Below are 230,686 nucleotides of genomic sequence, written 5' to 3'. Positions count from 1 at the left end.
CACGCCAGCGCCAAGGATCTGATTGCGCAGCTCCAGGACGCCACCGAGATCGACGAGAAATTCGATGCCAAGGTGAAAGTGCTCGGCGAATACATCGACCATCACGTGAAGGAAGAGCGCAACGAGATCTTCGTGAAGGCACGCGCGGCACGCGGGCTCGACCTCGTCGCCATGCGCCAGCAGCTCGCGCAGCGCAAGGAAGAGCTGATGGCGGAGATGGAAGTGATGGCCTGAGGCCAAGACAGGCGCCGACGGCGCAGCGGCGCTCCCCGATCGGGTCGGGACCAGGCCGTCACGAGCGTCGCGACGGCCGCCATCAGCATCACGGCGGTGGCCGCCCAGCCCACGACCTTCAGCCGGCGCGCGATCACCAGTTCGCCCATCACCTTGCGGCTGGACGCCGCCAGCATCACACCGACCATGATCGGCACCGACGCCAGCGCGTTGATGATGGCGGCATAGACCAGCGCCGTCATCGGGCTGATGCCCGACAGGCCGATGACCAACCCGATCAGCATCGCGGCGGCGAGGATGGCGTAGAAGGCCGGCGCCTTGCCCGGCGCTCGGTCCAGCCCCTTGCGCACGCCGAGCAGGCTGGCGAGCGCGTAGGCGGCCGACCCGGCCAGCACCGGCAGCGCGAGCAGGCCCGTACCCACGATGCCCATGCCGAACAGCACGAAAGCGGCCTCCCCCGCGACCGGCTTGAGCGCCTGGGCCGCCTGCGCGGTCGTCTCGATGGAAGTCTGTCCATGCGCGTGCAAGGTGGCAGCCGTGGCGAGGATCATGAAGAAGGCGATGGCGTTGGAAAAGCCCATCCCCACCCACGTGTCGATCTTCAGGCGGCGCAGCTGTCCCGGGACTTGGGCGGGGGCGCGCCTGAGTGCCTGGTCCTGCGGCACGCGCCCGATCTCCTCCACCTCCTGCGAGGCCTGCCAGAAGAAGAGGTACGGGCTGATGGTGGTGCCCAGGATCGCGACCCCGGTGGTGATGAACTCCTTGTTCCACTGCAGGTGCGGCAGCAGCGCCCCTTTGGCCGCAGCGGCCCAGTCGACGTGCGCCGTGAAAGCGACCGCCACGTAGGAAAGCAAGGACAGTGTGAGCCATTTGAGCACGCGCACGTAGCGCTCGTAGGGCAGCCATATCTGCAGTACCAGCGACACCGCTCCGAAACCGATGGCATAGCCCACCTTGGAGCCTCCCGCCACCAGCGCGGCGACGTCGGCCATCGCGTTGAGGTCAGCACCCAGGTTGATGACGTTGGCGACAACCAGCGAGCCCACGAGCAGCCACACCACCCAGCGGGGCCACAGCCGCAGGAAGGCTTCCGTCAGGCCGCGACCGCTGACACGGCCGATGCGGGCGCTGGCGAGCTGTATACCGACCATGAGCGGATAGGTCAGCAGCAGCGTCCACCCCATGTCGTAGCCGAACTTCGAGCCCGCCTGCGAATAGGTGGCGATGCCGCTCGGGTCGTCGTCGGCCGCGCCGGTGATGAGGCCGGGGCCGAGCTTGTTCCAGAACGTCAGCTTGTGTTGCGTGGACAGTTCCTCCTCTTGCGTTGCATCGGGCGGCGCCAAGTCACCCGCCTTATCCACGAGCACGGAGGAAGCTTGGGCGCTCGTACCGGGTTGTTTGGCCATGGTCTCTCATCCGGGTTGGTTCGAGGAGAGGCAGAACGTAAAGCTCGACACCGCCCCCTCTTGTAGGACGCCGCAGCAGATTCGATACCGTGGGGGCCACGCCTCTTTGCTGCCGCCTTGCCAACCTTGATCGACGGAAACTCAGGTCGTGGTGCCAAGCTCTTCAAGCAATTCCTCCCTGCGCGCAGCCGGTTGTCCGACGAGGCGGCGTTCGCGCACACGCACACCGGCCGCTTCCTGCCTGGCAGCCGAAGCCAATGCGCGAGCCGCCCACAAATACTTCTTGTCGAACACGACGACACGATGTCGGCCTACAGCGGCGACCGTGCCGGCAGGAGACCGTCTGCAGATCTCAACATCCGCAGGACCGAGCAACCATGACGTTTGGCGTTTTCCTGGTGGAGGACGAGCCTCAGGTACAGGACAGTCTCAAGGTCGTGATCGAAGGCTTTCTGCGCGCCGAGGTGATCGGGGCGGTCCAGACAGAGGCCGAGGCCGTTACCTGGCTTCAGGCGCACGAAGGAGGCTGGCACCTGCTCGTGGTGGACCTGCTGCTTGCGCAAGGGTCCGGGCTTGGCGTGCTCGCATCGCTGGCCCACTGCCCGCAAAAGGGCACGGTGGTGGCGCTGACCAACGCGGCCTCGCAAGACAACCGGGAAGAGTGCCTGCGCCTCGGCGCCGATGCGGTCTTCGACAAGGCGGCCGAAGTCAACGAATTCCTGACCTATTGCGCCGCCCGAGCGGAGGATCATTCCGGCTAGGGATCGCGCCCGTGCGAAACCATCAATGGAATAGCACGGCAATCAGGATGATGATGGGAATTGGCACGCCGAGGAAAAACAGAAGCAGTGAGCGCATGGTTCATCTCCGTTTGGGGTGAGAAGAGGTTCAGAGGTCACGGCGACGACCGCCGTAGGTGGCACTCAAGCTGGCCACGAAGGCACCGATCAGCAGCGAGATGAAGATCCACAGCGTGCTGTACGCGGACGCCTTGCGGGCGGTGTCGGCGGCCGCCCTTGCCTTGTCTTCCGCATCCTTGAGCCCGGCCTGGGCCCGGGTGAAGGTGTCGTTCACGCGCTTCTCCGCATCCTGCTGGCTCAAGCCGGTGCGCTGCGCCACCAGCTGGCCGGCATAGCGCGTGTCTTCGGGCGGAAGGCTGCCGGCGCGGATGCCGTTCGCGAAGATGCGCCCCACCTCCACCGACGCGGCGGTACCGGATCGCTCCGTCGTGGCCTGCTGCGCTGCGGCCGCGCCGTCGGCCGGCGCCGCTGCGGCGTTCGGATCCTTGCGGAACAGCGCGTCGACGAAGTAGGCACTCCTACCAGCCGACTCTTCCCTCCCTGCGGCAGCGCCAGGGGTTCCTGTCATGGCGGAGGTGGCTGCGGACGCAGCCCCTCCCGCGACCGTGGCCCCCGCTTGCGCTCCGGTGCCCAGGATCGCTCCGATCGTCGAAGTGAGCAGCGCTGCCGTGATCAGCGTGGCCACGGCCCACGCGAGAAAGCCGTGCGCCGTGTCCCTGAAGTACACCTCGTCGGTGTGCACGCCGGCCCACTTGGTTCGCAACCGGCCCGCCAGATAGCCGCCCATGCCGGAGGAGGCAATTTGCGTGAAAGTGATCCAGGCAATGGCCGAGATACCAATGGCCGTGGCGCTCGCGCCTTGCCCGGACCAGGGAGACACCGAAGACATACCCAGTCCGGTGCCAAGCAGCAACAGGATCAGCGACAGCGCACATGCGCCGACTGCGCCCGCGAAGATCGCACCCCACGAGACGCCGCTTGCGGCTCGCACTGCAAACGCCTCGTCGTCGAGGGATACGGACCCCAATGGACTGCGGCGCAGAGGATCGGTCAGTTCGGCCATTGCTTTCTCCTGTTCCTGAAATAAGGCAACACACTGCGCAGCGGCAGACGCCCCGTGGGTCGGCGGTGAAGCTTTTGCCGGGTAGGCGGGGAAGCCGCCGCTACCGGGATTGCGCCAAGGTCGGAAACTGGCCGGCCTAAGGCGGTGGTTCCGTCTTGAAAAGGCCCCGAACGTTGAGCGCGGCCAAGCAGACCTGGAGGGCAACGAGGGCCGTGGCGGAAGTGTGCAAGGCCCAGACGGTCCACAGCACATTGCTGAGCAGGAAAGTCCAGAAGCCCACGTTCCTGCGCGGCTTCGCGCTTGATGCGATCAACCAAGCCGCGGAGAGGGAGGCAACGAACGCCGGCCATTGAACGAGATCAAGGACTTCGCCCATGGCGTCACGCGCCGGCAGCAATCGCCGGTTGCATCGCCGCCGCGCCCGCCGACTCGGCCAGGCGTTGCGCCACGGCATTCAGCAGGGCGCCCGCAAAGCCGCCGCGCGCCCTGGCATCGGTGCGAGCGCTGGTCACAACCCGTGGCAACGAACTCCATGAAACGCTGCAGCCCGCGTCGACCAGCGCTTTCACCAGCGCAACGTCTTCGCTGCACGCGAGATGCCGGAACCCGCCGACGCGGCGGTACGCCGCAGCCGAGACGCCAAGGTTCGCGCCATGCACGTGGGTGTGGGATTCGCAGTCCGAATAGGTCTCCTGGAAATGCGCCTGGAGCAATGCCGCGTGGCGGCCGTGAGGCGACCAGTCCCGCACGGACACCGTTCCGCACACGACCTCTGTCTGAAGAGAGAGTTGAGCCGCCAGCCAGTCTTCGGAAACCAGCGTATCGGCATCCGTGAAAGCCAGCCACCTCGCCCCTCTTGCCAGCAGCGCCTTCGCACCCACGGCGCGTGCCATGCCGACGTTTCGTGCGCGGATGGTCACGGTCATGACGCCGCAACTGGCCGCCAGGATGCCGGTGGCGTCCGTGCAATCGTCCAGCACCACGATCGTCTCGACGGGCTCGCCCATCAGTGCGGCGTGCTGCGATGCGAGGCGCACCGAGGACAGGCATCCGCGGATCAGTTGTTCTTCGTTGTGCGCCGGGATGACGATACCTAGCATGGTGGAGCCTTCTTGCCGTAGTGCGTTTCGGGGTCGGATTGCCAAGTACCCAAGATAGAGATCGGCCCCGCTATGCCGCGTCAGGCGACGCGCGGGGGCCCTGTAGGCGATTGGCATCCAGGGAAAGGAAAACAGCCGGGCGACGCGGCCGCATGGACTACGCGCGGGTCACGGCACGGGTGCTAGAAGAGTTGAACTTCCAAACTCAGGAGCACGCCCATGGCAGCATCGAAAGACGGCAAGTCAAAGTCGGCCTCTACCTCACCGTCGTCGTCGATAAAGGAGGTGAAGCCGAACCTGCATCAGCAGAGCCACGAGACGCAACGGTACGGCGAGATCATCAAGCTTCCGAATGGACTCTCGGAGAAGGTCTGCAAGCAAAGCGTGGCGCTGCTGAACCAGTGCCTGGCCGACACGATCACGCTGCGCGACATGTACAAGAAGCACCACTGGCAGGTGGTGGGGCCGACCTTTAACCAGTTGCACCTCATGTACGACCAGCACTACGAAGGCCAAGTGCTGCTGGTGGACATCGTCGCCGAACGAATTCAGCTGCTTGGCGGTGTCGCGCTCGCCATGGCGCCCGACATCGCCGAGACCACGCAGATCGCACGACCGCCCCGTGGACGCGAACCGGCTGCCGTGCAGTTGCGCCGACTGGCCGAGGCGCATGAGCAGATCATCATCTCGGCGCGTGATGCGGCTGAGCAGGTCGACAAGTCCGGAGACGCCGGCAGCAACGACGTGTTCGTCAGCAACGTGCTTCGCACCAACGAACTGCAGGTGTGGTTCCTGACCGAGCACCTGGTCGCCGCTTCGCCGGTGACTGCCTGACGCCGGCTGGTGGTGCCAAGGGCCCCGCGCGACAGCCGCTGCTTCACATGTCCGAACCCGCGCTCGCCGATGCCTTGCGGCAACTGCAGCTTCGCTACGGTTGCGACCTCGCGCTGAAGCACCTCGTCGACGCGGGCATCGACGCGCTTCCAAAGCCGGGCGCCGGCCGGACCCTGGCGCGCTGGCGTGTGCTGGCCGATGTGGCGGCCCATGACCTTTCATTGGTGAAGCTGTTCGAAGGGCACACCGATGCGCTCGCCATCCTTGCCGAACTCGGCGCTGCGCCGGCCGCACCTGCGCTTGCGCGCTGGGGCACCTGGTGCGCGGAGCCGCCCGACGCGCGCGTGATGCTCGACGCGACAGAGGGCCACCGCGTTCGTCTCACCGGCACCAAGGCCTGGTGCTCGGGCGCCGCGAGCGTGACTCACGCCGTCGTGAGCTGCTGGAACGCGGCCGGCGAACCGTGCCTTGCGGCTGTCGCCATGGATCAGCCCGGTGTACGAGTGACCGGCAACGGCTGGCATGCCGTCGGCATGGCAGCGAGCGCCAGTGTCGATGTGCGCTTCGACCGCGCGGTGGCCACGCAGATCGGGCGGCCCGGCGACTACGTGAACCGCGCAGGCTTCTGGCAAGGTGGTGCCGGCATTGCGGCATGCTGGTTCGGCGGTGCATTCGGCATTGCGCGCGGGGTTCATCAGCGCGCGGGACCAGCGCCGGACGCCCATCGCCTCGCGCACATTGGTGCCATCGAAGTGGCTTTGACCGCGGCCGCCGCGCAACTGCGAGAGGCCGCAGCCTGGATCGACCGGCACCCCCAAGACAACGCACAGCGCATCGCCTTGCGTGCGCGCCTCGCCGTCGAGCAGGCGGCCAACGACGTCATGCACCACGCCGGCCGCGCGGTCGGCGCCGGCCCGCTGTGCCGCGACCCGCACTTCGCCCACGCGATGGCGGATCTGCCCGTGTTCCTTCGCCAGAGCCACGCCGAGCGCGATCTTGCGGCGCTGGGCCAGCTCGCCGCGAACGAGAAAGAAGAGCCTTCGTCATGGACGCTGTAGCGCGCCGCGCCATCCGGGGTGAAGGCACGACCGAGATCGAGTGGAGCCGCTGGCCCGGCATCGCGCGACTGCCTGTGATCGAGCCGCAAGAGCTGGTTCCGGCGGGTGCCCGCGCCGTGGTTGTCGCGCCGCATCCCGACGACGAGGTGCTCTCGGTTGGTGGCCTTCTCGCGCTGCTGGCCGACTGCGGCAGGCCCGTTGAAGTGATCGCCGTCACCGACGGCACTGCCAGTCATCGGGGCTCGACCGAATGGCCCGTCGAACGGCTCGCGCGCACCCGGCCACGGGAAAGCCGAAAGGCCCTGCACTGCCTGGGCCTGGCCATCGAGCCCGCAAGACTGGGCCTGCCCGACGGCGGCCTGAAGGAACTGCGCGCCATGCTCACGGCCGAGCTCGTCTCCTTGCTCCGGCCCGGTGACGTGGTGTTCACCACATGGCGCCAGGACGGCCACCCCGACCACGAGGCGACCGGCGAGGCCTGCGCGCTGGCGGCTGCGAGCACGGGCGCCCGCTTGGTGGAAGTGCCCGTCTGGGGTTGGCACTGGTCCCGTCCCGGCGATGCGTGCATGCCCTGGCAGCGCGCCTTTCGGCTCCCGCTGAGCGAAGAGGCCGTGCGGCGCAAGCGCATGGCAGTCAAGGCATTCACCAGCCAGTTGCGGCGCGATGCGTCCACCGGCTCGGGCCCGGTGCTTCGCGCCACCACCGTCCAGCGCGCGGCGCGCCCCTTCGAAGTGGTCTTCCTTTGAGCAGCGGCAATGAATGACCAGCGGCCTTATTTCGAATCGCTCTATGCGGCGAGCGAAGACCCCTACGCACTGCGCCACCGCTGGTACGAGGCGCGCAAACGGGCACTGCTGCTGGCCGCGTTGCCGCGAGAGCGCTTCCGGAGTGCCTACGAGCCCGGCTGCGGAGCCGGCGAACTCACGCTTGCCCTTTCGCAGCGCTGCGACCATCTGCTGGCAAGCGACTTCTCGGCGCATGCCGTGGACATTGCGCGCAAGCGCACCGGCGAGCTCGCCAACGCGCACGTTGCGCACCACGTGCTGCCCGCCGACTGGCCGCGCGAGGCGGGCCAATTCGACCTCATCGTGCTGAGCGAGCTGGGCTACTTCCTCGACCGCAACGACATGCACCTGCTGGCCGCCTGCTGCCAGGACACGCTGGCGGCCGACGGCACTCTGGTGGCCTGCGACTGGCGGCCAGACTTCGCACAGCGCAGGCTCCCCACACAGGAGGTACACGACGCGCTGGCTTCGCTCGGCCTGGCGCGCCTGGCGTTCCATGAGGAAGCAGATTTCGTGCTCCAGGTCTGGACACGCGATGGCCGCTCGGTGGCTGAGCGCGAGGGCATCCGCTGACCCGCGTCATCGTTACCCTGACACAGGCGCTTCGGTGTGCATGACACAGCGCCAAGCGCCACCGTCACGGACCCACGGTGGACGTGTCCGCCATGTGCTGCTCCACCCTGTCCGATTTTCCTCTCGGCGACAGAATCTGATGGACCTTGTAGCTCAGCACGGCGGTGCTATCGCTGGGGAAGGTGGCCTCCATATCGCTCAGCTCGAACGACTCGATTGTCATGGCCCCTTGCTCTGCCATCTTTCGATAGCCAGCGTGGTCGAACTTCATCGAGCCATGGGAGCTCACCATGAAGGCTGGTTCACACAGCAACTCGATGGCCGTGTCCGTCTCGGTGTCCACCATCGACTGCCAGAATTTCTTTTCAAGAGCGAAGAGCTCGCGACTGTTGTCTTGCACGTACGTCTCCTGGTATTTTGGGGAGGGCAACGATCGCGTCGCAACAGACTCCGTGATGCAAGGTCACCCGCAGAGTTAGGGTCAGTTGCTTCCTACGACCCGGCTACGACGGCTGTACCGATGCCCGCTCGACCTGTTCGCACCGTCCTGTTGTTTTCAACGCCCGGTCGAACGACGCCTGAAGCTCCAGCGCAGGATATGGCTTGTACAGAAGCTCGAATTCCCGGCTGCGGTCGTTCGCAAGCACGTGGCTATGACCGCTGGTCAGCGCCACCGGCAAGCCTGGCCCGCGCCAGCCCGCCGTGTGGCGGGCCTACATGGGCCACCACAAGCAGAGAACATCGTGCATCGATATCACAAACGCGGCATCTGGCCCTTCGTCGACGGCTTCTGGGTGATGGCGCTCGCCAGGCTGCTCGATGGCTCCATCTGCGAGATCGAGGGTGTGGGCATCGCCGGCGTCAAGGGCTTCGGCGGCGGCTTCGGACGCGGGTCGCTGGGCGCCTGGGGCGAGCCGGCGATCAAGCTGTTCGTGCAGGAGGCGCTCAACGAGGCGATGAAGCTGGAGTCGGCGCTGGCCAAGCTGCGCACCCGGCGCCGGATCGCGCTGCTGCACTACTCGCCGGTCGTCGGCACGGTGCAAGGCGAGCCGGCGGAAATCTTCCCGTTCCTGGGCAGCAGCCGGCTGGAAGAGCCTCTGCTGCGCTATCCGATGGACGCGGTCTTCCACGGCCATGCGCACCGCGGCACCTTCGAGGCGCGCACCATCAACGACGTGCCGGTCTACAACGTCGCCAGGCCGCTGCTGCAGCGCACGCGGCCCGACGCGCCACCCTTTTTCCTTTACGAGTTGCCTCGCGAGGCGCTCGGGGAACCAGTGCGGACGGCGGCATAGACCGGGCTCATTCGCTCTCGTCCGAGTGCGCCCAACATGACACACCGGGCGGCACCTGTTCACGCGCCCTCTACGCAAGCCCGGGACGATATTCGAGGTCAGTCTGCTCCCGCATGCAGAGGGCTTCCAACGGGCAAGAAGCTGCTTTCGTTTTCTTTTTCGGAGCACCGATGTCCGGCCGACACCTCATCGAAGAAGCACAACAAGGCTGGCCACCCGGCGAGTGGCTGGATGAACATTGAGTTCGGGTGAATACGCCGCTCACCGCTCGCCCATGGCCCGTCGCGTTGGACTTCCGCTTGTGGCCGAGTTGGCGACTGTGGCCTTTGCCGCCGACAGGCCGATGCTGCTCTCGAGATGGTGACCGATGCTGCGGTGCTACCCGATGTCTCGCTGGCGCAAGCCAGGGCCTGTTCCTCGGCGCTGTGGCAGGGCGATCCGGAAGGCATGCGCACGTTGAAGGCGGTGATCCGGGAGCACTGGGCCGGCTTCACGGCTGGTCGGTTGGAGAGGACTTCCTGATCTGCTCAGGAGACGCCGGAGGCGTCGGCTTGCCTGCCTGCTCGGTCTGCTCTATCCAGGAGATACATTGCTGCTTCAGGATGGCGATGCCTGCTTTGGTGGAAATTTCGGGACGGCAAAGCACGAGCTTGCATCGATGCCGACCGCGCAAGGCAATGTCCCCCACTGCGGAGAAGTCGCCCTCGTTGCTTTTCAATAGATAGATGGTGCAGGTCCATGGCCCCGAGCGGGTTTCGTGAATAAAAGTCTGTTCATTCATGACACACCTCGTGACTCTGCGCGGGCGCGCGATCCCGCATCAATGGCTCGGCGTGGGCACAGGCAGGGATGAACATACCCGCAAGTTCCGAACGCACCAATTCAGACGCTGAGGAAATGGTTTTTTGACGGTCGTCCTGAAGAATGCTGGACGCCTCCAGGCGCAATCACAGGCCGAGCGAGTTGCCTCACGAATCCCTGAAAGGAAAGAGCAGAGATTGAAGGAAATCCGCTCGACCTCCAGGGGCCGAGCAGAAAAGCCTTGCGCCGTCACGCACAGGCGTGCGTGCAGGGAGGAGACACGGAAGTCCATCATCGGCGTTGCGCGGACCGGTCCTTCGCAAGACGAAGCCGGGAACTCCCGCCCTGAAGATCGATTTTGAATGAATGGGTTCAACGGGCGCTGTCGATGATCTGGCCACCGTCAGGCGTCAGGCTGTACCCTGTCAGGTACTGTGCATCCTTGCTGGCAAGGAACAGGACAACCGGCGCGACGTCTTCCTCCGGCGATCCGTAGCGGGCCAGCGCATTGGCCGGCGGAGGAACGTTCGCCGCGCCCCAGGTGTCCGCGATCGGCAGCACGTTGTTCACGGTGATCTTGTCGGCACCCCACTCGCGTGCGGCAGAACGGGTCAAAGCGCGCACGGCTTCCTTCGCCATGTTGTAAGGGCCATAGCCCACCGAGCCAAGGACGCCAGCCAACGAGGCGAAGTTGATGACGCGGCCCTCACCACTGGCCTTGAGGTGGGGATAGCAGGCCTGCATCGTGCGCAGATAGGCAATCGGGCCCATCTCGAAATTGCGCTGCAGCTGCTCGATTGACAACTCGAGGATCGATGACGAGACGGACGACGGATCGAAGGCGTTGTTCACGAGGATGTCGATCCCGCCGTACGTGGCCGCCACCTTGTCGATCGAGTCCTTGACCTGATCGGGGTCGGCAATGTCGCAGACCACGCCAAGCGCAACGCCGCCTGCCGCCCGGATCTCGGAGACGACACGATCGACGTTTTCGGCAGTGCGTGAAACAACGGCCACCTTCGCGCCTTCGGCCGCAAACAGCTTCGCGGTGGCGCGGCCGATGCCGCGACCGGCGCCGGTGACGAGAGCAACTTTTCCATTCAGTCGAGTCATGATGAATTCCATCAGTTGAGGGTTGCTTGCTGCGCCGCCATGGCCAGGGCATCAGGCGACGGGATATCGCGGGCAAGGTTCTGCGTTGCGAACGAAGCGACGAGCAACACGAGGCCCACCGCTGCAGGCAGGGCGCCGCCGGGCTTGCGCACACCAATGTGCGCAAGCCCGGAGAGCAGCAGGTGATAGAACATGCCCGCGTAGGCGAGATCGCTCAGCGGCACGCTGATGCGCGACAGGATCGCGGCCACAGCCAGGATCTTCACGACAGTGAGGACCGGCACGAGATAGCCAGGGTAGCCAAGATCGGCCAGCGCTCGGCGAACCCAGTCCCTCTTGGCTACGTAGGCGGCGGCAGAAGCCAGATAGAGAAGCGACAGCAACGCGGTGCTGATCCAGTATGTGTAGTTTCCAGTCATGAGGTTTTCCTGATCGAGCGTCATTGCATCGATCCGCAGCAAGGATGTCGCCTAACATCGAAAACCACAAGTAGGATGAAAAAGTGATGCCTAGTATGGAAAAGCAGACCAAGGGAAATGCCGAGATCAACATGCACGAGGAAATGCGCCGCGCGTTCGCGCTGCTCTCGGGCAAATGGAAGCTGGAAATCATGTGGCTGCTCAATCAGCGCATCTACCGCTTCGGGGAACTGCGAAAGGCGATTCCCGGCATCACTCAACACATGCTGACGGCGCAGCTTCGCGAGCTCGAGGCGGATGGCCTGGTGTCGCGCACCGTCTTCGCGGAAGTGCCGCCCCGCGTCGAATACGAGATCACATCGAAGGCCCGGGGACTCGGTCCGACGATGCAGGCGCTCACGGCCTGGTGGAACGAGCATGGAAAAAGCGTCCCGGTGAAGTCGACCGCGCGCGGTCGCAAGGCCAAGGGAAGCTAGATGCGGTAGACCAGGCGAGCGCCTGATGACGTCCGCGGCCATCGACGCTCCGCGGGGCGGCGCCTCCGCGATGACGCTGTGCGTCTTTGCGCTGATCGCCTCGGCGCTCCAACAGATGCTTTCGTCGAGGCCAATCGCATCAGCGGCGGCACCGCGCCGCTCTTCGCGTACTCGGGAGCGGGCATCGAGCAACTGTCGCAACGGCTGGCATACGAACACCTGAAGGGCGTTGTCATTTCCCAGGTCACCCCAAATCCCCAAAAGGGCACCAGCCGCCCAGTGCGCGAGCTCAACAACGCCGTGGCCCAGCAAGGCCCAACGTCTGATGACACTCAGTGTCGCCACGTCAATCACTCCTGTGCTCCCGCCGCTGAAAGCGGCAGGCCGGGGTTACGACGTGGGTCAGTTTTAGATGGAAATCACACCACCGGCAGCAGAGGGATCGCCCCGCCGATGCCTGGGAAGGCGCGCTCCCCAGGAATCACTTGGCTGAGCCTATCGACCAAAAAGAGAAGTCGAATTGCAAAGTTCGCCGGCGCAATTGGCGGCCGCAAAAAAGAGGTTCTTGGCGTGACCACTTGGCATCATGTAGTCCCCGATCAGTCCATGGCCCTGCGCCCCCTGCGCATTGACCTGCTCCATCCACTTGGCACTGCCGTCAGCCGGATCCAGCGCAGAGAAGCTGAAAGTGGACGACTGGCTGCCGTCTTGCACATACAGCAGGCCGCTGCGGTCTGAGAAGCTGTACGGAGAACGAAACCGGAAGCCACGTGCGCCCTGCCCATTGAGCTGGGCCAACAGATCCGCATCGCTGCCTGGCGAGGAGGGAAATTCGTAGACGTAGCGCGCACCGCCGGCGCTGCCCTTCTCGTAGATGGCCACGGTTTCCGTGCCGACCATGAAGCCCGGCGCCAAGTTCAGGTAGCCGTTTGCACCCTGTGCATTGGCCTCCTGAAGAAAGCCCGCACTGCTCGAGGAAGCGGTGGTGAGAACATACGAATAGGTGCCGGCGTCTTCCTTTCTGTAGAGCGTGACGCTCGCACCGCCCACCGCATAGGAGCCGGCCCAGCGGAATCCCCGTGCGCCTTGTGCATCGAGTTGCGCCTGGAACGCGCTGCGATTGGTGGTGGTATCCAGCAATTCGTAGACGTAGCTTGCACTCCCATCCTTCACATAGGTCTCGACGGCACTGACGTTCTGCCCGGACACAAAAGCCAGGGATGTGAGAAAGCGAAAGCTCCGTGCGCCCTCGGCATTGAGATGACCGAGGAACGCATCCTTGTCGGCAGCGGGCGACAGCGCCTCGTACATGTACGTGCGTGCTGCCGCAGCAGGTGCGGGGGCGGGAGACGGCGCCGGAGAAGGCGCTGGCGTACTGCCAGAATCCGGCGGCGCAACGGATCCCATGGGCAGTGAGGAAAATCCGCCGCCGCCTCCTCCCCCGCCACCGCAAGCGACGAGGACCGCGGCCGCGACAGCGGTAAGAACCAGTTTCAACTTCATATCTTCGAACCTCCTTGAATGGGACTTCTCTTTGGATGGGCCTCGTCAGAGGCAAAGGTTGCGTGCCGCCATTTCGGTGCTGCACGCCGCCAGGATGGATGCGTGTCTGCCGCTGAAACGACGAAAGAGTCCAGCCTGCCCCGCTCCTTCAGCCTGCAGCCAGTCCGCCTCGAACGCCGCCACGACGGCCGGTGAGGCCCGGCGCCAACTCTTTCGATGTCGCGTTCGATATCCCGACTGCAGAGCGCCCGTCGATGTCGTTGTTCGTTGGTGAGCCCATGGCTCGCCAGAGCCAAGGCCAACGAGAACCTGTGGGTACCGACCAGTCAGACACACGCTATGAACGCGAATCGCAAGATTCCTGCTTTGGAGAATTGCCGGCTTGGCGCGGTGGCAAGCGCCCTCTCAACGAGTCGCACTCCTGTGTGCGCATGTTGAGAGAGGGCCCTACACCCCTCACGCCGAATGGGCGCGCTGGAGTCGCAACGATCTGGCGACGACGCATCGGTGGTGCCCGTACGGTCACCACCTCGGCACATGCTAGTTCGGGTGTCCCACATCCCGAGTGCAACTTCATCCACATCCGGTGGAGAGCCGGCACCGCCCTCTCAGCCGTGGAGACGCAGCCACGTCCGCGACCAGGCACACCAGGCCACGGAACATGCTGGCCCGTTCTGTGCCACCCGCAAACCGCTTGACGCTTCGCCGGCCAGCCCAGATACTTAAGCATCTTCTTAAGTTTTAGGCCAGCGATGTCCTTTGCCCTCTACTACCACCCGCTGTCTTCTTTCTGCTGGAAAGCGCTGATCGCGCTGTATGAAGCCGACATCGCGTTCGAGGCGCGGCTGGTGAATCTCGGCGATCCAGCCGACCGTGCCGCCTTCCAGGCGGTCTGGCCGCTGGCCAAGTTCCCCGTGCTGCGCGACAACACGCGAGGCAAGACGATCCCGGAGTCGAGCGTCGTCATCGACTACCTGGCGCGCACCGAGCCCCGCGCCGCGTCCCTGGTGCCGGGGATCCCGAGTTGGCGATGCAGACCCGCCTGCTCGATCGACTCATCGACAACTACATCCACGCGCCATTCCAACAGGTCGTTGCCGAACGGTTGCGCCCCGATGGTCAGCACGATCCTTTCGGCGTCGAACAGGCGCGTCGCCAGATCCGAGCGGGCTATGACCTCGTCGCCCCCATGATCAGCGGCAGCGGGCCCTGGGCCATGGGCGAGTCCTTCACCATGGCCGACTGCGCGGCGCTGCCGGCGCTGTTCTACGCCGACCACGCCGTCGGCCTGACCGAATGGCCCGAACTCGCGGCCTACCTCGGTCGCCTGAAGGCGCGACCCAGCGTGGCCCGCGTGCTGGCCGAGGCCGAACCCTACTTCCAGTACTTCCCCCTGAGGAACGGCTGATGCCACACGCGAGCGCCAATCTCGACCTGACGTTCCAGGCGCTCGCGGACCCGACGCGGCGCGACATCGTGGAGCGCTTGTCGCGCGGCCAGGCCACTGTCAGCGAGATCGCCGAACCCTACGCGATGTCGCTGCCGGCCGTCGTCCAGCACCTGGCGCTGCTGGAGGCCAGCGGCCTGGTGCGCTCCGAGAAGATCGGACGGGTACGCACCTGCCGCATAGATACCGCCACGCTCAGCCTTGCCGAGATGTGGTTCAACCGGCGTCGGGCGGAGTGGGACCAGCGTCTCGACCGCCTCGGCGAACACCTCAAGCACTTCCCAGACGGAGAATCAAATTGACAAATCAGACCGAACAAAACCGCAGCGTGTCCCACGGAGTCTTCACCATCGAACGCACCTATGCGGACGTGAGGCCGCAGCGGGTGTTCGACGCATTCGCGAGCATCGAGGGCAAGAACGGCTGGTTCACTGCGCCCAATGACAACTGGGACATCGTCGAGCGGACCATGGATTTCAAGGTCGGCGGCCGCGAGCGACTGAAGGGCAAATGGAAAACCGGCATGGTGACCGAGTTCGACGCGACCTACTTCGACATCATTCCTGGAGAGCGGATCGTCTACACCTACGAGATGCACCTGGACGGACGCAAGATCTCGATCTCACTGGCCACCCTCGAGTTCAAGGCGTCGGGCACGGGGACTCAGCTGATCATGACAGAACAGGGCGCGTTCCTCGATGGCTTCGATGACAACGGCAGCCGGGAGCGAGGCAGCCGCGAGATCATCGACAAGCTCAGTGCCTATCTGCAGCGCTGACGAAAGGCGAGGCGCCTGGCGCTCAGCCGTCGCGCACCGAATCACACGCCGATGCCCGGATGACCCGAAGCTCAAATACCGGGCCGCGGATCCTTGTCCGCGATAGAGAGATCAACCGGGACCCGAATCTCGCGTGAGACGTTTCCGGGCATCTCGAACACCAGCGTGATGTGTCCCCTGACGCGTTCGAAGGTCTTGTCCAGCTTCACGTAGAAGCCTCTTTGGCTGCATAGGACCTGGTCGTAGGTCCAGAGCGAAAAATCCTGCAGTGGCGACGCGGCGATGTCGTTCTTCATCTGGAGCTTCTCGTGCTTCTCGTTCGTCAGCTCGTAGTCCTTGACTCGGTAGGTGGCGAAGTCGGCGATGTCGTCGTTCCTGTTGACGATGTGGCCGTTCCGCCTGTACTCGTCGACCTTGGCCTTGGGCAGCGGGTAGTAGGTCAGCAGGTCGAGCTCGCGCGCCGGCTTCTTCCTGATCAGGGTCAGGTCGGAGTTGATGACCATCACATGAGAACCAAGCTGCATGAGCAGCGCCTGCGCCTCGCCTGCCGAGTACGGATCGCGTGGTGCGGCTCGGGTCTGGCAGGCGAACAGCACGAACAAGGCAGACAGGAGCAGCGGCAGCAGTCTCTTCATCGATGAATCCATGTGGGGGGAGCAAATGCAAGGGCCATCGGCCCCGGCTCGGACCGAAATACGTCAAGCGCAACCGTGGGTGGCGCACCGCAGTATGGACTGCGGAACGTCTGTGCGTTGCCTCGCTGGTCGTCACCCGCGCCCTGTCCGTCGCCCCGTCGCTCGTGCTCCCGAAGATGCGCGGGGGCAAGGCGGCCACGGCCTGAGCCCGCCCGGCGCGGGAGACCAGTTCGCGCTGGGCCGAATCAAGCATCTAGCAAAACATCCGCCAGCGCCGCTCTCGAGCTAGAAGTTTCGCCCGGTTTCCCAATGAAAAAGGCGTCCGGTGGATGAAACCGGACGCCCTCGGACGTTTTGTTGGTCGTGTGTCGAGCCTGTGCCGAGGATCGCCCTGTTGATTTCCGACGCTGCTCGAACTGATGATGGCGGCGCAGAAGATGATCGTTCGGCTGCAGGCCGATCCTGCGCATGCGCATCTGCTGCAGGGCTTCGACCTCGACAAGTTCCACCGCGCGCTCGAGTTCCGCGCACGCTATCTGCTCAACGGCCATTTCTGGCCGGAGCTCGCGATGTTCTTCGAGCATCCGGCGCGCATCGCGGGCAGCTTCTTCATCCGTCACCATAGCTACCGCGTGCGCATCGACGACGTGGAGCACTACTTGTCGGGCTACGTGGCCTACCTTCACTACCTCCAAGGCGCACCGCGGCCGGAGCGCAGGGGACCTGTGGTGCTCTGGGGCGGTGACGTGAACCTGGGTCGTCGCCAGCACTACATGGCCACGCGGTTGGGCATGCAACGCGTGCTCGCGCCGGTGCGCGCGATCGCACAGGCCGACCTCAGCATCGTGAACCTCGAATGCGTGGTGGCCACAGGAGGCAAGCGTTGCATTGCCAAGGGCGAAGGCGGACCGTACTACTTCAGGGCCCGCCCGGAGATGCTGGAGGTTCTCACGGCTGCCGGCGTCGACCTGGTCACGACGGCGAACAACCATTCCGGGGACTACGGCCCCGATGCCCTGCGGGAGCATCTGCGCTGGCTGCGCGCCACCGGCATCGCGCAGGCCGGCAGCGGCATCAACCTCGAAGCCGCCCTGACGCCGGCCGTGTTGCCCGCAGGGCCGTACAACGTGGCCGTCTTCTCGCTCGACGCGACGCAGCCTCGCTTCGCCGCGAGCGCCGACGCCCCCGGCAGTGCCCATCTGCCACTGGGCGATCCGGCACAATGGACCGCCTGCCTCGCCCCCCGGATCGCGAAAGTACGCGCGCAGGCGCACGTGGTGCTGGTCGCGGTGCACTGGGGCGAGAACCACGCGGCGCGGCCGGATGCCCGGCAGTCCGCCGTAGGGCGCGCCATCATCGACGCCGGTGCGGACGCCGTGCTGGGCGCTTCTGCGCATGTGCTGCACGGCATCGAACTGCACCGGGGCCGCCCCATCGTCCACGATGCGGGCGACCTCCTGTTCGATGCACGGCGCAGCGACAGCGACAGTGGCGTGTTCGAACTGGAGATCGGTGCCCGCGGCGTCGAGCGCCTGGTGTTCGTGCCGGTGAACGTGGGCTTCGGGCAAAGCACCCAGCGGGAAGGCGCTACTGCGACGGCTGCCGCGCAGCGCTACATCGCGCGTTGCGCCGAACTCGGCGTCGAGCTGCAGTGCCGCCCCGACGGGACGGCGGCGATCGACTTGACCCCAACACCGCGAGAGCAGACCGGTCTCCAACCTCTGGCGTCGACAAAGCAAGCAGCGCCGGTACGCTATGACCTTCGTGCCGTGCGGCGCCCGCGCCCGGTGCCTGCAAGCTGCACGCGAGAGGAAGTGCCCACGGCTGCCGCACTGCCAGCCCCCCTGCGCATCGGTCCGCTCACGCTCCTCGGGGTGCTTGCGCACCCGGACGACCCCATCACCAACCGTCGAAACATCTGGGTGGAAACCTTCTGGCGCTGCGACGAGCCCCTAACCCGCGACCACCGCATCGATCTGCGCGCCAAGCCGCTCGGCGAGTCGACGATGCCGCCCTGGGGATTCGGCATGGACCACGACCCGTGCGACTGGCTGATGCCCACGTCGCAGTGGCAGCCCGGCACGATCTACCGCGACTACTGCCCGCTGCGGCCTCCCGAACAGAAGGACCTGGTCAACGGCCGACTGCAGCTGGAGGTAGCCCTCGTCCTGCAGCGAGAGCGGCAGCACGTGCAGGCGCTCGACGTGTTCTTCGAGCTGGCAGTGCCCGGGAAGGAGGCCACCCCGGAAGCCAATGCGCCACCGGAATACCGCACCGAGTTCGACGCCGGGTTGCTGAGCAGCACGAATGGCCAGACGTGGGACGCGGCGCAACTGGCGGCCATCACAGGCGGGACATGGACCGTCGAACCGCCACCCGGGTGGTCTGTGCGCTCGGTGGTCTCCGGCGCCAAGCACATCCCGATGCGCGATGCGCCCGTGCTGTATGTCGCGCACGACACGCTCGACCGTGCTCCAGCTGGACACAATGAAGGCTTCATGAAGCCTTCTTCTGTTGTCCCCCGACGAGCGCTGGTGATCGGTGCACTTTGTGCGCTTACCCTCACCGCGCATGGCCTTCAGCTCTCCAATGCCCCCCTGCCTTGGGGGCAGCCGGCAAACCGGCAGACCTGCCCGGACGAAGACGGCTACCTGTGGCTGCCATTGAGTTCCGGCGACGCCTGCCTGCGCTATTTCGCTCCCGAAGGCCTGAATCGGGCACCTACGCTGGTCGTTTACATGACAGGCGATCGCGACGCAATGCTCTCCAAGCCCTGGGATCAGATCGAGGACAACACCTCTCAAGCGCTGACCGCACGTTACACGCAGCTGTCGCGCCGTGCGGGCATCCCGGTCGTGATGCTGGCTCGCCCTGGCACCTACGGCTCGTCGGGCGATCACCACCAGCGCCGGCGCATGGCCGAGGAGTTCGCCCCACTGAACGCGGGACTCGACGCACTCAAGCGCCGCTACGGTGTCGAACGCTTTGTGCTCTGGGGGCACAGCGGCGGTGCGACGGCTGCAGCCGCGTTGCTGACCATGGGGCGCACCGACGTGCGCTGCACAGTCATGACCTCGTCGACCTTCGCCTACCTGGAGCGGTGGCGTATGCAGCGCGGCAACGATCCCCTTGGGCCGTCCCCGCCGCGTGAAGTGCAACTGGCCGCCAGGATGTACGACCCCCTGGACCACATCGATGGCATCGTGCGCGACGACAACCGCACGGTGTACGTGATCGGAGATCCGCAGGACTCCGTTACGCCATTTGCCTTGCAGGCACGCTTCGCCGAAGCGCTCAAGCGTGCGGGGCACCGCGTGGTGTTGCGCGAGGCGGAAGGTGTACCGCCGAGCTACCACAATCTGCGGGCGGACGCGGGCCTGGCCCAGGCGAGAGAATGCGCTGCCGGCAAGTAGTGGGGAGCAGGCCGCTCACCAGGCCCCCAGGAGGTGCGACCTCAGTTGCCCTCGACCACCGAAACACTCGCGCCATACCGCTTCAGGCACGCGGTCGCGGCGTCGAGTTCCAGTTTCAACGTCGTGACCATTTTTCTTTCTTTCATGCGTGCCACGGAGAACGCGCCGTCGTCGCGCAGTTCGGCGATCAGGAGCTTGTTGGTCAGCGATATGGCGTCCACCCTGTAGCCCCACGCTCGCTTGACAAGCCTGGCCTGCGATGGAATTGCGTAGTTCATCACGGTGTCCCATCCGTCGAAGATGCAATCGGCCAGAAGCGCTTGCTTGGAGGGATCGTATCGCCCCTGCATGGCAGTCTCGAAAGTTTCTGATGTGACCTCGGTTGGATACGCGGTGCAGCCCGAGAGTGCCAGCACCGCGACAGCGCAACCCCAAGTACTTAGGCGAAGACTCATGTTTCTACCTCTGATCCCAACGATGAAAGCATAACTGCTTGGCGTCCAGGGCACGAAAGGGCAAGACAAGACTCGACGCGTCTGTGCAGCGCCCTCGGATCGATACACCTCGAAATGCCGCTATCGCAAATCAGCGATATTCAGCATGCCGAGCATCGCCGCGGCCACGGCTGGCAAGAACGCGAAGCATGAGCGCGAGCGACATCGCGCAGGTTCTGGCTTCGATCGGCACGAGATAAAGTCCCGCAGGCAGGCTTACTCCCTCAGCGTGAACACCACGGACAGGTATGACACCGGCTGGACCTCGATCGCCTCGATGCCGTGCAGCGCAGTCGCATCGAACAGCAGCGCGTCCCCTGCCCTCACCTCCACCACCTTGGCGCCGTAGCGGTAGCGCACCTCCCCGGAAAGGAAGTACAGGAACTTCAACCCAGGATGCTGGAAAGTCACGTAGGGATCGGCGCCCGGCAGCAGCGTGACCAGATAGGGCTCGACGAACAGGTTGCCCGACAGCAGGTGGCCCAGCAGTTCGTAACGGTAGTCCGCCACCGCCCCGATGCGGTCGACCAGCACCCCATGGCCTGCCCGCACATGGCAGAAGTCCGTACGCCGCGCCTGGTCGCAGAAGAATCGCGAGATCGGAACATGCAGACCCTGCGCGAGCCTCTCCAGGGTCTCCACCGAAGGCGAGACCAGCCCCCGCTCGATGCGCGAGAGCATCGAGGAGGAAATCCCCGACGCCAAAGCCAGCGCACCGCCAGATACGCCCGTCGCCATGCGCAGCGCCCTCACCTGCGCACCGATCCGTGCCGCCGACAGGCTCCGCACGACGGGCTCGGGCTGCCGAGGCCGCACACGCGTCACCGAAGCCGGCAGGCGCAGTGCCCGGGGCATCGGGAACGGAGAAGTAACTTGTCGACGCGTCATTGGGGTTTCATCGGCGCCGCCGATGCGCAGTTCATCAAAGCCTTCAAAGCAATGCAAATGAGTTAAAGATAACGTGGTTTTAATTGTCTCTCTACCCGAGCCTCTTGTCCATGCAGAAGCAAGTGACTCGGAGAGGAAGGCCGCCAGGGGCGACGACATTTGAGGTTGGCCCTGCCTTAGCTTTTGGCGCGGTTGTGAGAGCACTTCGAACAGCAGATGGGGTCGGGCAAGAGACCCTGGCGCATCAGGCAGGCATCGAACGGTCACATCTGGGGAAAATCGAGCGCGGCGAGCACATGCCAACGCTCGCCATGATTCTGCGAATCGCAGAGGCCCTTGGTCGCACTGCTGGCGAGCTACTCCTCGAAACCGAGGCAGCCCTCGCCGAACGACAAGACGCCGACGGTGTGCGCAAAGCAGCGGACTCATAATCCGTTGGTCGCTGGTTCAAGCCCAGCACGGCCTACCATAAAAAAATCCGCAGTCATTGAGGAGTTTGCTATCTATTCGATAGCAAACTCTTTTTCTTTGATCTGATTTTTTTGCGATGTAAGGGTGGATGTAAGGGGATTTCAGGGGCTGAGCAGCGTAACCGCGGTGGCGCCTGACGTCGGTGGCGCCAACGGGCGGAAGAAGAGATTCAAAATCTGCGCGGAGCCATCATGGCCGGAGTTGGCCGCGAGGTTTGGAAGCGCGACAAGTGGGAGAGCAATCGCCGTGACGTGCTTACGGCGGTGGCCATTCCCCGTCACTCTCGTATGGAGCGCTTGCCTCGCCTAGCCCGTCTGCGAAAGACCGCCGATGGTTCAATAGCGACCGCTTGTGCGGCGGCAAGCTTCCGGTCTCGGGGACAACTATGCGTTAGGGGGCGTGAATACAGCCACTGGCGAGGAATGACAGAGATCACTGCGCAGCTACCCGTTTGCTGGCTGTTCACAGTGCTGCGGGCTCTATTCCGTCAGAACGTCCAGCGCGCGCTCACCCGCGCGCTGCGAGGCTCCATCGGATGGATGTGCTTGCCATCGATGCCGCTGCCGCAGTCACCGCGCGCCACGTTTCCTGCGCTGCACGAGGCGTAGAAGTACTCGATGTCGTTGCCCTTCCTGCCCGCCAGGTTGAACACGTCCAGGCCGAGCGTGAGGTGTTTGTTCACCGCATAGCGCGCGCCGAAGTTCAGCAGCGTCGTCGCACGAGAGCGCACGCTGTTGAGCGTGTCGAGCGCGCGTGGCCCCATGTACCGCAGGCGAAGTGACGCTGTCAGCGGGCCGTCCGTGTAGGTCACGCCAGCCGCGACAACCCGCTCCACCGCGTTGTCGATGTAGTTGCCTTCGCCCTCCGGGGCTACACCTCGGAAACGCGCACGCGACAGCGCCGCGTCGGCCTCAAGCCGCCAGCGCGAATCGACCTTCCAGCGCATCGTTGCCTCGATCCCGCGGCGACTGCTGGCGCGGCCGGGTTCCGTCGTGCCCGCGTCGCCCACATAGACAAGTTCGGAGTCGAGCCTGAGCTGCCACAGGGCCGTGGTGAACGTGAAGTTCTCGTTCGGCTGGAAGCGCCAACCGATCTCGGCGCCGCGCCCCTTCACGAGCGCGGGAACCCGCTCGGCCGGCAAGCCGCTTTGCGGGTCGACGCTGATCGTAGCGCCGCGCACGTCGTTGCTGTGGAACCCCACGCCAGCGTTTAGGTAAAGCTCGTGCTCTGGCGTGACGGTGAAGGCCAGTCCGGCCTTCGGGCTGGCGAGCGAGTCGCGGCCACGGCCACTGTTGAAGGGGCCGTAGACCGGCTCCCGCCCATCGACCTGGTAGCGCAGCGCATCCCCTCGCAGACCGATGTAGCCACGCCACCGGTCGCTGAAGTTCACCAGTTGCTGCCCGTAGATCGAAAACAGATCCTGCGACACCTTGTCATTGCGCACCGTGGAGATACGCTCGCGCGCCACGGTGTTGTAGAGCCCGGCCTCGCCGATCCGGTCACCGCGCCACTGTGCGCCGAAGCTCAGGATGCCGTCGAGACCTGCGATCTTGTTGGGCCGGCTGTGCGAGGCCTGTGCACCGAAGACGCGGCGGCGGTCGGTCTGCTCGAACTGGTCGCCCAGCTCCGGGTTGTTCAGAAAGTAGGTGAAGTCGGAGAACAGGTCGAAACGGTAGTCGATGGCATAAGCGCTGATCTGGGTCTGGCCCTCGGGGCTGTTGTCGAACCACTTGCCCGACAGGCTGATGCGCCGCGTCTTGCCGCCATCGGTGGTGTTCATGGACCCGAAGCGCGAGAGCTCGCCGCTGTCGACCAGTCGCTCGGGAATCTGGTCGGTCGAGGTCCAGCGGCTCCGGTAGGCCATGCCGGTGATCGTGAAGCCGCGAACCTGCGAGCCCTGGGAATAGCGCAGTACCGCGTTGGCCTTGCGCAGGCGCTCGGGCGTGTCCCAGGGGCCGTCGTTGCCCTCCAGCTCGACCGCGCCCAGCCAGGTCTGGTCCTGCACCGTGCGCGAACCGGCCGCGAGCAGGCGGCGGAAGTTGTTTGCCCCGAGCGTGACTTCTGCGAAAGGCACGCCGAGCGCGCTCACGTAGTCGAGCGACGCGCTGCCGGCCAGTGAGAAGTCACCGCTGTCTGCGAAGTACGGTCCTTTGCGGTAGCGCACGCCTGATACAAGGTCGGGAATCAAGAAATTCAGGTCGGCGAAGCCCTGGCCGTGCCCGTGCGTGGGCATGTTGACCGGCATGCCGTCGACCGTGACCGCGAAATCGGTGCCGTGGTCGAGGTTGAAGCCACGCAGGAAGTACTGGTTGGCCTTGCCGTCGCCCGAATGCTGCGTGGCCACCACACCGGGCACCGCTTCGACGATGTCACCCGGGCGCAGCTTGGGGCGCGCCTGGAACGATTCCTTCTCGGCTGCCCCCTCGCTGGCGCTGTCGGCCGAGCCGATGGTGGCATCACGCGGCCCACGGACCTCAACCTCGGGAAGATGCCTGTCCTGCGCCCATGCCGGGGCGCCGGTGAGCAAGGCTGTTATGAACAGGCCCGGAGAGCGTCGGAGGATGGCGCGCACGTGGATTCCCTCTTGTTGTAAGAACAATTGGAAATTATTCATACATACAGGCGTGCGCCGAATACGCCATTCGGCGCACAAGCTCAGTTCATGGGCTTGAGGTGGCGATGCGGCTTGCTCTTGCCATGTGCGTGCGGCTCGCTGACGTCGAGTGGCACGAGGTGCACGTTGCCGTGGCGCACGCCGCGCAATGCGACCAGCTGCTCGGCGCAGGCCTGCACGGCCTCGGCCGGCCCCCGCAGGACCACCGTCTCGAGGCAATGGTCGTGGTCCAGGTGGGTGTGCAGGCTAGTGATCACCAGGTCATGGTGATCGTGCTGCAGGTCCATCACCCGGGTGGTGACGGTGTGCTCGTGATGGTCGTAGACATAGCTCACGTTCGCCACACACCAGGCTGCTGGGCGCTTGGAAGGCCTGTCGAGCGTGGCGCTGCCCAGGCGGGAGCGGATCAGGTCGCGCACGGCCTCGGAGCGGTTGCCATACCCCTTGCCGGCGATGAACTCATCGAACTGACGGGCGAGTTCGTCGTCGAGGGAGATGGTGAAGCGTTCCATGGCAGCGGTTCCTTTGCGCGCACGCATCATAGAGGCCCAGATCCACTCACCTTCTCCTTAGAAATGAAGGCGTGTACTGCAGACGCTTACCTTGTTCGATCCGGAACTCTAAGTTGAGGTCACGCGACGAGGGGTGACGCGCCGCATTCGGGTAAGCAGGCGCCTGCCGTCGCGACCGTACTGTGCCCGCCGTCGCGCAACAGTTCATCAAACTTTCGTCGCGCGTACGCAAGGCAGTCGGCCGCTCACCAGCACCCGACACCGCGCCGCTCAAGAGTTTTGGCAGGTATAGCTGTCCGCCGAATTGACGTCTCCGCTGCCCTTGTATTTCGGAAAGCTCGGGTATTTGCACAAGGGGCGGGTCAGCACGGGGGCCTTGGTCGTCAGATCCATCTTTGTCGCGACGATATTTTGCGTGGAGGGCTTTGTGCCACCCTCTCGCCACTTCGCGACAGCATCCACAAGGTCGACGGTGTCCGGGCCGACTCCGCCTGCGCAATGCTGAACGCCCGGCTGAAGGAAGAACTCCATCGAGGCATCCCGCGTGGATGCGCCACCCACGGTGGTCGCGACATCGTTGAAGTACTTGATCGAGCCCTTGTAGCTGATTGCCCAGTCATTCGTGCCGTGCGCAAGGATCATCTTGCCGCCTTGCCCGAAGAAGGACCGAAGGTCCGGCGTTGCATCGAGCGTTGTGGCTGCGAGCCTCAGTCCCGGAGCGTAGAGCTCCGGATCGAAACCAAGCACGTTGAAGGCCGGATCTCCCGTGACCCAGTACTTCACCAGGCCACTGCCGAACATGAACTGCAGGCCGGTGCCGCCAATGGCGGAACCGGTCACCCACAGAGGCCAGCCCTGGTCTTCGCCGCCAGGTCCCCAGCCAGGGTAGACGGTTGTTCCGTCCTTGCGCTTGAGCTCGGAGTAGATCGTGTTGGCAGTCGCGATCTGCGGGTCGGTCAGGCATGTGTCGGCATCGCCTGCCGTGCAGCGCAGCACCGCTGGGTTGAACGTGCAGGCTTCCTGGTTGCTCACCATACCGTCCGCCACGCCATCCAGGGCGTCGCACTGCGCAGTGACGGACTTGCCGATCAGCGAGACCTTCGCATCGTTGAGTTGACCGCCCGGCGCTGCGAGCGCCTTTCCGTTCGCAACGAAGGCCTGGAACAGTTCGGTGAAGGAGTAGGCCGGTGCACGCACGACGATGCCATCGAAGTCGTTCGGGAAACGCGTGGCCTGAATCAATGCTTCCCTGCCGCCATTGGAGCAGCCCTCGAAGTAGCTGAACTCGGCGTCCGAGCCATAGCGCTTGCGAACGATCTCCTTGGTGACTTCATTGACCGAGTGGATCGAGAGATAGCCGAAATCCGCCTGCGCCGTGGGATTGTTCAGGAAGACCGAGGCGTCGAGGCCGTCGCCCTGGCGCCCGCCATCGGAGGCCACGAGGACGTAGCCTGCGGTCGACCCGCTAGGCGAGAGGGGCGTGATGCTGATGCTGCCATCCCAGCCGCCCCCGCCTGCATACAGGAGCTTGTTGTTCCACACGGTGGGAAGATGCACTTCAAAGTTGAGCGTGCCGTGAAGGCTGCCCGTGACCTTGCAGTATTCCGCAGACCCTGTTGCCGCCGGGACGAGCGTCGCTTCCTTGAGCGTCGCGCCGGCAAGCGAAGCGCCGGCGAAGACGTTGCACTTCTCCTGCGCCGACGCAACGGGTGCTGGGGCTGGCGGTGTTTGCGTTGGCGTTGGTGTCGGGAACAGCATCGGCCAGTTGCTTCCGCCGCCTCCGCCACCGCCGCAGGCCGTCAGCAGGATGGGGATGCAAGCGAGCGTGAAGCGCGCCGCCGAGAGAGGGTTTCTCATGATTTGTCTCCTGTTTGTACTGCCACATAAACTCAGGCGACTCGGGCCAGCGCCTGCGCAACGCATGCTAGGCACTAAGGCTGGGGAAGAAAGTCTTTCCAATGACAAACCACGTGCAGACCATCGCAATGTTGCGATCTGCTGCTTGGGCCCGCGGGTTGACGCAAGAGCAGCTTCAGCGCGTCGAGCTGGAAACGCAGGATCGTTTCTATTCGGCTGGTGAAATCGTCTGTCAGAAATCGAGCCCTGCCACGCATTGGATCGGTGTCGTCGAAGGCATGGTCAAGGTAGACGTTCTTTCGGCGGATGGCCGAAGCACCACATTGACCGGGGTATCCGATGGTGGTTGGCTCGGAGAAGGGTCTGTGCTGAAAGGAGAGCCGCGTCCTTACGGCGTCGTCGCGCTGCGAGACAGCCGCATCGCATTGATGCCGAGCCCGACCTTTCGCTACCTGGTCGCGAACAGCCTGGCCTTCTGCCATTTCATGATTGACCAGCTCAACGCAAGGCTGGGGCAGTTCATCGCTCAAGCGGAAGGCTATCGGATGCACGACATCAATTCGCGAGTCGCGCACTGCCTGGCCGAACTCTTCAACCCTCAGCTCAATCCCCAGACCAATCCGGTGCTGCAGATATCGCAGGAGGAGATCGGTCGCCTCGCGGGTATCTCCCGTCAGGTCGCTCATCGCGCCCTCCACGAACTTGAGGAAGCAGGCCTGCTGCACATCCGCTACGGCAGCATCGACGTGCTGAACGTGGATGGTCTTCGGCTGTACGCGCGCGAACACGCGATGTGAGGCGTCTGCGCTGTTTGATGGCCGGAACGGAAGGACGCGATTCAGGCAACGCCAGGTTCGCAGACGCCGTGACGCTTTCTTTCCAGTTCACTGAGTCGTGCTACTTCGACTTCAAGCAGGCGAATGCGAGATTCCAAGCCCGCTACATAGGACTCGTCCATGCCCTCAAGTGCCAGCTTCAGTTTTTGCCAGAAGCCTTGCACAGGTTTTTGGGTGGCACCGCGCTCATCGTTCATTTTCGTTCCCCAATTCGGTACACCAAAGGTCTTATCGGATAGCTACGGCGTCGACCCCGCTGGGTTGCCAGCCACCCCCCAGTGCTTTGAAGGCAACGACCGCGGCCCGGGCCGACTCGGTTTGTGCCTGCACTCGAGCATCTGAGGCGCGCAGCAGGTTCTCATCCGCCTGCAAGACTTCGATCAGGCTGACGACGCCTTTCTGGTAGGCCGCAAATGAAGCGCCTCGCGCGCGGCCGAGCGAGTCCACGCCCTGGGCAAGCACGCGAGCCTGCTCCTCGCGTTTGACCAGCGCCGAGAAGGCGTTCTCCACGTCTTCCGTCGCGCGCAGCACGGCCAGTCGATACGCCGCAAGCATCTCTGCGTCTTGCCCCTTGGCAAGGTCGATCTGCGCGTTGATGCGGCCGAAATCGAAAAGGCGCCAGCGCAGCCCCAGCACCCCGGCGGCCTGGCTGGCACCGCTGGTGAACAGGTTGCCGCTGGCGACCGACGTCGCGCTGCCGATCAGCCCACTCAGCGATACCTTGGGGTAGTACTCGGCAATGGCGACACCGATCCGGGCGTTCGACGCGGCAAGGCGACGCTCGGTTGCGATCAGGTCGGGCCGACGCCTGAGCAATTCGCCGGGCGACGCCGCAGCCGCGATCCTTGGGGCCACGGGGATTGCGCCGGCATCAGCCAGTTCCGCCCGGTGCGTACCCGGAGGCGAGCCCAGCATCACATCCAGCGCGTTCATGGCCGAATCCAGACCCGTCTCGAGGACGGGAACGGACGCCCGGACCTGCGCCAGCGCACCTTCGGCCTGCCGCACCTGAAGTTCGGCCGCCAGCCCTTTGCCGTAGAGCAGATTGACGATGGAGAGCAGCTCCTGCTGCGTGCGCACTTGATGGCGCGCCACGTCGAGGCGAGCCTGCAGCCCACGGATGGTGATGTAGGTGTCGGCGGTCTGCGCCGCAACACTCAGGCGGGTGGCTGCTGCACCGGCTTCCGACGCCTGGTACTCGGCTTGCGCTGCTTCCCGCCCGCGACGCAGGCCGCCAAACACGTCGAGTTCCCAGCTCGCGCTGAGCGTCGCTTCGTAGGAGCTGCCGTAGCGATCGAAATTCGGCCGCGAGTTCAGCACTTGTCCCAGCGGCGTTTCAACCGACTGGTAGGCCCGGGCTGCCTGCCCGCCGACGTTTCCGGAAGGCAGCAAGGCGGCGTTTGCCGCCCCCAGTCCCGCACGTGCCTGCGTGACACGGGCGGATGCCTGCGCAAGATCGAGGTTCTGCGCCAGTGCCAGGGTGACAAATCGGGCCAACTGCGGGTCGCCAAAGCCCGTCCACCATGCGAGCAGATCGGCGTTGGCGGCGGCGGGCCGTGCGTTGACGGCCGCTTGGCCCATGTACCGATCAGGCAGTGGCATGTCGGGTCGGACATAGTCCGGGCCGACGGCGCAGCCTGCGGTGAGGCTGGCAGCAATGAGTGTGACTAACAGGGTGCGTCTGAGCATGGACTTCTTCCGGAAGGAGAAAGAAAACGCCGTCGATGGCGCCGTCGATGGCGTGACTATAAGTCAAAATGGTCACTTGTTGTCGATTCTGGGGTGAAGCGCTAAGCTGTCGGCCATGAGCACTGCCACCATTTCTTCCGTTTCGGCGCGCGGCCCGGCCGATCACGAGGTGCGAGGCCAGATCGTTGCCGCAGCCACCGAGCACTTCAGCCGATACGGCTACGAAAAGACGACCGTCTCCGATCTCGCCAAGGCCATCGGGTTTTCCAAGGCCTACATCTACAAGTTCTTCGAGTCCAAGCAGGCCATCGGCGAAATGATCTGTGCAAACTGCCTGCGTGAGATTCACGCCGAAGTGCGGGCGGCGATCGACGGGGCAGATCGCCCTCCAGAGAAGCTGCGCCGGATGTTCAAGGCTGTGGTTGAGGCGAGCCTTCGCCTGTTTTCCGAAGATCGCAAGCTTTACGAAATCGCGATCTCCGCCGCCACCGAGCGCTGGCAGGCGGCGCTCACGCATGAGGCGCAGATTCGGCAATTGCTCCAGGACATCCTGCGCGAAGGCCGAGAAATGGGGGAGTTCGAGCGCAAGACGCCGTTGGACGAGACGGCCGCGGCCATCTACCTCGTCATGCACCCCTACATCAATCCGCTGCTCCTGCAGCACAGCTTCGACTACACGGCGGAAGCGCCGGCACAACTGTCCGGCCTGGTACTGCGCAGTTTGTCGCCATGAGATTTATTTGTTGTGACTATTGACTAGATTGGTCACTAGAATCAGAATGGAGATCCTGATCACTTCGTCACTGGGACCTCCATGCTTAGGCGCCGCCTTGCTATCTCTACAGTCATCTGCGCATTGCCCCTTGCGCTGGTCGCTTGCGGCGAAAAGGCGCCGCCTGACCCACGCACCCTGGCGCCTCAGGTGCGCGTCGCTACCGTCGAAGCGGCCAGCTCCGCATCGCGGAGCTTCACCGGCACCGTAGCCGCCCGAGTCCAAAGCGACTTGGGCTTTCGCGTCTCCGGTAAGGTGCTGGAGCGGCTGGTGGATGCGGGGCAGGCCGTCAAGCGCGGCCAGCCGCTCCTGCGCATCGACCCTGTCGACTTGAAGCTCGCGGCCCATGCCCAGCAGGAGGCGGTCGCTGCTGCGCGGGCGCGCTCGCAGCAGACGGCGGAAGACGAGGCCCGCTACCGCGACCTGCGCGGCACAGGCGCGATATCTGCGTCGGCCTACGACCAGATCAAGGCGGCGGCGGATGCCGCCAAAGCCCAGCTCCATGCCGCCGAGGCCCAAGCCGACGTGGCCCGCAATGCCAGCCGCTATGCGGAACTGGTGGCCGATGCCGACGGCGTTGTCATGGAAACGCTCGCCGAGCCGGGGCAGGTCGTCAATGCCGGCCAGGTCGTGGTGCGTGTGGCCCGCGCCGGAGCCCGCGAAGCGGTGGTCCAGCTGCCGGAAACCCTGCGTCCGGCGGTCGGCTCCGCCGGACAGGCCACGCTCTTCGGTAAGGAGGGCGTGACAGTATCGACCACGTTGCGCCAGCTCTCGGAGACCGCGGATCGGTTGACCCGCACCTTCGAGGCGCGATATGTGCTCAAGGGCGACCTCGCCAATGCACCACTGGGCGCGACGGTCACCATCCGGATTCCGGATGGACTTCCCTCCGCGCAAGGCGGGGTGCTGGTGCCGATCAGCTCGCTGTTCGACGCGGGCAAGGGGCCGGGCGTGTGGGTCATCAACGGAGAGCCGGCGAAGGTGAGCTGGCGCCCGGTCGCGGTCCAGCGACTGGATGACGACGTCGCGCGCATCGCTGGCCAGCTCAAGCAAGGCGACCGGATCGTCGCGCTGGGTGCGCACCTGTTGCGCGAAGGCGAATTGGTGCGCGTGGTCGGCCAGACCGCCGAGGTCACCGGAGGAGTCCGCCCGTGAGCGAAGGCCGTTTCAACCTGTCGGCGCTCGCCGTGCGCGAGCGCTCCGTCACCCTGTTCCTGATTGTGCTGATCTCGCTGGCCGGGTTGATCGCGTTCTTCAAGCTGGGCCGCGCGGAAGATCCGGCCTTCACGGTCAAGGTGATGAACATCATCACCGTCTGGCCCGGCGCTACCGCGCAGGAAATGCAGGACCAGGTCGCCGAGAAACTCGAAAAGCGAATGCAGGAGTTGCGCTACTACGATCGCACGGAGACCTACACCCGCCCCGGTCTGGCCTTCACCACCTTGACCTTGCTCGACAGCACGCCGCCGTCGGAAGTGCAGGAAGAGTTCTACCAGGCGCGCAAGAAGGCGGGCGACGAGGCCAGCAATCTGCCGTCGGGCGTGATCGGGCCGCTGATCAATGACGAGTACTCGGACACCACCTTCGGGCTGTACGCGCTGAAGGCCAAGGGCGAGCCGCAACGGGAGCTGGTGCGCGACGCGGAAACCATGCGCCAGCGGTTGCTGCACGTGCCGGGCGTGAAGAAGGTCAACATCATCGGCGAGCAGGCCGAACGCATCTTTGTCGAGTTCTCGCATGACCGCTTGGCAACGCTGGGGATCAGCCCACAGGAGGTGTTCGCCGCGCTCAACAACCAGAATGCGCTGACGCCGGCTGGCTCGATCGAAACCAAAGGCCCAGACGTGTTCATCCGCCTGGATGGCGCCTTCGACGAGTTGCAAAAAATCCGTGACACGCCCGTGGTGGCACAAGGCCGCACGCTCAAGCTGTCGGACATCGCCACGGTCAAACGCGGCTATGAAGACCCGGCCACCTTTCTGGTGCGCAACGGCGGCGAGCCGGCCTTGCTGCTGGGCGTGGTCATGCGCGATGGCTGGAACGGGCTGGATCTGGGCAAGGCGCTCGATACCGAGGTCACTGCGATCAACGCCGAGCAACCGCTGGGCCTGAGCCTGAGCAAGGTGACCGACCAGTCCGTCAACATCGCCTCGGCCGTTGACGAATTCATGATCAAGTTCTTTGTCGCACTGCTGGTGGTCATGGTGGTGTGCTTTGTCAGCATGGGCTGGCGCGTGGGCATGGTGGTGGCCGCGGCGGTGCCACTGACGCTGGCCGTGGTGTTCGTGGTGATGCTGGCAACCGGCAAGAACTTCGACCGCATCACGCTGGGCTCGCTGATTCTGGCGCTGGGCTTGCTGGTGGACGACGCCATCATCGCCATCGAAATGATGGTGGTGAAGATGGAGGAAGGCTACAGCCGCGTGGCCGCCTCCGCCTATGCCTGGAGCCACACGGCCGCGCCCATGCTGTCGGGCACGCTGGTCACCGCCGTCGGTTTCATGCCCAACGGTTTCGCCCGCTCCACCGCGGGCGAATACACCGGCAATATGTTCTGGATCGTCGGCATCGCACTGATCGCCTCATGGGTGGTCGCGGTGTTCTTCACGCCCTACCTGGGCGTGAAGATGCTGCCCGATCTCAAGAAGGTCGAAGGCGGCCACGACGCGATCTACAACACGCCGCGTTACAACCGTTTCCGCCAGGTGCTGGCGCGTGTCATCGACCGCAAGTGGCTGGTGGCCGCCTCGGTGGTCGCGCTCTTCGTGCTGTCCGTCCTGGGCATGGGCATCGTCAAGAAGCAGTTCTTCCCGATCTCCGACCGCCCCGAGGTGCTGGTCGAAGTGCAGATGCCCTATGGCACGTCGATCAATCAGACCAGCGCCGCCACCGCCAAGGTCGAAGCCTGGCTGGCCAAGCAGCCGGAAGCCAAGATCGTCACCGCGTACATCGGCCAGGGCGCACCGCGCTTCTACTTCTCGATGGGGCCTGAGCTGCCGGATCCGTCATTCGCCAAGATCGTGGTGCGCACCGACGACCAGGACGAGCGCGAGGCGTTGAAGCACCGCTTGCGGCAAACCATCGCCGAAGGCCTGGCGCCGGAGGCACGCCTGCGTGTCACCCAGCTCGTGTTTGGCCCGTACTCACCATTCCCCGTCGCCTACCGTGTCACCGGCCCAGACCCGGACAAGCTGCGCGGCATTGCCGCCGAGGTGGAGAAAGTCATGGCCGCCAGTCCGATGATGCGCACGGTCAACACCGACTGGGGCACGCGCACGCCCACGTTGCACTTCACCTTGCAGCAGGACCGCTTGCAGGCCGTGGGGCTGACCTCCAGCGCCGTCGCGCAGCAGTTGCAGTTCCTGTTCAGCGGCGTGCCCGTCACCGCCGTGCGCGAGGACATCCGCACCGTGCAGGTCGTGGCGCGTGCAGCCGGCGACGTGCGGCTCGACCCGGCGAAGATCGGCGACTTCACACTGGCCGGCGCCAACGGCCAACGCATTCCGCTGTCGCAAGTGGGCCAGATCGACGTGCGCATGGAAGACCCGATCATGCGCCGCCGTGATCGTGTACCGACCATCACCGTGCGCGGCGACATCGACGAGAACCTGCAACCGCCGGACGTCTCGACCGCCATCAGCCAGCATCTCCAGCCCCTGATCGCGAAGCTGCCCAGCGGCTACCGCATCGACCAGGCCGGCTCGATCGAAGAGTCCGGCAAGGCAACCGAGGCGATGCTGCCGATCTTCCCGATCATGCTGGCCGTCACCCTGCTCATCATCATCCTGCAGGTGCGTTCGATCGCCGCGATGATCATGGTCTTCCTGACCAGCCCGCTGGGCCTGATCGGCGTGGTGCCGACCCTGCTGCTGTTCCAGAAGCCCTTCGGCATCAATGCACTCGTCGGCCTGATCGCGCTGTCGGGCATCGTGATGCGCAACACGCTGATCCTGATCGGGCAGATTCATGAAAACGAAAAGCATGGACTGAATCCATTCCATGCCGTGATCGAAGCCACCGTGCAACGTGCACGCCCGGTGATCCTGACCGCGCTGGCCGCGATCCTCGCGTTCATTCCCCTCACCCACTCGGTGTTCTGGGGAACGCTGGCCTACACCCTGATCGGCGGCACGATCGCCGGTACGGTGCTGACGCTGGTGTTCCTGCCCGCCATGTACGCGATCTGGTTCCGCATCAGGCCAGCCTCGCCGTCGTCATCCCATCCCATCGCTCGTTAAGGAACTGCCATGTCCACCTCCAAGCAAGTCGTTCTCGTGACCGGCGTGTCGTCCGGCATCGGCCGCGCAACCGCCATCAAGTTCGTCGCGCAGGGCTGCCGCGTCTTCGGCAGCGTGCGCAACATCGCCAAGGCCCAGCCGATCCCGGGCGTTGAGCTTGTCGAAATGGATATCCGCGACGAAGCTTCGATTCAACAGGCCGTCGACGTCATCATCGCCCGAGCCCAGCGCATCGACGTGCTGGTCAACAGCGCCGGTGTAACCCTGCTCGGCGCGACCGAAGCAACCTCGATTGCCGAAGCGCAGACGCTGTTCGACACCAACCTCTTCGGCATCCTGCGCACCCTCAAGGCCGTGCTGCCGCACATGCGTGAGCAGCGCGCCGGCCGCATCGTCAACATCAGCTCGGTGCTGGGTTTTCTGCCGGCGCCGTACATGGCGCTGTATGCGGCGTCCAAGCACGCCGTCGAAGGCTTGTCCGAAACGCTGGATAACGAAGTGCGCCAGTTCGGCATCCGCGTGGCGCTGGTCGAACCGTCCTTCACCAAGACCAACCTGGACGCCAACGCACCGCAGACAACGGCCAGCATCGCCGATTACAGCAAAGAGCTGGGCATCGTCACCCAAGCCATCCAGAACGCTGTCCAGAAGGCGCCTGGCCCCGACGGTGTTGCCGACACCGTTGTCAATGCGGCATTGGGCAAATGGAAGATGCGCCACACGCCCAAGGGCGAGGCCTCGCTGCTGGCCAAGCTGCGCCGCTTCTTGCCTGCCGGCCCCGTCGAGAAAGGCCTGAGAAAGACGTTCGGCCTGGCCTGAGCCAACCCGTGCCATCACTTAGCGGCGATCACTCCATGCGCTCGGCTCCGGGAGATCAATTGCACCCAATAAGCGGAGTCGAGCCATGATCCACCCAGACGGCCACACCACCAGCGCCTTGCCGGCCCCCGGCGAACAGGCATCGCCAGGCTGCATGCCGCCTGCGGCCGCCTCTCCGTGGCCGGTCTTCTGGGTGGTCAGCGTCGCGGTGTTCCTCGTGTCGATGGATGGCACCATGCTGTTCGCGGCATTCAGCGCCTTGCGGGCAGGGTTTGCGCAAGCCACACCAGCAGACTTGTCCTGGGTGCTCAATGCGTACACCGTGGTCTATGCGGCGATACTGATTCCGGCCGGCGGATTGGCGGACAGGCACGGGCGCAAGAGGGTGTTCCTCGGAGGTGTCGCGCTGTTCGTGGCGGCCTCCGTTGCCTGCGGTCTGGCGGGCAGCGTGGAATGGCTGGTGGCGGCAAGAGTGCTGCAAGCCGTCGGGGCTGCCTTGCTCACTCCCGCATCGCTCTCGCTTGTGCTGGCCGCGTTCCCAACCACCAAGCGCGCAGTGGCCGTGAGTCTCTGGGGCGCGGTCGGGGGTCTGGCTGCGGCTGTAGGCCCCAGCCTGGGCTCATTCGTGATCGCATCGCTCGGTTGGCAGTGGGCGTTCTATCTGAACGTGCCCGTGGGCATTCTGGCGATCTGGCGCGGCGCGAGGCTGCTGACGGAGACGAAGCAGCAGACGAACGGGCGCCCATTGGATCTGGTGGGCATGTGCTTGCTGATCGCAGGCATCGGCGCCTTGGCACTGTCGATCGTGCAATCGGAGTCCCCGGCCTGGTCACGCCATGAGCTGCTGGGCGCGGCGTGCATCGGGGTGGCCTGCATCATCGGATTCATCGTTTGGGCGCGGTCGACCTTGACCCCGCTCGTGGATTTGCGCTTGTTCCGCCACCGCACATACCGGTACGTCAATCTCGCAACGTTGAGCTTCGGCATCGCGTTCTCGATGATGTTCTTCGCGTTCTTCTTCTACATGAGCGCGATCTGGAAGTACCCGCTGTCACTGGCCGGCTTGGCCATGATGCCCGGGCCGCTGACGGTGGTGCCGGTTGCCGCGCTGTCGGGCCGGGTGGCGAGCAGGCACGGGCATCGTCCGCTGCTGCTGGTTGGCTGCCTCATCTACGCAATCAGCGCCTTGTGGTTCCTGTTCGTGCCGGGCGTAGGGCCTGCCTACCTCACGCAATGGCTGCCTGGCATGTTGCTCAGTGGAATCGGCATCGGCATGGTGATGCCATCGCTGTCGGGTGCGGCTGTCAGTCGCCTGCCGGCAGACCACTACGCCGTGGGCGGTGCCGTCAACCAGGCCATACGACAGATCGGATCGGTCATGGGGGTTGCACTGACCGTCCTGTTCCTCGGCAGTCCCAGCTTGCAGCGCGCCGACTTCGATGCCGTCTATCTGTGCCATATCGGCTTGGCATTGCTCACCGCAGCCTTGTGTTTGCCGGTGAACACGTCGCCCGAAGCCATTGCCAAATCCCATGCCCTGGATGCGAGTCCAGAAGGCGCATAGGAATGGATCGTTCGTAGACCGTAAAGGAGAAAGTCATGGCAAACAATCAGGCATCACCTATTTGGGAACGCCAACAGGCAGGCGCCATGCAGCGTATGCGCGATAACGGCGGGTTGCCCGGCCTCGCTCGCATGGAGCAACTCGCGGGCAAGAGCGGGCGCGAGATTCTTGAGGCCATGATGTCCGGCGAACTGCCGTACCCGCCCATGAATGAAACCATGAACATGACGCTGCTGGAGGTTGGCGAGGGGTACGCGGTGTTTCAGGGCATTCCGCTGCTACAGCATTACAACCCGCTGGGAAGCGTGCATGGGGGGTGGTTTGCCGCGCTGCTGGACTCCGCGCTTGGTTGCGCAATACAGACCACGTTGCCGGCCGGGCGCTCCTACACGACAGCCGGACTAAACATCAACATCGTGCGGCCGGCTTCGCACAAGACCGGCCCGTTGCGAGCGACTGGCCGCTTGATCCATGGAGGTGGGCGTCTCGCTACGGCCGAAGCTCGCATCGAAGATGAGCAAGGCAAGCTGTACGCCCATGCAACGACAACCTGCTTTGTCTTCGACGTGTCAACCGCTGGTTGAAGGCCGGCCGGAACCACGGCGCCTACTCAGATTCGCAAGCCGGGAAGTTGCCCACAGCAGTGCTCGTCGTGAAGCGACGCACAGATGAAAAGAGCGGTGATGCGATGAGCACTCAAAATTCAAATCGAATCGTGGTGACAGAAACGGGCACCGTTGAGTCGCTGTTCGGCGGCGTCAATGCCAGTGTCCTATTCCGCCGGTGGAATCAATAACTGCATCGGGCACGACGTTGAAAGCCACGAAATGCCATGCTTCTGACCAAAGAAATCCAATCGGAAGTCTCGATTCGAAGACTGCGTAACTGCCATCTTTTTGATGGCATGGATGATCTGCGGCTTGGCGAGGTTGCGAGTCTATGCACCTGGCAACACTTGGAGCCAGGACAAACTGCCGCCGGCGGATCGAAAGAGACATTCTTCATTGTTTGCCAAGGACAGATGCGGATCTCCGCGCTGTCTCCGAATGGACGCGAGCTACTCATATCGGACTTTTCACAGGGCGGCCATTTCGGCGTTGTTCGCGTGATGGGTGCCAGTGCTGCTTCCCTGCAAGCCCAGGCGTTAGTTCCATCAGTGCTTGCGTGCTTGACGCGTGCCAACTTCGTGAAGCTGGTCAAGGAGGATTCTGTATTGGGAGGTTTTCTGCTGGAGGCGCAACAGGTAGCGACCGAGCAGTTGATAAGCCGCTTGGTTGAGCTTGGCACATTCAGAATTTCCGGGCGACTGTATAGCTACTTGCTGGAGTTGGCTGAGCAGGCCGGAATCGAGGATAACCGTTCGGTTCTTTCTCCTGCGCCGCGTCATCTTCAGTTGGCTGCACGGATCGCGGCCTCAAGGGAAGAGGTCAGTCGGGAAATGGCACGCCTGCGAAAGCAGGGCCTCATCACGTCCACACGTCGCGCATTGGTGCTCCATGATGTAGCCGAATTGGAGCAGCGACTGCATTCGCTTTAGCTGACGTGCATCGCGCTTACATGAGAAATGGACAGCCCTGCATCTTCAGACTGACTCTGTTCGTGGAGCCAAGTCGCACTTGAGTTGAGCGGTCTGGCGGGTATAGGAGCGCCACGGTACGAGGGCGCCAAGATATTTTCGGAGAAACGCACTCGCATCCGTGGCTGCATTCCGCGCGGATGCTCCGGCGTTGCAAGCGTAGGCGGCTTAATTGAGGCCAAGCCCCATTGGTGCGGGCTGCGTCGAGCCCGCGTAAGAAGGTGCTTATCGCGATCCGGCTGCGATGCCAGGGTTCTTAGCGAAGCTCCCCGTCGTGTACTCGGGCGGAATAATGCTGTTCACAAACGCACCGCGACCCAAGTTTTGCACCGGGTTGTTCGCGGCGGCTACGGCTTCCATATTCACCGATGCACGGTCACGACCGTTTTCCAGAGGCGCCATCGGGATAGCGGCTGCCGGCACGTTCTGGTTGGGGGCATATGCCGCTCTCACGGCCTGCTGGTACACATCAGTGCGGCTAAGGGCCGATACGGGAGCTTGCACGCCATGGTATTCCTCGGCCTGGACGCCAGTCACGGCGAGCAGAGACAGGACAGCGGCAGCGGCACACTTAGAGGTCTTCATTTTCAAATTCCTTCAATATACGTTGGGTTCGTGCATAGACGCGGGGCGGCATGCCGTTACCAGGCTCGTGCAGCATGCATTTCTCCACGCAAGAAAATTCTCTTTCTGGAACTCGAATGGTTCAGTGTGATTTCTCACCGGTGAACACGTTTAAGCATGTCGCTGACATGCCCGTCACCACGTAGCCCACGGGAGAGCCAACAGGCAGACGGATCGCGCGTGTGAAGGGCGAAGGCGGGAGTGCCGTACGCGCAGGCCATCACGATCTGCGTGATGTTCTGTATGCGGCAGTCGCAGGCACAAGGATCTGGCTATGTCTGCATTATTCTTGCTGTGTCGTAAGCGCGCGGTGAACCCGTCTTGACGACGGCGTGGATCAGGAAGCCGTGGTTGGCAACCAGCGATGCGGCAGCAGCTCTGCAATGCGGCTGGCCGGGTGCGTAGGAAGCCGCTCGAGAACATCCTTCAGGTACGCGTGCGGCTCGTGGCCGTTCAGACGCGCCGAGTGCACCAAGCTCATGACGGCCGCAGCTCGCTGGCCGGCGCGCAAGCTGCCGGCGAACAGCCAGTTCTGTCTTCCAAGCGCCAGTTCCGGTTCATTCTGCCCATGTCGGGCAAGAAGTTGAAGTCTTCTACCGGTGGCACGCGCTGTATGGCCGCCGACTGCGCCGCGTGTATAGCGAGCGCCGTGCCACGGGTGAACTCGTCCACGTAGAGGTTGCCCATGGCGTCGTCATTGCAGTCGCCGGCTGGATGTTGGACGCGGCCGTCTGTGCTGCCTTGACCCTGGGCCCGCCACGTGCATCGGCGCAGGCTCTCGCGGATCTGCACCACCTGCTGGTCGAGCACGGTTATCGGCGAAGCTTGCCCGGTGTTCATCACACCGTCTGTGAGGCCTCGCATGAAGACAAGGTTGAGTCTGGTTCCCTGGCCGCTTACGGATGCCCGACCCAGAACGCCTACGTCGAGAGCTTCAACGGCAAGTTCAGGGACGAGTGCTTGAACGAGCAATGGTTCGAGACGCTGGCGCAGGCCCGTCAGGAGATAACCCGCTGGCGACGCGACTACAACGAGGTGCGGCCCCACAGCCCACTGGGGCGCATCTCGCCGGCCAGCTTCGCTGCCTTGCATCGCCAACGCGCTGGTGATGCAAGGCAATCACCGGAGATCAAGTAGTCTCCACACCTTGGACTCGCTAACTAAACATTGGCACGTCTAAAGGGGGCAGGTCAGGTCGGCAATGACAATGGCAGCGGTTTATTGTGATTATTCCCAAAGCCCTCTGGGCAGCGGAAGCCCGTCGAGAACATCACTCGTCAGGCGCCTGCCCAGAGCAATGCCGTCCGACTCCGCCCACGAAATAATCTGACGGGTGTGTTGCGCCGAATGCCAAACTGACCGCTCGAGGAATACGTGCATCGGATGAACGCCGTAAAACATCTTCAGTTCTCGGGTGCAACTGCGATCGTCGAGATCGCGCCACCAGCCAGCCAGTTCCTTCTTCTGCCTTTCGGCGTACGCAAGAATTGCCGGGAGGTCGGTACCAGGTGGCGCGCTTTCCGTCGTCACCACCGACCAGTCCTCGATGCCGTTAACCACAGTCTGCAGGAAAGCATCCGGTACCTGAAAGATGTGGTTCGCGATGTCCCGGATGGAGCGCGGCCGGGCGGCCGGCCTCTCGTCCAAACGTGACTCGGGCACACGAGCGATGGTGTCCGTTGCAATGTCCAGGATCGTCATCCACCGGTCGACGAGTTCCGCGGGCGGCAAGCGTTCCGCCCTGTGTCCCACGCCGACAAACTTTGCGACGTCGTCAAGCGACTGGGCAAACACATAATCTTTGCCGCGCACAACGACGGGGATTGTTCGAACACCCAATGTCGCGAGAAACTTCATAGCTGCGGGATCTGCGGCCACATTCACCGAGGTGTAGCTGACTTCCTTGTCCGCAAGGAACTCCTTGACCCTGACGCAGCTAGAGCATCCAGGGGCCCAGAAAACCTTGACTTCTTCCATGATCAACTCCGTTCGTTTGTGAATGACAAACTTTAGAACGGCAGTGACGCAGTCGCTATTCAACTTCGATAAGGCCGCTTCAGTTAAGACGATCCCATCGCAGTGCGATAAGCAGCGAACGCGAACTAGCCGGTGCCGTAAGCAGTGGACCACCGATCCGAAAGCGTGAGCTCACCAGCGGCGGAAGATCAGTAGCGCCTCATGGTTGAAGGCCCGTGGCACAACCGACAGTTCCACCCGGTGATCGGGGGACAGACGGCATCATCAGCATGCCAATCTACAAAGCAGGCATGGTGAAGAGTGCTTCGATCTCCTGGGTCGCCGCGGCGACGGCCGCCTGCAGGCTCTTCAAGTGGCTGGGCGATGAGTACCGTGTGCAGGTGCCTGATAGCGAGAGTGCTCCCAACAACCTGTTGCGCGTGTCGAAGACGGGCGACGCAACCGCTGCGAGTTCCGGATCTCGCTCGCCCAGGCTTGTCTGCAACAGATCCGGGGAACCAGTGGGCCTGCCAGTTTCGAACTGGCGCATGACCCGACCACTGGCGCCTCGTTCCGTCGACAGGGTGTCGCCGACCTTCAGAACGTGGCTGACGGCCTGATTTCCGGAGGCGACTGCAACGCACAAACGCAGGTCGCCGTGAGGCACGAAAAAACTCGCGGTCTCTCCGGTGTCTTCTGCCAGGCGATTCAAGGTCGGCTGGACCACGGCCGCGATGCCTTGTGTCGCGTTGCCAGTGCGCTCGAGCACCGCGATGGCCGGTCCCAGCCGATAGCGCTCGTCCCCATCCTTCAGCACGAAAGAGTACTGCGCCAGCGAGCGCAGCAGGCGGGATGCGGTGGCTTTGTCCAGACCTGTAGCGCGGGCCACCTCGCTGAGCTTCTGGCCCTTGTCATAGCGCAATGCCATCAGCAGGCGAAGCCCTCGCTCCAGCGCATTGACGCGGAGCGCGGATGTCCCTGCCGGGGAGTCTTCTTTTGACATACAGCCTTTCCAACGCTAAAGTTGTTTCACTCAGCGATCATAAAGGATCATCAGATGAAACACAATGACGAAAACGACGACGCCCGACTGCCGCTGGCCGGGCTGAAAGTCCTGGACTTCGGCCATACGGTCATGGCTCCCACATGCGGCCTGATCCTGGCGGATCTTGGCGCGGAGGTCGTGCGCATCGAGCGCGTGGAAGGCGATCCGACGCGCAGTCTCAAGGGCTTCGGGTCGGGGTTCTTCGGCTATCTCAACCGCAACAAGGAAAGCGTTGCGATCGATCTCAAGAATCCGCTCTCGCGGCCCGCGCTCGAGCGCGCCTTGCAGTGGGCGGACGTCGTCATCGAGAACTTCGGACCCGAGGTGATGGAACGCCTGGGCTACGGGTATGCGCAAGCGAGCACCATCAATCCGCGGCTTGTCTACTGTTCTCTCAAGGGCTTTCTTCCGGGGCCGTATCAGGCAAGACCTGCGCTGGACGAAGTTGTGCAGATGATGGGCGGGCTGGCCTACATGACCGGCCCGGCCGGCCAGCCGATCCGCGCGGGAGCCTCCATCGTGGACATGACCGGAGGCATGTTCGGGGTCATCGGTATCACTGCGGCCCTGCGTGCCCGCGAAACAACCGGCCGGGGCGCGTTCATCACGAGCGCCCTGTATGAGACCACCGCGTTCCTGGTGGGGCAGCACATGGCCATGGCGCAGTTCGGCGACACGCCGGTCGTACCGATGCCGGCCAGGACCCAGGCCTGGTGCCTCTACGACCTCTGCCAATGCGCCGATGGCCAGATGTTCATCGGCATCACCAGTGATGCGCAGTGGAAGCGGTTCTGCATCGCATTCGGGCTCGAGGAGCTTCTGGACGATCCACGCCTGGCGGACAACACGAGCAGGACCCGCGAGCGGCCCTGGCTCCTTCCTCGCCTTAACGAAATGTTCGCAAAGCTCTCGATGGCAACCCTTGAGGCCCTTTGCAAGAAAGCCGAGATTCCTTTCGGGCCGGTCCGAACTCCCTTGGACCTGCTTGACGATGAGCATCTGCGCGCCAATGGTTCGCTTCTGGAGGTGACGGTCGGCGACCGGAGCGCCAGCGTACCGGCGATGCCCTTCCGCATCGATGGCCACTCCCCGGCGGTTCGGCTGCAGCCGCAAGACGTGGGTGCGCAGACGGCCAAATACCTTCGCGCCTGGGGTCTCACCGATGCGGAGGCGAATGACTTGTTCAGCCGGAACGCCGTCGCTGGACCTCATTAGCAGACAAGGTCGATCCAGTTCCCCACACAGCAAAAAAAGGAGACAACACTATGAGCCCACTGAACCGCCGCAGCTTTCTTGCAACTTCCGCACTCCTGTGCATTCCACAGCTTGGTTTCGCGAACGAGACCTACCCGAGCAAACCCATCCGCTTGACCACGCCGAACTCTGCCGGCTCCGGAGCGGATGGAATGGCGCGGCGACTTGGGGATCACTTGGGCAGGGCGCTGAAACAACCCGTGTTCGTCGAGAACCTTCCTGGAGCCGGTGGTTTGATGGGCAGCGAAAACTTGCTGCGCTCGGCGCCCGATGGCAGCACCATCGGCCTGATCAGCTCCAACTACGTCGTGTTTCCTCATCTGTACAGGAAGTTCGCTTTCGATGCTGTGAAGGACATGACGCCCGTCGCGGGTGTTGCCTCCACGCCCATGGTGCTGGTCGCGCGAGCGGACCTCCCGGCGAGCAACGTGAGCGAACTCAAGGCTTTGGCCCTGAAGAGTCCGGGCAAGCTGACGTTGGGATCTTCGGGCAACGGCACGATCCTGCATCTGATGGGCATGTACATGCAGGAAAAGGGGCAGTTCACACTCACCCACGTGCCGTACAAGGGCGTGGCCCCCGTCATCCCCGACCTAGTCAGCGGCACCATCGACGTCGCGTTCTTCTCTTATGCCAGTGTCGAGGGACTCGTGAAGCAGGGCCGGCTCAAGCTTCTCGGCGTCTCGAGCGCGAAGCGCTCACCCGCCATGCCCGAGGTGAAGACCCTTGATGAGGTCTTTCCGGGCTGCATTCTCGAAGCCTGGTATGCCGTCATCGGCCCCAAGGGCATGCCGCCGGAGATCACTCAGAAGCTCAACGAGAGCATTACCGCCATCGTGCAGTCCGAATCCTTCAAGGGGCAGATCGCATCGGAAGGCGCGGTGCCGATGCCAATGACGCCCGACGTGCTGATGGCGTTCATGAAGAGCGAATACACCAAGCATGGCGCGCTGGTGTCGCGCTCCGGTGCGGTCATCCAGTGAGAGTCTCGCCATGACTGCCGGCACTCTTTTCGAGAAGCTGTGGGATCAGCATCGCATCGCCGATCTGCCCGGCGGCGAAACCTTGATCCACATCGATCGCCATCTGCTTTACGAGATCACGAGCCCCCAAGCGTTTGACGGCCTGCAGCAGGCGGGCCGGCGCGTGAGGAACCCGGAACTGACTTTCGGGACCACAGATCACCTTGTTTCGACGCGGCGTAATCGCGGCGACGAGACTGTGGAAGGAGGGGCCTTGCTGATTCGCGCGTTTCGCTCCAGTACACGCGCCCACGGGATCCGGCACTTCGATGTGCAAGATGCCCAACAAGGGATCGCCCATGTCATCGCGCCGGAACTCGGCATCGTCTTGCCGGGCATGACGGTGGTTTGCGGTGACAGCCACACGGGCACCGTCGGCGCGTTGGGTGCGTGGGCCTGGGGCATCGGTACATCCGCCGTGGAGCAGGTACTCGCGACCCAGACTCTTGCTGTGCGCAAGCCGAAGACGATGCGTATCGTGGTCGATGGCGAGTTGGGTACCGGCGTGACCGCAAAAGACCTCATCCTTTACCTGATCGGGGAAATCGGCACGGCAGGCGCGACCGGCTATGCCCTCGAACTTGCGGGGCGAGCGATCTCCGCCATGCAAATGGAGGGGCGCTTCACCCTGTGCAATATGGGCGTGGAAGCTGGCGCTCGCACGACATTCATCGCGCCCGACGACATTGCGTTCGACTACATCCGGGGACGTGAGTACGCCCCCCAGGGCGAAGCTTTCGATCGTGCGGTATCGGCCTGGCGAATGTTGAGGACCGATGACGACGCGGTGTTCGACAGGGAAATTCGACTCGATGCGGGCGCTGCCGCTCCTCAGATCACCTGGGGCACCAGTCCGGAGCAGGTCATGGCCATCGATGCGATCGTGCCCGATCCTTCGCAGTTCGCGCAGGTCGAACAACGCAGCGCCGCCGAGCGCGCACTCTCCTACATGGGGCTGCAGGCAGGCGCATCCCTGCTCGGACTGAAAGTCGACGCCGTTTTCATCGGCTCTTGCACGAACAGCCGGCTGTCGGACCTGTTGGCTGCGGCTGAAATCGTACGTGGGCACAAGGTGGCTGATCATGTGAGGGCTTTGGTGGTGCCGGGCTCCATGACGGTCAAGAGCGAAGCAGAGGCGCAAGGCCTGCACCGCGTCTTTCTGGACGCCGGTTTCGAGTGGCGAGAGCCGGGATGCTCGATGTGTGCAGCAGTCAACGATGACTTCGTTCCACCTGGTGCACGTTGCGTCTCCACCTCGAACCGCAACTTCGAAGGGCGCCAGGGGCCGCGCGCGCGCACCCACCTGGGAAGCCCTGCCACGGCGGCTGCTGCAGCGATCACCGGCGTGATCACCGACGCTCGACGCAAGGGAGGCCGGTCATGAATCCATTTACTCAATGGCAAGGCATCGCCGCGCCGATGCCCAAGGCCAACGTGGACACCGACGCGATCATCGCGGTTCAGCATGTCTACACGCTGAAGAAATCGGGCTTGGGCGACTACCTGTTTCATCGGTGGCGGTTTGCGCCGGACGGATTGGAGATACAAGACTTCGTGCTGAATCGTGCACCGTTCCGAAGGGCGTCGATTCTTGTCGCCCGATCGAATTTCGGGTGCGGAAGCTCGCGCGAACATGCGGTCTGGGCACTGGCCGACTTCGGTATCCGCTGCATCGTCGCGCCGAGCTTCGCTTCGATCTTTCATGAGAACTGCATTCGAAATGGCGTCCTTCCCGTGAGATTGGACGAGGAGGTCGTCGACCGTCTTCTGAACATGCTCGAGCGCGATGAAAGCAAGGAAGTGGCAGTGGATCTCCAGGCATCCCGGATCATCCTGCCCGACGGGTCCGTGAATGCTTTCGTGCTTGACGAGGCTCAACGCGAGATCCTGCTCAAGGGGCTGGATTCCATCACCGTCGCGGAGCGGCACAAGGACGACATCGCAGCCTTCCAGCAGAGGGACCGTCAGGTGCGTCCGTGGATCTGGCGTTCGAACAGCTGACTCGTCGAAAGAACCCATGCATATCACCATCTCTGAAGTCGGACCGCGTGACGGCCTGCAAAGCGAGAAGACCTTCATTCCTACCGCCAGGAAAGTGCAGATCATCGATGCGATCTTCGCATCGGGCATACGCTCTGTTGAGGCGACCTCGTTCGTCTCCCCTTCGGCGGTTCCGCAGATGTCGGATGCCGCGGAAGTGTTGAGGCAGATCCAGAGGCCGGAGCGTTCCGTGGTGAGCGTGCTCGCGCCCAACGTCAGGGGCGCGCACGGCGCCATCCGCGCTGGCGCCGACGAACTGGTCGCGTTCGTATCAGCCAGCGAGACGCACAATAGAAAGAACCTCAACCGTAGCGTTGCCGAGTCCCTTGCAAATATCGAAGAGGTCGCCGAACTGGCAACTCAGGAAGGCGTCAAGTTGCGCGCCGCCATAGCCACTGCTTTCGGCTGCCCATTTGAAGGGAACATCACCGTCGATTCTGTCGTTCGCGTCGCCCGGGCGTTCGTTCGTACGGGGGTAAGGCATCTGACCTTGGCAGACACGACGGGAATGGCCACGCCCAGCATCGTGCGGGCCGTATGCGAAAGCGTGCGTAACGCGGTTCCTGACGTGAGAATCTCCCTCCACTTCCACAACACGCGGGGCCTCGGCCTGCTGAATGTGGCCGCCGGCATTGAATTGCAGATTCAAGAATACGAGTCGTCGATCGCAGGCGTAGGAGGGTGCCCGTTTGCACCGGGCGCCACGGGGAATGTTTGCACGGAAGACCTTGTGCATTACCTGCACGAGGAAGGCCACAGCACAGGCATCGACCTCGATTCGCTCGTGCAGGCGGCATGGTTGATGGAGGAAGTGCTGGGCCGTGCCTTGCCAGGCCAAGTGATGCGCGCGGGCAAGAGGCTGCGGCGTTACGACGCTCGTCAATCACCCGATGCCAAAGCTCGGTGATCCGCTACACGGTTTTCCCCTTTCATCATGGTCGCCAAAAGCAGGGCAGCGAAATGAATATCAACGGCCAGGTTTTCATCGTGACCGGCGGCGCTTCGGGCCTCGGCGAAGGCACAGCGCGCATGCTTGCCGCCAACGGCGGCAAGGTGGTCATTGCCGACATGCAGGCTGAAAAGGGCGAAGCCGTTGCCAAGGAAATCGGCGGCGTGTTCGTCAAGTGCGACGTGAGCCAGGAAGCCGACGGCCAGGCCGTCGTGGCAGCAGCGCTCAAGCTGGGCAAGCTGGTCGGCCTCGTCAACTGCGCCGGCATCGCGCCCGCCGAGAAAACCGTGGGCAAGAACGGCCCGCACGCGCTGGCCACGTTCAGCAAGACCGTCACGGTCAACCTGATCGGCAGCTTCAACATGATCCGCCTGGCGTCCGACGCCATGGGCAAGAACGAGCCCGAATCCACCGGCGAGCGCGGCGTGCTGATTTCCACCGCATCCGTAGCCGCCTACGACGGCCAGATCGGGCAGGCTGCCTACAGCGCCTCGAAGGGCGGCGTGGTCGGCATGACCCTGCCCATCGCCCGCGACCTCGCGCGCAGCGGCATCCGCAACATGACCATCGCCCCCGGCATCTTCGGCACGCCCATGCTCTTCGGCATGCCGCAGGAAGTGCAGGACGCCCTGGCCGTCAGCGTGCCCTTCCCTTCGCGCCTGGGTACGCCCGAGGACTACGCCAAGCTCGCGAAGCACATCATCGAGAACGACATGCTCAACGGCGAGGTGATTCGTCTGGACGGAGCGATTCGTCTGCCACCACGTTAGACCAGCGCAATCTCGATCCCAGTCCCTGCCTAAGCCTTTCGCGCTCCTTCACGTCTACAAGGAATTCCCATGTCCGAATCCATCGTTATCGTCGGCGCCGTACGCACCCCCATGGGCGGCTTCCAGGGCGACTTCGCCTCCCTCTCCGCGCACGACCTCGGCGGCGCAGCCATCAAGGCCGCCGTCGAGCGCGCCGGCATCGCGCCCGACGGCGTGGGCGAAGTGCTGTTCGGCAACTGCCTGATGGCCGGCCAGGGCCAGGCCCCGGCGCGCCAGGCGGCCTACAAGGGTGGCCTGCCCGACAGCGCGGGCGCGGTCACGCTCAGCAAGATGTGCGGCTCGGCCATGAAGGCCGCGATGCTGTCGCACGACCTGCTGCTGGCCGGCACGCACGACGTGATGGTGGCCGGCGGCATGGAAAGCATGACCAACGCGCCCTACCTCATGCTCAAGGGCCGCGGCGGCTACCGCATGGGCCACGACCGCATCTTCGATCACATGATGCTCGACGGCCTGGAAGACGCCTACCAGCCCGGCCGCTCGATGGGCACCTTCGGCGAGGACTGCGCCGCCAAGTACAAGTTCACCCGCGAGCAGCAGGACGCCTTCGCCATCGCCAGCGTCGAGCGCGCCAAGAAGGCCACCGACATCGGCCTCTTCAAGGACGAGATCGTGCCCGTCACGGTCAAGGGCCGCGGCGGCGAGACCGTGATCTCGGTCGACGAAGGCCCGGGCAAGGTCAAGCTCGACAAGATCCCCACGCTCAAGCCCGCCTTCAAGAAGGAGAACGGCACCATCACCGCCGCGTCGAGCTCGTCGATCAACGACGGCGCAGCCGCGCTGGTGATGATGACCGAGTCGCACGCAAAGAAGATCGGCGCGAAGCCCATCGCACGCATCGTCGGCCACGCCACGCATGCGCAGCAGCCCGAGTGGTTCTCCACCGCACCCGTCGGGGCCGTGCAGAAGCTGTTCGCCAAGACCGGCTGGAAGGCGCGTGACGTCGACCTGTGGGAAGTGAACGAAGCCTTCGCCGTCGTGCCGATGGCGCTGATGCACGAGCTCGACGTGTCGCACGACATCGTCAATGTGCATGGCGGCGCCTGCGCACTGGGCCACCCGATCGGCGCCAGCGGCGCGCGCATCATGGTCACGCTGATCCACGCGCTGAAGGCGCGCGGCAAGACGCGTGGCGTGGCCACGCTGTGCATTGGGGGAGGCGAGGGTACCGCCGTGGCGATTGAACTCATCTGAAAACATGCTGCTCACCTCCGACCAAGAAGCCATTCGCGACGCGGTGCGCGATTTCTCGCAGGCCGAGTTGTGGCCCCACGCCCCGAAGTGGGACCGCGAGCACAGCTTTCCCAAGGAGGCCCACCAGGGCCTCGCCGCGTTGGGCGCCTACGGCATCTGCGTGCCCGAGGAGCATGGCGGTGCCGGGCTCGACTACCTCACACTCGCACTGGTGCTGGAAGAAATCGCGGCCGGCGACGGCGGCACTAGCACCGCCATCAGCGTGACCAACTGCCCGGTCAACGCCATCCTCATGCGTTATGGCAACGCGCAGCAGAAGAAGCAATGGCTGGAGCCGCTGGCGCAGGGGCAGATGCTCGGCGCCTTCTGCCTCACCGAGCCGCAGGCCGGCAGCGATGCATCCAGCCTGCACACCACGGCGCGCAAGGACGGCGACGGCTACGTGATCGACGGCGTGAAGCAGTTCATCACGAGCGGCAAGAACGGCCAGGTGGCCATCGTCATCGCGGTGACCGACAAGGGCGCCGGCAAGCGCGGCATGAGCGCGTTCATCGTGCCGACCGACGCGCCCGGCTACAACGTGGCACGGCTGGAAGACAAGCTCGGCCAGCACAGCAGCGACACCGCGCAGATCAACTTCGACGGCTGCCGCATTCCGCGCGAGAACCTCATCGGCGCGGAGGGCGAGGGCTACAAGATCGCGCTCGGCGCGCTGGAAGGTGGGCGCATCGGCATCGCCGCGCAGAGCGTGGGCATGGCGCGCAGCGCCTTCGACGCCGCGCTGGCCTATGCCAAGGAGCGCCAGGCCTTCGGTGGTTCCATCTTCGACCAGCAGGCCGTGGGCTTCCGCCTCGCCGAATGCGCCACGCAGATCGAGGCCGCGCGCCAGCTGATCTGGCACGCGGCCAGCTTGCGCGACGCCGGCCTGCCCTGCCTGAAGGAAGCCGCCATGGCCAAGCTCTTCGCGAGCGAGATGGCCGAGCGCGTATGCAGCGCCGCCATCCAGACGCTCGGCGGCTACGGCTACGTGAACGACTTCCCGCTGGAGCGCATCTACCGCGACGTGCGCGTGTGCCAGATCTACGAAGGCACTTCGGACATCCAGAAGCTGCTGATCCAGCGCGCGCTTGCGTAGGGCCGGTTGAAATGCCGAGGGCGCGTTGAAATCAGACGTGACTGCTCGGTGGCGCTCGGTCGTACCTGCGATTGCTTCAGCGAATCTTCCTTACGCGAGTTTGGAGAAAGCAAGGTGTTAGAAATCTCAAGGACCATGAAACCCAGTGACGATGCTACGAACTTGGCCAAACTCCTGAGAGCCTCACTGGTTGAAGCTCTCTCCGCAGCAAATGTTGGTGAGGGGTACCCGATAAAGGTATCACCAAGGTTGCCTCATCAGCTTGAATCAGTCATACGTCTTTGCTGCTCTAACAGGGTTGCATGGACGCTTGAGAGCGCGTTGGAGATCATCGGCGATGGAAGGGCGCGCGACGTTGATGTCGTTGTCTCTCTAGGCTTCCTGATCCAGAGCCATAAATCTGGCGGGGGAGCTTGCGACGCTCGTTCATGAGGAAATGGGACGAGGCACTTCGAACTCCGTCGGCAGGTTGGTAGCCATGAGCAATTCAAAAGGAGTTACTTTCAGTCGCAGATGAGACGGAGAGAATACAGAAATGATCACCTTGCATCATTGCGTCAGTGCGCGGTCATTCCGGCCGCTTTGGGCACTCGAGGAAATCGGCGTTCCTTACGAATTGAAGATGCTTCCATTTCCGCCGCGAGCGTTAGCCCGCTCGTACCTGGACATCAATCCACTAGGCACTGTCCCTGCCTTTTCCCAGGACGGCATCCGTATGACGGAGTCGGTGGCCATTTGCCAGTACCTCGCGGCACAGTACTCGGCCGGCAATCTGGACGTCAGTGTGAACGAGCCAGGCTACGGCGCTTATCTCAACTTCCTTCATTTCGGAGAAGCGACGTTGACCTTCCCGCAAACGCTTGTCTTGCGATACACCCATTTCGAGGTGGGGGAGCGCCGACAACCTCAGGTCGCCGAAGACTATGGCAAATGGTTTCTAGCGCGTCTGCGAACACTGGACCCTCTGCTCGCGAAGCAGGAGTACCTTTGCGCTGGCCGGTTCACCGCAGCCGATATTTCGGTCGGCTACGCGCTTTTGCTCGCCCAGCACTTGGGGTTGGACAAACGATTCACGTCAGCCGTGTCGACCTACTGGGAACGCTTGCAGGCGCGCCCCGCATACCAAGCCGCCATGTCGGCACAAGCGGCTGTAGCCAGTGCCCAGGGCGTCGCGACAATTCCGTCGCCCGACATCCGGCCGTGAGAACGAACCTCTCGCAGCTTCCAGGTCCGTGTCAGTCAAGGCACAGGCCCGGACGGCGCCATCGAGCATGCCTAGGTTCGCAACGACTTCCATGATTGAACTACCCCACGCACCAATGAGAGCAAAGCGTGTTCGAGATCCTGTTTGAAGTTGTATCGCAGACGTTCCAATTCGGGTAACTCGACCACTTGCGCGTCAACCGGCGGCGTCTCCGACGCCGTGATGCTTTCGGAAGATCCGCCGCACGCTCGATGAGCTAGCGTCGCCACCCCGTGATCTGATGGGGATGCACATCGTGTTTGGCCAGATCGGCGATTGTCGTATCGGGCTCCATGCTCGCCCCAGGGGCCGCTTATCCATTTGCCGCGCGTTCAGATTTGCGGAGCCGGTTCTGTGCGTACCGCATCGCCGGACGCGCCTGCGTGATTGGATACCATAGGGCACACCTCGCGCAGCAAGAAAACGCAACTGCGTTTGCCGACACCACCTTCGCCGCAGATCCGTCATGACTGTTTTTCGCGCCACCAAGTCCGCCACGCTGCATGACGTGGCACGGGAAGCTGGGGTGTCGCTTATTACGGCGTCCCGCGCTCTAAGCAACCCCGCTGTCGTGTCTGAAGGCACAATCGCCAAGGTTCACGAGGCCGTGCAACGTACGGGCTACATTCCCAACCTGCTGGCCGGCAGCCTGAAGTCCAAGCGCAGCTTGATGGTGGCCTGCCTGGTGCCGGCGATTTCGGTGGCACAGTTTCTGCCAACCGTGCAAAGCCTCACATCCTCTCTCGACGCCGCTGGCTACCAGTTGATTCTGGGCCAGACCGGCTACGACCACGCACGCGAAGAGGCGTTGATCAACACCATGATCAGCCGCCGCCCCGACGGCATCGTGGTCACGGGCCTGGTGCATTCCACCGCCTCGCGCGAACAGCTGCGCAACGCCGGTATTCCAGTGGTGGAAATGTGGGACTTGAGCGATCGGCCGGTGGACATGTTGGTGGGCTTTTCGCACATCAAGGTTGGCAGCGCGATCGCGGGATACTTCTTGAGCAAGGGCTGGCAGCGCATAGGTATCGCTACCGGCGACGACCATCGCGGTGCCCTTCGCCGCGAGGGCTTGCTCGCGACCCTCGGGCGCGACGTGCCTACCGCCGTGGTGCCCGCGCCCAGCAGCATGGAACTGGGCCGCAGGGCCTTGACCGAACTGCTGCGGCAGGACCCGACCCTGCAGGCTGTGTATTGCAGTTCCGATCAACTGGCCCAAGGGGTGCTGGCCGAGGCTCAGGCGCGGGGGCTGCGAGTGCCGGGGCAGTTGGTTGTGTGCGGATTCGGGGATGCCGACTTTGCTGCGCACATGCAGCCTTCATTGACCACCGTGCAAGTGGACGGTGCCGTCATCGGCAGTACCGCCGCGCGGCTAATCGTGGACAGGTGCCGCGGTGTGGCCATTGCGCAGCCCATCGTGGACGTCGGCTTCCGAATCGTCGAGCGAGAGTCGACTTCCCAGAGCTGAGCACGATTGAATACGTGATATGTAGCTGCACCAATGTCTCATTGAGTTGATGACAAGCGGGGCTCGACCCAGGGGACTCCGCAGGGTTGTGCAACCTAATCTCGGCGGAGATCCGCGACGGTAGTTTCTAGCGAGGTCGCAAGGCGGCGTACGCGGCTGTTTGCCAGATGAAGTCGCATGGCCGCGCGAGCACCCTCGGAGTCGCGTCTTTCTATCGCAAGAAGAATTTCGCCGTGTTCGCTCATCTCCTGGAGTTCCCAGGTGACGCGTGCATTCATGGCGTGCATACGCTGGAAAACGGATAGCGAAACCATCGCAGCGCTCACGGCTTCCAGCGCTGACAAGTACTGTGGGCTATGCGCACCCTGCGCAATCTTCAAGTGAAAATCCAGATACGCTAACGCTCTGACGTCCTCGTCCGGCAGGTCGGTTTGAAGGGCTTCATGTGCGTTCCGGATGTGATTGAGATCGCTCGCTGAACGGCGCTGGGCAGCCAATGCGGCCGCTTCTGATTCCAAGCCGACGCGGAGTTCGAGAATGTCGAGCGCAAACTGAAGACCGACAAGATGGGGAGGACCTTGCGTGCCGGGCGCGTTGCCATGGCCTGTGCTGCTGACAAAAGTGCCCGACCCTTGTCGAGATTTGACCCAGCCGCCAGCTTTCATCCTTGAGAGCGCATCGCGAACGACGGTGCGGCTCACGCCGAATTGTCCCATCAAGGCTGCTTCTGTCGGCAGCTTTTCACCCTCTCGAATCAACCCCGCGAGAATGCGACTTTCGAGCGCTTCGACCAGGGTGACCGCAAGATCGCGGCGCTTGCGTCCACCACCGCCGCAATCAAGCTGTTCAAACACTTGAATTTCAGGTCACGGGCGCCGGATTGAACAGCACCAGGGCGTTATGCAGCTTCCAGTGCTCGGCCCAGGTCTTCTTGCGGCCGCTGGCCACGTCCAGCATGAGCTGGAACATTTCCCAGCCGACGTCGGCAATCGTTTTCTCGCCGGTGGCGATGGTGCCAGCGTTGATGTCCATGAGGTCGTGCCAGCGGCGGGCCAGGTCATCGCGCGTGGCGACCTTGATGACCGGTACCGCGGCGAGGCCGTAGGGTGTGCCCCGACCCGTGGTGAACACGTGCAGGTTCATCCCAGCCGCTAGTTGCAGCGTGCCGCAGATGAAGTCGCTGGCGGGCGTGGCCGCGTAGATCAGGCCTTTCTGCCTGAGCTTCTCGCCGGGCGAGATCACGCCCGTGATCGACGCGCTGCCGCTCTTGACGATCGAGCCCATCGCCTTCTCGACGATGTTGGACAGCCCGCCTTTTTTGTTGCCCGGCGTGGTGTTGGCGCTGCGGTCGACGCGGCCCTTGTCCAGGTAGGCGTCGTACCAGGCCATCTCGCGAATCATGGCTTCGGCCACTTCGGGAGTGCTTGCGCGCGAGGTCAACTGGTCGATGCCGTCGCGCACTTCCGTCACCTCGCTGAACATAACGCTCGCGCCAGCGCGCACCAGCAGGTCGGTGCAGTAGCCCACGGCCGGATTGGCGGTGACACCGCTGAAGGCATCGCTGCCGCCGCATTGCACGCCCACCACGAGTTCGCTTGCCGGCACGGTTTCGCGGCGGCGCGCGTTCAGGCGTTCCAGATGTTCCTCGGCCTGCCGCAGGATGGACTGCATCATGGACATGAAGCCGACATGAGCCTCATCTTGCAGGCAGACCACATCCAGCTTGGCTTCTTCCGTCGTGCCCACATCGGCCACATTGCGCTCGTCGATGAGCGGAATGGAGCCCGGCGGCAGCAGCCGTTCGGGCTGCAGCTTCTCGCACCCCAGGCTGACCACCATCACTTCGCCGCCGAAGTTGGGGTTCAGGCTGATGTTGCGCAGCGTGCGGATCGGGATGACCGCGTCCGGCGCATCGATGGCCACGCCGCAGCCGTAAGTGTGCTCCAGCGCGACCACGTCGTCCACGTTGGGAAACCTGGGCAGCAACTCGGCCTTGATCCGCTGTACGGCGAAGTCGGTGATGCCGGCCACGCACTGCACAGTCTGCGTGATGGCCAGGATATTGCGCGTGCCAACGGAGCCGTCCGGATTGCGATAGCCCTCGAACGTGTAGCCCTCGAGCGGCTGCTGTGGCTCGGGCTTGACGGTGGCGATGGGCAGGCCTTCCAATTCTCGCGCGGCGGGCATGATCAGCAGCCGCTCGTGCACCCAACTGCCGCGCGGCAGTGCCTTGCTGGCGTAGCCGATGATCACGTTGTATCGACGCACGGCACTGCCTTCGGGAATGTCCTGCAGCGCCACCTTGTGTGCTTGCGGCACTTTTTCGACCAGGGTCAACCCGTCGGGGAACACGGTGCCTGCGGACAATCCGCCATCGTTGGCCACGATGGCCACGTTGTCGGCTGGGTGCATGGTGATGTAGAGCGGGGCGCTGATCATCGTGGTGGCTGTTTCTATCGCGGCGCCTAATCTGATTCAGGCGCGCTGGCCGATCTCCGCCGACTCGCGCGTCCAGGCGCGCGCCTGTTCGCTCAGGCTCAAGCCCAGGCCGGGGCGCGTGGGCACCAGTATCCGGCCATCCCGGATTTCCAGGCGCTCGTTGAACAACGGCTCCAACCAGTCGAAATGCTCGACCCAAGGCTCGGTGGCATACACCGCGCCCAGGTGAACGTGCAACTCCATCGCGAAATGCGGCCCCAGGCTCAGCCCGGCATGCTCGGCCAGCGCGGCAATCTTGAGGAAGGGCGTGATGCCCCCCACGCGCGGGCCGTCGGGCATCAGGTAGTCGGCCGCACGGTGCCGGATCAGGTCATAGTGCTCGGTGAGACTGGTCAGCATCTCGCCGGTGGCGATGGGCGTGTCGAAGGTCGCAGCCAGCGCGGCATGGCCTTCATGGTCGTAGGCATCCAACGGCTCCTCAATCCAGACAAGGTTGTACTGCTCGAAGATGCGGCACATGCGCTGCGCCGTGGGGCGGTCCCATTGCTGGTTGGCGTCTACCATCAGCGGCACGTGGTCGCCCAAGTGCTGGCGCACGGCTTCCACACGCTCAATGTCAATCTTGCCATCGGGCTGGCCGACCTTGAGCTTGATACCGCCGATGCCGCGTTCAATGGACGCGGCCGCGTTCACTTTCAGCTGATCGATAGGCGTGTGCAGGAAGCCGCCCGAGGTGTTGTAGCAGCGCACGGAGTCGCGTTGTGAGCCCAGCAGCTTGGCCAGCGACAGCCCGGCGCGGCGCGCCTTGAGGTCGTAGAGCGCAACGTCGAAGGCGCCGTAGGCCTGTACGCCCAGGCCGCTGCGGCCCACCGACGCACCGGCCCAGCACAACTTGGTCCAAAGCCTGGCGATGTCGCTGGGGTCCTCGCCGATCAGGGCGGGCGCCACCTCCCTGGCATGTGCGAACTGGCCGGGGCCTCCCGCGCGCTTGGCGTACGAAAAGCCCAGGCCCTTGTGGCCGTCCCGGGTCTCGATCTCCGCAAACAGCATCGCGATCTCGGTCATGGGCTTCTGTCGCCCGGTCAGCACCTTGGCGTCGCTGATCGGATTGGCCAGCGGCAGGTAGCAGGAGGAAAGCCGGATGTGGGCGATGCTGTCGTGCGACATTGTGGAGAGACTCAAAGGGTATGGACTGTATGACGCGCGCTGCGCGCAGGACGGGGCGAACGGGTGCGGCCCTGGCGTCGGGCTTGGCACGCCTTACTCGATGGAAATTTTTCCGATCTCAACGACCTGTTTCCATTTCGCATACTCCTTCTGCTGGAACGCTGCGAACTCGGCCGGCGTATTGGCGACCATCTCAAAGCCGATGGACGTGAATTGCTCTTTCACGACCGGATCATTGAGCGCTTCCACGAATGCCGCGTTTGCCTTGTCCCGCAGGGCGCGGGATAAGCCCTTGGGAGCGACGACTGCTTGCCAGGAGGCAACTTCGACGTTGCTGACACCAGCCTCCGCAAGCGTCGGGACATCGGGCAGGATCGGCGAACGCTTGGGACTTGTGATGGCCAAAGCGCGCATCTTGCCCCCCTTGATGTATTGAGCCACCGCGTTGATGTTCTGGAACGAGGCATCCACTTGCCCCCCCATCAGGTCGGTGTGCGCCGGAGCGCCTCCCTTGTAGGGAACATGAATACCCTTGGTACCTGTTTGTTGCCAGAACAGTTCCGCCGTGAGGTGGTCACTGGAGCCGTTGCCTGCGGACGCGAAACTCATCTTTCCCGGATTGGCTTTCTGAAAGGCGATGACATCCGCAACATTCTTGTGGGGTGAATTCGCAGGCACCACCAGTACGTTGGGTGAGGCGACGGCGACCGTGATGAGGTCGAAGTCCTTCAGCGCATCGTATTGGAGGCCTTTGATCAGGTGCGGAACGATCACCAAGGGGCCCAGCGAGGTGACCAAGAAGGTATAGCCATCTGCTGGCGCGCGCTTCACGAAAGTGGCACCGATGGTTCCAGTTGCGCCCGCCTTGTTGTCCACGAGGAAAGACTGCTTGAACTTCTCTGTGAGCCTGGGCGCCACGGCCCGCGCCACCTGGTCAGTCGAGCCACCCGGAGGAAAGGGCACAACGAGCGTGACGGACTTGCCGGGCCAATTTTGAGCGTAAGCGCTCAAAGCCGCGGCGCTAATCGTGATGGACGCCAGGAATCGCTTCATAAAAAGTCTCCAATCGCGCATCGAGCACCAAATTGATATCGTTATCAATTTTGTATACCCAATCTCTATGGTTTGTGCGTATACGAATTCCCGGAAATCTGCGTGTGCAGTCTTCTGAATGATATCGTTGTCATTTATTTTGTCAATCCAGATTGCTCGCGCTCGTAGACGGTGAATCGGCGGTTCAGCATGGCGTCGGCGATCGTGCAGGAAGTCCTGCCAGCCATGTCCAGTGAATTGACTTCCCTGATCCGAGTGCACCGTGACTGCGCCTTGGGGTTGTCTGCGCCACAAAGCCATCAGCAGCGCGTTGAGCACCAACTCCGTGTCAATGCGGTGCCCCATGGACCAGCCGATCACCTACCTGGAGAACAAGTCGATGACGACGGCCAGATACAGCCAACCTTCATGCGTGCGGATGTAGGTAATGTCAGTGACCCAGGACTGATTAGGGTCACGGACGTTGAACCGCCGTTGCAGACGGTTGGGCGCCACCATCGCTGGCTTGCCACCACGCGAATCAGGTCGGCGACGATAGCCAGTTTGTGAGCGCAGGCCCTCGAGCCCAAGCAAACGGGCCACGCGGTGCTTGCCGCAGGTCTCGCCAAGATCGCGCATGTCCATGGTCAGTTTGCGATACCCGTAGACACCACCGCTTTCCAGCCATGCCTGTCTGAGCAGGCTACGCAGGCGCTGATCGTCCTTGCTACGGGCGCTCACCGGCTCGCACTTCCAAGCGTAGTAGCACTGGGGTGGACCGCCATGAACTTGCACATGCGACGCACGCTGACCTTCAGTGATGGCGTTTTCAAGGATTCTTGATTCCAAAAATTTTCAGCCCCATATGACTACACCGGACAGACCCTAGAAAGTCTGTCCTTTCCATCCGCAAAGCCCAGCCCGGCTTCACCGCCGCGCTGGGCTTTGTGCCGTCTGGCTTCCGCAGCCGTGTATCTCCCCTCGCAGGGATTCCCCCTCTCTCACCCTTCATGGACCACGAACTCACATCCAACAGTTTCGACGACGACCCCTTCCCTCAACACGAGATGCACGCAGCACCCGAGAGATTCGTCAACGCCACATGCCCCATCTGTCAGTCTCGAAGCGTGCCCCGCGACATCGGCAAGAAGACCGGCGCCGTCGTCGGCACCGTGGCCGGCGCGGCCGGTGGCATCTCGGGCGCACTGTCCGGTGCCATCACGGGCGCCGAGATCGGAGCAGCCATTGGGGTTGCCGCGGCTGCTGCTGTGACACCCCTGGGCATCGTGGCCGCAGCCATCCTTGCAGGCTTCAGCGGCGGCATCGCAGGCTGCGCTGTTGGCGCGGCGTTGGGCGAGGCTATCGACGACGCCATCCTGCGCAACCGCCGCTGCTTGGGTTGTGGCCACACCTTCCGCCTCCCGCGCGGCTGATGGCTCTGCCGTGGCGCGACCTCGTGCCGAAATCCCCTCTCTCATCACGCTCGAAGCCCGCTGCTGCGGGCTTTTTCCTTTCTCCGTCTCCTCTTCCTCATATCCCACTGCAAAGGACCCCTCCCATGGCACATCTCATCGAAACAATGGCCTATGCCGGCGACACACCGTGGCACCGCCTGGGTCACCGCCTTCCGCCCAAGCAACCCCTGGAGGTCTGGGCCCAGCAAGCCGGCATGGACTGGAGCATCCACGAAACCCCAGTGCGCTTCATGACCCAATCTGAAGGCGATTCCTTCCAGGCTCTCGAATCCTTTGCCGAGCAGAAGGTGCTCTACCGCAGCGACACTCGGGCCGCGTTGTCGGTCGTCAGCAGCCGCTACCAGGTCGTGCAACCTCGCGCCGTTCTCGAGTTCTACCGCGACCTCACCGAGATCGGCGGCTACGAGATGGAGACGGCTGGTGTCCTCAAGGGCGGGCGCAAGGTCTGGGCGCTCGCGCGTACCGGCAAACAGGCCGTGCTCAAGGGCAGCGACACCGTTAACGGCTACCTGTTGCTGGCGACCTCCTGCGACGGCACGCTGGCCACCAGCGTCACACCGACGACCGTGCGAGTCGTGTGCAACAACACCCTGGCCATCGCGCTGGACAGCACCAGCAACGTCATCCGCGTGCCCCACAGCACCAGCTTCGATGCGGATGCCCGCCGCGACAACCTGCGCATCCTGGTTGACGGCATGACGGCCGCGAACGATCTGGGCCTGACCGATGCCGTCCCTGCTCACGTCACCATCTATACCGACACCCGGCGCCGCTCCATCCAGCTTGACAAGCTGCTGATCGAGTTCAAGCTGTGCGCGCCAAGCCGGTTGTATTGGGCGGGCCGTCCGGCCATGCGCCTAGTGCAAGCCTTGCACTGGCTGAAGGACACGCTGCCTTCGGACAGCGACCATATCCGGCAAAAAATCGGCAGGCTTCTGACGGACAAGAAGCAAGGCGATGCCATTCGCGATGACCTGACGCAAGGATTCAGCGTGCTTCCGATCTGGATGCAGGACTATCTGCGCCCCCTCCTTGATCTCATGCCGGACGCGGCAAGCGCCAGCAAGCCAACGCCTGTCCAGAAGAAATCGCACAGCGACATACCGGCAGGCGTGAAATGAACGAGGCCTATCAGACCGTCATCACTGCCAGCGACGAAGAACGCCGCGATCTGTTTCTTGGCACGGCGGCTCGCCTTGGCACTGCCGTCCAAAACGTCGAGAAAGACTTCTGGGTCTGCTGGACGCTCGATGCGCTTTTCAATGGACTGGAGCCCGGGGGTCCGCGCCTTCTCTTTAAAGGCGGGACATCGCTCTCGAAAGCCTTCAGCCTGATTTCACGGTTCTCGGAGGACATCGACATCACGGTGTTCCGTGAAGACCTTCATCAGGCCGTAGACGTGGCGGAGCTTGAGGCCATGAGCGGCAAGAAGCGCCGCGCGCGGCTCGATGAGATCCGTGATGCTTGCCGAACCTACATCGACGGCCCCTTCTTCTCGCAGTTGCAGGCTTCGACGGCCACGTGCCATGGGGTCCCGTCGGCCGGGTCGACGGTGCAGGTGCTGGGGTGGATGTGCACGGCCTTGCGCGCTGCGGTGGAGATGGGGAGGTTCCTGTGCTCGCGGGACGCCTGCTCGCCGCCATGGAGGTCGTGGCGACCGGCCTCGTGCGCGGTGACGCGCATGCCGCTCAGGCCTTCCTCAGGGCCACCAGGACGTACGCATCGACCTCCTCGCGCAACGCCTGCGCAACGCCCGTGGCGGGATAGCGCCTCGTCAGGTGCTCGCAGAACGGCTCGAGCGTCGCGGCCGTGAGGTCGTCCATCGCTTCGACGACGAAGCCGGCGGCATGGCAGTCGCGCAGGTAGCCCGCCGCGTCCTGCCGGGCGTTTTCCGGGGGGACCCACCACGGCGGTTCCACCACGGGATTGAAGAGCATGTCGCTCATCAGCAGCATGCCGCCCGGCTGCAGCACACGGGCGGCCTCCACCAGGAAATCGAAGCGCGACCGGAAATGGAACGCCGCTTCGACCGAGACGACGCATCGCACGCTCGCATCCGCAAAGCCCAGCCGCGTGGCGTCCATCGCGCAGAAGGTCGGACCGTCATGCCGCTGCCGCGCATGCGCGAGCTGCGCGGGCGACAGGTTCACCCCGATCACGCGCGACGGCGCCAACAGGGCCGCGAGCTGCGCGGTGGAAGCGCCCAGGCCGCAGCCGACGTCCAGCACGAGGTCGCCCGGGCGGCACAGGGCGCGCGCGCCCACCGGGACGGCCGGCGCGGCCACGCGCCGCACCAGCGCGGCGCAGGCCTGCGCGAGGCTGCCGGTCGCGGCGTCCCAGTGGCCGACGTTGTAGTAGTCGCCGCCACCGTAGAACGCGCGCATCTGCGCGTCGAGGATCATGCGGTCGTAGCGCTCGACGAATGCGGCGTCACCCATGGCGCCCCTCCTCCTGGCTCAGCAGCATGAGCGGCAGGGCGGCCAGTCCCCGCTGCACAAGGGGCCCCCGGACCCGGCGCAGGGCCGGCATGTTCGCGGGGAGCGCGAAGCCGCGCGCCACGATCTTCGAGAACGCCGTGGCCCCGATGCGCAGCGCCAGGCGCGCACCGATGCAGCGCCACGCACCGCTGCCGAAGGACAGGGAGTCCATGGGGTTGGCCCGCGCGAAGTCCAGGCCGTCGGGATCCTCGAAGACGGTCTCGTCGCGGTTGGCCGACCCCGTGCACACGAGGACCTCGTCGCCGCGCGCGATCTCGCGCCCGTGCAGCGCGAGCGGCTCGCTCGCCACGAGCACGATGTACTGCAGCGGACTGTCGTGGCGCAGCAGCTCCAGCATCGCCCGGTCGGCCAGCGCCGGCTCCTGGCGCAGCCGGGCCTGCGCCTGCGGATGCATCGCCAGCGCCAGCAATCCGTTGCCGATGAAGTTGAGCATGTTGTGGTGCCCGGCGTAGACCAGCACGAGCAAGGCGTTGAGCAGCCGGTCGCGTCGATCCGCCGCAGGGCCCTGCGCGTCGACGGCCGCGCGCAGGCCCGAGATCAGCGCGTCGGGCCTGTCCTGCGCCTGATCGATGAGCGCATCCATGCAGGCCTGCAACCGGGCGACCGGCCCCGAAGCGGGCGCCGCGATGCCCGCGCCGCGCAGGCCCTCGAACAGCGAGCCGTCCAGGCCGCCCATCGCCTGCGCAAGTGCCAGCGTCTGCGCATCCGAAAGACCCAGCATGTCGCCCACCGCCTGCATGGTGAGCGGGTGCGCATAGGCGGCCAGCACGTCGCGGCTGCGGCCTTCTCCGAGTCCATCGAGTCCATCGAGTCCATCGAGTCCGCCGCCTCCGCCGTGTCCACCAAGCCCATCGAGCAGCCGGTCGGCCAGCGGCGCGAGGCGCTGCGGCATGCGCTCCAGCACCTGGGTGTTGAACACGGCACTCATCTGGCGGCGCAGCGCACCGGGCGGGTCGGACGGCGCGAACAGGCGCAGGGCCTGCGCCAGCGCCCGCTCGTGCGGCGAGCGCAAGGCATCGAGCTCGGGCGCGTGGCCCCAGTGCGCGCAGCGCGGATCGCGCAACAGGGCCAGCACATCGGCATGGCGCGAGACGATCCAGCGCCCGGGCGCCACCGGGTGCACGGGCGACTGTTCGCGCAGGCGCCGGTAGACCGGGTAGGGATCGGCCAGCGCCTGCGGCGAGAACGGATCGAGCAAGGTCGCGTCCATCGCCATCAATAGCCGAAGAGGTAGTTCCAGCCGGTGCGCAACTGGCTCGGGTAGTAGGTCCGGAAGGTGATGCCCTGCAGCGACTGCGAGACCCGAAGAAAGTTCTCGCCTGCAGGTACGATCCGAAACCCTCGCCTGGGAAAGTCGTTACCGGCGGTCCAGGTCGATCCGGTCGCGGCACGCACCGGCTGCCCCAGGTCACGCGCCGCCGTCCGGGCCACGCCGGATGTGCCCGCGTAGCAAACCCCCGACAGGTCCAGGCCACCGCCGGCGAAGTTCGCCCCACCCAGGTCGGCGATCACATGCGAAATGTCCTGGTTGGGCAATCCCTGCCCGACCGGGCCCACAGGTCCGTTGGTGAAATCCAGCCTGGTGTTGCGCGCGCCCCCATGCGCGTTCAGCCCCACCACGTCGCGCCGGCCAATGCCCGCCACGCCAGGGCCGATGTTGCCTTCGCTCACGACAGTGGCGCCATGCAGGGTTGCATTCAGGCGCCCGGTAGGCCGATTGGTGATGACCCTGCTCGGCCGGGCGAGCCGGGAGGCGGTTCGGTAGTTGACCGCGCCCGTGATGCCTCCCAGCACCGCGCCGGACGCAGCGCCGATCGCCGCGCCCATCCACGCGGCCTGGCCCACGCCCTCGTTCAGCGGTCGGCCTTCGATGAGGTTCACGCCCACCTGGTTCATGGTCCCGGCCACCACCCCGTCCGCCGCGCCGGCCACGGCCCCCACCACGATGCCGCTGCCGATGGAGGTGGAGGTCGACACCCCGATGGCGCCGAGCGCGGCGGTGGCCATCAGGCCCCCGCCGAACGCCGCGGCGCCCCCCGCCGCCCCCGCGACCAGGCCGGCGGCCGCGTAGAGGAAGAACTTGCCGACATCGAAGTTGCCCTCGTGCGTGACGGCGTAGGTCACCGCGCCGACCACGGCACCGATGATCGCACTGACGATCACGGCGATGAGGAAGGCCGTCAGCGCCTCCTCGCCGTCCGGGTCCACGAGGCCGATGGGGTTGTTCAGCACGTAGACGTAGGGCGACGATCCCTGGCGCCGCGGGTCGACGGCGACGAAGCGGCCCAGCTCCGGGTCGTAGAAGCGCGCCTGGTAGTTGTACAGGCCCGTCTCGGCGTCGAACTCCTGGCCCGTGTAGCGGTAGAACAGGATGTCCGGCCGGCTGGAGCCGGCGCGCGTGACCGTCACGCCGAAGGCGGTGTAGTCGTACTGCGCCACCACCGCGCCGGTGGCGTCGACCACGCAGCGCACGGAGCCGAGGTGGTCGCGCACCACCGCGTAGCGCTGCCCGCCGAGCTGCATCCCGATCAGCCCCGAAGGGCCGTAGAGGTACTGCGCCCTGGTGTCCTCGGCACCCGCCGTGCGGCTGAGCTCCAGCAGCGGGTTGCCGCTGCTGTCGCGCAGGTACTGCTTGGCGCTGATCTCGGCGCCCGCGGCATCGGTGAGCCGCTTCACGCTGCGCGCCTGGCTGGCGTCGTAGCCGAAGATCACCTTGTGCCCGTTGTCCAGCGTGATGGTGTCGGTCATGCCGGTCGACGGGCTGTACGCGATGTCGCTCAGGCCCAGACGCTGCGCCGCGATGGCCGCGCCCTGCGCGTTGTAACGGAAGGCGTCGAGCGTGGTGCCTACAGCGTCCACGGTGTCGACGCGGTCGGTGTACGGCTGGTAGGCGTAGGTCCGGGACACGCCGAGTGTTTCCAGCGTGGCGAAGTTCCCGTTGGCGTCGTAGCTCAGGGCCGCGTCGGTGCTGTCCTGGCCGTTCTCGCTGCGCTGCGCCATGAGAAGGCGCGACTGCGTGTCGTAGGCGTACGCGAAGCGCTGTGCGTCGCCGGCATCCGAGACGGTTTCCACGCTCGCGATCTTGCCGTCGAAGTAGCCCGCGTCCTGGTAGCCGCCCTCGGTGTAGCTCAGCCCTTCTTCCCAGATGGTGGTGCCCGCACTCGTGGTCGTGGTGGTGCCCTGCAGCCATCCCGGCGGGCCGTAGCGACACTGGCTCAGCAGGTCCAGGGCCGCGGCCAGCCGGACCACCGAGCGCTCGACCTGGCCCGCCGCGTTGTACGAGAAGGTGGCGAAGGCGTCCGGCTGCTGCGGCGTGCCGACCTCGAAGACCTGGCCCAGGCGCGTGTAGGCATAGCTGATCTGCGCGATCTCGCTGTCCTGCGGGTAGGTCAGGCCCACCACGCGGCCCAGCGCATCGTAGGCATAGCGCGTCGTGCGCGCGGTGGCGTCGAAGGCCGTGGCGGTCTGCGTCTCCTCGCGCACCAGGCCCCCCGTGTCGTAGGCATAGCGCTGATCGACCTGCGTGAGCCCGTCCGGCGCCTGCTCGGTGCTGCGCACGATGCGGCCGAACTGCGTCGGGTCGCTGCCGTCGCCGTCGTAGGCGTAGCTGCGGTTCACGACCGCGCCCTGCGCGGCGCCCGGCCAGGCCGGGTCGTCCAGCGCGATGCGCTGCAGCGCCTCGCGGTTCCACTCGGTGCGCACGACGCCGGCCTCGATGTCGCGGCCGATGGCGTCGTACTTCACGTAGCGGATGGTCGCCAGGCCATCCTTGTCGTCGGGACCGGCCGCGAAGCGCAGCTGGCTGCCGGGGCCGAACACCGAGCGCGTGAGGCCCGCATCGGGTTCGCTCGACTCGATGCCCTCGCCCAGGAAGTTGTAGGTGGTGGTGCTCGCCCAGCGCCCGGCATCCGGGTCGCCCGCGCGCTGCGCATCGACGCCTGCGGGCGGCAGCGTCTTCACGAGGCGGCCGCTGCCGTCGTAGAAGTACTGGGTGACGGCGAGGCCGCCGTCGTCCGTCAGGCTCAGGCTGGCCAGCGCCTGGTCGGTCTGGCTCGTGAGCGTGAAGCCCGGGTTGCCGTTGGGGTCCGTGATCTTCTTGACGAAGTACTGGTTCGACGGCCAGGTGTCGCCGCCGAACTGCCCTTGCACGTTGGTGCCGTAGCTGAACTGCTGGATGTGCGGGTTGAGGTCGACGCCTGCGCCGGTGCCGCCTGTGCCGTAGGCGATCGCCAGCGCCTTGCCCGGCGCGCCCTGGCGCGAGGCGAGCGACTGCGCGGTGCGGAAGTACTCGGTGCGCACGTACGGGAAGCCCTCGTCGTCGGGGTAGGCCGACGCGGCGCGCCCCGTCATGACGCCGCTGGTCGGATCGAAGCTCAGCACGTAGTCCGCGTCGTAGGCGAGGCCCCGGCCCGGCGCGTTCGCGGGTTTCACGCCGATCGCGGCGCGCCCGATCGGGTCGTACAGCGAGCCCGAGACGATACTGCCCTCTCCCGTGAACGACTGCTGCTGGCGTTCCTTGCCCGAGCCGTCGAGGAACACCGCCGAGAGCGCCGGCGCGCGCAGCATCGCCAGCGCCGAGACGCCGACACCCGTGCCCGTGAGCACGAGGCTGGCCGCGCCGCGCACGAGCGCGCCGCCGGTCTGCGCGAACAGCAGGCGCCCCCCGGCGTAGAAGTGCACCGAGTTCGTGCCGCTGGCCGGATCCACCGGCACGAACAGCGCCCAGTCGTTGGCGAAGCGGGCCGCGCCGAGATCGTGGGTCGTGCCCGCCAGCGTCAGGCGCCAGCCGGTGGCCGGCTCCCAGCGCACGCTCAGGTCGGCGCCGATGTCCACCCCCGTCGCGCCCGCCGGCGGGATCGGCGCGCCATCCGTGTCCTGCGGCAGGCGGACGGTGACGATCACGCCGTAGTCCGCGAGGTCGTTCGAGGGGCGGAACACGATGCTGTCGGTGCCGCTGCCGGCATGGGTCAGCACGCCGTCGATCACCTGCCAGGCCGCGGTGTTCGCGATGTCCCACTGCGATGTCCAGTCGCTGCCCTGCATGAAGTCGGCAAGAACGCCGCCGCCGGCCGACGCCACCTGCGTCACGGCGTTGGGATCGGTGGGCGCGAACACGAAGTCGGCGCGCGGATCGTTCTCGCGCACCAGGTAGGCCATGCCGCCGCCGTGCACCTGGCCGCTCGCGCCCGCCTGCGCCGCCACGCGCTGGCGGCTGTCGAAGACGCTGCGCGCGGTGTTGCCGTTGAGCGCCAGCGTGGCCGTCTCGGCGCCGTAGAGCTCGTCGTACACGCTCACGCCGACGCTGCCCATCAGCGGCGCGAACATCACGTCGTCCAGCAGCAGCACGCCCTGTGCGCCCGACTTGGCGTTGCACAGCTGCAGCGACACCGCGTTCGCCGACGCACCACCGCCTCCACTGCTTCCACCGCCGGCCGGCCACACCACCGGCCAGTGGCGGTAGGCCCAGGCGCCGTCCGAGCCCGCGATCTCCAGGCTCAGCGTCGCCTGGCCGCCGGCCACGACCTGCCATTGCGCCTTGCCGGCCACGCCGTCGAATCCGGCCGGCGTCTTGACCCAGCAGGCGAGGATGTAGGTCTTGCCGCCCTCGAGCGACAGCCCGGTCGACAGCACCTGCGAGGCGTCGCCCGCCAGGCGCAGCGCGCGGCTGCCGGTGTGCGCGTCGCCGGGCACCACGAGGTCGCCGGGCAGCGGCTGGCCGCCGAGGCGCCAGCGCGCGAGGTCCTCGTAGCTTTCGAAGCCGCTGTAGAGCGTTTCCGCCGTCGTCGCGTTGGCGAACTCGGCGACGCGCGCGGTGCCGCAGCGGTTGAGCAGCGTGGCCGTGGGCCGGCCGAAGGCATCGCGCGCCTCGATCGTGGTGCCGCCGCTGTCGCGCACGGTGACCTCGCCGCTCAGGCGCCACAGGTCGTCCGAAGGCAGCGCGGCGTTGTCCCATGCGTCGAAGCGCACGGGAATCGGCAGCGTGGGGTCATAGACCGATGCGCTTGCGGCCACGAAACTGCGCCTGGGCGCCCAGCGCTCGCCCGCGCCCTCGGGGTCGTCGAACCACGGCGCCAGCGTGTTGAGCGAGACGGTCTGCGGCAGGCCGGGTTCGGCCATGCCGTCCTCGCGCCAGAAGCGGATCGAGACAGCCACCGGCGCCCAGATGTGCGCGGCCTTGAGCTGCGCGTACGCGCTCACCTGCCACGCGTAGTAGACCGCGCGCGACAGGATCTCGTGCTTGCCCTGGCTGTTGTAGTTGTCGACGAAGTCGCTGCCCAGCAGGCCGGTCTGCCACGAGTAGTCGGAGCCCACCTGCCGCGTGACCGCCACCGAGGCGACCAGGTTGCCGTCGCGCACCGCCACGGGCAGGTAGCGCGGGGAGGCCGGATCGGGATGCAGGCGCCAGTGGCCCCCGTCGCGCGCCGGCACCAGCAGGGCCTCGGCAGGCAGCGCCACGTCGCGTTCGCCGAGCGCCCGGACCAGCGCGGGCGGAACGGCCACGGGCTGCGGCGCGCGGCCGCGGGTGGAGGCAGACGAGGAAGCGGACGAGGACGCGGAGACGGATGCGAGCGCGAGGCCGGCCTGCGGCACCTCGATCGCCTGCTCGTACTGGCTGATCTCGGTGCGCGGGCGCTTCACGTAACCGCCGATGATCGGCAGGCGCGTCGACGCGTCGTCGATCGAGGCGATCTCGGTGCGCACGTCGTAGACGTTGTAGGTGCGCTCCACCGGCATGCCCTCGGCGTCGTAGTCCGTCTGGTCGAACAGCATGCCGTTGAGGAAGCTGTAGTACGTGGTCGCCGACGGATCGAGCATCGCGTCGTCCGGCACCAGGCCGCTCGTGCGCGGCGAACGGTTGTTGTGGAAGCGGTACTCGGAGCGCCCGAACAGGGTGTCGACCGGGGGCGGGTAGGCCACGCCCGCGGTGCCTGCGTCCGCGCCATAGACGACGGTGGCGGCCGCGAATTCGGTGACGGTGCCCTCGGGCGAGACGGTGACGTTGTCGCAGTCGTAGTAGAAGCGCGAGCATTTGCTTGCCGCCGCCCACACGCCGCCCCAGTCGTCGGGGTAGCCGTCGTCGATGCGCAGGGCCTCCACCGGGTAGCCGCCGACCTGGCCCTCGATGCCGTGCTGCACGAACTGGTAGAGCTTGAGCGCGCTGGGGTTGTCGAAGCTGCCCTGGTAGGTCATCAGGGCGCTCGGCCCCGCGAGCGAGGTGCCCTGGCCGCCGTCGGGCACATGGATGCGCTCGTTCGCCAGCACCACCTCCGCGGCCGCGTCGACCGTGCCGTTGCTCAGCGGCAGCACGTGCGTGTTGCCGCTCTGGTCCTCGTAGGCGATGAAGTACGGCGCGCGGTTGACCAGGCTCTGCGCGACCATGTTCGAGTCCAGCACGTACACGGGCTGCAGGACGTTCGCCGGGTCGCGGTAGTAGACCTGCCGGTCGACCGACACGTAGTCGCCGTTCGCGGTGGGCGTGATGCCCAGCTGCGAGATCGGGATCTGGACGGCCGCCTCCCAGCTCGGCTGGTAGGGGTTGAACAGCGCGATGGCCGCCTCCTCCTTGCCCGAGACCACCGCGACGTCGCTGCCGTAGACGAAGCGCGGCGGGTCGCCTGTACCGCCGGGCACCGGCAGCGCACCCGGCTGCCAGGTCTGCCCGTCGTAGCGAAACAGGTTCGCCACGTTGCCCAGCACGCTGCCGCTGACCACCGACTGCGCGTAGGGCAGCTCGGTGTCCGCGTCGATCGTGAGGCGCTCGTCGAGCACGGTGCGCGCGTAGAAGCTGTCGTCCCACTGCAGCACCTTGACCGTGTAGCGGATCGTGCGGTCGTCCCCGCCGTTGACGTAGGTCATCGAGGCGAAGCACGAGCCCAGGCTCCAGAAGTTCGAGGGCGTGCTGTCGGACTGCCAGTCGACATCGCTGAGGGTGCTCTGGTCGATCTGCGCGGCGGCGAAGCCCGAGCCCTGGCGCACGCGATACCACAGCTGCAGCGAGACGCGGCGCGACGCGGCATCGGCCGACGCCAGGGCCACGTAGTCCGCGCTCGCGGAAAGCGCGTAGCTCGCGTTCGAGGGCACGGCGAAGGCCCCCGATTCGTCGACCCAGCGGCCGGTGCGCTCGTCCCACACCTTGGCCATGAGGTTCGGGCCCGAGCTCAGCGCCACGGCGAAGTCCGTGCCGGTGGCGAGCTGGGCCTGCTCACCGTTTTGCAGCGGCAGGCTCGTGAAGCCCTGCTCGGCGATCCACTGGCCGTAGCGCCCCTTCTGCTTGTGGAACAGCAGCACGAGGAAGTCGGCGCTGGTGCCCGCGGTGCGGCACGCCAGCGCGAAGAACTCGGGCTGCACCGACACCTGCAGCGTCGCCAGGTCGATGTCCTGCGACAGGTTGTAGGTGCTGGGGGCCTCCACCCACTGCCCGTTCCACGAGAAGATGCGCACGTCCAGGCCGCTGTTCGCGCCCTCGTAGTTCACGAGCACCGCGTAGTCCGCGCCGAACCACACGCGCGGCGTGCCGCGCGAGGCCACGGGCAGCGCGCGGTCGGTGCCGGCCAGCAGCGTGTGGCGGTAGGTGTAGCTGATGCGTCCGCCCTGCGGGTAGAGGATGCTGCGCAGGGCGCCGCGGTTGAAGTCGGCGCTCAGCTGCTGCGACGGGTCGTTGTAGTAGTCGAAGCGCACGTCGGGCATCGCCAGCCCCTGCGGCGTGGTGTAGGTCACGGCCGTGAGGTAGCGCTTGACGTAGTCGGGGTCGTCCTGGTGGTCCAGCGACATGTTGACCAGCGCGTACTCGAAGCCCACGCGCTGGATCAGCGCCCCAGGCGCGGACGGCGCGTCGTCGGCGTTGCGCACCTCCACCGAGGCGAGGAAGTGCGTCTCGTAGCGGTCCTGGTAGGCGTGCAGCGAGGGCGTGTTCGGGTCGAGGTGCGGCACCTGGTACTCGCGCGCCGTGTCGTCGTTGCGCTTGGGCGCGTAGTTGAAGACGAGGGTGCGCACCATCGGCACCACCACGCGCTTCAGGCGCGAGGACACGGTGTAGGCGAGCCCCGCGTTGTCGCCGATGACGGCGAGGGTGTTCTCGTACTCCATGCGCACGCCGTCGCCCCAGGGCGGCACGATCGCGGCCAGGTTCCAGCCCACCGCGTAGCGGCTCTGGCCCGAGCTCACCACCGTGGCATCGCTCCAGTTGCCTTCGGCGCCGACCCACTTGACGCCGTACTGCACGGGGCCGTTCTCACCGCCTGCACTCGCGCCGCCTGCACTCGCGCCGGCCGTGCCGCCGTACAGGCGGCGCGTGCCGTCTTCCTGCACCAGCTCCCACTGTTCCTTATCCGGGTAGTAGCGGATGCGCCAGAACAGGTAGTTCTCGGCCTCGTACTCCCAGTAGGTGGATGTGACCGCAGTGCGGAAGAGCCGGTTGGAGCTGCCGCCGGCCACCAGGTAGCACACCCCGTCGATGGGCTTGGCCGCGAGCGCCGGGTCGCGCGCGATGAACTCGTAGCCCAGCGACCATCCCATCCCCACGGGACCGGTGGGCGCCGTCAGGTTCCAGGTGTCGACCTGCTCGCCGGTGTTGCTGTTGTAGATCAGCGCCAGGCTCGCGTCGATGCCGCTGCGGCTGGCAAGCGACACCACGCTCAGCGGCACGCTCACGTCGCCGCGAAACAGGTTCACGCTCTGGGCGATGCCGCCCAGGCCACTGGGGTCGATCTGGAAGACGCGCTCCGCGGGCGTCTGGGCCTGGGCGCCGAGGCCCTGGGTGTCGGTGGTGTTGGAGCCGGACATGGAAGGTTCCTCGATCAAGGGACTGCGCAGGCGGGCCCGGGCCGGGGGGCCAGGGTCCGCGGGTGGATGAAGTCGACGCGCTCGGGCGCCACGCCCAGGCGCGTGCCGCGCGCGGGGCGGCTGCCCAGCGGGTGGCCGAGATGGAAGTCGTCCTCCACGGCGAAGCCCTCGAGCAGGGCCACGCCGTCGACGACGCTGCGGTGGTAGTAGCGCAGGCCCTCCTCGGCAGGAACGGCCACGGCCGTCGCGACGGCGCGCACCGCCTGCGAGCGGTTGCCCGGCGAGGCATGCAGCAGCCGCTGGTCCATCACCACGGCCTCGCCGCGGCGCATGGGCAGCTCGCGCAGCAGGCCCGCCTGCGCGTAGGCCTGCAGGCTGTCGGCCGCCGGCGTCGAGCCGGGCGCGCGCGCGCCGATGTTCACGCGGTGGCTGCCCGGCACGAGCACCAGACAGCCGTTGAGGCCCGAGACGTCGACCAGCGGCGCCCACACGCTCACGGCGGGCCGCCCCTCGGGACGCGAGAAGCTGATGTCCTGGTGCAGCGGCATTTCGCCGCCGTCGGTGCACGGCGCCTTGACGGCAAAGCCGCAGAACACCGACCGGTAGCCGGCCAGCACGCGCGCCAGCGCGGGCGCGAGCACCGCCTGCACGGCGTGGTGGACCGCGCCGCGCGCAGCGGCATCGGGGATCAGCAGGCTGGCCGCGAAGGGGCCTTCGTGCAGGACGGCATGCGGGGCGAAGGCCGCCTGCAGGCGGTCCAGCTCGGCAGGCGACAGCAGCCCGACCACCGCGCAGCCGTCGCGCGCGAAGTCCGCCTCGGCACGGGCATCGCACAGGGTCACGGTCGCCGCCGCGCGCGGCGGCGACCCGGCGGGCGTGCCCCTCATGGCCCGGTCGGCCCGCGGCCGTCGCGCGCCCCGCCCAGCGCGCGCAGGCGCTGCCACGCACGCGAGGCCACCACGCGCGGCAGGGCCAGGAAGACCGCCGGCCCCGCGGCCACGCGCCCGCCGTGGACCAGCACGGGCATGCCCTCGAGCGCCGGGTGCTGCGCGTAGAAGTCCCGCGCCTGCGCGGCGTCCAGCGGCACGCGGCGCACGGCCCCGAGCGACAGGACCACCGCCAGCCGGGACAGGACCACACAGGGCGGGCACTGGCGCTTGAAGAACAGCAAGGCGGCGCGCCGGCCGTGCAGCAGCGGGCTATCCACGCAGGACCTCCGTGAGCACGAACAGCGCGCTGGCGGTGGTGATGGTGCCGGCCTGGTCCCGGTACAGCTCGCCCGCGGGCTGCTGCCAGGGCGCCGTGCAGGCGGGGTCGGTCACGCGCAGGTTGAAGCCGCCGGTCCATCCGCCGTCCACGCGCTGGGCACCCAGCAGGTCGCGCAGCAGCCGGTCGGCCTCGGCCGAGCCGGGGTCGCGGAAATGCGCGATGCCCGCGGCATAGGCGAGCTCGAAGGCCCCCGGGGACGGATGGGCGGCACCCGAACCCTTGCCCGAACCCACGCCGGTGCCCGCACCCATGCCCACATGCGTCGGCGCCGCGCCGCGCGCGCCCTGCCCCAGGCGGCGCAGCAGCAGCAGGTGGTGCCAGGTGCTGTAGTGGTGCGTGCGCCACCAGTAGGCCGGCCAGTTGCCGTCGGCCAGGGCGGTGCGCGCGACGCAGGCCTGCAGCGCGCTCGACAGCGCCCGGCGGGCCTCGTCGTCGAGCGCCAGGCCGGCGGCGGCCGTCACGCAGGGATGCGCCTGCCCCCAGGCCTGCGGGCCATCGTCGTAGGTGGCGAAACCGCCCTCCTCCCGCCAGTGCCGCAGGAGGCTGCGCCTGTCCGCCGGGGCCACCTCGCGGCCGAGGGCGCGCAGCAGGCGGATCGCGAAGCCGGTGGAGTCCGCGTCGATGCCCGTCGTCTCGTTGTAGCCCCAGCCCGCGGCATAGGGCCGGTCCCGCGTGAGCCGGTCGGCGGTCCGCCCGGCGGCCGCGAGGGCCCAGGGCAGGTCCGCGACCCACGCGGCCTCGGCCAGCGCGAGGCCGGCGAAGGCGCTCACCCACTGGGTCGAGGCGCCCACGGGCAGCCGGTAGTCGGCGAAGCCGCCGTCGGCAGCCTGCAGCTCGCACAGGTAGGCGCAGGCCGAGGCGATGCACGCGCGCAGCGCGCGGCGGTCGAGTGCGGCCGGCAGGTCCGGGCCCGACGGCTTGAGGTAGATGTTCAGGCGATGCTGGCCGCGCCGGTCGACGCCGGCGCCCAGGAAAGCCACCTCGCAGTGCTGCGCGTCCAGGGCGGCCTGCACGGGTGGCACCGGCAGGCCCAGCCCGTGCGACACGCGCGCCACCAAGTCCAGCCAGGACGCGGCGGGTTGCGGCATGCAGTGCCCGCACAGGTCGATCTTGGTGTCCTCGAGGGCCCCCGAGGCGAAGTCGAAGCCCGCGCTCATCACCAGCCCCGACAGCGGGAACTCGCGCAGCCCGACGGCCGTGGCCAGGAAGGCCGCCAGCCCGGGATCGTCCAGCAGCGGCAGCCCGAGGGCCGCGAGGCCCACGGGTGTGCGCAGGCGCCAGTACAGCTTGGCCCGCGCACGCTGGCGGGAGAGGCCCTCGATGCCGATGCTCGAGAGCTGCACATGCGGGCGCAGGCGCTCCAGCGTGCCGAGGGCTTCCGCGGCATCGGGCAGGACCAAGTGCAGCCAGTCGCGCGTGCGCGCCCAGACCGCGTCGCCCAGCGGCCGCACGTCCACGTACACCGCGCAGCCGGGCTGGCCCAGGCCCGTGCCGATCCACAGCAGGCTGCTTGGGTAGGCGTGCAGCGCCGGCTCTTCCAGCAACAGCGCATCCAGCAGCGCCTCGCACGCGGGCGCGAGATCGCCGGCGCCGCCGCGCTCGAGCGCCAGGGCCAGCGCCTCGCGGCTCGCGACCAGCCGCGCCGGTGCGTCGGCCAGGTGCCATGCCGGGTCGACCAGCATGCGCAGCCCCGTGCCCTCGCGCGATTGCGACAGGCACAGCTGGGCCGGGCTGCCGTCGTTGTTGAGCTCGGAAAACCCGCCCCGGCGGCCATCGCCGCCTGAGGGCGGCGACAGCAGCGCCCAGCCGGTGGCGGCCACCTCGCGGGCGTCGAGGCCGGCCAGGCGTGCGCCCTCCTGCCACAGGCGCTCGACGCCTGTGCGCAGCGCGGACTGCTGCACGTTCGTCATGCGGATCGGCGCCCGGGCGCTCAGACCTTGGTGATCGAGAAGGTCGAGGTCGCCCCCGACTTGCTGCCGCGGTTGCCCGCGCGCCCCGGGCTGCCGCTCTTGCCGGCGCTGCCCCCCGGGCTGCCCGCCGCCCCCGGACCGCCGGCGCCGCCGGCGCCGCCGCCCTCGCCCGGCTGCGACTGCGCGGTGCGCCCGACCATGGCGGCGGAGGCGCCGCTGTCGAGCGAGTACCGGACGGTGACCGTGGTGCCGTCGCCGCCGTTGCCGCCATAGCCGCCGTTCGCGCCGTTGCCGCCCGTGCCGCCGTTGCCGCCGCCGCTGCCGGTGCACTTGTAGGCGCCGTCCTTGTCCGACTTGCCGCCCTGGCCGCCCGAGCCGCCATCGCCGCCGCCGCCGCCGTCGCCGCCCGAGCCGCCATTGCCGCCCGCGCTGAAGACGACGATGTTGTGGCTGGCGTCGCCCAGCAGCTTGGTGACGGTGATCGTTGCCGGGAAGGCCTGCTTGCCGTCGGCGCCATCGGTGCCGTTGCTGCCGTTGCCGCCGGTATCGCCGTTGCCGCCGGCCGTGCTGTCACGGCAGCCGCTGGCCCAGTTGCAGTCGCAGTTGCGGCCGTTGGAGCCGTCGCTGCCTTTGGGGCCGGCCGTGCCGGCCGTGCCCTTGGTGCCCGAGTAGCCGAGCACCACGATATCGCCCAGGGGGACGTCGTCGATCAACATGTGTGTACTCCTTGCGTGCTTGCGTGGGATGTGGGGCTCAGCTCTTCTTCTCGAGCGAAGCGAAGGTCACGGTCGACTTCACCTGCACGATGACCTCGCCGCCCGCGATCTGCACGGCGCCGAAGTTCGCCGGGTCCTCGTTCACGACCAGCGGATTGCCGGGCGTCACGACGCGAACGTCGCCTTCGGCAAAGTCGGTCATGCCGGCGGGTTGGGATTGGGGGGTCTTGGTTGCCATGGCGGGTCCTTCCGTTCAGTTGAGCGAGGGGGCGCCGCAGAACTTGCGCACGCTGCCGAAATGGGCGTGGCAGGGCGTGTGCAGCACGAGCTGGCCGGGTGCGTGCAGGTCGAACTTGCTGCACAGCAGGACCGCGGGGGCGCCGACCACGCTCAGGCGCGCGCCGGGCATGACGCTGAGTTCGTCCATCGCGTAGATGGCGGCCTCGAAGGTGCCGTGGTACAGCCCGATGACGTCGCGGTAGTCGCGCACCAGGGCCGAATCGCCGAACAGGTAGACGCGGCCCGCGCGCTCGATGTCGGCGGCCTCCTCGGCGGTGAAGTCGCGGCGCGAGGACACGGAGCGCCCGGACCACGCCCGCGTGGGCAGCGGCCAGTACTGGTAGGTCGCGGCATGTGCGCGGCAGCTCTCGTCGGGCGCGCCGATCCAGCGCTTGAAGAGATCGACATCGGTGGTCGTGAGCATGAGCGGGGCCACCGCCGACGCGTCGGCGGGGTCGCTGCTGAGCACGCGCTGCTGGCCGCGCTCGACGCTCAGCGACACCGGCGCGATGTCGCGCGCCGCGTCGCAGCGCGCGAGCGCTTCCTGGATGGCGGCCGCGCTCTCCTCGCTTTGCAGCGCCAGGGCGAAGTGGCCGGGCAGGGACGCGGCCGCGGAGGGCCGGGCGGCGCCCGACGGGCGCCTGGCATGCCCGCGCGGCGGGTGTCCTGTAAGTCCTGTGAACATGGTTCTCTCCTTGGGGAAGCTGGAAACCATCTCGAGCGGGCTGTGATTCATCGCCCGCAAAAGCTGGCCATGGAATGCGCCGGTTATTTGCTGTAACTGCATGCAACTGGCCCGCGCAGCCTATCAATTTATTTCGCCAGCGCCAATGGATTTGGCGAATTAATTTTTCAATTAGGCACAAGGAATTAATTTCCTTTTTAGGCCAAAAAATGAAGAAACCGCGAATCCATCAATTCAGGAAAAATCAATTTCACGGCATTACAACCAATACCGGCCACCGAAGCAGAATCTTTGGATTAACCCCTTCGCCTCACAAGGCACCGAGACCGCGCCACAGCGGGCGGCGGAGGGCAGTTTTCACCAGCATGGTGCAGCTGCACGTCGATCGTGATTTTTGGGGATTTCAATTTGAAAACGGAAGAACCAGTTCGCCGAAGTCAATCCCGAAGACGGGTTAATTCGAATTGCCGAGGCCAGCTCCAAAATTACAGCGATCGACGATCTAAAATCGACCCGAAGCGGCAAGACATCGCCTCAGAATTTCCGTGTCCTCGGTAATTCGTATTGCATTTCCAATGCCGAACCCGCATGAAAACCGCAGGGTCAAAAAGGTATATCCGAGCGACAAGAACTGCATGAACACGACGACACGGAGCCGAGGCGGTCTGCAAGGGCCTGTCTGCCCTGCCAGTCCGGCGGGCGCGAAACTCTCAACGCCGTTGAGAGAAAGAACCGGAAACCCACGGACACGCGCCGGGCTGCCGCGCGGCTCGATTCGGACGGCCGGGCCCGGATGCCGCGCAGCGGCGACCGTGGGACGGGCAAGCACCATCGAGGCACTACATTTGCCCGGTGCCTGCCTCCATCACCCCCACCCTGCTCCATGACCTGCGCTTCACCAAGGACCTGAAACCCCGAGTCGACGGCAAGCAGCGGCCGGTCGCGCACGCCATCAACCGCGAACCGATGGTTCGGTCCCGGAACATCGGACAGCCCATCCGCGCGCTACAGGCACGCCGCGGCCGCGGCACTGCGGTGGTCGACCAGCTGAAGTGCCATCCCCAGGCGCCCTGCCCCCGATCTCGCGAAGCTGGCGCCGCGAGCCCCTGGCGCATGCGCCAGGTTCGCGAGAGCTGCACCGCGCAGGACCTTCTCGCACGGCCTGCGCGGAAAACGACCAGCGCACGCCCCGCCCTCCAGATGAACAGGGACCAGGCATGAGCAAGACCGTCGGACCGGCACGCCGCGCAGCAGCGGCAACAACGACCTCGGAAGCCGCCTTCGGCGAAGTGCTCGCGCTGATCCAGGGCGCACGCCAGCGCGTGGCCCGGGTGGCCAACGCCGAAGTGATCGAACTCTACTGGCGCATCGGCGAGTACCTGCACCGGCGCATCGAGGCCGATGGCTGGGCCATGGGCACCGTGGAGCAGCTCGCCGCCTACATCGCCCGTCGAGAGCCGGGCCGGCGCGGCTTCTCGGCCCAGAACCTGTGGCGTATGCGGCAGTTCTTCCTGGCCTATCCGCCGGACTCGAAACTCTCAACACTGTTGAGAGAAGTCCCGTGGTCCTCGCACCTGCACATCCTCAGCCGCGCCAAGCGCGAGGAGGAGCGCGAGTTCTACCTGCGCATGACGGCGCAGCAGGGCTGGCAGGTGCGCGAGGTGGCCCGGCAGATCGACAGCGGCCTGTTCGAGCGCGCCCTGCTCCAGCCGCCCAAGGTCTCGACGGCGTTGAGAGAGATGCAGCCCCAGGCCGCGCAGCACTTCAAGGACGCCTACCTGCTGGACTTCCTGGCCCTGCCCGAGCCGCACTCCGAAGCCGAGCTGCACCGCAGCCTGCTGATGAACCTGGGGCGTTTCCTCACCGAACTGGGCCGGGACTTCTGCTACATCGGCAGCGAGTACCCGGTGCAAGTGGGCGGCCAGGACTTCGCGCTCGACCTGCTGTTCTTCCACCGCGGCCTGAACTGCCTCGTGGCCATCGAGCTCAAGGTCACCGCCTTCGAGCCCGAGCACCTGGGCAAGCTGAATTTCTACCTGGAGGCGCTCGACCGCCAGGTAAAGAAGCCGCACGAGAACCCGGCCATCGGCCTGCTGCTGTGCGCGAGCAAGGACGCCGAGGTGGTCGAGTACGCGCTGAGCCGCTCGCTCTCGCCCGCGCTGGTGGCCCAGTACCAGATGCAGCTGCCGGACAAGCGCATGCTCGCCGAGAAGCTGCACGAGTTCTATGCCTTGAGCGCACCGGAAGCGGCATCCGCTCCCACGGCAGCAACGACAACAACCGCGACAACGAAGACGAAGAAGAGAACAGCGAGGCCGCAGGCGCCGAAGCGCAGGAAGCGCGACGGCCCCTGACCGGAAACGCTCGGCCATGGGGATCGCGGAACGGACACGACAAGCCTCGACCTCAAGGCCGCTCAGAGGATGAAGCATCCAAGCGTCCTCCTGCGGGACAGGACAGCCCAGCGCCCGCCCCTACTCCCTCAGCGTGAAAACCACTGAGAGGTACGAAACCGGCCTCGAATGGATCACCTCTATACCGTGCAACGGCGTTGCATCGAACAGCAGCGTGTCCCCTGCCCCCACCTCGACCGCCCTCGCACCGTAGCGGTAGGTGACCGCCCCTGACAGAAAGTGCAGGAACTTGAGCCCCGGATGCTGGAAGGTCACGTACGGCCCGGCTTCTGGCAGCAGCGTCACCAGATAGGGCTCCACGAACAGGTTGCCCGACAGCGAATGCCCCAGCAACTCGTACCGGTAGCCCTCTACGACGCCGATGCGGTCGACCACGAGCCCCTGCCCTGCCCGCACATGGCAGAAGTCCGTCCGCCGCGCCTGATCCCCAAAGAAGCGTGACACGGGTACGCGCAAGCTATGCGCGAGCCGCTCCAAGGTCTCCACCGAGGGCGACACCAACCCACGCTCGATGCGCGAGAGCATCGACGCCGAGATCTCCGACGCCGACGCGAGTTGCCCGGCCGATAGCCCGGCGGCCATGCGCAGCGCCCTCACTTGCATGCCGATGCGCGACATGAATGGATTGCGCGGCGCAGGCGCCGGCCGCTTCGGCCGGACACGCGTGACCGAGGTCGGCAGACGCAGCGGTCGTGCGGTAGGCAGGGGCGAGGCGATTTGGCGACGCGTCATCTGGATTTCGTGCCCGCAAGGAAGGCCTGAATCGAAGAGTTCTGGCCGAGTTCTCCGGCGCCACCCTCGATCCAAATTCGATACGAGAGCATCGCAGCTGGCGCTTTGTACCATACAAGCGGGTGCATAAAGAAGACCATGCGATGAGAGTCATCGCATGCGATCGACGCAGGATCCCGCACTGCTGAAAGCCTTTGCAGCCGAGCTCAAAGCTCGGCGAGCGGTGCGCGGCTTCAATCAGGAGGAGCTTGGATTTGCGTCGGGACTCAATCGCACATTCATCGCCAAGCTCGAGACGGGCACCTCGAGTCCCTCGCTGACCAGCCTCGTCCTCCTGTGCAACGGGCTCGAAACAGATCCCGCAGAGCTCATGCAATCCCTCATGAAGCGCTACAGGAAGGAGCTCCGAGCCAATTCGGCATCCGGATAGATCTTCAGAAAGCTGCGACTTTCGACAGGCGGACGCGGATTACCGCGCGCAGTTGCCCATTGTTCGGCACGCCGAACATCAGAAAGGACGGGAGAGGATGCACCGCACGGCGGATCCAAGGGGAAGCCATCGACAGGCCGCGCGCAATGGCACAGGCGGAAGAAGTCCGCGTTCTTCCAGGCCTGCGCAGGTTGCCGAATCACCTTCCGCCCAGATGCACGGCCAGCATGAAAAAGTACGGGTCGGCTCCTGCGCCAACCGCCTTCACGTCCTTTGGCTGAGCGCCTTTTCGATCTTCCTGTCGGTCTTGTACTGCCCCAGCCCGTACACCGCCCAGATGGTCGCCGGCAACCAGCCAATGATCGTGACCTGAAGAACGAGGCAGATGACTCCGGCAATCGGCCTGCCGATGGTGAAGAACGTCAGCCAGGGCAGGATCAAAGCAATCAGCAAGCGCACTTTTTCTCTCCAGATCGTTGAGCGGTCATTTAATCCGCTGGAACTCCAAGCCCCGCATCGGCCAGTTCGACGCCAAGCCATCCTGCCCGGGAAATTTCGAGCAACGATAGACCTGTTCATCCAAACTGAGGCCAGCGACCAGAAGCACGATCTCACCACATTGATGAGAATCAATGTAGAGGTTGCGCCAGCTTTGGGGTCACTCGCGCAGTGTGAACACCACCGACAGGTAGGAAACCGGCCCCGAATGGATCACCTCGATGCCATGCAGCGCCGTCGCATCGAACAGCAGCGTGTCCCCTGCCCCGACCTCCACCGATTTCGCGCCGTACCTGTAGGTTACCGCCCCCGACCGGAAGTGCAGGAACTTGAGCCCCGGATGCTGGAAGGTCACGTACGGTCCGGCCTCCGGCAAAAGCGTCACCAGATAGGGCTCCACGAACAGGTTGCCCGACAACGAATGCCCCAACAGCTCATAGCGGTAGCCCTCCATAGCGCCAATGCGGTCGACCACCAGCCCCTGCCCTGCCCTCACATGGCAGAAATCCGTGCGCCGGGCCTGGTCCCCGAAGAAGCGAGACACCGGTACATGCAAGCCCTGCGCGAGCCGCTCCAAGGTCTCTACCGACGGAGAGACCAGCCCGCGCTCGATGCGCGAAAGCATCGAGGCAGAGATCCCTGAATCCAACGCCAGCCGACCTGCAGACGCACCCGTCGCCATGCGCAGCGCCTTGACCTGCGCACCGATGCGGGCCGCGGACAGGCTCCGCACAACAGGTACAAGTGGCCGAGACCGCCCACGCGTCACCGAGACCGGCAAGCGCAGCGGTCGGGCCGTCGGCAAAGGGGATGTAAGCGTTCGATTGGTCACGAGTAGCAGCCTGGCGCGATCCGATACGCACCAATTCTACGATAAACGTAGAGACGTTGGCGGCCGGCATTACGAGTATCGTAGGGTGAAAGCCAGCCCCTCTCCATCTCGTTCGGTCTTCGGCGCTCGGTTGCGACTTGCCAGACTGGCGGCCGGGCTGCCGCAAGACAAACTCGGCGTCAAGGCAGGACTGGACGAAGGAACCGCAAGCGCTCGCATCTCTCGGTACGAGAGCGGAATACACGAGCCCAACGTTTCATTTGCGAATCGCCTTGCAGAGGAGCTTCGTGTCCCACTTGCGTATTTCTATTCAGCCGATGACGACTTGGCCAAGCTGATCCTTTGGTTCGGTCAGTTGGATATGAAGCAGCGAAAGTTACTCCTCGAATATGCCAGCCGGCTCAAGGCTACCGATTGAGTGTTGATCGAGCGTAAGACCTTTGGTCTGGACCACCGGGTCTAACTGATACTGATCCGGTGCCCGGGTCTCTCACCAGGAAAAGGTCAGGTCATCTAGAGGTCTGCATCGGCGCAGCACTCCGGAGTTCAAGTTTCGGGACGTAGAGGCCGGAGGTTCGAATCCTCTCACCCGACCAGACAAAAATATGCGGTCAATTAATCACGTCCTTGTTCAGTGAACGATGAGCTGTGAGGCTACGTGCCCATGTAGAGCAACATGGACATGTAGACATGACAGAGCAGTACGCAGAGTTGAAAGGTCGGCTGGTTGTGGGGCGCAAGAGTGACGGGCGCAGCGTCTACGACGAAGCCCCAAGAGGGAATTGATCGTTGCATGCTGTTAGCGCCAGCGCAATCGAGATCAGGAGGGGGTGCGGACAAAAACTTGGACTACCAGGAGGTAGTTCATGTATTCATACAACGACAGAATTCGAGCGGTCGAGCTGTACATCAAGCTCGACAAGCGCGTCAGGGCGACCATCCGTCAATTGGGATACCCGACCAAGAATGCGCTGAAGAGCTGGCACCGCGAGTACGAGCAGCGGCTCGACCTGCCGAAGGGCTATGCGCGATCGAAGCCGCTTCATCCTCAGTTGCGCGGTGCTGCACGCCGACGAGACCCCGGTGGCCATGCTGGACCCGGGCGCGGGCAAGACGCGCCGAGCCTACGTCTGGGCCTACGCCAGAAGCTGGCACGACAAGGTGCCTGGTGTGATCTACGAGTTCTGCCCGGGACGCGGGGCGCAGTATCCGCTGGCATTCCTGGGAGGCCAGGATAGACACGGCAGGCGATGGTCGGGCACGTTGCTGACCGACCGCTACAGCGCCTACGAGACCGTGGTCGATCCGCGGCTGTATCCGGACCGCTTGGGCGCAGCCTGCGCCGCGCACGCGCGCCGCAACTTCGAAGAGCTGACGCACGACGGCACCAGCGTGGTGGGCCTGGAGGCGGTGCGTCGCTTCGCGCGCATCTACGGGGTCGAGGCGCAGCTCAAAGAGCTCAGCGATGACGGTAAGCGCGCTCTCACCACCCATCTTTCCTGAACGGACGGCGACCGGCATGCTCGCGTGAGCATGTGCGCCGGGATGGTGTGCATCAAGACCGATCATGCACATCATGTCCGCAGAGATAGAGTCCGTAGCCGAGCGCACTGCCAAACCGCGACGACGCGTCCATAGCGAGGCGCTCAAGCGCGAGTTGGTCGAGCGCAGCCTGCTGCCAGGCGCCTCGGTGGCGGCGCTGGCAATGGAGCACGGCATCAACGCCAACCTGCTGTTCGCGTGGCGCCGAGCGCATCCGAGGGCTACGGCTTCACCTGTGCCAGCCGAGCGCGCGAGCTCCGTAGGAGGAAGTGCTGCCTTGGTGCCCGTGGAAGTCATGCCCGAAGCAACGCCTAGCCTCGCTATGGCAGCGACAGCACCCGCAATTCGCCCCGGCACCCCGGCGGGTACCATCGAGATCGAGGTGGCCGGCGCTCGCGTGCGGTTGCGCGGCGCAGTCGACGAGACGAGTCTGCGCAGCGTGCTGGCCGCACTGCGCGCGAGCGGCGCATGATCGGCCCGCCCGCCAACACCCGTGTGTGGCTGGTGGCCGGCCACACCGACATGCGCAAGGGCTTCGACGGCCTGGCCGCCGTGGCACAAGCGGCGCTGGACGCCAACCCCTTCTGCGGGCATGTGTTCGTCTTCCGCGGCCGACGAGGCGACCTGATCAAACTGCTGTGGTTCGATGGCCAGGGCCTGCTGTTGTTGGCCAAGCGGCTGGAGCGAGGCCGCTTCATCTGGCCTCAGGCCAGCGATGGCCGAGCCGTTCTGACTGCCGCGCAGTTGTCGATGCTGCTCGAAGGCATTGACTGGCGCATGCCAATGCGCACGCAAAACCCTGAGCTTGCTGCGTAGGCGCGGCGCTTCGCAACTGGGCTGATGACATCCGTCGGCGGATCGGGCACAGTGCTGCTCCGTGCCCAGTGCCTTCGACCCGATCAGCGACCTGCCCGACGACGCGAACCTGCTCAAGCAGCACCTGCGCGAACGTGTTGCCGAGGTGTCGGCGCTCAAGCTGATGGTCGACAAGCTCACCTTGCAACTCACGCGCCGGGTGCATGCGCAGTACGGTGCCTCCAGCGAGCGATTCAATGACGCCCAAGTCAGCCTCCTGGAGCCGGCCGCGCTCCATGAGCTGCCCCTGCCGCGCGCGCCGAGGGCTGCCGCCAATGCCGGCACGCTGGATCGCCGCCTGCCGGATCACCTTCCGCGCGAGCAGCAGGAGCTGCGCCCCGACACCACACCCGCACATCAGGATGCCGCAGGCCAGGATTGCGGCTGCACAAGTTGCGGTGGCCGGCTGCGGCGCATCGGTGCGGACGTCTCGCAGCATCTGGAGTACGTGCCCGCGCGCTTCAAGGTCATCCGCACCGTTCGCCCGAAGCTCGCGTGCACGAAGTGCCAGAGCATCTTCCAGGCTGCAGCGCCCAGCCGCCCGATCCCGCGTGGCGTGGCCGGCCCCGGCCTGCTGGCGCACGTCATGGTCTCCAAGTTCTGCGACCACCTTCCCTTGCATCGCCAGAGCCGTATCTATGCCCGCGAAGGCGTGGACATCGATTGCGGCACGATGGCCGGCTGGGTCGGCCAGGTCCACGCGCTGCTCGATCCACTGGTGGCAACGCTGGGCCGCTACACGCTGGCTGGCGGCAAGGTGCACGCCGACGACACACCGGTGAAGGTGCTGGCCCCTGGCGAAGGCAAGACCCGCACAGCCCGGCTGTGGGTGTACGTGCGCGATGACCGCCCCAGCGGCAACACGGCGCCGCCGGCGGCGTGGTATCGCTACACACCGGACCGCAAGGGCGAGCACCCAAGACGCCATCTGAAGGGCTTCGCCGGCATCCTGCAGGCTGATGCCTACGGTGGCTGGAGCGGGCTGTACGACAGTGGCAGGGTAAGCGAAGCAGCTTGCTGGGCTCATGCGCGACGGCCCTGGTGGGACCTGTACCGGGAGCGCCGAGACGACAGCGGCTTGGCGGCCCAGGCCTTGCGCCGCATCCAGGCGCTGTATGCAATCGAGACCGATGTGCGGGGCCGGCCACCCGAGATCAGGAAGCAGCAGCGTCAGGCGCGCGCCAGCCCGTTGCTGGCCGAGTTCCACGACTGGCTGCACGGCGTGCTCACCCGGGTGTCGGCCAAGTCGGAGCTGGCCAAGGCCGCGCGCTACAGCTTGGCGCGCTGGCAGGCACTGACGCGCTATGTGGATGACGGGCGCATCGAGATCGACAACTCGGCTGCCGAACGAGCGTTGCGCGGCGTGGCCGTCGGGAGGGGCAACTATCTGTTCATGGGCTCCAACGACGGCGGCGAGCGGGCGGCTTCGCTGTACAGCCTCGTGGAGACGGCCAAGTTGAACGGACTCGATCCGCAGGCGTATCTGCGCGAGGTGCTCACACGCATCGCCGAGCATCCGATCAACCGCATCGAGGAGTTACTGCCCTGGAACCTTGCACAGCGCCGCGACGCGCAGAGGCTGGCGGCGTGAGCACGCCCGGCGTCGATCCGCGACTGCTGGAAGTGCTGGGCCGCGCCAGCAGCCTGGAGTTGTTCCAACTCAGTGCCGTCATCGAGCGGCTACTGGCCGATCCCAAACGCATCCTGGCGGTGCGCAAGGACCTGCACCTGGGCCAGGTGGTGAGCTTCCTGGATTGGCGTGATGGCCAGATGCGCACTGGGACTGTGGTGGCAATGAAGGACACTCAGGTCACGATCCAGGAAGAACACACGCGGCGTGCCTGGACGCTGCCTTACACGGCCGTAGAGCCACCGCAGCCGAATACCCAAAGAGCAACGGCACCAGAGCCACAACCGCTTGCGCCACGAGCCAGCCGTAATGACTTCCGTTGCGGCGAGAAGGTGTCCTTCGAGGACAAGTACTTCAACACCGTCGTGGGCGTGATCGTGCGCATCAACCAGCGCACCGCAACCATCGACCCCGGCGATGGGACCACATGGCGCGTGGCCTTCGGTCTGCTGCGTCACGTCGTAGACATCTGAGCCGCTCCGCCGTCAAGCTGGGTGATGAGGGCACGCTTACCGATGACGAGCGCCGGGCGCAGCGCCAGCGGCTTGCCAAGCCGCTGTGGGAAGAGCTCAAACACTGGCTACAACTGGAGCGCCGGCTGGTAGCCGACGGCGGCCCGACGGCCAAGGCCATCGACTACGCGCTGGGGCATTGGGCCGCGCTGACGCGGCACTTGGACGACGGCGCGGTCGCCATCGACAACAACCACCTGGAGCGCCAAATCAAGCCGTGGGCGATGGGACGCAAGGCATGGATGTTCGTGGGCAGCGAACTGGCTGGCCAGCGCGCGGCCATCGTGATGAGCCTGGTGCAGTCGGCGCGCATGAACGGGCACGATCCCTGGGCCTACCTGCGCGACGTGCTGCAGCGCCTGCCGACGCAGCGCAGCAGTCGGATCGAGGAACTGCTGCCACACCGATGGCAGCCAGAATCCAGCGCGGCACCATGACCTTGCTCACACAGGCCGTGATGGTTCGGGCGAACATCGACGTCGACCGCATGAGCGCGCAGCAGAGGGTTGAGCTGGCTGACGAAATCTACGTCCAGCAACCGAACCTACTGGCCTCCATCCTCGTGTTGCCTCGCTACGGAGTCGACATGCTGCAGCTTGAGGTCCCGATCTATGTTCTGCTGGTCGCCTTCCAGGCCATGAAGCACTGCGGGCACGCCTTGCCGACAATCTCTGAAGACGTCCAGGAAACCTGTTTGCAGCGGCTGACTGCGACGATGAGGTTCACCGAGGGCGTGCCGCCAGACCTCGTCGAGCAGATGATCACGAAGTCCTGCGTCGAACACCCCGAGCGCTACCTGCTGGCGTTCGTGTACGGCTACCTCAGCGAGCACGACCTGCTGGCCGTGAGAACCGACGCCGAGAAATACCTGCTGCTGGCCGCCCTCAACCTCGTGGAGTGCGTGGCCTACATCGGAGCACAGCTGCAGTCCAAGTGAGCCGCGTTCGGCCGGTCAAGATGGTCGGACTGGACGCTCACGGCACTAACACCCCACGCGTACTTGAAGGACATCCTCGAGCGGTTGCCGACGCAGCCGGCCAGTCGTATCGAGGAGTTGTTGCCACATTGCTGGCAGCCAGCAGTGACCTCATGAGCTGCGCCCGTCGTCAAGACGGGATCACCGCGCGCTTACCGACCGAGGCCTCGACGACGCACACAACATCGCCAAGCTGTTGCCGTGGACATAAAAGGAGCCGCCCAAACGACGTGGGACGGCGAAGACTGCGGGCATCAGGGAGGAAAAACGCCACTACAGGGCAGTCGTCCTGATTATCCGTTGGCCGTCGCCCCTCCCATGCGCTGCACTTCATATCGCAAGAAGTCGCTGAGCCGCTTTGACTCAGCAATTTCATCGTGCGGCACCAGCAGGTAACGCCACTGCTTGCCACCGACCGTTGCCGCGTGGCTAGAAGCGTGCGAGCACCATCGAACGGCAGCGGCAGCCTTTGACTTCACCTCGTCCGAACTCAAGTCGTCCCGCTTCTTGGTTTCCACCATGAGGATCATTGAATCCGTCTCGGCCACGAAGTCAGGGATGTACTCCGGCTGCTCGCTACCCAGCTTGTAGTAAATCTGGAACTGCCCCTTGGCGGGCTTGAGCCACTTCAAGGCACCGCGTTCAAGGATGACCGCGAAGCGCCTCTCGGTGTCCGAGTCAAACTTTTGTAGCGGGTACAGGCATCGTGAGAACCCGCCAAACAACATCTGCTTGATCTTGCCCAGATCGGTAACCGTTTCGCGGTAGTTGTGTGCCGTCTGCCCGGCGACCGCCGTGTAGTTGCAGGGCTTGAGTTCTGTGAAACCTCGGCTGACCTGCACCTCGTAGTCAGTGGCCTCTTCCCAGAAGTGGGCCATCATCTCGGCCCTGATCAGGCGGGCCAGCTCTCCACCATAAATGTCGAACACTTCATGCAGCTCGTTTTCCGAGTAGTTCTGTGCCTTGTAGTGGGCTACAGCCTGACCGGCCAGGTCATAGAGCAACTCGGCCTGCGTGAAGTAGTCGATGTCGTCATAGTCGATTAGCTTCTTGACGATGTAGTCCTCGAAGCGCTGCTCCCTGATGCCCGCCTCGCGGCTCATGGTGAATTGATGGTTCGTGCGCAGCTCTTGGCCGACGATCTCCCGTTGACCCGGCTGGAAGTTGGGTAGTGAACCCAGCTTGAACGGGTGAAAGCCGGTGGTGACCTCTCCAGTGGGCACGACTGCTATTCGCGGAATGTCGATGGTTTGCTGCACCACTATTTCAGTGGTCTTGGACACAACGGCCGACAGATCAAGACCTGGTGCGGCATCGTCCACTTCAGCCAGCAACTCCCCCTGGGCAGGCTTCAGCCGCTCGGTCACTTCAGCCAGAATGACCGATTGCACCTCCGGGGTGAGCAGCGCATTGCTCGTCGGCACGAGGTCACGCCTCACCTCGTACTTGCCGATCACATCCATCACCATGCGCGCTGCTTGGCGCTCGCGCTCCGTGGTGAACACGGGCGCAGACGCTGTGGTCGGAGCCGACCCCACGCTGACAGGACTGGTGGCAACGGGCGGGGGCTCTGCAAGACCCAGCCGCGCCATTGCGCCTGAGCTGACCTGCACGCTCACCTTCTTGTCGTCAGCGCTTGGTGCCTCCAGGATCACCTGCTTCAGGCGGATCGGCGAGTCGCCTCGGTTCGCCTCGTCGATGATCTCTTGGAACTTGTCGTGGGCCACGATGTTCAAGCGGTCCACCGTAGCGACACCCGTGCGCTTGCCGTAGGGCAGGCGCAAGCCGCGACCAATGGATTGCTCGATCAGCGTGCGCGCGTTGGCCGCACGCAGGGGCACGATGGTATAGAGGTTCGTCACGTCCCAGCCCTCTTTGAGCATGTTGACGTGGATGACGATCTCGGTGGGTTCGTCCACGCTCTCAACCGCCAGGAGCTTGGAGATCATCTCCTCCTCTTCGGCCCCCGTGCGGCTGGAGTCCACCTGAATCACCTTGTCCGCATAGCGCCCTTCATAGAAGGCCGATGACTCAATCAGCGTCTTTAGCTGCGAGGCATGCGTGGTGTCCCGTGCGATCACCAGCATGAAGGGCTTGACCACCTTCACGCCGTTCTCTCGGGCATAGGTCAGCAGCTCGACCTTGGTGGTCTCGTGCAGGCGAACGCCATCTTCCAGCTTGATCTTTTCGATCTCTTCCGCGGAGTGCGCCTTGGCGTCGAAATTGCGCTGGGTCACGGCTGCAGGCTCTTTGACAAAGCCGTCTTCCATCGCCCGCGCCAGTGGGTAGTCCATCACCACGTTCTTGAACTGCACAGGGCCACGCGTGGATTCCACGAACGGGGTGGCCGTCACCTCAAGGCCAAACAAGGGCTTCAGTTCGTTGATGGAGCGCACGCCGGCACTGGCTCGGTAGCGGTGCGACTCGTCCATCAACAGCACTAGGTCGTCCAGGCTGGCCAGGTGGTTGAAGTAGCTATCTCCCAACACCTCCCGGATGCGCTTGATGCGGGGCTCCTTGCCGCCACGCACTTCGGAGTTGATCTTGGAGATGTTGAAGATGTTGATGCGCACGTCGTGCGCAAAGCCCATCGTCTGGTCCTGAACCACCGCACCGGTCTGGTCGTAGTTGTCGCCCGTGATGATCAAGGGCGGCTGCTGCGCAAACTCCGCGATCCCCTTGAAGACGTACTTGGGCGTGTTGCGCGTGAAGTCGGTGATCAGCTTATTGTAGATCGTCAGGTTGGGCGCCAGCACGAAGAAGTTGTTGATGCCGTGCGCCAGGTGCAGGTAGGCAATGAACGCGCCCATCAGCCGCGTCTTGCCCACGCCTGTGGCCAGTGAGAAGCACAGCGAGGGGAATTCGCGTTCAAAGTCTTCCAGCGTAGGGAATTCCGCCTTCAACGTGGCAAGGATGGTTGCCACATTTTGGTCATGGCCGAGCAACTCCGGCGCGGCCTCGATGGCGCGCACGAGCTTCGCAAGTGACTCCGCTTGTGGCGGGCGCAGAGACAGCCGGCCGGAGACGGCGTTCTGGACGCGTGAATTCATTCTTCGTTCTCCCCAAACAGGCCGCCTTGCCCCGCGTTCGTGGCGGCGGATTTCTTGGTTTTGCGTGCGGCAGCGCCGATTGCAGGCTCGGGCTCTTCGGCTGGCTCTGTCTTCTCCGCAATCGGCAGATTGGCGACGTTGAGGCTGTAATCATCGTGGCCCCACTCACAGCGAGCGAGAACCATCTTCGGAATCTTCTTCAGCGTCAGGTTTGGCCAACGCTCGGATGCCTTGGCTGCAGTGACACCGTGGAAAGCCGCACAGCAGACGAGCAGGCTCTGGTCGCTGCCGACTTCATCCGACAGCGCTTGCAGTTGTTCCGCCGACAGGTTTTGGGTCGTGACGTAGATGAAGTCCCGCTCACTGGAGTACCCGTGCTGCCACCACTGAACCTCCGATGGGGCGTAGGTGAAGCCTTCCAGCTTGGCGAGCGCTTCGGCCAACTGTGCGGCGTTGTATTCAGGGTTGATGACCGGATTGCCCCAGCGGTCATTGACGATCAGACTCGGTGCGAGCTTGTAATAGCGAAATCCTCCCCCACCCAACCAGTTTTCGCTGTCAGTAATACCACCGCTGTCTTCTCCGTCAATGAGCTTCTTCAGGCGCGGAATAACGTGAGTATGGCAATGCTCTCCAAGCTCTACCATAATCCAACGGCGGCCCATTTTGTGAGCGACTGCGCCAGTTGTGCCTGAACCAGCGAATGAATCAAGGACGAGGTCGCCGGAATTGGTGGCGATTTGAATCACACGGAAAAGCAGCCGCTCTGGCTTCGGAGTTGCGAATGCGCAATCAGCCCCAAAGAGAGTCTGGCTCTCCCTTTTGGCTTCATCAGTGTGTCCAGCCTCTTCATGCGGCCACCATGTCCACGGAACCACGCCCTCAATATCGGCAAGGTACTGCTTCCGAGAGGGAACTGCATTCCCGTCCTTGCCAAAGTAAATTAGATCGTTTTTGAGTAGTTCGAGATACTTTGACTCAATGACCTTCCAGCACGACCCGGTGGGTGGTTTGTGTTGCTTCCCATTCGGCGCAGTAATTGTGTACATCTGATTTGGCCGGTAGCCTTGTGCGGCGAGGGAAACTCCGCGCCACGGGCCTTTGGGGTCCGAATTAGGATTCTTATAGACCTTGCGCTGCTTATCCTCTAGCGGCAGTTTATTAAATTTAAATCGCGGGCTTGATTTGTCTTTCGCGTAGATCAACATGTGATCATGAGCATCGCCAATTGCGACACGATTCTCGCGCGAGTACCGCTTCTGCCAAACGACATTAGCCACGAAATTTTTGCGTCCAAAAATCTCGTCGCAAAGCACCTTTAGGTAATGAACCTCGTTATCATCAACTGTGATCCAAAGGGAGCCATCCTCTGCTAGTAATCGCTGGATGATCTCAAGTCGGTCGCGCATCAGTCCTAGCCATATGGAGTGCTCAAGCCCATCGTCGTAATGCTCGAAAGCACTACCCGTGTTATAGGGCGGGTCGATGAAGACGCACTTAACCTCCCCGGAAAACTCATGCTCTAGCGCCTTTAGTGCCAGCAGGTTGTCTCCGAAGATCAGCCGGTTATCGAAGATATCGCTCTCGGTCACGCGGTGCCGGGCGTGGTAGGACTTTTCCGGGTCTTCGAGCAGGATGCGCGGCTCCAGTTTGGGTCGCTTTTCTTTGCCAATCCAGGTTAGCTCTAATTTTTGTTTGCTCATGGTCTTGCTACCTTAATTCTTGTGGAGGCCAAGCTTCTCGAACAGCACGCGATTTCGGCGTGCTGCGTCCTTCAGAAGCTTGTCATAGGAAATGATTTCGACGTAGCCGTTGCCACCCGTGAGTGTCTTGAAATACCCTTCGCCATCAATAGACTCGTGATAGTTCATTCGCATCTCTCGCTTGAGGGATGGCGTCAAATCCGCTATCAAATAGCCAAAAAATCGAATGCCACGGGCGTTGATGGGTCTGCCATCCACATCATCGAGCTTGCTCTCCTGAATCTCGACAAACCGTTTGATGATTTGCTGTGCGGGGTCTGCTTGATAGTCGTCGCGACCGGGGCGCTTGAACTCGATCACTACAATCGCACCTGTGGAGTCCTCTTCTTCCCTAACACCGATAGGGGTGTCGTAGAAGAAGGCGCAAATATCGGGCTCCTTGCCGGACGTGTCTTCAAGCCCCTCGATCGATTTGAGCTTTTTGTCTGAGGTGAGTAGCGTGTGATAACAAAGCCGCTCGTCGATCACCCACAGGTTCTGCTGCTCAAAGAAAATATCCTTCGATGTGGCCCCCATGGGGAAGAGCATCTTGTGCAAGACTTTTTCAAGCGGGTATTTATTATCCGAGCGTCGTTTCTTCAGGCTCATCGATACTAAGTCAAGAATCGTCCGACGATGGGTGATGTACTTCGCAAGCTCAGCCTTGCCCAGCTCATTGGCCTGTTCGGCAAGTGTTTGGAAGCGTTCTGCGTATTGCTCAAACGATTCGCTCTCAAAATAGGTAGCCGCGTGGCGCAAATCCTTGCGAACACCGTCTTCAACGTCCCGTTTGACATGCAGGAGCGCCTCGTCCAGCTTCTCGTCCGACAAGCCAGGTTGAATCCGCTGCTCGATGATTTCTCGGTAGCGAGGGTGCGTCAGTGCCCTGTATTCCGGTGCCTGCTCGACGAACTTTTCGATCTGGACGCGCTTTTCTTCATTGGTTGATTTCAGGTCGCCAGTGAGCAAGGAGCGCAATGCGCCTGTGATGCCTTGGTTCAAGGCGCGGCGGGAAACCAGTGTCTGCTCCAGCTCGGGTTCTTCATCGCTCTGGAACGCGATCCGAGTGCGCTCCTGGTTAGCATGGTCGTCTAGGTACTCCCCGGTCACCAGCACGATGAGTGTGTACGGCGACTGGTCGTCATCCAGAAATTTCTCGGGCAGCTCCGGCAGCAGGTCTCGCAACTTCGTGGTGGTGACCTCTCGCCCGTTGGCGCACAGGTTCAGCTCATGGCGCGAGCGGCCATCACGGTGTCGATAGGCCTGCAAGGCGAACGTGTGGCCGGAAACATCGAAGAACTGCGCCTCAATGTGGGCCATCACCGTGGACTGGAACAGCGCGTGCAGGTCAATCGGCGCGTGGCCGGGTGATTCCAGCGTCATCGACGGGCAAGAGCGTGCCGCAAAGCGGATCAAGAAATGCGCGATCAAGCGCTCGGCAATCGTCTCGGGCTGTGTGGGCCACCCAGCGCGGAACTTCTCATCCATGCCGCGCAGAGAGGTCTGCGTGCCGCACTTCTCGGTGACCTCGGACGTGACATCCGCGCCCTTCAACTCATCTTCAATGCTGAAGTCGAACTCGCGAAGCAGCCCCTGGCCCTCACGCTTGAAGACACTGCGAATGCGGACGGACGAGAACACCTTCAGAAAGGTAAAGCGGCCGACACCTCGACCACCCAGCTTCACCTTCGACAGGGTGTGGGCCTCCTTGAAGGAGGCCAGGTTCTTGTCGTTGAAGCCAACGCCATCGTCGATGACATCGAAGCCATCAACGACAAGAGTCCCGTCTCCACCCTGGTGGGCGAGATCATTGGACGCTACCAGCCGGATACGAATCGAGTGGTTGCTGAAGCCGTCTTGATGCTCTTCGATGGCATCGACGGCGTTGGAAATGGCCTCGTAGAGAGGCATCATGGCCTTGGCCTGGGAAAGCTCCAGCCGGTCTACCAGACCTTTGATATTCGCTTGCACTATTGATGTCCTCCCTGGTCTTGCTGCGCCAAGGCAGTCATCAAACGGCCTTTCACGGATCGACAGTCCGCCTTGTTCTCAAAGACGCTGCGAGCCTGCTTGTTCCATTGAACTGCTTGAACCACGCTAACCAAGCGATCTGCCACCAAATCGATTTCGCGAGAGAGTGCCGTCAGTTCGTCTGCGTTGAGATTCAGCTCGACGCCGTTGTGCAAGAACAGCCGGATGAAGATCACGTGGAGGATCATCCAGGCACCGTGGCCGAGAACTTCTTTGGCCGGCAACGCGCCCTGGGGTAACCCTTGGGGATCGGCCTCGGCACTTGCGCGATCACGAACCTTGCCGATTACCGTGCGGCCGATCTGGGCAATGCGCCACATCTGCTTGGCGGTCAGAGAATCTGCGAACAGTCGCTCGTAGGACTGACGTAACGGATCGGTCGCAGGGACGAGACCCTCTCGTCCGAAGAGCCTCTTCTTGTCCGACTTCGCTGCGACCAGGTAGTCCTGCCAATCGTTCGTCGTAACGGTGCAGGCCAAATACGGTGCCAGCTCACGTGCACTGAAGCTGGTTGGCGAGGGCGGAAGATCGTCCTGCCCATGCTTGACGATGTACTCGATACCAGCCATCCGCAGCGTCTGCTGCCACATGGCTTGCCGCTCATCCAGAGCGGCGAAGTCTTCCAAGTCCACCGCGTTTTGACGGTTTCGAGATTGTGTCACCCGGTCGCCAAAGCCGTCCGGCGCGTTGTCCAGACACACGAATGTCGCCATCACCATGGCGGGATTCGCGTCGTAGTGCGCTATAGGCTCTTTAGCTATAGCACCAACGGTTTGAGCGCCGTTGATGATGGAAAGCCCTCTGACACGAAATCTCCCAGACTCCCGATGGGGGTCGCGGGGATGCTGCTCATTGATGGCCTCACAGAGGAACGTGACGCCGTTGTTGAAGTAGAAGAAATGCTGCGCTTCCTGTTGCAGGGTCTCCGTCAATCCAGCGTTGACGGTCGTCGTTCCCTTGAAGCGTCTGATGTTGCGGTCAACCAAGCGGTCTTCGTGCTGCACCCAAAGTTCTGCTAGCCGCTTGGCGTCCATGCGACCGTAGAACGCCCTGTAGGGCTCCTGGGTGTGACCGAAGTCCTTCAGCTCGATGTCGGCCTCAATCGCTTGGGCCGAGATGCCGTCCAAGTGGAGATCGTGAAGGGTGGTGAGCCCATAGGCGTGGCATCGCAGAAATCCGGGATTCGGCCCGTTGAACGCTCGCTCAAGATCGGAAAAGATGTCCCTCCGGTCATCGGAAACCGCCGTGCCGGAGTAGGCGAGTACCACCTTGACCTTGCAGATGCCGCTGTTCAAAGCAGCGGTGATTGCCGCGCTGCGGTTCTGAAGTGCGTTGTTGAAGCGGCCCCAGCGCCCCTGTATGAGATCAATCACGCCATCGCGGAACTTGGACACGTCCCCTAGTTCCGGTTCGCCGGAGCCTGACTCCTTGTACTTCGACTGGACCAGCCAAATAGTCTGATCATTGGCCACGAACACCGAATCGATGCCGTGATCCAGGCCGCCGTCGATGCTCGCGGCGACGGACTCTTCCAAGGTCGCGCCAGCGGCCTCATGCAACACAAATGCAGCGATGGCCTTGGACAGGAAATTGCTGCGGCGGGACTCCGGGCTTGTGCCCGTTCCCGTGATAAGTGTTGCGTAGTCGGCGTCCAACTTCTGGCACAGCAGGTCCAGTTCGAGCGGACGTATCGGTGCCGTCGCCATCAGATCAACTCCCATTCAACAGTGAACAGGGTCTGCTCCTGCACATCCTGCTGCAACTTGGCTTCCAACTGATTGATCAGCTCGTTGCGCTCAGATTCAATGGCATCTTGGCGATTGAAAAGCTCGCGGCGGAGCTTGGTGCGCTTGGCTTCCAGCTCCCGCTGCTGCTTCTGCCAGGAGAGCTTTTCTTCCAGTGTGGAGGCGCTGGCTGCCGTGCGGCGCACTTCCTTGATTTGCCGGTCGATCTCTTTGATCTCCTGTTCGATGCCCAGCTTCAGGTCATCAGCCCACGCATCGAGCTTCTGGACCTCCTGCTCAAAGTAACCCAGGTTGCGCTGATTGATTTCGCGCAAGACGGCGGATTTCCGCATCGCCAAGTCATCACTGAGAGGGGATACATCGAATCCAGCCAGTTCAGCGGGCTGTCCGTGCGCCGGCAAGCGCAGCAGCTTTTCAGGATCGTCTTCTGCGAGGGTCTGGCCGTCTGACGTGATAGCCGCCACCACTAGGCGCTGCTCTTGGTTGTCCAGGGCTTCAACAGTCACAAGCTTCAAGGTCAGCCAGCCAGTCTTGCCGCGATAGGGCTTGAGAGTACTGACTTGGGTGCCGTGTGCGTCGTAGTCAAAGACGAGCCGTGAGCCCGAAAGCTCATGGTTCTTCGCTTGCTTTGTTACCCACTCGGCGAGCGGATGACCGATTCGATAAAGGTGCGAGTCGCCAGAACGGCGAGGCAGCTCATAGCGGCCGAGTTCAACCGCATTCAAGGTAGTGGCTGGCAGGCGCTGAAGGACAAAACCGTCGTCGTCGAAGACGGCGCAGTCGGCCAGTTCGGCCTGAGTAAGGTCGAGCAGCATGCGTTCGTACTTGCTGCGGGCAGCTCGGCTATCCGCAGCTCTGACGCGCAGCTTGTCCTGGACTTCTTCGTCAAAGTTCTCCAGCAGAATTTGCCGGGTCTTGACCATGGCCTCATTGATCTCGCCAGACAAGTCGCGCTGCAACTGCTCGAAGCTGGACCTGATCGCATCCGGGTCACGGCAGTTTTGATAGATGTCCGCGATCCGCCGCTCAAAATCGACGCCAGAGCCGATGGCCCCAAGCACCTCGTCGCTGGCACCAAACACACCTTCAAAGAGCTGGAACTTCTGATCGAGCAGCTCATAGACCCTAGCGTCGGCTTCATTGCTGCGGTCCACGAAGTTGACTACCACCACGTCGAACTTCTGCCCATAACGGTGACAGCGACCGATGCGCTGTTCGATGCGTTGTGGGTTCCACGGCAGGTCATAGTTGATGACCAGCGAGCAGAACTGAAGGTTGATGCCCTCGGCACCTGCCTCGGTGGCGATCATCACCGTACCGTGCTCTTTGAAATGCTCCACCAGCGCGGCTCGTGTGTCGGCGGTCCTCGAACCCGTGATGCGATCCGTTCCCTCGTGGCGCTTGATCCAATCGGCATACACCGCTTGTGCGCGGGCATCACTATTCGTGCCGTTGAACAAGACGATGCCCTCGCCGTAGGGCGTGTCAGCCAAGAGCGAGAGAAGGTATTCCTGGGTGCGCTTAGATTCCGTGAAGATGATGGCCTTTTTTGCTGCGCCGAGCCGATCAAGTTCGGTGAATGCCTTGTCTAGGGCAGTCAGCAGTGCCGTCCCCTTCGCGTTCTCTCGGATGTTGGTCGCCAGTGTTTTGAAGTGCCGCAGTTCGGCAATTTCCTGGGCGACCGCATCACGCTGATTGGAGGGAAGCGACGCAGCGGAGCCCTCCGGCCCGTCCCATTCGTCAGCGGTTTCGTCGAGAGACTCGTAGTCGTCGTCAAGCACCTCGGCAAGATCGGGGATGTTCGACGACTCGTCGAGTTCACTCTGAAGCCGCTTGGCCATGGTCTCCAGCGCCCCCGCAATGGCGTGGGTCGATGAGGCCAGCAGCTTCCACAGTACCAAGGAAATCAGTTGCCGTTGGCCTTCCGGCAACGCCTTGAGGTTAGGCCGCCGGAGGTAGTCAGCGACAAGGTTGGACAGCTCTCGTTCCTCGTTCGAGGGAGAAAACTCTTCAACGATGGCCCGCCGTGCTGTGTAGGGCACGTACTGCTGAACCTGGCGGCGCAAAGTGCGTTTGCAGACGGTGGCAAGGCGGGCTCGCAGGGCTGCGAAAGCCTGTTCCCTCGGCTGTGCCGTGAACTGCGAGCGGAAGCTGTCGATGTCACCAAAAACGCGGTCATCGATCATGCTGACTAGGCCATAAAGCTCTAGCAGCGAGTTCTGCAAAGGCGTGGCCGTCAGCAACACTTTGGAATGCACATGGGCCAGAGCTTCTTTCAGCGTCTTGGCGATCACGTTGCTGGTCTTGTAGACATTGCGCAGGCGGTGCGCTTCATCGAGCACAACCAGGTCCCAATCAACCGCCTTGATGTCGGCCGCCTTCGCCTTTGCGAACTGGTAAGAGCAGATGACGGGGCCGGACGCCCCTTGAAACGGATTCTGGCGGCCCTGTTTGCGTAGGACGTTGAAGCTCTTGGCCTCTAGGAGGACGCCCTGCAGGTTGAACTTATCTTGCAGCTCCTGGTGCCATTGCTTGCGCAGGTTGGCGGGCACGACGATCAGGATGCGGCGGCGGCGCTCGGCCCAGCGCTGAGAGATCACCAGCCCGGCCTCAATGGTTTTGCCGAGCCCCACTTCGTCGGCCAGGATGACGCCGCGAGAAAGCGGGTTCGCGCAGGCGAACAAGGCAGCTTCAACCTGATGCGGGTTGAGGTCCACTTGCGAGTCCACCAGCGTGGATTTAAGCGATTCCACGGAGTCGCCGGCCGCGCGTCGGGTCAGCAGCCAGGCGTAATACAGGCTCTGATGCGGCGTCAGTTGCTGCTGAGTCATCGATAGCGTGCCTCCGTGTGACCTTTCGGCGAGGTGACGAGCCGTCTGCGTTGACGCGCGGTCACTCTGCCCCCGGGTTCTTGTTGATGCTTTCCGCAATCCAGCGGTCCAGCTCGGCCCGACGGAAGCGCCATGTCCCGCCTAACTTGAAGGCCGGAATCTCTCCCTTCTGAGCGAGCCGATACACAGTTCGCTTCCCAGCCTTGAGGTACGCAGCAACTTCGTCCAGCGTAAGGATTTCGCCTTCGGTTTCAGTCATAAGTCCGCCTTTGACAGTTGCCGCTGCTGTCATTTGTTTGCCAAGAGTGGCCAATTTTACCGCACCAAGCCGGGAACAGCCAGGAATGGACCCTGGGGCGGGAAGGTGCGAGAACGCCCCGGAAGGACTTGCACGACTCAAGGTGCTCAGCGTTAACAATGCGACACCATCGCCCCCGGCATAGCCTCCAGGAACTGTCCGTCAGCGACACCCCTCCACGTCGATGAGCGTGACTCCGGTTGCCGCCATCACCAAGGCTCGCACCTCGATGGCGTACACGATCAGCTCCGCGCCGTCGTCGAATTCCAGTCGCAGCATGTTCGTGTCGCTGGCGATGAACTCTGCGCGCAGCGCGCGGCAGATGTCGTGCAAAGCCGCCTGGTCAATCTCCCCGGTAAGCCTGGCCAAGTGGCCCATACTCGACTGAGCGGCCGGGATGTGCAGCACCTCAAGCCCGGAACCGGGCAGCAGGTCGCGAATACAGACCGGCGCACGGCGAGCGCGAAGCGTATCCGAGAGACGCAGGTGCTCAACGCAGGAATCAGGACAGCCATTGCAGATGCGATTACCGGGCAATCGGTCAACAAAGAGGTGAAGCGCAAGCTACCGTAACAGACGGATACGGTCAATCACGTCGACTGCTGACCAGCGCGAGGCCCTGAGAGACAGACCGCGGCGCTGGATGCTGGATGCTGGATGCTGGATGCTGGACACATGCATGGTACTGTATAAAATACCAGTATCCAGACACCAACCTCCAGGCGTCCGGTGATTCCATATGCGTGGAGGGAAAGGATCAAGCATGTTCAGGAACACCAAGCAAACATCCCCGACCGTGGCCTCCGTCGCCGGCAGAACGCTCGGAAACGCATCGGCCAGCGGCATCCAGCGCTCCCTCTCAGGATCTGCATTGCCACAAAGCGGCCGCGCCGCGCAGACCGGGGCAAAGACGGAAGACCGAGCCTCGCGCGCGCTGGACAACCCTCACGCGTCCAAGGTGACCAAGACGCTTGCCGGCAGCGTGGTGTCTCAGTCGAACAAGACACGTTAGGCCTTCACCCGCGGTCCCGCACGCCCTCCGCCGCGCACGGACGCGATGGCAATGCATGCGCCTGCATGGTGTGATCTGCCACCGGATGGGATTTGATCGGACGAACCATGGTCGGGCCGCATGACCGCATTCGCCGCCGATCCACCTCCAAGCCCCCAAGCCGCGACCTGACAGACCTGCCGCCCGTCGGGTGCGCGCGCTTTGCAAAATAGAATGCCCCCGGTGACTCTCGCGCACTCCATCCACCCCGACGACACACCTGCGCTGCGCAAGGAGCGAGGGGCCTTTTTCACGCCCGACGAGATCACCCGGTTCATCGCCCACTGGGCCATCCGCAAGCCTGACGACCTCGTGATGGAGCCCTCGGCAGGCGACGCCGCCTTCCTCGTCGCTGCCGTGGATCGCCTTCGCGAACTCGCACCGGGCTCCGATGCACAGCCCATCGTGGACGGTGTCGAGATCCATGCCCACAGTGCAAAGGTCGCCCGCCAGCGCGTGCTTGATGCGGGCGGCCAGGCCAATGTGAGGCACAGCGACTTCTTCGCGATCGAGCCCGAGCCGGTCTACGACGCGGTCATCGGCAACCCGCCGTACATCCGCTACCAGGATTTCTCGGGCGAATCCCGTGCGCGCTCGCGCGAAGCCGCCCTCCGGGGCGGCGTGTCGCTCACCGGCCTCGCTTCCAGCTGGGCCGCCTTCACCATCCACTCCGCGTTGTTCCTGGGGCAAGGCGGGCGCCTCGGGCTTGTGCTCCCGGCCGAGCTGCTCTCGGTGAACTACGCGGCGCCCGTGCGCCGCTTCCTCTTCGAGCGCTTTCGCGACGTGCAACTCGTGCTCTTTGCCGAGCAGGTGTTTCCCGAAGCCGAAGCGGATGTCGTGCTGCTGCTGGCCGACGGGTACCTTGAGGGCCCGGCCAACCACGCCACCATCCGACAAGCCAGGAACGCGGCAGAGCTCGCCTCTCTGGGCGTGGGACAAACCTGGACGCCCACGGACCCGGCTGCAAAGTGGACCTCTAGCCTCGTCGACCCCGATGCCGTCGAGCCGCTGCACAAGCTGCTGAAAGAAAGACACTTCACCCGTCTGGAGACATGGGGAGACACCACGCTCGGCATCGTCACGGGCAACAACAAATACTTCACGCTCTCGCCCCAGCGAGCCAAGGAGCTCGGCCTGCGCGACAAGGAACTGTTGCACCTCTCGCCGCCGGGGAGCTCGCACCTGCGTGGTCTCTCGCTTTCGAGCGACCTGCTCGCGAAACTGGGTCGAGAGGGGCAGGCCACCCTCCTCTTCTACCCGAGCACACCACCTTCGGCCAAGGCCGCTGCGTACATCGCAGATGGTCACCGGACTGGTGTCGATACGGCCTACAAGTGCCGCGTGCGCAAGACCTGGTACCAGGTGCCGCTGGTCCCCGCTGCCGACTTGCTGCTGACATGCATGAACGCAGACACGCCCAGGCTCACCGCCAATGAAGCGAAGGCGCGGCACCTCAATTCGGTGCACGGCGTCTTCCTCACAGCCAAGCACCGCGAGCTTGGCTGTGAGCTCCTGCCGCTGGCGAGTCTGAACTCGGTCACGTTGCTGCACGCGGAGATGGTCGGGCGCGCCTACGGGGGCGGCATCCTGAAGATCGAGCCCAAAGAAGCTGATGTCTGGGCCATGCCCTCGCCCGCGTTGGTTCTGGCCCGTGCAGAAGCGCTTCGCACCATCAGACAACAAGTCGCCAACCTGCTTGCCGATGGCAGGCTGCTCGATGCCGTAGCGCTCGTGGATCAGGCGCTCCTGGCGGACGTCGGTGACCTTTCTGCAGAACAAATCGCACATATCCGACAAGCGCGGGCAGAATTCGCGCGTCGTCGAACCTTGAGGGGGGCCAGTGGCCACTGAACTGAGCGCCAAGGCCAAAGCCTGGGTCATCTTTGATCGAATCGTTGCACGCGCCGCCCCCGACAACGTCCACAGCAATCCCTGGATTCGAGGCGCGAACGGGCAATTGCGCTTCGAGCCGGATTTCGAAACCCTGGCCCTGCTGCTGGGCGTTCCTCTTCACCTGAAGGCCGGCACCCAATCCGGCGTGCCGGCCCTGGCGCTCGACGTGTGGGTGAGCTACGAACTGCGACGCGCCGGCTTCGACACTGACCAGGTCTGGCCGCGGCCGGTTCACCCGCGCATCCTTCCGGCGCCCATCGCCAACCTGCTGAAGGCATTGCCTGCCGGGACCCGCAAAACCGTCGTGGACCGCATCGAGAGGGACGGTGTGATCGCGGGTGCGACATCGTCCAGCGGAATCATCCTCGGCAAGAACTACCTCAAGCAGGTGGACGTCGTGATCTCGGACTGGAGGACGGGTCCGGAACTGCTGATCTCGACCAAGCGCATGGACTCTTCCTATGGCAAGAATGCGCCCAATCGCATCGAGGAATCCTATGGCGACGCGAAGAACCTGCGGCTGCGACACCCCTTGGCCGCGCTGGGCTTCATGTTCGGCCTTCGCTCCGACATCCTCCAGAAGGAAGCTGCGACCGCGGAGTGGCTCTTTGACCTGCTCGCCAAGCTCGGGCGCGAGGACGACGCCTACCATGCGACCTGCCTGGTCCTGATGGAATACGGCAGCGACGAAGCGATCCCCGAGACGGGCGAAGAGCCTGCCGTGACGGCCCTGCCGGAACCCGGGCGCGAGGTCGAGGAGGAGAGCGTGCCAGCCCCCGCCCTCGATGCCATCGTCGACCAAGACATCGCGCAGTTGCCCAAAGTGAAGATCCTCAACAAGCAGATTCCGGAGGAACTTGCACCTGGCCGTTTTCTCGCAGCGATGGTCACACGGGTCCTCGGCGCTACCCCAGTCAACATGCACAAAGAGGCACGAAATCGGCGCCTTTCACCCGTGTTACGGTAGGTCTGCCACCTCCTCTCGGAGATTTTGGCCCCGCTTTACGCCAGATCAGCCGGCGCGTCGTCGGTCTCTTGTGCCACTGGCTCCGCTGTGATGGATGCTCGAAGTGCTATGACATCCCACAAGCAAGGTAGCGATGCAGTGCCGGGTCGCGCAGTACGATTTCGGCCGGTCCGAAGAGTGCGAGTGCACGGGCACTGGTGCCTCTCATCCGCTCTTGAAGGCGCCTGGGCTTGAGTTCGCTGACCTGCTCGACAGCCAATCCAGGCGCCGGGCGTTGCGCTGAGGAGGGGCATCGACATGTCAAATTCTTCCGGATTGATCGTGCGCCGATTCGGTGCGGCTTGCCTCTGCTTACTCTTTTCGGCCATGGGCTTTGCGCAGTCGCCGGCCATCGGGTGGTCGGACACGGCCGCGGGAACCACCTTGACGAGGACATGGGATGCACTGCGCAAGGCTGCCGCAGTTCAGCCGGAGATTGGGGCGGAGCTCGATGCGGCGCGCACTCGGCTGGCCCTTGTCTTCGTGCCCGGGATCCTCGGCTCCGAACTCACGGCGCCCGACGGGCAAAACATCTTCGGCCGCCTAGAGAACCCGGGCTCGCTCATTTCCCGTCTCGAGCTCCCGGAGCGGCTGGTGGACGAACAGGCTGAGTCCGGCGTGAAGGCAGCACTCTTGCGATCGATCGGTCCGATGGACTTCTATGGCGATGCCTTCTCGGCGATCGAGAAATGGGGCACCGCCAACGGCGTCCAAGTGCTGGCGTGCGGCTACGACTGGCGGCGAGACATCCGTTCCGGCGCCCGCGACCTCGACAGATGCATTTCCGGCTTGGAGGCAAAGTATTCCGATCTGGTGATCATCGCTCACAGCATGGGTGGCCTGGTAAGCTGGACATGGGCCGACAAGCACGCCCGCGGCGAATACGGACTCGGCCGTCGCGTGCTCCAGTTGACTGTGCTCGGGTCTCCCTTGCGCGGTAGCTGCGAGATCGTTCGGATGGTGCAAAGCGGCTACATCCAGCCCACCCGCGACGACCAGTTGCAGGTGCGAAGCACCTTGAAGGCGTTGACCTCCTGGACCGAGAAACTGGCCGACGCGTTTCAAAACGGTGTTGCCGCGCAATTCACGCAGGGCATCCGCCCGCTGTTGCTGAGCTGGCCGGGTGCCATCGAGCTCAGCCCGCCGCCGTCAGACAACGGGGACAACGTCTCCTGCGTGGGCGTTCCCGCAGGGAATGACCAGCCGGAGGGAACGCCAGGCACCAGCTACTACGACGTCGCGTTCTGGACTCTCCCCGCCGGCAAGCAAATGCTTCGCAAGGGCAACGACTCCGACAGCTATGCCCTTCCTGCCTCGTTGCCCAAGGTGCTCGCGAAAGCCCGTGAGTTTCGCTCGCAGTTCCAGCCTGCACCGCTCGGGTACCCTACTTGGCTGTACTTCTCACGCATCTGGAAAGTCCCTGATCAGGCTGGCTACCGGGCCCCCTACATCTCCGAGTACGACCAATGGGGGTCGACGTGGGGCGACGGACGCGTCCCCTACGCGAGTGCCATGAACCAACCGAGCCTCGGGACTTTCTCGCGGCGGATGGGTGTGGAGAGCGTGCACGGCAACCTCCCGGGCGACCCCAACTTCTTCGATGACTACTTCGGCAACCACCTGCCGCAGGCGCTCGCCGCCGTCTGGGTTTCCGATATCACTCGGGCAGCAACCTCCCGTCCCGACTGGATCGCCGCCATTGCAAGGGGCATGTCCAGCGGCCCGGACGCCGCGCAGGTACGCGCAGCCCTGGAGCCGCAAGGGATGGCCCAGAGGGAGTCTCGGCTGCTTCTTGGTGCTCTGGATTCCGTCGCCAACTTCAATGCACTTCTGTGCCAGAAGCGCGGTGACTGCGCTGCCACCTATTCGGCCGCCAAGGCCAAGGTTGCAGCGGCTCCGGCGGCGAACCGAAGTTCGGTCGCCTTGAAGCAATTCGGGGCCTCGGCACGCATCCTGGATCAAGGCAATCCTGATTTCGCCTTCGCAGAAGGCAATCGCGGCCTAGTCCTGGCTAAGCAACTTGACTGGAAGGCTGCCTCGACGAGCCTGACACGAGCCGAATCGGGCGTCAAGGAGCTGGAAGCCGTCAAGGAGCAGTTGTCAAAGTCCGAGGCCGAGTTCGCGAGCACGTTGCGCAGAAATCTTGGCAAGTCGCTCCTCGAATCAGGGCAATGCAGGGAGGCAGAGCCGTACCTTCGGGCGGCCGCCACCGGCTGGCCCTATGCCAAGGAGGCGTTAGCCAAGCCCTGCAACGATATCGAGTCGGGGCTGCAGTATTGCTTCGACCAAGGGGATTTCTGCCGGAGATCACGCTGACAAGGAGCCATCAGCACGAGTCCCGAGCGGCGATGACACCGTCGGCTCCGCCGGAGGCGGAAACGCGCTCGGCATGGATTTTCAATGACGCCCGGCCGGTTTGGAAGAAGCTAGAACCGGAAGCCAATGTGCCGCACAACGCCGCCCCGAGATAACCACACCATCCCAAAGCAAAATGTTCAGTCCCACCCCTCGTTTCGAGCAGCTGCTCAGCCTGCTTCGCCAGAGCCCCTTTCCTATCGACAGAGTGGTATCGACCAACGCTCTGTACCGGGATTTTCTGCGAACCTATCCTGTGGAAAAGCTCGCACACCTGACCGTTGATGAATACTGCATCGGTAAGGGCGATAACTCAAGTTTTAGTTGGTGGATCGAACGAGGACTCCAGCCCCTGCTGGGGAGGTATATGCCGGGAACCTCCAGGGGGCATCAGGTGCATTGGAGAAAGGACGGCACGCTGTACAAGAACCGCAAGCTGCGCGACCTTACCGATCAGGATGCCGTGGCGTACACAATGAAAATCCAACATGCCATTGCGAGCGCGGCACTGAGCGACCTCGCGTGGGTGGACGACGACGCGCAGGTCTATGCCCGCGCCAATTTAGAGAGCAAGCGAGTCATGATCGGCGAAGGGCGAAAACTTCGTCTGCTGAGTGTCTATCATCCGGACGACATCATTCCGATCTCATCCTCCGAACATATCCGCCACTTTTTGATCGAATTGGGCTATCCAGCGGCTCTGATTCCCTCGGTCAAGAAGCCTGTGGCACGTCTGATGTTGCTCAGAGAGGTGTACGAAGAGGCTCGAAGGCAGATTTCGAAATTAACCGTCCATGGCTTCATGCAAGCACTGTACAGCGCCGAGCTCGGTTTGGCGCCTACAAAGGAGACAGTAGCCGAAGACGCGAACACACTCGAAATGGACTTGGATGCCAGCGAGGACATCGAAGATCTCAACTACAGCGAAGCTCCAACATCGATTAACACGATTCTTCAGGGCCCTCCTGGGACCGGAAAGACCCATGCCACGATCGACGAAGCATTGCGCATCCTGGATCCGGAGTTCCTCGACAAAAACGCAGAAGATCGCGGTGTACTCAAGGAGCGATACGACGAACTCGCGGAAGCCAAGCGGATTCGCTTCATAACCTTTCACCAAAGCTTCAGCTACGAGGACTTCGTGGAGGGTATCCGGCCCGATACGGACAATTCCGACGCTGGGCAAATCCGATATGTGGTGGAGCCGGGGATCTTTCGGCAAATTTGCGAGGCCGCGTCGAGCGCTCCCAAGCAGGATGTGCAACTCGGCGTTAGCGCCAGCCCGCGGGTGTGGAAGATTTCAATCGATGGGACTGGGCAAAGCCCTACACGCCAGTATTGCTTTGCCCACGGTGAAGCTCGCATTGGTTGGGGGCATGTTGGAGACCTGCGCAAGGCCGACTTGACGGATCCTGACTTCAAACTCGGATCGAATGATCGCAGCACACTGGGTGACTTCTCGCAGAACATCCAGCCCGGCGACATTGTGCTTTGCATCGGAAGCGCGACGGACGTCGCTGCAGTCGGTGTGATTCAGGGGGTGCGTATTCCAGCCGGACTTGGTCACCCGTTCCAGTTTGAACTGGTCACCTGTTCCGGTTTGAACTGGTCACCTGTTCCATTCGACCTAGTCACCCGTTCCAGCGGACTTGGTCACCTGTTCCAGCGGACTTGGTCACCTGTTCCAGCGGACCTAGTCATCCGTTCCGGTGGACCTAGTCACCCGTTCCAGCCGATGTGGTCACCCCTTCCGATCTGAACTGGTCATCCGTTCCAGTCCGACCTCGCCACCTGTTCCGGCTTGACCTGAGCATCGGTTCCAAGCTGACCTGAGCAACCGTACCGGCTGAGTTGAGCGCACATACCGGTTCGTCTCAAGCAGCCAGCGCCCCTTTGGGAAGGAGCGCGAGCAGTCACGATCATCGGCTACTAGGTTTCCTCGCGCTTCTTTCGCCCTTGATACTTCCGGAGCGACTCGCCCTTCAACTGCATGCGATGTGCCTGATGTCCATTGCGATCACGTAGTACATGTACACGTGCAGCGGGTCAACTTGGGCTTGAAGGACTCGATTCACATGGTCCTCGACGGCCGCCGGCATCTGGTTGAAAGCCAAGGCTTTCGCGCGCTTTTTCGGATCAGCGCCTCGATAGGAGTCGCGCTTGGTGTGAACGGGGTATTTGACCATCGAGGAAATCTACCCGACAAGGAAGGGGCCCTCAATGTATCGAACCACCGCCATGGCCCTGAGGCGGGCACCCCGCTCCCTGCGCCGATTGAAAGCCAGGCGGCATATCAGCGCCGACTTCCCTGGAGCAACCACCGCGGCACTCCACGGGGGCGCCGGCAGTCAACACGAAACTCAGCGCCTGCATTCGCAGGCGTTTGCCGTCACTTGTGCAGGTGACAGCTGCGTGCCGCGGCAGCGCAGTTCGTCCGCATGCGCTTCAATGCTGAACGGTCAACCGCGCGATGAAGGGCAAGCTTCCTGCGCCGACTGCCTTCGGGGCGATCTTCACTGCGCCACCAGTCACCCGCACGCCCGGAATTGCACGCTGCAAATCACCGCAGATCGCTTCGCTCACGCTGTTGGGCATGGCCGCCGAAACGATGATCGATCGAATGTCGACGAACTGGGCAAGGGAGCGGGTCGACTGCTTCAGAATTCCGACGCACTCGCTCCTCCAGCGGTCGAGCGAATCGCCCAGATCGCGCCAGTCGTCGCCGCGCTCGGGGTCAAAGGACGAGCCGTCCACGCGAGCGACTTTCCTTTGAAGGCTCAGCAGCCCGGCGTCGAAACTGGCAGGGGAAATCGAGTAGTTGCCCGTGTACACGTGGTTGTTCAACACCAGCCGGCTGTGCAGCATTTCGCCAATGAAGAAGAACAGGTGGTCGCTGATCGTTTTCGTGGCGCCGAACATCATTTCCGCGCCTGCGGCACATGTGATGTCGTTCTGGACGAACACTGGTAACTTGAAGGCTTGCTCCAACTCGCCTTGCAGGCTCAGTTCCTCTACGGTCGGCACATGCGGTGCGGAGAGCGCACGTCCGTCTTCCGGCAGAGCCAGGCCGATGCCTGCGACCCGTGTGCGGGCCGCGGGCGTCAGCACTTCCAACGCCGAGCCAACCGCGTCGTGTATCGCCTCGCGCAGCGCATCCTTGCTCAGATCGGCGTGCGACACCTTGGCCTGGAAGCGGACGACTCCCAGGAAATCGATCAGAACGACTTGCGTATCCAGATCGCCCAGGTCAATGCCGACGGAAAAGGCTCCGTCCGGGTTGAGCAACACCGGAATGGTCGGAGGGCCGACCCGGCCTCTCAATGCCTCGCCATGCGAGAGCAGGCCCTCGTGCTCAAGGGAGCGCACGATCACCGACACCGTCTGGGCCGAGAGCTTGGTGCGCGCTCCGATCTCCAGGCGTGAAATGCCCTCGTTTTGCAGCAGCAAGGACAGCACGACGCGCTCGTTGTAGCTGCGGACCCGTTCCGGATTAAGTCCGTCGGTCCGGTCAGCGATGCGCAGTTGTTTGGGCGGGGCAAACCGCATGTCTGGCACGTTGAAACTCCTTCAGGCGTCGGGCCAGCCGATGGCTTCGACCTCTTGAGCCAGCGCAAGGCCCAGCGCGTGCTGGGCTTCGGCCCCCAAATGAAAGCCGTCGTCCTCGTGGCATTGCGCCACCGATCCTGCATCAAAGAAGTGGCACTCCAGGGAGTCCGCGATCATCTCGAACTCCAGCGCTAGGTGAAGCGATTTTTCGGGCGCGCCGGCAAAGACCGAATTCCATTCCCGCAGATCGGCGAGCATGGGCGGTGGCGCGACGATCATGATCTCGGGCTGAGATCCGCCGGGCCCCGCGGCGAGCTCGCGTATGTCGTGGACAAGCACGCCAATGCCCATGGCGACCTCGGACGGTGGCTGACTGAACCGCGCCTTCAGATCGTTCGTGCCCAGCATCACGATGATCAGATCGAGGGGCGCGTGGCTTTGCACGCAGGGCGTCAGGTACAGGCGGCCTGACTTGTGTGCTCCCTCGATCGGGTCCTCACGCACGGTCGTGCGGCCGCTGAGCCCCTCCTCAATCACCAACCACGATGGCCCGAGGGCGTTGCGCATGACGCCTGGCCATCTTTGATCGGGTCCGAAGCGGTCAACAGGACCTTTTCCCGGGATTTGTCCGTGGGTATTGGAGTCGCCGAAGCAAAGAACGGTGCGCATGGTGTGGGCCGCTCGGCCCCAAGAGGCCGGCATGCGGGCTTTCTGAAAGCGGGGTTCGATCTTAGCCGGACCTCGCCCCCCGCTGCGGCTCGCCCCAGAGCGGTAATTTGGCCAGAATGGTGATTGGTTATTCAAGGGTTCTGACTAATTAGAGAGGTTGTAGGCAGGACTCTCCTAGGGGATGGCCGATCTTTTCTACCCCTCACCGACATGAGTGTCAATAGATAATCTACGAAGTTGATTAATTGTCCGGCCGACATACGATTCGGGCCAGCAGTCGACAAGGTGAAGGCTGCCAACCCTGGAGACACGAACAAAATGTCCAAATTCAAGCTTGCAGTGAGCGCCCGTGGCGCGTTGTTGGCCGTCGGCTTGATGGCCGCGGCCCTGGGCGTCCACGCACAGGACGTCAAACTGATGGACGGCGTCACCCCTCGTCCGGGTGACACCCGTACGACCAAGCCCAACGAGTTCAAGAAGAACGGGCCGTGGAAGATCGGCATGAGCCATTTCGGTGTCAATGCGAACACCTGGACCGTGCAGATGGCCCATGAGGCAGAGAACGCGGCCAAGAAGGACCCGCGTGTCAGCAAGTTCATCCTGCTGGATGCCAATATCAACCAGTCCAAGCAGGTTGCCGATATCGAGGACCTGATCGCGCAGAAGGTCGACGCGATCATCGTGACCCCGCTGACACCCACTTCCGCAGACGCTGGTATCAAGAAGGCCATCGCGGCAGGCATCCCGGTGATCGTGCACACGGGGCTGACCGAAACGGATTCCTACACGGTCGATATCCAGGGCGGCGGCGAGCACTTCGGCAAGGTCATGGGGGACTTCCTCGTGAAGAAGCTGGGCGGCAAGGGCAGCATCTGGGTGCTGCGCGGGCTGCCGGCGCACCCCGAGGACATCAATCGCTACAAGGGCTTGCAGAAGGCGCTTGAGGGCACGCAGATCAAGATCGTCGCCGAGGACCACGGCAAGTGGCAGTACGACAACGGCAAGAAGGTCTGCGAGACGTTCTACCTGAACAACCCCAAGGTCGATGGGATCTGGTCCTCCGGCGCGGACATGACGCGCGCTTGCATTGACGTGTTCAAGCAGTTTGGCGCCAAGGTGCCTCCGATCACCGGCGAAGGCAACAACGGCTTCTTCGGCCAATGGATCAGCACCGGCATCGACTCGGTGTCGGCCGAGTACAGCCCCGCCCAAGGCGCGGCAGGCGTTCGTGCCGCGACGGCCTTGCTCGACGGCAAGGTCCTGAACAAGCGCTACGTCTATGACCCGGAAGGCTGGGACCTGGCCAAGGTCAAGAAGTACTACCGGTCCGACCTGTCGGCGAACGTGTGGTGGCCCACCGAGCTGCCGGAATCCGACCTCCAGAAGTACTACGGCACCAAGAAGTGATCGCAACGGGAGGGCTCGCACTCTCCCGGCGTCTTTCCTATGACTCCCTTGATCTCGATGACAGGCGTGTCGAAGGCCTACGGCAACACCGTCGCCCTCGACAACGTCTCGCTGGAACTCTTGCCCGGTCAGGTGCATGGCCTGATGGGCGAAAACGGAGCGGGTAAATCCACTCTGATGAAGATCCTCGCCGGGGTGGTTCACCCCGACGCAGGAGCTGTGCTGAAAAACGGGACCCCCGTCCAACTGCGCAATCCGCGCGAGGCGCTGGAGTGCGGCATTTCCACCGTGTTCCAGGAGCTTTCGCTGCTCCCGAATCTCTCCATTGCCGAGAACATGTTCTTGGGCAAGGAGCCGGTTTCCGCAGTGCGCGGGCTGGACCGCCGCGCCATGGAACAGCGCACCGCGGCGGCGCTTGGCGAGTTGGGCCTGCGTCTTTCCCCCTCGACGCTGGTCTCGCGCCTCACGGTCGCCGAACAGCAGTTCGTCGAGATCGCACGCGGCATCAGCGCCAACGCGGATGTCGTGATCCTTGACGAGCCCACCGCCGCTTTGAATGCGGCGGACGTCGGCGTTCTCAAGCGGCATATCGCACGCCTGAAGGCCGATGGCAAGGCGATCGTCTACATCTCCCATCGGATGGAGGAGATCTTCGAGATCTGTGATGCCGTCACGGTGCTGAAGGACGGACGCAAGGTCGGCTCGCGCAGCATCGACGAGCTCACGCCTCAATCGCTGATCGCGATGATGGTGGGGCGGGAGATCGGCGACCTTTTCCCGCCACGCGCTGCTTCTATGGGATCGAAGCCCGTCCTGCGGCTTCAGGGGCTGCAGCTCTCGGAATCGTCGCAGCCTATCGACTTGACGCTCCATGCGGGCGAGATCGTCGCGCTGGCCGGCCTGGAGGGCCAAGGGCAACGTGAGATCGTGCGTTCCATCATCGGGCGCCATCAGCCGCAAACCGGCGAGATGACGATCCGTGGCAGGCGCATTGCGCTGCCGGTCGGCGAGGTCGGCGGCGTGCGAAAGCTTCAGGCTCTGGGTGTCGCCTTCGTTCCCGAGGATCGGAAGGACGAGGGCCTGTTCCTGGGCCTGTCGGTCGACCACAACCTGGCGATCGGGCTGCAGGCGGCTCGTGCGGCGTTCAAGCCGCAGGGCAACTTCCGCGACAAGGTCGAGGAGATCGTGCGTCGCATGGCCATCAAGGCGCGAACCATCGCCATGCCCGTGGGCGCGCTTTCCGGCGGCAACCAGCAAAAGGCCCTGTTGGGGCGGTACCTGCTGCTCGGTGCCGAGATCCTTCTGATCGAGGAGCCCACGCGCGGCGTGGACGTCGGCGCGAAGCTCGAAATCTATCGGCTGCTGCGCGAATTCGTGGAGCGCGGCGGTGCCGTGCTGGTGCTCTCGCGCGAGACCGTCGAGCTGATCGGTATCTCCGACCGCATGTACGTGATCCACGGGCAGCGGGTCGTGCGAGAGATGAGAGGTGCGGACGCCACCGAGCACGACATCGTGGATGCCGCCATGACAACTCAGCGATCTACCACCAAGTCCCCGAAGGAGCCCGCATATGCATAACGCCCAATACCTGCGGTCGCTGCTCACGGGTCAGAACTCGCGCCAGGGCCTCTGGATCCTGCCGCTGCTGATGGCGCTTGCGCTGTCCGTCTGGATCGCGACGCGTCAGCCGACCTTCATCGACAGCCAGAACCTGCTCAACCTCGTGGCGCAGGCCGTCCCGCTCCTGGTCGCGGCCCTTGGCCAACTGGTCGTCGTGCTGATCGGTGGCCTTGACCTGTCGGTCGGCGCGGTGATCAGCCTGACCACTGCCATCCTGGCCAGCGGCGCGCCGGCGTATGTGGTCATTCCTGGCCTCTTCCTGGCGGCAGCGGTGATCGGACTGGTCAACGGCCTGACGATCGCCCGGCTCAACGTCCATCCGATCATCGCCACCCTTTCCACGGCCAGTGTCGTGCAGGGCGTGACCTTGCTCATCCGCCCGGTGGCGGGCGGGGAGATTCCGGCTGTCGTGACGCAAATGGTGGGCGGCAGCGTGCTGGGCGTGCCCATGCCGGTGGTGTGGACCGTTGGCGCGGTCGCCCTGGGCTGGAAGCTGGTGCATGCCTCGCGTTTCGGGTTGCATCTGTTCGCCGTCGGCGGCGGAGCGGCCGTGGCGAGTTCGTATGGCATCCGGGTCGAGCGGATCACGATTTCCGCGTACGTCCTGTCGGCCCTGTTCGCCGCCGCCGCCGGCATGGTGGTGGCGGGACGGGTCGCCTCGGGCGATCCCAACATCGGGGCGCTGTTCGCGATCGAGTCGATCACCGCAGTCGCGCTCGGTGGAGTGCAGCTGGCCGGCGGCATTGGCAGCGTGATCGGGGCCTTCACTGGCGCGGCGTTCCTTGCCCTTTTGAACAACGGCATGAACCTGGAAAACATCTCGGCGTTCATCCAGACCGTCATCAAGGGCCTCATCCTGCTAGCGGTCGTCGCCATGCAGCCGCGCAAGACCATCGGACTCTGACCATGACATCCATTTCTCCTTCCGCCGTGCTTGGTCGTGTCACGAAGTGGCCGCCGGCGTACTTCGTGTTCGTGGCACTGCTCATCGCTTTGTGGGCCACGCGGCCCCAGCTGATGAACATCAACATCATGGGCACATTCATCCGGCAGGTTGCGCCGCTGGGCATCGTGGTGCTCGGCCAGCTTCTGGTCATGAACGCGCGCTCCATCGACCTTTCCGCTGGCGGCGTCATCCTCGTGGTGAACTACATCCTGTCGTCCGGTAGCCTGGGCGACGCAGGCATTCCAACCATGGTCGCCGCGGCCTTGGCCACGGGCATTGCAGTTGGGCTGTTCAACGGCCTGATGATCGGAAAACGGCGCCTGTCCGCAGTGGTCGTGACACTGGCCGTCAATGTCGCGCTGATGGGCATCGTCGAGTACCTGGCCAACGGCAAGCCGCCGGGCAACGTGCCCGACGTGATTCGCGAACTGTATGAGACGCGCCCGGTGGGCATTCCAGCGCCCATCCTGTTCTGGGCCGCGCTGGCGGTGCTGATGTCCGCGGTGCTCTCGCGGCTGGTGTTCGGTCGCTGGATCGCCTCCATCGGAGAGAACCCTACCGCTGCTCACTACTCTGGCGTGCCGGTACAGCGCTCGGTGGTTATGGCGCACGTCATCGCCGGCATCCTGGCTTCCGTGGCTGGCCTCGTGCAGACCGCCTCCATCGCCGTCGGCAGCATCCGCTTCGGCCCAGAGCTGGTCATGAATTCCATCGCCGCGACGATTCTGGGCGGTGTGATCTTCGGCAAGGGCACCGGAGGGGTTCTCGGCCCCTTCGTTGGCGTCCTGTGCTTTTCCCTGTTGTTCGTGCTGATGACGGTGCTGGGTGTCCGCGAGGACGGCAAGTTGGTCGCTCAAGGGCTGATCATCATGCTCGCGGCCATCGTCTACGGCATCCGAACGAGCAAATCCTGATTCCATCGCAAGGAGAGATCTATGACGACGACGAACGACATCGTCGAGGGCGGCAAGCCGTTCCTGTTCGAAGGCAACGAAGTCGGTGTGCTGCTGTCGCACGGCTTCACCGGGACCACCTCGGGCATGTGGCCACTGGGTGAGTACCTGCACCGCGAGGAGGGCTGGACCATCCTGGCGCCACGGCTCAAGGGGCATGGCGAAACACCGGAAGCCATGTCCCGCACAAGCGCGGAAGACTGGATCCGCTCCCTCGAGGAAGGACTGCAGACGCTGCAATCTCATTGCAAGCACGTGTTCATGGCGGGCCTGTCCATGGGCGGATGCCTGACCATGTACCTGGCAGCCAAGTACCCGGATACCTTCAGGGCAGTTGCCCCCATCAACGCCTGCCTGGACTTCGGCGCCCCGGACTTTGCTGCCTGGGCTTTCGAAGCCGACGCTCCCCTGACGATCAAGGGTGTCGGCAACGACGTGAAGGATCCCGACGTCAAGGAGCTCGCCTATCCCGAGGTCCCTGTGCGATGCATTCGGGAGATCTACGGCCTGATGGCGGTCACGCGCGACATGCTGCCGCGTGTGACCGCGCCGACCCTGGTGCTCGTATCGCCCGAGGATCATGTCGTCCCGCCCGCGAACTCCTACGAGATCCTGCAGAAGGTCAAGTCCACCAACCGCGAAATGGTGCTGCTGAAGAACTCGTATCACGTGGCGACGATCGACTTCGACAAGCACATCATCAACGAGTCGGTGCGCCGATTCTTCAAACAGGCGCTGCAAGGTTGATGCGACACATCCTTGCTCTCGATCAGGGGACGACGAGTTCCCGGGCGATCGTCTTCGATGAGACCGGCAACCCCGTGGCGGTTGCCCAAAAGGAGTTCACCCAGATCTTCCCGCAGCCCGGCTGGGTCGAGCACGACCCGCGGGAGATCTGGGCGACGCAGCACGCCGTCGCGCTGGAAGCCCTGCACCGCTTGAAGGAGTTGCGCGGTGCGACGTCTACCCATGGCCTCGTTTCCGCCTTGGCGATCACCAACCAGAGGGAAACCATCGTCGTTTGGGATCGCAAGACCGGCCAGCCGATCGCGAACGCGATCGTGTGGCAGGACCACCGAACCACGGTGCAGTGCGATGACCTGGTCGCGCGCGGATTCGAGGAGCACATCAGGACCAAGACGGGGCTCCTGCTCGACGCCTATTTCTCCGCGACCAAGATCCGCTGGATCCTCGACTCCGTGCCCGGGGCACAGGCGCGTGCCGAAGCCGGGGAGCTCGCCTGCGGGACGATCGACAGCTGGCTGGTGTGGAACCTGAGCGACGGTGCCGCGCACATCACCGACGTCAGCAATGCGTCGCGCACCATGCTGTTCAACATCCAAAGCCTCGACTGGGACCAGGAGCTGCTGACGCTCTTTCGCATCCCGCGCTCGATGCTGCCGCGGGTTGTCAAGTCGAGCGGCATCGTGGCGGAGACCGCCTCGTTCGTGCTCGGCGTGCCGATTCCCATTGCCGGGATTGCGGGAGACCAGCAGGCCGCCACGTTCGGCCAGGCGTGCTTTGAGCCGGGGATGGCGAAGAACACCTATGGAACAGGCTGCTTCATGTTGATGAACACCGGGGCGACGCCGGTGACGAGCCAGAACCGACTGCTCACGACGATCGGCTGGCTTGGAAATGCGAAGGACGCGGCCCCCACGTACTGCCTGGAAGGCGCCGTCTTCATGGCTGGGGCCACCGTGCAATGGCTGCGAGACGGCCTGCAGATCATCCAGGCGTCTGCAGAGGTCGAATCCCTGGCCGCGCAGGTGAACGACTCCGGTGACGTCTACCTCGTACCCGCATTTTCGGGGCTGGGCGCACCTTACTGGGATGGACATGCGCGCGGTACGCTCGTCGGCATGAGCCGCGGCACGACCCGTGCTCACCTTGCCCGCGCGGCCCTCGAGGCGATCGCATTGCAGACCGCCGACGTGTTCGAGGCGATGTCCAACGACGCGCGCATCGCGTTGCGTGAGCTTCGCGTGGATGGCGGTGCCTCCCGCAACAACATGCTCATGCAACTGCAGGCGGACTTCCTGGGCGCGCCGGTCGTGCGCCCTCAGGTGACGGAGACCACGGCACTGGGGGCTGCTTACCTCGCTGGCCTGGCGACGGGCGTGTGGCGCAGCGTCGAGGAATTGACTTCCTTGTGGAAGGTGGACCGGCGATTCGAGCCGGAATATACCGGTGATCGCCGGGAAGAAAAGCTGCAGCGCTGGCGCAAGGCCGTCGAGCGGGCTCGCGCATGGACGGAATAGCAATGACTTTGAAGGAAACAACCCGGCGTGAAGAGCTGCTGGGGCGGCTGGCGTCTTCGACTGTCTGGGACGTGGCCATCATCGGAGGCGGAGCGACCGGCCTCGGTGTCGCGCTCGACGCCGCTTCGCGCGGCCACTCCGTCGTTCTGGTCGAGGCTCGTGACTTCGCCAAGGGCACCTCGTCGCGCGCGACCAAACTGCTGCACGGTGGCGTGCGCTACCTTGCTCAAGGCAACGTCCGGCTGGTGTATGAGGCGCTGGCAGAGCGCGCGGTGATTTTGCGCAATGCGCCGCACCTGGCGAAACGCCTGCCATTTGTCATTCCTGCCTACCGGCGTTGGGATCGCTTCTTCTACGGCCTGGGCCTGACCGCGTACGGGTTTCTCGCCGGCAGGCGCAGCCTGGGCCGAACGCAGTGGCTGAGTGCCGAAGAGACCCTGCGCGCGCTGCCCACGGTGCGCCAGGAAGGACTCGTCGGCGGCATCCGCTACTGGGATGCCCAGTTCGATGATGCGCGCCTCGCTCTGGCGCTGGCGCGGACCGCCGCACAGCAAGGCGCCGTGGTCCTGAACTACTGCGCGGTGGGTGATCTGTTGCACGAGGGCGGGCGCATCGCGGGTTTCGCATGCACGGATCAGGAAACCGGCAAGCGCTACGACGTGCGAGCGCGCTGCGTCGTCAACGCCACCGGCGTGTGGGCAGACACGATGCGCAAGGCCGATGCACCGTCTGGCGCAGATGCCTTCAAGGACCGCGTGCAGCCCAGTCGCGGCACGCACCTGGTGCTGGACTCGAAGTTCCTGCCTTCGCAGGAGGCACTGATGGTGCCGAAGACCTCCGATGGCCGGGTCCTGTTCGCCATTCCCTGGCAAGGCAAGCTTCTCGCAGGCACCACGGACGTGCCCACGCCCACGGCCGATGCCGATCCACAGGCGACCAAGGATGAGATCGGATTCATCCTCAAGGAACTCGGGCAGTTCCTGGATCCCAAGCCCACACGTGATGACGTCCTGAGCATCTGGGCAGGCCTGCGTCCGCTGGTGCGCCCCGACTCCAACGAAACGGCGACCAAGAAGATAAGCCGCGAACACGACATCCTCGTGAGCGCGACGGGGCTGGTGACAGTGACCGGCGGAAAGTGGACCACTTATCGGGTGATTGCGAGCGATACCCTCGATGCTTGCTACGAACATGGATTGCTCGACAAATCCAAAGACTGCCGCACCGAGGAACTGAGGCTCGTCGGCGCCACCGACCAGCTCCCGTCGGGAGCGTTGTTGCGGTACGGCGCAGAAGCGGGCCTTGTGCAGCAGATGCCTGGTGCTCACACAGAGCTTTGCCCGGGACTGACCGAAGCCATGGTGCGGTTCGCGGCGCGGCACGAGTTCGCACGCACGGTCGACGACGTCCTGGCGCGCCGGGTCCGACTGCTGTTCCTGGACGCACGGTTGGCCTCGCGCTGCGCGAACCGCGTGGCGGAGATCCTGCGCGAAGAAGTTTCAAGCGATCCGGCCTTGAGTGAATTCCAGAAGCTTGCGACCCAATACGCCCGCGCGGCCTAGCAGCGCACTCATCAACGGAGAAGAAATGACAAAACGGATCATGTGTTTTGGCGACTCGCTGACTTGGGGTTGGAAGCCCACCCTTGCGGGCGTTCCGGTCGAACGATATCGCAAGGAGGAGCGCTGGACGGGCGTGCTGGCTGGCAAGCTGGGCGACGGTTTTGAGATCATCGAAGAAGGGTTGAGCGGCCGCACCACGAACGTTGACGACCCGCTGGATCCGCGCCTGAACGGTGCGATGTATCTTCCTTCCGCGCTGGCATCGCACTTGCCGCTGGACTTGGTGGTTTTGATGCTGGGCACCAACGACACGAAGGCCTATTTCAATCGAACCCCATTTGAGATCGCTGCCGGCATCTCGAAGCTGGTGGGGCAAATCGCCTTCTCCATGGGGGGCGTCGGCACCGCATATCCGGCGCCGAAAGTCCTGCTGGTGGCTCCACCGCCATTGGCCGCGGAGATGCCGAGCCCATGGTTCGATGAACTGTTCAATGGCGGCCGTACCAAGACGCTCCAGATGGCGCAGCTCTATCGGAAGTTCGCGGACTTCGCCCAAATCCCGTTTTTCGACGCCGGCGCCGTGATCAATACCGAGGGGGTGGACGGGATCCATTTCTCCGTGGAGAACAACGCAGTTCTCGGTACGGCACTCGCGACGGCGATCACCTCGCAGGTCTTCTCAAGCTGAGCTACCAACCCGGCCCTTGTGCAGAAGTCCATCCGCCACGTTCGACCACTGCGGAAAAGTGACCGAACTCCAACCAAGGTCGCCACCACGACGAACTCGCCAGAGCGAAGAACCGCTGGTGGATGACGACCGCATTGCATCTTTCTTCGCTGCCCACAGAAGAGGGCACTACCAAATGTCTGAGATCCAGCGCAACGAATCCACCCGCCGCATGTCCCGCACCGTCGTGCACAACGGTGTCGTCTACCTTGCGGGTATCACTTCTGCCATTCGTGGGGGCGATATCGTCGTGCAGACGAAAAGCGTGCTCGCCACCATCGACGCATGTCTGGCCAGCGTCGGCAGCAGCAAGGAGAGAATCCTGAGCGCTCAGATCTGGCTCAAGGACCTGCGTGCAGACCTCATCAGAATGAACGATGTCTGGGACACTTGGATTCCCGCTGGTTTCGGTCCGGCACGGGCGACGTGCGAGGCCAGGTTGGCTGCGCCCGAGTTGTTGATTGAAGTCATCGTTACGGCGGCAGTGTGATGGCAAGAGCCGACGAACTGCTGCGGTCGTCGAAGAGAAGCATCAAGTTGGCGGTGAGTCGCGATGCGCCGCAGAGTCGACACACGTCCGTGCGTACAGATTCGCGGGCGCGGTGGCATGGCGCTGCGTTCGAGCATTCACTTTCACGAAATCAAGGACTTGGCGTGGCGGCCACGTCCGATGACATCGGCTACCTTGCCTACAGTGCCCCCTCCCAGTTTGATCGATGGCACTACCACGATGAGTATGAGCTCCACCTCATTGTGGAGACACATGGCAAGGCGTACATCGGGGACTCGGTCGAGAGTTTCGAGCCGGGGTTCCTGGTGCTTCTCGGACCTGGTGTGCCACACAACTTCATCTCGATCGATGTTCCTGAAGGCGGAGTGCAAGTTCGCAGCTTGGGGATTCACTTCCAGGATCACCTGTTGCACAGGGCAATCGATCTATTTCCCGAGTTGCGTGACATTTCAACGCTGCTGGCGCACGCGAAGCATGGCGTCGAGTTCCCGGGCGTCGGTCAAGCTGCGCGCGTATGGTTCGAAACAATCCAAAGCAGCACGGGTTTGACCCGCTTTGCAGCATTGGCGGAGTTGCTGATGTACCTCGCCCGGCGGCCGGAATATCGCCGGCTCTCGCCGGTTTCATGGAATGACATGTCGGTCCTGCGTACAAGTCCAATCCATCCAATTGACCGAGCGCTCCAACACATTCAAGTGAACTACTCGGACAGGTTGTACCTGTCGGATATGAGCAGGCTGGTGAACATGAGCGAGTACGCGTTTTCTCGCTCGTTCCGACGCGCGACCGGATGGAATCTATCTGATTTCATCGCTCGAATCAGAGTGGCCGAAGCCAGTCGGTTGTTGCGCCAGACATCCAAGCTGGTTTCGGATATTTGCTACGAGGTCGGCTTCAACAACATCTCGCACTTCAACCGCCAGTTTCGGCAACTGAAGGGCATGACGCCAACAGAGTACAGAAGAGATGAGGCGTTTACAGCGGGGGCCAGCATCAGTCCTCGCCCGGCCAAGGATTGAAACCACCACCTCATGAAGGGCAACGGACATGAGCCTGCTGTGGACGTTTGGTCGATGGCAGCGACGACGTATTCGACTTGATCCTGAAGGCCTGAGATGAAGAAGACCGATGTTCTTGTGACGGTGATCGAAATGGCACGCGCGGGGGTAGGCTTTACGCCCGCGGACGCGCTTGCCTGCATTTCCGATCTGATAGGCCAGGAGGATGTAGAGAGCGTGCTCTACGACAGCAATGTGGAGAGATTGCTGCGCCTGGGGGCCTGCGTTTGGGCCTTGAGGCATGGGATCTTTGCGTCGACCTCCGCCGTACTCGTTTCTCAGGAACAACTGAAGTAGGAGGCGGCGCCCCAGCAGGACAACAAGGACCTCAAGCAGTTTTGCGCGGCTTGGGTGTCTCCATCCTCCTCTGTATGAGGTTCTCTCTCACCCGTACCCCACCATGTTGCAAGAAGCCCGGATGCTGCGCATTCGCAGCCTGTTGTTCATACGTCCACACCTGAGTGTGGATCGGATTGCGCAAGATCTTTCCGTCTCGCGCGAAACGGTACGGCGCGACGTCCTGGAACTCGAGGCGCAGGGCGTCCTTCGTCGAGTGCATGGCGGTGTCGTCGCCATCGCACCCCAAACTGAGCCTTCACCGGCCGTCGGTCAAACGATCCGCGCCAAGGAAAAACGCAGCATCGCGCGTGCGGCGGCGGGGCTTCTCGAGCCTGGACAAACGGTGTTCATGGATTCCGGAAGCACGACCACCGCTGTGGCCGAAGAACTGGCATCCATGGCAGGCCTCACCATCGTCACCAACGGCCTCAACATAGGGCTCAAGCTCGCGACCCCTTTCTCCGAGTTGGAGGAAAGGAATCACCTGGTGCTATTGGGAGGCAAGGTCAGCGCAACGTCGGCCTGCACCTATGGCGAGACAACGGTCGCGGAGATCCATCGGTTCCGCGCGGACGTGGCATTGCTCTCGCCCGTTGGCGTCAGTCGAGAGGCTGGAGCAACCAGTTTCGAGCACCACGAAGCCGCCATCGCGCGTGCCATGGTAGAGCGGTCCAAGCGCCGGATAGTGCTGGCCGACCACAGCAAGATCGGCCAGACCAGCCGGGTCGTGTACGCGCCAATGGCTGACATCGGCATCTTGATCACCGACTCGGCATCCTGCGACCTTCCGGCATTTGACGATCTCTGTCAGGCCAACTGCGAACTCCTGGTTGTGTGAAAGCCTGAGCATCGTCCCCCAAACGGGTTGATCCCTCGCCTGGCGTAGCCACGCTGTACTGCCCGCCTGTCGATGCTTGTCTTGTGCACACATCTGCGCTGGCTCCTGTTCTCTGCGCATCCGGGGAGTCCTGTGCGTGTCGTTGTTGAGGCCAGGTGGATTGGGTAGCCGTCGCGTTGGTTGGCATTGAACGGCATTCCCCGCAGGCAGGACCTGGTCGCGCGCCCTCACTCGGTGCGGCTGCACCAGATTCGCCGCAGTGCATGCACAAAATGTGGCATTTGTTGATATCTGGATATGGCTGACTTCTTGCTCAATGCCCGCCGAGGTTGGTCGCGATTGCTGTGAGTTCCTTTGAAGGAAAAGGCCCGGAATCACTCGTAGATCGCCCCGTTTGCTGGTCTAGGTGGAAATCCTCATGTTGACTGTTTTGTGGGTTTTGTTGACTATTGGCACATCGCTTGCATAGCAATCAACTCAAGTCCGAGGACCATCTTGCAGTACCAAACCGCCCCCTTCGAATCACTCACGGCACTCGCCAGCGCGCTGCGCTCCGGCGCGCTTTCTTCAGGTGACGCAGTCGATCACAGCTTGAAAAGGGCGCACGCAACGCAGCCTGAGATCAATGCGTTCTCCGCTCTCTACGACGACGAAGCGCGAGAGGTCGCGGCACAAAGGGATGCCCAACGCGCTCGTGGCGAGTTGCTGGGGCCGCTTCATGGAGTTCCGATTGCCGTCAAGGATCTGATTCACGTCAGCGGGCAGGTCAATACCCGGGGTTCTCGGCTGTACGCCCAGACCCGCGCCACGGAAACGGCGCCGGTGGTCGAGCGTGCGCTTGCCGCCGGCGCTGTCCTGATTGGCCGCACCACGACGACGGAATTCGGCTGGAAGGCCTCCAGCACGGGTCCGCTGCACGGCATCACAAGAAATCCACGCAATCCCGCGTTGACGACGGGCGGGTCAAGCTGCGGGTCGGCAGCTGCCGTGGCAAGCGGCGCCGTGACGTTGGCCATTGGGAGTGATGGGGGCGGCTCTGTTCGCATTCCTGCGTCGTTTTGCGGCATTTACGCCTTGAAGGGGTCGCTCGGGCGAGTGCCGGCCTGGCCATGGAGTGCGACGGAAATGCTGTCGCATGTGGGGCCAATGACCGCCAACGCTTTGGATAGCGCGTTTGCGTTCGACGTCCTCAGTGGAAAACACTGGCGCGACCCCCAGTCGCTACCGCGTGACACGGTGAGCTACAGCGCACTCGCGGATCAGCCCCTTCCGGCCGGCCTTCGTGTCGCGTATGCGCCGACGCTCTTTGGCACCGAAGTCGACCCACGTGTGAGCTCCGTTGTCCAAGCCGCAGTGGAACGCATCGGCAAGACTCTGGGCCTTCAGATTCTTGAGCAAAAGCCGAAGTGGTCGGACCCGTTTCAAACGTTCGAAGATCTCTGGGCGGTCGGTCGCGGGGTTGTATACGGCGGCGCGGTGCAGGGACGGTTGGACGAACTCGATCCCGGATTTGCGCGCCTTGTGCGAAGTGCCCAAGGGGATAGTGCAGAGCGTTATCTGAAGGCCCTCGAGTCCAGGGCCGCCTTCAATCAAGAAGTCGCGCGCAGCTTTGAGGCCGTCGACATCTGGCTGATGCCAACCACCCCGGTTCTGCCATTTGCGGCAGAGGCGGACGGCCCCTCCGACTGGAACCCGACCAGCAGCCCGGTTGCGTGGGGTCGGTGGACTCCATTTACCTATCCTTTCAACCTGACTGGGCAACCTGCAGCGTCCTTGCCATGCGGTGTCACGGCTGAAGGCACGCCAGTCGGTTTGCAGATCGTGAGCGCGAGACACCGTGACGACCTCGCGCTCCAGTTTTCGGTCGCCGCGGAACGCGCATTGCGCAGCGACTGATTTTTCGCCCCCCAACCACCTCGAAACCACACCAAGGAAGCAGCATGAAGTACACGCGCCGGCAACTCTTTCGCGATTCAACACTGATGGCACTCGCGGCGGCTTCCGCCCGGCCTGACTTCAATTTCTTGATCGGCTCAGCGTTCGCGCAGAACAACTCTGCGCTGACGATCCTGTCGGCCGAGAACCTCACGGGCAACTGGGATCCTTCGTCGCACACCACGCTCGCGCAGATGAATCTGGAAGGGTATGTGTTCGGATATCTGACCCGGGCCCCCATGCGGTTGGACAACCCGGATCAACTGCAAATGGAGCTGGCGAAGGAAATCAAGATCGTCGACAGTGGAACCATCGCGTTCAAGATCCGCGACGACGTCAAGTTCCATGACGGCACGCCGCTCACTGCTGACGACTTCAAGGCCACATTCGAGTACGCGTCGCAACCGTCCCGCCCTGCGCAGTGGTATCCCGGCCAGTGCAAGGTCAACGTGCTGTCCAAGCACGCATTCGAGGTGAAGACGGGCGACTTCGGCTATCCCGCGGCCCTTTTCTACTTCCTGTCGTCCTTCCTGCCCGTGATGTCGGCCAAGGACATCAAGAGCGGCGACATGGTCAAGCGCCCGAACGGAACTGGCCCCTTCCGCTTCGTCGCTCAAAAGGGAAATAACACCGTCCTGGAGGCAAATCCAAACTTCTTCGCCGGAAAGCCCAAGATTCAGACGCTCAACTACAGCTTCGTCGGAGACGCGACGACCCGTACCCTGGCCTTGATGAGCGGGCAAGCTCACTTGATCGAGAGACTCGAAGCGGAACAGGTCGCCAGCATCGAAAAGGACCCGCGCTTCAAGGTCAACAAGGCCGTTTCCGTTGAAAACAAGTACCTGTGGTTCCGCTGCTCCAAGGCGCCCTTCAACGACGTCCGCATTCGCCAAGCTGTCTGCCATGCCATCGACCGCAAGCAGATTCTCGAAGTTCTTGGCATCTCCGGGGCTCAATCGAACGCGCACATCTCGCCGGTCAAGTTTGGCTACACCGATGTCGCGGAGTACCCTGAATACGATCCCGCCAAGTGCCAGCAACTGCTCGCCGCGGCAGGCTTCCCAAAGGGCAAGGGCCTGCCGCCACTCGAGTACATCACCTCGGTCGGCTTCTATCCCAAGACGAAGGAGTATGGCGAGCTGATCACGTCCATGCTGCAGGAACAGGGATTCCAGGTCTCGCTGAACGTGATGGAAATTGCAGCGTGGAACGAGCGCCTGTACGACCGACCGGGTGGCGGTCCCGGACACATGATCGACTGCGGGTGGAGCACTGGTTCGCCCGAGCCTGATCTCGTGCTTCGTACGCACTTCCACTCTTCGTCCAAGCGCATCTGCGGCATTGTGGACAAGGAACTGGACGCCACGCTCGACAAGGAACGAAATGCGGCCACACCCGCAGAGCGCAAGAAGATTCTCCAGAAGGAGACCCTTCCGATGCTTGCGCGCAAGGTTCCCGCGTACTCACTCTTCACGTCGGTGTTCATTCACGCAATGGTCAAGGACCTGGAGGGGCTGTACGTCTATCCGAATGGAATGATCGACTTGTCCAAGGCCTCGCGCGCGGGCAAGTAAACGACGCCGCACCAGTTCAAAGCACCGACATGTACTACCTAGGCTTCCTTGTGCGACGCCTGCTGCAAGGCGCGTTGATCGTCCTGCTGGTCGCAATGCTGATCTTCACGCTGATGCGTGTGGTTCCTGGAGATCCCGTCCGTCTCATGGTTGGCGGGATGGCGCCGGACAGCGTCGTGCAGGAAGCCAGTGAGCGCCTTGGCCTGAATGCCCCGATACCTGTGCAATTCGGACGCTACATCGTCCGTCTGGCGCATGGTGATATGGGCGAATCGTTCGTCAGGCCCGTGAACGGCTCTGCCGTCGGAGGCTCGACTTACGACGACCCGTCTCGGGCCGAGCGTGCCGCAGTGCTTGATCTGGTCGCGCAGACTCTTCCGATGACCTTGCAGCTGGCATCGGTCGCATTCCTCTTCGCGTTGCTGATCGGTGTCCCGCTCGGCATTGCTGGAGGGCTACATCCGGGGCGCTGGCCTGACAAACTCGCCTTCTATTCGGGATCTTTGTTCGTCTCCATGCCGAACTTCTGGCTCGGAATCGTGTTGACGATCGTGCTGTCGGTCAAACTTGGATGGATTCCATCCATCGGCTATCAAGGGTTTGCCTACACGATCCTTCCTGCGATCGTCCTGGCCATCGAGATGGCGCCGTTCATTATCAGGACGCTGACCGTTTCGATGGCGCAGGTGATGAGCGAGCCTTTCATCGACGCCGGCACCGTGCGCGGCATCAACCGCACCCAGATGATCTGGCGGCACGCGCTTCGCAACGCAAGCGTGCCGCTTCTCAACGTGTTCGGGATTCAACTGTCCGGATTACTGGGTGGGGTGCTCATCGTCGAGTTCATCTTCGACTACCCGGGACTGGGCCTTCTGACCGTGAACGCTGTGTTGCAGCGGGATTTCCCGTTGATTCAGGGTATCGCGGTCATCACCTCTTCCATTTTCGTATTGATCAACATCATCGTGGACCTTGCCGCCGCTGCGATCGATCCACGCCTGGAAACCGTATGAGCAAGACCATGACAGCTGACTTCGGCAGACCACTTGGCCCGAGCGCGCCAGTCCCCGAGGTCGTGCGCTATAGCTCGGTGCCTCGCCGCATCCTCAATCGCGCGTGGGCTTCCTGGGAGTTCCGCATTGGGGTCGTTGTCTTCATCTGCGTACTGGCGCTGACCGTGCTCTACCCCTTGCTGTCGAATATCGATCCCGGCAAGGCCGCGGTCTCGATGCGCTTCAAACCACCGATACCGTTCGAAGGATCGACCTGGGCGCATCCACTCGGTACCGATCAGCTCGGTCGTGACACGTTGGTTCGAAGTCTGATCGGTCTGCGCTACTCGCTCATGATCGGCATTGGAACGGTGGTTCTCATGTTCGTGATGGGCTGCGCCCTTGGCTTGATCGCAGGGTTCAAGGGCGGGCGTCTTGGTTCCATCATCATGCGACTGGCGGATGCCCAGTTGTCTATCCCGATGATCATCCTTGCGATCACCGTGCTTGGCGTATCCCGCCCGACGATTCCGGCGATCGTGCTTGTGCTGGCGCTGTCAGGATGGCCACTCTATGCCCGCGTGGCACGCAGCGCCGCGCTGGCTGAATCGAAGCGCGAGGCAGTAAGAGGTGCGCGGATTCTGGGCGCCTCCGACTGGCGAATCATGCTGCTCATGATCGCGCCGGCGGTCCTGCCTCCCATCGCCTTCGTTTCGGTCCTGGACATCGCGCGCATGATGATTTTCGAGGCAACCCTTGGATTCCTTGGATTGGGTGTGCAGCCACCGACGCCGAGTTTCGGCAACATCATCGCGGACGGGCGCAAATACCTCATCAATGCCTGGTGGATTGCAACGATGCCCGGGGCCTTTCTTCTGGTTTCCCTGACCAGCATCAACCTGATCGGCTCGGCACTCGAGCGTGCACGCAACGCCGTACTCAAAGGAAACTAGCATGACTACCGCACCGCTGCTTGAAGTCAGGGGTTTGTGCGTGGCAGCACGATCCAATTCGACACGGCATAGCGCGTTGGCCGAGACCCCCATCCTGGAGGGGATCAACCTGCGCGTGGAAGCCAACCAGGTCCTGGGCATCATCGGAGAGAGCGGCGCCGGCAAAACCGTGCTCGCGCGTGCTCTTGTCGGGTGGCTTCCGCCATCCCTTCATGTTCGGGCGGGCAAGGTCCTCTACAAAGGTGCCGACATGGCCGTTGGCACGATCGACCCGCTTGCTGCCCTGCGAGGCAGCGAAATCGGCTATATCGGGGCCGACCCGACGCGTGCGCTCGACCCAACGCTGCCGATCGGCTCCCAGATCGCGGAAAAGCTTCGCGCGGTTCGTCCAGGGATGAGCGCGGCCGAGGCACGTGAAAAGGTACTGTCGTTGCTCGCCTCGGTGCGAATCCCGGCACCGGCCAAGCGCTACAACGAGTATCCGTTCCAGTTTTCGGGCGGAATGATGCAGCGCGTCATGATTGCCGATGCACTGATAGCCGAGCCGTCGCTGCTGATCGCGGACAACATCACGCAGCCACTGGATGTCACGGTCGGCGCCCAGATCCTGAGGCTCTTGCGAGAGCTGGTGGACAGCTATGGCACGAGCGTTGTTTTCGTCTCGGCCTCCTTGCCGGTGTGCTCGCAAGTCGCCGACAGCCTCGTCGTTTTGCAGTCGGGCCGTGTCATCGAGCAGGGAAAGCCCGAACGGATCGCGACGGACCCGGTCGAGCCGTACACGCGCGAGCTTCTGAAGAAGATCCCGGAAATCTGGACGACAGGGGCAAGCGAGATCGCGCGATCCACGCCCGCGGTCAATCTCGGTGACCCCATCCTCAAAGTGCAGAACGTGAGCAAGCTCTATCGTGTGCGCGACCGTACTGCATTCAATCGCGTACATGAAGTTCAGGCCGTTCGCAACATCACCTTCTCGGTATCGCGCGGCGAAAGCATCGGTATCGTTGGCGAGTCGGGCTGTGGAAAATCAACCCTGACGAGATTGCTGACGCTGTTGGAGCGGCCCGACACGGGAACCATCGAGTTCGATGGGCACGATCTGGGTGCTCTGAGTGCGCCTGAACTGCGCGCATTGCGGACTCAGTTTCAACTGCTTCTTCAGGATCCGTACAACGCTCTGCCATCCGGGCGCACCATCGGAGAAATCATCGCCGAGCCACTTGCGATTCACAAGATCGCTCACGGCAATGACGCTCGCGGGCGCGTCCTCTCGGTGATGAACGAGGTTGGGCTCGCCGCGTCCCTGATTGACGCTCTCCCAGTTGCGATGTCGGCCGGCCAACGCCAGCGCATCAACATCGCGCGTGCGTTGATTCTTCAGCCCAAACTCATGGTGCTCGACGAGACGCTGTCCTCACTGGACCAGGTCGAGCAGTCGAAACTGATTGCGCTTTTCGAGCGATTGCACCAGCAGCACGGACTGACCTACATCTACATCTCTCACGACTTGGCGATGGTGCGCCGAGTGTGCACGCGCGTCGCCGTGATGTACCTGGGCGAGATCGTCGAACTGTCACCCAACGAAGCGCTGTTCCGCAACCCTGGGCACCCTTACTCGAAAGCGCTGCTGTCCGCCATTCCCACGCTGGAAACGCACCCCTTCGATGCTGGGCAATGCCTGCTTGATGGTGAGCCGCCAAGTCCCATCGACCTGCCAGTCGGCTGCAGTTTCGCAAACCGGTGTCCGTCGGCCCAGGAGCGCTGCCGAGAATCTGCTCCGAAGGCGTTCTGGCGTGGCGAGCAAGCATTCTCCCAGTGCTTTCTGGCCGAAAGCGCAAATCTTGAGATGGCACAATGAAGAGGTCACTGCCACCAACGGTCGGGGCTGGACGCTCGTTCATGACCCGCACGATCGCATCTCTTGGAAAGCATTTCCTTCGATATGTCCTTGCCTCATCGTCAAGCGGAGATTGTCTCGAAACTGAAGCAAGAAGGTCGCGTGACGGTAACCGACTTGGTGGAGGAGCTTCAGGTCTCGGACGAGACGGTGCGCCGCGATCTAAAGGAATTGGAAGCGCTCGGGCTGGTGCGCCGCATCCATGGCGGTGCCATCACGCCGAAGTCCGATCAAGAGGAACCCCTTCTCGCGCGCGAGAGGTTCAACATGCGCGAGAAGGCGCGAATCGGGCAACTGGCGAGTCGAATGGTCTCCGACGGAATGTCGGTGTTCCTCGACACGGGCACGACCACACTGGCGCTAGCCAGAAGGCTGACGGCTCAGAATTTGAGGGTAACAACCAACTCGCTGGACATCGCATTGGCATTGCGCGACAAGGGCGCACAGGTCGAGGTGACGCCTGGCACGCTGCGCGCGAACGACAACGCGCTGATCGGTATCGAGACCCTCGAATACACGAGACGCCACTACTACGACGTCGCCTTCATGGGCATTGCCGCGTGCACGCTTGCACAAGGCTGGACGGATTACGCCCAAGAAGAATCGGCATTGCGTCGAATCCTGCTGGGGCAAGCAAGGCAGTCTGTGCTTGTGGTCGATCACAGCAAGTTCGGTCGCCAAGCTTATGTGCGGACGTTCTCGCTTTCCGACGTCAATTGCGTCATCTGCGACAAGCGACCGCCTCGAGCGTTGCAGGAGGCTTTTGATGCCGGCAACGTACGAGTGGTGTTCGAGTGACACGCATGCTTTCCCACCCGGTCTGCCCCCCTTCGGTCACGAGTACCTCGCGGTTGATCAACTCTTCGAATTGTTGAGGCGATTCGGGACGTTTGGATCTCTGGAGGGTGGCGGGATTTCTCGCCTGGCGGCGAGCGACGCTGATGGTGCCGCCCGGCGCGAGTTTGCACAGCAGTTGGAAAGGGCTGGCGCCGAGGTGGGCGTGGACGCCGTCGGCAATGTGCATGGACGCTTTGCGCTAGCTGGCGCAGACGCTCCTTGGATCTTGTGCGGCTCGCACCTCGATAGCCAGCCGCGCGCTGGTGAGCTTGACGGAACCTATGGGGTGTTGGCCGGCCTTTGCGCGGCCCAAGCGCTCATGCGAGCACGTGAGGCCGGCGTGACGTTCTCATCCAATCTGTGTCTGGTCAACTGGTGCAACGAGGAAGGTGCCCGATTCCAGCCCAGCATGCTGGGCAGCGCGGTGTATGCGGGGAAACTGTCGCCGGAGATCGCGCTCTCCAGAAAAGATGCACACGGCATTGAGCTCGGCGACGCGCTCGGGCGAATCGGATTTCTCGGAGGTGCCCCCATCCCCGTCAACCCCCGTGCCTACATAGAGCTTCACATCGAGCAAGGGCCGATGCTTGAGGCTGCGGGATTGCATCTCGGTGTCGTGCGAAGAAACTGGGGTGCTGTCAAACAGAAGTTGGTGTTTGTTGGCGCGCAGGCCCACACAGGCCCCACCCCCATGGCCGAGCGACGCGATGCGCTACTTGCTGCATCGCGTGTCATCGTGAAGTTACGCCAACTGGCTGAAGAGCTTGGAACCACGGATTCCCCGCTGCACACGTCCGTGGGGCGGATACACGTGGAGCCGAATTCGCCAAACACCGTGGCAGCGCGAGCAGAGATCGATATCGAGTTGCGCAGCGCAGACCCCGCAGTTCTTGAGCGTGCTCGCGCATGCCTGCACGACATCGCTACGAGCGCTGCGCAACGGGACATGGTGAGATTCGAGTGCGCTTCCACGGAGCACCGGCCGGCCAAAGCCTTGTCTGCCAAGGCTCAGCGCTGGATTGACGCAAGTGCGAGTCGACTTGGCGTTGCGTTGATGGCAATGGACACGATCTCCGGCCATGACGCATTGAATCTGATCGACCTCTGCGAGGTCGGCTTGATCTTCGTCCCCAGCGCAGGGGGCATCACTCACCATCCGGACGAAAGCACACCGCCGGCGGACCTAGCGCTTGGACTACGAGCATTGACCGACGTTCTTTGGTCGGCTTGCACTGAACCTCTCGCATCTGGAGAGCCAAATTGAAATCACCAGATTCACCAGTCCCGAGTTCGAAGGCCATTCCCATGAGTGACTTGCTCCTGCAGATGGGCACGGCCATACCGCCAGGGCTCACCGGCACCCTGGGTCTTTCGCCAGTCGCCTCGCCGATGCATCGCGCCACGGCGCGCGAGCAAGTGCGGCTGGTCAACGGCGAGGGTACCGTTGTCGGGGTAGCGAAGCGCCTGCACTCTGACATGCTTGATTGGGTTGACTGGTCGGGTTCCGTTGCGACGCAACGTCACGCCGCCCAACTGGGCGTTGCGCCCAACGTCTGGTGTGCAGTGCCAGAGAACCATGTCCATGTCGAGCAATGGATGGGTGCGCCATGGCGCACTGCAACATTGGCCGACCTCTCGCAGCCAGCGGTTCTCGACGCTGTGCTGGCCACCAAGAAGAAGTTGCATGCGAACGGCCCACTGCCGGAGGTCAATGACCTGCCGGATGTGTTCGAACGCATTGCGAGACTCTCGACACGATTGCGACTCAACGCATTGGGGGTACCGGCGGACTTGGACTGGTTGATACGGCGAGCGGAGGCCGTACGCGAAGCCATCGGCCCTACGGCGGAGCGCAGGACGCTGTGCCACGGCGATGGCTCAAGCGGCAACGTGCTTCTCGGGCCGGATGGTGCGGTCATGTTGGTCGACTATGACCTGGCCAGAAACGAAGATCCCCACCTCGACTTGGCGGCCACGCTTGTTGAGTCCTGCGAATTGGACGAGGACTGGGCGGCTGCTCTTGAGCGAACGACCGGGATTGTGGATCGCGCAACACTCGCCAGATTGCGCCTGTACGGGTTCGCCGACGACTTGATGTGGGGTCTGTGGGGCTGCCTGTGCTCGACTGCGTCGCGTCGCGGCGGCATCGAGTTCTTCAAGTACGGCCAGTGGCGCTTGTTGCGAAGCCGGCAAGTTGCCGTGTCCTGGCCGTTTGAGCAGTGGCTGCGCACTGCGGGAGTCTGACCATGTGGCAACTATTAGGCCAAGGCACTTCGGAAGATGAACGTCGTGTCGAGAAAATCATCAGCAAGTGGCCGGACTGGACCGGGCTGGACATGAGCTATTGCCCCGTGAGCGGTGGCATCAGCAACACCAACTGGCGGGTTCATGTCGCTGGGACGCCCCGCGACTTCTTCGTCAAGATCCCAGGACGGGGGACCGATCGATTCATCGAGCGCAACGCGGCTCACGAAGCCAGCGTAAAGGCGCATGCCTGCGGATACGGGGTGCCGGTCGTCGGCTTCATGAAGGACGAGGGCGTCGAAATCTTCGAGTTTGTTGATGGCTGGCGGACGTCGACCAACCTCGACTTCCTGGACAAGGAGATTCGCCACAACGCGGTAGGAGCGCTGCGCGCATTCAATGACAGCGGGCCGCTCGAGCTGACCAAGACGGTGTTCGACATGATCGACGAGCACGTTGCGCAGGTAGCAGAACTGAACTCCTGGAAGCCTCGCGATCTGACATGGATGCTTGAGCAGCGCGACGAAGCGCGCGCGGCGTTGGAGGCATCGGGCCTGGACCTCGTCCCATGCATGAACGACACCCTTGCCGGAAACTTCATGATCGGCCCGGGCAAAGAGATCGTCATCCTCGACCTGGAGTACGCCTCGAACAACGAGCGTGCCTACGAGTTGGCGCTGTGGTTTGGAGAGATGTTCTTCGAGGACAGCGTCGAGCGCGAAATGATCGAGGCCTACTACGGTCGATGGACCGGGGCCCTGGATGCCCGGGTGCGCGTTCTGCGCGCCTTGGCGGACCTGAAGTGGGCGACCTGGGCGATGGTTCAGGAGTCTTTGTCGACGCTCGACTTCGATTTCCGCAAGTACGGTCTCTGGAAATACAACCGCGCACGGCTCGTTCTGCATCACCCTGACTGGCCTAACTGGCTGAAACTGCTATGAGCAACACCACCACGAAGTATCTGAACACCACTCGCGAGTTTGCGGTCAATCTGGCTCGCTCCGTTCGCCCGCTTTTGCAACGTCATTTCAGGGCGCCTCTGGATGTCACGTTGAAGGAGGACTCAAGTCCCGTGACGATCGCCGACCGGGAGGTCGAAACCGTGCTTCGCGCCGCAATCCGAGCAACCTTCCCGGAGCACGCGCAGCTCGGCGAGGAATTGGGCGGAGATGTTGGCGAAGGGTGGAGTTGGGTTGTGGATCCGATCGATGGAACGAAGAGCTTCATTTGTGGAGTGCCGCTGTTTGGAACGCTGATTGCTCTGCTTCACGGCGGCGTGCCGAAGTTGGGCGTGATCGACATGCCCATCCTCGACGAATGCTGGGTGGGTGATTCAGCGGCGACAACCTGGAACGGCAAGCCAGTTCGCACGAGCGGCTGCGAGGAGCTTGGACGGGCCAGGCTCTTCGCCACGTCGCCAGACATCTTCGTTGGCGCGGATCGAGAGGCTTACGAACGCGTCAGCAGCTCCGTCGCCTTGCGGCGCTACGGCGGCGACTGCTATCTGTACGGACTGCTTGCATCAGGGTGCTGTGATCTCGTGATCGAGGCCGATCTGAAGCTCTATGACGTCATGGCGCTGGTGCCAGTCGTAGAAGGCGCTGGCGGTGTCATCACCGACTGGGATGGCCAGCCACTGCGCCAGGGATTCGACGGACGAGTGGTGGCGGCGGCAACACCTGCGCTTCATCGAGCCGCGCTGCACTTGCTCAACGAAAAAGCTTAGCCGCAGCCAGTGCGACGCGCCGGTCGACCTCCGTGAGCGTACGCGGCGCCCGGCTTAGGCGCTGCCGCCCTAAGCGGAGGAGCGCGTCGCGAGGCTGTTCGCGGTGCGGTGCTCCCGCAATCCAGATCCGCAATTTCACAAGTCATGCTCTACCGAACAACGATTTCTGGCCATTCGTTTGTCTTTGAAGATCTGAGACAGGTCATGGCGATGGCGAGTCCGATGCGCTCTGGCGACTACCTCGCAGGTGTTGGAGCGGCGACGATGCAACAGAGGATGGCCGCTCGTCACGTCCTGGCCGATCTTCCGTTGAAAGTCTTTCTGAATGAGGCGCTCATTCCCTACGAGGACGATGACATCACGCGGCTGATCATCGATGACCACGATGCGCAGGCGTTCTCGCACGTGTCCCATCTCACCGTCGGAGATTTTCGCAACTGGCTGCTCGGGGATGCAGCGACGTCCGAAATGCTCGCGGCGATCGCGCCGGGACTGACGCCCGAGATGGTTGCGGCCGTGAGCAAGATCATGCGCAACCAGGACCTGATTGCAGTAGCTCGCAAGTGCCGTGTCATTGCGCGCTTTCGCAACACCATCGGATTGCCTGGGCACATGGCTGTCAGGCTTCAACCAAATCATCCCACCGACGATTTGCGAGGTGTCGCCGCTTCGACGCTGGATGGCCTGCTGTATGGTGCCGGCGACGCAGTGATCGGGATCAATCCGGTCTCCGACAACATGGCGGTCCTTGGCGATCTGTCGCGAATGTTCGACGAGCTCATTCGCCGGTTCGACATTCCAACGCAGAGTTGCGTGCTGACTCACGTCACCAACACGATCCGCCTGATCGAATCGGGGGTACCCGTGGACTTGGTCTTCCAGTCCATCGGGGGTACGGAGAAGACCAATCGGTCGTTCGGCGTCACGCTGGAGATTCTGGATGAGGCCTACGAGGCCGCGTTGTCTTTACAGCGTGGGTCAGTGGGCAGCAATGTGATGTATTTTGAGACAGGGCAAGGAAGTGCCTTGTCGGCCAACGCGAACTTCGGAGTGGACCAGCAGACCTGTGAGGTACGCGCGTACGCTCTGGCGCGCCGATACAAGCCCTTCCTCATCAATTCCGTGGTCGGATTCATTGGTCCTGAATATCTCTACGATGGAAAGCAGATCATCCGGGCGGGCCTGGAGGATCACTTCTGCGGCAAGCTCCTTGGGCTGCCGATCGGCTGCGACGTTTGCTATACGAATCACGCCGAGGCGGACCAGGACGACATGGACACGCTGCTGGTCTTGCTGGGTTCTGCCGGTCTGACATTCCTCATTGGGGTTCCCGGGGCGGACGACATCATGCTCAACTATCAAAGCACTTCATTTCATGATGCTCTATTCGTGAGAGAGACTTTGGGGTTGAAGCGCGCTCCGGAGTTTGAGGCTTGGCTTCAGGCGATGCGTATCACAGGTGTCGATGGCCGCCTCCTTGCGGACGTCAGCAGCCCGCCGTTGCTCGGTGCTGCAACGCAGTTCACCGCCATCGCCTGAATCAGAGCCATCGTGAGTACCGGCAACATGGATGCTGATAACGGAAAGGACGGACGAGTTGATGCACCGACTGTCGCGGAGTCATGGACTGCACTACGAGGCTTGACACCAGCGCGTATCGCGATCGGGCGAGCGGGAGTGGCTGCACTGACAGCCGAGTCGCTTCAGTTTTCCTGGTCTCATGCGATGGCGAGAGATGCGATTCATGCGCCACTCGATACGGTGGGCCTGGAGGCGAAGTTGCGTTCGCATGGATGGGATGTACTTCACGCTCGCAGTCGTGCCCGTGATCGTCAGGTCTATCTCCAGCGCCCCGATCTCGGTCGACAGTTGGACCTGGACGCGGCCAGGCTGCTCGGTGATGCGGCGCAGGAGCGAGGCGAGCGCCCGGATGTGATGGTTGTGATCGGCGACGGACTGTCTTCTTTGGCTGTGCAGAGTCATGTCGCGCCTCTGCTTGCCGCGTTGCGCGATGAGTTGCCCGCCAATTTGCGCTTGGGACCGCTTGTCATCGTCGAGCAAGCACGAGTTGCTGTGGCTGATGAAGTTGGTGAACTGTTCGCCGCGTCTCTGATCGTCATGCTGATAGGTGAGCGTCCCGGATTGAGTTCCCCAGACAGTCTGGGGATCTACATCACCTATGGCCCCAGACGCGGTCGCAGTGACGCGGAGAGGAATTGCATCTCCAATGTTCGCCCCGCGGGGCTCTCGTACACGTTGGCTTCCAGAAAGCTGGCATGGCTTGTGCGCCAGGCCCTGCGTCTGGGCTTGACCGGTGTCGTGCTCAAGGACGAAAGCCCTGCAGATTCACTGCCGACATCGACGCGCGCGGTCGAGCAATCGTAGGGAAGAAGCGGACGCACGCTTTTGCGCGCTCCAACATGCAATCGAGTTGGATGATTGCTGCTGTGTGGTGCCTCGCGCAGGGATTTCGGCGGCGATCCCGTCCACCGAGCATGGCTTCCTGCGGGCCATCGAGCAGCGTTGCCAAATTGATTTCTGGTGGATAAACTGCCCGTGCGCGTTCGTCGACGCCAGCTGTTCACCATGGCCCATCCGGTTCGCCGGAACGACTGTCAGTTGAGATGATTTCGAGCTCCCGATGTCTTGCGGAGCTCGGCCGTGGACACCGAGTTATCCGCTTCACATTCAAGGAGCCTCGATGGCATTTATCCATACCACCGCGACGGCGGTCGAGAAACTCAAGCAGCGTGCCAAGCAGCTTCGCAAAGCGAGCGGCACCACCATTCCGCTTGCATCATTCCAGGACGAGGTTGCGAAGCAGGCCGGCTACCATCATTGGAAGCACGTCACAGTCTGCCTCGCGAAATCGACCGAGATCGGCAAGCTGGCCCCCTCGGCGCCGCCACCCAGCTGCTTCGAGCAGTTTGGTCATCTGATGTCGGATGAAGAGCGCGCGCTGTACGACCGGATGCTGCCGGCGGAGCAGGAATTTCTGCTCTTCCAGTTGGAGAAGTCGACGCCAGAAGGCAAGGCCCGCTATCAGGCCCTGGATGTTTCCACTACGGTTGTTTCGCGCGATGCAAAGCGCTTGACCACTTAATCTCGGATTGACCACACCTGCAGCCATGTCCATCGGCGATGGGCTTGGCTGAGCCGCTTCCTTTGCTGGCGGCCTGAAATAAGATTTACCAAATGCTGAAGCAGGGCCTCCCTCCGATCGTCTGCCTCGACAACAACGACTATTCGTCGCTGTCGGATCGTAAGCGCGCGGTGATCCCGTCTTGAGCTTGGCCCCAGTGTCTATGACGATGGTGTCCACCAAGGATTGAACCGACCCCCAAACCTTGGACAGTTATGGTTTCATGCGGGTGCCGCGGCAGCCTGCATCCTGTACGCCACTGGACTCAGGCCGCCGATCCCGAGCTTGATGCGATCCACGTTGTAGTAGCGAATGTAGTCGTGAAGGGCGTCTTTCAACGTCTCGGTCGTGTCGAACTTGTTGAGATGGAACAGCTCGCACTTCAGTGTTCCGAAGAAGCTCTCCATGGCCGCGTTGTCATAGCAGTTGCCCTTCCGGGACATGCTCTGGACGACCCCGCTTTGATGTAGGCGTTTGCGGTACACAGGCATGCGGTACTGCCATCCTTGGTCCGAATGCAGGATCGGTCGCTGGCCTGAGTCGAGCCGGTTGAACGCCTTGGTGAGCATGTTCTTGATCATGATCGGGAGCGGACGCTCTGCAATCTCGTACGACACGATCTCGCGGTTGTAGAGATCCATCACCGGCGACAGATACAGCTTCTGGTTGTTCACCTTGAACTCGGTCACGTCGGTCACCCACTTTTGGTTGGGCTCATCTGCTGTGAAGTCGCGCTCCAAGCGGTCCGGGGCCGTCTCGGAAGTAGCGCCGTCGTAGGCCTTGTAGCGTTTAGGGCGGACCAGCGACTTCAACTGCATCTCGACCATCAGCCTCTGGACCGTCTTGTGGTTGACAACGAGACCTCGCTGGCGCAGTTCGGCGGTGACCCGGCGATAGCCATACCGACCCTTGTGACGGTTGAAGATCTCGCGGATCTTCGCTTTCAGGTCGCAGTGCCTGTCACCTGTGCGGAGAGCCTTCAACTGGTAGTAGAAGCTGCTGCGCGCCAGCTCAGCAGCGCGCAGCAGATCGGCGAGAGGGAAGTACGGCCCCAACTCGAGCACGATCAACGTCCTTTCACGGGCGCCGAGCGCGACTTGCTTCGAGCCAAGGCCTGCACTTTTTTTAGGTAAGCATTCTCCGCGCGCAGTTGCTGGAGATCGCGTAGTAACTCCTCGCGGCTGCGTTGGTCGTTCGTCACCGCTTCGCGGTCATTGCGCTTGCTCGACGGCTTGCTCATCCTCGTCTGTTCCCACTTCCACCCAGGCTGCAAGGCTGCTGCCCCATGAGCGGCGTACAACCGGTTCCACTCTGCCACCAGGTCGAGCCGCCGGATGTTGAAGAGGGCTGCAACCTGCCTGCACGACAGACCCTCATCCTGCATCCGGCACAGGACCTCGAGCTTGAGGTCGAGATCGTAGATGACGCGCCTTTTCGCCACCAGACCAGCCCTCCCATTGGCCTCGTATGCGGCGATCCACGCCCTCAGCGAATCAACGCCGACGTCGTGCGCGCTGGCGGTGGCACGCAAGCCGCCGGCGCCCTTCCTGTAGGCCGTGACGGCGGCAAGCTTCTGTTTCTCTGTGTACCTGGTCACTTCGATTCCTCGAGTTTGTCCAGGTTTCGGGGTTCAGATCAGGATTTAGGTGGACACCCGTTCCGATCTGAACTGGTCATCCGTTCCAGTCCGACCTCGCCACCTGTTCCGGCTTGACCTGAGCATCGGTTCCAGGCGGATCTGAGCAACCGTACCGGCTGAGTTGAGCGCACATACCGGTTCGTCTCAAGCAGCCAGCACTCCTTTGGGAAGGAGCGCGAGCAGTCACGATCATCGGCTACTAGGTTTCCTCGAGCTTCTTTCGCCCTTGATACTTCCGGAGCGACTCGCCCTTCAACTGCATGCGATGTGCCTGATGAACGATCCGATCGAGCACAGCATCGGCGATGGTGGGATCGGGGAAGAAGGAATGCCACTTCTCAGTTGGGTACTGGGAAGTGATGAGCAGAGATCCCGTTCTCATACGCCGGTCGACAACATCCAGCAGAATCTGGGCAGCGGACGCTGACATCTCGCCAAGGCCGAAGTCATCAAGGATGAGAAGACTCGGTTTGGTGAGCGCAAGCTTGAGCTGTGGCAGCGAGCCGTCGTGCACAGCCTCTGCAATGGCCTCGTAGAGGCCACTGGCCGGATAAAACGCGACAGGCATTTTCAAACGACATGCCTGGTGTCCGAAAGCACAAGCCAACCAGGTTTTTCCACATCCCGTGGCCCCGATGATGATGAGGTTCTGCTGTCGCTTGATCCAGGCGCACGAGGACAGGGTCGATATCAATCCCTTGTCCAATCCCCTCGCCGGGCGATTGTCCATTTCTTCGAACGCAGCCTTTTCGGGAAGTGCCGCGACCCGTACGAGCCTGGTCAGCTTTCGGTTCTCGCGGCCAGCCACCTCCGCCTCTACCAGCAGAGCGAATCGATCATCGAAGGATTTTTCTTGAAGCTTCGGCTGTTCGGCCTGGAGCTCGTAGGCTTGTGCCATCGTTGCCAATCTGAGTTCGCGCAAACGGGCGGCAGTCTGTTCGATCGCGCTCATGACTCGCCTCCGTAGTATTCAGGTCCACGCACGTTCTCATGCGTGGAGCGAGGATTTGCTTGAGGCGTTTGTTGAGAACGCAAATCCGCCTCCTTTTTCAAGATGGAAGTGATGCTGTGCAACGAAGTGATGTTGAGGGGTAGCGCATAGGCGCAGACCGCCTCGAATCGGCTTTCCCCATAGTCGGATGCAAGGGCACGCATGCGTCGTGCGGCCTTGATCCCGTTGGCCAGGTCGCTGCGCTCTTGGACATGGTGCAAGATCATGCGTTCAGAAAAGGGACCAACGCCCTTCGCCCAGTTCCGCAGAGCCGCAGGCTCGCCATCGAGAACGCGCTGATGCGCGATGGGCCGATGTTCCGCCAGGGTGCTCGATTCGCCTGTGTTCTTGAGGATCGAGTGCAGCGCGACGCGACGCCCTTTGAAGAAGATCTCGATCATCGCGACCGTAACGCGCAGGTCAACACGTTCACCAATCAACGCAAAAGGAACTGAGTAAAAGCACTTGCGATATTCGACGTGGTGATCCTGGCTCACCCGCATCTCGTAGCACCAACTGCAGAACTCATAAGGACGATCTGGTAACGGCTGCAGTGCAGGCTTGTCTGCAGCCTCAAAGCGTTCTCGCCGGCACCCTTCCATCTTCTTGAAGGGGTGATCGTTCAGCGCGATCGTCAGTCGGCGCAACTCCGCGTTGAGCTCCTCCAGATTGAAGAACACGCGGTCGCGAAGCTTGAAAAGGATCCAGCGCTGCGTGATCTGAACGCCTACCTCGGCCTTTGCTTTGTCCTTCGGCTTTCGCGGACGCGCCGGAAGAGCGGCGGTGTTGTAGTGGCGAAGCATCTCGTTGTAGTCGGGATTGATAGAGATCTGATCCCGGACATGTCGCAAGACCCCCGCCTTGAGGTTGTCGCAAACTACCCATCTCGGAACTCCCCCTAACTCCGCGAAGCAATTGCAGTGACAGCTCACCCAATCTGGAACTGTCTGGCTGGCCATACCTTCAACATAGGTGAAGTTGGAGTGCCCCAAGACAGCAATGAAGATCTGAGCGAATGCCGACTCGCCGCCTTCCACACTCCGGATCTCGACGGGCCGTCCCGCGAAGTCGACGAACAGCTTGTCGCCAGGTACGTGCGTACGGCGCATCACCACGTGCTGGTCCTTGAGCCATTTCCTGTACAGTGCGGTGAACTGCGAATATGAAACTCCGTCCGGCGCTGTCTCACGCCACTCCTGCCAGAGTTGCTCGAGAGTGGCACTCGGGCGCTGCATCTCGGCGTTAATCCACTGCCAATCTGGCACGGGCCGATGCGGCTGGATGGTCTTGTCCTCTGTGCCAAGGGCGCGGCACCACTGCTCGTCGTCCAATTCCTTCAGCGCTCCCCAAGCGAGCGTCTGCTTCTTCAGGCGGGCCCGGAGCGCCTTGACCGTGTCTGGGGAGACGCTGGTGCTTCTGGCAATGAAACGGTTTGATTCTGATGGTGAGTGAAAGTGCAGGCGCACAATCTCGCGCTGCGTGCGAACAGGAAGCCTCATTCGCTTTCTCCAGCTGTCGACCGCCGGAGGCAAGCAGTCAGGATGAGGGTTGCCCCGTCCTCCGCGGTACTTGACGCGCGGAATCCCCCGACCGATACTCCTGCCATTCAAAATACAAACTCGCCTGGCTCGGCCGGACGCCTAGACCTGAGGTTGCACCCTCAGGTTTTCGCGTTTCTGGGCGCTGGTTTTTTCTTTACGGTTCGATAGGCGTGCCTTTCTTGGATCCGGCGACGCCTGAGAGGCGTGCTCTCGCGAGCCATGCCGCGACGTCGCTCGTGAGAGCGAAATACCCCCTTCGATGGGGTAAGTTGAACAAGGAAATAGGTACCTGCCCTCGCTTCTGGGCCTGCCGGAGGCTTGCCGACGTGTTGTGCCCCAAGGACGCTACCAAGACCCGCCCCCCCAGAAGAGGGCCGTGTTTGGCCTCAAGAGCTTCCCGTAACTCCGCGTGAAGCTGCTCGAATGAAGACGGGGCCAATTTGGATAGCGGCATGAGATTTTCTGGTCCAGCGATTTCTCGTAGTGTTCGCTGGAGTTCGCTTCGAGTCCACCTCGCAAGAAATTCGGAATTTCTGTACGCTTGCGCGATGGCCTCTGCTCTCAAACGGTCACGCGTTGGGCGTCCTTGCCGCCATCCAGTGGATCAACTGCGTACGCAGATGTGGTTTGGGGCGACCCTGTTCAGGAGCGGCTTGGCTTCTGCTGATGCCCTTGAGCGTTTTTTGCAGCCAGAACTCGTCCGTCCGTGCGCTGACGGGGTAATGCGCTCCAGTAAGTTCTTTCGGTACAAGAAAGGCTCGAGGGTCCCCAGCCGGATCGCGGGCAAGGCGTCCCCTGTCGAACTGGCCGAGAAGGCATTTCCGGGAACCGCGATCTATTTTTATTCCGTCATCTGGGACCTATGCAAAGGCCGTCGCATCACGATTGAAGAAGCCGATGTTCTGCTATGGGCCATGTCCGACGAGGTCCGTCATGTGCTCTTCGTATCGACGTCTTACGTGTATCGAAATCCGCCCCGAGTACTGAGCAGGCAGTTCCGTTACTTCGACGACAAGGTATCAAAGGCACTCGCTCAACTCGGGACCTTCGAAGCTTTGACAGCGGTGGTTGTGTTGATGGCCAAAGCGGAAGCAATCCCTCCGTCGATCGGTCTCAGGCAAGCGGCGCAACTTTGCTATCTGCGTATGCAGAAAAATTTGCTGAAGAACCCGGAGATCGCCCCAGTGATTGAGGAGGTGTTTGCACTGATCGATGAATTTTTTCTCGAGTGGGTCGGCATTCACGATCAGCATCAAGTGGCACTGCCCATGGAATCCAGACTTCGGCGCGAGTGGGATCTCCGGTAGCGCGCAACACCAAAATTCCAGTCAGTTCCGCGCAAACGCAGAGGCTGTTTGCCGCTGATGAATGAGACCACCCCCTGGACTTGGGGGAGGAGCAGGCGCAGGCTCCGCCACGAAGATGCTGAAGAAGTTCGTGGGCGCCTGTCCAGGCTCGAAGCCCACCAGCTCCGTGCCTTCAAAGCTGTTCAGCGCTCCGTACAAGAAGTCGGGATTGCACGGAACAAGGCGATGTCGAAACGCCAATCTCACCGCTTACGGCATACCGTCTGGGCCTGATGACCGGTTTGACCAACCCCAAAGGGGCGGCATTCTGGACAAGCGCATTTGACACCTTGCTACCGCACGCGCCCACATGGTTTCTCGCGACGGTCGTCGTGCTGTTCGCACTACCGTCTCTGGGTTGGCATCTCGTATCACACTCGTATTCTGGGCTGCCGGCCCTGCGAAATCGCTACCTGCGCCTTGAATGCGGAATCGCTGGAGAGGCGCTCGTCTTGCTCGGCCTTCAGCGCCTCAGCAGCCGCTGACGCGGCTTTGATGAGCAGAGCACTCGGGCTGCCTGCCACGAAATTCCAGCAGGAGAGTCGCGCACAGAGTTGGTCACTGCCTAGGGCTGACGGACAGCGATAACCTCCACGGGAACGCCACGTATGTCTTTCCCTGTTGCACGCAGAGTCGTTGGCGTCAACTCGCTGATCAGATATTCCTGCGAAGCCCCTTTCGGAAGGAAGTCTTCGAGACGATAGCGTAGTGCCGCTGGCATGCCCGGAGGGGCGAGTGCGACATAGCGTTCGATATCCATGGACGTCTTGTCGCGCAGGTGTAGCACTGTTCGGAGAGATTTCAAATCAGTCGCTGCGAGTGAGATGGTGCTGTCAGAGGGAGCACTCCAAGTGCCAGTTTCCGCCACCGTCCAGACAACAGACTCGATTTCTCCAGAGGCTCGGTGCGAACGCATGACGAACTCGCCGCTGAAACTGAAGGCACCATTCTGCTGAAACTGCATATGGCCATCGGTCGTGAGTTCAGCGTCGGGCAGGACCTGGCGGGTGGTCCCCTTCCATCTGCCCACGAGGGCAGAGCTAACCTTTTGCGACTTTCCTCCGTCGCTGTTCCCTGCGAAAAAGTTGTTGGCAACATTGACCACACCTGCATCGTTGACGGCTGTCACGCCGCTCATACGATCGCTGTTGTTGCCAACCGAAATGGTCACGGGTGTCGGTGCCGACGCTGAGGGTGTGCTTTTCCCGGCAAACACCGTATTGAATAGCGCGAGGATGGCACTGAGCAATCCAATAATACTGGTCGCGATGGCGATTTTTTTCATGGGTGATGTACTTTGCGATGAGTTGCAGTGACACAAACAGCTACGAGCTTTTTGACAGGGACGCATCCGTATCGACATGCGCGATTGCCAACTCGAGCAAGTCGATCATTTGCTGCGGTCGCTCACGCTGCGTGTAGAGATAGAAGGCCACCGGATAAAAGCAGGCCGCCAGGATCAGCGGTATCCACATCCAGAAAAGGATGTTGCTGTCGTTCTTGAGCAATGTCGACGCTGCGATGGTGGAAGCGACCATCGCGGGGAAGAGACCAAGCTTGCGTACATCCCCTACGAGAGAACTGATCCGGCCGTCCTGGACGTCGAATCGATAGCGGTACTGGAGGAGCGCGTACTTCAACGTCGGCTTGTCAAAGGCCATCAGTTTGGCCAGATAGCCGGCATCCACTTGCAAGTCAAGTCGCATGGGCGCAAGCAGCCAGGGAAAGCGTTGCTTGCGCCCGCGCCAGACGAAGTGCGCTGCATTGAAAGTTGCACTCAGCAGGTAGCCCAACGCAATCAGCACAAGAGCAATATAGAAGGATCGAACAGCCTCGGCCAGCGCTGGACCAGGCCACACATACTGTGCCAATGCGACAAGCAACAGCAGCACGGTGACGACGAGATATCCGCCCAGCAGGTACTTCTCCAGCAACTGCATCTTCGTTGGAGACTCGGGCGCAGCCCCTTTTCGCTCGACGAGCGTCATCTCATGAAGTATCGAGAAGAGCGAGTCGAGGGAATCAGGCTTGAGCATTTCAGGCATCCGAAACTTCGTTCTACTTTTGAACCAAAGCGATGAGAGTCAGCACAGTGGCATCGGGAAGCTTCACCGATTGAGTTTCGACAGTCATCTGATATGCGTTGGGACCTGAAAGCCAACGGTCGGCAGATTCTTTTCGCGGGCGCGACATGCCCGACGCGGCGCCGAAGACCATGTCGAAGGCCGCCGTGTCCTGGTGCAATTCCCGTTTCACGTAGAAGTCGAAAGGGATGCCACTGTTCTTTTGGAACCAGCGCAGTTTCTGCTGTCCGTGGCAAACGATGCAAGCCGGCGTGGTTGCGCGCTTCACCAGTTTGATGGCGGAAGCAGTCAGGCTTGCCCTGAAATCCTTTGCGAGTGCGGTGGCAACATCGAGGGTCAGCTTGCGCCCCGCACTCCAAGGATCCACGAGGTAGCTAGGAAGGATCAGCTGGCTCGCGAAACTGTTGGCGTCGGCTTCGACAGACTTGGCCTCGGCGTTTTGCGGCCCGATGTCCGCACTCGTGCACCTGAAGGATGATCGCTGTGAATCGCAAATCCAATGCGCCAACTCGTGACCCAAGGAGAAGCGCTGCCGGCCGGGAATGCTGTCGACGGCGACACTGATGACCGCAGCGTCGCCACTCCTGACCAGTCTCGCGGCACAACCGTCCAGATGTCTGAACACGACCCTTGCGCCGCGCGCGTTGGCAATCGCTTCGAGGTCAATGTGATCCGGCTCTCGAACCCCGTGCCACCACAACAGACGCTCCGGCTGCGAGAGCGATCGCGGATCAATGGCCATTGTCATCGCGCTTGATTTTTCCCATGGCGACAAGATCGTCGTACAGGGATTCAAGGTCAGCATCAGATTGCTGCGTTCCTTCACGGAACGCCATGGCAAGGCCGGCGTCGCTGCGAAAGGCCTCCTGGATCAGTTGCTTGATGCGATCGATGGTTGGGCGGGCCTGCTGAGTGGTCGCGGCTGTCGTGCCCATGAGTTTCTTCGCGGCGATTGTCCGAGCGCGCATCGCCTCGGCCATGATGGCGTCGATTCTTGCCCGAATACGCTGTGCCGCTGCGTCCGGATCCTCGCCTTGCGCGACGATCTCAGCTCGAATCTCCTCGTCGCTGGTCGCCTCCAGGTCTCGCAACGCCAAGGCTCGGATGGAATCCATGGCCGTTCGATTGGATTTGTTCATGACTTGGTCCTTCCGGGCATCAACTTGTTCAGACCGCGCCGCAACCGGCGACGTGCAGTGTCATAGGAGGTAGGGGTCATATCGAAGGCCTGGCGTGTCTCCTCGGCCTTCCATCCCTCCTTTTCTCCTTCGATGATGGCAAGTACCTCCTGGTCATCGGCAAAGTGGCGCTCGATCAGATCGGCGTCTGCTTTGGCCGCTGCTTGGCGCGCCTGGGTTTCCTCGAGCTCGATGGCGGCCTCCACCACGTCGACGTGCGCGTGGCCACCTTTGCCTAGCGCGTGCTCGCTATCGCCGTCCGCACCTGCCAGGACTTCAAGGTGATCGGTCTCTTTCTGCACGACCGATTCACGAGAGCCGTCGGCGATGCTCTCCATCGTCTTGACCATGAAGGCCATGAATGCCACCGTCTTCGGCCAGCGGCGACCTTTTCCCTTGCCTTCTGCACCAATGAGCGTGCGTTTGACAGCTTCGTCGACCAACTCCAATGGGTCGGTGTATTCCGTGCCCCATATGTAAGCCTCGGCAAACTTCCCTAGGCGACGCAACTCAGCATCGGTGAGCGCCCCGAAGGCATCTCCAACCTCCTCGGACGTTGCGTAGTCCGGGTCGTGCGATGGGTTCTTGGTCATGTGGCCCCTCTAGCTCGTTATTGGTATGTGCGGCGGTAAACCGAAACGCGGACATCCGGCGCAATTTTGTCCGCGTTTCGGTTTACCGCCGCACATCCTCGTAGCAGCACTTCCGCTGCATCAGGAGTCCGAAATGACAAATCGCAATCAGCACGTCGTTCCGCGGGACGACCAGTGGGCGGTCCGGGGAGCCGGCGCCAAACGGGATACCGAGCTCTTCGATCGCAAGCAGGACGCGGTCGACCGGGCGCGCGAGATCTCGCAGAACCAGCAGACGGAACTGGTGGTTCATGGCCAGAACGGGCGCATCCAGTACAAGGACAGCCACGGCCACGATCCCTACCCGCCGAAGGGCTGAGGCAAGGGTATTGCGCGGCCGGATTCGGCCGCGCAATACACCCAGGCCCCAAAAACAGGGCGAAGGGGAACATTCAACTCCCTCACCCTCTTGAAAGCGCGAACTTTACCCCTACATCCCAGCTAGGGAGCCTTTAACCCCGACAAGCGTCGGGCAACCCAAGAACTCAAGGGAGAGACGATGGTCGATGGCGAATCCCGCCGGTTTCAAGTTTTGGCGCTGTCGGGCGGAGGGTACCGAGGGCTCTACACCGCCAAGATCCTGGCTGATCTTGAAGATGAGATTCAGGCGCCCATTGCGAGCCGCTTCGATCTGATCGCGGGGACGTCTATCGGCGGAATCCTCGCGTTGGCTGTCGCCATGGAAATTCCTGCGCGGCAGATGGTGGATCTGTTCTCCAAGCATGGGGAGGAAATCTTCAAACGCCGCTGGTCGCTCAACGGCATCATGCGGGCGCTGTACTCACCCGAACCGCTCATGAGGTTGCTCAGCGCGCCGCAGCTGTTTGGCGAACGACTTCTGGGCGAATGCAGGCACCCTGTCATCGTCCCGTCGATCAATTACTCAAGCGGGCAGCCGCAGCTGTTCAAGACCCCGCACAACGCCGCATTCAAGCGAGATCATCTCTTTCGCCTGGTGGATGTCGCCATGGCAACAAGTGCCGCGCCGGCATACTTTCCGCGACACACGTTCAACAGCAACCAGTACGTGGATGGCGGTCTGTTCGCCAATGCGCCAGGCCTGCTGGCCGCCCACGAGGCTCAGACCTTCTTTGATCAGCCGCCTCAGGCTCTCCATCTGTTCTCGATCGGGACGATGTCCTCGCGCTTCACTGCGGATCCGAGACGAAACCGCGGTGGCGGGACTCTGGATTGGGGTGGTCTGAACCCGGCCAACATGCCTAAGCGGCTCTTCGGGCTTGCGATCTCGGTGCAAGAGTCCCTGAGCGATTTCATGCTCAAGCACAACCTGCCGGGACGCTATGTGCACATGGATGACGTACTGACCGACGAACAAGCCGGCGCCGTGGCGCTCGACAAGGCTGATGCAGCCGCGCGCGAGGTGCTGCTGGGTGCCGCTTCCGAGCGCTCCAAGAAATGCATCGGCCGGCCCGACTGCCAGCAGTTTCTCGCCCACCAACCCGCAGTTGTGAAGTTCTACTACGGCGCGCATGCCGTCCAAGGAAACGCCTGATGCTCAAGCTCAACAAGCTCTTCTACAAGTCCGACGTGAACAGCGACGTTTTCGGGGATCGGATCGAACCTGCCCCGGAGGATCGCAAATACCTCTCGGCGTGTATTACCAAGGTGAAGAATCACCTTACGCCACGCATTCGCCGCGCGACCAAAGAGAAGCTGGGCATGGAGCGCGTTGTGGAGCCGCGTTTTCGTACGCAGGGCTCCTGGCTGTACGGCACCTGCGTTGAGCCGTCGAGCACGCCCCCGCAGGAAATGGATTGGGACTACGGCATTTACCTTCCCGTGACCGTCTGGCAAGAAAATGGCCCGCCCCATGAAATGGCCAAGGCGTATTTCGAACTGGTCGAGGGCCTTCTCGTGGATCTGTGCAAGCAGGAGGGATGGACGCTTCTCGCGGGGAAGAACACATGCATCCGCATCAAGGTCGCGGCCTGGGCCCATATCGACATTCCGCTCTACGCGGCGCCCGAGGAGGAGTTCGGCAAGATCCGCGACCGCATCGCGCTCGAGGAAGCCCACTTGCGCAAGACCTTCGACTCAATCGCCGCGGATAGTTACGACTTTGCCGAAGCGCAACAGCAACAGTGGGAGGACCTGGACCATATCGTCATGGCGACGCGCGAGGGTGAGTGGAAAGCCTCCGATCCGGAAGTCGTGGCAAAGTGGTTCAGGGACCGCGTGAGCGAGCACAGCGAGCAGCTGAGGCGGGTCTGCCGATACCTCAAGGCATGGCGTGACTTCCACTGGCAAGAAGGCGGCCCCACCTCCGTTTCGATCATGATCGCGGTCGCACAGCGATTTCAACCGAAGGCCGGCCGGGATGACCTGGCGCTCGAGGATGCTGCCAAGCGCCTGACGAACGTTTTCCTCAGCAGTATTCGTGAGCGTGGCATTGATGATGGCAAAGAGGACTTCAACCGCCTCGAGCCGGCGGATCGCGCCACCGCGTCCAGGCGGTTCGGTCAATTGGCCAACGACCTCGAGGATTCGCGCCTGCTGGGTGTCCAGCACAAGGAACAGGCGATTTTCCAGATGAAGCAGCAGTTCGGCCTCCGCATGCCGGTGGACTCTTCGCTGGTAGAGGCCGACAGCGCCGCCGACACCATTCGGACGACCACGCCGATACGCGTTGTTCCTCCGGTCGTTCCATCGACCAGCGCCGGGTGACCACGCCAACCGCGACCAAGATCGGCGAAGTCCTGCGCTTCCTGAGCAGCCAGGACTTCGTTCCCGTCGCCGCCAAGGGGCGTGCGCGGTCGTTCGAAGGGCCGCTGAAATGCGACAGGGGCGAGGTTCGAATCAAGCTGACGATTCGCGATTGGGACTTCCTGAGCTATCCCGAGATCCGGTTGGAAGAGCGCCCGCCATTCCTTCCTGCGCTCATGCCTCATGTCGATGTCTTTGGCAATCTCTGCTATTTCGCTGCCGGCGCAGTCACGCTTGACCGATATGACCCGGTGCGCGCCATCGCGCAGTGCCTGCTCCAGGTGAAGGCGCTGTTGAATCGCATGTCAGCCGATCCGCAGTTCAGGGAGCAGGACTTGCAGCATGAGTTCCTGGCGCACTGGCTGTTTGCGCAGGAAACGGATCCCTGGCCCGTATTTCTGGCGGAGATCGAACCCGGCGCCACCGCTGCCGACTATTTCATCGTCAGCCTTGGTGGGAGCAAGCGCGCTGTGATCGCCAGCGATCCGCAGGAGGTGGCGCGCCTCGCATCGGCTCTTGGCTCGGAAAACTTTCATTGCCAATGTCGTTGCTGGCTGTTCAAGACAGATCTGGTCCCCGCGGTCCCCGAACAGATGCCGAAGACCGTCAAGGACCTCTTTGCCTGGCTGAAGCAGTGGGACGCAGGGCTGGCCGCCGCGGTGCAAGGGGTGCTGGCCAAGCCGGACTATCTGAAGGCCTCCTTCGTCACATTCGCGGTAGACACCCCCATCGGCTGGCTGGGGTTAGGCTTCGATCTTGATCCGATCAAACGTCTCGCCTATGTACGCGATCCGAAAAAGTATCGACACTTCTTGCACAACGGCGGGGGGGCCAAGGCGTTGCTGCGCCTGTCCATCCAGCAGGTCGGCAGCAGCTTTGTGCATAGCAGGAACCTCGAATTCCCGGACCTGCGCAACAAGCGGGTGACAGTCGTCGGGTGCGGGGCCATTGGCTCCTTCCTCGCGCAATCGCTGGTCCGGCTTGGGGCAGGCACGGGAAAACTAGGTCTGTTGAGGTTGATCGACCCGGAGCTCCTGGGGCCGGAGAACCTTGGGCGACATGTCCTCGGCTATCCCACGTTGCTGCGTCCCAAAGCCGAAGCGCTGGCCGAAGAGTTCCAACGGCAGTTTCCTCACAGCAAGATCAAAGGCGTGGTCGGCAGCGCTTTCGAACAGCACGACCTGTTTGCGGCAGATCTCATCGTCAATGCGACGGGAGAGGAGACGGTCAGCGAGTTGCTGAACGGGCTGCGAATCCAGCGCAATCTTGCGCTTCCGGTTCTGCACGTCTGGATCAAGGGTAATGGGGATGCTGTCCAGGCCCTATGGACCGACAACAAGGGCGGTGGCTGTTTTCGGTGCCTGCTGGAGCCCGATCCCTTGCATCACCGCAAGGACAGATTCAAGCTGCTCAAAACAATCCCGGCAAGACGCAGTGACGGCTGCAGGGCGTACACCCCTTACGCGGTTTCGGCGCCCCTGCACGCAGCCGCTCTTGCCACGGACCTTGTGTGTGCCTGGCTTGAAGGTGACCCGTCTCCGCGATTCCGAACGCGAAGCCTCGAGACAGCGGACGTTTTCAGCGTCAAGAATCAGAATATCTCCAAGATCGAAGATTGTCCTGCATGCGCTCCGCATTGATCTGGAACAACCCCTGGTCACGCGATGGCAAGCTCCTGATTGAGGCGCTGCCGTTGGCCGCGATGGATCACTACCGGCAAGACCAGGCCTCCAAGTCTGAAGCCGGTGGAATTTTTCTTGGATACCGCCGCGGTATGCATCTGCATATCACCATCGCCACGGTGCCGCAGCCTTCGGACCAACGCAAACGGTACTGGTTCAAGCGATCGACGGCCCACCATCAGCAAGTCGCGCTGCAGCATTGGAAAGCCAGCGGCCAGACGATGGACTATCTGGGCGAATGGCACACGCACCCCGAGCAGTTTCCTAACCCATCCCAGCTCGACCTGTCGGAATGGCGAAAGATCTGCAAAACCCGGCCGCACCCGATGGTATTCGCAATACTCGGATGGAGCGGTGATGTATGGATTGGAGTTTCTGAGGGAAATACCATCGCACGCTGTGTCCTGGCTTAGGGAAGACCTTGACGGGTCGATGAGCTGCTCGGTCTGTAGGTAGATCTCGCTGCAGAAGAGCTGCGGTAGGCGGTCTGCTCTGCTCCGTCCTCCGGGGTGACTTTGCGAGTGCCCCAGTGGGTAACCTCCCACGCCGCGCTACTGTGCGGCTAAGCGCTCCGCAATCTCACGTGCCCCGAGATCTCGCACAGCGGCAAGGCTTTCGAGTTGCACCGCCCGCGGACGTGCCTTGCCTTGCTCCCAGTGATAAATCGTCTGCCCGGACACGCCAACCAGTTGTCCATAGATTGCCGCGGACAGCCCGAGCTTGGCGCGATGTGCCGCCAACCTCGTTGCACTGAAGCGGCGCTTCGTGCCCGCTGAAGCCTCGTCCTCCGAATCCGGTCCCTTGGCGGCGCGGGTTGCCCCTTTTGTAACCCGACGCAGCTCTTTCTCGAGTGCTCCCACTTGGCGACGTAGTTCCGCAATCGATGTGCGATGTGCGACCGATGCTTTCTTGAGCGCTTCGGTCTCGGCGCGCATCTCTTTGCGAGCGACGCGGGAGATTTCGGCTTTGAGGATTGAGGCGATATTTGGCATGGGAGCATTGTGCCGTGCCACTGCAGCCCCAACGCCGCGCTGGCGGTGCCTGCAGCCTGAAATTAAATTTGTACCTCCCCAGCAGTGACTGCTCCGACGCCACCTCGGTTGATTCGAGCTAGCATGGCTGCGCACCTGCCAACAAATAACCTCAAAACCGCTCTCGTGGGACCGATCGCACTCTTTGACAAGTCATTCCTGCAAGCACTCTCGATCGACGAGTCGGTGTGGTTCGACCACTTTTTCTATGCGAACGTTTGTCCGATTTTTTACATTGAAACGCTGGCGGATCTAACGAAAACGTCCGCTGGTCGTTCGGGGCGAAGCGGCGAGGACGAGGTGCGGATCATTGCCGACAAGACGCCCACGCTCGCGGGGGCACCGTGCATCCATCATCGAGAGCTTGCACTGTCAAATTTGATGGGGCATCGAATCCCGATGCGCGGGCAAATTCCCGTGGCCGGCGGGAGACCCGTGCGTTCTCCGGACGGGAAGGCGGGAGTAGTTTTCGACGCGTCACCTGAAGCACAGGCGTTCAGCCGGTGGCAGGAGGGTGCGTTTCAGGAGGTCGAGCGTCAATTCGCGAAGGATTGGCGCCACATGCTGACAACGTTGGATCTGCCGACGGTCGCCAAGAGCATGCAAGCGCTGGGCATCGATTCCAAGCTCTGCAGAACTGTCGACGATGCGCATGCTCTCGCTGTCGGTCTAGTGAAGGAGCGCACCAAGCCATTCGATCAGATGGCTCTGCTCCTGGCTTTCCTCGAAGTGCCTAAAGAAGCTCACCGGGAGATCATCGAGCGGTGGTCCGTTGATCAGTACAGACCGCTTGCTGACTACGCGCCGTACGCTGCCCACGTGCTTTCAGTCGAACTGTTCTTTCAGATCGCGCTTGGTGCTAATTTGATATCTTCTGAGCGACCATCGAACCGCGCCGACATCGCTTATCTTTTCTATCTACCGTTCAGCATGGTATTTGTATCGGGCGACAGGCTGCACCGCCTTTGCGCTCGTCCGTTTCTTCGTGCCGACCAGGATTTCCTATGGGCACCAGATTTGAAGGCCGAACTCGCACGTCTCAACGCTGAGTTCTCCCAGTTTCCCTCCGAGGAGCGGGAAAAGGGGTTGATGGACTTCGCGCCGTCGCCGCTGGGCTCCGACGATCAACTCCTCCCAAAACTCTGGAACCGTTTTATGCCGGGATGGCGCAACCGTCACGCGTCCCCTGTGTCGATTTCTCCTGAGGCAGAACGGAAAATAGTCGCGCAGCTTCGTGAGTTCAATTCTTTGCCAACAGAGTCAACTGCCGATACGCAGGACCTGTCAGAACTTGATCAGGTCTCGATTGCGCGGATGGTCCCAAAGAAAAAGGGCAGTTGGTACCTGCTTCCGAAGGACCTGAGAGGCGAAGAGCCCGGCCCGTCTTCGCGATCTTGACCGAAGAGGGGCTATTCAATCAGCTGACCGCCACCGACGATGATCACGTGAATGGGGTCATCCTCTTAGAAGCGACCATCGAGCGAGTAGTCGATTTGTTGCGAGACTTCGACGAGCATCTGTCTGCGTGTGTGCGCCTCTTCCAGAAGGTTGCGGGCAAGCCTCCAAAAAATATCGAGGTATTGCAGAGTCGGCAGGTTCCGCATGTTCTCGCTTGCGGCGTCATAGTTCTTTGCGTGTCGCTTTAGGTCGGCCTGAACTGAAGGAATCTCCGATTCGACGAGTTCGATAAGAGATTTTCGATCACTCCTCATGCCGAGAAAAATCCGAGCGTCGTAGCGGTACGAGTTCTTCGCGCGGTCCCAATCGTAGAAATCCGGATAACCGCTGTCGAGCACGAATTTCGAAACAACCTTGTCATACCCCGGGTGCTTCACGAGCATGGGCAAGACGTCGTTCTGGGTATGAATTTCGCCGAGGCCGCGTCGCGCAGCTATGCGGCGCGTCTTGTCGAGCCACTGGAAGTTTTTCTGCTGGAGGACGACGTTGAAGTCTTCTGAATTTGCGAAGCTTATTTCGTCGCGCCCCAGTTCACGCACAGCATCAGGTACTGGCTGCAGACAAGCTGAGCGTGCGAGATCGTTTGGCGAGCAAAAGTCTGGTTTGGGGACAAGCGCTACTCCTGCTCGAGCATAGGCTTGAGCGACCAAGCGAGAGCAAAACTGCTTTCCGGTTCGGGACTGGGTCCCCACGTGAGACAGTGCTTTTGATAGTGCTGCTGCTGGCACGGAATAGAGAGCTCCTACCTGTGCTCGCGCATAGTCACAGGCTGCATCAAAGGCGGTCTCGTGGCCCAACTCGGGCAAGAGGCGATACACGGCAAGTTGATTGCCGGCGTCCCGGATGTAGCGCTGGGGGTTCTTCGAATAGACCCCGTCAGGCATCGCATGGATCAGCGAGTGCCCCACATAGAGCATCGCGTGGGAATATTCGCCCCGCGTCGCACGAGCGATAGCGGCGCTCGTGGGCGTGTTGTCCGAGGAGAGGAGGACGTCCCCAATCTTGAGTTTTTCGAGATCGAAGCCGAACTTGGACTCGATTTTTTCAGCTGTTTGAGTTGTTGTGCTTGACTGCATGAAGGCACTGTGGAGCAGCCGGGTGATCGCGCCTGGATGTTTTGGAGCGAGTACTGTATTGCGATACCGATTACATGCGGCGGTGCTACTTCACGGCTGGAAGCAGTCGGCGGGATGGCAAGATGCGCGAATGTTTCACGTTCTGATCGATACCTGCGTGTGGCTTGACCTTGCTCAAGACCCGAAGCAAATGCCAATGCTACGCGTACTGCGGGACTTCTTGGACAACGATAGCCTCATGCTGATCGTGCCTCGCGTGGTTCAGGTCGAGTTTGAAAAAAACAGAGATCGAATTGCCAAGACGAGCGCCCGCAGCCTTAGTGGTCACTTTCAACAAGTAAGAGAAGCGATCAATAAGGTCGGCGGTGACGAAGGGGAGAAGAAGCGACTGTTGGCGCAGCTCAACGACGTCAACCACAAGGTGCCCCTTATTGGCGGCGCGGCGGCGGCTACGCTGGATGACATTGCGAAGTTATTCAAACGCGCCGGCGTTGTTGAGATTTCTGATTCAGCCAAGATGCGCGCCGCGGACCGTGCACTCTTGCATCTTGCCCCTTGCCATCACGAGAACAAGAACTCGATCGCTGATGCCATCGTCATCGAAACTTACCGCGAGTGCGTCGAGGCCGGTGTCGCGGGTGACAGGTTTGCCTTTGTCACCCACAACAAGCATGACTTCAGTGTCCTAGCGGGAAACCACAAGCTGCCGCATCCGGACCTTGCGCCGATGTTTACCAAGATTAAATCGCTGTACTTCGTTCATCTCGGGGACTTGCTGGGTCGGGTGGCTCCGAATGTGACCAGGCAACTATTGTGGGAATACACCTGGGAGGAAGAGCCGCGCGGGCTAACGGAGATTCAGGCCGAGGTGGAGAGGCTCACCAAGCAAGTTTGGTACAACCGGCACAAGAGCGTGGACGCCGAGATCAAGCAAGGACATCACAGGATCGTGACGCGACAGGAGTGGGAGGAATTCCAGGATCCGCAAGGGATGACCGTAGACACGGTGTGGCGGAGCGCTGTCGCCGCCGCCATTCGCATTGAACGGCAGCTCGGACGCGGCAATGTCGGGCCATGGACCGACTTTGAGTGGGGCATGATTACCGGAAAGTTGTCCGCGCTGCGTTGGGCGTTGGGCGACGATTGGGACATGCTTGACACCTAGTTGAGCCCACAGTCCTGGCGATGTGGATATCCGTTTTCATTTGACCCAATGGGGTCAGAGATCGGCGAAATCCAGCATCAATGCCATCCGGTTGCATGGATGGTGGATACAGGCGCTGTCAATCCGGTGAGGTTGCGTCTGAGCAGGCGGCTCGCGCGCGAGCTGATGGATAAGCTTCTAGAGGGTGAACTGGATTTGGTGATCGTGCCGGCGCCGCTGCATCGGATCGATGAGTGCGTAGCACTTCACCGACAGAATGCGGGTCGTTGCTGACCAAGGGCACCCGCTACACCAAAGACGCGAACTGAGGCTGGCTGACCTGATAGGCCAGGAGTGGCTGTTGCCGGGCCCCAGAATCTAGTGCGGCAGCGGCCTGACGCTGCATTTCGGTGTCGAGACAGACTTCGGCAATGGGTCGCTGTTTCACCTCATGCGGGGCACTCGCACGCTCAGTATTGCCGGAACAGAGCATGGCGTAGAAGGACTTCGTGCCCTGCCCCTGAGCACCGATGAACTCGACCTGGGGCGGCAAATCGGCCTCATCTGCCGAGCCAAGGCCTATTTGTCGCCCTTGGCACGGCGCATGGTTGCGATCCTTCAAGAGCGCGTCGGCTAAAGATTTCCCGGTATTGGTGGCCCGCCTGACCGGGCCGCGACGCACACCGCGTCGGCGATGCGCTGCACCCGTGCGGCGCAGGCCGGCAATCGCTGACAGTCTTTGTCGCCGAGCATCCCCAGGGCTACCGGTGACCATCGCGCCCCTCAACGAACCACTTACCCTCGACTGCGTTGAGCCTCCGATGCAACACAAGTACACGGCCAAGCCATCCTGATCGCCTGAGTTTTCGGGTTCGAGATGAATGGTGCGACGCCATGCAAAATCATCGGCTGCCCTGGCACATTGAAGCGCTAATCGCTCTTCAACCGCCATGCCTCCGCGGCAAGACTCGACGTCCGCCCGGCCACGGCCTCGACCAGGTAGTCGTAGCTGTGAATTCTGATGTTCAGGTCTTTTATCATCTGGTGACGCCGGTGCTCGACACCTGGTGTGAGTGATGCACGGCGGCCGATCAGGATCAGGCCGGCGAGATCCGCACGAATGCCACTGAGCCCGAGGCCGCTCTCCAACCGCGGCCGACTCGCGTAATTTTGGTTGACATGCAACCAGGCGCGCCAGTCCTGGATCTGCCGAGTGGCATGGATCAGGTAGCTGGACGGATCGCCCTTCTTGTTGAACATCGGCCGCAACGGACTTTCAAGCTCGACCGCCTGCCACTCGAAGCCGAAGGAGTGTTTCTCGGCGATCAGGAAGTCGGTGACATGCTCCGCGCCGAGTGGCTGATTGGGTATCACCCACCGACCATGGCCGCCACCGAGGTGCTGGATCAACAACTCCGGGTTGCGCTGCAAGTACTGCTGGACATCCTCCTCGCGCGTCGCCCGGCACGATGTCGTCCCAACAAACGTGAAATTCCTTCAGAGGGTCGCTCCGAAGCGTCCGGGCATTGATTTCGGCACCCGTGGTGAGTTTCATCGATCGTCGCCTTTGCGTTGGGGGGAGGGACTGCCGCAGCCACAAGGCATCTGCTTCATGCACTTGGAGTGCCGCTGGCACTCCTTATCTGCAGGAGGCGTTGCACGCACTGCTGATAGTTCCAAAGCCGCTCCAGGTACGTCGGCGCGACCGCACCGTGCCTCGCCTGCACGTCGTGGACGAGGTCTCGGTCGAAATGCGGCTTCAAGCCATCGTGGCAGGTGCCGCACAAGGTGACAAGATTGTCGATCTCGGTGATGCCGCCTTGACCCCAGGGAACGATGTGATGCACATGCAGCTCCAGATCGACATGGTTTGCGGGCGACCGCCCGCAGATGAAACAACGACGCCCGTCGCGAGTCAGCACGGCCATGCGCAAGGTCTTGGAAGTTGCATGCTGCAGCTCGGCGCTGCTCAGGGATTGCGCAGCGACGAATCCGACCGCACTCGAGTCTCTTGCAACTTCACGCGGCGCCAGCAAAGGGCCGAACTTCAGCCTGGCCACGACATCCAGCACCACGGCATGCCCACCGAACGCCAACCAAAGCCGAAAGTCGGTCTCGTCGTTCACCAGCAGGCAGGTTTCCCCGATCGAGCGCAATTCCGCGCGACGCAGCGGTCCATCCAACGGGCTGGCCTCCCGGATCTCGCGCCGCGGCCTGGACGTGGTGTAGCCACCCCAATGCGAATCCACGCTGACGGTGAGCTCGCCGGCGGCGTTGGCCAGTCTGGTCACGTGGAAGTAGGCCTGGCCCTCGACGCCCGGTTGGATCAGGAGGCGTTGGATCTCGGCTTTGAACGACTTCGGGACAGGGCTCATCGCCTCATTCTCGCAAGACGTCGGGTGTGCAAGACGGGATGCCGTAACCACCCCACAAGATCCCGCCCGGATGGTGGCGACTAAGCCGCGCCGACACCCCGTTGCAGCGGCGGCAGCGTCACGGTCCGCGTGTGCTCCGATATGGATGAATGCTTCGCACCAAGCTGGTCCACCAGCGCGAGCATCCTCGTGTTTTCGTTCACCACGATCATCCGAATCGCCAACCCCTTGGCCATCAGATGCTGCAGGGCCCACCCACCGACACCCTGATGCTGAGCCGATGGCGCCACGTGAAGCTCGTGAAGGAAAAGTTCCGGGGGCGACGCCCTGGCTAGATCGAGATTCTCGACAGTGCACTCGAGGAAGCCAAAGCAGATGCCGCTGGCGCGCAGCAGATAGACATCGGTGACGCCCGACAACGCGTACTGCTTTTGCGACCACGGATAGTAGGCGCGTATGCTGTTGACCGCATCGAGCGCCGCTTGCTTGTCGGCGTCCCGAAGGCTCGGGAAAGGAACGAGACGCGCCATGCGCACGTTGAACGGTGGTGGCGTGGCAGCGGGGAGGTTCATTGGGCAGTTGTCCAGCGTCGCCATTTCGGCATGACGGATGCCTGGTCCATCGGACAAAACGGCAACGCACCTGAAGGCGATGCGGGCGGAACGGCGGACATTTGGGGACGCTCTCATGCTAGCAGGCCCTGTCCTTGCGAACCCGCGATGGACGAAAGCGAGGAGCGCGTCGTTGAACGACGGCATGGTCTTCGCATGCGGGTCCATCGGCCGGCACGGCGCGCACTTGGCAGTACGCCGACGGACCGGATAATGGTGGTTCCTGCGTGCGGATCCGTCAAGGCGAGGCATCTTGGCGTTGACGATGGCCGACGCCTGACGCCGAGAGCGCATCGCCAGCGCAGGTCCACCTGCTTGCACCACTACCTGGGAAGAAACGATGCTCGATCGCAGCCATTTCGACGAAGAGACCCTGGCGGCCATGGACGATATTGCCCGGCTGCTGCACATCAAATTGTCAGTGGCCGACATGAACCGGACCTTCAAGAACGCGCCGGAACTCGATGCCGTTCAGGCCAAGCCGTCCGCCAGGCGCGTGATGAAGGCCACGCGCGCTGCCGCCCGGGATTTGCTGGCGCAGGCCTTCGAGCGCGAGCCGAACCGCTTTCGCGAAGTCCACCGCCGGCAGGTAGCCCGCCTGGCGAAGGCAACGGAATCCGCAGCCCGACTTTCCAACCTGGAGTACGCCGCGTTTCCCCAGATCGCAGGCAAAGGGGTCTTCGACGTGCGCGTGCTTCGCCCGCTTCGCGAGCTGACCGAACGCTGGCAAGCCACGGCGCACGACTGACGCAACGGCCGCCGCTGCAGCAGCTTTCGCACGGCATGTACTCGGTCCGTTCTGCCCTCGGCAACGCACGACTTTCGCCGCCGGACAGCTCGCTGCTGGCGTTGTGCCAGATGCCGGCACGGCTGTCCGCCCGGAAGCGTCAAAGCTTGAATCTCTCGGCGTCGGTCGGCAACTGGAGGCGCGGTGCCGGACATTAACGACGTAACCGCCGCCCCCATGTCCGCGCCGTCTGGGCCGAACTTCGTGACGCAGCTGCACGTGGATGAGGTACCCGCGGTCTATCGACGGTTCGCCCACCAAATTGGCGCCGCGCATTGGCAGCGCCGTGTGACGCAGATGAACACGGCGATCAGCAACAGCCCGCTGCTGGGCGACTACCTGCGCGCTGAAAACGCGGTCTCCTTCGCGATGCATCGCTGCAGCGAGTTCATCGAGGCGCACGGGACGCTGCCCGAGCCCGAGCCCGCATCGAGCGAGCTCTACCAAGCCATCGGCTTCGCCCGCCAGGTACTCTGGATGATGGATAGCGCGACACCGGTGGAATCCGACCGGATGCGCAGTCGGGTGCAGGATGCGCTCGAGAATCCGGACGCCATGCGGGGCCTGCGGCTCGAGCTCAGCGTCGCAACCCATTTCGCGCGTCGAGGCCTGCAGCTGCAGTGGCCAGAGATGGTGGGCGGTGGCACCTTCGACCTGTTCATACCCCACCTGGGCGAAGTCGGGCTCGAGGTCGAGTGCAAATCGATCTCGAACGACAAGGGGCGCAGCATCCACAGGCACGAGGCCATCGCGGTCCAGCAGCTGCTCGCCCGTCTTCTCGAGCCCATGGCCGTTCCACTGAGGGCCGGCTTGCGCGTGGTGGTGACGGTCCCGCGGCGCCTGCCAACCCGGCATGAGCAAAGAGCCGCGTTGGCACAACGCATCAAGGATCAGGTCCTGATCGGCACCGGCGTGCGGTTGCCCGACGGTACCGAGATTCGGATCGGCGAATTCGATCCGGCAGTACTCGGCGACGTTGCCGAGAATGGATTCGTGACACGCGCGGATCTCGCGGCCGCCGCCGGGATCGGCAATCGCGAGACGATGATCATCGGCGGAAGACAAGGCGGCGCGCTGGTGGTCGTCCTGCAAAGCGTCCTTGGGGACGACCTCGTCGGGGCCACCTTCGCCACTCTGCATGAAGCGGCCAAGCGTCAGCTGACGGCCGCGCGGCCCGGTCTGCTGTTGGCCGGCTTCGACGGCTTGACGCCGGCTCAGTTGCGGTCGATCGCCGAGCAGGACAACGATCCGGCGCAGCCAGCGACCGCGCTGGAGCGGCCTGTCTTCAGGCTTCTGTCGGCGCCCCACCGCAATCACGTGGTCGGCGTTGCATTGCTCAGCCGTGGGGAACTGCTGCCCCCCACGATCGACTTCGTCGATAGCGCCGGTACTACTTACTACTTTCCCAATCGAACGAGCCGCTTCTGGCACGCGGGCTTCAGCGGCTTGTTCCATCCGCGCCCACCCACCCGAGGTGCCTTGCGACCGTGAGCATTCCATGCGGAACTTCGCCTCCCATGCGCGCGGTGGAACAGGTCCGCCAGAGGAACCGCACGAGTCGCCTTGCACAGGCGACTTTGCGAGCGGCCCTCCGTGACCACCAGCGGCGACGCGCCTTGCGCAGCAAGGCTCGCGTCGACCTATCCTTGCCGCTCTGAGGCGTCCTCGCCGAACTCGTCGAGCAACGGCATCTCCTTCGCCACAATGAATTCGGATGCGGCACCTGCGTGGCGTGCGGCCGCAAAGATGGCCGTGCGATCCTTGCGCAGCATCTGCAGCCACGTGTCCGCGCCGAGGAAGGATCGCAGCGCGTCGGCGACATTGCATTGCTGGACAGTCAGGTCAAGGGATGCGGTCATGAAAGGCGCCTGTGGATGACTCAGGCAATTCCTCCCCTTCAGCAGCCCTGAGGGCGTCCGTCCCCGCGCTCGCCAGTGAAATAGCGGGCCGAAGCTCGAAGATGGAAGTCGCCTAGTCCTTTGCGACGTAGGCGCGCGACGGCACGCGCGGCAAGAAGTGTGGTGGACGCGCTTGAACTGTACGCGCACGCAATTCATAGGTGCCATCTACCGCGCACCACGCCGGACTGGCGTGCCATCCTGACAGGAGTCGGCATGCCCCTTTCAGGCGCTCGATGACCTCGATTCAGGCCGAACGATGCACCGGAATCCCAGGTGCGACGTGGAAGTATCCACGGCCTGGGCCATGCGCGCGGCAGGTCGGTAGCGCTGGCAGTAGTTCGGCGCGCAAAGGTGCGAGCCGCCCTTCAGGACCTTGCGCGGGATGCGGATCTGCGGTGTGCCCGGATCGAAGCTCTGCTCCTTCGCCGCGCCGCGCGGATTCACCGGAATACAGCAGGCCTTGAGCATACCGAAAAGCACACTGCCTTCAGGTGGACGGGGCCTCCGCCGCCTGGCACAGGTGCAAAGACTTTTCGAGGCGGCTGATTTGACGACGCGTTGCTTCGAACTGCTTTTGCACGGTGCCTTTCTGGGTTTCCGGCAAATTGCCCAGCGCCAGGGTGTCCTCGATGGCTCGGCTGAGTGCGCCACGGGGCTTGTCCTTGTGATGAACACATAGGCGGTCGTAGCAGTAGAGGCCATTCAGGCTCGAAAGCACCTGGTTGGCTTGATTGACGGCGTCCTGGCGCGTCGGCCGAGGCGGGGCGGCCCATGGCTCGAGAAGGCGGTTGGCGACTTCGTCACGGGAGCGCCCATGTCTCCAGATGCGAAATCTCGCGTAGTGAAACTCGAACTCACGCAGCGCGCCTCGCACATCATCCAGCGTCATGTCGTGGCGCAGCATGATCCCGACATACGCGTGCTCCGTTTCACTCAGCGCCACATTCTGAAGAGCACCGGGGTGCACGGCGATGGGCCTGCGGATCGACCAGAGGAAGTTCTCCACCGGGATCGTATTGCCTTCTGGTTGGGCTCGCAGCGGTGTCTGCTTGCGATGGTATTCCCTGAGCACGCGCTCGAGGTCCATGCCGTTGACGAGGTCCGCGTAGCGGTGCCGCACGGCGAATGGAAAGTCATGCAACGAGACCTGCGGCTCGAACTCTTGCGCAATGCGCGCGCGCAGCCGCTCGATCTCACGCCCGCCGTCGGGCAGGTGGCTCCAAGTCTCGAACGGTGACCGCCGCTCGACCCATCCGAGTTGGATCAGGTCCCAGCAGGCATCAACATGCGCATCAGCGGCGATCTCCTCATCCGTGAAGCCTCCATCTCGCCACGCCTGCCGCATCTGCGCGTCGATCTGCCTGAGCACGTCGAGCCGGCCAGGGAACACCGACCGCACGGCCCGGATCGTCAGCTCGATCGGCAATGCGGCGTTGAGATCAGCCAGGAGATGGCGGTACTGAAGCGTATCGAAGCTGGGGCTGGTCATTCGCATAAAACCGGGAGCACCCGGCTTTCCGTGGAAAGTAAACGGCAGGAAGTCTAGTCTTGGAGCCTTCCTCAACCCTGGAGATATCGTGATAATCCAAAGTCCCTTGAACACCTTCGAATCGGCGCGCGACGTCCACCGCGCCGGCCTGGAGATCTACCACCTGCAGTGCACGCGCCGCCAGTACGGCGACGAACCCGTCCTCGCCCATCTGCGCGCGGACTTCCGGCGCAAGGAAGGTCTGTCCCCCAGCGATGCCAGCATCCGGGCCGGCCAGTTCCTCAACGACATCGACCGGTTGATCGAGCGCCAGTTCGACTTCAAGGGAATGCGCTCGGGCATCGCCAACAGCGAGGTATCCAAGACTGCGCAGGCCGGCGACGAGTTCGAGCTCGCCTGAAGGTCACGACAAGACCGATGGAGTTGTGGCCGGCGCGCGCGCCGGTCACAAACGCACGCCGCGCGCGCAGATCTGCAACGTACTTCTGATTGGGCACGCCGTCACTCTGAAGACTTTGAGCGCCGTCGGCGTAACAAGCACCGACAGCAACTTCCCGTGAAAGTCGATAGGACGAGCAGCTATTACAAGTCACCATCCTCTACAAGGGCTTGTACATCGACGACCAATCTAGGATTGAACGCCTTGTTCTCGATTTTGCCGCTCCAGTTCACATAGCCCCGCGGGTTGCTCATGACCCGACAGGATTTGACCCGGTAGTCGAACTGCTGATGTGTGTGGCCGTGAATCCAGAACACAGGCACGTCGAAAAATTCTTCTGGCAGCTCATTGACGAAAGCACCCGAGGCCCAGTCATCGGCATAGCGCTGCGCTAGCGAACCGCGGTGAGGCGCGTGGTGCGTCACGACCACCGTCGGCCCAGCAAACGGCTCCGCAAGCCTCTCCTGCAGCCAAGCGCGCTGCGTCTGATGAATCCGAAGCGTGTCAGCCGCTTGCAGTTTTCTTCCCTCCTTGTGGCGCCAGGTGTCGGGTTCCGCCGACTCGTCGGGTGCCCGGATCAGCGTGTAGTCGTTCAGCAGGTGGGTCGCCATCTTCATGGCGCGCGCTGCGTCACTGACCGATCCTTCGGGCGTCTCAATGCCGAGCTCGAAGTCAGTCCACAACGTCGCGCCGAGAAACCGCACGCCGTCGATCACCACCTCGTCACCGTCGAGCAGATGGACATTGGTTCCTTCGGCTTCCCGACGCGCTTCGGCAAGCGTCGTGTCCAACCGGCCGTCGTAGTACTCGTGGTTTCCAAGCAGATAGATCACAGGCTTGCCACGAAAGCGATCCGTTGCCCATTGGACGGCGCGCTTCGCAGGTGAGTGAATATCGCCGGCGAGGATGACAACATCGAAATCGAGATCGGGTGCTGGTTCGAACGGCGCGAACTCGAGGTGAAGATCGGAAAGGATCAGGAGTTTCATCGGGAGATGCCTTCAAAGCGAGCGCGAAGCTCGGCACTGGCCTTGTCGTCGAAGCCGGTGAACGAGCCGCACACCACCAGGTGGTCCTTGCAGTGATCGAATTGCCAGTAAGCATCGTCGAGCGCGACCCAGGGGTCGTCGACCGCATCGTGAAGCTGGAGCCAGGCGAGGATTTCTCCTTCACGCGGCTTGTACGGCGGAGGAAGTCCGCACCCCGGGTACGGCGTCATCCCCAGGATACGAGCTCGAATGTCATTGGAGAAGGGCTTCATCAATGTCTTGTAGCGGAGATGCGCGCGCCAGGACGAACTGATCACGATCTTCACGAACGGGAACTCGCGCAGCAGCGCTTCGAGGCGCGGCAGTAAGCAGAAGTCGACGCCGTTAAGGATGTGATCTTCCCCCTCCGGATGCAGCACGCCGTCGAAGTCGAGGAACAGGATCACCCTGGACCTCGCAGTCTGTTCTTATCGGTCCTCATACGGCACCACCGTGTTGGATGGCGATGAGCATTGATCGCACCTTGTCCGAGCCACCTCCGGCCGCGAACGCCGCCGGCGTCTGGCCATCGAGCAATTCGTGAGGCTTGTCCAGCCAGGTCCGGGCCTCTGCTCCGAAGATCTGGGTAGCGAGATCCAACAAGTCTTGTGAGAGGTCATTCGACTCAGTCCTCCCCTGTGAGTCCAGCGGCCATACCAGGTACGAGCCCATGTCGACCCCGAAGGCGCGAAACGGTGCTGCGGCACTCTGCAGCCCTTCATCAAAATAATCGATGTTCTGGTGATGATGACCGTGTACTACGAGCTGGACGCCGAGCGTCTCGGCAAGTTCGTCGATCGCCTGCCAGCCGTGCGGGTGCGCTGCCGGCGCCTCGTGTGTCACCAGGACGTCGGCGGGGCCGCTGCGCAGCAGTCGCTGGTAGTCGGCCGGGAAGATGGAGGATCGGTGCTTGCGGGAGATACCGTCGCGCCAGCGTTCCTCTCGCTTCATGGCTCGACGCATGGCATCGCTCGATTGGAAAGCGGCTTTCTCGATCGGCTGCCGCGGATCCCAGATCTTGCTGCGGAAGATACCGCCCAGGCCGGCAACCTTGTATCCGGCGATCTCGACGATGCGTCCGTGGAGATTGCGCTCTGAGAGCTCCGATTCCCACAGGTTGTCGTAGTCGGCATCTGTGTCGGTGTCATGGTTGCCTGGGATCCAGTAAACCTCGGTGAGATCCAGGATCGGGCTCAACTCGACGTGCAGCGGCTGTTGCGCCTGAATGTCGCCCAGCAGCACGATGGCCTCAGGCCGGCAGCGTTCGACCGCGGCGACCACGGACTCGAGATCACCGTGGGGATCGCCGAAGAACATCAGCTTGAGCGCCGACTGCTTGCGCTCGGGTTGCGAGTGAAGGTTCGATGAGATGTGCGGTTTCATTTCATCTGTCGAGAGGTGAGCATCGACGGGCAGCGAAGCGAAGGAAATGTGCGCGCAGCTCCTGGACGCAGTCCTGATCGAACGCCCGCGTGGGCTCAGTGAGCACGAGCCGCGCGAAGCCCGATTCAAAGCTCAGGGGCCAGTCGTCGAGCGCGACCCACTCTGCGTCACCGCGGCCGTTCCCCTCGAGCCAGGCCTGGATCTCCAGTTGGCGCCGGCAGTCGACGATCGCATCGGGGTCGAGCTGCGGTGTGGCTCCGATGATCCGATGCTGGATGTCCTCGCTGAAATACCGCTGTAGCTGCTCGACGCTCTCAGCGAGCCGCCAATCCGAGGAGATGACGACATCAACAGACGGGAACTCCCGAAGCAATTCTTCCAGCAGCGGCAAATGGCTGAAGAACCTGCTGCCGAACGAGTAGTCGGTACCGACGGGATGAAGAACACCATCGACATCCAGGAACAGCAAGTCAGTGGATTCATCGGTGTGGGTGGTGCGAGGTGATGTCATCCAACGAACCCAGCCTGGATGGACTCCAGGAGGTTGAGCACATCGGCGGCCCGCCCTTCAGCTGCCAACGCTTCAGCCGTCTTGTAGTTGAACGGTGCGAGTGGCTCGTTCCTGTACCAGAGGATGGCCGCCTCGAGGTCCCCGCCCGAGAGCGCAGTCGCGGCAGCCAGCACTTCCTGCATCGTGCGGGTAGATGATTGGATGTCACTCATAGCTCAACCACGAACTCGGGGTTGAACTGCTTGTTTTCGTGGTCTCGGCCATGTCGCAAGTACCCTCGCGGGTTGCACACCACTCGGCAGTTGCCGACTTGATAGTCAAAGCTCTCGTGGATGTGGCCATGCACCCAGAGTGACGGCACTTCGAAGAAGGAACCTGGGAGCTCGCTCACAAAAGATGCGGACAGCCAGTCGGACTGATAGTGCCGTGCGAGAGAGTTTCGATGCGGGGCGTGGTGGGTCACAACCACCGTTGGCCCGTCGAAGGGCTCGGCCAGCTTCTGGGCCAGCCAGGCGCGGTCACGCTGGTGGAGCGCCAGTGTGTCCTCGGGTACCAGGCGGCGCTTTTTTGACTTGGCTGCTACCACGGGTGCGTCGGAGGATTCCTGCGCCTCGGCCCACCGGATCGATGAGTAGTCGTTGAGACGGACCTTGGCTGCCTTCGTGGCCCGTTCCGTGTCTACCAGCGACCCCGTCTTGGTCTGGATCGGCAGTTCGAAGTCTGTCCACAGCGTGCAGCCCAGAAAGCGGACGCCGGCGATCACGGCCTCGCCCGGTGCCAGGAGATGCACGTTGCACGACCTCGCGGTGAGCGCCATTTCCTTGAGCGAGGTCTGGTAGACACCTTCGTAGTACTCATGGTTGCCGGGCACAAACACGATGGGGGCTGTCTCCCCAAAGTTCCCCGCCCGCCGGGCCCAGCGCATGGCCTTGGAACCGGGGACGAAGATGTCCCCAGCGAGGATCACGACGTCGTAGTTGACCTTCGGGACGAGAAAGGTCCCGAACTCGAGGTGAAGGTCCGAAAGGATGAGCAGCTTCATGTCGGTAGCCCCATCTCCCCCATGCGCTCAGGACATCAGGATCGAGAGCTTGGAGTTCCACGTCTCGCCATAGGAGATTGAAGGAACTGCGACGCGGATCGTCGGGCGATCGAAGTCATTGGTCTCGAAGAGAAAGTGCACGTGCTGAAAGCGCCACATCGCCGGTTGCCTGAAGTCCTCGGTCCACAAGAGCTGCCAGGTCCGGAAGTAGTCGAAGTCGACCGTCAGGGCGGACTTTCCACGAAAGACGATGCAGGCCTTGCGGGCATCGGGATCGAACAGGATGCACGTCTCTTCCCAGTAGCCCAGCATGCGGCGAGGATCGACCGGGAAGAACGTCGCGCCAGATGCCTGTCCTTGCTCTCGCAGCATCTGCTCGCGCCCGGTCTGGATCGAACGAGGCGATGCGATCCAGACCCAATAGAAGAGGATCAAGACGATGGCGAGGGCCAGCAGGAGCGGGATTTCCATGCTCAGTTGACCGGCCAGATCTGATGCCGAATGCTGAACGAAGTGCGCATGCCGTAGTGTGTGAACTGCGCTCCGCTCTCATCTTCGAGGACCAGATGCTCAACTTGATCGGCATCGGCATCGGCGCTGGTTGCCGACCAGATCTTTCGGATATCTCGAATCTCCCAGCGCTGGGGATCGCTTTCCATCGGTGTCAGATACTGAAGGTGTCGCAGCGACTGCGGCCCCACGCTCTCGAAAAGATCGAGGAAGTCGCTCTCGTAGATCAGCAGGGCGCGCTCCGGAATCTCCAGGTCATCTTCCTGCACTACCCAGGTTGGGAAGAAGGCGGGGATCGACAGATTCAACTGAACTGATCTCCAGCATCTCGCTCCAGGCCCAGCAAGCATGGAGGAAATCCGTACTTCGTGCGAATCCATTGTCTGAAACATGAAAATGAACCCTATAGGTTGTAGCCCTATGGGATTCTAAATGACGCAATAGAGGGGATGAAATCTGCGGCGCATCGCCCCCCTGAATCCGACTTTGGACGCGCGCTGCGTGTGGCCCGCAAGGCCAAGGGATTGCCGCAGGAATCGTTCGACCAAGTGTCGAGCCGGACTTACATCTCTGCATTGGAACGGGGACTGAAGCAGCCCACCGTTGCCAAGGTCGGAGAGCTGGCTTCGGTCCTGGGTGTCCATCCGTTGACGCTCTTGGCGCTTTCCTATCTGCGCCACCCTACACCTGCGTCAGTGCAAAGACTTGCAGCTCACCTGATCGAAGAGATCGATGACCTGAATCTCGTAGCGAGATGAGTCGGTCGGGTCACGGTGGCGGAGATCGGTGACCCACTCGCTGGTGTAGCCGTACTGAAATGGCACGAGAGGTCAGGCGGCAGGTACCCTGGATGCGACGCTCAAGCCGCTTTCAGTCGAGGCTGTGTGAAAACGCATTGAATCCGTGAATACCGTCGCCTAGATTGAGACAACGCCACGAACTGGGTTGCCACATGAAGCGATTCATCGAGCCAGGGGATCGAAGCCAGATCACGCTGCTGCCAGAGTGCCTTGACGACTACATCTCAGAAGAGAACCCCATCCGCGTAGTCGATGTCTTTGTCGATGAACTCAAGCTCTATCAGTTCGGCTTTGAAGGTGCGGAACCTGCGGCCACCGGGCGGCCGTCGTACCACCCCTCAGTGCTGTTGAAGATCTACATCTACGGCTATCTGAACCAAGTGCAATCCAGTCGACGCCTGGAGCGAGAGGCACAGCGCAATGTGGAGTTGATGTGGCTGACCGGGCGCCTGGCCCCCGATTTCAAGACCATCGCGGACTTCCGCAAAGATCATGGTGACGCCATTCGTCTGGTGTGCCGAGAGTTCGTTCTTTTGTGCCGCCGGCTCAAGCTATTTGCCGACGGCGTCATCGCCGTGGACGGAAGCAAGTTCAAGGGCGTCAACAACCGCGACAAGAACTTCAACGAGCACAAGCTCCAGGTGCGGATGCAGCAGCTCGAGCAGAGCATCGGCCGATACCTTGCCGAACTTGATCGAGCTGACCGAGATCCAGCGATGGTTCTCCCCGAGCGTATTGCGCGCCTCCAGGAAAAGGTAGCCAAGATCAAAGGACAGATGCGTGAAATCTCTGCCATCGAGCGGCAGCTTCAGTCCACGCAAGAGCGACAGATCTCTCTGACCGATCCGGATGCCCGCTCGATGGCGACCAGCCGACTTGGCTCAGCAGTCGTAGGCTACAACGTCCAGGCCGCGGTCGATGCAAAACACCACATGATCGTCGCCCACGAGGTGACCAACGCAGTAACCGATCGAGGCCAACTGGCCGCCATCTCCAAGGCGGCTCAAGAGGCCATCGAACACCCCAAACCAATCGTGCTGGCGGATCGAGGCTACTTCGAAGGCTACGGGATTCTGGAGTGCGAACGTGCGGGCATTGCGACACTTGTCCCGAAGCCCTTGACGTCCAACAGCAAGTTCGAGGGCAGATTCGACAAGCGAGACTTCGTCTATGACAAGCGACGGGATGTGTACCGGTGTCCGGCGGGCGAGATCGCAATCTACCGCTTCACCGCCATTGAGGACGGCAAGGCGTTGCGCAAGTACTGGACATCAAACTGTGGCGGCTGTCACTTGAAGCCGCAGTGCACCCCGGCGCCAGCCAGGCGCATCAGTCGATGGGAGTACGAGGAGGTCCTGGAAAAGGTCCAGGCACGTCTAGATGCTGCGCCCGAGGCCTCAAAGTTCAGGCAACGAACGATCGAACACGTGTTCGGCACCCTGAAAGCGTGGATGGGGGCCACGCACTTCCTGACGAAGACCTTGCCGAACGTGAAAACCGAGATGAATCTGCAGGTTCTGGCCTACAACCTCAAGCGAGCAATCAAGATCCTCGGCGCAAGTACCCTGATTGCAGAGATGAAGTCGTAGGAGCCGACTCGCGTCTTGTAGAGACGGCCGAGAATTCCGGTAGGAACTGAGTCCGCCGGCCCAACGGATCTTGCGCGCCCCATCAATGCAGCTGTTTCCACACAGCCTCAGTCATAACCCGTCATACGCGGTAGGGCTCCAATTCGCGCCAAAGTTGGACTGGAGGCACGCGCAGGATGCTTCCGTTGACCTTCCACAACCTGCCCTCGTCTCAGAGTGCCGCCGAGCTCGCTGCTGGTGAGGTTTCGACGAAACTCTTGGACCCTTCACGTTAATGCGGTCAGGCCGGCCGCCGACGTCGGTGCAACGGACAGAATACAGCCAGAATCGGCGTATCAAAGGATAGAGAATTTGCCGTGGCAGACGCACGCCCCAGCCGTATTATCTGAGGAATAGGAGGTTGTCATGGCCAAAGTTAGCAAGCACGTAGTCCCAAGTCCGTCCGGTGGATGGGCGGTCAAGAACTCTGGGTCATCGCGCGCCAGTAAGACCTTCGGCACTCAGGCGGAGGCGGTGAGATACGGTCGCGATGCAGCGAAGAAGGGCGGCCTCGAGCTCTACGTGCACGGGCGCGACGGGACCATCAAGAACAAGAACAGCTACGGTCGCGACCCGATGCCTCCTCGCGACAAGAAGGGATAGAGATGTCCTTTGAGAGAAGCGTATTTGTCAATTGTCCTTTCGACGAGGCTTTCTTCCCTCTCTTGCGACCTCTCCTCTTCACCATCATTTTTCTCGGGCTAAAACCGCGAATTGCCCTCGAGGCATCCGACTCCGGGGAGGCACGTCTCGAGAAGATTCTGGCGTTGATACGGGCGTCGAAGTTCGGGATTCATGACTTATCTCGCTGCGAGGCATCTAAGGCAGGGGAGTTGTACCGACTGAATATGCCGTTCGAGTTGGGCTTGGATTTCGGGTGTCGAACGTATGGCCGCGGTCAACTTCGAGAAAAGAAGTCGCTCGTCCTGGAAGCGGAGTCCTATCGATACAAGGCGGCCCTTTCTGATCTGTCGGGCGCCGACATCGAGGTACATAAGAACGAACCGTACAAGGTCGTAACCGCGGTGAGGAACTGGCTCAGGAATGTGGCTGTTGCGAACGCTGCCGGTGCTACCAAGATATGGGGCGCTTTTAACGACTTCATGGCCAAGAACTATGACGACTTGATTGACGAGGGGTTCTCTGCAGCCGACATTGAGGCGTTACCCGTTTTCGAGCTAATGGAGCGGATGACAGCCTGGAAAGAGCAGAACATCTAGTGCGTAGGAGGAGGTGCGCGACGGGTGCTTCCAGCCAGAACCTGACATCCGTCGCAGGCTCCCCACCTCTTGGACGCACGACCGCTCATAGGTTTTGGCGAGGTTGCAAGCTACCAGGAACGCCAGGCAACAGCTACTTCTTGGCAGGTGCCGCAGAGTACCCGAAGGCTTGGTAGAGAACGTCGCGGGTGTGGGAGAGGAGCACGGCGACGTCGACGGCGATCGATACATCCTCAATGTAAATCTCGGGGAAGACCATAAAAGGTCGATCGGCTCGCTTTTGGCGGAAGGCAGAGTAACCGTCCAGGGCAAGAACGCAGCTCCCCACGTGCATGAGGGCGCACGTTACGAGCGCGGGGCCAGAGATTTCGTACTTCTTCGCGGCCTCAAGCGAGACAGTCAAGCAACGCTCGAAGAAGTCCAGGGTGTGCGTAGCATGTACACCCATCTTTCCATCCAGCCCCTCGCCACCAGCAATCGTCATGTATTCCATCGAGCCGTTCCTGAAAAACAGGCTCTGAGAGTACGCCTCTCCGTCAGCGCCGAGATAGGCCCCGGTTCCGTCAAGGTTCATGCGCGGGTTCGCGCCACCATCCCAAGTGATGAAGTCAACGAACTGCACCCTTTTCACATCGACCTGTGAACGGTTTGCAAGACCGGACAGCGAAACGAGCTCGAGCACCGCCAAGGGAGCCTCTCCCATCGGCATCCTCATCCTCCTGTCTTCCACGAGCTTCAGCCTTGATTTCACAAATTCGCGAGCCTGCGCGGCGAGCGAGGCGGAAGAACCGAATGCGGAGCGGAGCTGGTCGTAGGTCATGTCGCTCGTGATTGTTCCGTTGCGCAGGACGAATCGGCGCTGGCTGTTGTTGTTTCGAATGCAGTGAGGGCCATCGAACGACGCCGGCACGCGGATCACGAGACCGAATCCGCCCTCGAGCGGCACGTGTTCGAGCTGGATTCCCCGAATGCGAGGCTCGACCCAAGACTCGAGCGTCTGAAGCAGGCGACGAGATGCATCGTCGTAGGACTCGCCCACGAGTGGCGCCACGCTTTCAGCTGTTCCACCTGCGGAGTTTTCTTTGATCCCGTAGACCAGATCGCCGCCGTCTGCGTTGGCAAGTGCACAAACATCCTTGGCGAGCTCGTTCTTACCCTTGTCGTCGTTGCGCGTGAGCTCCTGCTTGAAATCCAGAGTTCCGCTCTCGCTGAACCGTTGGTCGCAAATAGCCTGGAAGGCAGCGGCGTCGATTTGGCCGAGGGCGTATGGAAGCATCGGATTGCCAGTGATATGTTGACGAGATGGTATCGGGCCTCGTCAGGGCAGCAAACCTTTCTGAAATCTATCGACAAGCTGGCACATTTTTGCGATCAAATGCAGGTCATCAGGGGAAAACAATCCGAAGGCTCGCGGCACGTGTTGCCGTGTATTACGCTCATTGGAGAATTTTTCCGGTGCCGCTGATGACGGTGAGCTCCACCAACGTCGATCCCCGTCGCAAGCCTTGTTTGAGGCCGACTACGTACCCACCAAGATCAAGGTTGTCGATGCTCTCCAATGCCGTGGTCATTCCACTGCGAGAGGGGCGCGAGCCTTGGCGCCGCACGGCCTCTATGATCACTTTTGCAGCGATATAGCCCTCCATCGTGACGTAGCTCACTGATACGCCGGGTTGGCCGCTCTTGCCGGCCGCTTCGCTCAGTTCCTTGGCCAATCTGGAAGCCCGGTACGGACTGGGAACGACCTGGGCAATCACCACGCCTTGCATCACGCTGGAAACAAAGGCCAGCCGGCTTTCGGCGATCTCCTTCGTCACGCGTTCCATGTCCGCCCCGGAATGCACGAAGAGTTGAGCGGCACCGCCTTCACCCCGATATTGCTCAATGAAGCGGGCAGCCGCCGCTCCGCTGCAAACCATGATGATGGCTTGGGGTTTGTCCCTCAAGAAGGTATCGATCGCCTCGGAGACCCGCGTGGAACCTGCTGCATATGAGGCCCTTGATACGATCATCGTCTTGCTCTTCTTGCCGAGTTCCTCGGCTGTGGCAACTAGCGCACTTGCACCTGAATCTTCTTCATAGAACAGTCCCAGACGCGTGAGGCCAATCGTCGCCAGATGGGCGACGATCACAGCCAGTTCGTCGCGCAGGCCCGCGCGCACGTTGTAAAGAAAAGGTAGCTCGGAATCGACCCGGGCGGCACGGTATCCCAGAAGGGCGACTCTTTCTCGCTCCAGGGTTCCTGAGGCAAGAAGTTCGGAGATGCTGCTGTTGCCGAAGTAGCCAGCCAGCACCATCGGCTGCTGTTCCGAAAGCAAAAGCCGGGTGAGTTTGACCGTTTCTTCGGGGCGCGCACGGTCGTCTTTGCTCACCAGCGCGAAGGTATGACCATTAACGCCACCCGCCTTATTGACGGCGTCGAACGCCATTTGCATGCCAGCCGCATATGCGCGCCCCTGGCTGGCTTCAGTTCCTGACAATGGCGCGACCTGCCCGACAACGATTCGCTCGGCCCTGGCGCCGAGACTGCCCAGGACCGCGGCAACGGCAAGGGCGAACGGCATGGTGAACTTAAGGATCTTTCGCATGACGTGCCCCGAGGTTCTTCAGTTCAATTCGCTGCAGCCACTACGGTCATTTCAACCAAAAGGCTTGATGACGCCAACCGCGCTTCGACGGTCGTTCTTGCGGGGGCGCTCCCTTGCGCGATCCACGACTCCCAGATCGAATTCATCGCAGCAAAGTCGTCGATGCTGCGCAGATAGATGGTCGTCGAAAGAATCCGCTCCCGGTTGGTGCCCGCCTCTGTCAGGAGCGCATCGATGCGGGCGAGAACCTCCTGGGTCTGCGCGGCGATGTCTCCGGTGGCATTCGCGCTGCCACTGGCAGTTTGTCCACAAAGGTAAACCAGGCCACCGTGGCGAACGATCTTGCTCATGCGTGCGTTCGTGTGCTTGCGTTCGATATCAGTCATTGCTCTTCCTCAAAAAATAGTCCGCTCACTTTCCCAGGCGGGAGGGGGCCGACCAGACCATCATGCAAATACCGTTTTCTTCATGCTCAGGGCGAACAGTTCCACCGCCTTGAGACCTGCAGCAGAGGTGCCCGTTGCGTCGAGCGGCGGCGACCAGGCGCACACCGTGCCGAATCCGGGGACCACGGCCAACACACCACCGCCGACTCCACTCTTGATGGGCAGGCCAATGGTGAAGGCCGTTTCGCCAGAGGCTTCGTACGTTCCGCTGCTCATCGTCAAGGCACAGATCTGGTGGACCTGTCTAGGCTCCAGAACCTGGCGCCCATCTCGGTCGATCCCACCATTCGCGAGAAATAACGCTGCGGCAGCCAGGTCTTTGCAACTGGCGGCAATCGCGCATTGAGAACAGTAGGCGCTTACGACGGCATCCACCGGGTTATGAAAATTCCCGAAACTCTTCATCAGATGGGCTGCCGCCTTGTTGCGGTGCGCGCACTCGAATTCGCCCGCGGCCACGCGTGGGTCATAGGCGATGGCTGGGTTTCCAGAAAGCTTGCGGACGAGATCGACTACCGCCATCTCCATCTGGGTGTTCCGGCTCGAGAGGAGGTCGGACACGACGAGGGCGCCGGCATTCAGGTACGGATTGCGCGGCTTGCCGGACTCTTTCTCCAGTTCGATCAGGGAGTTGAATGGGCTGGAACTGGGTAGTCGTCCGACGCGCTCCCAGAGGTCATCGCCAACCAGACGAAGCGCGAACACCAAGGCAAAGAGCTTCGAGATGCTTTGGATAGAGAAAGGCTCATCGGCGTCGCCCGTTGTGTAAAGAGCGCCGTCCAACGTCGCCACTGCGATGCCGAACTTCGAGGGATCAACTTCACGCAGCGCAGGAATGTAGTCCGCCAGCCGGCCACTTGCCGCCAACGGCTGTGCGCTGGCAGCAATTTGCTCGATGCATTGATGGATCTTCTGCATTGGATGATGCGACAGTTCACTCGACCTTTAAACCGCGCTCCACAACGACCTTGCGCAAGGCCTTGTATTCGGCGTCGATTTGCGACGCGAACTCGCCGGGACTGTTCCCGATCGGAAGGGAACCTGTCTCTTCGAGACGCTTCCTGAAGTCTGGCGAAGCTATGACTTTTTTGGCAGCGCCATTGATTCGATTCACCAACTCCGGTGGCATGCCCTTGGGGCCCACGAGGCCATAAAACGCCAGACGATTGACATCGCCGAAGCCGACCTCAGCAAAGGTGGGAACATCTGGCAAAGCAGCGAGCCGCGTCGGCGCAGCGACGACGATCGGGACGAGCTGCTTGCTCTTGATGAAGGGGAGCGCGGAAGGCAGGTTGTCGTAGATGATCTGGGTCTGCCCTGCAACGGTGTCGTTCAACGCCAAACCTGAGCCGCGATAAGCGATGTGCGTCACGAAGACTCCGGCGCTTCCCTTGAACATCTCCATCATCAGATGTCCCTGGCCTCCATTGCCCGCGCTGGCGTGGTTGTACTGGCCAGGTTTCCTCTTCAGTTCGGCGACGAACCCCTTGAAGTCCTTGGCAGGGAATGAGGGATGTACCGCCACCACGTTGGGAGTGGCAGCCACGTTGATGATCGGCGTGAAGTCCTTGGCCACGTTGTAAGGCACCTTCGGATTGATCGCCGGGTTCGCTGCAACGGTGGAAGCCGTTGCGATACCGAGCGTGTATCCGTCGGGCGCGGCGCGTACAACCTCCATCGTTCCGATGGAGCCGGCCGCGCCCGCCTTGTTGTCGATGACCACCGGTTGACCGAGCTCGGTGCCCAGCTTGTCGGCCAGGAGTCGAGCAACGATGTCTGTGGTTCCTCCCGGTGCGAATGGGACAATCAGTCTGACCGGCCGTGTCGGATAGGTTTGCGCCCACGCTGCCTGGGTGGTGAGCACCAGGGCGGTCGCTGCGGCAAATGCTGAAAACACACGCTTAGTCATTGCACTATTCCTTCAAAATTTTTCTGGCATCCCATGTTCGGGATGCAATCCCCTATCAGCAAGGCCGATTCCATTTCTCCACCGTCAGCACAAGGAGACATTCACCGCTACACGGACTCGACAGGCATTGCCAATTTGCAGCGCACGTCAGCGCTATGCCGCCAATCAGTCGCTCGTTTTAGTCGCCAAAGAGGCCAACGAAGCCAGCGGTACAGGTTTGAGCGGAGCCCGGATGTGATACGCCCCCACGTCGACAGGGTTCTTGCCCAATTCGGTTGCGAGGATCTGCGTCACGGTGAGGCCGCACATGCGTCCTTGGCAAGGCCCCATACCGCACCGGCTAAAGAACTTGGTTTGATTCGGCCCTTGGCAGCCCAAACGCGCCATCTCGCGAATGCGTCCCGCCGTCACCTCTTCACAGCGGCAGACGATCGTTTCATCCTCAGGGTCGGCGAGCCAGCTCGGTGGGCGGTAGAGTGCATCAAGGAAAGGTCGAATGCGCAACTGCTTTTCCAATTGGCCACGCGCCGTCTTGGCCCGCGCGTCGCATTCGCTGTCGGTCAGCCGGTCCAATGCACGTGCCGCGCCCAGGGCCGCAAGCACGCCTGCTGGTTCGGCGGCCAGGGCACCAGCAATACCGGCGCCATCGCCAGCGATGCGAAAGCCCGCAAGCGAGGTTTCGCCCCATGGGTCGACACGCGGCCGCCAAGCAACCTGATCGGGGTCCCAATCATGTTCGACACGCAGCAGTCGGCTGAGTTGGGTATTGGGCACCACGCCGTGATGCAACAGCACCACGTCGGCGTCCATTCGGTATTCTGAACCTCCGGATTTGAAGGCCAGTGCCTGTGCTCGCTCCTGCCCCTCTACCCGCAATCCAGTCGCCGCGGAGAAGATCGGAATACCCTGGCGGCGCAGACGCCAAAGCATGCGCGCCCCCTTCGCGAGATACGCCGGAGCACGCAGGGCGGCGGGCAGGTGGCGCAGCGCATGCCAGCGGCTCTGACGCGCAGAAGTCTCCACGATGCCAACAACAGAGACGCCTGCGTCCAGAAGCTGGCAAGCCACGAGCAGCAACAACGGCCCTGAGCCAGTGAGCACGACGCGCCCGGCAGGCACCGCACCTGCACTTTTCAGGGTGATCTGCGCAGCACCGGCATTGAGCACGCCCGGAAGTGTCCAACCGGGGATCGGCGACGGTCTCTCCATGGCGCCTGTCGCTGCAATCAGTTGTGGCGATCGCGCCTGGAACGATTGGCCATCCTTTTGCGCAGTGACAGTGAGGTCACGTGCAACATCCCAGACCGCGGACCCGAAGCCGAGCTCGACGCCCGAGCCCACAAGCCGGTTGGCCAATGTCTCTCCGTGTCGATAGTCAGGCCCCAGCAGCGCGGCCACCGATGGTTGCACCGCAGTGATGTTGCGGTAGATCTGTCCGCCTGCACGCAGCTGCTCGTCCAACAAGAGTGTCTTCAGGCCGCAAGATGCCGCCGTGAGCGCCGCTGAGATCCCGGCAGGCCCGGCACCGATGACCACGAGGTCATGAGTGAACGTTGTCATGGCAGATCTCCCGGGCGGCGAGCGCCATCGGGAAGCCGCACCTGCATGCCCTCACGTACCTGGACCATGCAGGATTGAACGTTCTGGGCGCCGTCGACCTCCACGAGACAGTCGAAGCACACACCCATGAGGCACAGCGGTGTGCGGGGTTGTCGCGATACCGGCGTACGCCGGAAGGGAACGACATCGGCCTTCAAGAGCGCGGCCGCGAGCGTTTCGCCTTCGCGAGCAGACAGGCTGCGCCCATCGACAACTATCTCGACCACCTGCCGCTCATCGTTCGCGGGAAGCAACATTGTTCTAAACATCGAAGCGTTCCGATTTGAAGGTTTGTATTTCGGACGGCTCCGCGCCTCCCCGCATCCAAGTCACAAGCGAGCTCGCGTGCATCGAGGCCAATGTGATCCCGCTGTGGCAAGTAATGAGGAATGCCCCGGGACAGGTGTGCGATTCCTGGTAGATCGGAAAGCCGTCGGGTGTCATGACGCGCAACGCCCCCCAGGTGCGAACTACGTTCACGTCGGCCAGAATCGGAAAGATGCGCCGCGCTCGCTCGGCGATGCGGGCCAGTTGCTCCAGCGTCGTGCCGTCATCCAGACCGACGTCTTCCTTGGAGTCGCCGATCTGTACCACCCCCTCGCCGGTTTGGCGGACCTGCCCTGAAGGATGGCGTAGGAAAGGCTGCATCCGCTCGGTCACCAGGATCTGGCCTCGATTGGGTTCGATCGGCGCGCTCAGGCCCACCATCGGTGCGAGTTCGCGATTGCCCAGCCCGGCGGCCAGCACCACCCGGCCCGCGACGTGCTCGACGCCGCCGGCCCACACGTGGAATTCACCCGCCTTGTGCTCGATCCGCTCACAGCGCACGCCCGGCACCATCTGCCCTCCGTGAATCTCGAAACCGCGGAACAGCGCGCGCAGCAACCTCAGCGGACTAACGTGTCCGTCAAGGGGGCAGTACACAGCCCCCACCACCTCGGGTCCGATGAACGGCGACAGGGCACGCAATCCCTGGGCGTCCAGCACCTCGTAGGGGTATGGAACTTCCAGGGCGCTTCGGATTGACTCGAGGCTGGCCACGCGTTTGGTCAGTTCGCCTTCGTTCAGGCAGATGGTCAGACCGCCAATCTGGGACAGCTCCAGATCGACGCCGCTCACAGCTGTCAAGTCTTGAGCGAAGTTCGGCCAGTGCTTGGCAGCAGCCATCGTCCAGCGCGCATAGTCCGTGTTGCCCACGCCTTTGCCTTGCACCCAGACAAGGCCGAAGTTGCCGCGGGCTGCACGAAAGGCGTCGTCGCCTTCGTCCAGGACCCGGACGCGCTCGCCCGCACAAGCCAGGCCGTAGCCGACGGACACCCCGACGACGCCACCCCCGAGTATCAGGGTATCGACTTCACGCACTGTCACGATGTCTTCCCCGCCAAGATGCGGTCCAGCCCATAGAAGCGGTCCAGCACGACCATCAGCACCAGCGTGATCAGGATCAGCACTGTGGAGACCGAAGCCAGCAGAGGATCGATGGTGTTCGCGATATGGTTGTACATCTTGACCGGCAGCGTTTCCGTGCGTGCAGATGCGACGAAGATCGACATCGTCAATTCGTCAAAACTGTTGATGAAGGCGATCAGCCAGCCACCCGCGACCCCCGGCACGATGAGCGGCAACTCGATGCGCCGAAAGACCGTCCACCCAGATGCACCGAGAGACTCGGCAGCCTGGGCAACCGAGCGATCAAAGCCTGTGGCAGCGGCGACCACGAGACGCAGGACGTAGGGCAACACGATCACGGTGTGCGCTGCGGTCAACCCCCACAGCGTGCCAGAGGCGTCCAACAGCGTGAGAAAACGCAGCAATGCGATGCCAAGCACCACGTGCGGCACCATCAGCGGCGATAGCAACAGGCCCAGAACAGCCTCGCGACCGGGGAAGCGATGCCAGGCGATGGCCATGCCTGCCGGGACCGCGATCAGCGTGGCCAAGCTGGCGGCCGTAATGCCGAGGGCCAGGCTGCGGTAGAAGGCGCTCATGAAGCTGTCATCCTTCAGGATCGCCGCATACCACCGCCACGACGCGCCGTCGAATGGCATGGCGATGTAGCCCTTGTCCGTGAACGACACGAGAACCACCATCAGCAGAGGTGCCAGCATGAAGGCACCGAACAGCCAGTGGAAGGCGAGCAGCGGAAACGGCGTCTTTTTCATTGAAACACCTGCTTGAAGCGGCGCTCGACGAATCGGTTCATGCCGAGGGATATCGTCAGAACGATGGCCAGCAATACAACAGCCAGTGCGGCACCCAAGGGCCAATTCAGATTGCCCAGGAACTCGTCGTAGATCGTGGTGGGCACGACCTTCAGGCGACGCCCACCGATGATGGCGGGCGTAGCGAACGCGCTAGCTGCCAATGCAAAAACGATGAGGCCGCCGGAGAGCACGCCAGGGATCACCTGGGGGAACACGATCCGGCGCAATACCGTCGTCAGTCCCGCTCCGAGCGACTCCGCCGCTTGCTCCGTGCTGGCATCGAGCTTCTGCAGCGATGCCCACACGGCCAGGACCATGAACGGCACCAGCACATGCACCAATGCGACGACGACGCCGGAGAATGTGAACATCATCTTCACCGGCTCGGAGATCAGACCGCTCGCCAGCAGAATCTTGTTGAGAACACCTTCATTGCCGAGCAGCACGGCCCAGCCCAGCGTTCGGACCACGACCGAGATCAGCAACGGGCCAAGCACGATCACGATGGACACCGCTCTCCATCGCGGGGAAAGCCGGCTCAGCACGTAGGCCTCCGGTACGCCGATCGCAACGCAGATCAGCGTGACGAGAAAGGCCATGCCGAATGTGCGCGCAAAGATCTCGCGGTAGTAGTCGTCGCGCGCGATGTCGACGTAGTTGGCGATCGTGATTTGATCGCCGATACCCCCTCCGGACAGGAAGGGGAAGAAGCTCAGAGAGAGCGTGACCACCAACGGCAAGGCCACGAAGGCCAGCGCAATCAGCATGCCGGGCGCCGTGAGCCAGTACGGCAGCAGGTTCCGCTGAGTCATGCCACCACTCCCCTGCGGGGCACAAGACGAGCGTTCTCGGGCGCCCAATGCAGGCCGACCAGATCCGCTTCGTTGGCCTGAGGCAGACCAAGATTGGCCTGCGTAAGCTGAAGGGTGCCCAGCGGAGTCTCCACCTGAAACAACCAGTGATTGCCCAGGAACACCCGCGCGCTCACGCGCCCCTTCACGATCGCATCCGCTTCTGCCGCAAACGAGATTTTTTCGGGTCGCACGATGTACTCGAGATCGCCCACAGTGGTCGCATCCGAGACTGGCAGTTGATGGCTCCCCACTTGTACCGGTGCACCCGAGTGCGCCCGCGACACCTCGAACACATTGGCTTTACCAAGGAAAGTAGACGAGAAACGGCCGTTCGGCCGCTCGTACATCTCGAACGGGCGCCCCACCTGCTCGATGGAGCCCTTGTTCATGAGCACCACGCGGTCGGACAGCGTCATGGCCTCCGCCTGATCATGCGTCACCATGATGGTCGTGACGCCAACGCGGTGCTGAAGCGCCCGCAGTTCGATCTGCATCTCCTCGCGCAGTTTCGCATCGAGCGCACCCATAGGTTCGTCGAGCAGCAGCACCGGTGGCTGGATGGCAAGAGCGCGCGCCAACGCCACACGTTGGCGCTGCCCGCCTGAGAGCTCGCGCGGGTAACGCGCGGCCATGGGGCCCAGGTGTACGAGCTCCAAGGTGGACGTCACGCGCTTGCGCCGCTCGCCGGATGGGACGCCCTGCATCTCCAGGCCGAACGCAACGTTGTCGGCCACCGTCATGTGTGGAAACAGCGCATAGTTCTGGAACACGATGCCCAGGCCGCGGCGGTTCGGCTTCACATTGGTGATGTCGGCACCGTCCAGCAGGATTCGACCCGTGGTCGGCTCCGCGAAACCTGCCACCATCTGGAGCGTCGTTGTCTTGCCGCAGCCCGACGGGCCAAGCAGGCTGACAAATTCGCCTTTGGCGACGGAGAGATCGAAAGCGCCAACGGCCACCGCATCGCCGTAGCGTTTGGACAGGCCCTTTAGTTCCAGAAAGCTCATAGCGTGGGTCTCCTAGTTATCGAACTGCCACGGGCGCTTCAGCGTTCGACCGCACGATTCCAGCGGCTTGTCCACTCGGCACGCTTGGTGTTGATCACCTCGTAGTTGGGCGACACCAGGGCCTTGACCTTGTCCGGGCCATAGACGACCTTCTTCATCACGTCAGGAGAGAGCTTGGCGTTCGTGTTGACGGGACCCCAGCCCTGTGAGGCGGAAAGAACTGCTTGGGAGTCGGCCGACACCACGTGCTGCATGAACTGCTGGCCTAGCTTGGCCTGAGGGGCCCCCTCGACGACGCAGGCCGCGGACATCAGAGCTACTGCACCTTCCTTGGGGTACACGAACTCCACCGGAGCGCCTTGGTCAATGACGGCCTGGACACGGCCGTTCCCCCATACGGCAAGAGCCGCTTCGCCCGTCTGCAGCATCTGAGCCATCTTTCCGGGCGAGGGCTCCCAGGCCAGCACATTCGGCGCAACCTTCTTGGTCATGACATCGAAGCCAGGATCCATCTTGTTCTCGTCGCCGCCGTGGAGCTTGGACATCATCACGAGGGTCAGCAGCCCGTAGCCGTTGGTGATGGGCGGGATCACGACCTTCTGCTTGAACTTGGGATCGGCCAGGTCCAGCCAAGACGTCGGCGGTGCCCAGCCGTTCTTTGCGAACACCTCCTTGTTGTAGGCCAGGCCGGTCGCAATGAATCCGATGCCGACCGATCTGTCGCCGACCATGCGCGCATTCGGATACAGCTCCTTGATGGAGCCGCTGTCCTCGACCTTCGCGCACAGCCCCTGGCCAATTGCCTGGTACATCGGGCCGTCGTCGATCATCACGAGCGACATTTCCTGCCGGCCCTTTTGAGCCTGAAGTTTGGCCAGGGTGTCGGTGGAGTTACCCGACACATAGATCACCTTCGCACCGGTCTTGGCCTCGAAGGGAGGAATGATCTTTTCCTTGAAGATCTGCTCCGTCGATCCGCCGAACCCCCCAACATAGATCGTTTCTGCTGCATGGGCCGTCATGCAGCCAGCCATCGCAACAGCACTCATGACGATTTGGTATTTACGCATACTTGTCTCCTGTATCGGAAAGGTTGTTTGAGCGGTTTCTCTCGACGAACTACGTGTTGCCATCGAGATTGACGAAATTTTAGGAAGGCATGTCCAACTAGAGTAGTAAAATTCATTCTGCTGCTTATGCTTGATTGGTATGCATGAAATCTACCGTTAGCTTTGGCCTGATCGAGGCCTTTCGGTCGGTCATGCTTGTGGGCACAGTGGTGGGCGCGGCGCGGTTGATGAACGTGACGCAGCCGGGCGTGAGCCGATCCATAGCGCTCCTTGAGCTCAGGATCGGCTACAAGCTCTTCGAGAGGCAGGGGCGGCGGCTCGTACCCACCCCGGAGGGGGAGGCGCTATACAGGGAGGTTGAGCCGCTCTACGGCAATCTGGAACGGATCGCGCAGGCAGCCCAGGACATTGGGCGGCAGCGTGCCGGCGCGCTACGCATTGCCACGCTGCCCGCGTTCTCGCAAAGCGTGGTCCCGCGCACCATCGCGCGGTTCCTAGCCTTGCGGCCCGAGGTCACCGTGTTCGTGCAGAGTCTGCCGTCACGGCAGATTGCCGACATGGTGGCGACGCGCCAGTTCGATGTGGCTGTAGTCGAACTTCCGTTGTCGCGTCCATCCATCTCCATTGAACCGCTGGATCCGGTGCCCCTGGCGGTGGTGATGCCGTCCAAGCACCCCCTCGCTCAAAAGCGTCGGGTGTCGTTGCGTGAGCTTGACGGCGAACGCATGATCCTGCTCTCGCAGCACAGCTATGTGCGGTATCAAATTGAGGAAGCGTTCGCCGAGCTGGGCGTCTCAGCCAAGGCGGTGATAGAGACGCCGACCTCTGTGATCGCGTGCGCCTTGGTAGCTGCGGGCGCTGGCATCACATTGGTGGCGCAATTGACCGCAGAGGCCTTTGCCGGCCCCGATGTTGCCGTCCGTCCCGTCGTCGAGTCATTGACTTCTCGGTACGCGGTGATCTTTCCCTATCCAGGCAAACGGCTAGCGCTCGCCGAGACGTTTGCGGACGACCTTCGCGCGGAGATGCACAAGAACCGCGGGGGCGAGGAACTGACCGAGTCATGAGGCACGGATCCGTCTGTGCTTGATCAGTTCAATCTCGCTCACCCCCATCTTCAATGATGGAACTAGAAAGACTAGCTGCAGAAGACCAGGGCCGCGTACCGTACCCATCGCCTTCTGTGCAGTGAGCTGCCATTCAGAAGAGGTGCCGCAACCCGACTTCGTACCCGTGTGAGCTGCCGTTCGCTGAAGAGGTGGCCCCTGGAATCGCCGCAGTGGCGCCGCCAGAATTGGTCACACGCGCCACGTTGGCGTACAGCGCCGTCCGCTTCGACAGATTGTGCACGTAGCCTAAAGCGATCTTCGAGGAGACCGGATCACCGGCGGCATCCGTGCCGTAGCGCGAATAGGCTGCTCGTACTTCGTGGAGACCGAAGACGGGCGCGGTAACGCCAACGATGTATCCTTTTCCAGTGAGAGGTATTGTGCGTGCCACCTTGTCCCGGTAGTACCCGCCCATCAATCGCATGAAGCCGAAGTTGTACGAGAGCGCGGCATTGGCCGAGGTGGTGTCACCGTTGGTAGCCGTGGTCGCGTAGGCGGTCTTGCCAATGGACACCGCCGCCAACCACGGGCCTTGGCGGTAGCCCAGTCGCACGCTCTGCCCCTTGCCGTCCTTGGAATTGGCCGTGTTGCTCGCGTTCTCGCCGAGGTAGTAGTTCACTACGCCGAAAAAGCCCCCGAGCGTGGGCGGCGTCACGTAGTTGATCATGTTGGACGCGCGCACTCCCGTCACGCCGGCGATCGACCCCGCTTGCGCCTGACTGCTGGTGATGCCCTGATTCTGGAACGGGTCAACTTCGACGCGGTTGCGGTAGTGGGAGGTGTAGTCGCGACCGAGTCGCAGCTCACCGAACGGGCCACCTAGTTTGACCACCGAGAAGCGATTGAACGCCAGGGCATTCGCAGTGGTGGCACCGCTTGCCTGATTGTTGGTGTTCCCGCTGCCGCCCAAACCAGTGTCGGCTTGCAATTCCGACTCGAGATCAAAGCCTGCGTACAACCCACCGCCCAGGTCTTCCTTGCCAGTGAAGCCAATGCGCGATGTGTAGTTCTCACCGCTCTTGAGCTGGGTCGTACTGCTGAGATTGCCTTGCGCACGGGTGAGCGCAAGATCCACGGCTCCGTAAACGGAGACCGATGACTGCGCGTGCGCCGCCCCGATCGCCCCGAGCAGGGCGAACCCAACCAATGAATGCTGTCTCCTCATCGTTATCCCTCTTCAAGTTTCAACAGGCAAAGAAACCCCCTTCGGCCCTGGATGCCGATTTTTTTGGGGGGGACGAAAAAAGCGCGGGAGCTCTGCCAACACCCGCGCAATGCTTAGAGCTTCAAGCCGTATTCCTCAGCGGCTGAGACACTCGAAACCAGGCCATCAAGGACGTCCTGGCGCAGCACGGCGGGATCGCGCTCGGACGGATCGCCATAGCCACCTCCACCAGGCGTTTCGATTCGGATGCTTTCGCCCGCCTGCAGCTTGATGTTGGCGATCTTCGAGAACAGCGCCTCTTCGTTCTTGGTGCCAGGATTGCGAAGCAGGCGTGCGCGGCGTCCATCGCGCCCACCGTCCACCCCCGTGGGAACGCCGACGGTGTGGCTGTCAGAACGGGCGGAAAAGATGATGTCGGGCTCAAGCACCTTGATCTGGCGCGCGACGCCCATCCCCCCACGAGTGCGTCCGGCACCTCCGGAATCTGGGATGAGCGCGTACTCCTCGACCCGCAGCGGGTACTCGTTCTCCATGGCCTCCACCGGCAGGTTGGAAGAGTTGGTCATGTGAACGTGCACCGCATCCATGCCGTCCAGGTCAAAGCGCGCACCGCTGCCGCCCGCGATCGTTTCGAGGTAGATGAAATCGCCGGTCCGCTGACGCAAGGGGCCCGAGAACACGATGGCCGGGCACAGGTCGTTGCCGGACGCCATGACCTTCTCCTTGGGGAGCAAGCCACGGAACGCACCGAAAATCGCGCCGGCGACTTTCTGGGCGGTGATGGAGCGGGCACCCACGGCGGCTGGCATCTCCGGATTCGTGATCGTGCCTTTCGGCGCGCTGATACGGATGGCCTCGAACAGCCCCGCATTCGGGGGAATGTCCGGGTCCAGCAACGCTTTGACAGCGTAGTAAACCGTTGCATTCAGTGCATTGATGGGGAGGTTCATCGCGCCGCGCGCCTGCCTACCAGATCCCGTGAAGTCGAAACTCAGAAGTCCGTCGGCCACCGTCAGCGTCACCGTGATCGGCACCGGATTGCCGCCCATGCCGTCGTCGTCGAGCATGTTGGTGAAGCGATAGCTGCCCTCCGTGAGATCGGCGATCCTGTTCGCAAGCCGGTTACGGGTGTAGGTGAGCACGTCTTCAACAGACTGCAGGACCTTGGTCAGACCGACTTGTCGGATCAAATCCTTGACGGCATCGCTTCCGCGCTCATTGGTCGCGATCTGCACGCGCAGGTCCAGCCCACGCTCTTCCGGATCGCGGCAATTCGCACAGATCAGACGCAGCAGGTTGTCTTCAATGACGCCGCTACGCAAGATCCGGCTCACGGGAATGCGGATGCCCTCTTGGAAGATGCTCGTCAGGCCCCCGGCGATGGAGCCCGGCACGGAGCCGCCGACGTCAGAGTGGTGTGCGATGTTGGCCGCGAAGAAGCGAAGCACCCCGTCCCAGAAGACGGGCGTGACGATGTTTATGTCGGGAAGGTGACTGCCGTTGGCGAGATAAGGGTCATTGCAAATGAAGGCGTCGCCATCGCGGATCGTGTCGACCGGAAAGTGCGAGAGCACTGCCTCGACGGCACCGTTGAGCGAGCCGAGGTGAAGAGGAATCTGCGTGCCTTGGGAGACCAATCTCCCGGCACCGTCGAACAGCGCGACCGAGCAGTCCTTGCGCTCTTTGATGTTGGTGGAGAACGACGACCGCACCAGCGTGTTGTTCATGTCTTCCGTGATGGAAAGCAGCCGATTGACGAACACTTCCATCTCGATGGGATCGGCGATCCTCGCCGGGGTAGTTTGCTTGGTGCTCATGCTTGTGCGCCTCGATTCAGGGTGACGATCAGATTGCCGTGCGGATCCACAGTGGCCTCATGGTTGGGCCCGAGCACGGTGGTGGAGCTCATTTCTTCGATGACTGCTGGTCCAGGGACCACGGCGCCGGCGGACAGCAGGTCGCGGTCATAAACCGCGCTCTCGCGCCAACCGTGGGCCTTCCCTGCATAGACCTTGCGTTGCCCGATCTTCGCGTCCGCCAGCGTCGTGTCTCCCCGTGCCGGCGCAAGCGGTGCCTTCAGGACACGGCCGACCGCCTGGACACGGCAATTGATGATCTGGATGGCTCGACTGGCAACCTGGTAGCCATACTCGCGCTCGTGCGCCACATGAAATGCCGCTTCGAATGTGGCAAGGCCACCGGCGTCCACCGACTCCATCGGAACCTGAACCTCGAAGTTCTGTCCGTCGTACCGTGCATCGATCGCACAGACGAACTGCCGCTGATCGGGCTCCACGCGCTCGTGCTCGAGCCATCCGGCAGCATCGCTCATCAGCTGTCCGAACAGTTCCACGATGCCGGGCCAGCTTGCCGCATTAGCCGCAGTGATCGCGCTGCGAACGAAATCGAAGGAAATGTCGGTCAAGAGGATGCCGCGGGCACACATGGTCCCGGGCTCCCGGGGTACCACGACGCGTGGGATACCGCATTCCTCTGCAACATCCATCGCGTGCAATGGACCAGCGCCACCGTATGCGTACAACGCGAACTCAGCGAGGTTGTGGCCACGTTCGGTGGAAACCGCCCGGATGGCCCGGCTCATGTTTGCATTCGCGATGCGCAAGATGCCCTCGGCCGCATCTTCCAGGCTGAGGCCCAGAGGCTTCGCCACCTTGTCCTCAATGACTTTGCGCGCGGCCGCCGCGTTCACCCGCATGCGCCCCTTCAGTAGGACTTCGGGATTGAGGCGCTGCAGGACGATCTCGGCGTCGGTGATCGTTGGCTCCGTGCCGCCTCTTGCGTAACCAACGGGGCCAGGCACGGCGCCCGCGCTGTGTGGGCCAACCTTCAATGAACCAGCATCGTCGATCCAGGCAATACTTCCGCCGCCAGCGCCAATGACATGGATGTCCACCATGGGTGTCTTGACGGGATAGCCAGCCACTTGTCGGCTGGACGTGAACAACGGGCGGCCTTCGCTGATGAGCGACACGTCGGTACTCGTGCCGCCGACATCGAAGGTCACCAAATTGGGCTGACCGATGTGCCGACCAACGGCGGCCGCACCGACCACGCCAGCCGCAGGCCCGGACAGGCAGGTTCGCACCGGAAACTCGCGCACCGCATTCGGAGACATTAGTCCGCCATTCGAATGAACGGTCAGCGGCTGCCCGGCCACTCCAAGGTGCTTGGCACGCTCCAGGAAGCGGTCAAGATAGCGCGCCATGCGCGGGCCCACGCTGGCATTGAGGGCCGTGGTGGAGAGGCGCTCGTACTCGCGAAACTCGGGAAGCACTTCGCAGGAAATACTGATGTATGCCTTTGGGAGAATCTCGTGGACGATGGCCTTGGCGCGCTGTTCGTGCACCGGATTGCGGTAGGAATGCAGGAAACAGATGGCAACCGCTTCGAGCCCCTCCCGTGCGAAGAGCTCGGCCGCTTCGCGCACAGCGCCTTCATCGAGCGGCTCGACGATCTGACCACGTGCGTCGAGCCGCTCCCCAACCTCCACGCGATGCAACCGCTTCACGAGAGTGGGCGGCTTGCCCACGCTGTAGTCACACAGGTGCGGACGGATCTGGCGCCCGATTTCCATGATGTCGCGGAATCCGCGGGTGGTGATCAGTCCCAGGGTCGCACCCTTGCGTTCGATGATGAGGTTGGTCGCGACCGTGGTGCCGTGGCCAATGTGCGAGACCTGAGCGGGGGCGATATCGTGGTCTTTGAGGAGATCGGCAATCCCGTTTTCGATTGCTTCCGACGGATCGTGCGGGGTCGAGGGAACCTTGTGGTAGTTCACCGCGCCGGTGCCTTCATCGATCATGGTGAAGTCGGTGAAGGTTCCACCCACGTCAATGCCTATGCGATACATATTTCAGGGTCTTTCAGATGTGATCGGAAACGTCGAGGTAGACCGCTGCTGCGAGCAGCGATACCTCGGACAGGTCTGGTGAAGCGAAGACTTATTCCGGCTTGACGCCGGCTGCCTGGGCGGCCTTGGCCCACTTGTCGATGTCGGCGCGGACGTAGTTGCTGAACTCGGTCGGCGAGCTCACTGTTGGCACCGCACCCTGGCGCCCCAGGTATTCCGTCATCTTGGGGCCCGTGATGACAGCGGCGAGTTCCTTGTTCAGACGAGCGGTCAGATCTGGGGCCATCTTGGGAGGCCCGAACACGCCGAACCAGACGATCGCCTCAAACCCGGGATAGCCTTGTTCCGCGACCGTTGGGACGTTCGGCAGGAGAGCCGACCGCTTGAGAGAGGTGACTGCCAGGGGGCGCAGCTTGCCGCCCTGGATGTAAGGTTGCGACGTCATCACGACGTCCAGCATCAGATCGATTTGCCCGCCCACCAGATCGGTCAAGGCAGGATTGGCACCTTTGTAGGGGATGTCGGCCATCTTGATGCCTGCAAGGGCCGCGAACTGCGCCGTTGCCAAGCCATTCGATGTACCTGGACCGTTAGAGGCATAGCTGAGCTTGCCCGGATTGGCCTTGGCCGTGGCAACCAGCTCCTGCAGCGACTTGATGGGGGACGCGGTATTCACCACCATCACGTTGGGGATCGTCGCGACCGGGGTGATTGCCGTGAAATCCTTGACTGGGTCGTACCGCAGCTTGGCAAACACGCTCGGTGCAACCGCGTGGGTGCTGACCGTTCCAAGCATCAAGGTGTAGCCGTCAGGCGCATCTCTGGACACCAGCTCCGCAGCCACCGTTCCGCCAGCGCCCGGGCGGTTTTCCACAATGACGGTCGCGGAGAGCCGAGTGCCCAAGCCTTCTGCAATCTGCCGCGCGATCAGATCGGTCGAGCCTCCGGGCGCTGCGCCGACCACGATTCGGATGGGCTTGGCCGTCGGCCACTCCGCTGCATAGGCCGAGGTCGCTGCAGCTGCCGCAACGCAAGCGGTGATCACAAGGGTCTTGATGGGGTGGTGCATGGCGCGTTTCCGTTGATCTATATGGGAGATCGTAGGTAGGCCTTTCCCTCGTGACCATATACCAATGTTTATGTCTTCATCAGGAAATCAGATAATGATCGAGCGGTGAGCGGAGCCGATTTCGACTACTTTTGGGGTGAGCAGATTGCCGTTGCAAATGCGAGGATTGCTTGACGCACGGAGCGCACCGTTCAAGCAGGCAACCGAACCACCATGTTGCTGGACAACTCATGAAGAACGCTGACCTGAACCTGCTGGTGCACTTCGATGCGTTGATGACTACACGCAGCGTCTCCCGCGCCGCGGCTCAAATGGGTATCAGCCAGCCAGCAATGAGCGCTGCCCTGAGTCGCCTACGTCGCATGTTCAACGATCCTCTGTTCGTGCGAGAGGGGGGAGCTTGGTTGCCAACAGTCCGGGCACAAGAGCTGGGCCAGTCCTTCCGCCCGTTGCTCGACCGGTGGCGCAGCGAATCTCAGCCCAAAGACGAGTTCGACCCGCGCACCGCACACCGAGTTCTGTCGCTTTATGCATCAGACTACTTGCAATTCGCGGTCATGCCGAAGTTCATCGCAGAACTCGCCAAGGCCGCACCCGGTCTCAGCATCCGGATCTTCCCAGCCAAGCTCTTTCACGGGTTGAGCATGGTCGAGACAAACCATGTCGAGTTGGTAGTCGGGCACTTCCCCCACCCAGTCCCGTCCCTGCGCGCCAGATTCCTTTTCGAGGAGCGCTCTGTTTGCATCGTGCGCACGGGACACCCGTGTCTAAAACAGAACTGGGGTCTCGATACCTTCCTGGCGTACCCACATGCTGACCTCGCAGCACACACCAGAAACTTTAGCCAGCAGATCGACGACGCGCTGGCCGCGATGAACCGAACCCGCAAGATCGGCACCACGCTCGCCAGTTACTTGGCATGTCCTTTTGTCGTCGGAGCATCTGATCTGATCGCGACATTGCCATTCAGCGTTGCGAACGCATTTCAGAAGATCAGCCGCACCACCTTGCTGGAAGTGCCACTGGCGCTGCCGATGTTCAATGTGTCCTTGTATTGGCATGAGCGCCATCAAGACGACCGAGCGCACGCATGGGTGCGCCAGCTTATTGGAAGTATGTTTTCTCCTACAGAGATCAATTAATCTTGCAACCCCGTTGTGAGAGGCATTGCGAAGGGGCAGGTCAAAGGCACTCGGGTGGCAAATTACCTGCTGCCGGTTGTCGCCTTCTGAAGTGGGCGTTGTGACGACATCGTCGGCCGTCGGCCTGATGAAGGTTGAGCCATGAGTACATGACTCAACCGGGGCGCCTCCGGCGGCCTGGCAGGGGCCTGAAGATTCTAAAAAATAGACCTCCAGCCCAACTGCTTTCCTGCACTCCAAGAGACGGAGGCGGAAGCTGTCTCAGCTATTGATGCAAGAATTCTGAACGTCCAATAGGAAGTGAATTTTCAGAGTTCTGATGCTCATGGTCATCAGATGCGGTGACCAGGTTCCCAGATTGAGTGACTAGGTCCGCTGGAATACGCAGGGGGAGTATCGATACGAAGAGGCGCCTCCCGAAGGTGTGCGGAAGGACTACAAGAACGTTCTCCCAGTCAAATGGCTTGCGTCCGGCCTGAATTTCCCGATCTTGGAGCTTAACGCCGGCCGGCGCTTCACACTCAAGACTGTCTACGAAATAGATCGTTTCACTTGGCCCGAGCTGCGGCAGGCGCTGCTCGTCGGCGACGTCAAGGTGTCCGATCCGGATAAGAAACAGCGCGATGTCGCGCCCCCTCAGATCGAGCCCTATGTCCTGATCATCGATGAGATCAATAGAGGCAACGTTTCCAGAATTTTTGGTGAGCTCATTACGCTGATCGAACCATCCAAGCGTATTGGGGCGTCAGAGGCTCTCTACGCCACATTGCCATACTCTCGCAAGCGCTTCGGTGTACCGCTGAACGTGCATCTGATCGGCACGATGAATACGGCCGACCGTTCGCTCACCGGTTTGGATATCGCGCTGCGCCGGCGCTTCGCGTTCAAGGACATGCCTCCACGGCCGGAGTTGCTTGAGGGTGTCGTCGTGGAGGACATCGACATAGGCAAGATGCTGCGAACAATGAACGAGCGTATCGAGGTCCTGCTTGATCGGGAGCACTGCCTCGGCCACGCATACTTCCTGCCGCTCAAGCGCGCACGCACGCTGGATCAGCTTGCCGCGATCTTTCAGCACAATGTACTGCCGCTTCTTCAGGAATATTTCTTCGACGACGCCGAACGTATCGGTTGGGTTTTGAATGACCCGAATGCTCCTGCAGGCGTAGAGCCGTTCATCCGGTCCGACACCAAGAGCAGGAGCACCCTCCACCGGCTATTCGGTGAAGCGAACGCCGCTAAGGTACGGGACAACCGCTGGACTATCAACGAGCGCGCCCTGAAGTCTCCCGCCAGCTATCAGAACATCACAAACATGGGCACTTGACCATGAAAACCGTGACGGTCCGTGAGCATGCGCGTCTGACTACGCAGAAGCTCTCGGCGAGCGATGCCGCGCGACCATTGGATCGTGCTCAGATCTCCGCCTCCGCCTTCGATTGGCTGTGTGAACTGAGTTCCCGCTTACGGGTTGCCGGAGCTGCGCTGGTGCATGCGGAAAACCGGACATGGCTACGTCTAGACAACTTCGTGGGCGTGGTGCAGACCCCATGCGGAACCGTGATCGAGATCCTTCCCAAGCACTATGACACGGAAGATGCCGCGCCGCGAAGTCGCCTGCTTCTGCGTCGACTGATACTCGACGCCTTGGACCTTCCCGCCCGTGTTACGGAGGAAGCCGCACTGGAAATTTTCGATGGTCCAATTTCGGAATGGTTGATCCGCCAATTCCTGCGTGAACTCGACGCACTGATCAAGCAGGGCCTGCGTTTCCACTACCAGCGGGTAGAAGAGGAGGCGCTTTATCTGCGCGGCCAGTTGAACGTGCCGCGGCAAATGCAGCAATGGCCTGGTCGTGATCATCGGTTTCATATTCGGCATGACTTGCATCTACCGGATCGACCGGAAAATCGTCTACTTCGGCGTGCGCTCGACCAAGTCTGCAGGTCAACGCAGGATCCTGCCAACTGGCGACTGGCGCATGAATTGCGCGCAGTCATGTCGGAAGTTCCACCGAGCAAAGACATAGAGAGCGACTTTCATCGTTGGTCTCGCGACCGCCTCATGGCGCACTATGAAGCCGTTGCGCCTTGGTGCCGGTTGATCTTGGGACATCAGGTTCCTCTCGCTATTACTGGCACATGGCAGGGCATTAGCTTGCTGTTTCCAATGGAGAAACTATTCGAGCGCTGCGTCGCCAAGGCTTTGCGTCAACTTATTACCCCGCATGCCAAACTGCATACCCCTGCTCGATCGAAGTACCTTTGTTGGCATGACGACAACCGAATTTTTAGACTCGAGCCAGACATGCTCGTGACTAATGGTGAGGATGCGTGGGTTCTCGACTGCAAGTGGAAGCGCATCGACGATGAAAGGAAAAGCAAGTATGGCCTGAGCCAGCCAGACTTCTATCAACTCTTCGCATATGGTCATCGCTATATGGCGGGCAAGGGCGATCTGTTTCTCATCTTCCCGCAAGGCGCGGAGTTTCCACAAGAGCGACTGTTCGATTTCGACGGAGGCATGCGGCTTTGGCTTGTTCCCTTTGATATTGATGGAGCTGGGTTTGACAGCGATCACCTCTCGGCGCTGCCGATGAATTGATTGCCGCCGGTCGGCCTACTCTCCTGCTGACCGACACTGGTGGTGCAGCAAGAAAATTCAATAGGCAGCTGATTGCCGATCAGGAGAACTCGGGGTTCGAGCAGAGTGTTTCGATGAACCTCAAGGTGCTTGTAACACCGCGCCCCAATTTCGTCACCCACGCGCTGGATTCGCGTGAGCTGCTGACCAGATGGCTCTCCAGTTCGCCAGTAGCCGCTTGGTTTCGTCCCCACCTGAGAATTGCAGGCCATCTCCAATCCGCAGTCCTCGGGCACGCAAGTCGGATATGACGCTCGTCAGTTGTCAGGCTTTGAGGATGCTTTTAGCCCAGCAAGCGAAGAGCAACGGCTGTGGATCGTGGCCTCGACATGAAGCTACTGGGGAACTCCGGAATCTCGCATTCGTGAACCTACCGTCCTTAGGCTTCTTGGCTCGGACGGCTGACCGTCCAGAGCCGGGATTTCCGCTGATCGCCACAACCTATTCATTGAGTTGGCCAAGTTCAACGCCGTTGTGCGCCGCGTCGGCGAAATGGAATCGTCAAATTCGGGCCCACTCCTTTAGCAGATCTGGATCGCGCACATAGGGTAGAGCGGAGGAGACGTATGGTTCACTCAGCCTTGTCGCTTTGCCCAGGGTCACGTCCCTGAATCGTCAGTTGGTTCCCGGTGGGCAAACGGGCACGTACGTGCCGAAGAAGTACCGTTCGACGCTGGGATCAAGGTTCAGGGCCGCGGTATCGGCAAGGGCACGATTCGCATAGGCGAAGAACCACCACCATTGCCCCACACCACCGCCGGGGCGCAGCCACGGATAGGCGAGCCGTTCGTTGCTCGCTGAGCGCAGGTCCTCGGGAATGGCATACGCCGGATGAGCGTCCGGGCGTCTGACGCTGCCGGCGATTCCCAGCACTACACCCACTTGGCGCTGGGCGCAGACCGCAGCATGCGGGACCGCGCCGGCGACTACAAGTTCCTGCGTACGAAGAACGTCGCGCATCGCCAGAAACTCTTCGTCTCCCAATGTCCGATTGCCAAGAGGCTGGGCCTCATGCGCATTGACGACCTGGAGCGCCGTCACGTCACCACCCAACAGTCGTTCGGCAGCGAGATGAGAATTCAGCGGGAAGATGGTCTGTGGGTCGACCATCGCAAGGTCGATGGTGACGGCGCCGAACACGCTGGAAAATGGGGCACCCCGGGTCGACAACGCGGGCCGGTTCGATACGCCCGTGGAAATGAAGCGTTTGCGCCAACCGCGCGTATGGCTCAGAAGTTGCTGGGACGTCAGGAGGGCGGCTCCCGCAAGCACGGCATGGCGCGATTTCTGGGCTTCCGAGTAGATTTCGCGCGCTTGAGCGTCACCGTCATGGGGCGCCTGAAGGTCTTGGGCAAGATCGTGATTGAGGGCGTCCGACTGGTTGAGGCCGCGAGCGACAAAGCGCCGGACGTAGGTGTCCGACTTCGGAGCGTAGATATAGTGCTTTCCGGGTTTGGCGATGCGCTCGAAGACGGGCGACTGTGCTCCCACAGGTTGAGCGGCAATCGGCCGAAACCGGAAACTTCCGAAAGTGACTGTGCCGAGCACGACGAGCGTGTTCTGGACACCCCGTACCGTCGAGTGGCGCGCAAAAATCCGGATGGAATCGTCGCGCATCAAATTGACGGACGAAGGATCTTCGCTGAACTGAATTTGCCCCGCGCATCGCTTGAGCAGCTGGTTGGCCAGGTCGTGCCAGTCCTTGCCGTGCTGCAGGTGCGCCTTTTCATACGCATGAAGAATGGGATGCGCGTTCCCGCTCGCGTCTAGCGTCAGTGCAGTCTGCATCTCCAGGTAATCCGCGGCAGCCTGCGCTTTCTTCTCGCGCGCGTACGTGTCGAAAATGCTGGTTATCTTCGCGACGAGAAACGCCCACTCGGCAGGCACAGGTGTCGCGGGGATGAACTCGAACTTGTGCCGGAAAGCGGCCTGCAGGAACAAGCCCGTCGGCAACGGTGCCGGGCCAGGTGCCGATGGCAGTGCGAAAAAATCGGGGACGACGCCATCGCAAAGCGTTGCTACAACCGCGTCCGCAAAACGATCGGCCTCGGCCTCCAGTTCAGGGGCTTCGAGCAGGACAGCCCGCTCGGGTGGTGCAGCAAGGCTTCGGTGCTGAAGCGTGTGGGCAAGTTCGTGCGCCAGAAGCTGCAGGCCCTCGCGTGTCGCGACAGAAGGTGCGTCGTGCGCGAGTAGAACATCTCGCCCGGCGGCCAAGCCCCACATGCCCAAGCAAGACGGCAATGCAGAACGCCGGATGGCGGTGCCCGAAAAATCGACCCCGAACCGGTGCCGTATTTCTCTTAACCGGTCGCGCGCATGATGAGCTTCCGAAGCGTTTCTAGACAGTTTCGTCACTTGAGCCTCCAGCGCGCGACTATTGCCCGATCGCTCCGACGAAGAGAATCGAGTACCAGAGAGAGGAAGGCATATTGGCACCTCGCTCATTGGTGCCACGCCTCACAATTTGACCTGCGCCCCATCAGTTGTGCCAACGCCGATCGTGAAATCTCACCGACGCCAGCCTTGGAGAGGCCACCTCGGATGCGCGCAGGCGCCCTCCCCAACGCAAGTCGTACAGGCACTGTGGCGCCTCTTCACGCGCCAATCCATTTCACCCCATTACAGGCAGGCAAATAGATAGACAGTTCGTTGTCGATCGCTCGATCCGTCGAGTGGTGTCGGTGACGCCTCGGCCAATGCCGCGCTAAGCGGCTCGGCTCGGCTCGCCGGCAGGGTCCGTAGACGGGGAGTTGCTCCACGCGTCTGTGCGTCTTTGTGGCCGGCCCCGAAGACAACATCGGCGTTGCCAGCACTCATGCGGGTTCACGCCAGAGTGCCCGCACTCGAGGCAACCGCCTCTTGATTTTTCGTTCTACTGCAGTCCAGCGGTTCTGCGACTCCGGATATCTGGAGGCCGGCAGTCCCAGTGATAAAACGATACTTCCCCTCAAAACCATCATGTGAGGAGCGCATGCCCCATCAACTTCGCCGAATCATCGGCATCAACATCCGCAACCCCAAAGAGGGCGTCCCGTCGGGACGGATCGTGAGCATGGACCCACGCGGCGGTGTGCTGGCGATCGGCGTCAATGGCGTGGGCAAGACAACTTTCCTTCGCCTCTTGCCTCTCTTCTACGGTGCCACCGTTCAACAGATCATGCGGGGCACGGGTCACGCCAAGATGGTGGCCCACGTGCTCCCGGACCCCAGCAGCGCGGTGGCGTTCGAGTACGAGCGCGAGAGCGAGGAAGACCTGCGCACCGTGGTCGTCCACTGCCGCCCGAACGAAGACGCCCCTCAGTTCCACATCCTGCACGGGGCCTACAAAGAACAGTATTTTTACGACGAAAACCGCCAATTCGTCACGCGCGACGCGTTCAAGGCCCGCGTCGAGGCGATGGGTATCGAGGTCAGCCCGAAGCTTTTCCTGCACCAGTACCGCTCCGTCATCCTGTCCGAGAACCTTTCGACGAAGGAGGGACGAGAGTTGCGCCGCCTGGCTGCGCGCCACGCCCTCGGTCCGAGGCCGCTGCGCCACCTGGACCAGATCGCCGCGGCCATGGCCAACGAGAAGATCTCCTTTCGCGATCTGCAAAGCATCGTGATCGATCGGGTCTCGGACACCGAGTTCGGCGGCGGCGAGGTCAATCAGCGCACCTTGAAGAAGAACCGCAGCGACGTCGGCCGCTGGATCGACGACCACAAGCATCTCACCGCGGTGATGCGGCACGCGCCGAAGGCCAAGGAAATGGCCGGCGGCGTGGCCAAGCTGCGCGACCACCACATGGCCCTGTGCAGCCTGCACGTGGCGGTCAAGGAAGCACGTACGCAGGCGGGAGATGAGCTGAAAGAAAAGGAAAGGCACCGAACCGCGCTCCTGTCCGCCTTCGAAGCGGAAAGCGCCGAACTGAGCCATCGGATCACAGTGCTGAAGAACGACGCGCAGCAGGCCGAGTCCGACCACGGTTCGAAGCAGAAGGAGGTCGACGCCGCGAACGAAAAGCAAGCCTTCTTTGCCCGTATCGGCATCGAAGCGTTTGCCACCGAGGAAGAGGCGGAACAAGAGATCCTGCAAGACCAGCGAAACGCCAGGGCCGAGCTCGAGCCCCTGGACCGGGAGGCCGGCAACCTGTCGGCCACGCTGCGCGAACGAACTGCCACCATCGTCAGCGCGCACCTCGCGCGCGTCCAGGAGATCGACCGGCAGATCAATGAATCCGTCGCCCAGGAAAGCGAGCAACGCCAGGAGATCTCCGAGCAGCGAGCCAGCGCCCTCGAAGGAATCAAACCCTCCGAGCGGGCCTCGCAGATTTCCGCCGAGCGCCTTGCGCTTGTTGAGGACAAGGGGCGACTCCAGGCGCTCATCCATCACCCCACCGAGCCCGATGAGGTCATGGAAAGCCTCCAGTCCGCCCGACGCGGGCTCCAGGATGCCCAGGCAGTACTCGGCACAGCGGAAGCGGCGCGCCGGGAGCAGGAGAAATCGCTCGCCAATACCCGCGCCGCGGCCGAGCAAGCCCTCGACAAGGTCGCCCAGCTCGACCGAGCGATCGCTGCGAACGGCGTCGAAACGACCGAAGTCCAGCAGCAGCTGACGCCACCGCGTGGCTCGCTGCTGGAATTCCTGCGGGCCACGGACGAGGAGATCTGGGCCGAAGGCGCGAAACTGCTGGCGCCCGAGCTGCTGAACCGGACGGACCTGAATCCCCGCGTAGGCTTGGCGCCCATCGAGGTGCCCCAGTCAGGCGAGGTCCTGCTCAATTCGCTCGTGCTGGATGCCAGCGGCCTCGGGAAACCCGCCTGGGTCGATATGGCGGAGGTGCAGGCGCGGCTGCGCAGCCTGGCCGAGGCGGCCCGCGGCTTGGCCACCGCGCACAAGGAAGCCAGCGCCGTGGCCAAGCGCGCCGGCACCGCGCGCGCCGAAGCCCAGCAGTCCCTTGAGCACCTTCAACAGCAAGAATCCCTCGCAAAGACAGCCAAGGACAACGCCCAACAGGCACTCACCAGGTGGGAAGGACACGCCAAGCAGCAGCGCGATGACTGCGCCCGCCGGGCCCGGATCGACCTCGACAAGCTGCAGGAAAAGCTTTTCGGCCTCGGCGCCGAGGAACGCGCGCTGGCACAGGAAGCCGGCCGCATTGTGGAGCTTCTCAAGGCGGACTTCGCCGGCCAGCTTCAGCGTCTGGCGACGGACTCGAAGGTGGCCAGAGATGCACTCCAGGCGCAGCGCGCGAACGCCGAGACCCAACGCGACGAGCAGATCGCCCGCATCGAGGCCGATGTCGCCCTCGAAGCGCAGGGGCGAGGCGTGGATCCGGTGCGCATGCAGAGGCTGCGCGACCGAATCAAGGCCGCCGGCGAACGGCTGGATGCCATCGGCAACAACCGGCACCACGTTCGTGCATGGCGGGAGTTCCAGCGCAGCGTCGCTCCTCGCATGGAGGCCGAGCGCATCGAGCTCGCTTCAAGGCAACGGCGACTCGAGCTGGCGCGCCGGCAGCACAACGAAGCGGTGGACCAGGTGGGCGCCCTGGAGGTCAAGGCGAAGCAGGCGCTGGCGGACACCGATCGGCAGATCCAGAGCAGGAAAGAAGAAATCGATGCGCTGGACACGCTGCTCGCGGGCAGGCTGAAGGACTTTCTCTCCCATGTCCCCAAGAGCCTCGACATCGACTGGAGCGTCCCCTCCCTAGCGGCGGAGGTGCAAAAGCGGCTCGCCGCACTCGAGCGCGACATGGACGAATTGCGCAAGGACGTGCGCGCCCTGCGCAACGCGATGACCGAGCGCTCGGGTCCCGTCTCTGACTGGCTCAACATGCGGGAGAATGAACACACCGACCCGCAGCGTCTGCTGGAGCACCAGGTCTGCATCGAACAGGCCGAGAGCGTGATCGAGTGGTTTGGCGTGACCGCGTACGGTCCTTACGTGGACGCCATGAACAAGGAGATGCACAGCTACTTCGCGATCGCCAGCACCTTCGTGCAGGAACTTGAACTTTTCGACAGGCGCATCACCAGCTTCAACACCGAGCTGCAGAAGGCGCTGAAGGAGACTGCGACATTCGCGCGCTTTCGCGACCTCTCCGTGACCGTGCGCTCCGGCGTCGGCAAGATCAACTACCTTGAGACACTGCGCGCCATGCGCGACACCGGCAACAGCCGCGGCTCCACCTTGCGCTCGATCGCGAGCCAGGACCGCGAGCTGCCCAGGGACGAGGACGTTCAGTTGATGCGCAATTTCCGGGATCTCCTGCCCGAGGACGGCGTCTTCCGGGTCAACCTGAGCGATCAGGTGCGCCTGGAATGCTCGCTGATCGAAAACGGCAAGGCGCGCCTGATCACGAACGAGGAAGAATTCCGCGGAATCTCCTCCAACGGCAACACCGCGCTCATCGTGGCGATGTTCCTGATGGGCTTCGTGCAGATGATCCGCGGCCCGAAGTCCCTGGTGCGGGTGACATGGATCGCCGACGAGGTCGGCCGGTACGACCCGGACAACCTCAGAGCGTTCCTCGACACGCTCGATGCCCACAACATCGACGTGATCAGCGCTTCGCCCAGCATCGATCCTGAGATTGCAAGGCACTTCCCGCGTTTGTGCGTCTTCGAGAGCAACGGCTCCATTCAGACCTCGCGCACCGACATCACCGACTTCGATCTTGAGGAGGAAGAACATGCCACGGCTTGATGCGGCGCTCAAACGCCTGGCGGAGGGCTGTTTCGTCTGCGAGGCGAAGTACCCGGATGAATACGAGGTCCTTCAGGATATGGACGGGCGGGCACAAGCCGAGCGGTGGCTGGAAGCGATCGGCTACCGGCTGGCCAGACTGCACGATGAGGGCGCGTTCTTCATGGCGCACTCGGTGGCCACGACGGAGATGCGCGCCCAGTTCCGTGAGGAACTGAAGAACGTTCGAGGCAAGCTCGAGCCGGTGGTCGCAATCCTCGAATCGATCCGGCAGGCCCAGGGGCGCGACCCGCAGATCCACTCCGGCGACATGCTGTGGGAGTCGGAGCTCAGCGAAGCGATCCGTCAGTCGTCGACGCTGGAGCGCCGGGTGATCGAAATGCGCGACATCCATGGCGCGCGCGTAGGCGAGTCGACGAACGAGCGGGTGCGCAAGATGCTCGTCCAGCTGGAGACCGAGGGCTATGTCGTGGAGACGAATCCGACGACCAAGGGCTACAAGGTCACTGGAAAGATCGACTACCTCTACCAGTTGATCGAGTTCATCGCATCCAACACCCCTCACCTGTCCGATGACGACGTGGTCGACGAGGTGGTCGAGCAGTTGCGCATCGACTCCGGTCCCGCCGAGGCCGCCCCAGGTACGGCGGCCACCCCGGTGCCCGACACCCCGCAAGCCCCCGCTTCCGACGGCGGCGGACCGGAAGGGGAGCCTGGGCCGTGACTTCCCCCATCAAGGATGTCCTCCAGGCGCTGAACAAGCACGCTGACCTCGTCGAGGCCGCACTGAGCGGGCTGATCTTCTCCGAAGAGGTCTCACCTGCCTCGATCTCTGCCCTGCGCCAGGCCAGCGCGCTGCGCGCCGTTGGCGAAAGCGGCTACCGTTTGCACCCGCGCCTGCGCGAGTATTTGCACGATCACCTGCAGTTGATCCCCGCGTTCCAAAGCCTCGCCGAGATCGGCTCCCGGATCACGCACATGCAGGCGCTGTGGACGGAGATCGACACGCAACGCTTCGCAGTCGATCAGGAAGCACTGAGCAGCCTGCTCGAATCGATGAGCACCAGCATCTACGACATCGAGGACAGCGTGGAGCGCAACCTGCTGATCCTGCAAACGTTGGTCAGCACGCGGTTCGGCAACGTGAAGTCCCTGGCAACCAAGCGAAGCCAGAACAATTACTACCAGAACCAGACAACTTATCTCGCCAGCGACCTGGTGCGCTTGGCGCGGGTGTCCGAAGGGATCGAGCGGGAAGCCAGTGCCCGCGGTCTGGACGAACTGGCGATCAACCTGCGCCGCGGCGTTCTCACCCGCCTCATGGGCTGGCAGGCGAGTCTTTCCGAAATGCAGACCGAGATCCGCAAGGAACTCTATCGCACGCGAGAGGTGGAGCGTCAGCACAAGCTGCTCGCTCGCACCGACATGATGCTGCGCCAGCAGCCGGCATGGCGCGGCTTCGACGTTGACTTGCCGGACAGCATTCCTGCTTTCCTGCTGGCGGCACGGCTACCGGCGCTGGCACCGCACGTGGAGCCGATGGAATCCGATCGCTCGATCACCGACGAGATGGCAGCGATCGCGAAGAGCCTGCCAGCCCGACGGCTGGAGGTCGAGGATCCAGAGCCCCCCAAGCGCTACACGTTGGTGGAGGATCCACCGGTCGAGCGCAAACCCTCGCCGGCAGCCAAGGCGATGGTCAGGCTTGCGCGAGCGGCTGCGGTCGCCAAATCACCGATCTCCTTGGCCCAGTGGCGCGATACCGATGCCGATGCGCGAACGCTGCGCAGCGACATCTGGCTCGTGTATGCGGTGCTGGGCATGCGCACGCGCAACTTCAAGGTGGAGGTCCTGCCCGATCCGCCGCGCGAGGGGGAACAATTCGCCCACAGTTTCCGTGACGCTCTGGTCAGTTCTCGGCGGACAACGGTGACACAAGGAATTGACGCCCAATGACGAATGCGCAGGTCGCCTTCCTTCGTAATCTCATCGCTACCATGGCTGCCGAACGGCACGCCGGCCCCATCGCCCGTCGGCTGGCGGACATCGAAGGCGTGGGTCGGGTTGATCGAACGCGGGTCCTTTACACGTCGCAGGATCATGAGCGCGCCGCGAACCTGCTGCGTTCCCGCGGCTATCCCCTCAAGGCACCAGCGGCGGCAGGACCGCGAAGCAGTGCCCAAGGCGCAGCCTCGGAGAAGCTCAACGCGGCACCAGTGACACAGCCACTGGTTGCCGCGGTGCTCCTGAACTTCCCGGATCCGGCCCCGGCCATGCACCCCCAGGGCTGTTTCGTGGCCATGCCGTGGAGCCAGGCTTTGGCCGTTCCTTACGAGGTGCTGCTGGTGTGTGAAAACCTGGAGCCATTGCTGCAGCTGCACGAGTTCACCTGGCTGAACGAGCACGTGAAGGGACGGCCCTGCGTGGCCCTCTATCGGGGTGGTCCGCGTCTCTTTGGAACCGATGCGACCGCAAGGCTGCTCGCGCACGACGAGCGCCCTACCCTCGCCTTCTTCGACTTCGACCCCAAGGGACTGTCGATGGCGGCGTCATTGCCCCGGCGAGAGGCCGTCTGTCTGCCGCCTTGGCCGGCGTTGCGTGAGGCTGTGCTGGCTCAGAAGCGCACGCACCTCTACGCGAACTCCTACCAGCACAGTTCGGCGCATCTGGACGCCGTCGATGATGCCGAAATCGCTCTCGCCTGGGGCCGGCTGCGCAGCCTTGCGACGGGCCTCAATCAGGAAGGCTTTCCCCGCTGAGCGGATGATGAATCAGATCCGCCAATCGGTGAGGTTGAACTGTGCCCAATTTGCATTTGCCACGCGCAGGCAACTGCTGCAACGGCGCTTCGCCGATCACAGAGACTTTTTCAGGCACATCACATGAAATAGCGATGGTGCTCCGGCGCGAGATGACCAACAGTGCACAGGCATTCTGAGCATTGGCCGATGACACCGTCTGAGCAGGGCCGTCGGCGAAACGTCATTGCAACATTCAGCCGGAGGGCTCCAATGGAGCTGGTTTCGAGGAATGATCTGCTGCACGGCAGAAAACGCAAAGTATGGCTCTGGTGCCTGCTGCTTTGCTTTGCTGCACATTCTCATGGCGAATCGTTGGACGACCTCAGCGCCATCGTCTGGACTCCCCAGACGCGTTCCTTCAGCGACCCCGAGCATCTGAATGCTGTACTCCAAGTTGCACCCGCGGTCACCGTTCAAGTTGCACAGGGCAGTTCACCCTCCGCGTTGATCAAGCGCCTGTATGGATTCGGAGCCTCCGACTCCAAGGATGCCTATGCCGCCGTCGAGAACCGGATCCTGGCGCTCAACGGCGCCACAGATGCAACACGGCTGCCATGGGGCAAGGTCCTTGTCCCCGACCTCCCCCGGATGACCAGCCGAGCCCCAACGCCGGGCCTGTTCGACGGGCCGGTGGTCACCAACAGTTCCGCCGTGGTCAACACACTTCCGGCGATTTCGGGAGATTCACCCGCTTTCGCGTACACGAGGCTCGTGAGCATCACCGATCCGATCGCCGACTCGCTGAACTTCACGCGCATCGATCGCTACCTGGCTACGGATGCGCAGGAAGTCGTGAAGCGAGCCACTGCGACGGGGCTTCCTGTGCTCGCCGGAGCTGAATCCGGAATCCAGTTGGCTGACGCTTCCGACAACTGCAGCGACACAGCCGCCAAGGTGCTTTCCGCCCAGGAAGAGGCTCTCATCGGCAAGGCGTTCCGTGAATCGTCTTCTGCAATGGAGCGCTATTTGGTCGTGCTTGACACCGGATGGCCGACGCACGAAGAGCAGCTCGTCGCACTGCGAACCATGCGGCGGATCTTCGATGTCGTGAGAACCGGGCTGCGCCTGTCCGGCACAAACATGCCACGCTTCGAGCCTGAACAGAAAGCCGCCTCGTTCATGCCACCAACCCACGCGCACGCGTGCATGATTTTGCGCTCGCTGCGGGAGTTCGTTGCGCTGGACCCGGGTGCACGCGTAAAGGTTGTCTATCTTCCCCTGCGGCCCGGCCAGCCCGGCGCGCGTGAATTCTTCCGGGAGCTGATCGCGCTGGATCAGATCGTCCAGCTCCAGGGAGGCGATCGCTTCGGCAGAAAGCCCACTCTGGAAGAAATCAACATTGCCAGGAGCTTCGCCGACAACGCGATCACCTCCATCATCGCTCTCAGGGAACCCTGGACACCCGGTGACGATGTCGTGCGGATCTATGAACCCCTTGTCAGCGGCCTCATCCGGGTGCTGGACACCTACGCGAAGATCGGACCCGTCACCTCCGCGGGTCAGGCCCAGGTCAAAGCACGGTTCTGGATCAGCCTGTCCTGGAATTTCACGAAGTTCGCTGCGCCTCCATCGCTGCCCATCTCGAGCAGCTACATGATCTTCGCCGCGGCCGGCAACGATCGCACAGACTTCGTGCGCGGTGGACGTCTCTTCGCCAGCGAGGCGACGATGAGCCGCCGGGTCTTCGCGGTCATGAACAGCGATGAGGCATCAGGTGGATTGACATGCGGCTCCTCCGTGTTCGGCAAGCTATGGGACGCAGAAAACTCCGACGCCAACATCGCCGCCTTCCCCGGTCGATTGAGCAGCGCCCCCTCCTCGGCATGCCCCGGCCTCGGTGGCGGCACGAGCTTTTCAGCGCCGCGCCTTGCCTGGCTCTCTGCGGCCAGGGACTCCGCCCTCAGCAACGAGGGCGATACTTGGACCCGGAAGCTGGGGCTGAAGTTGCTCAAGAGCCGCCTGAAGGTTCCGGCCGATCCGGGCTCCGCACCGGTCAGTATCCAGCGATTGTTCGATTCCGAATAGGAGGACCGATGGCATACAAGTACTCCCCCCTGGCCGTGATCATTGGGCTGTCGCTGATGGGAGCATCCTGCAACCACGGCAAATCACCAGATGCCGCGGCATCGTGGGAGCGCGTCCTTTCCTCATGTGGCGCGAGCGCCTTGCAGGGATCAAAGCCGCTTTACTTCGGAGCGGCAAACAGAAATGGCGTCGGTTCGATCTGGTCCCTCGACGCGACGACGAAGGATTACTGGCCGATGTCGCAATTGACCGATGTCACGGTCCGCAAGGACGTCGTCTTCGACAACGTAGAAGTCGCCTGCTCGGGCGATGTGAAGTCCGGCATCGAATTTCAGGTGGGCGGCAGCGTGAAGCCCGTCGTCTACCCGGTATCCGGCGAGATACAGACGACGCTCAACAACGCCAAGACGGCCAAGGTCAGCGTCAGCAGCATCGTGCAGGAAGATGCCTACTGGGATCGCTTCAACGACGAGTTCAAGAAACTGCCACCGAGTGGCTCGATCCTGAGCGGCGTCGAGCTGAACAACCGCTTTGTTGTCGGCCGCGCGTGGAAGATCAAGGGTTTCCGGGCCGTGCTGACCTATGAAGGCAACAACGCGGTCAGCGCAAAGGCCGCGTTCGATGCCAAGGCCGCGACCAGCTCGCTGGGCGTTTCCGCCAAGCTGACAGACAACAACACCCTGGAGATCTCGAGCTCGCAGGAACTCTATGTCGCCGGCGTGCTGCGCAAGCTCTCTCCGACCGGCGTTTCGGCGGGATCTGCAGGCACCGTCACGGATTGGGTTTCGGCCGCCGACGAGGCAAAGATCAATCCGCCGCGCTGACCGCACCTCGACGCCGCGCGTGAAACAGCGCGCGTGGTTCGAGGGTATCGGTGCATTCCAAACAGAGGTCAAGAAGGAGGTCGTCATGGCTGGAGTCATTTCAGGTGCGATCTCGAACGCGACTACCGAATGGACGAAATGGGGCGGCCACGCGTGGGATTTGCGCGGGAAGGCACCGTTGATTCCCAAGCGCGACAAGGACGACGACGCCACCCGCGCGCAGTACGTGCTTGACACCTATTGCCCGGCCGCAGGCGCGATGCCTGCGGCCGCGGCCATCCAGGACGACCAATATGCCTGGTCGGCTGTATTCATCTCCTATCTCTTCATGTTAGCCGGCTACCAGAAGACCGAATTTCCTTTTTCTGAAAATCACAGCACGTGGATCCGCAAGGCGGTCAAGGCCGGGGCCGGCACGGCCAAGTTCAATTTCCATGCATTCAGGGTGACGGATCCGAGGGCGACACCCCAAGTTGGCGATCTGATCGCCTATGCGCGCCCCGACAAGGATGGACAGGCGCTCTCATTCGACGAGGCCCAGAAGTGGTTCACGCGCACCAGCTCTTACAAGTCGCACAGCGACCTCGTGGTCGCGGCATCGCCTGGCGCCGTGGAGGTGATCGGCGGGAACGTCCGCGACTCGGTCATGAAGAAGGTCGTTCCGCTGGATGCGAGCGGAAGAATCGCGGATCGATCCCTGACCTGGTTTGCTGTGCTGCGCTACCAGGGGATCTGAAGATGTCTCCGTCGCTGCCCGGGTCTGCGACTCCTCTGCCCGGCGTGAGATGACCGATCGCGTAGTGCCGGCCGCCGGGCTTGGCCGGACGAGCGCCCATCGGGGTGCAACGGCAGAGCGCTTTTTTCCCAAAGCAGCTTGTAGTCCGGCCGTGCGACGCAGCACTGCGCGCACCCTCACCTGTGAAATCCCAACACTGGAGAGAACACCATGCGACAGAAATCGATCCTCGTGCGAGTGGTACTGGCCTCATGCCTGCTTTCACTCGGCTTGACGCTCGCAGCATGTTCGTCGACCTCGATCAGTCGAGGCGAGTCATCGATCGCGCCCGATGTGGCCGGACCGGTGGCAACCAGCGGCCGAGATGGTCCGCCGCAACGTGGCAGCGTCACCGGAAACCTCACGCCGTCTCGATCCGATGCCCTCAGGCGGACACCGATCGGGCCTCCACCCTCCACAGGCATCGCCTTTCCGTCAGCGCTCCCTGCGTCCCAGGCCAAACCCGACCAGATGGTGGCGCATTTCATCAATGTGGGACAGGGGGATGCGGTGCTACTCGAGTTTTCCTGCGGCGCGGTGTTGATCGATACCGGTGGTGAATCGACGGATGAGGTCGTGGGTCGTGATCGCCTTCGTGACTACCTGCAGGACTTCTTCCTTCGCCGCGCCGATCTGGCCAACACCCTCAAGCTCGTGGTGCTGTCGCACCCGCACAAGGATCACACCGACGGCGTCACCGCGCTGCTCGAAGCTCAACCCGAGATCACGATCGAAAACGTCATTGACAATGGTGCGACCGACAAGGGTTCGGGAATCTCGAACCAGCGCAAGCTGCAAAAATACGCCGCCGACACAGGCGCAGGATACATCGGCCTCTCCGAGGCAGACATCACGTCGGTCGCGGGCATGACAAGCCCGGTCATCGACCCGATCGATTGCCGGTCCAGCGGGGGCGTGGATCCCAAGATCATGGCGCTGTGGGGTCGTGTCGATCTGAATACGGGGTGGGCCAACGATGCCAACAACGACAGCGTAGTGCTGCGCGTCGAATTCGGAAAGGTCAGCTTTCTTTTCACTGGCGACTTGGAAAAGGAAGGCATCGAGGCGATGCTCACCTCTTACGAGGCTGACAGGAGTGTGTTCGACGTTGACGTGCTCAAGGTCGGCCACCATGGCTCCCACAATGCCACGACCGAAGCACTCATGACTGCGGTGACACCCAAGATTGCGATCATCCAGGCAGGCGACCCATCGTTGAGCCAGGCGACGTTCAGCGCCTACAGCTTTGCCCATCCACATCAAAACACGATCCGCATGCTTCTCGATGCGCAGGTCGGCGTCACGATGGCACGCACGCCGAAGAGCGTTCCTGTAGGTGTCAGAGGTCGAAATCCAACGACGAAGGCCCCACCCGAATTCAGAATGCTCGACATCGAGCGAGCGATCTACACCACTGGATGGGACGGCAACATCGCAGTGATCGCAACGAAAGACGGGACACTCCAGGTCGAGACCGGATATTGAGCGATGCGCCCACGAGCAAATCCGTCCCAAGTCCCCCCCGACCTGCTTGAAGCGAAGCAGACGCTGGTTGAGCGACAGTTCAGGGCTGCTGCGAGCATATCGCCTCACGCATGGACCGCTCAGCTTCGCGTTCGTGAAGCGGTCCAGCACTCTGGCCATCAGTTGCATGCGGTGGGCGTGGGCCGCAAGCTCGTGGAGGGAAAGCCCACCAGGACCCTCTGCGTTCGACTGTATGTGACCCAGAAGCTGCCGCGCCACCTTCTTGCGCACGCCAGCTGCCTACCGGAACACATCGACGGAATACCCACGGACATCGTTGAGGCGGCACCCGCCTACTTTGCTGCGTCATCGCCATGCTCATTGCGCAAACTGCGTGAGCAACGTCCTGCGCAAGGCGGCATCAGCGGTGCGCACGAGGCGATCCAGGCCGCAACGCTGGCCGCGCGGTGTGTATCCCGGCGCCTCGAAGAGAGCATGGATCGGTTTGTTCTCGGCAATTGCCACACGCTTGCAGACTTTGGATCGGCAGCGCTCGACTCCTCAATCCTGCAGCCGTCGACGAATGACGGAGGAACTGCAATTGCACACCGGCTCGCAGGCCTTCATCGCTTCGTCCCAATTCTGGAAAGCGCAACGGGCTCGAACCGCATTGACGCCGCCCTCGCAAAGCTGGATTCAACCAACGCAATGGATCCGGGAATCTGCACATTGGGCGCGATCCAGGGCACGGCAAGCGCCACCTTGGGAACACGAGTGCACAAGCATGGGCGAACGACGGGAAGCACGACAGGAATCATCGATGACCCATCCATCGATGTTCTCGTCCCGCTGAACCGACAAGACCCAACTCGGCTCGCTCAGTTTGTCGACCAACTGCGCATACGCCCGCGGCCTGGCCAGCTTGTCTTTGCACAACCAGGCGACAGCGGTGCGCTGGTTTTGACCAAAGGCGACAACAGCGCCGTCGGTCTCCTGTTCGCTTGCCCAGACAACGGCTCGTACGCATACGCCAATCCCATTTCCGCAGTACTGGACGCGCTCGAGATCGATCTGGAGTGACCTTCGTCATTAGGGCGGTCCGTTGCCTGGTCTACATCACCTGCAGGGAACCCTGGCAGGACCGCCAAGACAGTGTCACCTAGCAGCAGTACTGTCGACGAACCTCGGAGATACGCATCGGCCATCAACATCGCGGATTCATGTGCTACCGGAACCGAACCAAACAGATACACTGAGCCTACGAGTCACTTGGAGCAACAGGATGACAGCACTCGGGGATTGGTCGACGCACGACAACAAGAAATATATCGGCAAGCTGGATCGCATCTATGTGTCGATGACAGAGGACTACGAAGTCGAGTATTTCATCGACAAGTACCTTGAGGATCACGCCTATACCGTCAACAACAAGAATCGGGACGTGATTTCTTCGGCGCTAGAAAGCTACCCAGGCAAGGCGCCTTTCAAGCGCGACGACTTGGTCGCCTTCCTCGATCGACGAATCACGAGAAAGTCCTGAGCTGAGCAAAGAAGGGTTCAGGCTCTCACCGGTCTCGGTAACACCGGATCCTGTCCCTTGGTACACGCCACCCGACACGGTGCTCGTCGTGCGGGCAATTCGTCACCTGCCGGACCGGGCTGAAAGGCCATCGCAGTTGGAGGCGTCGACAACTGCCCTGCAGCCCTCGGCCTCAGCTCGCCCTGGACGGCGTTGAGCACCAGATCCCTCAGATCGTTCGCAAGACACTCTTGTTCGCGGCGCAGACGCGCGCAACACCCTGCCGATGAGCTCTACAGCCATAGCGTTTGGAGGTCTGCCCAGGACGTATGAGAACCATCCGCTGGATGACTTGGTCCAAGTTCGCCCATCGGGCCACCGACATTACCGTCCAGGCAGCTCCGGTCGAACAGAATCCCGGTGCAGGCGGGGCCTGCAATGGGCACAAGCACCACTGCTGGACGCAGCGATCCATCTTTCCCGTGCTGCCCCGCCACTATGGCGAGCCACTAGCGATATCTGTCGAGAAGCACTTTAAGTCTCTGTCTTGCCGGTGACTTCAGCCGCTCCGAGTTCGCGAGCTCGGTGGCACTCGCGATGATCTCTTCTTTGGATGCGACTTGCGACGCCTTGTAGAACTGCAGGAGTTGCTGAGCGCTGTCCGAAACCGCGGCAGGAACGGGCGTGGACAGACTCGTGGGAACCATCTCTTGCGGACCGGGCGGGATGCTCGTGAGCCTTGGCTGGAATGCAGACAACATAGCGAGCTGCACGCCGATCGTCTCGACATACTCGTCCTGGTACCACTTGCCCTGACTCTTCGCGAAAGCCACTTCGTAGCGCTGAAGCATCGGCGCCAGCGAGTTCAAGACTTCGCTCATGATGCGCTCATTGCCAGCGCCGTGAGAGAGCCCGTAAAACACCATTGCCGCATTGTCCGCATTCAGGACCGTGTCGACGCTCCTGCCGCCTTCGTCGCGCAGCCACAGTGGCTCGTCGGGGTAGGCGATCTGCCGTTTCTCCGCCGCACGCAGCGCAAGCAGATACTGATTCAACAGGCTGGAGCTTTGGACCGCTGGGTAAGGTAGCGCCGGGAGCGTCGCCCGCCCGCAGGCGGTCGTCAGCATGATGGCGCAGAGCACGAGCACGAACCGGGGTTGGGGGAGCAGCTTCATGCGGTTGAATGTAATCTTTGGTTACTCTTCCGCCATCCCATGTTCTGGCGATGAAGGGAGCGGTGCCCCCCATGCTCGCGGCATCCCGGGCGCACCGATGCGCGCATCGCTCCTTGGACCGCCGAGGCAGCCCGAGGCAATTCTGGGGGACACTGGGCGGATGCGCATCATCACCCGAGGAGCGAGGATTGGTCCATGCAACATCTGCGGAATCACGCAAGCGTTGACCGAAGATCACATTCCACCCAAAGGTGTGTCCCGGCTGAGCCAGGTCGTGATGCTCAACCTCACCGACCTGCTCGGCGTCGAGAGGCCCAAGAAGTCAGGACGCATTTCCCAGAACGGGGTGAAATTCCGCACCCTTTGCGCCAAGTGCAACAACGAACGCCTCGGAATCCACTACGACCCGACGCTCATTTCGTTTACCCGGGAGATTCGCTCGTATCTTGAATCGGCCTTGCATCTTCCCCCGACGATGTACGTCCCATCGAAGGTGAATCGGCTGGTCAGAAGTGTCGTGGGGCATCTCCTGGCGCACGGCGTCGGCGAACACAGAGTCGGCACCATGATGGATGAGTTGACGAACTACTTTCTCGACGAAAGTACGGCATTCCCGGCCGGCCTCAAGCTGTATTACTGGATCTACCCCTACAACGACCAAGTGCTCGTGAAGGGTGCAGGACTGAGCTTGCACTATTGGAATGCCTTCGCAGTATTCAGCCTGCTGAAGTTCTATCCCTTGAGCTTCTTCTTCGTTCTGGATGAGCCGCCCGAATGGTGCATTCCGTATGACCGCCTGGATCCATTGCTATCTTCTGCCATCGAGGACGAAGCCATGGTCCGCATCAGTTTTCACGGGCTCCCTGTGCAGCGGTGGCCCGAAGCCCCCGTAGACACGGGCACGGTGTTTCACTGCCCAGGGGCAATGGGTGCAGTCCCCAGGATGCCATGAGCCTTTTTCCACCCTGTGTCTGCAGCGAGGCTCGAGGACGTGACTGAGAGGTTGCTCCGCTTCTTACAATGCAGTCGTCGCGGCGCGGTGCCCTTGCATCGCAATGACAGCCGGCCCGAGGCTGCGCTCCAAGTCCGTCGCTCGGCATTTCCCGTCGAATTCCTCGTGCTCCGCGTACGGATTCAACGGATGCGGCTCGCGCCGGCAGGTCGGCGCGATGATGGCAAGCGCATCACACATGCGGTGATGCCGGTGTGCATGCCGCCAGCGATTGCGCGACAACCGATATCGCATGACGCGTCCGAGGTCGCGAGGGCGGGACGACATGGTCATACAGCCGCATGGTCCTGGATCTCCCGGAAGGCTGGATCTCAGGCCATCGAAGAGCCACGGTACCGCTGCAAGCGGCGCTGACCGGCCGATGTCAGTTGCCAGCCTGCCGCACCGCGATGGATCAGACCGCACTGCTCCAGCAGCACGAGCGCCGTGTACAGCTTGTCGGCCTGCCACGTCGCCTGAAACGGCCGCGTACGCGGTGGGCCGAGCTCCAGACCGTACTCTCCTTCGATGAAGTCGAACCGCAGCTTTCCGCCGTTTGCCATGGCGCGCTGCGAGGCCGCTTCGCCATATCGCGAGAACACCCAGTCCGTGACCAGCTCGCGAGTCCAGCTGGACAAGGGTTGATTCTGGAAGCGTGCGAACGACGCATGCAGCGCCACAAGGGAGGTCCGTTCGGACGGGACTGAACGCAGTGCAGCGGCATGCGCGAGCTGCGGCTGAAGGAAGTTTTCGGTCTCGACGGCACAGACCGCCAAGGCCGTGACCGCAAGCCGCAGCCAGTCGCCGGGACGTTCGTGCCACAGGGCGGCTTTGAGCTTTGCCAGTTCCCCAAGGTAGAAGAACAGGTCCGACGCGTCGTCTCCCGTGGTCGCGGCCGCGAGCGAAAGCGTCGCCCGACCGCCCTGCGAGCGCATCAAGCTTGCGTGCAGATCCCCGCACGTGACAAATCCGGCTTCGGCGAAGCTCTGCCCCACCACGAGGCCGACGGCATCGGCGCAGTCGGTCACGCGACGGCCCGAGCGATCATGCGCGCTGACCCAATCGATGACGAAGGCGAGCAGGGTTTCGAGCGCCATCCGCTGCAGCAGACGGACCTGCAAAACGGCCCAGAGGGCCTGGCATTTCTCCAGGCCAGGCCGCGTCACGGCTTGACCCGCGGGTGTCACACCACTTGTCATCGCGGCGCGCAGAGACTGCTCATCCAGAGCATGGCCACCTCCAGCGAGCTGCCCAAGGGTATGCAGCACCAGATGCAGACTTTCCCACCGCTGCAGGTCCCGCGGGTCCCGGATCTTCCCGGTTTTGCGTGGATCTTCGGGGAAGAACGATGCCAGGAAGGCCTGCTGCTCTTGGTGGCTAGGTTGTGTGAGCACCGACAGCGCCGGCTCGGCGCGACCGACCTGCTCCGCCTTGGCCTCTAGGCAGGTCACGTCCCGCAGCCACCGGTGGGCCTGGGGCCCGCCCATCTTTTGCTCGAAGGCATCGGCCAGCAACCGTCCCCGGTCCGTGCAGATCCACTGGTCGTCCAGAAACTTCAGGCCGTTGGTCATGCTGGGCAGGTACTGAGGCGCCGACATGAGGCGCGCGTTCATGTCCCACTGGTCCATGGTCAGCTTCTGGAGCTTGCCGTTCGCGGCGAAGGGCCGGGTCTTTCCTGCCAGCTCCGCCTCCAGACCGTTGGCCCAGAGCAGCGCCAGCTCCATCTTCTCCATGGCCAGCAGTTGGAGTTCCTCGGCCGCCGGCTTGCTCAGGCCCAGTGCGGACTCCAGGTGCCGCTGCACCTGCAGCGCCATCCAGCACAGCGCTGAATACACGCAGATGTAGCGCACCACGTTGTTGAAACCAGGGAACACTGTGTTGTAGAGCCTCTCGTTCGTGGAAGCGAGGTCCAGGGGATCACCCTGGCCGCGCATGAGTTCCAGTGGTTCGGCATAGCGGGTGCCGTTCCATTCGATCATGGCTTTGTCCTCTCGCTGGTCTGGCGGAACCGGTCGACGTCGTCGGGATAGAGCAGCACATGTTGCCGCTCCTTTCCGTGCAGCATCCAGCGCCGGTACGCGAGGTCTCTGCGCTCCGTGCGATTGAACTGTAGGTAGCAGATGGGACATCCGCCCGCGCGCACCTGGGCCGGCCTCAGCACCTCGAAGCCACGCGAACGATCGGACCACCGGTCCAGCGCCGAAAGCATGGGCGCCATGGACGCCGGCACGAGCGGGTCGGCAGGCAGTCCGATCGCACGCAGCAACAGCCCGTCGAGCGGCTCGGCTTGCGCCACGTCCGCCGTGCTCGCCATCGCTGCTGCACGGAAACGGCGGTCCATCCGCAGCATGAGTTCCTCGCGCATGCCCCGTGCCACGAGTTCCTGCACCTCGTCATGCGCAAGCGGCCGGGCCGCCAGGCGACAGACGGCATCGCGCAGCTGCGACAGATGGCGCTCCAGGGGATCGGCACGCGGCGGAATGGCGGCAGCGGCGGCGGCGACAGCGCATGCCACCGGCAGCAAGTCCTCTCGAATCTCAGTCGCAAAGTCGTAGCGGCTGACGCAGTCCAGCCAGAGCAGCAGGACGCGATGCCCGTCGAATGCGCTTGGCTCTCCAGCGGCATGCATCAGAAACTGCTGCTGGGCACGCTCCATGTCCAGCGAGCAAACTGCCAGGACAAGCAAATCCGCCGAGCCGATTCCTTCGCGCCCTTCTTCGAACGCCTCCCGCACAGCCTGGCAGGCCTTGAGCAGCTGCGCCCGCTCCGCCTCAGCCTGCGGTGTGCGCGCCGGCTGCGGCCTTGGAGGCGATGGCATCTGGCCCTGGCGTCGCTCGCCGTCTTCATCGGCCGGGTTTGCATCGTCCAGTGCAATGCCGTTGGCCTCCGCGTCGCCGCTTTCGTTCTCGCTCCCGCTGACGGGATGAGGAAACAGAAGGTCGAGCACCCGGGCGAGGAATGCGCCCGTGCGTCGGCCCAGCGTTGCGCCGGGTGCTGTTCGCAGCCGGCCTGACCGCAGCCAGTCCTCGTAGTTGAACGCTTCATCGAGTGCTTCACCCTGCACCTGTGCAGCTTCCGGCTGCCTGGCGCCGGTGCGCACCGGCCCGTGGATGGGCTGGCCCCCCAGCGCACGCAGGATCAGCTCGGTGGCGAAGCGATAGTCGGAAGCCGCTGGCTCGCCACCCGGAGCGCGCCCGCCGAGCCGGACGCCGTTGCGAACGGCCCGCAGCGCGCGCTGGTCGTTCACCCAGGCACGCGCCTCGATGCCCGACGATCCGCGTACATGCAGCGTCAGGCCCTCGTGAGCCGCTCCGACAGGCGCCGAGAGATCCATCCTCAGCAGGCCCTTGGCATCCAGCGTCGCACAGCCGCGCTCGACTTCGCCGGAGGCTCTCGCCAGCACCCAATCGACCTGCGCCTGTGTCGCGCCTTGGCCCAGAACGAGCGCCTCCAGCCGGCTGCTGCCCAGCAGCACGGCCTCCATCGTCCAGACGCGGCGCGGCTCGAAGACCTGCACCTGCGGCACGAACTGGTCAGGCTCGCAGGGCTGCCACTCGAAGGGAGAAACGGTTGTCCAGCGCGCGAGGCTGACTTCGACGTTCTGCGTGGATTGAAGGCTCTGGCGGGTCGCGTTGACGGAACCGCTGACCACCAGCGCACCGTCGTCCGTCTCGAATTCGAACACCTTGGCATGAAGCGGTGAACCCTTTCGGTGATCGCGCGGCACCACATAGGAGGCGGCATCGCCATAGGCTTGCGCGTTGCAGGCGACCGTGCCCAGGTGGGCAATGTGCAGCTCGGGAGCGTCTACCGCCTGACGGAGCGCGCGCACCGCTGCGCCATCCTTGGAGTGGAACGGCGCCAGGACGGTGAGCACGCGGGCTCGTTGCCCATCACGGCGCAGCAGTTCTTCCATTTGCACAGCGGCAGTACGCTCCAGTGTATGGATCAAGGTCGCACCTCGTCGCAACCGGTCACTCGGGGGCTCTTCGCCACGCACCGAATCCGCTGCCGAGACCAGCATGTCGGCCGCACGCGGGGACGTCGAGCCGCAGCGCTCGGCAAGCGCTCGCAGGAAAGACCGGAGTTGCCCAGCAACGACGGGCTCCGCGGCAAGATCCGTGATGTCGAGGCATTCCAGCTGATGCGCCAGACCAGAGGCGGTGAGATTGCCGCTGCCGACGCACAGCACCTGGCGGTCATCGTTCTCCAGCAGTGCGATCTTGGGATGAAAGATTCCGCCGCCGGGAGCGCGCACGGGCGCCACGGCATAGCGCGAGCCGATGTGCTGCGCATACGAGCCAATAGCCGATGCCGCCAGCGGTCCGTCGTCGACCAGCACATGGATTTGACATCCGTCGGGCCGGAACGCAGCTTGCAGGATGGTGGCTTCGAAGAAGGCCGGATTGAACGTGTAGGTCGTGAAAAGCGCCCTGCGCGGCTTCAGTTCGCGCAAGACACCGACCAGGTTGTGCTGCATCTTTTTCCTTTACTCCCGCGGACCGTAGCTGCCCTCGTCACCCAGATGGTGCCGCCGCCAAAGCCCTGCCGCACTCACAGGCCGAGGACCGCAGGCGCGCCCCTCCTCCGGCACTTCCGACCTGGCCCGCCGGAAGCAACCCTCAAGCTGCACAGTACTCATGGAACGGCCTTGGTGAGCGGCCACCTGGCCTTCAGTTCCTCGATGGTTCCGTTGTAGACATTGACGTCCATGTCCGACTTGGTTCCCTTGACCGGGAACTGCGGCAGGATCTCACTGGAAAACTGCCACAGCGCATAGGTGGGCCAGACCCCCTTGGGAAAATCGGTGACGCTCGCCTTGAAGCGCGCATACCAGAGCGGAGTCTGCGCAAACTCGGTGCTCTTGAACTTGCTCGAGATGAGCTTGGCACTCGCATGATTCGTGTAGAGAACCGGATAGCGCCCGGTTAACTGCTTGACGCGACGAATGAACCTCAGTGCCTCGTCCGCATTCATCAACGTGTGAGACGTTGCATCCTCGAGGTCCAGCGCAATCAGTTCGTCGGGCCCCGGCTTGACGGTGTTGATGTAGTGCTCGGCCTGCCGCTCGGGGTCACCCGCCAGCCCCCAGTGGTAGGAGCCCCAGAGGTACCCTCTTTGCTTGGCCTCTGCCTTGCGGGCGAAGTACTTGCCATCGATGCGGGAGGTCCCGATGGTCGACTTGTGAATGATGGCGACGACGCGCTTTTCCGTCTGCAGCTTGTCCCACACGATGGGATTGTCCGCATAGGGATCGATGACCAGCGCGGTGCTCTCCTCCCGCCACGGCCGATCGAATTCGCCGGCGTGGGCCGCATCCGTAAGACCAGCCACAGCGGCGCCCACGCACAGTGCCAGCAAGAAAGCGCCTGTCAGGCGATGTGGTTTCATGATGTCCGTCCTTCCTGCATGTCGATACCCAGAGCCGATACACCAGCCGTGACGGGGGCCGCGGGTCAGTCCAGATAAGTTCCCCGAAAGCCCTTCTTCTCGTCCGGCACCTTCTTGCTCTTGCATTTCCTGTCTCCCACGGGAATATCGCCGTCGTCGCTGAGCACGTACCAGCGGCCATTGCCGTTGACCCTGAACAGCGCCTCGGGATGAAGGTCGGCAAACTTGCGCTGCGGCACCAGCACCGGTTGCGCCCCGGGGCCGCTCCATCTGAAGAGTTCGAAGCTCAGAGCGTTGGGGTCCTTGCTGCGGTCTCCGTGCGGCCCGCCCACGATCAGATACTCGGTGCCGCTCCACTCCAGGCTGCGGATGCCGCGCTTGCCGAGATCCAGCCGGATCACGTCGCCGAACACGGGATCCGCCCCGTTGTCCAGCACTGCTGCAGGGTTGCGCAAAGGCAGGACAAGCGCCTGCCCGTGGGGTCGGGGGTTGCGCAAGCCGATCATCAACCCTCCGCCCGGTGCCGCCGCCAGACCCTCGATGCTCAACCCCTCCTCCGATTCAGGGTCGAGCCTGGACGCACGCTCAAGCAGCGGCGCGATCCTGGGATCTGCCAGCGCTTTGTCCAGCAGGTGGGCGTAGGGTGGCGTCCCGAGCGGCCGAGCGGTCGGCACCGAGACGTGCTCGACCGCGGCTGTCGCGAAGAACCTGCGCCGTGCAGGCTGCGGCTGCCCCTTTGCGTTGCTGCCGTGAGAGGCGATCCAGTAGATCCGATCGCCTATCCGGGCAGCACCCTCGATATCGATCTCCTCGGCCTCCCCAGAACTCGTGATGGCACCGAGATAGGCCCCAAGGTCCACCTGGCTCACAGCGGCAGGCTCGCCGACACGGTACACATTCAAGACGTGCTTTTCGTCGTCGCCCACGACGAAATGATCGGAGCCGAGGCCGACGGCCGCCGACGCGTCGCACATGCCGACGTAGCGCGTGGTCTCCGCCTGAGCGGTCGCGGCAGCGAATGCCAGCAGCACCGCTCCAAGAAGCCGTGAAGCTGGCATGGCATATGTCCTTGTTCCTGGCACGTTCTCCTCCGATCAACGCACCCGGATGCTAGAGGAGCCCGGGCACGTTCACATCCCTTGAATATAGGAGCGCGCCTCGGTCACTTGCCGCCTTCAGATGAACAGACATCCAGGTACTGCAGCGGACACTGGCACGGGCAGTGTGTTCAGTGACGTCTCTGCGACATGGCGCTACTCGCGCAGCATGACCATCACCGACAGATACGGAAGCCTCCAGCATGGATGGCCTCGATGCGGCAGTACCGTCACAGCAGGACAGCAGCGAGCCTCCTGTCCTGCTGTGACCGCCTTCGGGCCGCGGCGGTAGCTGACCATTTCTGACAGAAAGTACAGAAACGCGAGCCGTGCCTGCTGGAAGGTCACATACAGTTTGACCTCCGGCATCAGCTTCACCAGGTAGAGCTCCACGAACAGGTTGAGCCAGTTGCGAGACGCCAGTCCATGTGCCGGTAGCGCATCATGGCGACCGGACAGAAAATCCCGATCCGCCACGGATCGTGGTCTGCTGCGCTTGCCTCAACCAGCGGAATCGCGACAGCGCGAAGCAGTCCCTGAAAACAGCGCCCCGGGTACACAAGGATGCACCCGAGGCACGCCCATCACTGCCAGTTGGCAACAATCACGGCGTTCAGGCTGCTTTGGTAGTTCGGCGGCAGCGTAGTCTGCCCCGCCGCCGGCGGAGAGAAGCTCGCCATCGCCTGCACGAGGTTCTGCACGTTGCTGTCGCTCAGCACGCGGCCGTCGCTGGTCCGGAACTGCTCTACGTGGTATTGGCTGCCCAGGTACCAGTTGTTCAAGGTGAACTGATCGGAAGACCCGATCACGCTCACCTCGAGGTTGTTGCCGACCTGGCGGAACCACAGCTGGTCCGTCGCGATGTCGGCGCCGAACAGGGCCACATCGGCATTTCCCGCCGTGGCATCGTTCTCGACGATCGTGTCGCTTCCCTGGCCTCTCTCCATGCGGTAGGTGTCGTTGCCGGCCCCGCCTGTCAGGGTGTCATTGCCTGCACCACCCTCCAGCACGTTGGCAGCTGCGTTGCCTGCGAGGGTGTCATTGAAGGCACTGCCCTCCAGGTTCTCGATGTTCTGCAGCGTATCGCTACCCGAGCCGCCGGTGGCCTGCGCCGTGGTGACGGCCAGACTGACTGTGACAGCGGAGGCCGCGTAGAGATACGAAGCCGTATCCGTTCCCCCCAACCCGTTCAGCGTGTTGTTCCCGGCACCGGCATACAAGATATTGTCGAGCGTGTTGCCGGTGCCGTTGACGGCACCCGTAGCGCTCAAGCGCAGGTTCTCGACATTGGCGGCCAGCGTGTGCGTGATGGTCGAGATCACCGTGTCGGTGCCCTCGCCCGCCAGTTCGGTCACCACATCGGAGGCGTTGTCGACATAGTAGGTATCGTCTCCGGTCCCTCCCTTCATCGTGTCCGCGCCGGCCAAGCCATCGAGCACGTCATTGCCGGCGTTGCCGGTCAGCGTGTTCGCGGCGCTGTTGCCGGTCAGCAGGTTGTCCAGTGCATTCCCGGTGCCGTTGATTGCCGTCGTACCCGTGAGCGTCAGCCTCTCGACATTGGCACCCAACGTCCACGTCACGCTCGACTCCACGGTATCCGTGCCCTCGCCGGCGTTCTCGTTCACGACGTCTGAAGTCGAGTCCGCCACGTAGGTGTCGTCTCCCGTGCCGCCGCTCATCGTGTCGTTGCCAGTACCACCGTTCAGTCTGTCGTTACCTGCGTTGCCGATCAGCGTGTCGTTTCCACCGCTGCCATTGAGGGTGTCGTTGCCCGAGCGGCCAGTCAGCGTTTCGGCCGACGTGGTGCCATTGAGCGTGAGGTTCTGCACCGTCACGGCAATGTTGAACACGTCCTGAACGGCGAGCCCGCCCTGGTCCGTTGCCGTCACCCGCACGCTCAAAGGCTGCAGCGAGCCGATGGGCACCGTGCCGGTGAATCTGCGCGTGCTGGCATTGAAGCTGAGCCACGAAGGCAGCGCCGAACCATCTGCGAGCGTGGCCACATAGCTCAGGCTGTCGCCCGCGTCCGGGTCCGTGAAGGAGCCAGACGGTATGGTGTAGTTGATCGCGGTGCCCTCGGCCACGCTCTGGTCGGCCAATGGCGTGACGATGACCGGGCTCTGGTTGGGCGGCGTGACGCTCAGGTTGACATAGAAACCCGTGCCGGAGCCGTAGTTGTCGGTGCCCCAGAGCACGAACTGCAGGCTGCCGAGGTTGGCCGATGTCGGCGTCCCGGAGAACGTGCGCGTCTGTGCATCGAAGGACAGCCAGGACGGCAGCGGATCGCCGTTGGGCATGGTCGCGCTGTAGATCACCGAGTCCCACGCGTCCGGGTCGGTGATGGTGTTGAGCGGCACCACATAGGTGAACAGGGTGCCCTGGCTTGCCCGCAAGGTCGGCAGGTTGCTGTTGACGGTCGGCGCGTGATTGTTGTTGGCCCGGTCCACCACCGTCTGGATCATGGCCTGGTCCCACACCGTGCCGTTGGCGAACTCGACACGGTCGATCTTGTGGTCCATCGTGACGCCGCCGCTCTGGGTGTTCGCGCCGTAGTAGTCGAGGAACGCGATCTGATCGGAGGTTCCCTTGATCTTGAAGAAGATATGGCTTCCCGATTGGAAGGCCAACACATCGTTCTCGCCAATGCCCGCACCGAAGCGCAGCGTGTCGAGCGCATCGATTGCGTCGGTGTTGTCGATGGTGTCCTGGCCATCGCCTGCGTTGAACACGTAGACGTCGTCGCCGGCCCCGCCCGAGAGGAAGTCATTGCCCTGGCCGCCCGTGAGCAGGTTGTTGCCGTCGTTGCCCCAAAGGCCGTTGGCCAGGTTGTTGCCCGTGGCATAGAGGTCGTCCGTTCCATCCAGCGCCAACCGCTCGACATTGGCGCCCAAGGTCCAGCTGATGGAGGAGCGAACGAAGTCATCGCCTTCGCCCACGTTCTCGACAATGGTGTCGCCCGCGTCATCGATCTCGTAGTAGTCGTCCCCGGTGCCACCGATCAGCGTGTCCTGGCCTTCGGAGCCGAACAGCGCGTCGTCTCCGCCGCCGCCGATCAGCGTGTCGTTGCCGCCCAGCCCCAGCAGGTTGTTGTCGGCGTCGTTGCCGGTGATGACGTTGTCGAGTTCGTTGCCGTTGCCCCGGTAGACGGTGCCTGCGAGCGTCAGGTTTTCGACGTTGCCTTCAAGCACGTAGGTCGTGTCGAAATTGCGGATGATGGTGTCGGTGCCTTCATCCTGATGCTCCGTGACTCGGTTGTCGTACTCGTCGACGATGTAGGTGTCGTTGCCCGCACCGCCCGCCATGACGTCGTCCCCGAGGCCTCCGTCGAGCACGTTGTCACCAGCATTACCGATCAGGATGTTGTCGCCATCGTCCCCCGTGGCATTGATGTTCAGCGTGCCGGTCAGCGTCACGTTCTCGATGTTCGCGATCTCCGAGACCGAGAAGCTCCGCCCAATCTCCACCGTGTCGCGGCCTTCGCCCTCGAGCTCGACCACGACATCGCCGGCGCTGTCGATCACGTAGGTGTCGTCACCCGCGCCGCCCTCCAGATGGTCTTCGCCCCCGCCCCCATCCAGCCGGTTTTCGTACTCGTTGCCCACGATGACGTTGTCACCGGTATTCCCGGTGCCGTTGCGGCCATCCTGGCCGATCAGCGTGAGATTCTCCAGACCGGCCCCCAGCACGTAGCTGATCGTGCTCATGACCGTGTCGGTGCCTCCGCCGGCAGCCTCCACGATGACGTCCTGCGCGCTGTCGACCTTGTACACGTCGTCGCCATCTCCACCGTCCAGCGTGTCGACACCACTGCCGCCGTCAAGGACGTCGTTGCCCGCGCCGCCTACAAGGGTGTCATTGCCGCCTTCGCCACGGAGCGTGTTGTCGAGCGCGTTTCCGGTGATAACGTTGGCCAGTTCATTGCCGGCGCCATCCAGGGCATTGAGGCCCACCAGCGTCAGATTCTCGACATTGCTCCAGAGCGTATGGCTCACGGTGGCGAAGACCGAGTCGACGCCGCTTGCGAACGCTTCGTTGACCTGGTCCCCGGCGTCGTCCACGAGGTACTCATCGTCGCCGGTAAAACCAGCCATCAGATCAGCGCCTTCGCCGCCGTCCAGCAGGTCGTTGCCCGCGCCGCCATCGATGGTGTCGTTGCCCGCCATGCCGCGCAGCGTGCTGCCAAGGAGGTTGTTGCCCACGATGGCGTTGTCCGCGGCATTGCCGGTCGCGTGCGTGGCCAGGGAGCCCTGGACGATGCGCAGGTCTTCGATGTTCTCGGCCAGAACATAGTCGATGCTGGTGAAGATGGCATCGCGGCCCTCTCCTTGTGCCTCGCTGACGGTGTCGCCGGCATCGTCGACGTGGTACTCGTCATCGCCCGCGCCGCCGACCATGGCGTCGGCACCCAGGCCTCCGTCGAGGCGATCGGCACCCTCGCCTCCGTTCAACTGGTCGGCGCCAGCGCCTCCGAGCAGCACGTCATCTCCTGTGCCGCCCTCCAGCGCATCGTCGCCCGTGCCACCGCTCAGGCTGTCGTTGCCGTCGCCGCCATTCAGGATATCGATGCCATCTTCGCCCAGCAGTTCGTCGTTGCCAGCTGCGCCAAGGAGTGTGTCATCACCGCTTCCGCCGATCAGGCTGTCGTCGTCCGAGCCGCCATCCAGCAGATCGTCGCCGACACCGCCCTCCAAGCGGTCCTTTCCGGCATCGCCGTAGAGCTGGTCGTTGCCACCCGCGCCGAGAACGATGTCGTCGCCGTCACCGCCGCGGCCGATGTCATTGCCCTCGCCAAGATCGAGGGAATCATTGCCGCCCCGGCCGTCGACCACGTCGTCCCCGGCCAGGGCGTGGATGACCTCTCGGCCTGAAGTACCGCGCACCGTGTCTGCGAACTCGGTCGTCGGGATATCGACAGGCACGGCATCGATCAGTTGCGCGATGGACATCGTCACGCCATCGGAGAACCTGATTTCCTGGACAGGCGAAGTCCCGGCCAGATCGTCGTAGTCGACACCATCGAGATGAATCTCGGTGGTGCCCGTAGCATCGCCGATCACGAGCGAGCCGAGCGAGAGTCGGACAAGCCCGAAGTTGAACCCGCCTTCGAGCACCAGCACATTGTGCGAGTCGTCATCCACATCGGAGATGTGCTTCGCACCGCTGCCCAGGGCGACATAGTAGAAGTCCGCGCCCTCTCCGCCGTTCAGCGTGTCGTTGCCGGCCCCCGAACGGATGAAGTCGTTGCCACTTCCACCGAGCAGGACGTCGTCTCCCCCGCTCCCCCACAGATAGTCGTCGCCTGCATCGCCAGACAGATAGTTGTTGCCTGCTCCCGCAACCAAAGTGTCGTTGCCATCACCTCCATAGAGAGCATCGTTGCCTGTCAGCGTTGTTGTCGAGAACGTGCTCTGCTGGTCTTCCCCGGAGAGGAAGTCATCCCCGGCACCACCGATCAGCACGTCGTCGCCGCCGCCACCGAAGAGAGCATCGTTCCCGTCACCGCCATCGAGATAGTCGTTGCCGTGGAACTGCGCAGCGAGCTCCGACACTTGCCCGTCGCCCATCAGCAGGTCGTTGCCGGTACCGCCACGCAGAGTGTCATTCTTCCCCAACCCGAACAAACGGTCGTCGCCTTCTCCGCCGTCCAGCGTGTCGTTCCCGTGGAACTCGCCGGCCAGTTGCGCCTCGACCAGATCGCCGACAAGCTCGTCGGCACCGTCGCCGCCAATGAGCGTGTCATCCTTTCCGCCGCCGAACAACAGGTCATCGTCGGCGCCGCCATCCAGGTAGTCATTGCCGTGCGCGGCCCCGGCCAGCTTCTGCGTGCTGTCGTGGTCGCCCCACATGCGGTCTTTTCCCGCCCCGCCATAGAGGACGTCGTCCTTGCCACCGCCGACCAGTTGGTCATCCCCCGCACCGCCGTCGAGGTAGTCGTCCCCGTGGAACTCAGACGCCAGGTCGGTCTCGTTGTATGAATCGCCCAGCAACGCGTCATCTCCGGCTCCGCCGAGCAGGGTGTCGTCCGAGCCTCCGCCGGTCAATTCGTCGTCCCCATCCTCGCCATCGAGATAGTCCACGCCATGGAACCTGCCTTCCAGCTGGCTGGCATCGTCGTCGCCCAACATGACGTCCGCGCCAGCTCCGCCGAGCAACGTGTCGTTCCCCCCACCACCTATCAGCTGGTCATTGCCGTCTTCGCCGTCCAGGTAGTCGTCCCCGTGGAACTCGCCGGCCAGCTTTTCTTCGGAGTCGTTGTCGCCCCACAGGTTGTCATTGCCGATGCCACCAAAGAGGGTGTCGTCCTTGCCGCCGCCGACGAGTTGGTCGTCTCCGGCCTCCCCGTCCAGATAGTCCTCCCCATGGAACTCGCCAGCGAGCTCGTCCTCGCTGCGGGTATCACCCCAAAGCAGGTCCGCCCCCAGCCCACCGTAGAGCACGTCGTTGGCACCACCGCCCGTGATGTCGTCATCCCCCGCGCCACCATCGAGAAAGTCGTTGCCGTGCTCGGCGTCCGCCACTGTCTGGTAGTAGCCAGAATCCTTGATCCCGTCGCCATTGAGCGCGTCGGCACCGTCCCCGCCCAGGACAACGTCATCACCGCCGTGTCCCCAGAGCGCATCGTCACCGTCGCCGCCCTGGATGTGATCGTTGCCGCGCCCTGCAATGACGATGTCGTCGCCGTCGCCCGCGTCCACAACGTCTCCGGCGGTGTCCATGAAGATGGAACCGCCGCCCTCGATCGTTCGACCACTGCCACCGCTGGAGTAGACGCCCCAGTTGCTGCCCTGGGTCCAGGCGGTCGAACCACCCGGTGGCGCCCACTCGTCATCTGGCTGACGAGCAAAAGCACTCAGTCCCGTGGCGCTCAGGATCACATCCTTGCCTGCCCCGCCCCGGATCGTGTCACTGCCCGCTCCGCCAGCGAGCAAATCATCGCCCACGCCACCGTCCAGCACGTCGTCACCGGCTCGGCCATCCAGCGCGTCGTTGCCGCCCAAGCCGTTCATCCGGTCCTTGCCGTCGCTGCCATAGATGACGTCGTTGAAGTCCTCCTCCGCGATCCCGCCAATCAGCGTTCCATCGGGCGCCCACTGCGTGGCCCCCCAGTTGTAGGTGTTGAAAGCAGGATCACCCGGGTGCACGTTGAAGTCTGCTTCGATGCCGCTGATCAAGGCCCGTTGGTCGCCGTTGTATGTCTTGGTGGCATCGCCGCCGTCACGCAACTCAATGCCCCAGACATTGGAGGTGACATCGCCATCGAGTCCGTGCAGGGTCGCGGTGAGATTGCCGCTGCCATCCTCGTCGACGTCGCCGACTTGGATCAGTGCAACAGAAACCGAGGTCTGCCCCTCCTTGAGCACGATGATCGCGTCGCCAATCGGGACCGTACTGTCGCCCAACACGACCTGGAACTGGCTCGCGAGCTCCGAGAGTGAAAGCGTCAGCGTCTCACCCGCGCGAGCAGGGCGCCCCAGGTAGAAGGAGACCGTCTTGCCCGCGCCTTCTTGAACGATGCTGCTGCCTGCCACCGTAGCCGGATCGAAGTCAGGATCCTCGAGCGGATTGGCACCTGCTCCCTCCATGGCGACGACGACTCCCTTGGCAAGCTTGATGCCCAGATAGCCATTTCCTAGAGCGTCCGCCAGTTTGAATTTTTCAATGACGAGGCTGTTCTTGGGATCCCCGTCCTTTGTAACGACCAGTTGTGGTTCTGTGTCATTCGGCGCCACTCTGATCTTCAGCCGATACGTGCCTGTACCCAGCTTCAGGACCCATCCCCCGCCACTCGCCTTGGCCAGGCCGCCGAATGGCTGACCGTTGATCTGGATGCTGCCGAGACCGTCGGAGTCAATGATCGTGTCTTTCCCCCAGTTCGCTCCAAAGACATAGGTATCAGCACCTGCGCCCCCCTCCAATCTGTCGTTTCCTTTGCCACCATCAAGCTTGTTCGCGGCATCGTTGCCGATCAGCATGTCATTGCCATTGCCGCCAACGGCGTTTTCAATAAGTACGCCCTGGTAGATTGCAACGTTATTGAAGTGCTCACCGATGGTGGGAATTGAACTGAGATAGGTTTTTCCTTCTGCAAAATTTGTCGCTCGCAGATCGATGACCGCAGAAAGGTCGCTGACCTGGATGCTTCCATCGGCAGCCTTGTACTTGGCCGCCAAGGTATCGGTCCCGCCAGAATCCATGATGATCTTGGCGCCGTTGACAGCATCGATGATGTGCTCCGTGTCACCCAAGTTGATGTCACTGCGAAGCAACCCCAGCGCCTCCAACCCGACAGCGTCAAACAGCATTGGCGTGGTACTTTGCAAGCGACCGCCGCTGTTGTTGCTGTAACTCATCAGCGCCCATTGAAGCGAGTCGTACTTCTTTGCCAGTGCCCCATCGATGGTTCCATCCGATTGGCGGCCGCGAGCAGGATGAGACAACCCCAGGGCGTGCCCAAATTCATGCGCAAGATCATTGATATTGCGCGCATCCATGCCGTTGAGCGCGTTGAAGCCTTGCAGAAACACGTCATTCGGCCGCTGGGGACCTGAGTATCCGGAATCTGCTCGGCCTCCTCCCGGTACGAAGTTCATGGAGACAGGTGTGACCGAAGTCCCAGGGGCTCGTTCCCCGTAGATTCCAATTCGAATATCTGCCTCGCTGGGGTCGTCAACAAATGTGAAAGTTAGGTTGGTGACATCGCCCCAAAGCTTCACGACTTGCGCCTTGATGATCTCCTTCTCGGCCTCCGTAAATGCAACCTTCACTGGCTGTCCATTGGCATCTAGCGCAGACCGACTGACGCTGGCATTGATGCTTTTTGCATCTTCGTAGTTTTCTCGAATCTCTTTGTCCGAGATATTCCCCAACGGATAGTACTTGGCCTTCCATTCTTCGAATGTCCCAATTTCATAGAGCCCTTCGATCAGGCTATCGGTCAAGATGCAGATTTTTATATTTGCATTGGGGGAAATACCTTGTCGAGTAGGGCTTAGCCGAATGATTTCAGCTCGAATTTCATCGAAAGTTGGAACCACTTCTTCAGTCATGACAATCCTTCGGTTATTAGCGTGTCGACATGGGCAGAGGCGTCGTTTCCAAGCGCTCCGTCAAAATTCCATCAGAAGATTTTTTGAACCTATCGGACCAATACTTCGCTAGTCCTTCATTTTTTTGTGTGCCAACTCCTCTTGCATATAGCTTTGACAAGATACTTTTCGCGGCGACGGAGCAAGTTCTCGGAGCAGCCATCGAGCACCAATAGAAGGCCTGCTCGTCGCTTTTTTCCAGACCATCGAGACTGAGATGGTCTCGGTCGTGCGCGACGCACAACAGCTCTGCCGCCGCTGGATTGCCCCCCCGCGCGGCAATAGAGGCCCATTTAGGAATATCCGTGAGTTTTAGAAAAGGGTGATTTCCGTGTGCCGCATAGTCCCATCGTTGGCGGGTCATCTGCATCAAATGAGTTGCTGCTTGCGGGTCACCTGCCTGTGCCGCGTCAATTACGGGCTTTAGCAAGTTCTCGAGCAATATTCGATTTACCGGTTGATACGGGCCGTTTGGTTTCGAAGGATCAATCGGCTGTGTTTTCCAGCGATCATCTAATTCATAGGCATAGTATGCGGCTGCGCCTTTGGATCCGCCGGCAATTGCCTTCTTGAGCCAAGCCATCCGCTCTTCTTCATTGAGTGATGTCAGACCCATGAAATACTGTGCGTCAGCATCACCTCGCTCAGCCAAGGCTCTTTGCCTTGCATTTTTTTGCGGCAATTGTGGCTGCGCATACTTCTGCGCCTCCCACTCCATTTCACAGGGCGTTGCAATGGTTGCAGCAGTAGAAGAAGCGTGAGCTGAAATAAAAAAAAACGACGCCGCAAACAGGCTTGCCAATAAAATTAAGGAGGTTCGAAGACAGCGACCTCCAGACTTGGGAATCCTCGAATTCATTGAATCAATCTCCTCTTAAGTATTTGCAATCGGTTGCTTTCGCTCTCAATATCTCAGCACCAAGCACATGGTCCTCTGCAAGTCGCCCGCGACGAACGCGGCGTCATCTCTCTCTCAGGCTCTCGCTGGTGGCCTTCTGAACGGGGCTGAGCAGGAACTCGATGATTCGCCGCTTCCCCGTCTTGATCTCCGCCGTGAGGTTCATCCCCGGGCTGAGCTTGATCGGCATGCCATCCACATCGATGGTGGTGGAACTCAGGCTGAGCGTCACAGGGAAGATCGCCCCGCGCTTCTCGTCATTGACCGCATCGGCCGTCACCGTCTTCACGGTCGCGTTCACCGTCCCATAGCGGGTGTACGGAAACGTCTCCAGCTTGATCGCCGCTTCCTGCGCCGGACTCACGAAACCGATGTCCTTGTTCTCCAGCGTCACCTCGGCCGTCACCTGCGCCCCATCGGGCACGATCACCATCAGGGGCTGAGCCTCCGTGACCACGCCGCCTTCGGTGTGTGCGGCGAGCTGCTGTACGGTGCCCGCCACTGGGGCCTTCAACGTGGTGAGCCGCTCTCGCTGGCCTGCCTTCGCCAGGTCCTGCGTGCCTTGCTGGCGCTTGAGCTCAGCAGCTGTCTCTCTTGTCCTCAGGCTGTGCTTCGTCTCCGCGATATAGGCAGTTCTCGTGTTCTCGCTTTCCCTCAGCGTGGCGTTGGCTTCCGCCAGCTTCGCTCGCTGCGTCGCCAGGTCCCGCTCCATCTCGATGCGCTCCCGTGTGCGATCCTGGTTCGCATGGCTGGACATGAAGCCCTGGTCGGCCAGTTGGCGGAAGTCGGCTTCTCTTTGTCTTGCGATGGGGAGCGTCGTCTCCAGCTTGGTGACGACCTCGCGCGCAGTCACGATCTCCGCCTGACGCCGGTTGATCTCCGCGGCCGCCTTGGCCAGCTTGGCCGTGATGTCGCTCCATTCGTCATTGAGCTCCGCGCGGGCTGAAGTCAGGTCTTCATCGGACCAGCCCGCCGGAGTGGCCTTGCCCAGATCCGGCGCATGTGCTTCTGCGCCGTTCAACGCCTTCAGCAGTGCCCGAGTACGCATGACCTCGGACTGCGCTGCCTTCAACTGCTCGTTGACGTTCGTCCTGTCGGCCGTGGCCATGGTGGGGTCGAGCTCGACCAGAGACTGGCCTGCCTCCACGTGGTCCCCATCCCGCACCAGCACCCGCTTGACCACGCTCACCTCCAGCGGCTGGATGATCTTGGTGCGCTCGCTCACGATGATCTTGCCCGGCGCCACCGCCACGATGTCGACCTGCCCGAAGATGGCCCAGATCAATGCAATGAGGAACAGCACGATCAGCGCATAGGCCAGCCGCCTGGGCGCGGGATGCACGGGGGTGTCTTGCAGGCTCAGGGCCGCCGGCAGGAAGGCTGCTTCATCAGTCAGCCGCTTCGGGCCAGCCAGCTCGTGGCGGTGCTTCCAAGCCGCCTTGAAGACCGCACGGTAGCGCCCCAGCAGCTCAAACACCGGATGCCGAACGCTGGGCGCATTGGCCGCAGGAGCCGTTGTAGACACTTCGGGCGTCATGCTGGAGCTCCCATGCCCTTCGAGCCTTCCGCTTCCGTCGGCTGCTCACCGCCCTGCATGCCCCACAGGTGCGCATAGATGCCCTTGGGCCTGCTCAGCAGGCTCTCGTGCGTGCCACCTTCGACAATCCGGCCCTTGTCCATCACGATGATGCGGTTCGCATGTCGCACCGCACTCAGGCGGTGGGCGATGATGAAGACGGTTCGCCCCTTGCAGATGTGCGCCATGTTGCGCTGCACGATGGCCTCGCTCTCGTAGTCCAGCGCACTGGTCGCCTCGTCGAAGATCAGGATGCGCGGGTGGGTGAACAGGGCCCGGGCGATGGCGATGCGCTGGCGCTGCCCGCCCGAGAGGCTTGCACCCTGCTCGCCGACCATGGTGTCGTAGCCCTCGGGCAACTCGCTGATGAACTCATGGGCGCCTGCCAGCTGCGCCGCCTGGATCACCGCATCCAGCGGCGCTGCCGGATCGACGATGGCGATGTTCTCGCGCACGCTGCGGTTGAAGAGGGTGTTCTCCTGCAGCACCACGCCCACCTGTCTTCTGAGCTGCGCCGCATCGATCAGGCTGATGTCGATGCCGTCGACCAGCAAGCGTCCTTGCTCGGGGGTGTACAGGCGCTGGACGAGCTTGGTCAGCGTGCTCTTGCCCGAGCCCGAGCGCCCGACGATGCCGATGACTTCGCCGGGGCGCACATCGAGGCTGACGCCATTGAGCACAGGCGCTGCCTCGGGGCGGTAGCGGAAAGTGAGGTTGTCCAGCGTGACGCGGCCCTTGAGGGCCGGGAGCTGGGCGGCGGTGCTCGGCGGCACCTCGGTGCGGGTATTGAGGATGTCCCCGAGCCGGGCCATGGAGATGCCGGTCTGCTGGAAGTCGGTCCACAGCTGGGCCATGCGCATGATGGGTTGCGACACGCGCTGGGCGAACATGTTGAAGGCGACGAACTGACCGACGGTCAGGTCGTTGTTCATCACGAGGTGCGCGCCGTACCAGAGGGTGGCGGCGTTGACGAGCTTGCCGATGAGGTTGACGCCTTCGTGCGCCCAGCTCGCGAGGTTCTGGGTGCGGAAGCTGGCGGAGACGTAGGCCGCGAGCTGGTTGTCCCAGCGCCGGGCGAAGGCGGGTTCGAGCGCGGTGGCCTTGACGGTCTGCACTGCGCTGACGGTCTCCACCAGCATCGCCTGGTTCTCCGCGCCGCGCGCGAACTTCTCGTCCAGGCGCCGGCGCAGGATGGGCACCACCGCCAGGCTCAG

At 62.7% G+C, this 230,686-nt stretch carries 200 protein-coding genes and 8 pseudogenes (1 of these 208 cut by a window edge); 109 read left to right on the top strand and 99 right to left on the bottom strand.

Going from position 1 to position 230,686, the window contains the following annotated elements; genetic code table 11:
• Positions 1-234 carry the end of a hemerythrin domain-containing protein gene (locus BMY35_RS27940; protein WP_093206252.1) on the top strand. Its footprint begins 258 nt before the window's first position, so 234 of the gene's 492 nt are visible here — the last part of the coding sequence; the start codon falls outside the window, past its left edge; it ends in the stop codon at positions 232-234.
• Positions 235-293: 59 nt separating this feature from the next.
• On the opposite strand, the pseudogene BMY35_RS27935 reads toward BMY35_RS27940, so the two are convergent.
• Together BMY35_RS27935 and BMY35_RS38390 are read right to left on the bottom strand one after the other, a co-directional pair.
• Positions 294-1,640: pseudogene (locus BMY35_RS27935) on the bottom strand (Nramp family divalent metal transporter); the annotation flags it as partial.
• Positions 1,641-1,781: 141 nt separating this feature from the next.
• Positions 1,782-1,934 carry a hypothetical protein gene (locus tag BMY35_RS38390; protein WP_177213718.1) on the bottom strand — a complete coding sequence of 51 codons (153 nt, stop codon included), beginning with the start codon at positions 1,932-1,934 and terminating at the stop codon, positions 1,782-1,784.
• An 83-nt stretch (positions 1,935-2,017) separates the two neighbouring features.
• On the opposite strand from BMY35_RS38390, the gene BMY35_RS27930 reads away from it, so the two are divergent.
• The gene (locus tag BMY35_RS27930; RefSeq protein ID WP_093206251.1) at positions 2,018-2,401 is read left to right on the top strand and encodes a response regulator; all 384 of its coding nucleotides are present in this window, start codon (positions 2,018-2,020) and stop codon (positions 2,399-2,401) included.
• A gap of 127 nt (positions 2,402-2,528) precedes the next feature.
• Here BMY35_RS27930 and BMY35_RS27925 read toward each other — a convergent pair whose 3' ends face one another.
• Entirely contained in the window at positions 2,529-3,503 is a 975-nt protein-coding gene (locus BMY35_RS27925) for a hypothetical protein (protein ID WP_093206250.1), read from the bottom strand.
• 380 nt (positions 3,504-3,883) lie between these two features.
• Positions 3,884-4,603 carry a glycosyltransferase family 2 protein gene (locus BMY35_RS27915; RefSeq protein WP_093206249.1) on the bottom strand — a complete coding sequence of 240 codons (720 nt, stop codon included), beginning with the start codon at positions 4,601-4,603 and terminating at the stop codon, positions 3,884-3,886.
• Positions 4,604-4,822: 219 nt separating this feature from the next.
• Between BMY35_RS27915 and BMY35_RS27910 the strand changes: the two genes are divergently transcribed.
• The 4 genes from BMY35_RS27910 to BMY35_RS27895 are packed head-to-tail and all read left to right on the top strand — an operon-like array spanning position 4,823 to position 7,853.
• Positions 4,823-5,437 carry a Dps family protein gene (locus tag BMY35_RS27910; protein ID WP_093206248.1) on the top strand — a complete coding sequence of 205 codons (615 nt, stop codon included), beginning with the start codon at positions 4,823-4,825 and terminating at the stop codon, positions 5,435-5,437.
• Positions 5,438-5,484: 47 nt separating this feature from the next.
• Complete coding sequence (locus BMY35_RS27905) at positions 5,485-6,495, top strand: acyl-CoA dehydrogenase (protein WP_093206247.1); 1,011 nt, start codon at positions 5,485-5,487, stop codon at positions 6,493-6,495.
• On the top strand, positions 6,483-7,241 hold the full coding sequence (locus tag BMY35_RS27900) for a PIG-L deacetylase family protein (RefSeq protein WP_093206246.1): 759 nt from the start codon (positions 6,483-6,485) through the stop codon (positions 7,239-7,241). The genes BMY35_RS27905 and BMY35_RS27900 overlap by 13 nt, the downstream gene beginning before the upstream one ends.
• A gap of 9 nt (positions 7,242-7,250) precedes the next feature.
• On the top strand, positions 7,251-7,853 hold the full coding sequence (locus BMY35_RS27895) for a class I SAM-dependent methyltransferase (protein WP_093206245.1): 603 nt from the start codon (positions 7,251-7,253) through the stop codon (positions 7,851-7,853).
• A 64-nt stretch (positions 7,854-7,917) separates the two neighbouring features.
• Here BMY35_RS27895 and BMY35_RS27890 read toward each other — a convergent pair whose 3' ends face one another.
• Positions 7,918-8,253, bottom strand: coding sequence for a nuclear transport factor 2 family protein (locus BMY35_RS27890; protein WP_256229827.1), 336 nt, complete (start codon positions 8,251-8,253; stop codon positions 7,918-7,920).
• Between the two features lie 343 nt (positions 8,254-8,596).
• Between BMY35_RS27890 and BMY35_RS27885 the strand changes: the two genes are divergently transcribed.
• Complete coding sequence (locus BMY35_RS27885) at positions 8,597-9,148, top strand: metallophosphoesterase family protein (protein ID WP_256229826.1); 552 nt, start codon at positions 8,597-8,599, stop codon at positions 9,146-9,148.
• 490 nt (positions 9,149-9,638) lie between these two features.
• Here the strand turns inward: BMY35_RS27885 and BMY35_RS37925 are convergent, their stop codons facing one another.
• From BMY35_RS37925 to BMY35_RS27870, 3 genes are all read right to left on the bottom strand, one after another.
• Positions 9,639-9,929, bottom strand: coding sequence for a hypothetical protein (locus BMY35_RS37925; RefSeq protein ID WP_143080759.1), 291 nt, complete (start codon positions 9,927-9,929; stop codon positions 9,639-9,641).
• 392 nt (positions 9,930-10,321) lie between these two features.
• Complete coding sequence (locus tag BMY35_RS27875) at positions 10,322-11,062, bottom strand: SDR family NAD(P)-dependent oxidoreductase (RefSeq protein ID WP_093206284.1); 741 nt, start codon at positions 11,060-11,062, stop codon at positions 10,322-10,324.
• An 11-nt stretch (positions 11,063-11,073) separates the two neighbouring features.
• Complete coding sequence (locus tag BMY35_RS27870) at positions 11,074-11,505, bottom strand: DoxX family protein (protein WP_256229825.1); 432 nt, start codon at positions 11,503-11,505, stop codon at positions 11,074-11,076.
• Positions 11,506-11,576: 71 nt separating this feature from the next.
• Between BMY35_RS27870 and BMY35_RS27865 the strand changes: the two genes are divergently transcribed.
• Positions 11,577-11,957: a winged helix-turn-helix transcriptional regulator gene (locus BMY35_RS27865; RefSeq protein WP_093206243.1), complete on the top strand. Its 381-nt coding sequence runs from the start codon at positions 11,577-11,579 to the stop codon at positions 11,955-11,957.
• 495 nt (positions 11,958-12,452) lie between these two features.
• Here the strand turns inward: BMY35_RS27865 and BMY35_RS27860 are convergent, their stop codons facing one another.
• Positions 12,453-13,460 (bottom strand): hypothetical protein, encoded by a 1,008-nt coding sequence (locus BMY35_RS27860; RefSeq protein ID WP_093206242.1) that lies wholly within the window; start codon positions 13,458-13,460, stop codon positions 12,453-12,455.
• A gap of 752 nt (positions 13,461-14,212) precedes the next feature.
• Between BMY35_RS27860 and BMY35_RS27855 the strand changes: the two genes are divergently transcribed.
• From BMY35_RS27855 to BMY35_RS27845, 4 genes are read left to right on the top strand one after another with little or no spacing between them, the layout of a single operon-like run.
• Complete coding sequence (locus BMY35_RS27855) at positions 14,213-14,653, top strand: glutathione S-transferase family protein (RefSeq protein WP_256229824.1); 441 nt, start codon at positions 14,213-14,215, stop codon at positions 14,651-14,653.
• Positions 14,650-14,868 (top strand): glutathione S-transferase family protein, encoded by a 219-nt coding sequence (locus tag BMY35_RS38875; RefSeq protein WP_256229823.1) that lies wholly within the window; start codon positions 14,650-14,652, stop codon positions 14,866-14,868. The genes BMY35_RS27855 and BMY35_RS38875 overlap by 4 nt, the downstream gene beginning before the upstream one ends.
• Positions 14,868-15,209, top strand: coding sequence for an ArsR/SmtB family transcription factor (locus tag BMY35_RS27850; RefSeq protein WP_093206241.1), 342 nt, complete (start codon positions 14,868-14,870; stop codon positions 15,207-15,209). Before BMY35_RS38875 ends, BMY35_RS27850 begins: the two co-directional genes overlap by 1 nt.
• A complete protein-coding gene (locus BMY35_RS27845) occupies positions 15,206-15,685 on the top strand; it encodes an SRPBCC family protein (RefSeq protein ID WP_177213717.1) in 480 nt (159 codons plus the stop codon). The genes BMY35_RS27850 and BMY35_RS27845 overlap by 4 nt, the downstream gene beginning before the upstream one ends.
• A 71-nt stretch (positions 15,686-15,756) precedes the next feature.
• Here the strand turns inward: BMY35_RS27845 and BMY35_RS27840 are convergent, their stop codons facing one another.
• Entirely contained in the window at positions 15,757-16,320 is a 564-nt protein-coding gene (locus BMY35_RS27840) for a hypothetical protein (protein ID WP_256229821.1), read from the bottom strand.
• A gap of 419 nt (positions 16,321-16,739) precedes the next feature.
• Here BMY35_RS27840 and BMY35_RS38870 point away from each other — a divergent pair, with 419 nt between their 5' ends.
• Positions 16,740-19,733, top strand: a complete 2,994-nt coding sequence (locus BMY35_RS38870) for a CapA family protein (protein WP_371287197.1) — start codon at positions 16,740-16,742, stop codon at positions 19,731-19,733.
• Positions 19,734-19,774: 41 nt separating this feature from the next.
• Here BMY35_RS38870 and BMY35_RS27820 read toward each other — a convergent pair whose 3' ends face one another.
• Together BMY35_RS27820 and BMY35_RS27815 are read right to left on the bottom strand one after the other, a co-directional pair.
• Positions 19,775-20,188 (bottom strand): hypothetical protein, encoded by a 414-nt coding sequence (locus BMY35_RS27820; protein WP_143080757.1) that lies wholly within the window; start codon positions 20,186-20,188, stop codon positions 19,775-19,777.
• A 255-nt stretch (positions 20,189-20,443) separates the two neighbouring features.
• Positions 20,444-21,016 carry a helix-turn-helix domain-containing protein gene (locus BMY35_RS27815; RefSeq protein WP_093206282.1) on the bottom strand — a complete coding sequence of 191 codons (573 nt, stop codon included), beginning with the start codon at positions 21,014-21,016 and terminating at the stop codon, positions 20,444-20,446.
• Between the two features lie 209 nt (positions 21,017-21,225).
• Between BMY35_RS27815 and BMY35_RS27810 the strand changes: the two genes are divergently transcribed.
• Positions 21,226-21,546, top strand: coding sequence for a helix-turn-helix domain-containing protein (locus BMY35_RS27810; RefSeq protein ID WP_093206281.1), 321 nt, complete (start codon positions 21,226-21,228; stop codon positions 21,544-21,546).
• A 527-nt stretch (positions 21,547-22,073) separates the two neighbouring features.
• Here the strand turns inward: BMY35_RS27810 and BMY35_RS27800 are convergent.
• The 3 genes from BMY35_RS27800 to BMY35_RS27790 all read right to left on the bottom strand — a co-directional run bounded on the left by BMY35_RS27800 (position 22,074) and on the right by BMY35_RS27790 (position 26,569).
• The gene (locus tag BMY35_RS27800; protein WP_256229818.1) at positions 22,074-24,158 is read right to left on the bottom strand and encodes a TonB-dependent receptor; all 2,085 of its coding nucleotides are present in this window, start codon (positions 24,156-24,158) and stop codon (positions 22,074-22,076) included.
• Positions 24,159-24,241: 83 nt separating this feature from the next.
• Positions 24,242-24,712, bottom strand: a complete 471-nt coding sequence (gene nikR, locus BMY35_RS27795; protein WP_093206236.1) for a nickel-responsive transcriptional regulator NikR — start codon at positions 24,710-24,712, stop codon at positions 24,242-24,244.
• Positions 24,713-24,982: 270 nt separating this feature from the next.
• Positions 24,983-26,569 carry a tannase/feruloyl esterase family alpha/beta hydrolase gene (locus BMY35_RS27790; RefSeq protein WP_177213716.1) on the bottom strand — a complete coding sequence of 529 codons (1,587 nt, stop codon included), beginning with the start codon at positions 26,567-26,569 and terminating at the stop codon, positions 24,983-24,985.
• 101 nt (positions 26,570-26,670) lie between these two features.
• Between BMY35_RS27790 and BMY35_RS27785 the strand changes: the two genes are divergently transcribed.
• The gene (locus tag BMY35_RS27785; RefSeq protein WP_093206234.1) at positions 26,671-27,366 is read left to right on the top strand and encodes a Crp/Fnr family transcriptional regulator; all 696 of its coding nucleotides are present in this window, start codon (positions 26,671-26,673) and stop codon (positions 27,364-27,366) included.
• A 41-nt stretch (positions 27,367-27,407) separates the two neighbouring features.
• On the opposite strand, the gene BMY35_RS37920 is transcribed toward BMY35_RS27785, so the two are convergent.
• Positions 27,408-27,602, bottom strand: coding sequence for a hypothetical protein (locus BMY35_RS37920; protein ID WP_143080756.1), 195 nt, complete (start codon positions 27,600-27,602; stop codon positions 27,408-27,410).
• 31 nt (positions 27,603-27,633) lie between these two features.
• Entirely contained in the window at positions 27,634-29,094 is a 1,461-nt protein-coding gene (locus BMY35_RS27780) for an efflux transporter outer membrane subunit (RefSeq protein ID WP_093206233.1), read from the bottom strand.
• A 115-nt stretch (positions 29,095-29,209) separates the two neighbouring features.
• Between BMY35_RS27780 and BMY35_RS27775 the strand changes: the two genes are divergently transcribed.
• The 7 genes from BMY35_RS27775 (at position 29,210) to BMY35_RS27745 (ending at position 38,024) form a co-directional block, all read left to right on the top strand.
• Complete coding sequence (locus BMY35_RS27775; RefSeq protein WP_093206232.1) at positions 29,210-29,827, top strand: TetR/AcrR family transcriptional regulator; 618 nt, start codon at positions 29,210-29,212, stop codon at positions 29,825-29,827.
• Between the two features lie 81 nt (positions 29,828-29,908).
• Positions 29,909-31,021 carry an efflux RND transporter periplasmic adaptor subunit gene (locus BMY35_RS27770; RefSeq protein ID WP_093206231.1) on the top strand — a complete coding sequence of 371 codons (1,113 nt, stop codon included), beginning with the start codon at positions 29,909-29,911 and terminating at the stop codon, positions 31,019-31,021.
• Complete coding sequence (locus tag BMY35_RS27765; RefSeq protein WP_093206230.1) at positions 31,018-34,104, top strand: efflux RND transporter permease subunit; 3,087 nt, start codon at positions 31,018-31,020, stop codon at positions 34,102-34,104. The genes BMY35_RS27770 and BMY35_RS27765 overlap by 4 nt, the downstream gene beginning before the upstream one ends.
• A 9-nt stretch (positions 34,105-34,113) precedes the next feature.
• A complete protein-coding gene (locus BMY35_RS27760) occupies positions 34,114-34,923 on the top strand; it encodes an oxidoreductase (RefSeq protein ID WP_093206229.1) in 810 nt (269 codons plus the stop codon).
• 85 nt (positions 34,924-35,008) lie between these two features.
• Positions 35,009-36,487, top strand: coding sequence for a DHA2 family efflux MFS transporter permease subunit (locus BMY35_RS27755; RefSeq protein ID WP_093206228.1), 1,479 nt, complete (start codon positions 35,009-35,011; stop codon positions 36,485-36,487).
• A gap of 35 nt (positions 36,488-36,522) precedes the next feature.
• On the top strand, positions 36,523-37,071 hold the full coding sequence (locus BMY35_RS27750) for a PaaI family thioesterase (protein ID WP_093206227.1): 549 nt from the start codon (positions 36,523-36,525) through the stop codon (positions 37,069-37,071).
• A gap of 248 nt (positions 37,072-37,319) precedes the next feature.
• The gene (locus BMY35_RS27745; protein WP_093206226.1) at positions 37,320-38,024 is read left to right on the top strand and encodes a Crp/Fnr family transcriptional regulator; all 705 of its coding nucleotides are present in this window, start codon (positions 37,320-37,322) and stop codon (positions 38,022-38,024) included.
• A 264-nt stretch (positions 38,025-38,288) separates the two neighbouring features.
• Here the strand turns inward: BMY35_RS27745 and BMY35_RS27740 are convergent, their stop codons facing one another.
• Together BMY35_RS27740 and BMY35_RS27735 are read right to left on the bottom strand one after the other, a co-directional pair.
• Complete coding sequence (locus BMY35_RS27740) at positions 38,289-38,648, bottom strand: hypothetical protein (protein ID WP_093206225.1); 360 nt, start codon at positions 38,646-38,648, stop codon at positions 38,289-38,291.
• 376 nt (positions 38,649-39,024) lie between these two features.
• A pseudogene (locus BMY35_RS27735) lies at positions 39,025-39,234 on the bottom strand (transposase domain-containing protein); the annotation flags it as partial.
• A gap of 353 nt (positions 39,235-39,587) precedes the next feature.
• Here BMY35_RS27735 and BMY35_RS27730 point away from each other — a divergent pair.
• Positions 39,588-39,824: pseudogene (locus BMY35_RS27730) on the top strand (transposase); the annotation flags it as partial.
• 90 nt (positions 39,825-39,914) lie between these two features.
• Here BMY35_RS27730 and BMY35_RS27725 read toward each other — a convergent pair.
• Positions 39,915-40,664, bottom strand: coding sequence for a glutaredoxin domain-containing protein (locus tag BMY35_RS27725; protein WP_143080755.1), 750 nt, complete (start codon positions 40,662-40,664; stop codon positions 39,915-39,917).
• A 277-nt stretch (positions 40,665-40,941) separates the two neighbouring features.
• Positions 40,942-41,646, bottom strand: a complete 705-nt coding sequence (locus BMY35_RS27720; protein WP_093206223.1) for an IclR family transcriptional regulator — start codon at positions 41,644-41,646, stop codon at positions 40,942-40,944.
• 54 nt (positions 41,647-41,700) lie between these two features.
• Here BMY35_RS27720 and BMY35_RS27715 point away from each other — a divergent pair, with 54 nt between their 5' ends.
• The 10 genes from BMY35_RS27715 (at position 41,701) to BMY35_RS27670 (ending at position 52,826) form a co-directional block, all read left to right on the top strand.
• Positions 41,701-42,903, top strand: coding sequence for a CaiB/BaiF CoA transferase family protein (locus BMY35_RS27715; RefSeq protein ID WP_093206222.1), 1,203 nt, complete (start codon positions 41,701-41,703; stop codon positions 42,901-42,903).
• Between the two features lie 50 nt (positions 42,904-42,953).
• Positions 42,954-43,925: a Bug family tripartite tricarboxylate transporter substrate binding protein gene (locus BMY35_RS27710; protein WP_093206221.1), complete on the top strand. Its 972-nt coding sequence runs from the start codon at positions 42,954-42,956 to the stop codon at positions 43,923-43,925.
• A 10-nt stretch (positions 43,926-43,935) separates the two neighbouring features.
• A complete protein-coding gene (leuC, locus tag BMY35_RS27705) occupies positions 43,936-45,348 on the top strand; it encodes a 3-isopropylmalate dehydratase large subunit (protein ID WP_093206280.1) in 1,413 nt (470 codons plus the stop codon).
• Positions 45,345-45,965, top strand: a complete 621-nt coding sequence (gene leuD, locus BMY35_RS27700; protein WP_093206220.1) for a 3-isopropylmalate dehydratase small subunit — start codon at positions 45,345-45,347, stop codon at positions 45,963-45,965. The genes leuC and leuD overlap by 4 nt, the downstream gene beginning before the upstream one ends.
• Before the next feature lie 16 nt (positions 45,966-45,981).
• Positions 45,982-46,911 carry a hydroxymethylglutaryl-CoA lyase gene (locus BMY35_RS27695; protein WP_093206219.1) on the top strand — a complete coding sequence of 310 codons (930 nt, stop codon included), beginning with the start codon at positions 45,982-45,984 and terminating at the stop codon, positions 46,909-46,911.
• A gap of 53 nt (positions 46,912-46,964) precedes the next feature.
• The gene (locus tag BMY35_RS27690; RefSeq protein WP_093206218.1) at positions 46,965-47,723 is read left to right on the top strand and encodes a 3-hydroxyacyl-CoA dehydrogenase; all 759 of its coding nucleotides are present in this window, start codon (positions 46,965-46,967) and stop codon (positions 47,721-47,723) included.
• Between the two features lie 69 nt (positions 47,724-47,792).
• The gene (locus tag BMY35_RS27685; protein WP_093206217.1) at positions 47,793-48,977 is read left to right on the top strand and encodes an acetyl-CoA C-acyltransferase; all 1,185 of its coding nucleotides are present in this window, start codon (positions 47,793-47,795) and stop codon (positions 48,975-48,977) included.
• Positions 48,978-48,981: 4 nt separating this feature from the next.
• Positions 48,982-50,112, top strand: coding sequence for an acyl-CoA dehydrogenase family protein (locus BMY35_RS27680; protein ID WP_093206216.1), 1,131 nt, complete (start codon positions 48,982-48,984; stop codon positions 50,110-50,112).
• A gap of 535 nt (positions 50,113-50,647) precedes the next feature.
• On the top strand, positions 50,648-51,316 hold the full coding sequence (locus tag BMY35_RS27675) for a glutathione S-transferase family protein (protein ID WP_093206215.1): 669 nt from the start codon (positions 50,648-50,650) through the stop codon (positions 51,314-51,316).
• A 505-nt stretch (positions 51,317-51,821) separates the two neighbouring features.
• A complete protein-coding gene (locus BMY35_RS27670; protein WP_093206214.1) occupies positions 51,822-52,826 on the top strand; it encodes a LacI family DNA-binding transcriptional regulator in 1,005 nt (334 codons plus the stop codon).
• Positions 52,827-52,921: 95 nt separating this feature from the next.
• Here the strand turns inward: BMY35_RS27670 and BMY35_RS27665 are convergent, their stop codons facing one another.
• From BMY35_RS27665 to BMY35_RS27645, 5 genes and pseudogenes are all read right to left on the bottom strand, one after another.
• Positions 52,922-53,680, bottom strand: a complete 759-nt coding sequence (locus BMY35_RS27665; protein ID WP_093206213.1) for a FadR/GntR family transcriptional regulator — start codon at positions 53,678-53,680, stop codon at positions 52,922-52,924.
• Positions 53,681-53,687: 7 nt separating this feature from the next.
• Positions 53,688-55,265: a galactarate dehydratase gene (garD, locus tag BMY35_RS27660; protein WP_093206212.1), complete on the bottom strand. Its 1,578-nt coding sequence runs from the start codon at positions 55,263-55,265 to the stop codon at positions 53,688-53,690.
• Positions 55,266-55,301: 36 nt separating this feature from the next.
• On the bottom strand, positions 55,302-56,432 hold the full coding sequence (locus BMY35_RS27655; RefSeq protein ID WP_093206211.1) for an L-talarate/galactarate dehydratase: 1,131 nt from the start codon (positions 56,430-56,432) through the stop codon (positions 55,302-55,304).
• A 93-nt stretch (positions 56,433-56,525) separates the two neighbouring features.
• The gene (locus BMY35_RS27650) at positions 56,526-57,485 is read right to left on the bottom strand and encodes a Bug family tripartite tricarboxylate transporter substrate binding protein (protein ID WP_093206279.1); all 960 of its coding nucleotides are present in this window, start codon (positions 57,483-57,485) and stop codon (positions 56,526-56,528) included.
• Positions 57,486-57,692: 207 nt separating this feature from the next.
• Positions 57,693-58,273 (bottom strand): annotated as a pseudogene (locus BMY35_RS27645) (IS3 family transposase); the annotation flags it as partial.
• A gap of 201 nt (positions 58,274-58,474) precedes the next feature.
• Here BMY35_RS27645 and BMY35_RS27640 point away from each other — a divergent pair.
• The 3 genes and pseudogenes from BMY35_RS27640 to BMY35_RS27630 all read left to right on the top strand — a co-directional run.
• Positions 58,475-58,897: a hypothetical protein gene (locus tag BMY35_RS27640; RefSeq protein ID WP_256229803.1), complete on the top strand. Its 423-nt coding sequence runs from the start codon at positions 58,475-58,477 to the stop codon at positions 58,895-58,897.
• A 125-nt stretch (positions 58,898-59,022) separates the two neighbouring features.
• Positions 59,023-60,060: a DUF6088 family protein gene (locus tag BMY35_RS38865; protein ID WP_256229801.1), complete on the top strand. Its 1,038-nt coding sequence runs from the start codon at positions 59,023-59,025 to the stop codon at positions 60,058-60,060.
• Positions 60,057-60,380, top strand: a pseudogene (locus BMY35_RS27630) (nucleotidyl transferase AbiEii/AbiGii toxin family protein); the annotation flags it as partial. The gene BMY35_RS38865 and the pseudogene BMY35_RS27630, both read left to right, overlap by 4 nt.
• A 32-nt stretch (positions 60,381-60,412) precedes the next feature.
• On the opposite strand, the gene BMY35_RS38385 reads toward BMY35_RS27630, so the two are convergent.
• The 10 genes from BMY35_RS38385 to BMY35_RS27590 are packed head-to-tail and all read right to left on the bottom strand — an operon-like array spanning position 60,413 to position 76,079.
• Positions 60,413-60,622, bottom strand: coding sequence for a hypothetical protein (locus tag BMY35_RS38385; protein ID WP_170217251.1), 210 nt, complete (start codon positions 60,620-60,622; stop codon positions 60,413-60,415).
• 5 nt (positions 60,623-60,627) lie between these two features.
• Entirely contained in the window at positions 60,628-61,377 is a 750-nt protein-coding gene (locus BMY35_RS27625; RefSeq protein ID WP_093206210.1) for a class I SAM-dependent methyltransferase, read from the bottom strand.
• The gene (locus BMY35_RS27620; protein ID WP_143080754.1) at positions 61,370-62,647 is read right to left on the bottom strand and encodes a cytochrome P450; all 1,278 of its coding nucleotides are present in this window, start codon (positions 62,645-62,647) and stop codon (positions 61,370-61,372) included. The genes BMY35_RS27625 and BMY35_RS27620 overlap by 8 nt, the downstream gene beginning before the upstream one ends.
• A 5-nt stretch (positions 62,648-62,652) precedes the next feature.
• Positions 62,653-71,220 (bottom strand): RHS repeat domain-containing protein, encoded by an 8,568-nt coding sequence (locus BMY35_RS27615; protein ID WP_093206208.1) that lies wholly within the window; start codon positions 71,218-71,220, stop codon positions 62,653-62,655.
• Positions 71,221-71,234: 14 nt separating this feature from the next.
• Positions 71,235-72,107: a phytanoyl-CoA dioxygenase family protein gene (locus tag BMY35_RS27610; RefSeq protein WP_093206207.1), complete on the bottom strand. Its 873-nt coding sequence runs from the start codon at positions 72,105-72,107 to the stop codon at positions 71,235-71,237.
• Positions 72,104-72,427 (bottom strand): thioredoxin domain-containing protein, encoded by a 324-nt coding sequence (locus BMY35_RS27605; RefSeq protein WP_093206206.1) that lies wholly within the window; start codon positions 72,425-72,427, stop codon positions 72,104-72,106. The genes BMY35_RS27610 and BMY35_RS27605 overlap by 4 nt, the downstream gene beginning before the upstream one ends.
• Positions 72,420-74,399 (bottom strand): prenyltransferase/squalene oxidase repeat-containing protein, encoded by a 1,980-nt coding sequence (locus tag BMY35_RS27600; protein WP_093206205.1) that lies wholly within the window; start codon positions 74,397-74,399, stop codon positions 72,420-72,422. The genes BMY35_RS27605 and BMY35_RS27600 overlap by 8 nt, the downstream gene beginning before the upstream one ends.
• Positions 74,400-74,419: 20 nt before the next feature.
• Positions 74,420-75,115 (bottom strand): hypothetical protein, encoded by a 696-nt coding sequence (locus BMY35_RS38380; RefSeq protein ID WP_170217254.1) that lies wholly within the window; start codon positions 75,113-75,115, stop codon positions 74,420-74,422.
• Positions 75,116-75,152: 37 nt separating this feature from the next.
• Positions 75,153-75,353: a hypothetical protein gene (locus tag BMY35_RS37915; protein ID WP_143080753.1), complete on the bottom strand. Its 201-nt coding sequence runs from the start codon at positions 75,351-75,353 to the stop codon at positions 75,153-75,155.
• A 15-nt stretch (positions 75,354-75,368) separates the two neighbouring features.
• The gene (locus tag BMY35_RS27590; protein ID WP_093206204.1) at positions 75,369-76,079 is read right to left on the bottom strand and encodes a hypothetical protein; all 711 of its coding nucleotides are present in this window, start codon (positions 76,077-76,079) and stop codon (positions 75,369-75,371) included.
• Between the two features lie 852 nt (positions 76,080-76,931).
• Here BMY35_RS27590 and BMY35_RS27585 point away from each other — a divergent pair.
• Both BMY35_RS27585 and BMY35_RS27580 read left to right on the top strand, forming a co-directional pair.
• A complete protein-coding gene (locus BMY35_RS27585; protein ID WP_093206203.1) occupies positions 76,932-77,300 on the top strand; it encodes a hypothetical protein in 369 nt (122 codons plus the stop codon).
• Complete coding sequence (locus BMY35_RS27580; protein ID WP_093206202.1) at positions 77,297-78,433, top strand: PDDEXK nuclease domain-containing protein; 1,137 nt, start codon at positions 77,297-77,299, stop codon at positions 78,431-78,433. Before BMY35_RS27585 ends, BMY35_RS27580 begins: the two co-directional genes overlap by 4 nt.
• A gap of 120 nt (positions 78,434-78,553) precedes the next feature.
• On the opposite strand, the gene BMY35_RS27575 is transcribed toward BMY35_RS27580, so the two are convergent.
• A complete protein-coding gene (locus tag BMY35_RS27575) occupies positions 78,554-79,111 on the bottom strand; it encodes a helix-turn-helix domain-containing protein (RefSeq protein ID WP_093206201.1) in 558 nt (185 codons plus the stop codon).
• A 271-nt stretch (positions 79,112-79,382) separates the two neighbouring features.
• Between BMY35_RS27575 and BMY35_RS27570 the strand changes: the two genes are divergently transcribed.
• Positions 79,383-79,655 carry a helix-turn-helix domain-containing protein gene (locus BMY35_RS27570; protein ID WP_093206200.1) on the top strand — a complete coding sequence of 91 codons (273 nt, stop codon included), beginning with the start codon at positions 79,383-79,385 and terminating at the stop codon, positions 79,653-79,655.
• A gap of 264 nt (positions 79,656-79,919) precedes the next feature.
• Here BMY35_RS27570 and BMY35_RS27565 read toward each other — a convergent pair whose 3' ends face one another.
• Both BMY35_RS27565 and BMY35_RS27560 read right to left on the bottom strand, forming a co-directional pair.
• A complete protein-coding gene (locus tag BMY35_RS27565; RefSeq protein WP_093206199.1) occupies positions 79,920-80,114 on the bottom strand; it encodes a YqaE/Pmp3 family membrane protein in 195 nt (64 codons plus the stop codon).
• Between the two features lie 199 nt (positions 80,115-80,313).
• Entirely contained in the window at positions 80,314-80,886 is a 573-nt protein-coding gene (locus tag BMY35_RS27560; protein ID WP_093206198.1) for a helix-turn-helix domain-containing protein, read from the bottom strand.
• Positions 80,887-81,070: 184 nt separating this feature from the next.
• Between BMY35_RS27560 and BMY35_RS27555 the strand changes: the two genes are divergently transcribed.
• From BMY35_RS27555 to BMY35_RS27515, 10 genes and pseudogenes are all read left to right on the top strand, one after another.
• Positions 81,071-81,403 (top strand): helix-turn-helix domain-containing protein, encoded by a 333-nt coding sequence (locus BMY35_RS27555; RefSeq protein ID WP_256229793.1) that lies wholly within the window; start codon positions 81,071-81,073, stop codon positions 81,401-81,403.
• A 448-nt stretch (positions 81,404-81,851) separates the two neighbouring features.
• Positions 81,852-82,025 (top strand): annotated as a pseudogene (locus tag BMY35_RS37905) (IS3 family transposase); the annotation flags it as partial.
• Positions 82,009-82,488: an IS66 family transposase gene (locus BMY35_RS27550; protein ID WP_093206196.1), complete on the top strand. Its 480-nt coding sequence runs from the start codon at positions 82,009-82,011 to the stop codon at positions 82,486-82,488. The pseudogene BMY35_RS37905 and the gene BMY35_RS27550, both read left to right, overlap by 17 nt.
• Before the next feature lie 73 nt (positions 82,489-82,561).
• A complete protein-coding gene (locus tag BMY35_RS27545; protein ID WP_218153018.1) occupies positions 82,562-82,999 on the top strand; it encodes an IS66-like element accessory protein TnpA in 438 nt (145 codons plus the stop codon).
• A complete protein-coding gene (gene tnpB / locus BMY35_RS27540; protein WP_093206194.1) occupies positions 82,996-83,343 on the top strand; it encodes an IS66 family insertion sequence element accessory protein TnpB in 348 nt (115 codons plus the stop codon). The genes BMY35_RS27545 and tnpB overlap by 4 nt, the downstream gene beginning before the upstream one ends.
• A gap of 61 nt (positions 83,344-83,404) precedes the next feature.
• The gene (locus BMY35_RS27535) at positions 83,405-84,973 is read left to right on the top strand and encodes an IS66 family transposase (RefSeq protein ID WP_371287196.1); all 1,569 of its coding nucleotides are present in this window, start codon (positions 83,405-83,407) and stop codon (positions 84,971-84,973) included.
• On the top strand, positions 84,970-85,485 hold the full coding sequence (locus tag BMY35_RS27530; protein ID WP_093206193.1) for a hypothetical protein: 516 nt from the start codon (positions 84,970-84,972) through the stop codon (positions 85,483-85,485). The genes BMY35_RS27535 and BMY35_RS27530 overlap by 4 nt, the downstream gene beginning before the upstream one ends.
• Positions 85,440-85,961, top strand: coding sequence for an IS66 family transposase (locus tag BMY35_RS27525; RefSeq protein WP_093206192.1), 522 nt, complete (start codon positions 85,440-85,442; stop codon positions 85,959-85,961). Before BMY35_RS27530 ends, BMY35_RS27525 begins: the two co-directional genes overlap by 46 nt.
• Positions 85,931-86,461 (top strand): hypothetical protein, encoded by a 531-nt coding sequence (locus BMY35_RS27520; RefSeq protein ID WP_256229790.1) that lies wholly within the window; start codon positions 85,931-85,933, stop codon positions 86,459-86,461. Before BMY35_RS27525 ends, BMY35_RS27520 begins: the two co-directional genes overlap by 31 nt.
• 51 nt (positions 86,462-86,512) lie before the next feature.
• Positions 86,513-86,617 (top strand): annotated as a pseudogene (locus BMY35_RS27515) (transposase domain-containing protein); the annotation flags it as partial.
• A 176-nt stretch (positions 86,618-86,793) separates the two neighbouring features.
• Here the strand turns inward: BMY35_RS27515 and BMY35_RS27510 are convergent.
• From BMY35_RS27510 to BMY35_RS27480, 7 genes are all read right to left on the bottom strand, one after another.
• Complete coding sequence (locus BMY35_RS27510) at positions 86,794-89,550, bottom strand: DEAD/DEAH box helicase (protein ID WP_093206191.1); 2,757 nt, start codon at positions 89,548-89,550, stop codon at positions 86,794-86,796.
• On the bottom strand, positions 89,547-91,253 hold the full coding sequence (locus BMY35_RS27505; protein ID WP_093206190.1) for a site-specific DNA-methyltransferase: 1,707 nt from the start codon (positions 91,251-91,253) through the stop codon (positions 89,547-89,549). The genes BMY35_RS27510 and BMY35_RS27505 overlap by 4 nt, the downstream gene beginning before the upstream one ends.
• Positions 91,254-91,265: 12 nt before the next feature.
• Positions 91,266-93,263 (bottom strand): sensor histidine kinase, encoded by a 1,998-nt coding sequence (locus tag BMY35_RS27500; RefSeq protein WP_093206189.1) that lies wholly within the window; start codon positions 93,261-93,263, stop codon positions 91,266-91,268.
• Positions 93,263-95,029 carry an AIPR family protein gene (locus tag BMY35_RS27495; RefSeq protein ID WP_093206275.1) on the bottom strand — a complete coding sequence of 589 codons (1,767 nt, stop codon included), beginning with the start codon at positions 95,027-95,029 and terminating at the stop codon, positions 93,263-93,265. The genes BMY35_RS27500 and BMY35_RS27495 overlap by 1 nt, the downstream gene beginning before the upstream one ends.
• The gene (locus tag BMY35_RS27490) at positions 95,029-97,899 is read right to left on the bottom strand and encodes an SNF2-related protein (RefSeq protein ID WP_093206188.1); all 2,871 of its coding nucleotides are present in this window, start codon (positions 97,897-97,899) and stop codon (positions 95,029-95,031) included. Before BMY35_RS27490 ends, BMY35_RS27495 begins: the two co-directional genes overlap by 1 nt.
• Positions 97,900-97,960: 61 nt before the next feature.
• Positions 97,961-98,158, bottom strand: coding sequence for a methylation-associated defense system helix-turn-helix domain-containing protein MAD1 (locus BMY35_RS27485; protein WP_093206187.1), 198 nt, complete (start codon positions 98,156-98,158; stop codon positions 97,961-97,963).
• Between the two features lie 201 nt (positions 98,159-98,359).
• Complete coding sequence (locus tag BMY35_RS27480; RefSeq protein ID WP_143080752.1) at positions 98,360-98,734, bottom strand: hypothetical protein; 375 nt, start codon at positions 98,732-98,734, stop codon at positions 98,360-98,362.
• Between the two features lie 226 nt (positions 98,735-98,960).
• Here BMY35_RS27480 and BMY35_RS27475 point away from each other — a divergent pair, with 226 nt between their 5' ends.
• The 5 genes from BMY35_RS27475 (at position 98,961) to BMY35_RS27455 (ending at position 106,261) form a co-directional block, all read left to right on the top strand.
• Positions 98,961-99,209, top strand: a complete 249-nt coding sequence (locus BMY35_RS27475; protein ID WP_093206185.1) for a hypothetical protein — start codon at positions 98,961-98,963, stop codon at positions 99,207-99,209.
• Positions 99,210-99,431: 222 nt separating this feature from the next.
• A complete protein-coding gene (locus tag BMY35_RS27470; RefSeq protein WP_218153017.1) occupies positions 99,432-101,099 on the top strand; it encodes an HsdM family class I SAM-dependent methyltransferase in 1,668 nt (555 codons plus the stop codon).
• Positions 101,089-102,108 carry a hypothetical protein gene (locus tag BMY35_RS27465; RefSeq protein WP_093206183.1) on the top strand — a complete coding sequence of 340 codons (1,020 nt, stop codon included), beginning with the start codon at positions 101,089-101,091 and terminating at the stop codon, positions 102,106-102,108. Before BMY35_RS27470 ends, BMY35_RS27465 begins: the two co-directional genes overlap by 11 nt.
• A 297-nt stretch (positions 102,109-102,405) precedes the next feature.
• The gene (locus tag BMY35_RS27460) at positions 102,406-104,463 is read left to right on the top strand and encodes an esterase/lipase family protein (RefSeq protein WP_143080751.1); all 2,058 of its coding nucleotides are present in this window, start codon (positions 102,406-102,408) and stop codon (positions 104,461-104,463) included.
• A gap of 175 nt (positions 104,464-104,638) precedes the next feature.
• Positions 104,639-106,261 carry a hypothetical protein gene (locus BMY35_RS27455; RefSeq protein ID WP_093206181.1) on the top strand — a complete coding sequence of 541 codons (1,623 nt, stop codon included), beginning with the start codon at positions 104,639-104,641 and terminating at the stop codon, positions 106,259-106,261.
• Between the two features lie 686 nt (positions 106,262-106,947).
• On the opposite strand, the gene BMY35_RS27445 is transcribed toward BMY35_RS27455, so the two are convergent.
• Both BMY35_RS27445 and BMY35_RS27440 read right to left on the bottom strand, forming a co-directional pair.
• Positions 106,948-108,048, bottom strand: a complete 1,101-nt coding sequence (locus tag BMY35_RS27445; RefSeq protein WP_093206179.1) for an ROK family transcriptional regulator — start codon at positions 108,046-108,048, stop codon at positions 106,948-106,950.
• Between the two features lie 21 nt (positions 108,049-108,069).
• Positions 108,070-108,717: an SGNH/GDSL hydrolase family protein gene (locus BMY35_RS27440; protein WP_093206274.1), complete on the bottom strand. Its 648-nt coding sequence runs from the start codon at positions 108,715-108,717 to the stop codon at positions 108,070-108,072.
• Between the two features lie 285 nt (positions 108,718-109,002).
• Here BMY35_RS27440 and BMY35_RS27435 point away from each other — a divergent pair, with 285 nt between their 5' ends.
• The 25 genes from BMY35_RS27435 (at position 109,003) to BMY35_RS27315 (ending at position 136,197) form a co-directional block, all read left to right on the top strand.
• Entirely contained in the window at positions 109,003-110,124 is a 1,122-nt protein-coding gene (locus BMY35_RS27435; protein ID WP_218153016.1) for an ABC transporter substrate-binding protein, read from the top strand.
• Positions 110,125-110,163: 39 nt separating this feature from the next.
• Positions 110,164-111,702: a sugar ABC transporter ATP-binding protein gene (locus tag BMY35_RS27430; RefSeq protein WP_093206177.1), complete on the top strand. Its 1,539-nt coding sequence runs from the start codon at positions 110,164-110,166 to the stop codon at positions 111,700-111,702.
• Positions 111,695-112,648, top strand: a complete 954-nt coding sequence (locus BMY35_RS27425; protein WP_093206176.1) for an ABC transporter permease — start codon at positions 111,695-111,697, stop codon at positions 112,646-112,648. The genes BMY35_RS27430 and BMY35_RS27425 overlap by 8 nt, the downstream gene beginning before the upstream one ends.
• A 2-nt stretch (positions 112,649-112,650) precedes the next feature.
• Entirely contained in the window at positions 112,651-113,604 is a 954-nt protein-coding gene (locus tag BMY35_RS27420) for an ABC transporter permease (RefSeq protein WP_093206175.1), read from the top strand.
• Between the two features lie 21 nt (positions 113,605-113,625).
• Positions 113,626-114,390, top strand: a complete 765-nt coding sequence (locus BMY35_RS27415; RefSeq protein WP_093206174.1) for an alpha/beta hydrolase — start codon at positions 113,626-113,628, stop codon at positions 114,388-114,390.
• Positions 114,390-115,904 (top strand): glycerol kinase GlpK, encoded by a 1,515-nt coding sequence (gene glpK, locus BMY35_RS27410; protein WP_093206173.1) that lies wholly within the window; start codon positions 114,390-114,392, stop codon positions 115,902-115,904. Before BMY35_RS27415 ends, glpK begins: the two co-directional genes overlap by 1 nt.
• A 2-nt stretch (positions 115,905-115,906) precedes the next feature.
• Positions 115,907-117,466: a glycerol-3-phosphate dehydrogenase/oxidase gene (locus BMY35_RS27405; RefSeq protein WP_093206172.1), complete on the top strand. Its 1,560-nt coding sequence runs from the start codon at positions 115,907-115,909 to the stop codon at positions 117,464-117,466.
• Between the two features lie 25 nt (positions 117,467-117,491).
• Entirely contained in the window at positions 117,492-118,154 is a 663-nt protein-coding gene (locus tag BMY35_RS27400) for an SGNH/GDSL hydrolase family protein (protein WP_093206171.1), read from the top strand.
• A gap of 175 nt (positions 118,155-118,329) precedes the next feature.
• Positions 118,330-118,683: a RidA family protein gene (locus BMY35_RS27395; RefSeq protein WP_093206170.1), complete on the top strand. Its 354-nt coding sequence runs from the start codon at positions 118,330-118,332 to the stop codon at positions 118,681-118,683.
• Positions 118,683-119,723, top strand: coding sequence for an AraC family transcriptional regulator (locus tag BMY35_RS27390; protein WP_093206169.1), 1,041 nt, complete (start codon positions 118,683-118,685; stop codon positions 119,721-119,723). The genes BMY35_RS27395 and BMY35_RS27390 overlap by 1 nt, the downstream gene beginning before the upstream one ends.
• A 96-nt stretch (positions 119,724-119,819) precedes the next feature.
• Entirely contained in the window at positions 119,820-120,059 is a 240-nt protein-coding gene (locus BMY35_RS27385) for a hypothetical protein (protein ID WP_093206168.1), read from the top strand.
• Positions 120,060-120,162: 103 nt separating this feature from the next.
• Positions 120,163-120,939, top strand: coding sequence for a DeoR/GlpR family DNA-binding transcription regulator (locus BMY35_RS27380; RefSeq protein WP_093206167.1), 777 nt, complete (start codon positions 120,163-120,165; stop codon positions 120,937-120,939).
• A gap of 495 nt (positions 120,940-121,434) precedes the next feature.
• The gene (locus BMY35_RS27375) at positions 121,435-122,835 is read left to right on the top strand and encodes an amidase (RefSeq protein WP_177213713.1); all 1,401 of its coding nucleotides are present in this window, start codon (positions 121,435-121,437) and stop codon (positions 122,833-122,835) included.
• Positions 122,836-122,879: 44 nt separating this feature from the next.
• Positions 122,880-124,448: an ABC transporter substrate-binding protein gene (locus tag BMY35_RS27370; protein WP_093206165.1), complete on the top strand. Its 1,569-nt coding sequence runs from the start codon at positions 122,880-122,882 to the stop codon at positions 124,446-124,448.
• A gap of 29 nt (positions 124,449-124,477) precedes the next feature.
• Positions 124,478-125,461: an ABC transporter permease gene (locus BMY35_RS27365; RefSeq protein WP_093206164.1), complete on the top strand. Its 984-nt coding sequence runs from the start codon at positions 124,478-124,480 to the stop codon at positions 125,459-125,461.
• Positions 125,458-126,393, top strand: a complete 936-nt coding sequence (locus BMY35_RS27360; RefSeq protein ID WP_218153015.1) for an ABC transporter permease — start codon at positions 125,458-125,460, stop codon at positions 126,391-126,393. The genes BMY35_RS27365 and BMY35_RS27360 overlap by 4 nt, the downstream gene beginning before the upstream one ends.
• 1 nt (position 126,394) lies before the next feature.
• A complete protein-coding gene (locus tag BMY35_RS27355; protein ID WP_093206163.1) occupies positions 126,395-128,248 on the top strand; it encodes a dipeptide ABC transporter ATP-binding protein in 1,854 nt (617 codons plus the stop codon).
• 63 nt (positions 128,249-128,311) lie between these two features.
• Positions 128,312-129,085 (top strand): DeoR/GlpR family DNA-binding transcription regulator, encoded by a 774-nt coding sequence (locus BMY35_RS27350; protein ID WP_218153014.1) that lies wholly within the window; start codon positions 128,312-128,314, stop codon positions 129,083-129,085.
• Positions 129,054-130,388, top strand: coding sequence for a Zn-dependent hydrolase (locus tag BMY35_RS27345; RefSeq protein ID WP_177213712.1), 1,335 nt, complete (start codon positions 129,054-129,056; stop codon positions 130,386-130,388). Before BMY35_RS27350 ends, BMY35_RS27345 begins: the two co-directional genes overlap by 32 nt.
• Before the next feature lie 41 nt (positions 130,389-130,429).
• Positions 130,430-131,368, top strand: a complete 939-nt coding sequence (locus BMY35_RS27340; RefSeq protein WP_093206161.1) for an aminoglycoside phosphotransferase family protein — start codon at positions 130,430-130,432, stop codon at positions 131,366-131,368.
• 2 nt (positions 131,369-131,370) lie between these two features.
• Positions 131,371-132,309 (top strand): choline kinase family protein, encoded by a 939-nt coding sequence (locus tag BMY35_RS27335; protein WP_093206160.1) that lies wholly within the window; start codon positions 131,371-131,373, stop codon positions 132,307-132,309.
• Complete coding sequence (locus tag BMY35_RS27330) at positions 132,306-133,094, top strand: inositol monophosphatase family protein (RefSeq protein WP_093206159.1); 789 nt, start codon at positions 132,306-132,308, stop codon at positions 133,092-133,094. The genes BMY35_RS27335 and BMY35_RS27330 overlap by 4 nt, the downstream gene beginning before the upstream one ends.
• Positions 133,095-133,238: 144 nt before the next feature.
• Positions 133,239-134,633 (top strand): ethanolamine ammonia-lyase subunit EutB, encoded by a 1,395-nt coding sequence (locus BMY35_RS27325; RefSeq protein WP_093206158.1) that lies wholly within the window; start codon positions 133,239-133,241, stop codon positions 134,631-134,633.
• Positions 134,634-134,660: 27 nt separating this feature from the next.
• Positions 134,661-135,479, top strand: coding sequence for an ethanolamine ammonia-lyase subunit EutC (gene eutC, locus BMY35_RS27320; RefSeq protein WP_093206157.1), 819 nt, complete (start codon positions 134,661-134,663; stop codon positions 135,477-135,479).
• A gap of 316 nt (positions 135,480-135,795) precedes the next feature.
• Entirely contained in the window at positions 135,796-136,197 is a 402-nt protein-coding gene (locus tag BMY35_RS27315) for a hypothetical protein (RefSeq protein WP_093206156.1), read from the top strand.
• Between the two features lie 260 nt (positions 136,198-136,457).
• Here BMY35_RS27315 and BMY35_RS27310 read toward each other — a convergent pair.
• From BMY35_RS27310 to istA, 3 genes are all read right to left on the bottom strand, one after another.
• A protein-coding gene (locus tag BMY35_RS27310; protein WP_093206155.1) for an IS3 family transposase occupies positions 136,458-137,833 on the bottom strand; the annotation gives its coding sequence in 2 pieces (ribosomal slippage) (positions 136,458-137,321 and positions 137,324-137,833; 1,374 coding nt in all).
• Positions 137,834-138,074: 241 nt separating this feature from the next.
• Complete coding sequence (gene istB, locus BMY35_RS27305; protein ID WP_093206154.1) at positions 138,075-138,827, bottom strand: IS21-like element helper ATPase IstB; 753 nt, start codon at positions 138,825-138,827, stop codon at positions 138,075-138,077.
• A complete protein-coding gene (gene istA, locus BMY35_RS27300; RefSeq protein WP_093206153.1) occupies positions 138,824-140,365 on the bottom strand; it encodes an IS21 family transposase in 1,542 nt (513 codons plus the stop codon). Before istA ends, istB begins: the two co-directional genes overlap by 4 nt.
• A gap of 641 nt (positions 140,366-141,006) precedes the next feature.
• Between istA and BMY35_RS27290 the strand changes: the two genes are divergently transcribed.
• Positions 141,007-141,714, top strand: coding sequence for a hypothetical protein (locus tag BMY35_RS27290; protein ID WP_143080750.1), 708 nt, complete (start codon positions 141,007-141,009; stop codon positions 141,712-141,714).
• A gap of 604 nt (positions 141,715-142,318) precedes the next feature.
• Here BMY35_RS27290 and BMY35_RS37900 read toward each other — a convergent pair.
• The 5 genes from BMY35_RS37900 to BMY35_RS27270 are packed head-to-tail and all read right to left on the bottom strand — an operon-like array spanning position 142,319 to position 145,608.
• Positions 142,319-143,038 carry a hypothetical protein gene (locus BMY35_RS37900; RefSeq protein WP_143080749.1) on the bottom strand — a complete coding sequence of 240 codons (720 nt, stop codon included), beginning with the start codon at positions 143,036-143,038 and terminating at the stop codon, positions 142,319-142,321.
• 40 nt (positions 143,039-143,078) lie between these two features.
• Positions 143,079-143,789 carry a hypothetical protein gene (locus BMY35_RS27285; protein WP_143080748.1) on the bottom strand — a complete coding sequence of 237 codons (711 nt, stop codon included), beginning with the start codon at positions 143,787-143,789 and terminating at the stop codon, positions 143,079-143,081.
• 22 nt (positions 143,790-143,811) lie between these two features.
• Positions 143,812-144,642 (bottom strand): ImmA/IrrE family metallo-endopeptidase, encoded by an 831-nt coding sequence (locus BMY35_RS27280; RefSeq protein ID WP_256229770.1) that lies wholly within the window; start codon positions 144,640-144,642, stop codon positions 143,812-143,814.
• Positions 144,569-144,976 (bottom strand): hypothetical protein, encoded by a 408-nt coding sequence (locus BMY35_RS27275; RefSeq protein WP_143080747.1) that lies wholly within the window; start codon positions 144,974-144,976, stop codon positions 144,569-144,571. The genes BMY35_RS27280 and BMY35_RS27275 overlap by 74 nt, the downstream gene beginning before the upstream one ends.
• A complete protein-coding gene (locus BMY35_RS27270) occupies positions 144,973-145,608 on the bottom strand; it encodes a hypothetical protein (protein ID WP_256229768.1) in 636 nt (211 codons plus the stop codon). Before BMY35_RS27270 ends, BMY35_RS27275 begins: the two co-directional genes overlap by 4 nt.
• A 133-nt stretch (positions 145,609-145,741) precedes the next feature.
• Between BMY35_RS27270 and BMY35_RS27265 the strand changes: the two genes are divergently transcribed.
• The 5 genes from BMY35_RS27265 (at position 145,742) to BMY35_RS27245 (ending at position 150,466) form a co-directional block, all read left to right on the top strand.
• A complete protein-coding gene (locus tag BMY35_RS27265) occupies positions 145,742-145,966 on the top strand; it encodes a DUF2188 domain-containing protein (RefSeq protein ID WP_093206147.1) in 225 nt (74 codons plus the stop codon).
• Between the two features lie 180 nt (positions 145,967-146,146).
• Positions 146,147-147,160, top strand: a complete 1,014-nt coding sequence (locus tag BMY35_RS27260; RefSeq protein ID WP_093206146.1) for a CBASS cGAMP-activated phospholipase — start codon at positions 146,147-146,149, stop codon at positions 147,158-147,160.
• Complete coding sequence (locus tag BMY35_RS27255; RefSeq protein WP_093206145.1) at positions 147,160-148,332, top strand: CBASS cGAMP synthase; 1,173 nt, start codon at positions 147,160-147,162, stop codon at positions 148,330-148,332. Before BMY35_RS27260 ends, BMY35_RS27255 begins: the two co-directional genes overlap by 1 nt.
• Positions 148,329-150,011, top strand: coding sequence for a ThiF family adenylyltransferase (locus tag BMY35_RS27250; RefSeq protein ID WP_093206144.1), 1,683 nt, complete (start codon positions 148,329-148,331; stop codon positions 150,009-150,011). The genes BMY35_RS27255 and BMY35_RS27250 overlap by 4 nt, the downstream gene beginning before the upstream one ends.
• Positions 149,996-150,466, top strand: coding sequence for a Mov34/MPN/PAD-1 family protein (locus BMY35_RS27245; RefSeq protein WP_093206143.1), 471 nt, complete (start codon positions 149,996-149,998; stop codon positions 150,464-150,466). Before BMY35_RS27250 ends, BMY35_RS27245 begins: the two co-directional genes overlap by 16 nt.
• Positions 150,467-150,604: 138 nt before the next feature.
• On the opposite strand, the gene BMY35_RS27240 is transcribed toward BMY35_RS27245, so the two are convergent.
• A complete protein-coding gene (locus BMY35_RS27240; protein ID WP_093206142.1) occupies positions 150,605-151,045 on the bottom strand; it encodes a helix-turn-helix domain-containing protein in 441 nt (146 codons plus the stop codon).
• Between the two features lie 123 nt (positions 151,046-151,168).
• Here BMY35_RS27240 and BMY35_RS27235 point away from each other — a divergent pair, with 123 nt between their 5' ends.
• Complete coding sequence (locus BMY35_RS27235) at positions 151,169-152,482, top strand: hypothetical protein (protein ID WP_143080746.1); 1,314 nt, start codon at positions 151,169-151,171, stop codon at positions 152,480-152,482.
• A gap of 65 nt (positions 152,483-152,547) precedes the next feature.
• Here the strand turns inward: BMY35_RS27235 and BMY35_RS27230 are convergent, their stop codons facing one another.
• Entirely contained in the window at positions 152,548-153,618 is a 1,071-nt protein-coding gene (locus tag BMY35_RS27230) for a YiiX/YebB-like N1pC/P60 family cysteine hydrolase (RefSeq protein ID WP_093206140.1), read from the bottom strand.
• Positions 153,619-153,748: 130 nt separating this feature from the next.
• Between BMY35_RS27230 and BMY35_RS27225 the strand changes: the two genes are divergently transcribed.
• Entirely contained in the window at positions 153,749-154,783 is a 1,035-nt protein-coding gene (locus BMY35_RS27225; protein WP_093206139.1) for a PIN domain-containing protein, read from the top strand.
• 909 nt (positions 154,784-155,692) lie between these two features.
• On the opposite strand, the pseudogene BMY35_RS27215 reads toward BMY35_RS27225, so the two are convergent.
• From BMY35_RS27215 to BMY35_RS38375, 3 genes and pseudogenes are all read right to left on the bottom strand, one after another.
• Positions 155,693-156,205: pseudogene (locus tag BMY35_RS27215) on the bottom strand (Shedu anti-phage system protein SduA domain-containing protein); the annotation flags it as partial.
• A gap of 167 nt (positions 156,206-156,372) precedes the next feature.
• A complete protein-coding gene (locus tag BMY35_RS27210; RefSeq protein WP_093206136.1) occupies positions 156,373-157,137 on the bottom strand; it encodes an HNH endonuclease in 765 nt (254 codons plus the stop codon).
• 80 nt (positions 157,138-157,217) lie between these two features.
• Complete coding sequence (locus BMY35_RS38375) at positions 157,218-157,709, bottom strand: GNAT family N-acetyltransferase (protein ID WP_177213711.1); 492 nt, start codon at positions 157,707-157,709, stop codon at positions 157,218-157,220.
• Positions 157,710-158,088: 379 nt separating this feature from the next.
• Between BMY35_RS38375 and BMY35_RS27200 the strand changes: the two genes are divergently transcribed.
• Both BMY35_RS27200 and BMY35_RS27195 read left to right on the top strand, forming a co-directional pair.
• Positions 158,089-158,496, top strand: a complete 408-nt coding sequence (locus BMY35_RS27200; protein ID WP_093206134.1) for a hypothetical protein — start codon at positions 158,089-158,091, stop codon at positions 158,494-158,496.
• Between the two features lie 243 nt (positions 158,497-158,739).
• Entirely contained in the window at positions 158,740-160,026 is a 1,287-nt protein-coding gene (locus tag BMY35_RS27195; protein WP_143080742.1) for a hypothetical protein, read from the top strand.
• Positions 160,027-160,175: 149 nt separating this feature from the next.
• Here the strand turns inward: BMY35_RS27195 and BMY35_RS27190 are convergent, their stop codons facing one another.
• The 3 genes from BMY35_RS27190 to BMY35_RS38855 form a co-directional block, all read right to left on the bottom strand.
• Positions 160,176-160,394, bottom strand: a complete 219-nt coding sequence (locus BMY35_RS27190) for a hypothetical protein (protein ID WP_093206132.1) — start codon at positions 160,392-160,394, stop codon at positions 160,176-160,178.
• A gap of 264 nt (positions 160,395-160,658) precedes the next feature.
• A complete protein-coding gene (locus tag BMY35_RS38860; RefSeq protein WP_256229760.1) occupies positions 160,659-160,904 on the bottom strand; it encodes an SUMF1/EgtB/PvdO family nonheme iron enzyme in 246 nt (81 codons plus the stop codon).
• Positions 160,905-160,923: 19 nt separating this feature from the next.
• Positions 160,924-161,925, bottom strand: coding sequence for a hypothetical protein (locus BMY35_RS38855; protein WP_093206131.1), 1,002 nt, complete (start codon positions 161,923-161,925; stop codon positions 160,924-160,926).
• Positions 161,926-162,031: 106 nt separating this feature from the next.
• Here BMY35_RS38855 and BMY35_RS27175 point away from each other — a divergent pair, with 106 nt between their 5' ends.
• Positions 162,032-162,325 (top strand): hypothetical protein, encoded by a 294-nt coding sequence (locus tag BMY35_RS27175; RefSeq protein ID WP_093206130.1) that lies wholly within the window; start codon positions 162,032-162,034, stop codon positions 162,323-162,325.
• 182 nt (positions 162,326-162,507) lie between these two features.
• On the opposite strand, the gene BMY35_RS27170 is transcribed toward BMY35_RS27175, so the two are convergent.
• The 8 genes from BMY35_RS27170 to BMY35_RS27135 are packed head-to-tail and all read right to left on the bottom strand — an operon-like array spanning position 162,508 to position 167,146.
• On the bottom strand, positions 162,508-163,353 hold the full coding sequence (locus tag BMY35_RS27170) for a metallophosphoesterase (RefSeq protein ID WP_093206129.1): 846 nt from the start codon (positions 163,351-163,353) through the stop codon (positions 162,508-162,510).
• Positions 163,350-163,799, bottom strand: coding sequence for an HAD domain-containing protein (locus BMY35_RS27165; RefSeq protein WP_093206128.1), 450 nt, complete (start codon positions 163,797-163,799; stop codon positions 163,350-163,352). Before BMY35_RS27165 ends, BMY35_RS27170 begins: the two co-directional genes overlap by 4 nt.
• A gap of 31 nt (positions 163,800-163,830) precedes the next feature.
• Complete coding sequence (locus BMY35_RS27160) at positions 163,831-164,775, bottom strand: metallophosphoesterase (RefSeq protein WP_093206127.1); 945 nt, start codon at positions 164,773-164,775, stop codon at positions 163,831-163,833.
• A 1-nt stretch (position 164,776) separates the two neighbouring features.
• A complete protein-coding gene (locus BMY35_RS27155; protein ID WP_256229758.1) occupies positions 164,777-165,244 on the bottom strand; it encodes an HAD domain-containing protein in 468 nt (155 codons plus the stop codon).
• Between the two features lie 38 nt (positions 165,245-165,282).
• Positions 165,283-165,498: an antitoxin Xre/MbcA/ParS toxin-binding domain-containing protein gene (locus BMY35_RS27150; RefSeq protein WP_093206125.1), complete on the bottom strand. Its 216-nt coding sequence runs from the start codon at positions 165,496-165,498 to the stop codon at positions 165,283-165,285.
• Positions 165,495-166,328, bottom strand: coding sequence for a metallophosphoesterase (locus BMY35_RS27145; protein WP_093206124.1), 834 nt, complete (start codon positions 166,326-166,328; stop codon positions 165,495-165,497). The genes BMY35_RS27150 and BMY35_RS27145 overlap by 4 nt, the downstream gene beginning before the upstream one ends.
• Before the next feature lie 27 nt (positions 166,329-166,355).
• Positions 166,356-166,799, bottom strand: a complete 444-nt coding sequence (locus tag BMY35_RS27140; RefSeq protein WP_093206123.1) for a hypothetical protein — start codon at positions 166,797-166,799, stop codon at positions 166,356-166,358.
• Positions 166,800-166,801: 2 nt separating this feature from the next.
• The gene (locus BMY35_RS27135) at positions 166,802-167,146 is read right to left on the bottom strand and encodes a hypothetical protein (protein WP_093206122.1); all 345 of its coding nucleotides are present in this window, start codon (positions 167,144-167,146) and stop codon (positions 166,802-166,804) included.
• A 141-nt stretch (positions 167,147-167,287) separates the two neighbouring features.
• On the opposite strand from BMY35_RS27135, the gene BMY35_RS27130 reads away from it, so the two are divergent.
• The 4 genes from BMY35_RS27130 (at position 167,288) to BMY35_RS27115 (ending at position 170,486) form a co-directional block, all read left to right on the top strand.
• Positions 167,288-167,596, top strand: coding sequence for a helix-turn-helix domain-containing protein (locus BMY35_RS27130; RefSeq protein WP_093206121.1), 309 nt, complete (start codon positions 167,288-167,290; stop codon positions 167,594-167,596).
• Between the two features lie 194 nt (positions 167,597-167,790).
• The gene (locus BMY35_RS27125; RefSeq protein WP_093060167.1) at positions 167,791-169,227 is read left to right on the top strand and encodes an IS1182 family transposase; all 1,437 of its coding nucleotides are present in this window, start codon (positions 167,791-167,793) and stop codon (positions 169,225-169,227) included.
• A gap of 405 nt (positions 169,228-169,632) precedes the next feature.
• A complete protein-coding gene (locus BMY35_RS27120) occupies positions 169,633-169,869 on the top strand; it encodes a DUF2188 domain-containing protein (RefSeq protein WP_093206120.1) in 237 nt (78 codons plus the stop codon).
• A gap of 2 nt (positions 169,870-169,871) precedes the next feature.
• Complete coding sequence (locus BMY35_RS27115) at positions 169,872-170,486, top strand: hypothetical protein (protein ID WP_093206119.1); 615 nt, start codon at positions 169,872-169,874, stop codon at positions 170,484-170,486.
• Positions 170,487-170,619: 133 nt separating this feature from the next.
• Here the strand turns inward: BMY35_RS27115 and BMY35_RS27110 are convergent, their stop codons facing one another.
• The 12 genes from BMY35_RS27110 to BMY35_RS27055 all read right to left on the bottom strand — a co-directional run bounded on the left by BMY35_RS27110 (position 170,620) and on the right by BMY35_RS27055 (position 182,163).
• Positions 170,620-171,762 (bottom strand): AlbA family DNA-binding domain-containing protein, encoded by a 1,143-nt coding sequence (locus BMY35_RS27110; RefSeq protein ID WP_093206118.1) that lies wholly within the window; start codon positions 171,760-171,762, stop codon positions 170,620-170,622.
• Positions 171,763-171,922: 160 nt separating this feature from the next.
• On the bottom strand, positions 171,923-173,074 hold the full coding sequence (locus BMY35_RS27105) for an ABC transporter substrate-binding protein (RefSeq protein ID WP_093206117.1): 1,152 nt from the start codon (positions 173,072-173,074) through the stop codon (positions 171,923-171,925).
• 23 nt (positions 173,075-173,097) lie between these two features.
• Entirely contained in the window at positions 173,098-173,460 is a 363-nt protein-coding gene (locus BMY35_RS27100) for a RidA family protein (protein ID WP_093206116.1), read from the bottom strand.
• Positions 173,461-173,520: 60 nt separating this feature from the next.
• Positions 173,521-174,438 (bottom strand): glutaminase, encoded by a 918-nt coding sequence (locus tag BMY35_RS27095; protein WP_093206115.1) that lies wholly within the window; start codon positions 174,436-174,438, stop codon positions 173,521-173,523.
• Between the two features lie 16 nt (positions 174,439-174,454).
• Positions 174,455-175,429, bottom strand: coding sequence for a Bug family tripartite tricarboxylate transporter substrate binding protein (locus tag BMY35_RS27090; RefSeq protein WP_093206114.1), 975 nt, complete (start codon positions 175,427-175,429; stop codon positions 174,455-174,457).
• Between the two features lie 165 nt (positions 175,430-175,594).
• On the bottom strand, positions 175,595-176,989 hold the full coding sequence (locus tag BMY35_RS27085) for an NAD(P)/FAD-dependent oxidoreductase (protein ID WP_093206113.1): 1,395 nt from the start codon (positions 176,987-176,989) through the stop codon (positions 175,595-175,597).
• A complete protein-coding gene (locus BMY35_RS27080; RefSeq protein WP_256229749.1) occupies positions 176,986-177,285 on the bottom strand; it encodes a (2Fe-2S)-binding protein in 300 nt (99 codons plus the stop codon). Before BMY35_RS27080 ends, BMY35_RS27085 begins: the two co-directional genes overlap by 4 nt.
• Positions 177,286-177,289: 4 nt before the next feature.
• Positions 177,290-178,396, bottom strand: coding sequence for an NAD(P)/FAD-dependent oxidoreductase (locus BMY35_RS27075; RefSeq protein ID WP_093206109.1), 1,107 nt, complete (start codon positions 178,394-178,396; stop codon positions 177,290-177,292).
• Positions 178,393-179,190, bottom strand: coding sequence for an ABC transporter permease (locus BMY35_RS27070; RefSeq protein WP_093206107.1), 798 nt, complete (start codon positions 179,188-179,190; stop codon positions 178,393-178,395). The genes BMY35_RS27075 and BMY35_RS27070 overlap by 4 nt, the downstream gene beginning before the upstream one ends.
• The gene (locus BMY35_RS27065) at positions 179,187-180,044 is read right to left on the bottom strand and encodes an ABC transporter permease (protein WP_093206105.1); all 858 of its coding nucleotides are present in this window, start codon (positions 180,042-180,044) and stop codon (positions 179,187-179,189) included. The genes BMY35_RS27070 and BMY35_RS27065 overlap by 4 nt, the downstream gene beginning before the upstream one ends.
• On the bottom strand, positions 180,041-181,093 hold the full coding sequence (locus tag BMY35_RS27060) for an ABC transporter ATP-binding protein (protein WP_093206104.1): 1,053 nt from the start codon (positions 181,091-181,093) through the stop codon (positions 180,041-180,043). Before BMY35_RS27060 ends, BMY35_RS27065 begins: the two co-directional genes overlap by 4 nt.
• Before the next feature lie 38 nt (positions 181,094-181,131).
• Positions 181,132-182,163 carry an ABC transporter substrate-binding protein gene (locus BMY35_RS27055; RefSeq protein ID WP_177213710.1) on the bottom strand — a complete coding sequence of 344 codons (1,032 nt, stop codon included), beginning with the start codon at positions 182,161-182,163 and terminating at the stop codon, positions 181,132-181,134.
• A 143-nt stretch (positions 182,164-182,306) separates the two neighbouring features.
• Between BMY35_RS27055 and BMY35_RS27050 the strand changes: the two genes are divergently transcribed.
• Complete coding sequence (locus BMY35_RS27050) at positions 182,307-183,230, top strand: LysR substrate-binding domain-containing protein (RefSeq protein WP_093206101.1); 924 nt, start codon at positions 182,307-182,309, stop codon at positions 183,228-183,230.
• A gap of 133 nt (positions 183,231-183,363) precedes the next feature.
• Here BMY35_RS27050 and BMY35_RS27045 read toward each other — a convergent pair whose 3' ends face one another.
• The 4 genes from BMY35_RS27045 to BMY35_RS27030 all read right to left on the bottom strand — a co-directional run bounded on the left by BMY35_RS27045 (position 183,364) and on the right by BMY35_RS27030 (position 189,377).
• Positions 183,364-184,437 (bottom strand): porin, encoded by a 1,074-nt coding sequence (locus BMY35_RS27045; RefSeq protein WP_093206099.1) that lies wholly within the window; start codon positions 184,435-184,437, stop codon positions 183,364-183,366.
• 113 nt (positions 184,438-184,550) lie between these two features.
• Complete coding sequence (locus BMY35_RS27040; protein ID WP_093206097.1) at positions 184,551-186,254, bottom strand: hydantoinase B/oxoprolinase family protein; 1,704 nt, start codon at positions 186,252-186,254, stop codon at positions 184,551-184,553.
• Positions 186,251-188,308 (bottom strand): hydantoinase/oxoprolinase family protein, encoded by a 2,058-nt coding sequence (locus tag BMY35_RS27035; protein ID WP_093206095.1) that lies wholly within the window; start codon positions 188,306-188,308, stop codon positions 186,251-186,253. The genes BMY35_RS27040 and BMY35_RS27035 overlap by 4 nt, the downstream gene beginning before the upstream one ends.
• A gap of 91 nt (positions 188,309-188,399) precedes the next feature.
• Positions 188,400-189,377 (bottom strand): Bug family tripartite tricarboxylate transporter substrate binding protein, encoded by a 978-nt coding sequence (locus BMY35_RS27030; protein ID WP_093206093.1) that lies wholly within the window; start codon positions 189,375-189,377, stop codon positions 188,400-188,402.
• Positions 189,378-189,607: 230 nt separating this feature from the next.
• Between BMY35_RS27030 and BMY35_RS27025 the strand changes: the two genes are divergently transcribed.
• From BMY35_RS27025 to BMY35_RS27015, 3 genes are all read left to right on the top strand, one after another.
• Positions 189,608-190,519 carry a LysR family transcriptional regulator gene (locus BMY35_RS27025; protein WP_177213709.1) on the top strand — a complete coding sequence of 304 codons (912 nt, stop codon included), beginning with the start codon at positions 189,608-189,610 and terminating at the stop codon, positions 190,517-190,519.
• A gap of 490 nt (positions 190,520-191,009) precedes the next feature.
• Positions 191,010-191,846, top strand: a complete 837-nt coding sequence (locus tag BMY35_RS27020; RefSeq protein ID WP_256229743.1) for an AAA family ATPase — start codon at positions 191,010-191,012, stop codon at positions 191,844-191,846.
• Positions 191,847-191,848: 2 nt separating this feature from the next.
• Entirely contained in the window at positions 191,849-193,123 is a 1,275-nt protein-coding gene (locus BMY35_RS27015) for an McrC family protein (protein ID WP_093206089.1), read from the top strand.
• A gap of 654 nt (positions 193,124-193,777) precedes the next feature.
• On the opposite strand, the gene BMY35_RS27010 is transcribed toward BMY35_RS27015, so the two are convergent.
• The gene (locus BMY35_RS27010) at positions 193,778-195,517 is read right to left on the bottom strand and encodes an eCIS core domain-containing protein (RefSeq protein WP_177213708.1); all 1,740 of its coding nucleotides are present in this window, start codon (positions 195,515-195,517) and stop codon (positions 193,778-193,780) included.
• 616 nt (positions 195,518-196,133) lie between these two features.
• Here BMY35_RS27010 and BMY35_RS27005 point away from each other — a divergent pair.
• The 10 genes from BMY35_RS27005 to BMY35_RS26970 all read left to right on the top strand — a co-directional run bounded on the left by BMY35_RS27005 (position 196,134) and on the right by BMY35_RS26970 (position 209,279).
• Entirely contained in the window at positions 196,134-199,850 is a 3,717-nt protein-coding gene (locus BMY35_RS27005; protein WP_093206085.1) for an ATP-binding protein, read from the top strand.
• Positions 199,837-200,574, top strand: coding sequence for a condensin complex protein MksE (locus BMY35_RS27000; protein WP_177213707.1), 738 nt, complete (start codon positions 199,837-199,839; stop codon positions 200,572-200,574). The genes BMY35_RS27005 and BMY35_RS27000 overlap by 14 nt, the downstream gene beginning before the upstream one ends.
• On the top strand, positions 200,571-201,806 hold the full coding sequence (locus BMY35_RS26995; protein ID WP_093206083.1) for a hypothetical protein: 1,236 nt from the start codon (positions 200,571-200,573) through the stop codon (positions 201,804-201,806). Before BMY35_RS27000 ends, BMY35_RS26995 begins: the two co-directional genes overlap by 4 nt.
• Complete coding sequence (locus tag BMY35_RS26990; protein ID WP_256229741.1) at positions 201,803-202,609, top strand: DUF7281 domain-containing protein; 807 nt, start codon at positions 201,803-201,805, stop codon at positions 202,607-202,609. Before BMY35_RS26995 ends, BMY35_RS26990 begins: the two co-directional genes overlap by 4 nt.
• Before the next feature lie 252 nt (positions 202,610-202,861).
• Entirely contained in the window at positions 202,862-204,676 is a 1,815-nt protein-coding gene (locus BMY35_RS26985; RefSeq protein ID WP_143080741.1) for a S8/S53 family peptidase, read from the top strand.
• An 8-nt stretch (positions 204,677-204,684) separates the two neighbouring features.
• Positions 204,685-205,500 carry a hypothetical protein gene (locus BMY35_RS37890; protein WP_143080740.1) on the top strand — a complete coding sequence of 272 codons (816 nt, stop codon included), beginning with the start codon at positions 204,685-204,687 and terminating at the stop codon, positions 205,498-205,500.
• A 19-nt stretch (positions 205,501-205,519) separates the two neighbouring features.
• Entirely contained in the window at positions 205,520-206,236 is a 717-nt protein-coding gene (locus BMY35_RS26980) for a DUF2272 domain-containing protein (RefSeq protein WP_177213706.1), read from the top strand.
• A 210-nt stretch (positions 206,237-206,446) separates the two neighbouring features.
• Complete coding sequence (locus tag BMY35_RS26975; protein ID WP_093206078.1) at positions 206,447-207,760, top strand: ComEC/Rec2 family competence protein; 1,314 nt, start codon at positions 206,447-206,449, stop codon at positions 207,758-207,760.
• Positions 207,761-207,994: 234 nt separating this feature from the next.
• Positions 207,995-208,819 carry a chymotrypsin family serine protease gene (locus BMY35_RS37885; protein ID WP_143080739.1) on the top strand — a complete coding sequence of 275 codons (825 nt, stop codon included), beginning with the start codon at positions 207,995-207,997 and terminating at the stop codon, positions 208,817-208,819.
• Between the two features lie 202 nt (positions 208,820-209,021).
• A complete protein-coding gene (locus BMY35_RS26970; RefSeq protein ID WP_093206076.1) occupies positions 209,022-209,279 on the top strand; it encodes a hypothetical protein in 258 nt (85 codons plus the stop codon).
• Between the two features lie 488 nt (positions 209,280-209,767).
• On the opposite strand, the gene BMY35_RS26965 is transcribed toward BMY35_RS26970, so the two are convergent.
• On the bottom strand, positions 209,768-210,433 hold the full coding sequence (locus BMY35_RS26965) for a hypothetical protein (RefSeq protein WP_093206074.1): 666 nt from the start codon (positions 210,431-210,433) through the stop codon (positions 209,768-209,770).
• Positions 210,434-210,593: 160 nt separating this feature from the next.
• On the opposite strand from BMY35_RS26965, the gene BMY35_RS26960 reads away from it, so the two are divergent.
• The gene (locus BMY35_RS26960; RefSeq protein WP_143080738.1) at positions 210,594-211,385 is read left to right on the top strand and encodes a hypothetical protein; all 792 of its coding nucleotides are present in this window, start codon (positions 210,594-210,596) and stop codon (positions 211,383-211,385) included.
• A 371-nt stretch (positions 211,386-211,756) separates the two neighbouring features.
• On the opposite strand, the gene BMY35_RS26955 is transcribed toward BMY35_RS26960, so the two are convergent.
• The 9 genes from BMY35_RS26955 to BMY35_RS26920 form a co-directional block, all read right to left on the bottom strand.
• Positions 211,757-213,403, bottom strand: a complete 1,647-nt coding sequence (locus tag BMY35_RS26955) for a hypothetical protein (RefSeq protein ID WP_143080737.1) — start codon at positions 213,401-213,403, stop codon at positions 211,757-211,759.
• Complete coding sequence (locus BMY35_RS26950; RefSeq protein WP_093206068.1) at positions 213,400-215,904, bottom strand: phospholipase D-like domain-containing protein; 2,505 nt, start codon at positions 215,902-215,904, stop codon at positions 213,400-213,402. The genes BMY35_RS26955 and BMY35_RS26950 overlap by 4 nt, the downstream gene beginning before the upstream one ends.
• A 158-nt stretch (positions 215,905-216,062) precedes the next feature.
• A complete protein-coding gene (locus BMY35_RS26945) occupies positions 216,063-216,815 on the bottom strand; it encodes a glycoside hydrolase family 25 protein (protein WP_176947677.1) in 753 nt (250 codons plus the stop codon).
• Positions 216,816-216,880: 65 nt separating this feature from the next.
• The gene (locus tag BMY35_RS37880) at positions 216,881-217,873 is read right to left on the bottom strand and encodes a DUF3616 domain-containing protein (protein ID WP_143043044.1); all 993 of its coding nucleotides are present in this window, start codon (positions 217,871-217,873) and stop codon (positions 216,881-216,883) included.
• Between the two features lie 195 nt (positions 217,874-218,068).
• Entirely contained in the window at positions 218,069-218,389 is a 321-nt protein-coding gene (locus BMY35_RS26935) for a hypothetical protein (protein WP_093429425.1), read from the bottom strand.
• A gap of 107 nt (positions 218,390-218,496) precedes the next feature.
• The gene (locus BMY35_RS39075; protein ID WP_093206060.1) at positions 218,497-226,959 is read right to left on the bottom strand and encodes a putative Ig domain-containing protein; all 8,463 of its coding nucleotides are present in this window, start codon (positions 226,957-226,959) and stop codon (positions 218,497-218,499) included.
• 16 nt (positions 226,960-226,975) lie between these two features.
• A complete protein-coding gene (locus tag BMY35_RS37875; RefSeq protein WP_143043043.1) occupies positions 226,976-227,857 on the bottom strand; it encodes an SEL1-like repeat protein in 882 nt (293 codons plus the stop codon).
• A 103-nt stretch (positions 227,858-227,960) separates the two neighbouring features.
• Positions 227,961-229,433 (bottom strand): HlyD family type I secretion periplasmic adaptor subunit, encoded by a 1,473-nt coding sequence (locus tag BMY35_RS26925; protein ID WP_093206057.1) that lies wholly within the window; start codon positions 229,431-229,433, stop codon positions 227,961-227,963.
• The coding region (locus BMY35_RS26920) for an ATP-binding cassette domain-containing protein (RefSeq protein ID WP_143080736.1) at positions 229,430-230,686 on the bottom strand (1,257 nt) is incomplete at its 5' end. The genes BMY35_RS26925 and BMY35_RS26920, both read right to left, overlap by 4 nt.

This window comes from Variovorax sp. YR750, assembly GCF_900109805.1.
Classification (GTDB): domain Bacteria; phylum Pseudomonadota; class Gammaproteobacteria; order Burkholderiales; family Burkholderiaceae_C; genus Variovorax; species Variovorax gossypii.
This window is presented reverse-complemented; position numbering and strand designations above follow the sequence as displayed.

Coding starts and splice junctions, on each gene's coding strand:
- BMY35_RS27760 (WP_093206229.1), top strand. CDS start 34,114: ATGTCCACCTCCAAGCAAGTCGTTCTCGTGACCGGCGTGTCGTCCGGC.
- BMY35_RS37890 (WP_143080740.1), top strand. CDS start 204,685: ATGGCATACAAGTACTCCCCCCTGGCCGTGATCATTGGGCTGTCGCTG.
- garD (WP_093206212.1), bottom strand. CDS start 55,265: ATGATCAGCGCCCCGCTCTACATCACCATGCACCCAGCCGACAACGTG.
- BMY35_RS27105 (WP_093206117.1), bottom strand. CDS start 173,074: ATGCGAAAGATCCTTAAGTTCACCATGCCGTTCGCCCTTGCCGTTGCC.
- BMY35_RS27545 (WP_218153018.1), top strand. CDS start 82,562: ATGTCCGCAGAGATAGAGTCCGTAGCCGAGCGCACTGCCAAACCGCGA.
- BMY35_RS27235 (WP_143080746.1), top strand. CDS start 151,169: ATGGCTGCGCACCTGCCAACAAATAACCTCAAAACCGCTCTCGTGGGA.
- BMY35_RS27030 (WP_093206093.1), bottom strand. CDS start 189,377: ATGCACCACCCCATCAAGACCCTTGTGATCACCGCTTGCGTTGCGGCA.
- BMY35_RS27365 (WP_093206164.1), top strand. CDS start 124,478: ATGTACTACCTAGGCTTCCTTGTGCGACGCCTGCTGCAAGGCGCGTTG.
- BMY35_RS27360 (WP_218153015.1), top strand. CDS start 125,458: ATGAGCAAGACCATGACAGCTGACTTCGGCAGACCACTTGGCCCGAGC.
- BMY35_RS27650 (WP_093206279.1), bottom strand. CDS start 57,485: ATGAAGCGATTCCTGGCGTCCATCACGATTAGCGCCGCGGCTTTGAGC.
- BMY35_RS27045 (WP_093206099.1), bottom strand. CDS start 184,437: ATGAGGAGACAGCATTCATTGGTTGGGTTCGCCCTGCTCGGGGCGATC.
- istB (WP_093206154.1), bottom strand. CDS start 138,827: ATGAGCGCGATCGAACAGACTGCCGCCCGTTTGCGCGAACTCAGATTG.
- BMY35_RS27780 (WP_093206233.1), bottom strand. CDS start 29,094: ATGCTCAGACGCACCCTGTTAGTCACACTCATTGCTGCCAGCCTCACC.
- BMY35_RS27330 (WP_093206159.1), top strand. CDS start 132,306: ATGAGCAACACCACCACGAAGTATCTGAACACCACTCGCGAGTTTGCG.
- BMY35_RS37900 (WP_143080749.1), bottom strand. CDS start 143,038: ATGAAAAAAATCGCCATCGCGACCAGTATTATTGGATTGCTCAGTGCC.
- BMY35_RS38870 (WP_371287197.1), top strand. CDS start 16,740: ATGATGGCGGCGCAGAAGATGATCGTTCGGCTGCAGGCCGATCCTGCG.
- BMY35_RS27080 (WP_256229749.1), bottom strand. CDS start 177,285: ATGTTGCTTCCCGCGAACGATGAGCGGCAGGTGGTCGAGATAGTTGTC.
- BMY35_RS27050 (WP_093206101.1), top strand. CDS start 182,307: ATGAAATCTACCGTTAGCTTTGGCCTGATCGAGGCCTTTCGGTCGGTC.
- BMY35_RS27790 (WP_177213716.1), bottom strand. CDS start 26,569: ATGAGAAACCCTCTCTCGGCGGCGCGCTTCACGCTCGCTTGCATCCCC.
- BMY35_RS38875 (WP_256229823.1), top strand. CDS start 14,650: ATGATCAGCGGCAGCGGGCCCTGGGCCATGGGCGAGTCCTTCACCATG.
- BMY35_RS27580 (WP_093206202.1), top strand. CDS start 77,297: ATGAGCAAGACCGTCGGACCGGCACGCCGCGCAGCAGCGGCAACAACG.
- BMY35_RS27740 (WP_093206225.1), bottom strand. CDS start 38,648: ATGAAGACCTCTAAGTGTGCCGCTGCCGCTGTCCTGTCTCTGCTCGCC.
- BMY35_RS38385 (WP_170217251.1), bottom strand. CDS start 60,622: ATGCGCGTCACCGCGCACGAGGCCGGTCGCCACGACCTCCATGGCGGC.
- BMY35_RS27900 (WP_093206246.1), top strand. CDS start 6,483: ATGGACGCTGTAGCGCGCCGCGCCATCCGGGGTGAAGGCACGACCGAG.
- BMY35_RS26945 (WP_176947677.1), bottom strand. CDS start 216,815: ATGAAACCACATCGCCTGACAGGCGCTTTCTTGCTGGCACTGTGCGTG.
- BMY35_RS27035 (WP_093206095.1), bottom strand. CDS start 188,308: ATGTATCGCATAGGCATTGACGTGGGTGGAACCTTCACCGACTTCACC.
- BMY35_RS27775 (WP_093206232.1), top strand. CDS start 29,210: ATGAGCACTGCCACCATTTCTTCCGTTTCGGCGCGCGGCCCGGCCGAT.
- BMY35_RS27755 (WP_093206228.1), top strand. CDS start 35,009: ATGATCCACCCAGACGGCCACACCACCAGCGCCTTGCCGGCCCCCGGC.
- BMY35_RS27455 (WP_093206181.1), top strand. CDS start 104,639: ATGTTCAGTCCCACCCCTCGTTTCGAGCAGCTGCTCAGCCTGCTTCGC.
- BMY35_RS27640 (WP_256229803.1), top strand. CDS start 58,475: ATGGACCACGAACTCACATCCAACAGTTTCGACGACGACCCCTTCCCT.
- BMY35_RS27400 (WP_093206171.1), top strand. CDS start 117,492: ATGACAAAACGGATCATGTGTTTTGGCGACTCGCTGACTTGGGGTTGG.
- BMY35_RS27120 (WP_093206120.1), top strand. CDS start 169,633: ATGGCCAAAGTTAGCAAGCACGTAGTCCCAAGTCCGTCCGGTGGATGG.
- leuD (WP_093206220.1), top strand. CDS start 45,345: ATGAATCCATTTACTCAATGGCAAGGCATCGCCGCGCCGATGCCCAAG.
- BMY35_RS27420 (WP_093206175.1), top strand. CDS start 112,651: ATGACATCCATTTCTCCTTCCGCCGTGCTTGGTCGTGTCACGAAGTGG.
- nikR (WP_093206236.1), bottom strand. CDS start 24,712: ATGGAACGCTTCACCATCTCCCTCGACGACGAACTCGCCCGTCAGTTC.
- BMY35_RS27085 (WP_093206113.1), bottom strand. CDS start 176,989: ATGACAACGTTCACTCATGACCTCGTGGTCATCGGTGCCGGGCCTGCC.
- BMY35_RS26975 (WP_093206078.1), top strand. CDS start 206,447: ATGCGACAGAAATCGATCCTCGTGCGAGTGGTACTGGCCTCATGCCTG.
- BMY35_RS27610 (WP_093206207.1), bottom strand. CDS start 72,107: ATGAGGGGCACGCCCGCCGGGTCGCCGCCGCGCGCGGCGGCGACCGTG.
- BMY35_RS26970 (WP_093206076.1), top strand. CDS start 209,022: ATGACAGCACTCGGGGATTGGTCGACGCACGACAACAAGAAATATATC.
- BMY35_RS27460 (WP_143080751.1), top strand. CDS start 102,406: ATGTCAAATTCTTCCGGATTGATCGTGCGCCGATTCGGTGCGGCTTGC.
- BMY35_RS27695 (WP_093206219.1), top strand. CDS start 45,982: ATGCATATCACCATCTCTGAAGTCGGACCGCGTGACGGCCTGCAAAGC.
- BMY35_RS38855 (WP_093206131.1), bottom strand. CDS start 161,925: ATGACCAGCCCCAGCTTCGATACGCTTCAGTACCGCCATCTCCTGGCT.
- BMY35_RS27340 (WP_093206161.1), top strand. CDS start 130,430: ATGAGTGACTTGCTCCTGCAGATGGGCACGGCCATACCGCCAGGGCTC.
- BMY35_RS27395 (WP_093206170.1), top strand. CDS start 118,330: ATGTCTGAGATCCAGCGCAACGAATCCACCCGCCGCATGTCCCGCACC.
- BMY35_RS27475 (WP_093206185.1), top strand. CDS start 98,961: ATGTTCAGGAACACCAAGCAAACATCCCCGACCGTGGCCTCCGTCGCC.
- BMY35_RS27240 (WP_093206142.1), bottom strand. CDS start 151,045: ATGCCAAATATCGCCTCAATCCTCAAAGCCGAAATCTCCCGCGTCGCT.
- BMY35_RS37880 (WP_143043044.1), bottom strand. CDS start 217,873: ATGCCAGCTTCACGGCTTCTTGGAGCGGTGCTGCTGGCATTCGCTGCC.
- BMY35_RS27040 (WP_093206097.1), bottom strand. CDS start 186,254: ATGAGCACCAAGCAAACTACCCCGGCGAGGATCGCCGATCCCATCGAG.
- BMY35_RS26925 (WP_093206057.1), bottom strand. CDS start 229,433: ATGACGCCCGAAGTGTCTACAACGGCTCCTGCGGCCAATGCGCCCAGC.
- BMY35_RS27325 (WP_093206158.1), top strand. CDS start 133,239: ATGCTCTACCGAACAACGATTTCTGGCCATTCGTTTGTCTTTGAAGAT.
- tnpB (WP_093206194.1), top strand. CDS start 82,996: ATGATCGGCCCGCCCGCCAACACCCGTGTGTGGCTGGTGGCCGGCCAC.
- BMY35_RS27115 (WP_093206119.1), top strand. CDS start 169,872: ATGTCCTTTGAGAGAAGCGTATTTGTCAATTGTCCTTTCGACGAGGCT.
- BMY35_RS38860 (WP_256229760.1), bottom strand. CDS start 160,904: ATGCTCAAGGCCTGCTGTATTCCGGTGAATCCGCGCGGCGCGGCGAAG.
- BMY35_RS27655 (WP_093206211.1), bottom strand. CDS start 56,432: ATGTCGCACGACAGCATCGCCCACATCCGGCTTTCCTCCTGCTACCTG.
- BMY35_RS38375 (WP_177213711.1), bottom strand. CDS start 157,709: ATGAACCTCCCCGCTGCCACGCCACCACCGTTCAACGTGCGCATGGCG.
- BMY35_RS27915 (WP_093206249.1), bottom strand. CDS start 4,603: ATGCTAGGTATCGTCATCCCGGCGCACAACGAAGAACAACTGATCCGC.
- BMY35_RS27785 (WP_093206234.1), top strand. CDS start 26,671: ATGACAAACCACGTGCAGACCATCGCAATGTTGCGATCTGCTGCTTGG.
- BMY35_RS27125 (WP_093060167.1), top strand. CDS start 167,791: ATGAAGCGATTCATCGAGCCAGGGGATCGAAGCCAGATCACGCTGCTG.
- BMY35_RS27370 (WP_093206165.1), top strand. CDS start 122,880: ATGAAGTACACGCGCCGGCAACTCTTTCGCGATTCAACACTGATGGCA.
- BMY35_RS27280 (WP_256229770.1), bottom strand. CDS start 144,642: ATGCTGACCTTGAATCCCTGTACGACGATCTTGTCGCCATGGGAAAAA.
- BMY35_RS27685 (WP_093206217.1), top strand. CDS start 47,793: ATGTCCGAATCCATCGTTATCGTCGGCGCCGTACGCACCCCCATGGGC.
- BMY35_RS26985 (WP_143080741.1), top strand. CDS start 202,862: ATGGAGCTGGTTTCGAGGAATGATCTGCTGCACGGCAGAAAACGCAAA.
- BMY35_RS27680 (WP_093206216.1), top strand. CDS start 48,982: ATGCTGCTCACCTCCGACCAAGAAGCCATTCGCGACGCGGTGCGCGAT.
- BMY35_RS27150 (WP_093206125.1), bottom strand. CDS start 165,498: ATGAGTGACATCCAATCATCTACCCGCACGATGCAGGAAGTGCTGGCT.
- BMY35_RS27005 (WP_093206085.1), top strand. CDS start 196,134: ATGCCCCATCAACTTCGCCGAATCATCGGCATCAACATCCGCAACCCC.
- BMY35_RS27110 (WP_093206118.1), bottom strand. CDS start 171,762: ATGCTTCCATACGCCCTCGGCCAAATCGACGCCGCTGCCTTCCAGGCT.
- BMY35_RS27590 (WP_093206204.1), bottom strand. CDS start 76,079: ATGTTCACAGGACTTACAGGACACCCGCCGCGCGGGCATGCCAGGCGC.
- BMY35_RS37915 (WP_143080753.1), bottom strand. CDS start 75,353: ATGGCAACCAAGACCCCCCAATCCCAACCCGCCGGCATGACCGACTTT.
- BMY35_RS26960 (WP_143080738.1), top strand. CDS start 210,594: ATGCGCATCATCACCCGAGGAGCGAGGATTGGTCCATGCAACATCTGC.
- BMY35_RS27725 (WP_143080755.1), bottom strand. CDS start 40,664: ATGGAAGAAGTCAAGGTTTTCTGGGCCCCTGGATGCTCTAGCTGCGTC.
- BMY35_RS27600 (WP_093206205.1), bottom strand. CDS start 74,399: ATGACGAACGTGCAGCAGTCCGCGCTGCGCACAGGCGTCGAGCGCCTG.
- BMY35_RS27405 (WP_093206172.1), top strand. CDS start 115,907: ATGACTTTGAAGGAAACAACCCGGCGTGAAGAGCTGCTGGGGCGGCTG.
- leuC (WP_093206280.1), top strand. CDS start 43,936: ATGACTGCCGGCACTCTTTTCGAGAAGCTGTGGGATCAGCATCGCATC.
- BMY35_RS27670 (WP_093206214.1), top strand. CDS start 51,822: ATGACTGTTTTTCGCGCCACCAAGTCCGCCACGCTGCATGACGTGGCA.
- BMY35_RS27905 (WP_093206247.1), top strand. CDS start 5,485: ATGTCCGAACCCGCGCTCGCCGATGCCTTGCGGCAACTGCAGCTTCGC.
- BMY35_RS38380 (WP_170217254.1), bottom strand. CDS start 75,115: ATGTTGATCGACGACGTCCCCCTGGGCGATATCGTGGTGCTCGGCTAC.
- BMY35_RS27425 (WP_093206176.1), top strand. CDS start 111,695: ATGCATAACGCCCAATACCTGCGGTCGCTGCTCACGGGTCAGAACTCG.
- BMY35_RS27510 (WP_093206191.1), bottom strand. CDS start 89,550: ATGAATTCACGCGTCCAGAACGCCGTCTCCGGCCGGCTGTCTCTGCGC.
- BMY35_RS27055 (WP_177213710.1), bottom strand. CDS start 182,163: ATGCGTAAATACCAAATCGTCATGAGTGCTGTTGCGATGGCTGGCTGC.
- BMY35_RS27145 (WP_093206124.1), bottom strand. CDS start 166,328: ATGAAGCTGCTCATCCTTTCGGACCTTCACCTCGAGTTCGGGACCTTT.
- BMY35_RS27505 (WP_093206190.1), bottom strand. CDS start 91,253: ATGAGCAAACAAAAATTAGAGCTAACCTGGATTGGCAAAGAAAAGCGA.
- BMY35_RS27720 (WP_093206223.1), bottom strand. CDS start 41,646: ATGTCAAAAGAAGACTCCCCGGCAGGGACATCCGCGCTCCGCGTCAAT.
- BMY35_RS27270 (WP_256229768.1), bottom strand. CDS start 145,608: ATGACCAAGAACCCATCGCACGACCCGGACTACGCAACGTCCGAGGAG.
- BMY35_RS27910 (WP_093206248.1), top strand. CDS start 4,823: ATGGCAGCATCGAAAGACGGCAAGTCAAAGTCGGCCTCTACCTCACCG.
- BMY35_RS27390 (WP_093206169.1), top strand. CDS start 118,683: ATGGCAAGAGCCGACGAACTGCTGCGGTCGTCGAAGAGAAGCATCAAG.
- BMY35_RS27355 (WP_093206163.1), top strand. CDS start 126,395: ATGACTACCGCACCGCTGCTTGAAGTCAGGGGTTTGTGCGTGGCAGCA.
- BMY35_RS27490 (WP_093206188.1), bottom strand. CDS start 97,899: ATGACTCAGCAGCAACTGACGCCGCATCAGAGCCTGTATTACGCCTGG.
- BMY35_RS27070 (WP_093206107.1), bottom strand. CDS start 179,190: ATGAAAAAGACGCCGTTTCCGCTGCTCGCCTTCCACTGGCTGTTCGGT.
- BMY35_RS37875 (WP_143043043.1), bottom strand. CDS start 227,857: ATGAATTCGAGGATTCCCAAGTCTGGAGGTCGCTGTCTTCGAACCTCC.
- BMY35_RS27870 (WP_256229825.1), bottom strand. CDS start 11,505: ATGACGCTCGATCAGGAAAACCTCATGACTGGAAACTACACATACTGG.
- BMY35_RS27130 (WP_093206121.1), top strand. CDS start 167,288: ATGAAATCTGCGGCGCATCGCCCCCCTGAATCCGACTTTGGACGCGCG.
- BMY35_RS27930 (WP_093206251.1), top strand. CDS start 2,018: ATGACGTTTGGCGTTTTCCTGGTGGAGGACGAGCCTCAGGTACAGGAC.
- BMY35_RS27445 (WP_093206179.1), bottom strand. CDS start 108,048: ATGCGGTTTGCCCCGCCCAAACAACTGCGCATCGCTGACCGGACCGAC.
- BMY35_RS27860 (WP_093206242.1), bottom strand. CDS start 13,460: ATGAAGTTGAAACTGGTTCTTACCGCTGTCGCGGCCGCGGTCCTCGTC.
- BMY35_RS27200 (WP_093206134.1), top strand. CDS start 158,089: ATGCTCGATCGCAGCCATTTCGACGAAGAGACCCTGGCGGCCATGGAC.
- BMY35_RS27485 (WP_093206187.1), bottom strand. CDS start 98,158: ATGACTGAAACCGAAGGCGAAATCCTTACGCTGGACGAAGTTGCTGCG.
- BMY35_RS27065 (WP_093206105.1), bottom strand. CDS start 180,044: ATGACTCAGCGGAACCTGCTGCCGTACTGGCTCACGGCGCCCGGCATG.
- BMY35_RS27210 (WP_093206136.1), bottom strand. CDS start 157,137: ATGAGCCCTGTCCCGAAGTCGTTCAAAGCCGAGATCCAACGCCTCCTG.
- BMY35_RS27140 (WP_093206123.1), bottom strand. CDS start 166,799: ATGGAAATCCCGCTCCTGCTGGCCCTCGCCATCGTCTTGATCCTCTTC.
- BMY35_RS27265 (WP_093206147.1), top strand. CDS start 145,742: ATGACAAATCGCAATCAGCACGTCGTTCCGCGGGACGACCAGTGGGCG.
- BMY35_RS27625 (WP_093206210.1), bottom strand. CDS start 61,377: ATGGGTGACGCCGCATTCGTCGAGCGCTACGACCGCATGATCCTCGAC.
- BMY35_RS37925 (WP_143080759.1), bottom strand. CDS start 9,929: ATGAATGAACAGACTTTTATTCACGAAACCCGCTCGGGGCCATGGACC.
- BMY35_RS27575 (WP_093206201.1), bottom strand. CDS start 79,111: ATGTCGCGCATCGGCATGCAAGTGAGGGCGCTGCGCATGGCCGCCGGG.
- BMY35_RS39075 (WP_093206060.1), bottom strand. CDS start 226,959: ATGACTGAAGAAGTGGTTCCAACTTTCGATGAAATTCGAGCTGAAATC.
- BMY35_RS27335 (WP_093206160.1), top strand. CDS start 131,371: ATGTGGCAACTATTAGGCCAAGGCACTTCGGAAGATGAACGTCGTGTC.
- BMY35_RS26950 (WP_093206068.1), bottom strand. CDS start 215,904: ATGCAGCACAACCTGGTCGGTGTCTTGCGCGAACTGAAGCCGCGCAGG.
- BMY35_RS27345 (WP_177213712.1), top strand. CDS start 129,054: ATGCCGGCAACGTACGAGTGGTGTTCGAGTGACACGCATGCTTTCCCA.
- BMY35_RS27060 (WP_093206104.1), bottom strand. CDS start 181,093: ATGAGCTTTCTGGAACTAAAGGGCCTGTCCAAACGCTACGGCGATGCG.
- BMY35_RS27315 (WP_093206156.1), top strand. CDS start 135,796: ATGGCATTTATCCATACCACCGCGACGGCGGTCGAGAAACTCAAGCAG.
- BMY35_RS27260 (WP_093206146.1), top strand. CDS start 146,147: ATGGTCGATGGCGAATCCCGCCGGTTTCAAGTTTTGGCGCTGTCGGGC.
- BMY35_RS38865 (WP_256229801.1), top strand. CDS start 59,023: ATGGCACATCTCATCGAAACAATGGCCTATGCCGGCGACACACCGTGG.
- BMY35_RS27275 (WP_143080747.1), bottom strand. CDS start 144,976: ATGAACAAATCCAATCGAACGGCCATGGATTCCATCCGAGCCTTGGCG.
- BMY35_RS27675 (WP_093206215.1), top strand. CDS start 50,648: ATGATCACCTTGCATCATTGCGTCAGTGCGCGGTCATTCCGGCCGCTT.
- BMY35_RS26955 (WP_143080737.1), bottom strand. CDS start 213,403: ATGATCGAATGGAACGGCACCCGCTATGCCGAACCACTGGAACTCATG.
- BMY35_RS27715 (WP_093206222.1), top strand. CDS start 41,701: ATGAAACACAATGACGAAAACGACGACGCCCGACTGCCGCTGGCCGGG.
- BMY35_RS27285 (WP_143080748.1), bottom strand. CDS start 143,789: ATGCTCAAGCCTGATTCCCTCGACTCGCTCTTCTCGATACTTCATGAG.
- BMY35_RS27840 (WP_256229821.1), bottom strand. CDS start 16,320: ATGAAGAGACTGCTGCCGCTGCTCCTGTCTGCCTTGTTCGTGCTGTTC.
- BMY35_RS27770 (WP_093206231.1), top strand. CDS start 29,909: ATGCTTAGGCGCCGCCTTGCTATCTCTACAGTCATCTGCGCATTGCCC.
- BMY35_RS26965 (WP_093206074.1), bottom strand. CDS start 210,433: ATGAAGCTGCTCCCCCAACCCCGGTTCGTGCTCGTGCTCTGCGCCATC.
- istA (WP_093206153.1), bottom strand. CDS start 140,365: ATGAGGCTTCCTGTTCGCACGCAGCGCGAGATTGTGCGCCTGCACTTT.
- BMY35_RS27090 (WP_093206114.1), bottom strand. CDS start 175,429: ATGACTAAGCGTGTGTTTTCAGCATTTGCCGCAGCGACCGCCCTGGTG.
- BMY35_RS27230 (WP_093206140.1), bottom strand. CDS start 153,618: ATGCAGTCAAGCACAACAACTCAAACAGCTGAAAAAATCGAGTCCAAG.
- glpK (WP_093206173.1), top strand. CDS start 114,390: ATGCGACACATCCTTGCTCTCGATCAGGGGACGACGAGTTCCCGGGCG.
- BMY35_RS27525 (WP_093206192.1), top strand. CDS start 85,440: ATGGCGCGTGGCCTTCGGTCTGCTGCGTCACGTCGTAGACATCTGAGC.
- BMY35_RS27160 (WP_093206127.1), bottom strand. CDS start 164,775: ATGAAACCGCACATCTCATCGAACCTTCACTCGCAACCCGAGCGCAAG.
- BMY35_RS27810 (WP_093206281.1), top strand. CDS start 21,226: ATGCAGAAGCAAGTGACTCGGAGAGGAAGGCCGCCAGGGGCGACGACA.
- eutC (WP_093206157.1), top strand. CDS start 134,661: ATGGATGCTGATAACGGAAAGGACGGACGAGTTGATGCACCGACTGTC.
- BMY35_RS27095 (WP_093206115.1), bottom strand. CDS start 174,438: ATGCAGAAGATCCATCAATGCATCGAGCAAATTGCTGCCAGCGCACAG.
- BMY35_RS27690 (WP_093206218.1), top strand. CDS start 46,965: ATGAATATCAACGGCCAGGTTTTCATCGTGACCGGCGGCGCTTCGGGC.
- BMY35_RS27745 (WP_093206226.1), top strand. CDS start 37,320: ATGCTTCTGACCAAAGAAATCCAATCGGAAGTCTCGATTCGAAGACTG.
- BMY35_RS27750 (WP_093206227.1), top strand. CDS start 36,523: ATGGCAAACAATCAGGCATCACCTATTTGGGAACGCCAACAGGCAGGC.
- BMY35_RS27570 (WP_093206200.1), top strand. CDS start 79,383: ATGCGATCGACGCAGGATCCCGCACTGCTGAAAGCCTTTGCAGCCGAG.
- BMY35_RS27620 (WP_143080754.1), bottom strand. CDS start 62,647: ATGGACGCGACCTTGCTCGATCCGTTCTCGCCGCAGGCGCTGGCCGAT.
- BMY35_RS27100 (WP_093206116.1), bottom strand. CDS start 173,460: ATGACTGATATCGAACGCAAGCACACGAACGCACGCATGAGCAAGATC.
- BMY35_RS27710 (WP_093206221.1), top strand. CDS start 42,954: ATGAGCCCACTGAACCGCCGCAGCTTTCTTGCAACTTCCGCACTCCTG.
- BMY35_RS26990 (WP_256229741.1), top strand. CDS start 201,803: ATGACGAATGCGCAGGTCGCCTTCCTTCGTAATCTCATCGCTACCATG.
- BMY35_RS27865 (WP_093206243.1), top strand. CDS start 11,577: ATGGAAAAGCAGACCAAGGGAAATGCCGAGATCAACATGCACGAGGAA.
- BMY35_RS27520 (WP_256229790.1), top strand. CDS start 85,931: ATGGCAGCCAGAATCCAGCGCGGCACCATGACCTTGCTCACACAGGCC.
- BMY35_RS27820 (WP_143080757.1), bottom strand. CDS start 20,188: ATGAGTCTTCGCCTAAGTACTTGGGGTTGCGCTGTCGCGGTGCTGGCA.
- BMY35_RS27225 (WP_093206139.1), top strand. CDS start 153,749: ATGTTTCACGTTCTGATCGATACCTGCGTGTGGCTTGACCTTGCTCAA.
- BMY35_RS27495 (WP_093206275.1), bottom strand. CDS start 95,029: ATGGCGACGGCACCGATACGTCCGCTCGAACTGGACCTGCTGTGCCAG.
- BMY35_RS27850 (WP_093206241.1), top strand. CDS start 14,868: ATGCCACACGCGAGCGCCAATCTCGACCTGACGTTCCAGGCGCTCGCG.
- BMY35_RS27440 (WP_093206274.1), bottom strand. CDS start 108,717: ATGCGCACCGTTCTTTGCTTCGGCGACTCCAATACCCACGGACAAATC.
- BMY35_RS27190 (WP_093206132.1), bottom strand. CDS start 160,394: ATGACCGCATCCCTTGACCTGACTGTCCAGCAATGCAATGTCGCCGAC.
- BMY35_RS27385 (WP_093206168.1), top strand. CDS start 119,820: ATGAAGAAGACCGATGTTCTTGTGACGGTGATCGAAATGGCACGCGCG.
- BMY35_RS37920 (WP_143080756.1), bottom strand. CDS start 27,602: ATGAACGATGAGCGCGGTGCCACCCAAAAACCTGTGCAAGGCTTCTGG.
- BMY35_RS27245 (WP_093206143.1), top strand. CDS start 149,996: ATGCGCTCCGCATTGATCTGGAACAACCCCTGGTCACGCGATGGCAAG.
- BMY35_RS27415 (WP_093206174.1), top strand. CDS start 113,626: ATGACGACGACGAACGACATCGTCGAGGGCGGCAAGCCGTTCCTGTTC.
- BMY35_RS27550 (WP_093206196.1), top strand. CDS start 82,009: ATGCGCGATCGAAGCCGCTTCATCCTCAGTTGCGCGGTGCTGCACGCC.
- BMY35_RS27925 (WP_093206250.1), bottom strand. CDS start 3,503: ATGGCCGAACTGACCGATCCTCTGCGCCGCAGTCCATTGGGGTCCGTA.
- BMY35_RS27255 (WP_093206145.1), top strand. CDS start 147,160: ATGCTCAAGCTCAACAAGCTCTTCTACAAGTCCGACGTGAACAGCGAC.
- BMY35_RS27015 (WP_093206089.1), top strand. CDS start 191,849: ATGAAAACCGTGACGGTCCGTGAGCATGCGCGTCTGACTACGCAGAAG.
- BMY35_RS27380 (WP_093206167.1), top strand. CDS start 120,163: ATGTTGCAAGAAGCCCGGATGCTGCGCATTCGCAGCCTGTTGTTCATA.
- BMY35_RS27025 (WP_177213709.1), top strand. CDS start 189,608: ATGAAGAACGCTGACCTGAACCTGCTGGTGCACTTCGATGCGTTGATG.
- BMY35_RS27875 (WP_093206284.1), bottom strand. CDS start 11,062: ATGACTCGACTGAATGGAAAAGTTGCTCTCGTCACCGGCGCCGGTCGC.
- BMY35_RS27855 (WP_256229824.1), top strand. CDS start 14,213: ATGTCCTTTGCCCTCTACTACCACCCGCTGTCTTCTTTCTGCTGGAAA.
- BMY35_RS27615 (WP_093206208.1), bottom strand. CDS start 71,220: ATGTCCGGCTCCAACACCACCGACACCCAGGGCCTCGGCGCCCAGGCC.
- BMY35_RS27170 (WP_093206129.1), bottom strand. CDS start 163,353: ATGAAACTCCTGATCCTTTCCGATCTTCACCTCGAGTTCGCGCCGTTC.
- BMY35_RS27895 (WP_093206245.1), top strand. CDS start 7,251: ATGAATGACCAGCGGCCTTATTTCGAATCGCTCTATGCGGCGAGCGAA.
- BMY35_RS27430 (WP_093206177.1), top strand. CDS start 110,164: ATGACTCCCTTGATCTCGATGACAGGCGTGTCGAAGGCCTACGGCAAC.
- BMY35_RS27000 (WP_177213707.1), top strand. CDS start 199,837: ATGCCACGGCTTGATGCGGCGCTCAAACGCCTGGCGGAGGGCTGTTTC.